Here is a 226018-nt window from a genome sequence, read left to right on the forward strand (position 1 = left end):
CGGAGTCCACCTCGGATCTCGCCGCCGGCATTATTGCCCACCCCGATTCCCCGCTGCTGTGGGCGCTCCTAGCGGAGCAGGAACTCAAGGAGCAGGAAGGCTCTGAACCGTCCACTTTCATCACCGCCTACGCCTACGCGCGCACGGGTTACCACCGCAGCCTCGACCGACTGCGCGGCAATGGTTGGAAGGGTTGGGGCCCTGTCCCCTTCTCCCACGAGCCGAACCAGGGTGTCCTGCGCGCCATCGCCGCGCTCGGCCACGCCGCCAAGGCCATCGGCGAGGACGACGAGTACGACCGCATTCGCCAGATGCTTTCCGACGCCGACCCGGACTCCGTCGCCACCCTCCTCGACTAATCCTGGAGTTCCCGCATGCCTGCCATGACACCGCGCTGCCTACGCCGCTTCTCCGCCGTCGCACTACTCACCGCTGCCATGCCGCTCGCGCTGAGCGCCTGCGGTGCTCAGGAGGATTCTTCTTCCTCCCCAGAGCCGGTCTTTTCCAGCCAAGCACCTGCCGAGGATGAATCCTCCGGCGGGAACGACACGGCTTCCGCTGCAGCACCCTCCCCGTCTGAGTCCACCGACGGGGGCGATGAAACGACCACGCAGCAGCAGGAGAAGGGCAAGGACAGCGAGTGCATGGAGCTGCCCAACGACCCACGCAAGGTCTACGCCTCTGGCACGGCCCCCGGGCGCATGCCCGCCGATGACGGCAGCGATTTCAACTACTGGATCGCCGATATTGAGAACTCCTATGACCCGTGCGCCACGATTAGCTGGATCATCTTCCGCGGCTCAATGGGCGATGTGAACGGCCCGGCAGGCACCGGCGCCTCGATTGCTGATGGCATAGCCTTCTACGTCAATGGTGCTCCGGCCAAGGACATGTCCGTCTTCCACAAGGTAGAGAGCATCACCTCGGTCTCAGACACCGAGGTCGATTTCACGTGGGGAGAACGCAGCCGCTCCACTGCAGAGGGCATTACCGCCCACCACACTGTGCGCCTGCGGGCACAGGGCGATTCCCTCGAGCCGGTATCCGGCGAAGTCGAGGAATTTAACAAGATGTGGGTTGACCTTCCCAGCTATCAGCTTGGCACCTACGACTAACTTTTAGGCCGACATTTAATCGCCTATGCCGGCAATACAATGCGCCCCAGCGGAATTCGCTGGGGCGCATGTCGTTGCTCGCTCAATAGAGCAAGCGGCTCATTACAGTGCTAATCCATCTTGTCCAGGATGTCGCCGGTGTTTTGTGCAATGCGCACGTTAGCCACCATGGCTTCCAGGAATAGCCTGATGGCGACCATGATTGCGTAGTAAATGACAGTGCTCAGTACCGCTAGGAAGATGAAAGCAAAAATGCTTCCGAAGATGGCGGACGCGGAATCTTCCTGAATGCCATAAATGCCCATGCCGGTGGCGAACAAGAAGGCGCCGAGGAGGTGAAGGATCCACATGATGCCGCCAAGAATCATGGCAACCTTGTAGATTTCCTTCACGTGGGTGAGGGTCAGGAAGTGCTTGAACTCGAACTCAAAGAGTCCGCCCAATAGGCCGTCTTTCTTGCCCAAGCCTTTGAGGGTGTCACTCATCTGGCTCTTCTTATCACCGAGAGTCTGGCCGGAATCGGCAGGAGCATCGCCTGCTTGCGGGAACTGTCCGAATCCCTGGCTCGTGCCCTGCTGCTGGGTATAGCCGCCGAAAACCGGCTGATCGCTAGCGGACTGGGCGGAGCCGAATTGATCGCCGTTCGCAACAGCGTCCGACGGTGCCGGATCCGTAAATGGATTATGCGCACGGGAGGCAGCGCCCTCGCTTGGGGTGGAGGACTTCGAGGAGGCCCAGAAGTCAGAGGAGTTGCCCTCCGCGCTCGGCTGCGGGGAGGAAAGAGCACTCGAATGCCCAGACTCACCAGGCTTATCGGTGTGGCCGAAAGACTTCGTCTCCTTGGCATCGGTAGAGCCGAATTCCTTGGTCTCATTCACCTCGGAGGCACCGGTGCCTTCGGTGCTTTTCGCAGCGTCCTCGGCGTGGTGACGCGGGGTCTCGGAAAAATCGCGCGGAGAAAAATCCTTCGGAAACCCGTCGGAGTTGAAATCATTATCAGCCATAATCTGGTCCTTAGAAAATGCTTTAGGGGATGGTAGGAAAATGCCCCACGGTCACCCGTGGGGCCACTTGGCAGAATACAGCGTGCGCTAGGCGTTCGCGTCCTGAACGCGACGAATCGCCTCGGCGGCAACCTTTTCTTGGATGCCCATGTCTAGCTCGGAAGTGAAGCCAACACAGGAGCAGTTGATCTCACCGAGGACATAGGTGTCGGTGCCATCGGGGGCATCATCAAGCATGAAGTCCGCGGTCCAAATCAGCGGAACATCCTTGGTATCGCCGAGCTTCTCTGCGATAACGGGGCGAGCCTTCTTAAACATCTCGAGCAACTCCGGCCAAGATTCCGGCTTATCGTAGGTGTACTTTGCGCCGGAGAAGAGCGTGGCAGAGAAGTTGTCGCCGCCTTCCGCCGGCTTCTTGTGCACGATGAATACCGGCTCATCTCCCACGAGGAGAATACGGATTTCGCCTTCCACAATGCGCGGCATAAAGCGCATGTCCACCAGCATGCCGTTATCGCCCTCAATGTACTGGTCACAGAAGTCCATGAAGGTTCCCAGCTTGTAGTCGTGGGTCTGATTGTCTACTGCCTCGGTGCACTTCAGGGCGGTGTCGAGCGGGAGCGCGGTGCCCGGTTCTACGGACTGGGCAAGCTCCTGGTCCGCGAGGCGCACGCGCCAGATGCCCTCACCGGTGGAACCGCGGTTTTGCTTGAGCACCCGCTCACCATAAGACAGCGAGGTAGGGAAAGTATTATGCAGCTCTTCTACCTCGTAGTACGCGGCGGTATCGTCCGGCACCAGCGGGGTGTCATTGAGCTTGACCAGTGCATCTTTGGCACCGTAGGCCATCATGTCCGCCGGAGTGGACATGCCTACCAGGCCGGCATCGGCCAACTTGGTGAGCAATTCGAAATAGCCCTTCTCTCCACCGGGGATATTGCCTGGGTTCACGCGAGAGATATAAGCATCAAAGTTTTCAGAAACCTGGGCGTAGATCTCTTCCGCGTTATCTGGGTGGAAGTAGATAACCTCCGCATCCCAGCCCTGTTCCTTGATCGCGTTGACGATCGGCATGGTGTCCTTACGGTGACCATCTGCGCCTTTATCGGAGCCGCCCTCTACCTCAAATACAACGATTGCCTTGTGCACTAGCAGTTCCCTTCTTAGGTGGTGTTCATAGCACGTTGTCGCACCATATCCTGAGTTTATCCCAGCTTTTCCTCCCCCGCGCGGCCAACTGCCCCCTCTGCCTAACCCCGTCGGCCGGCGCCCCTATTTCCCCGGCCGAGCCCTGTATCGCACACCACAGGAATGATCCCCGAGTGATCACCACGGGAAAATTCGGGTTAAAGTGGTGGGAGCAAATTACTAACCCTTATAGGAAAGGCAGGCGGACAGTGGCTGACGTTGATCCCTATCCCCCATTTCAGGAATACGCACACCCCGAGCGCCTCGTGTCTGCACCGTGGCTGTCCGCACGCCTAGGCATCAAGGGCCTGCGCGTCATTGAGGTCGATGAAGACTCGCTCCTCTATGACATTGGCCATATCCCCACCGCCACCCGCATCAACTTCCGCACGGAGCTACTGAGCCCACTTACTCGCGATTTCATCGATGGCAAAGAGTTCACTGCCTTGATGCGGGACAAGGGCATCAATGCCGACGATACGATTGTCCTTTATGGCGATAAGTCCAACTGGTGGGCCGCCTACGCCCTGTGGGTATTTACCCTCTTTGGCCACAAGGATGTTCGCCTGCTCGATGGTGGCCGCAATGCCTGGATGGCCGAGGAACGCGATACTTCCTTCATGGTGCCGGACTTCCCCGAATCCGAATACCCCGAGGTAAGCCGCGATGATTCCGTCCTGCGTGCCTTCGTAGACCAGGTGCGAGAGTCCGAAGGAGCGCTCGTGGATACCCGCTCCCCAGAGGAGTTTGCGGGCGAGGCCACCGAGCACGATCCCAATGGCGATTCCGCCTACGGCACCACCATGCGCCACGGCCACATCCCCGGCGCCATCAACCTCGAATGGGACCGTTCCAACTATCCCAACTCCTGCTTCCGCTCGGCCGAGGAGCTCAAGGTTAATTACGGAATGCTGGAGCCTGAATCTGCAACGATCCTCTACTCCCACGTGGGCGCGCAGGCCGCGCACACCTGGTTTGTGTTGACGCATCTTTTGGGATTCACAAAGACGCAGGTCTACGATGGTTCGTGGTCTGAGTGGGGCAATATGGTGAAAATGCCGATTGAGCGTTAACTTTTTCGGTTTCGCCACATAAACCCATATCCGGCATGGATGTGGGTTTATTTTTGTTCAAAAATATCCCCACTCGCGTGCGTGAAAATTAACTCATGCTTTTGTGTACAAGAATAGATTGCGTATTCAACCTAATGTGTTCAGGAGGTTGCTGCCGTGGCAGTAGAAACCAAAAAGATCTCTAAGGTTCTCGTGGCGAACCGCGGTGAGATCGCCGTTCGCGTGATCCGCGCGGCCCGCGACGCTGGCATTGCCTCCGTCGCCGTCTACGCCGAGCCAGACGCCCAGGCACCTTTTGCCTCGCTTGCCGACGAAGCCTTTGCCCTCGGCGGCACCACTTCTGCCGAGTCCTACCTCGTCTTTGACAAGATTCTGGACGCCGCAGAAAAGTCCGGCGCCGATGCCATCCACCCCGGCTATGGCTTCTTGTCTGAAAACGCCGACTTTGCCCAGGCCGTCATCGACGCCGGCCTGACCTGGATTGGTCCCTCCCCCGAGTCCATTCGTGACTTGGGCGATAAGGTCACCGCGCGGCACATCGCCGAGCGCGCCGAGGCACCTATGGCCCCAGGTACCAAGGATCCGGTAGCCGGCGCCGATGAGGTGCAGTCCTTCGCCATGGAACATGGCCTGCCTGTGGCCATCAAGGCTGCCTTTGGCGGCGGCGGCCGCGGCATGAAGGTGGCGTACTCCGCAGAGGAAATCCCGGAGCTCTTTGAATCCGCCACCCGTGAGGCAACCTCCGCCTTTGGTCGCGGCGAGTGCTTCGTAGAGCGCTACCTGGATCGGGCCCGCCACGTCGAGGCCCAGGTACTAGCAGATAAGCATGGCAACGTAGTGGTCGTCGGCACGCGCGATTGCTCCCTGCAGCGCCGCTTCCAAAAGCTGGTCGAAGAAGCCCCAGCTCCTTTCCTCACTGAGGAGCAGCGCGCCTCCATCCACGAATCCGCCAAGCGCATCTGCCGCGAGGCCGGCTACTACGGCGCCGGCACCGTGGAATACCTGGTAGGCGCCGATGGCCTCATTTCCTTCCTAGAGGTCAATACCCGCCTGCAGGTGGAGCACCCAGTTTCCGAGGAAACCACCGGCCTCGATCTCGTACGCGAGCAGTTCCGTATTGCTGAGGGCCACGAGCTCTCGTTGAAGGAAGACCCCACCCCGCGTGGCCATGCCTTCGAGTTCCGCATCAACGGCGAGGATGCCGCGGCAAACTTCATGCCGGCCCCTGGCACCATCGTGAAGTACTCCGAGCCAGCGGGTCCGGGCGTGCGCGTTGATTCCGGCGTCGTCCAGGGCTCCGTCATTGGCGGCCAATTCGATTCCATGCTGGCCAAGCTCATCGTCTGGGGCCCAGACCGCGAGACCGCGCTGCGTCGCTCCGCCCGCGCCCTGTCCGAGTACACGGTGGAGGGCCTGCCCACCGTCATCCCGTTTGACCAGGCTGTCGTTGCTGACCCCGCCTTCGCTGCAGAAGACGGCAACTTCGGCGTCTACACCAAGTGGATCGAAGAGGAATGGGATAACCAGCTGCCCGCCCACGATGAGTCCACCGATGCCGAAGCCGCCGACGCAGAGCCTTCCCAGGTGCACACCGTGGAAATCGACGGCCGCCGCATCGAGGTTGCCCTCCCCGCCTCCTTCGGCGCCAACGGCACCCCACGCAAAAAGAAGAAGCGTAAGGGCTCCGGCGCCAAGGCCGCAGTGTCCGGCGATGCCGTTACCTCTCCGATGCAGGGCACGGTCATCAAGGTCAACGTCGAAGAAGGCCAAGAGGTCACCGAGGGCGAGGTTCTCCTCGTGCTCGAGGCCATGAAGATGGAAAACCCCGTCAAGGCACATAAGGCCGGAACCGTAACCGGTCTTGCCGTGGAAGCAGGCGCTTCTACCACTAAGGGCAGCGTACTGCTGGAAATCAAGTAGCCTGCCCCGCTAGCCTTGGAAGAATGACTGATTCTTCCCTCGGCGTGCGCTTGGCCAAGGAAGAGGACCGCGATTATCTTGCGGGCCTCTTCCCTTCTTCTATCGCGGACTGGTCCCCCATTGTGGACGGCGGGGTCATCGCCCTGCCCATGGCCGCCAACGAGGACCCTACCGTTGCTCCCCGCGGCGCCGCGCTCCTGCGCTACTACCCCGCCGCCGACAAAGGCCCAGCTTTCTTGGGCGATCCCTCGGCGCACCCGCTTGACGACGCCACCTGGCTCACCCCCTTCGATCCCGAAGACATTCCCGAGCTCATCGTCTCCAGCGATGACCCCGCCGCCCGCGAATTGCTTATTGCCAACGCCATCGACCTCGCGGCCGAGCAGACTGCCCCCGGCATCTCTTCTGCCACGGCCCTGCCCGGATTCGAGGAACTCGCACCCGGCAAGTTCTTCCGCCGCTTCTAGCTCGCCCCTAGGTCCGTCCGCCCTCCTGCTAACCTAGCTACGATGCTGAAAATAGATGCAACTTACGGACATTCCACCGCTTTGGGGCACCTGAATCGCACCTTCGACGCCGGGCGCGTATACGGCTTGAAGGGTCCCAATGGTGCGGGTAAATCTACGCTGCTGCAGACCTTGAGCGGCGAAATTGCCCCACTGAAAGGCACCGTCTCCATCGACGGTGCCGCACCCGGCAGCGCTGAGGCCGCCGGATCCGTCATCGCAGTCGCGGACCCGGTCTTCTTGCCCGACCTCACCGTCGGAGAGCACTTCACCCTGCTTTCGCGCCGCTCCGGCGTAGACTTTGCCGAGGTCCATGAGCTCTGGGCCATCGACGACGACATCCTAAACTCCGCGGTCAGCGACCTTTCTTCGGGCCAGCGTCAGCGCGTCTACCTCGCCGCCCAGCTCTATCAGCCGGCCAAGGCCCTGCTTATCGACGAACCCGAGCGCCACCTTGACCACACCTGGACCGCCTTCTTGGCCGAGGAGCTGCGCCGCCTCGCCGCAGAGGGCCGTTGTGTAGTGCTAGCCTCCCACTCCCCGGCCATCTTCGCTGCCTGCGACGAGGTGGTAGAGATTTCATGAAGCTTTTATCTCAAGCCTCTTCAGCCCTCTATTACGCCTTCATCGCGGCGCTCATCGCGAGCGTCAGTGTCTACGCTTGGCAGAATGCCGCCGAGGTTTTGCCCTCGCTCGCGCAACGCACAGCCGCTTCTCTACCCGCCACCGCGACCATTGGCGCTGCGTTCGGCTCCCTCGCCCTCATCGTTCTCCTTGAAGCGCTCTATCCACTACGCAGCCTTTCCCTAGGCCGGTGGGTCTATGTGGATAGGCCGCAGGGGCATATGCGGGGCGTCGATAAGCTGTCTATTGCCCAACTCGCCGGCGTGAGCCTCCTCGGCCTAGCCCTGTGTACATCGCTGCACCTTCCGCTCTATGCAGCGATAACCCTGCCACTGCTGCGGTTTGTCATTGGCTGGCGATCCTTCGATCTCGCCTCGCTCCTTCGTGCGGGCCGTACCCGTGCCGTCGGCTCGTCCTCCTTTGGGCTACTGGATTCCGAGGTATCTGCCGATGCCACCGCCTCCCAGTGCGCGCGCCTGCGCCCGCGCTCGCGCGCCACGGTATCGCCCGGTCTCCTCTTTTTCCGGCGCTTGTACCGCCGCTGGTACATCCCGCTCGGCGCGGTCGCCGTCATGGGCCTAACCCTAGGTCTAGCACCACAGCTTGGCAGCCTTGCCCTCATTGGATTCGCTGTCGCATGGACCATCGTCGGCGCCGCCACCGGCCGCGCCGCATCCTTTGGCCGCATCATCGATGGTGCCTTGCCCGACTGGGGACTGCCACTGGCCGCTTCCGCAGGTGCCGCTGTTCTTGGCACCGCTTTCATCGCCACCGTATGGAAGCTGCCGATACTCGTACTCGCCGCGTGCTGTTTAGGACTTACCTATGCCTCCTTCAAGCGCTCCCGCCCCGCACGCGTGACCACTATGAGCATCATCGACACCGGTGGCTTCGGTGCTTCATTCTCCCCCGAGGTCTTCAGTTACTTCCTACGCGGTGGCTTCGGTATTGCGGCCATAGCTGTGATCCTCTTTTTCTAGTCGCCCTGCACTTTCCCCAGGTACGTCACTTCAATAAGTTGCACATACCTGGGGATTTCTTTTGAGGTTAATTCTGTATTACTTCACATAACACAGTTTGTGTTACTATAAGTAATACAGAATAAAGATTGGAGGTGACAGATGTTTATTAACCTCAACCCCGATTCAGATATCCCCGTCTTCCAACAAATTCACGATGAAATCGTTTTGGCTATCGCTCGCGGACAGCTCTCTGATGGCGACAAGCTCGACCCCGTCCGCCGCGTCGCGAAAGACATAGGCATCAACCCGGCCACCGTGAAGAAGGCGTACGACCTCTTGGTTTCTGACGGCCTCGTTGAAACCGCCGGCCGCTCCGGCTCCATCGTCAGACCCGGTGCTCGCACCCAGGCTCAAGAACGGCAACTAGCTGAGCATTTAGGCCGCATAGTCGCACTCGCCCGCGCACAGGGCTTTAGCCCAGATGAGCTCCACACTCACCTCAGCTCCACTCTTAAACACTTGGAAGTATCGTCATGATTTTCGCACTTTTAATGGCCGCCACAACTCTCGCTATTACCTGGATTATGGCCCAAATGCCCGCCCTTGCCTCGCCCAGCACACCGCTCGGTGTTCGCGTGCCAAAGGCCTACCTTTCCGATAGTGCAGTTACCTCTGCCCTTGCCGGATTCAAGGTACGTACGTGGACCTGTGGCATTGCGGCAACGGTTCTGTCCTTCTTTGCCTGGAAACTGCCGCTAATAGCCGCCGTACCTTCTCTCGTGGTAGCACTCGGTGGCATGTGGGCCTACATCTCCCAACGTCGCCGCATCATCGCCGCTAAAAAGGCGGGCGGCTGGTTCGACGAGGTTGAAACCACCATCGCTGCTCGTGTTTCCACCAACGCCAATGGCACACCCGAATTCGAAGGCATCCCCACACCGACTTTTCCGTGGTTAACAATGCTCGCCTCCCTGCTATGCATCGCGGCCGGTGCCATCATCGTCGCTTCCCACTGGTCCGATATTCCTGACCCCGTTCCCGTGCACTGGAATGGCTCCATGGAGGCCGACAATTGGAGCGACAAATCAATTAGGAGCGTGTTTTTCTCCTCATTCGTTGCTTTGGCATTGCTGGGCCTATTTGCGATTATCTGCTCTTTTATCGCGCATAGTGAGGTATCCCCACGCTCTGAGCGCAACATTAAAGCGAGGCTACGCAACGAGGCCAACCTCGCCTTCACAAACACCGGAATGGGAGTACTCACTCTGCTCATCAGCGCCGGGACGGCCTTCATGCAGGTAACCAGCCCTATCCCGCACTATCAACGCTTCCACAGCGCCGCGATCATCACAATGTTGATTCTCGCCATTGGTGGCAGCATCGGCCTAGTTGTATTTATTCTCTACAAACAATCCCGGTTATCCGAGCAATTGCGCGGTATTCACTTCGCTGATGAAGACAAAGAATCACCGGACAATGACCACCTCTATAAATGGGGCGTAATGTATTACAACCCGGATGATCCGGCGGTACTGGTAGATAAGCGCTTCGGTACGGGAATGTCGTTTAATTATGCCCGGTGGCAGGCCAAAGTCTTTTTCGGCCTCGTGATACTCATCCTGGTCGGCTCGTTAGCATTGCCCGTCATCCTTGGTTAAAGCAGACCTCCGCCATCATCGCGAATCAACGATTTCGTCCATATAAACCGCCAATTTCGTCGACGGTTTTGGTGTTTTGGATGGACAAAATCGCGAAAAGCCGCCCGCAGACAGCACAGCGCCCCGCTTCCTAGAGGATTGCGCGAAGGAAGCGGGGCGCTGGTGTGCGTCAGTTAGTTGATGACGGCGATGAGGTCGCCGCCTTCAACTTTGGTGGCCTGGCCGATGGCCACGCGTTCGACCACGCCATCCTTGGTGGCGGAGATGGATGCTTCCATCTTCATCGCCTCGATGACGGCGATTTGGTCGCCGGCCTTAACCTCGTCGCCGGGCTTGGCGGTCGGGTTAACCACGCCGGCGAATGGTGCGGCGACATGGCCCTCGTTGGAGGGGTCGGCCTTTTCTACGGTGGCGACGGTGGACTCGGCGTTTTCATCGCGAACCTTCATCGGGCGAATCTGACCGTTGACATTGAGCACGACGTTACGCATGCCCTTCCCGTCCGGCTCGCCCACGGCGTCAAGACGCACCACGACCTGCTTGAGGTCGGCGCGATCGGTGGAGTCCTCTGGGAAGTAGTGGACGACCTTTTCTTCGCCTTCGGTAAGGCCGTAGAAGAAGGTGGTATCCGTCAGCGCCTCAGTGTTGCCGTACTTGCGACGGAACTCATTGAATTCCTCGAACTGCTTCGGGAACAGGAGGCGATTCAGGCTGGCGCGGCGCTCATCCGAGTTATCGGATTCCAGATGCGGTTGCTCTTCCGCAGGAACCTCGCTCACCTTGGCGCCGGTTTCCTCGCGGCCATCGAGCACCTTATCGCGCAGCTCCGGCCAACCGCCTGGAGGGGTACCGAGCTGGCCGCGGAGGAACTGGTTGACCGAGTCCGGAATATCGAACTTGGTGGGGTTGGCAGCGAAGTCCGCAGGGTCTACGCCGGCACCGACAAGGTGTAGGGCGAGGTCGCCCACAACCTTGGAGGATGGGGTGACCTTGGTCGGACGGCCCAGCATCTCATTGACTGCTGCATAGGTGTCCTCGATGACCTCGAAGCGGTCTGCCAAGCCGAGGGCAACGGCCTGGGCACGCAGGTTGGACAGCTGGCCGCCCGGAATCTCGTGCTTGTACACGCGACCGGTCGGGCCAGGGATACCGTTCTCAAACGGGGCGTAGAGCTGGCGGACGGCCTCCCAATAGGGCTCGAGATCCGATACGGCCTGCAGGTCGATGCCGGTATCGCGCTTGGACTGAGAGAATGCTGCAATAAGGGCGGACAGCGACGGCTGCGAGGTGGTACCGGCCAGCGGCGCGGAGGCGCCGTCGACGATATCGGCACCGGACAAGGCGGCCGCATAGTAGGTTGCCATCTGGCCGCCCGCGGTATCGTGCGTGTGCACGTGCACCGGTAGGTCGAATTCCTTGCGCAGCGCCATAACCAACTTGGAAGCGGCCTCAGGGCGGAGCAGACCGGCCATATCCTTGATGGCAAGGATATGGGCTCCGGACTCTACAATCTGCTCGGCCAGCTTGAGGTAGTAATCCAGCGTGTACAGGTTCTCCTTCGGCGACGAAAGGTCACCGGAGTACGCCATGGCCACCTCAGCAACGGTGGTATTGGTCTCGAGTACGGCATCGATGGCGGGGCGCATCTGGGAGACGTCGTTAAGAGCATCAAAGATGCGGAAGACATCCACGCCGGACTTGGCTGCTTCCTGGACAAAGCCGCGGCAGACCGAATCCGGGTACGGGGTATAGCCCACAGTATTGCGTCCGCGCAGGAGCATCTGGATGTTCTGGTTCGGCATAGCCTCGCGCAGCATGTCCAAGCGGACCCACGGGTCTTCGTGGAGGAAGCGCATGGCGACGTCATAAGTTGCACCACCCCATGCCTCGACCGAGAACAGGTTCGGGGTCATGCGGGCTACGGCTTCGGCTGCAGAAACCAGGGCGGTACTACGCACGCGGGTAGCCAGCAGGGACTGGTGGGCGTCACGGAAGGTGGTATCCGTAACCATCAGCGCATTCTGCTGACGGATCTTCTCCGCCCACTTTTGCGGACCAAACTCGAGCAGGTCGTCTCGGGAACCGCGCGGCAGCGGCTCGGAAAGGTCTAGCTCGGGGAGCTTATCAAAGGGGCGCAGCGCCGTCGGGCGCGTACCGTTAGGCTTATTAACTGTGGTCTCCGCGATGTACTCGAGGATGCGACCAGACTCATCGACTGCCGGCGGAGCCTTGAGCAGGTGCGGATGCGCATTGATGAATCCGGTGTCCACGCGGGTCTGAGTGAAGTCCGGCTCGCGCAGCAGGGCGCGCAGGAAGCCGATATTGGTGGCCACGCCGGAGACGGTGAACTCGTTCAGCGCACGCTGGGCGCGCTGCACAGCCTGCTCGAAATTAACGCCGCGGCAGGTCATCTTCACCAGCAGGGAGTCGAAGTTCGGCGATACTTCTGCGCCCACGGAGGTTGCACCGTCCAAGCGCACGCCAGCGCCGCCCGGCGAACGATACGCAGTCAGCGTGCCGGTATCCGGACGGAAGCCGTTATTCGGGTCCTCGGTGGTGATGCGGCACTGCAGGGCCGAACCGGTAATGGAAATCTTGTCCTGAGCGAGGTGAATATCTTCCAGCGAAGCGCCGGCCGCGATATTCATCTGGGCCTTGACGATGTCTACGCCGGTAATTTCCTCGGTCACGGTGTGCTCCACCTGCACACGCGGGTTCATCTCGATGAAGACGTGATTGCCGCGCTCATCGACGAGGAATTCCACGGTGCCCGCGCCTTCGTAATTAATGTGCTCACAGAACTTCACCGCATCCTGGCAGATGCGGTCACGCAGCTCGGAATCCAGCGACGGCGCCGGCGCAATCTCGACCACCTTCTGGTGGCGGCGCTGGACCGAGCAGTCACGCTCGAAGAGGTGCACCACATTGCCCTGGCTATCGGCCAGAATCTGCACCTCGATGTGCTGTGGTTTGATGACCGCGGTCTCTAGGTACACGCTGCCGTCACCGAACGCCGCTTCCGCCTCGCGCGAAGCCTCGGCCGCCTTTTCGCGCAGCTGGTCCTCGGATTCCACGAAGCGCATGCCGCGCCCGCCGCCACCGGCGACAGCCTTAACGAAGACAGGGAAGTTAAAGTCCTTGGAGTATTCGACCAGCTTATCGACGTCCGTCGATGGCTCCGAGTCCTGCAACGTCGGCAGCCCAGCTTCCTTCGCCGCACTAACCGCAGCCGCCTTATCGCCGGTGAGATCCAAGGTCGCTGGGGTCGGACCAATGAACTTAATGCCATTGTCCTCACACGCACGAGCAAGATCCGCGCGCTCCGAAAGGAATCCATAGCCGGGGTAAATGGCATCCGCTTCAGCCTTCTTGGCAGCGCGAATGATTTCATTAATGTCGAGATAAGCCTTTACCGGCTGTCCCTCATTACCGATGCGGACAGCCTCATCCGCGAAGGCGCGGTGGAAGGAGTTTCGATCTTCGCGAGGATAGACCGCGACGGTCTTTGCCCCAGTCTCAAAGGCAGCACGGAATGCACGCACGGCGATTTCGCCACGGTTGGCTACCAGAATCTTTTTGAACGATGGAAGCGCGGGATTAGCCACTTCTGTGTTCCTTTCAACTCGGAAGGTACTGCGATACAGCACCTCCTCTTGGGTGATCCGTATCTCAGTTTAGAGATCGAAACCTTCCTTGTCTGCCTATTTTCAAGCGGAGTTTGCCACACTATCCAGCGCTTAAACCGCTGCACGGACGGTTTCTGCCGCCCGACCAGTAATAACAGGGTTAGCCGGTCTGTAAATCCTGCAAATTTCTACCTCAACAAAATATGCAGCGGGGACACCTGTGCACCCAAGTAAACCGTTGTTGACCAAACGCCTCCCCGGCTATATGGTTACCCACATAGGTGGTAAACCCATACACCAGGGAAGGAATCACATGTCGCATGCACGAGAGGCCGCACCATGAGCGATACTCGGCCTATTTATCAACAGCTGGCAGGAGGAATCAGAGACATGATTATTTCCGGCGAACTCCCCGAGGGAGAACGCGCCCCCAGTACCAATGAGCTTTCAGCTTTCCATTCCGTCAACCCCACTACCTCCGCAAAGGCACTAACCGTCCTCTTCGAGGAAGGCCTGCTGGAAAAGCGACGCGGCCTGGGCATGTTTGTGCGCGAAGGCGCGCGCGACAAGGTACGCCACCAACGCCAAGAGGCGCTCAGGGAAGACTTCATCGTGCCTCTCCTCAAGGAAGGAGCCGCGCTGGGCTTAAACGCCAGCGATATCGCCGACCTCATCGAAGCCGAAGGAGACCATCATGACGCACCTTAAGATGCACAATGTCAGCTGCAAGCGCCGCCTGCACGTGCCACACCTGGAGCTTACCGCCGGCATGTATGGGCTTATCGGCCCCAATGGCACCGGCAAGACCACGCTCCTGCGCGCGATAGCGGGATTCCTCCCTACTAAGGGCAGCATCGATACCCCACAGGTAGCGATTGCACGCACCGGCGCCGATATTTCGCTCTCCGGTTCCACCGTGGCCCAGCACCTGCGCGCCGCACAGCATGTGCGCGAGGGTTTCGACGTGGGGTATGCGGAGGAGCTGTTGGATAAGGTGGGCGTCGACAAGCGCAGCAAGAACCGCTCTTTAAGCACCGGCCAGCGCCAACTGGTTGCCTGTGCCACTGCCCTGGCAGCGCGCACGCCGGTCACCCTCCTCGATGAGCCTTTCAATGGCTTGGATGCACCGACGCGCACGCGCCTGCGCGAGCTCATTATCGCCCACGCCTCCGGCACCCCGGACTGGCTGCTGGTGCTTTCTTCTCACCGCGCCGAAGACCTCGTCGGCCTAGTTGACCAAGTCATTACCGTGCACGACGGCACGGTCAATAAACCCACCGACCTGGAATCCCAACGGCCGCACTACCCCGTCATTAGCGGCAGCACCAAGGACGTGGAGCAAGCACTCGCGCTTGCCGACGCCCTCCCCCTCCACCACTCCTCCCTTGGCTCCACCTCCAAGGTGCACGCGTGGTGCCCGGCCCCGTTCCCGGCCGATACCGCAGCCGCCGCCCAAATCACCGTCTCCTACCTTGACGACGGCCAGCTCATCGATTTCCTTGTCTCCCGCGCCCATGAATCCGCCCGCACCTCACAAGAGGAGTTCTAGTCATGAAACTACTGAAGACCTTCAACCTCAATGCCGCCAAAGCGCTCATCGTCATAAGCATCATCGTCGTTTTGCTGTGGGGTCTCCCGTATGCCGTCCCCAGCGATCCCTCTGCCATCGGCGCCAATCCAACCGGCTGGGGAATCTTCGCAGTCTTTATGTGGGGACTCTACTGTGCCTTCGCCGCAACCGAATACCGTTCCTTGCGCGGCCTAGGGATGCGACCCCGGCAATGGCTTACCAGCATGCACGCGACGCTGTGGCTAGCCGCGCTCATTTTTGGAGCCGTCGCCTGGACCGCTTACTACATCGCTCTGCAATCGGGTGCGTACGCGAATTCTTCGTGGACAATCACCCCCGGCGCTGTAGAAGCCAGCCTTCCGTTTTGCTACGCGGCCACCTTCGGTAGCTTCGCCTGTGGCCACCTCATAACCGGATACATTGGCGCACTCATCGGCGTGGTAGTAAGTAGCGCAAACCAAAGCTCCCTATTCGTTCGGCTCCTACTAATCGCCGGCATCATCGTCGGCCTATTCCTAGCGGATGGCATCGTGATTACTCTCGCTGAATCATTTGGAGCTGTAGAAATCGGCGCCCCATGGCCCGGCATGTTTTTCTTCGCTGGTTTAGCGGTCCTTATCTGCACCGCAGCAATTCACCTCCTGGCGCGGCGTATCCAGCCATAACCCGACCGCAGAAAAGCCCCGACAAGTATGTCAGCTCCCCCACTCCGGCCAACGTGACGGTGCCGGAATGTGAGGGAGCTGACACGTTTTAGAAGGACTTTGGCGGGACCGAACGCTGCTCCTCGCCGTTATATGCGGATAGCGGACGAATAAGCGAGTTATTCTCGTTCTGCTCCACAATGTGCGCGGTCCAACCGGTGATGCGGGCCATGACAAAGATTGGCGTGAAGAATTCAATGTCGAAACCCAAGATGTGATAGGCAGGGCCAGCGGGAAAATCGAGGTTAGGCTTGATCTTGATCGAGGTATTTTCCTCCATCGTCTTGGCCATGATGTCGTACATCTCAATCCATTGGGTCTGGTCATGTTGTTCGGCCAGCTCCTTAAAGGCGGCCTCCATGGTGGGAACTCGGGAGTCGCCGTTTTTGTAAACGCGGTGGCCAAAGCCCATGACCAGTTCCTTGTTGGCCAGCTTCTTCTTGGTCCACTCTTCGGCCTTGGCAGGATCGCCAACCTCCAGGAAGTTCTTCATAACTGCCTCGTTGGCACCGCCATGCAATGGCCCCTTGAGAGCGCCGATAGCCGCGACGATAGCGGAATACGTATCGGACATAGTGGAGGTCACCACGCGGGCAGCGAAGGTGGAGGCGTTAAATGAGTGCTCGGCGTAGAGAATGAGGGACTTATCAAAGGCCTCGATATCGGCGCGGTTGGTAGCTGGGGAGCCTTCCTCATCACCGAAGACCATCCACAGGAAGTTCTCCGCAAAGCCCTTCTTGCGAGAAGGCTGGATGTAGCCCTCGCCGCGGCGGCGTCGGATATCAAGAGCAATGATGGTCGGGATCTTGGCCATTAGCTCAAGCGCGGTACGGCGGATATGTTCAGAGTCCTTGGTATATTCCTCTGGGTCTTGGGAACCGATATAGGAAATGGCGGTACGCAGAACGTCCATTGGGTGGCACGACAGCGGCATGGACATGATGAGGTCAATGACATGGCGCTCCAAGTGGCGCAGGGCTTTCTCGCGGGCAGAGAAACGGATGAGGGATTCCTGCCCCGGTAGCTTGCCGTTCCACAGCAGATAGGCCACTTCCTCGAAGGAGCAATAGCGGGCAAGCTCTTGGACGGGATAGCCGCGGTAGGTCAGTGAGTTGGTCTCAGGAACGACCTTGGACACGGCAGTCTCATCGACGACGACGCCATACAGGCCCTTGCGGATTTCGGGGGTCTGATTCTTATCGGACATGGTGCAAATTCTCCTTAGCTTTCGAAGGTGGGACGGTAGGTGTCTTTGGAATAGGTGAATACGGATTTGTCGAAGTCGTTGTATTCCTCGTAACGCACCAGCTCATAAAGGCGGGAACGGTGTTGCATGCGCTCGAGCCAGTCGGTTTGCAAGCCGGTTTCATGCATATCCCGCAGGAAATCTTCGGTAGCGCCCATAGCCACGCGGAAGGTGGAGACGGGCCAGATGACTGCGTTATAGCCGAGGTCTTCTAGCTGTTGCGCCGAAAGCAACTCGGTTTTGCCGAATTCGGTCATATTTGCCAGCAACGGGGTGTCGACAGCAGCGCGGAATTTTTCAAAGTCTGCTGGCTGATACAACGCCTCAGTGAAGATAAGGTCCGCACCGGCATCGGCGTAAGCCTTTGCACGGTCGATGGCGTCATCGATGCCATTGACTCCTGCGGCATCGGTGCGGGCACAGATAATGAAGTTCGGGTCGCGCCGCTCGTTGACCGCGGCGCTAATACGGCGGAGCATAATATCTGTGCCCACCACTTCTTTGCCGTCGAGGTGGCCGCAGCGCTTCGGGTTGACCTGGTCTTCAAGGTGGCATCCAGCCAGGCCTGCGTCTTCGAGTGCGGCTATGGTGCGGGCGGCGGACATGGGTTCGCCGAAGCCAGTGTCGGCGTCGACAAGCACGGGCAGGTCCGTCGCGCGGGCAATCTGGCCCGAACGTTGCGCCACCTCAGTCAAGGTGGTCAGGCCAATATCGGGAAGGCCCAAATCATTGGCCAGCACCGCGCCGGAGACATAAACTCCGCCGAAACCACCGATATCCTGAATTAGCCGCGCGGTCAGAGGATTGAACGCGCCCGGCAATCGGGTAATGGTGCCGGATTCAAGGTCGGCGCGGAATTGCTGACGCTTTTCCGCGGGAGTTTTCAAAGAGCCAAATAGTCCAGCCATTAGAAGAGTCCTTCCGGTTTCTGGGGTGCGGCGGCGAGGTGAGCATCGGTCACCCGCACGTTTAACTCGGTAAGGTCAGTGAGATTTTCCAAGTTTTGGACGGCGTTGAGGAAGCGCTCTTGTTCGGCTTCATCCACGATGCCGTTTGCGAGTTTTCTGAACTTCTCTATGTATTGCTCGCGTGCAAAGGGTCGGGCACCAAGCGGGTGGGCGTCAGCAACGGCGCGCTCATCTTCTACCACCGTGCCGTCTTTGAAAGTGATCACAGCCTTGCCGCCAAAGGCCTTTTCAGAAAGGTCGTTGGAGTGATAACGGCGGGTCCACTCGGGGTCCTCGACGGTGGAAATCTTGTGCCAAAGTTCGATGGTCTCCGGGCGGTTGGCACGCTCGGGAGCATAAGAAGCCTCGTGGTCCCACTCGCCGTCCTCAAGGGCGACGGCAAAGATGTACATGATGGAATGATCCAGCGTCTCCCGGGAAGCAGAGGGATCCATCTTTTGCGGATCATTGGCACCGGTACCGATGACATAGTGCGTGTGGTGCGAGGTATGCAGAACGATGGACTCGATATCCGCTGTCCTCAGTCCCCTTTCTGCCAGGGTTTTCTTTAGCGCAAAGGCCATATCGATGGGCGCTTGGGCCTGGTATTCGGCCGAGTGTTCCTTGGTATAGGTATCCAAGATGGCGCGCTTTTCCTCGCCAAGCTCTGGCAAGGGGACCGTGTAGGTGCGCTCCGGCGAATGCAGCATCCACGCGATGAATCCATCCTCGCCTTCCCAGATGGGTGCCGGCGCACCTTCGCCGCGCATCGTCCGGTCGACGGCTTCAATGGCCATTTTTCCCGCGAAGGCTGGGGCATAGGCCTTCCAGGAAGAAATCAATCCTTTGCGGGACTGGCGGGTGGCGGTCGTGGTGTGCAACGCCTGACCCACCGCCTGGTAGATCGTGTCCCTATCCAAACCGAGCATGGTACCGATGCCGGCGGCCACGGAGGGCCCGAGGTGCGCTACATGGTCAATCTTGTGCTCGTGCAGGCAAATTCCCTTAACGAGGTTGACCTGGATTTCATAGCCGGTAGCGATGCCGCGGATAAGATCACGGCCGCTAAGGCCCTTGTGCTGCGCGGTAGCAAGAAGCGGCGGAATATTGTCCCCTGGGTGCGAGTATTCAGCGGAGAGGAAGGTGTCGTGATAGTCCAGCTCACGGACCGCTGTGCCGTTGGCTAGGGCGGCCCATTCGGCCGAGTAGGCTCCATCCACACCAAATACAGTGGAACCTCCCTCGCTTACCGGGTGTGCCTGGGCCATGATGCGGGCGGAGGTTACAGGCCCCCGCGCCACGGAGGCCATAGCCACAGCTGCGTTGTCGATAATGCGGTTAATAATCATGTCGGTGGTCTCAGCTGGGACCTCTACGGGGTCCGCGGCCACTTCTGCCACCTTGTATGCCAAGTGTTCCTCATAGGGAAATTCCTCGGCGGATTTATGGGTGCGTACCTCGTGCTTCTTCACTAGATGGGTCCTCCTTCACTCTGCGGTGCGTTTCACATCACACTAAATGCTTGAATGTGCTCTGCGCTATAAGTAGGGTGTGTGTAATCTAGCGGAACGATTCAGTGGAATCTGCAAACCTTGTGGTTTCTACTGTTCACGGCGACGAAAGGTGGCCGAACTAGCGATGACCAAGCATTATGCGGGGGCACGAATCCATGCACTGCGCAAGCAGCGGGGGCTAACACAGGTAGCGATGGCCAAACAGTTGGGACTATCAACCAGCTACCTCAACCAGCTCGAAAACGATCAACGCCCGCTTACCGTCACCGTGCTCATGCAGCTGACCCAGCGTTTCAATGTGGATCCCGGATATTTCGCGAACGACCGCGATGCACGCACCATTACCGACCTGCGCCGGATCTTTCCCGAGGCGACCGAAGACTCACTGGCTGACCTTGCCTCACGCTTTCCGGAACTCATGCCCCGCTTCGTCGATGTCGCCAGTCGCGCTCCGGCGCGCGAACGCTCCCCCTTCGAGCTCGTGCGAGATTTTTTCTACGACGCCCATAACTACATCCACGAGCTCGATGTCCTAGCTGAAGAGCTCGCCGACCAGCTCGGTGACCGGGTGCTACGCCGCAGCCGCTTAGCTTCCCGAATGCACGAGGACCTCGGCGTTAGCGTCCGCTTTTCCCGGCCGGGCCCACGCCGCAGCTTCAACCCTGACGCCCGGGAGCTTGCGCTTCGCGACGGCCTCTCCGAAGCCCAGCTAGTCTTTGAAATGGCGCTCCAATATTGTTTACTTGCCTACCGCGATGTCTGCGATAACCTCGTATCCGAACTTCCGGCGGGCGAGGCCCAAGAATTAGCTACTTTAGGGCTCGCGCAATACTTCGCCGCCGCGGTCACCATGCCCTACCAACCGTTCCTATCGATGGCCGAGGAAACCCGATACGATATCGACCTTTTGTGCAACTACTTTGGCACCGGTTTCGAAACCACCGCACAACGCCTGGCCACCCTCCAGCGCCCAGGCCTTACCGGCGTGCCCTTTTCCTTCATCCGCACCGACCGCGCTGGGAATATCTCCAAGCGCCAATCCTCCACCGCCTTCCACTTCGCCCGCTCGGGCGGGTCATGCCCATTATGGGTAGTCCACCGCGCCTTTGAGACGCCCAATCGCATCACCCGCCAGGTAGCCGCCATGCCAGACGGTCACGTCTACCTGTGGATAGGTCGCTTTGTGCAAGGAACCGCACAATCTTGGGGAACCCCTCGTAAAGAGTTCGCCGTGGGCTTAGGCTGCGATATCTCTGAGGCCGACCGCATTGTCTACGCCGATGCGCTTAATTTAGACGTATCCGCCGCCACCCCTATCGGCCCTGGTTGTACCGCTTGCCCGCGCGAGCATTGCCCCCAGCGTGCTCTTCCTCAAGCGGATCGCGCCATCCAGGTTTCACTCAATCGCACCGCCGAGCATTCTTACTCCACCTTTTAGCGGCGCATGAAAAAGCGCCCGATCTCGACTGCTTATCGAGTGCGGGCGCGAAGAGAGGAATTGGTTTCGTTTACTCCAGATCGTCGTGGGCAACGAGGCGTCGTGCAGCCTCGGTGATGGTGCCCGACAGGGACGGGTATACGGCGAAGGAATCGGCCAGCTGGTTCACGGTGAGCTGGTTCGTCACGGCCATGGCAATGGGCAGAATGAGCTCGGAGGCGGTCGGCGCAACGATGACGCCACCGATAACGCGGCCAGAGGTGGCGCGGCAGAAGAGCTTGACAAAGCCGTGCTGCAGGGAACGCATCTTGGCTCGCGGGTTGGTATTGAGCGGCATGGTGATGGTGCGGGCGGCGACTTCGCCGGCCTCAATCTCTGCCTGGGTGAAACCGACGGCGGCGATTTCCGGACGGGTGAAGACGGCGTTGGCCACGGTCTTCAGGCGCAGCGGGGAAACGCCCTCACCCAGTGCGTGGTACATGGCTACGCGGCCCTGCATTGCGGCGACGGACGCCAATGGGAAGAGGTCAGAGCAGTCGCCAGCGGCGTAGATGCCGGCAATATTGGTGCGGGAGACGCGGTCGACCTGAATGTGGCCGGACTTGGCGGTTTCCACGCCGACATTCTCCAGCTTGAGGTCCTGGGTATTCGGGACAGAGCCGATGGACATGATGACGTGGGAGCCGGTGATTTCGCGGCCGTCCTGCGTGGTGACCAGGACGTTGCCATCCTCGGTGCGGTTGACGGTTTCCACGCGGCAGTTCTTTTCCAGTTCCACGCCGCGCTCGCTCAGCACGGTCTCGAGGACGTCGGCCGCATCGGCGTCGTCATGCGGCAAAATACGGTCGCGGGAGGCAACCATAGTGACCTTCACACCCAGCTCTGCAAAGGCGGAGACGAACTCGGCACCGGTGACGCCGGAACCGACGACGATGAGGTGCTCCGGCAGCTCAGTGAGGTTGTAGACCTGCTGCCAGGTAAGGATGCGCTCGCCATCCGGCTGAGCGCCGGGGAGAATGCGAGGGGTGGCGCCGGTGGCTACCAAGACAAGATCTGCGTTAATGGTTTCCTCGTGGCCGTCCTCGTTGAATACCGCGGTGACCTTGTGGCCGCCAAAGGCATCGGCTTCCTGATCCTCTGGGAAGTAGCCGCGGCCGTCAATAACGCGGGCGCCTAGGGATTCCACCGTGGCGCGGATATCGGAGGACTGCTTGCTTGCCAGGTCCTGCACACGCTTATTCAGAGCGGTCAGGGAGAGGTGGGCCTGGCCAATGCCTTCGTTGAGCTTCATATCCTCGGCGCGGCGCAAGTCGGTCTTGATATTAGCGCCGGCGATGAAGGACTTGGAAGGAACGCAGTCCAAGATAACGCTGTTACCGCCCATGCCTTGGTCTTCAATAATGGTGATTTCTGCACCATACTTGGCGCCTGCCAATGCGGCTTCATAGCCTGCCGGGCCACCGCCGATGATGACAATTCGCTTGGTCTGGTTCAACACGCACTTGCTCCTTTATCAGCTCCACTTTAAAAGTCGCTTACGAGTCTAACGTGTAGGACCTTAAAGCGCGTTAGTCTGTCTCCGCATTCTCCCCAATGAACTGCTCAACCACGGCGCCGAAGAGCTTGATGCCCACACCTATGGCCCGCTCATCCACGATGAGATCGCCCATATGCAGGTCATGCTGCTCGCCCTCGCCGGACCAGCAGCCAAGCCGCGCCATGGAACCGGGGACCTTTTCTAGGTACCAGGAAAAGTCCTCGCCGCCGGAGGATTGCGGGGCTTGCACGACGGCCTGCGGATCGATGGATTGGGCTGCGGAGGCAAGCAGGGCGGTTGCGACGTCGTCGTTAAGCACCGGCGGAACGCCGCGGTTATAGGTCAGCTCATGTTCTACGCCTACCGGCGCAAGGATTTGATCCACCAGCTCGGTAAAGAGGCTTTGCATATCGCGCCAGATGCCAATATCCGCCGTGCGCATGGTGCCGGTCAAGCTGCCGGTCTCCGGAATGGCATTGGGCGCATATCCGGAATTAACCTGGCCAAAGACCAAAACGGTGCCGGTGCGTGGGTCAACGCGGCGCGAGAGCAGCGCGGGCAGTTCAGTGATGACCTTGCCCAGGGCATAGACGACATCGGCGGAAAGATGCGGCCGGGAGGTATGCCCACCCGGGCCCTTGATATTGAGCTCCACCACGTCGGTAGCAGAAGTGATCGCCCCGGCGCGGATACCGATGCGCCCCACGCGCAGCTTGGGCTCGGCGTGGATGGCAAAAATGGAATGCACGCCCTCCAGCGCGCCCCATTCAATGACGTCGGTCGCACCGCCGACCCATACCTCTTCGGCCGGCTGGAAGATGACGCGAATGCCCAGCGGCAGGTCGTGGACGCGCTGGAAATCCGCCAATGCACAGGCCAGACCGAGCGCCACGGTGGTGTGCACGTCGTGGCCGCAGGCATGCATCTTTCCGGGAACTTCGGAGGTATATTCCAGCCCGGTGACCTCGGTGACCGGCAGGGCGTCGATATCGGCGCGGAAGGCCAGCCGGCCTAGCTCCGTATCGGGGCCTATGTCTACCATGAGGCCGGTCTGTGGGAAGCGCTGTGGCTCCAAGCCATAGTCCTGCAGGATAGAGGCTAGGAAGTTGGTGGTTTCCACCTCTTGGTTCGCGGTTTCCGGGTGGCGGTGGATATGGCGCCGCCACGCGATGACCTCCGCACGGTGGGCATTGAACCACTCGTTGATGAATTCCGAGATCATCCGCGTGCCTTCCCTGTCGTTGAAATACGTCTGGGTGCAAAGTCTACAACTAGACCATGCGGTTCAGTAACTCAGGTGGTGATGCGGGGTGCGCTAGTTCAGGGCGCCGTTCCACGTGGCGGCAAACCGACGCCGGTCCACATAGCCTTGCGGGAAAGGCGCGACGTCCTCGGCGACGGCCACCGCGGAATCGGTCAAATGTCCTTCCACCACGTCCCCACCGGCCGGCAGCAGCACCGCCGGCGGGATTTCTAGAGCCAAGGCCAGCTTATATACCGTAGACAGCTGCGGATCGGCCATGGCGTGCATGCCATTTTCGTTGCGCTCCAGATTGGAAATTTGGCTGCGCGATACCCCAGAAATCTCCGCCAGCGCCTGTTGCGAAATCCCCCGACGCTGTCGCACCCGCCGCAATTGTTGCGAAAATCCGTGGCCGTAGCTCGACCACATTAGATGAATGAAACTCATATTCTCCCCCTGGAAAGTGCGGTCGCCTTTCCAGGGAGAAGATTACCTTAAAGGTCGATATTGCGCGGACCGTAGAGGCGGTCACCAGCATCGCCCAAGCCCGGCACGATATAAGCATCCTCGTTGAGCGAAGGATCGATAGCGGCGGTGACTAGGCGCACCGGCAGATCGGATTCAGCCAGCGCATCCACACCCGGCTGCGCCGAGACCATGCAGATGGCGGTGATATCGGTGGCGCCGCGGCCAGCGAGCAGGCGCAATGCGTGCAGCAGGGAACCACCGGTGGCCAGCATTGGATCCACCACGAACACCGTACGGCCGGTCAGGTCCTCCGGCAATGCCTCCAGGTACGGCACCGGCTCGTGCGTCTCTTCGTTGCGGGCCATGCCAATGAAGCCGACCTGCGCATCCGGAATCATAGACAGGGCCGGGTCCACCATGCCCAGCCCGGCGCGGATGATCGGCACGATGATGGGCGGGTCCTGCAGGCGGGTTCCCTGTGCGGTAGAAACCGGGGTGGCGCAGTCGAAGTTCTCCACGGCAAGGTCGCGGGATGCTTCATAGACAAGCATGGCGCCCAAGTCTTTCAGGGCGGCGCGGAAAGCGGAGTTATCGCTGCGCGCATCGCGCATGAGGGTAAGGCGGGAGGCGGCAAGCGGGTGGTCTACTACGTGGATGTCCATGACCACCACTTTAAACTTTTTGGGAACCAAATGGGCCATCGGGCAGTCCAATAGGGCATGAGACCTTTCACGATCGATACTGACTATGCCCGCCACCTCGCCCGCGACCTGCACGCCCAGTCCCAAGTGGAGAATCCGCCCCATCCAATTTTGCCTGAAGATTCCGCATTCACAGCTTTCAATGAGGCCGTGCATGCCGCGCTCGATAATGTGGGCGCGCGCATGAGCGTGCTGCGCAACGATATGGGGCAGGTTGCCCACTCCGGATTCCAGATGTCGCGCGAAGCAGAAGACACCGATGCCTCGCTAGGCCAGCACCTTGGGGCGGCGATGTAGATGCTCGATACCGCGCTCAAGCAGATTGCCACCATGCAACCGGCGCAGCTTCCGGAGGTTGAGCTTCCCCGCGTGCCGGATCTTTCCGCCGCCGAGCCTTTGGCCGCTATCGCCCACGGCAATCCCGCTCCCCTACTCGAATCGGCGAAAAATATCGATCTCGATAATGCAACCATCTCTGCCGCGCTCGGCCAGGCCCGCACCTTGGTGGCGGGCACCATCCGGGATCTGGTGGGCATTGCAACGCAGCTGGTGCGCCAGGCCCTGCCCACCGCGCTGGGTTTCCTGTCGCTGGATCCGTCGGCGCGTGCCGCCGCTCTGGCTCAGCTTCGCGCGCTTATCTCCCAGCACCTGGGCATGGCCACTGCCCGCGTGCAGCGCCTGATGGGCGATCTCAGCGCGGCCGCTCAGTCCTTGCAGCCGGTAGCGCAGCGTCCGGTGCACTCCGCGCTTGCCGACGCCCCCGTAAGCCCCACCAGCACCCAGCAAACCACCGCTCTTCCAGAACAATCCGCGGCGGGCGATGAGGCCGGCGCCGATGCTTCCGCACACGACGCGGCTTCTTCCCCGCCCGCACCTGAGCCCTCTGCCGAGGGTGGTTCGGCCGCCGGGCGGGCCGCGGTCGCCGCAGCGAAGAGCCAAGTGGGCCAGCCCTACGTGTGGGGTGGCACCGGAAACGGCGGCTTCGATTGCTCGGGCCTTACCCAATGGGCTTATTCGCAGGCCGGGGTGGACTTGCCTCGCACAGCAGACCAACAGACCATTGGTCAGCAGGTCAGTGCGGATCAATTGCAACCCGGTGACCTGGTGGTATGGGACGGGCACGTGGCAATGTATTCCGGCAATGGCGAAATCGTGGAGGCCGGTGATCCGGTGCAAACCAACCCGCTGCGCACCACAAATATGGGCATGCAATTCAAAGGATTTTGGCGCCCCACGGCCTAAGGCCGGTGCGCTCTCGCGCGCTGCTTAGGGCGTTGGGTAGACTAAAACGCCATGAGCACCCGCGCAATTGTACCTGTAAAGCTCTCGCTGACCGAGGGCGATTTTTATACCCTCTGGGCACCCAAGTGGCGCCAACATGGCTCCGAGTGGCAGGCCTTTTTGGGCGATGACGAGGCCGTCCTAGCCTTTAACTCACCCGCCGAGCTGCTGTGCTTCGTGGAGTCTGGCACCAAGCACGATTTGCTGGACCACCCGCAGTGGGACCAGTTTGCCGGCCGCGATGCAGACCGCGTTACCCCGGCTGAGCGGAATGAATATGATCTCATCGGCATGCCGGAAGCGCTGGCTGGTCGCCCGAGCCACCAGAACGTATCCACGGTGGCCCGCAACCTGGAGATGGCCTCTGCGCTTGCCGACGTCGCCGGTGCAGAGCACACCACCATCTTCTTCGCCTCCCACTCCATCCTGCGCAATGTCTCTCGCGGCGCCGACCACTACTCCGGCGAACAGGGCATGAGCGAGTGGTCCGGCGTGGGCCACGTCATCGCCGGCAACTGGAAGAAGGTCATCGAAGACCTGGATGAGCACGTCCGCGTGGTCTCCAGCGATGACTTTGATGCGGCCAAGGTTTCCGATGCCAAGGAGCGCATCTCTTCTGCTGCTGCCGCCTCCGCTGCAGCGGCCAAGGAAGCCGAGGAGAAGCGCAAGGCCGCCGCCGAGGCCGCTGACCCGTACGATAATTCCCCGTGGGCCGCCGCGGGCATCGATCCCATCAAGATCACCGCGCAGTCCAAGTCCGTCTACACCCTGCGCACCTACCTGGACGGCAAGCCCATCTTCTTGGGCAAGTGGGGCGAGATCTTCACCTTCGATTCCCCGAAGACCCTCGTGCGCTGGATCATGGACAACGATGACCACGACCTGGCACGCGTATCCACCTGGGAAGAGGTTGTCGCCGCCGCTAATGCCGGCGAGCTAGAAGTTCAGGTCCACCCGGATAACCAGTACTCCTTCAACGGCATCGTGCGCGATATCGAAAAGGGCCCAGAGGCCGTCGATTCCGATCAGATGGCGCGCTGCTATGAGGTATGCGCCGATGCTGCCGACTGGGCCGGCGACGATTCCATCAACTCCTATATGCTGGCTCACCCGCGCCTGCAGGACTACTTGGGCTACATGCTCGGCTCCACCGAGCACGCCGGCTACGTACCGTCCAAGCCATATAACGAGCACGCCGAGTCTTGGAAGGGCTTGGAGGACATGCTCATCAAGCGCTTCTCTAAGTTCTAAACCCGCACGGTTCGAGCGGCCCCGGCCGCGCGTAACATCCGCCGCCCTAGCCTCTGCCCCACTGCACCGCAGCTGGGCGGAGAGGGGCGGCTTTTTGCGTCTAGCGGCCCGGCGCTTCTTCCTCTTGGCGTCGGGTCCGGTCGCGCATGTATTTATCGAAAATCAGCCACACAACAAAGGCACTGAGGCCAACAATGGATCGGCCCAGGGTTCCTATCCCAAAGACCACGCCCAGAATCAGGCCGAGCACAATAAGGCTGATGAAAGTTACGACCCACGACACGTGCGTGTTGTATTTCATTGCTCAGCCTCCCTCAGTACGTGACTTTAGAGGTGGCGGCGGAGGTGGTCAATGAGGGCGTCGATAAGCTCGCGCGATTGCGGGGCCTTGGGTTTAATCTGGTCAAACCCGTGATAGGCGCCGGCCCACACATCCAGGGTGGTGTCCACGCCGGCCGCATCGAGGTCTTGGGCAAAAGCCACGGATTCATCGCAGAAAAGGTCGATGCCGCCTACCCCGATCCACGTGGGCGGCAGGCCGGAAAGATCACTGCGCGTGGCCGGTGAAGCATAGGGCGGCAGGTCAACATCCAGGTGGTCATCCCCCAGATACATCGACCACGCGCCGCGGTTCGGGCCCGCCGTCCAGATGAATTGGCCCACCGCACCGGACTTATCCGTGGTGCGGTGATCCAGCATGGGATAGACCAAGCCGAGCGCGCGGACCGGATGGCCCTCATCAAAGGCACGCTGGACCAAGCCCGCGGCAAGGCCGCCGCCGGCGCTATCGCCGGCGGCCGCGATGCGCGAGGTATCCCCGCCCAGCTTATCGCCGTGTTCTTGCACCCAGCGCAGCGCGGCATAGCACTCATCATGGTCCGCGGGGAACGGCTCCTGGGTGGATTTGTGGTAGCGCGGGGCCACCACGATGGCACCGAGCTCGGCCGCCATGCGGGCATTTTGCGGGTCATACATGGCCGGTCCACCGATAAGATGGCCGCCGCCGTGCGTCCACACCACCACGGGGCGCGGCCCAGCGGTGGCTGCGCCCTGAGCATCGCCACGTGGGGTAAGCACGCGGGCGCTAAAGGCGTGGCCATCGAAGGAAGCGGAAAACTCCGTCACGTCCACCGCATGCCGCACCGGACGGGAGAAATCGATGCTGGCAAAGAAGCGGCTGGCTCGGGCAAAGGTGGCGTCGGCAAGCAGGTGCATTGGCAGGTACAAAATCGGGCTGCGCAGCCCCGGTGCCACCTCACGCAGGTACGGCCGGCGGCTGAGCGCATACGCCGCCATGCCCGCTGCCCCGACCACGCCGGTCAGGGCAACCCCGGCCTTGAGGACTCGCGAAACGCGCATTTAGAAATCGCGCAGGATACGCTGTGCCAGCGGCTCAGAGGAAGCCGGGTTCTGGCCGGTGTACAGGTTGCGATCCACGATGACGTTCGGGGACATCGGATCGGTCTCCTGGTAATCCGCGCCGAGCTCGCGCAGGCGGGTCTCCAGCGCCCACTTAGCGGCGGCGATGACGTCCTCGCCCTCCTCAGCGTTGCTGAAGGCGGTCATCTTGTAGCCCTTGAACGTCCAGTTCTCGTTATCCACGGCCAACATCGCCGCTGGGGCGTGGCAGAGCAAGGCAAGCTTGCGGCCGGAATCCATGCGAGCCTGCAGCAGCTTAGCGGAATCCTGGTCATAGGCCAGATCCTCCATCGGGCCATGGCCGCCTGGGTAGAAAATGAGGTCATAGTCTTCCTCATTGACATCGGCCAGGTTCATCGGGTTCTCCAGCGCTACGCCTAACTCTGCCAGGTAATTTTCCTGCGCCATGCGCACGTTATCGGGCAGCACCTCCAGGCTGTACTCATCTACGACGGGAGCCTTCGCCCCCGGGGTGGCGAAGTGGATATCCCAGCCTGCGCCCTGGAAGACGCGGTGCGGGGCAATAAGCTCCTCGGCCCAATAGCCGGTCGGGCGCTTGGTGCCATCGGCCAGTGTCCATTCCTCAGCAGCGGTAACAACAAAAAGTACGGAAGGCATGTAATTCTCCTTTAATCGTTTCTATTCTTCAGCGGCGTCTGCAGCATCTGCGAGGGACCCTTCCGTGTCCGGGCCAGCAAGCTCCGGATCAGATAGTTCCTCGTATGCTGGCAAGATAACCGTTTCTAGCAGATGCTGCCGTAATTCCTGGTCAGCGAAGGAATTCTCTACCGCTTTGACGGTAAGATCGAAAAATTCCTCCAGCCCGTAGCCAAAAGTCTCACTCAGCGCGAGGAACTGCTTGGTCAAGGTAGTCGCGCCCGAGGAAATGGTGCAGGTAAAACCCAGCTGTTGCAGCAGTGGCAGTGGGTGGTCGGTCAGCTCCTCGGCCTCCTCTAGTGGGGTAAAGACCAGGGGAATATGACGGTCGCGGATGTAGCCAGAGGCCTTACCCGGCACGATGCCTTCAATATTCGCAGTGAAGTCATCGATCATATTCACCGGGTGGATAAGGCGGTTCACGCCGGCCTGGGCGGCGCGCTCTACTTCTGCGAAGTCCTCGCCCACGTGAATCTGGGTGGGCAGGTATGCGGCGCGGAAGTCCGCGGCCGTGCCCGCTTGGTCCTGGGGCAGGTTGTAGCCCACCACGGGGGCGTCGTCAGGCACTACTGCCTCAGGGGCCGTGCCGGCGAGGACGAGGCGGGAGTCGAGGGAAGGAATGCGGGCTGCACCAGCGGCTTCGACAACCGCGGCAGCGTCTAGGCCAATCGCTGCTGGATCCAGGTGCAATTCCGCGTAGACCACGCCATCGGCGGCCAAGGCTTCGTAGCGCTCGCGGATGGTCGCGGTAAGTTCCTCCGGCGTGGCGGCCGTGGAGTTAATGGTCTCAAAGAGGGAGACCTTAGGCAGCTTGGCCACCACGTCGGCGGCGGAGTCCTTGTTTTCAGGGCTAATCAAAGGCGCGTCATGCATGCGTCCCATCGTAGGCACGGGCCTAAGATGTGTCATGTCATGAAAAGAATTATCGCTAGTTCTCTCGTTGCCGTCCTGCTCAGCGGCGCACCGCTCGCGCTGGCGGAAGAGCCGGAAACTCCGACCACCACGCGTACCGCCGCCCCGGATACCGATAAGTGCCCGCACGCCGAGCGCCCGGAAAAGGCCACCACCACCTCAGAGCGCCTCGCTCCTGGGCAGGCCTCCCCCACCCCGTTGCCGCCGGTGGATAGCGATGAGGCCTGCGGCACCACCCTGCCCGAAGGGTTCAAGGTGGATAAGGATGTGGTGGCTGCGGCGTGGATGGTCTCCGATATCGATACCGGCGAAATCATCGCGATGAAGGACCCTAACGGCCGCTACCGGCCGGCCTCCATCATCAAGGCGCTGCTGGCGCTGGTGGTCATCGACGAACTGGATCTGCACCAGAAGGTCGAGGTGGGCGAAGAATCGGCACAGATTGATGGCTCAGCGGTAGGCATCGGCCCGGGCGGCACGTACACGGTGGAACAGCTTTTGCAGGGCTTGCTCATGGCCTCTGGCAACGATGCCGCGCACGCCCTGGCCCAGGAACTGGGCGGGGACGAGGCCACGCTGCGCAAGGTCAATGACAAGGCGGCCGAGATCGGCACGAATTCCACTTATGCGGCCAGCTACTCCGGGCTCGATGCCCCGGGCATGTCTACCTCGGCAGAGGACATTTCCCGCATTTACCGCGCGGCCTTCCATAACCCGACCTTCGCGCGGATTGTGGATACAGAGTCCGTGGAGTTCCCCGGCTGGGGCGACCTTGATGGTTACCAATTAGGCAACGATAACGGGCTCTTCCTCAATGATCCGGATGGTATTGGTGGCAAGACGGGCTTTACCGATGATGCACACCATACCTTCGTCGGCGCGCTTGACCGCCATGGCCGGCGACTGCAGGCGGTGCTGCTCGATACCACCGTGGAGCACGGCCCGCGCGCGTGGGAGCAGGCTCAGAAACTGCTGCACGAGGCCTATAAGGTGCATCCCGGGGATGGTGTAGGGCATTTGCTTGCCGACGCCCATTCCGACGCCAACTCCCCTGCGTCCCCTGCGGCAACGCCGGCGCCCGATGCCCAGGCGCAATCCGCGAACTCTTCCTTGGACGGGGTGCAGGGCTGGCTCGGCTGGGTTATCGCCGGCGCCGTAGTGTTGCTGGCTATGTGCGTGGGTGCTTTTTCACTACTTCGGCGTTAGCCCACTCATCGTGGGTGCCGCGGCGGTTATTCTTCTCCGAAATGGTGAAGGTATGCACGCCGGCGCCCACCCAGCTGGCGAACGTACCGGGGCCCGGCACGATATTGACTAGGCGCCACCACTGACGCTTAGCGGACTGGGTGAGGGTGAGCCGCTCTTTGGTGTCGACATCGCGCACCGTGTAGCCCATCAGCAGCTTAGCCGGGCTGGCGCCGAGCCAACACTCAGTGCCCAAGGTGTAGAGCAGCAAGATGATAGCGCCGCCAATGAACGTCGAAAGCTCATCCACGCCGCCGGACAGCAGCGCGCCGCCGAAGCTGCCGCTAATGAGCGAAAAGAAGATGAGGTCCAAAATGGCCATGCCGATGCGCGCATCTTGACCGGCACGCTGGCTAATTTCAGGCGCTGGGTGCTGTACCAGCGGTGCGGGGACGGCAGCGTTCGCCGTTGCCGGCGGGAATGGATTGTGCTGCGGGGCAAAGGGATTGCGCGAATATGGCGACCCATAGGGGCTCGCGGTCTGCGCAAATCGCGGTTCCTGCTGAGCGTGACGCCCCGGCCCGGCCGCCTGACCGGGCTGGAATGACTGAGCTTGCTGCTGGGCTTGCTGTGGCCGCGGGTTCCACTGCCCTACCGCACCCAGCTGTCCTAGGTCTCCCCAGGTGGGGCGCACTCCCGCCGCGCACGCCTTATCGTATTCGGACCGCTTTGCAGCAGAGCCTAAGACGCTGGCAGCGATGCGCAGCTGCGCGCGCCGCGGATCTTCAATGTCTTGGCCTTGCTGCTGCAGCAGCACATCCTTGGACTCCAACAAGACTAAAAGCTCGTGCTCGCCATCGCGGCGATCTAGTCCCCATTCCTCATAAAGATTCGGTGCGATGTCATTGGCGTTCATAATGCTCCATCTTAAAGCCCACTGGCAGCGGCGGCCTCACCCCTAAGGAGGAGATTTTACTTACGGCGCAACAAGCTCCATGCGCCCACGGCCGCGGCGCCTACAGCGGCGCCAACGCCGAAGGTCGCACCTGCAGGCGCGCCTTCCTTGACCTCGTTGCGGACGCGAATAACGGCTGGCTCCGGGACGGGCGGGTGAGCAAACTTCAGGGACTCGGCGGTGGTGGCGGTCCACGCGGAGATATACAGCACCACGCGCCAAATCAGGTACATGACCACCATGAGCACGATGACCGGGCCGAAGACCGCGCCGGCCGGGCTGCCGGTAGCAGAGGACATGATGACCGTAGACAGCTGCTTAAGCAGCTCGAAAGCGACGGCACCGATGGCTGCGCCGATAAGGCCGGACTTCTTCGGAACCTTGGTGCGCGGCAGGATCATAATCAGCCACCACATGACAATGAAGTTGGCCAGAAGGCCCACAGCCAAGCCGACAAAGAAAATCACCAGGTCCATGCCCGAGAAGGACTCGATTCCTACGCGCTCAAAGATCTTCTGGGTAAGGCCGGAGGACCCGGCAGCGGTCACGCCAAAGGCGATGAGGAACGCCACGATAAGGCCAATGAGGCCCACCAGGTCAGACAACTTCTTCTTCAAGAAGGAACCGCCCTCGTTGGCATCGATACCCCACATCGCCGAGATACCGATGCGCAGGTTATTCATCCATCCCAGGCCGGACCACAGGGTGGTCAAACCACCGATACCGAACATGGCGCCGCGTTGGTCAATGGCGGTATCGAGGATTTTGTTAACCGTATCGCCCATATCGCCATCGATAGAACTGGTGATATGGGATTGCAGATCATTGAGCAGGTCCTCGCGGTTAGCCAAGACGGCGGCGACGGTGGCCACGATCAGCATGGCAAGCGGGAAGATGGAGAGCACCGAATAATAGGTGATGCCGGCGGCAAACTGGTTGCCGCCTTCGGCACCGTAGCGCTCGTTCATGCGCATGAGGTGGTCAACGAATCCGGACTTGGAGCGAATCTTATCTACCGCACCGGGATCGTCGGCATTGGCGCGTTCGATGCCGTAGTGGTCCGTCTTCTTCGAGGAGGATTGCGTGGTGGTAGGCACGTGCTTCCCTTCTTGCTCGCACAGTTTTTATCCCACCTAGAGTAACTGGCAAACCCCCACTTGTCCCTTTGTGGGGTGGGGCACGGGGGAAGCGGCCGCTTGCTACTTGCGCAGGCGGGGAAGGAAGCCGACCTTTTCATAAACGGCGTCGACAAGCGGCTGCGCAATCTCTTGCGCCGTCTCCGCGCCCTGCGCCAGGATGCGCTCGAGCTCGCCGCGGTCCGCCATCAACTCGTCATAGCGCGCCTTGAGCGGAGTGGTAAATTCCTGCAGCGCGTCGGCGGTATCGACCTTGAGGTGGCCGTAGCCCTGGCCGGCGTACTTTTCCACCAAGGAATCGATGGATTCACCGGTGAGCGCAGACTGGATGACCAGCAGGTTGGACACACCCGGCTGGTTATCGCGGTCGAAGGCCACCGAGCCCAAGTCATCCGTCACGGCGGACTTGATGCGCTTAGCCGAGGTCTTCGGCGCATCGAGCAGGTTGACCAGTCCCTTCGGGTTAGCGCCAGACTTGGACATCTTGGACGTCGGCTCCTGCAGGTCATAAATCTTTGCCGCACCCTCCGGGATGAATGGCTCCGGTACCTTGAAGGTCTCGCCGTACTTATTGTTGAAGCGCTCGGCCAGGTTGCGGGTCAGCTCCAGGTGCTGGCGCTGATCCTCGCCCACCGGCACATAATCCGGCGAGTAGAGCAAGATATCGGAGGCCATGAGGATCGGGTAGGTAAATAGGCCCACCGAGGTGCGATCCGAGCCCTGCTTGGCGGACTTATCCTTGAACTGGGTCATGCGGGAGGCCTCGCCAAAACCGGTGAGGCACTGCAGTACCCAGGTCAGCTCCGCGTGGGCGGGCACGTGCGACTGCACGAAGAGCGTGGACTTTTCCGGATCAATGCCCAAGGCAATGAGCTGTGCGGCACCTGCGATGGTGCGGTTGCGCAGCTCCTCCGGGTTTTGCTCCACGGTAATCGCGTGCAGGTCAGGGATGAAGTAGAAGGCGTCATAGCCGTCCTGCAGGTCAATCCACTGCTTGAGCGCTCCCAAGTAATTACCCAGGTGATAGGAATCAGCGGTGGGTTGGATACCGGACAGGACGCGGGAAACGGTGGAATTGTCTGCAGTCATGGTGCCTTATCCTACCCCCTAGGCTCGGTGCGCGGTTGACCTCCTTGCCTTAGGCGCCGCACTTTCGGATCGAAAAATCCCCTACCCGTAGGGCAGGGGAAGCGGCGCAAGAACTTAAATCTTGCGGGAAGTGGGGCTAACAACATCCATAAAGATGGCAAAGCCCGCAACCATCAGCGCGCCGCCCACGCCCATGAGCACGATGGGGCCGAGGAAAGCGAAGGACGGACCAACAACGGTCCACCACCAGATGCTCAGGCCGAGGATTACAGCGCCGAGGACGAAAGAAATAATTGCGCGAGCCATGAACTTTCTCCGTTGCAGATTACTGATTTTTTTGACCTACCCATAGTAGCACTACTGCTTGTGCTTGGGCGCCTTGCGCTTGCCGACGTCCCCCTTATTAAAGCTCCACTGCTGCTCCACGTTTACTCCCCTTGCCCCTGGCGAGTGCCGGCCACTCGGCCGCGTAATCGATTGTTGCTTCGGCCGGCGCGCAATGCGGTTGCTCGAAATATCGTCGTAGTCCGCCCCCTCTGCCGCAGTAGAAAAAGCTCGTGTCTTGTTCTTAAACGGGCGACCCAGTGGCCGGCTTAGTGGTCGGGTTAGCGGGCGCGTGATGGGGCTGGCATAGCGCGTGGCCGCGCCTGCCTTGCGCTTGGCTTTGCGGGCGCCATCGCGCACGATGCGCGCGGACAAACGCAGGCGCGGGTCCATCTGCTGTTCGGCATCACGATATTCGAAGACGGGCAGGCCTTTCTTGAAGTAGATCGCGGCCAAGCGGGCGATGAAACACACTGAGGCGGTGATAATCGCGGTCGGTTCCTCATCCAAGCCGCCGTGGTAGAGCGCCATAAATAGTGCCGCGGCCAACAGCGAGATGGCGGCATAATACTCGCCGGAAAAGACCAGCGGAATGCGATCTGAAAGCAGGTCACGCAGCACGCCACCAAAGACGCCGGAAATCACCGCAGACACCGAGGCAATAATGAACCCATGTCCCAGGTGGACCGCGATTTGGGTGCCCAGCACCGAAAAGACCGCAAGCCCTAGGGCATCCAAGATGAGGAAGAGGTGGCGGAAATAGTGCATGAGGAAGGACATGCCCACCGTCACCACGGCCGCCACGATGACGATCACCAAATAGATGGGGTGCTCAACCCAGGTAAAGGGCGGATCATCGAGGATCATATCGCGCACCGTGCCGCCGCCCAGCGCCGTCATGGAGGCGATCATGGTGACACCAAAAAGGTCAAGCTTTTGGCGTCCAGCGGATAATGCGGCAGTCATGGACTCGGCCGTAATGCCGACTACGTAAAGGACGCTAAATAGTGGCGTCATCAGCTGTACTCCACCAATAGTGGGGAATGGTCGGACCAGCGCTGCTCTACGGTGGGGGCCTTTTCCACCCAGGTACGCTGCGCGCGCTCCAGCATCGGGCGGGTAGCCGCCTGATAATCGATGCGCCACCCGGCGTTATTATTAAACGCCTGGCCGCGGTAGGTCCACCAGGTATACGGACCGTCTTCATCCGGATGGAGGCGACGGGCTACGTCAAACCACTGCGGCTTTGTGGTTGGGGCCCACGGCTCGCCGCCGGCGTACTCCACCACGCCCTGCCACTGCCCCAGGTTCTTCTTTTCCTGCGGCTCAGCATCCGGGAACACACCAAAGACGTGGTCCATGAAGGCGCGCTCCTCCGGCAGGTGGCCAGCCTTCTTTTCATTGGCCTTATTATTTTTCAGGTCCTGGGCGCGGTGGCAGATATTCCAATCGCCGCCGATCACCATGTCGGCCGGGCTGCCATCGGAGTTCGTCCGCGCGGCGTTCTCCGCTAGCACCTCTTGGAACTCGTCCAAGAAGCGGTACTTTTCATCCAACTTCGGCGAACCGGTATCGCCGGAAGGCAGGTACAGAGAGGCGACGCGAATATCTCGGGTGGTAGCCGCAATCCAGCGGCCGGCGTCGGTAAAGGAGCCGAAGCCCACTTCGACGTCGGCAAGCGGGGTGCGAGACAAGATACCCACGCCGGCGCGGCCCTTTGCGGCGGCGTCGGCAAGCGCTAAGTGCCATCCCGCCTCGAGGGCTGGGGCCAAGGCCTTTTCGGCCTGCTCCGGGGTTGCGCGCACCTCCTGCATGAGCACGATTTCGGCCGGAGTCTCCTCTAGCCAGGCATTCATGCCGGGATTATTTTCATTGCGCTGCTTACACGCAGCGCGGATTCCGTTGACGTTAACGCTCGCGATGGTAAGGGTCATGCCAACAGCATATCGGTCCATTTATGAATGGCGAGCAAGGCGCTTTTTATCCCACATCGTCGCAGCCCACACCAGGCAACCCGCAGCCGCCAGGCCGGCACCCGCCAGCGCCGGGGCGGAGTAGCCCAGGCCCGCACCCACCACGGCGCCGCCAATGGTCGCACCGGCCGCGTTTGCGATGTTCAGCGCGGACTGGTTGAGAGCGGCGGCCAAAGTCTGGGCGTCGCCAGCCACATGCACCAAACGCAGCTGCAGCGAAGGAACCAAGGTGGAGCCCATAAACGCTACGCAGCCAAAGCACAAGGTAGCGGGGATGGCATGGCCGGAGAGGAAGTAGAAGGCCGTAAGGATAACGATGAGGCAGGCCAAGGCAAAGATGATGCCAAACTCCAAGTTGCGGTCCGCCAACCAGCCGCCGAAGGCATTGCCGATGGTCATGCCGATTCCATAGGCCATGAGCACCACCCAGATGAGGTTCTGGTCCATGCCAGCGACCTCGGTCATGGTCCAAGAAATATAGGTATAGACGGAGAACATGCCGCCAAAGCCGACCACGCCCATGATGACGGTAAACCACACCTGGCTGTTTTTGAACGCCCCAAATTCGGTGCGGATATCGGTCTGCTTCATCTCCGTCATGTGCGGCATCAGGAAGAACAACGCAATGGCGGTAATGACGCCCAAGGCTACGACCACTAGGTAAGCCGCCTGCCAGCCCAGCGCGGAGCCGAGGGCTTGGGCAGCAGGCACACCAATGACCGTGGCGATGGCCAGGCCCATGCCCACATAAGCCATGGCCTTGCCGCGGCCGCCTGGGGGCGCCATGGATGCGGCGGAAAGGTTAGCCACGGAGAAATAAGCGCCGTGCGGCATGCCCGCAATAAAGCGCGCCACCATGAGGATGGCGTAATTCGGCGCCAAGACCGATAGTAGATTACCCACCACGAGGAACCCGATGAGCAGCAAGATCAGGCGGCGGCGCGGCAGCTTGCCGGTAAAGGCCGCAATCAGCGGGGCGCCGACCACCACGCCCATCGCATAGATGGTGATGAGAGTGGAGGCGTTTTCTTCCGAAATGCCAAAATCATCTGCAATAAGCGGCAGCAGGCCCATGGACACAAACTCCGTCGTGCCGATGGCAAACGCACCCAGGGCCATGGCGACCATGACGATGGCGCGGCGGCGGGCGGTAATCTCCGTTTGCAACGGCAGCGGACGGCGGCGAATGCGGTGTTCGTGCGCGCTGCGCGGGCTTAGCTCATCGATGATTTTCATGGAGAGTGAGGGTACACCCCGTCTGCGCCGGTGGCATGCCCGCAGCGGGGGCTCGTGAATATCTCCACCCCTCCCGCGCATGGGTGACAGCGGCCACGCAACCCTTTTCAAGGGGCGGCAAATGGGGGATCACTTTCAGCAAACTGGCCCACATGCCGCCCACAAAATCGGTAATCTGGGCACTTGAACAATTTTCCAACGTTAATTAGGAGAATCATGGCAAAGATTACGTGGACCCGTACCGATGAGGCGCCGCTGCTGGCGACCTACTCCCTCAAGCCCATCGTGGAGGCCTTCGCTTCCACCGCTGGCATCGACGTGGAAACCCGCGATATCTCGCTGGCCGCCCGCATCGCCGCGCAGTTCCCGGAGCGCCTGACCGAGGAGCAGAAGGTCGAAGACGCCCTGGCCGAGCTGGGCAAGATGGCCAAGACCCCGGAAGCAAATATCATCAAGCTGCCGAATATTTCCGCTTCCCTGGTGCAGCTGAAGAAGGCCATCGCCGAGCTGCAGGCCGCAGGTTACGATCTGCCTGATTACCCGGATAATCCTTCCACCGAGGAAGAAAAGGACATCGCCGCCCGCTACGACTCCGTCAAGGGCTCCGCTGTTAACCCGGTGCTGCGCGAGGGCAATTCCGACCGCCGCGCACCGGAGGCCGTGAAGAACTTTGTGAAGAAGCACCCGCACCGCATGGGCGAGTGGTCCAAGGACTCCAAGACCAACGTTGCCACCATGGCGGACAACGACTTCCGCCACAATGAGAAGTCCGTCATTCTGGAAAACGAGGACACCCTGTCCATCGTCCTCAAGACCGCCGATGGCGAGCAGACCCTGCTGCCGGAGCTTCCGGTTCTCAAGGGTGAGGTCATCGACGGCACCTTCATGTCCGCCAAGGCCCTGGATGAGTTCCTCCTCGCACAGGTCAAGCGCGCCAAGGAAGAGGGCGTGCTCTTCTCCACCCACCTGAAGGCCACCATGATGAAGGTCTCTGACCCCATCCTCTTCGGCCACGTCGTCCGCGCCTTCTTCGCCGATGTTTATGACAAGTACGGCGAGGAGCTGCTGGCTGCCGGCCTCAACGGCGAGAACGGCCTGGGTGCTATCTACGAGGGCTTGAAGAACCTGGACAAGGGCGAAGAAATCAAGGCTGCTTTCGACGCCGCGCTTTCCGACGGCCCCGACCTCGCCATGGTCAACTCCCACAAGGGCATCACCAACCTGCACGTGCCTTCTGACGTCATTATTGACGCCTCCATGCCTGCCATGATCCGCACCTCTGGCCACATGTGGAATAAGAACGACGAGGAGCAGGACACCCTCGCCGTTATCCCGGATTCCTCCTACGCCGGCGTCTACCAGGCCGTTATCGAGGACTGCAAGGAAAACGGCGCCTTCGACCCGACCACCATGGGTACCGTGCCGAACGTCGGCCTCATGGCGCAGAAGGCCGAGGAGTACGGCTCCCACAATAAGACCTTCAAAATCCCGGCCACGGGCACCGTTGAGGTCCGCAACTCCCAGGGCGAGGTCCTCATCTCCCACGACGTGGAGGAAGGCGATATCTGGCGCGCCTGCCAGACCAAGGACGCTCCGATCCAGGACTGGGTCAAGCTCGCCGTCAACCGCGCTCGCCTGTCCGGTATGAAGACCATCTTCTGGCTCGACCCGGAGCGCGGCCACGACCGCAACATCAAGTCCCTGGTGGAGAATTACCTTAAGGACCACGACACCGAGGGCCTGGATATCTCCATCGAGGATCCGGTCACCGCTACCAAGACCTCCATCGAGCGCATCCGCCGCGGCGAGGACACCATCTCTGTTACCGGCAACGTGCTGCGTGACTACAACACGGACCTCTTCCCCATCCTCGAGCTGGGTACCTCCGCCAAGATGCTGTCTGTGGTTCCGCTCATGGCAGGCGGCGGCCTCTTCGAGACCGGTGCCGGCGGCTCTGCCCCGAAGCACGTCCAGCAGGTAGAGGAAGAAAACCACCTGCGCTGGGATTCCCTCGGCGAGTTCCTGGCCCTGGCCGAGTCCTTCCGCCACGAAAAGCAGACCAATGGCAACGAGAAGGCCGGCGTCCTGGCCGCCACCTTGGACAAGGCCACCGAGCGCCTGCTCAATGAGGGCAAGTCGCCGTCCCGCAAGGCTGGCGAAATCGACAACCGCGGTTCCCACTTCTTCCTGGCCACCTTCTGGGCTGAGGAGCTGGCTAACCAGAGCGATGATGCCGATCTCGCCGCTGCGTTCAAGGACGTGGCTTCCCAGCTGTCCTCCCAGGCAGACGAGATTGCTCAGGCGCTTGTCGACGCCCAAGGCAACCCCGCCGACCTCGGCGGCTACTACTGGCCGAATGACGAGAAGACCTCTGCCGTCATGCGCCCAGTTGCGAAATTCAACGAGATCATCGACGGCCTGAAGAAGTAAGTCTTCCCAGGCGAAAGCCGCCCCGCAGCGAAGCAATGAACTGGCCCCCGAAAGTTGGACTGGTTTAATTCTAGGCGGTTAGGGCTTCAAGGGTCTGATTTCGATATTGCATCGGGGTCAGGCCCTTGAGTCGTTGTTGGATGCGTTCGGTGTTGTACCACCGGATGTACTCGTCGATTGCCTGGTTGAACTCTGCGACGGTGTCGAAGGCTTCTCCGTGGTACATCTCGGTTTTCAGGTGGCCGAAGAAGTTCTCCATGACCGCGTTGTCGTAGCAGTTGCCTTTGCGTGACATCGATTGGACTCCCTGGTGCTGGCTAATCAGGGTGCGCCATGATGAGTGCTTGTATTGGAATCCTTGATCGGTGTGGATCATCCAGCCCGGCTCTGGAGCACACGCTTTGATCGCCTGCGCCAACGAAGCCGAGGTAAACGCCGTAGACGGCGATGTGGCCACTGTGTGGGCGACGATTGAGCGGTCGAACAGGTCCATCACCGGTGAGAGATACACCTTGCGGCCAGCGACTTTGAACTCGGTGACGTCGCTGACGAAGACAGTGTTGAGCCTATCGGGGGTGAAGTTGCGCTCGAGTGTGTTCTCAGCGATGTAGCTGATTGTGCCAGTGTAGGAGATGTAGGGCCTGCGCTGGCGGATCTTGGCTTTCAAGCCCATGGCGCGCATGAGCTTGTAGACAAGTTTGTGGTTGACCACCCAGCCCTGGTTACGCAGGTCGAGCAGTACCCGCCGGTAGCCGTAGCGGTGTTTGTTGCGCTGAAAACTGTCCCGGATCGCTTGTTTGAGCTCGGCATGTTTATCCGGTGCGGTGAGTCGTTTTTGGTGGTAGAAGAATGTCGAGCGTGCCATGCCGGCCGCATCCAGGAGGTAGTCCAAGCGGTGGTGTGACTTGAGGATGACGATTGCCTGGGCTTTCAGGCGTGTCCCTGGTTCCTCAAGTCTCGCAATTTTTTTAAGTAGGCGTTTTCCGCTTCCAGCCGCTCAACCTGGCGGCGAAGCTTTTCCTCTTCCGTGAGGCGTTTCGGCGCAGCCGATCCTTTGGGCCTGCCCTTCGGCTTCGGGCGCAGAGCCTCGTCGCCGCCTCTGCGCCACTTAGCCACCCAGTCCTTGACGAGGTGGTCGGATGAAAGATTGAACTCTCGGGCAAGATCCATCATCGACTCACCCGCAAGATGACGTTCTACAACTTCCTTCTTCGCCTCGAAGGAGTAGTGCTGCTTGTTTGGTTTCTCCACGAGACATAGTCTGCCACGCAGTTGGAAACGGCGATAAAGTCTACGCGTTGCGTCTCTCGAGACACCGACAACACGAGCAGCGGCTCGGCAACCCATTCCCTGCTCGAAAAGCTCCACTAACTGCTCACGCTGAACTTCACTCAGCGAACTACGTGCTCTCAAAGAAAATGCTCCCCACTAGTTGTTGGCAACTGATTTCTCAGTCCAACTAATGGGGAGCAGTTCACAATGAACGCTGCGGGGCGGCTTTGGTGTATCTGCGTACTTAGAAGCTTTCGAGCCAAGCGGCGTGCACGCGGGCGTCACCGTTTTCTTCTGGGTGGAAGCTCAGCGCCGTCACGCGGCCTTGGCGCACGCCGACCACCGCGTCGCCGTTCTCGCCCGGCACCGTCGCGATGATTTCGACGCCGTCGCCCACGCGAGTAACCAATGGGGCACGGATGAAGCTCGCCTCAATGTCGAGCGTGTCCTCCCCCATCGCGACGGGCACGATGCGTTCTTCGGAGAAGCGCTGGTTGCCAAAAGCATTGCGACGCACGGTCACGTCCAGCAGCCCCAGGGTTTGCTGCCCCGGCGCGGGGTTATCGAGCTCGCGGGCACAATAAATGAGCCCCGCGCAGGTCGCGAGCACCGGCAATCCTGCGGCCACGGCATCGCGCAGCGGCTCGGCCAGCCCGAAGCTACGCGCCAGCTTGTCGATGACGCTCGACTCGCCGCCCGGAATCACCAGCCCGTCGAGCCCGTCCAGGTCGCGCGGGACCCGCACCCGGCGCGTAGCCACACCGAGCCCGTCCAAAATGCGCAGGTGCTCCTCGACGCCTCCCTGCAGCGCCAGCACCCCGACGGTAGCTACCATCCGCGCTCAGCCAGGCGGTGCGGTGCAGGAACGTCGTTGACGTTGATGCCCACCATGGCCTCGCCCAAGCCACGAGAAAGCTTAGCTAGCTCGGCCGGCTGATCGTAGAGGGTAGCCGCCTTGACGATGGCCTCCGCACGCGCCGCCGGGTTTCCAGACTTAAAGATGCCGGAGCCAACGAAGACGCCTTCGGCGCCCATCTGGCGGACAAGGGCGGCGTCGGCAGGCGTGGCCACACCACCGGCAACGAAGAGCACGACTGGGAGCTTGCCGGTCTCCGCAACCTCGGCGACCAGGTCGTACGGGGCCTGCAGCTCCTTGGCTGCGACGTAGAGTTCATCGCGATCCAAGTGGCGCAGGCGCGCAATCTCGGCCTTAATGGTGCGCAGGTGCTTCACGGCCTCGGAGACGTCGCCGGTGCCGGCCTCGCCCTTGGAGCGGATCATGGCCGCGCCCTCGGTGATGCGGCGCAGCGCCTCGCCCAGGTTGGTAGCGCCGCACACGAACGGCAGGTCAAAGTCCCACTTATTGATGTGGTTGACGTAATCGGCCGGGCTGAGCACTTCGGACTCGTCGATGAAGTCTACGCCCAGCTCGCCCAGGATCTGCGCCTCCACAAAGTGGCCGATACGGGCCTTGGCCATGACGGGGATGTCGACGGCCTCGACGATGCCCTCGATAAGCTCCGGGTCTGACATGCGGGCCACGCCGCCCTGCGCGCGGATATCGGCCGGCACGCGCTCCAGCGCCATCACGGCCGATGCGCCCGCGTCCTCCGCAATGCGCGCCTGCTCCGGCGTGACGACGTCCATGATGACGCCGCCCTTCAACATATCGGCCAGTCCTCGCTTCACGCGCGTGGTAGCGCGTCCTTGTTCATTTACCTGTTCAGTCATAGGTGCCATAGTGGCCCACACAAGTGGTACAAGACAAGAGCCATTTTCAGCGTGTTGGATTAGACCACTTATGATGGGCCCGTGCCCCTTCGCCTCGATCCCTCTGATACGCGGCCGCTGCCCGTGCAAATCGCCGCGGCCCTGCGCGCCCAGGTTGCCGCCGGCGTCCTCCTGCCCGGCGAGCGCGTCCCCTCGACCCGCAACTTGGCTTCGCAGCTCAGCGTTTCCCGAGGCAGCGTGGTCACCGCCTACGACCAACTCACGGCCGAGGGCTACCTCACCGCCGAGGTTGGCTCCGGCACCGTCATCAACCCGCGCCTCCCCCACGCCCGGACTCCACAGCCTCAACCCGCGCCGCACCCTGCCCCTACCCCGAAACACATCGAGCTCACCCCAGGCCTTCCGGACACCGCCGGGATCCTCACCCCCGAATGGAGAGCAGCGTGGCGTCGGGCAGCGGTGGACCCCTCCGGCAATCTCCCTCGCGAGGTAGCCGGGCACCTGCGCCACATGCGTGGACTCACCGTCGATCCAGCCTACGTGGTGGTGACCGCCGGCGCCCGCGATGGCTTGTCGGTGCTGCTGCACGCGCTGGGCGGGCAGCTTCGAGTGGGCGTAGAGTCGCCGGGCTACCCCAGCCTGCGCCGCGTACCCCATGCTTTGGGCCATACGCTTGTCGACGTCCCCACCGACGCCGAAGGCGTCACCGTCCCCACGACCGGTCTCGACGCCCTCATCGTCACCCCCAGCCATCAATATCCCTACGGCGGATCCCTGCCTGCAGCCCGGCGCGCCGAACTTGTCGAATGGGCCCGCGCACACGACGCCCTCCTCATCGAGGATGACTTTGATTCCGAACTGCGCTATGTCGGCCAGCCGCTGCCCGCCCTGACCGCACTCGCCCCGGAGCACACGGTGCTGCTGGGAACCTTTTCCTCGGTCATCTCCCCCTCCATTGCCTGCGGCTACCTCGTCGTCCCACCGCGCCTGCGTCCGGCCGTTGACCGCGTGCGCGAGGTCTTCGGCCAACCCGTCGGCGCCATCCCCCAGGCCGCGCTCGCCCACTACCTTGCCAGCGGCGCTTTACGACGCCACACCGGCCGCATGCGCCGCACCTATAAACGCCGCCGCAACCTAGTGGCCGAAACGCTGGGCGCCATCCATGGCGCCCAACTCCTCCCCATCCACGGTGGCCTCCACGCGGTCCTTCTGTGCGATCCGGCCGTTGTTCCTCGCGCCGCCGCCCGCGGCATCAAGCTCACCCCGCTGCGCGATTATTGGGGAGGCGCCGACGCCGAAGACGGCGTCGTCCTCGGCTTCGGCCACCTTAGCGACACCGAACTGCGCACGAGCCTCACCGCGGTCGCGGCCGCCTTACGCGAGTGATACCGTAATGCCAACGTTCATAAACGAAAGGCAATACATGTCCCTCGGCCCGCTTGAATTCCTACTCATACTCATTCCGTTTCTTATCCTCGCCGGAATCATCGCCATCGTGGTCAAGCTCGTGCGCAATAGCAACGAAACTCGCGCAAACACCCGCCGCATTGCCGAACAGCTCGAGAAACAAGACCGTCACCGCTAAGCAAGGCACCCCACCAGACCAAGCGCACACCGACCGCTTAGTCTATTTTTATTCTCGTTTCTGCCAGCGAGTTTCCATGAATCCATTCGCCATACATACCGCTTGGTCTAGTCTTGCCAAGCATGACGACGAAATACGATAACTCCAATTCCAACTGGTCCTTCGCTACCCGCTCCGTGCACGCGGGCCAAAACCTCGACGGGCACCACAACGCCCGCAATGTGCCGATTTACCAGACCACTTCCTACGTTTTTAACGATGCCGAGCACGCGGCCAACCGCTTCAATCTTTCCGACGCCGGCCCCATCTACACCCGCCTGACCAACCCCACCCAGGACGCGCTGGAAGAGCGCCTCGCTTCCCTCGAGGGCGGCGTCGCGGCCGTCGCCTTCGCTTCGGGCCAGGCCGCCGAGACCGCGGCGATTTTGAACCTCGCCTCGACCGGCGACCACATCGTGACCTCCCCGCGCCTCTACGGCGGCACCTCCACCCTCTTTACCGTCACTCTCAAGCGCCTAGGCATCGATGTCACCCTCGTCGAGGACCCGGATGACCCGCAATCCTGGCAAGATGCCGTCCAGCCGAATACCAAGGCCTTCTACGGCGAGACCTTTGGCAACCCCGTGGCCGATGTCCTCGATATCCCGGCCATCGCCGAGGTCGCCCACAACAACCAGGTCCCGCTCATCGTGGATAACACCATCGCCACCGCCGCCCTCGCCCGGCCGCTGGACCTCGGCGCGGACATCGTCGTGGTCTCCACCACCAAGTTCTACACCGGCAATGGCTCGGCCATCGGCGGCGCGATTATCGACGGCGGCTCTTTCGACTGGACCGTCACCCGCAACGGCGAGCCTGTATTCCCCTACTTCGTCACCCCAGATGAGGCCTACCACGGCCTGAAGTACGCCGACCTTGGCGCCCCAGCTTTCGCGCTCAAGGCCCGCGCCGGCCTGCTGCGCGATACCGGCGCCGCCATCTCCCCCTTCAACGCCTGGCTTACGCTGAACGGAATCGAGACGGTGGGGCTGCGCGTCGAAAAGCACAATGCCAATGCCCAGGCCGTTGCCGAGTACCTGGAAGGCCACGCCAAGGTCACCAAGGTCAACTACGCCGGCCTGAATTCTTCACCGTACAAGGCCACCAAGGAAAAGCTCGGCTACGCCTATACCGGCTCCGTGCTCTCCTTCGACATCGACGGCGGCCGCGAGGAAGCCTGGGCGTTTATCGACGCCCTCAAGCTCCACTCCAACCTCGCCAATATCGGCGATACCCGCTCCCTGGCCGTGCACCCGGCAACCACTACGCACTCCCAGTCCGACGAGCCTGCGCTTGCCGCGGCCGGCATCACCCAGTCCACCATCCGTCTGTCCGTTGGCATCGAGCACATCGATGACATCATCGCGGACCTCGAGCTGGGCTTTAGCGCGCTGGCATGAAGCTAGTTAGCATCGGCGACTTCCACACCGAAGCCGGCGCCACGCTTGCCGACGCCCACATTGCCTACCACCGCTTCGGCCACCTCCTCGGCGATCCCCACGGCCGCAATAACGTCATTGTGGTTGAACACGCCTTGACCGGTGATTCGAATGTGGCCGAGTGGTGGGCCGATCTGGTCGGCCCCGGCAAGGCGCTAGATACGACGAAGTGGTGCGTTATCGCCACCAACGCACTGGGCGGCTGCGGCGGCTCCACCGGCCCTGCCTCCCCGCACCCAGACGACGGCCGCGCCTGGGGCTCGCGCTTCCCCGCGCTGTCGGTGCGCGACCTCGTTGCGGCCGAGCGCGCCGCGCTCCGCGAGCTCGGCATCACCCACGTCCACGCCATCATTGGCGGTTCGATGGGCGGCGCGCGCACGCTGGAGTGGACGCTGATGTACCCCGAGGCCGTTGATGCGGCCTGCGTCATTGCCGTATCGGCCCGCGCTTCCGCCTGGCAGATTGGCATCCAGTCGGCGCAAATCGCGGCCATCGAGCAGGATTCCTTCTGGCATGGCGGAGACTACTACGCCTCCGCGCAGCGCCCGCGCGAGGGGCTGGCGGCCGCGCGTCGCATTGCACACCTGACGTATCGCGGCGAGCAGGAAATCGACGAGCGCTTCGGCGTCCAGGCCCAGACCGGCGAGAATCCGCTCGGGCCCTACCGGCGCCGCAATGAGCGCTTTGCCGTCAACTCCTACCTCGACTATCAGGGCATCAAGCTGGCCGATCGCTTTGACGCCGGCTCCTACGTCACCCTCACCGAGGCGCTCAACCGCCACGATATCGGCCGCGGCCGCGGCGGCCTCAACCGCGCGCTGGGCTCATCGGAAGTGCCGACCATGGTCGTCGGCGTGGACACGGATATCTTGTACCCGTATCACCAGCAAGAACACATCTCGCGCAACCTCGGCAACCTGCTGGCGATGGCGAAGATTGTCTCCCCTGTAGGCCACGACGCTTTTCTTACCGAGTCACGCCAGATGGATCGCATCTTGCGCAATTTCCTCACGCTTTCCCAACCGGACCCGGGCATCGATTCTGCGGCGGGCGATCCCACCGAGTACTCGATTTAAAGGCTCGCTGCATCTGAGATCGCCGAAGCCGCGCAGCGCGCACTAACTATAAGCGGTGCGGCACGCTGCGCTGGGGTTATGGCTTGACGCGGCGGGACGGGATCAGCCGTCTTCGGGCGGTGTGGCCCAGGGCGGTCGCCAGACGATACCTTCGCCGGGGCGGCGCTCGAGCCGGCCGCGGCGCGGCGGCGCATTGGGGTCATCATCATTGACCCCGTTGTGATACTTGCAGGCCATGGTGAGGTTCTCGGGATTCGTGTCCCCGCCGAGCAGCCACGGGGTGAGGTGGTGGACTTGGCATTCATCCGCCGGCGTATGGCAGTCGGGCCACGGACATACAGGATTTTCCGCCATCGCCATCTGGCGTTGCTTCCATGTAGCCCGGCGCCGCGATTGATAGAGGTTTACGGGGCCGGTGACGGGGTGGATGAGGGTGATAAGGCCGACGTCGGAAAGCGCCCGGCGGGCAAGGTCCGCACCGGAGATTTGCGCGCCATTGGTCAGCTGCAGGGTGACGTCCTCGCCGTGGGTAACTTTGACCATCTCATTGAGGGTGAGCACCACATTGGTGGTGATCGTGGAGGCGGCGGCTCCCTGGGAAAAGACGCGGCGGGCATCGGCGACGGTGGAGACATGGTTGTTAATCTCTGCCACCAGTTCGGACTCGGCGGTAATGGTCAGCGTCCACAGGTCGTCGCGGCGGCGGGTTAGGCGCACGCCCTCAGAGCGCTTGGTGGTACGCTCCTCGCGCACCAGGCGGCGGGCGCGCTTTTCAATCTCGCTGCTAGCAACGCGCAGGGCGCAGAGTTCCTCGCGCAGCGCCCAGGCCGCACGCTGGGTTTTCATCTTCTGGGCGTAGTGCTCGATGATTTTTAGCGCGTCGAGCGGCAGCGTGGTGCGGCGGGCGGTGCGCTGCTTGGCGCGAAAGGAGGTTCGGCCGAAGTAGGTATCGGCAAGGCGGGCAAACTCGGCGGCTTCGCGGTCGCTAAAGCCCTTATCGACGAGCTCTTCTACCGACAGCCCAGCACACTCCTCGATGAGCACCATCGGGGAGTTCACGGCTGTCAGGTAGGTCGAAATCATGGCCCTGAGCCTAAGCGGGCCGCGCAACCCGACGCGCGGTGGCGGGCGCTGGCCTGTGGATAACCGCCGGAACTACACCTTTTAGGGCCGAGATGGGTGATGGTTCTACAAAAGCCTGTGGATAACTAGCTGCCGAGCGAGTCTACCGAAAAGGCCAGAAAGGCCATCACGGCGCCGAGCAGGCCGGTAAAGCAGGCGTCGAAGCGGCGCGAGCGCACCGCCAGCACGCCGACGCGGCTGGAATCGCAGGTAAGCCGGACCACGGTGAGCCACAGCAGGGAGAGGCCGAGGAGGAACGTGGCCCGGCGCCAGTACTCGAAAACTGCGTAACCGCCGGAGACGACCACGCCGGCCACGAAGATGCCGATAGCCGCCCACTGCGCGGCGGGCGGCAGCGGGGAGGGCGCGAGGCCGGCGTCGTGCGGGTTGTCTAGATTCACGCCAACTTTTCCGCGCGCTCGACGATATTGCGCACCAAGAAGGCACGGGTCAGCGGGCCGACGCCGCCCGGGTTCGGCGAGACGAATCCGGCCTTGTCCCAGCAGTCTGGGTGGATGTCGCCGGTGAGCTTGCCGTCGACGCGGGAGACTCCGACGTCGAGAAGCGCGGCGCCTTCCTTAATCATGTCCGCGGTGAGCATGTGGGGCTGGCCGGCGGCGGCGATGACGATATCGGCCTCGCGGGTCTCGGCGGCCAGGTCCTTGGTGCCGGTGTGGCACAGGGTGACGGTGGAGTTCTCGCTGCGGCGGGTAAGCATCAGGCCAATAGGGCGACCCACGGTCACGCCGCGGCCGATGACCACGGTTTTGGCGCCGTCAAGTTCAACGCCGAAGCGGCGCAGCAGGTGCAGGCAGCCGTTCGGGGTGCACGGCAGGGGCGCCTCCTCGTTGAGCACGAGCTTGCCCAGGTTAACCGGGTGCAAGCCATCGGCATCCTTTTCGGGGTCGATGCGCTCGAGGATGGCGTTTTCATCCAGGTGCTTCGGCAGCGGGAGCTGGACGATGTAGCCGGTGCAGGCGTCATCGGCGTTGAGCTCATCAATGACGGCCTCGAGTTCTTCCTGCGTAATATCGGCCGGCAAGTCCTTGCGGATGGAATTGATGCCGAGCTTTTCGCAGTCGCGGTGCTTCATCTTCACATAGGATTGGGAGCCTGGATCCTCGCCTACGAGGACAGTGGCGAGGCCGGGGGTAATCCCCTTCTCCTTCAGCGCGGACACGCGCTGGGCAAGGTCGGAAAAAATCTCGTCGCGGTACAGTGTGCCATCTAGTTTGGTAGCGCTCATAGCCACCATCCTAGACTGAAGGCATGAGCCAGCTGCACATTGTCTTTGATAACCCAGTCATCCCTACTAATACGGGCAACGCCATCCGTACGGCCGCGGTGACGGGCGCGAGCTTGCACCTGATTGAGCCGCTGGGCTTTAATTTCGACGATAAGCACTTAAAGCGCGCTGGACTGGATTATCACGATCTGGCCGATGTGCAGATTCACAAGGATTTTCAGGCCTGCATGGACGCGCTGCCGGGGGCGCGCGTATTCGCGTTTACCACGCATACGGATAAGTGGTTTACGGATATCGAATACCAGGAGGGCGATGTCCTTCTCTTCGGTACGGAGCCGACTGGCCTGCCGGAGGAGCATATTAACCATCCGCGCGTGACGGACCGCGTGCGCATTCCGATGGTGCCGGCTAGGCGCTCGATGAACCTGTCGAATTCGGCGTCGACGGCCGTATTCGAGGCGTGGCGCCAGCTGGGTTTTAACGGGGCGGTTTAAGCCCTGGCAGCTGGCGGGAGCGCAGGCGGGCAAGGAGTGCGGTGGCGTCGGCAAGCGTGAGGTTGCGCGCGGCCATGCGCACGGGCCCCTGGACTAGGTCGAGGTCGACGGTGGCTAGGCCGAGCGCCTGGGAAATCGGCCCGCGGCGGTAGGTGAGCTCCTGGATATGGGAGGTGTGGATGGCCTTGACGCGGCGGTTGAGCCGGCCGTTGCGCACGATGACGTAGTCGCCGATGAGCGCGACGGTTTGCTGGCGGTAGTCCAGCGGGGAGACCCACTTGGCGCGGGCCGGCGAGGCGTAGGTGGGGGCGGCGTCGGCCGGGAGGAATTGCCGAGCTTGGGCGAGGGTGCCCACCGGCAGGATGCGGGTGGAGCCAGAAGCCTTGCCGCTTGCCGACGCCCCATATCCCGCCACCGAAACCCTCACCTCGTACCAGCCCAGCGGCCGCCAGAGGAAGGGCTGAGTAATTTGTACGGCGTGGATGCGGTCGAGGCGGATGCTTTGGCGGCGGCGATCGGCCAGGCCGTAGGTGATATTGAGTACCTCGCCGTCGGTGCGGGCGGTATAACGCCAGGAAGAATCGAGCACGTTCCAGGCGTTGGGCAGCGCGCCGACGAGGATGGGCAGCGCGGCCGAGAGCGGCAGCCGCGTAACCACAACGAGGATAAGGAAGCCGACGAGGAAAAGCGTGGAGGTGCGCAGCGCGGCCGCCACAAGGGAACGGGCGATCGGAATTTCGGGCACGAGGGTCGGTTCTTCGGCCGGCGGGGCGGGTGTTGGGGCGCTGGTCAAGTCGGCTGCGGTTGCGTCGATGTCAGTGTCCGCGGCCGGTGCGGGTGCGCCGTGGACGCGGGCGAGGATGTCCTCGCGCAGGGCTTCGGCGTCGGCCTTTTTGAGGTAGGCGATTTCGATGACGGATGATTGGCCGCCGGCGGTTTCTACGCGCACGGCCGCTAGCCGGAAAAGGCGTGCGATGACGGGTTCGACGACGTCGACGGCCTGGGTGCGGTCATAGCGCGCGGTGCGCAGTTGGGTGGAAAAGAGTCCGCGGCGCAGGGATAGCTCGTCCGCGCCGAGCTGGTAGCCCATGCGGCGCCACCACAGGCCGGAGGCGAGCCACACGACCGCGCAGACCGCAACGAACCCGGCGATCGCAATGGCGGTATCGCGCAGGGCCTCACCGCGGTGCTCGCCAGTGATGAAGGCAAAGATATCGCGCAGGGCTTCCAGGTTGACGTTGAGGGCGAAGGCCGCGATGAGGGCCAGGATCACTGACCACAGGCGCAGCAGCGGGGTAAGTCGGTGGACGCGGCGGAAACTTGGCTGGGTGCTCATAGGCCGCTCATCCGTTCGCGGGCTTGGTGGGCAAGGCGGGTACGGAGGGCGTCGGCAAGCGGGGCCTCCAAGCCCTTAATGGTGGCGTCCGTGCTGGCCGAGGCCGTGTGGAGCTGCAGCTTTTTCAGCCCGAGGGCGCGGTCGATGGGCCCGGAGGTCACGTCGACGAATTGGATACGGCCGTAAGGCACCACGGTAAAGGAATGCCAGAGCTTGCCGCGAGTGATAAGCAGCTCATCGTCGGTTTCGAGCCAGCCCATGTTGCGCACCTGGGCGGGGATGAGCCAGAGCAGCCAGAAGAATAGGGCGACGAAGACACCGGCCGCCCAGTAGAACCACGGGGTCCACCAGAAACCTGCCGCACCGGCGGCCGCGGCGAGGACAATCATCCAGCTCAGGTGGTGGATATAGCGCGAGGTCACCAGGCGTGGCGAGACGGGATTCATTTCTTCGCTCATAGTTATTGACAGTATCAATCGGGCCATACCCTTGCGCCACTTATCGGTAATCGATATTATCGAATTACGACAACATCGAGAGTCGATAAACAATCGGCGGAAAGGATTGTCATGACCACCCCACAACCCACCTCCAAGGCCGAGCGCCGCGAAATTAACACAGCGGCCACCATCAGCCTCTTTACCATCGTCATCCTGGGCCCCACCTATCTGCGCGACCTTGCCACCGGACGCTTTTCCACCGCACTGAGCGCAGCCATCCCAGAAGGCCTAAGCAAACACAACCTCGACGGCGGACCATTCTGGATGCTCACCGCAGCGCTCGTCGTTAAGATTGCGGCTATTTTGATCATCGCGTTCTTTACCTACCGTCTGGTCAAGCCTATGCTTCGCGGGCAGGTCTTCACCACGAAAAATATTCGCTTCCTCAATGGAATGACCATCGGAATCCTAATCTGGTTTATCGGACGCTTCCCGCTCGAAGGTATGGGCAACAACTGGGCCTCTTCACAGCTAGGGATCGACTGGTGGTCCAGCCAGAGCGGAACGTCATTTGGCGAGCTCACACTGCTCTACCTCTTTGTCTGCGCCCTACAGCTCTTCTCAGCCGCCATCAAGCGCGGCTGCAAGCTAGAAGAGGAGGTCGAAGGACTTGTCTGAGCCACAAGGACCCCAGGTAGTCTGCCACCTCGACCAAATAATGGAAGAGCGCGGCATAACCGGAGCGGCACTCGCTAAAGAAGTAGGCATCACCCCAGTCAACCTCTCTGTCCTCAAGAATAATCGCGCCAAAGCCGTACGCTTTAGCACTCTCGCGGCGCTGTGTGCGGCGCTGGACTGCCAGCCGGGAGATATCTTCGGCGTCGAATAGCAACCCTTGCCAGGGCGTTGGGTTTATGCAATACTTTGACTCATGTCCCCAAAGAAGAAGCCCTCCGCACCCATTTATAACCGGGTCCGCGTGCTGCGCGCCGAGCGGGACATGTCGCGCGCGCAGCTGGCTGAGGCCATCGACGTCAATCCCCAGACCGTCGGAGCCCTCGAGCGCGGGGACCACTCCCCCAGCCTGGACCTAGCCTTTCGCGTCTGCGAAGTCTTTGACCTTCCGGTGGAGGCTATCTTTTCCCGCCAGGAATTTGCCCCTATGTCCACTGAAATCTATAGGAAGAATTCCTAATGGCTACCACAATTCCCGCCTCCGTTTCCCGCCGCAAGCGCTTGATCCTAGCCGGCGATATTTTTCTCGGCCTGGCCATCGTGGCGGCGGCCCTGCACTTTTTCGCGCTTGGCTTGTCTAATCTGCTGTGGCCGATAGCCGGCATTGCGGCGACCACGTGCACCACGTGGCTGCGCCAGTCCATTCGGCACCTCGACGTTCCCACTACGGAGATGGACGAGTACGAGCTGCGTCTGCATACCGACGCCCGCGACAAAGGCCTGAAAACCGCATTGGCCACGGCCATAGTGCTCTTCCTCGTCGCCGGCGCCACCGCATTTGGTCTGCGCTTCTCCGGCGCGGAGCAGGTTGCGGTAGAGGAAGCGACCTCGGGGGCCAATATCGCCATCTTCTTTGCCAAGCTCATCTATATCCAGCTGCTGTGGATTCCGTTTGCGGTAGCCAAGGAATTGGCCAATAAGCTCAACGCGGACGAGCTGCGCAGCGGCGGCAACTAGCGGAAGTCACGGGAGCCGCGGGAGAGGAATTCGCCAAAGTCCAACGGCTCGAGCTTATCTGCGACCACGCTGACCGCGCCGGTGGCATTTTGTACGATGCCGCGGATGATCATTGCCCGGGCGGTGCGGGCCAGAACTTTGTGCCGCGACCACAATCCGGGTGAGACCATCACGTTCATCAGGCCGGTTTCATCCTCCACACCCAAAAAGGTCAGGCCAGATGCGGTACGCGGGCGCTGGCGGTGGGTAATAATGCCGGCAATGCGCACGCGGGTGCCATCGGGGACATGGGGGAGCTGGGAGGCAGGGAGGACGTCGGCAAGCGAGGCACGCACCAGCTCCATCGGCTGCTGGTTATGGGTCACGCCGGTGGAAGCGACGTCGGTAGCCATAAGCTCGAAGGCGGACATACCGGGCAGGTGCGGTGCAGCCAGCGCGGAAGTGCCAGGCAGCATGCCTTCGCGCTCGGTGGCGGCAACGCCGGCCTGCCACAGCGCTTGCCGACGATCCAACCCCAGACACTCCAGCGCCCCGGCCGTAGCCAGCGCTTCCACCTGCTCCACGCTGAGATCCGCCCGGCGCGAAAGATCGGACACGCTAGTAAAAGGCGCGGCCGCCTCCACGCGCTCGGCGGCAGACTCCCCCAGCCCCTTGATGAGGTTCAGGCCCAACCGAATCTCGCCCGACCTTGTCGCCCGGGCCTGCGCACCAGAATCATTGATACTCACCGGCAGCACCCGCACACCGTGGCGCCGAGCATCCTGGATGAGCGACTGCGGGGAATAGAAACCCATCGGCTGCGCACGCAGCAATCCCACGCAGAATTCCGCCGGGTAGTGGTACTTAAACCACGCGGAAAAATACACCAGCGAGGCAAAGGACTGCGAGTGGGATTCCGGGAAGCCATAGGCGGCGAAGGCCACGATTTTTGCCCAAAGCTTATCCGCTACCTCACCCTCGATACCGTTGGTCTCGCGCAGGCCGGCAAAGAAGCAGCTGCGCAGCGCGGCCATCTTTTCCGGGGAGCGCTTCGAGCCCATGGCGCGGCGCAGGTCATCGGCCTCGGCACCAGAGAAGCCGGCGGCGTCGACAGCGATCTGCATCAACTGCTCCTGGAAGAGCGGGATGCCTAACGTCTTGCCCAGGGATTTTTCCAGCACCGGATGGTCATAGGTCACCCCTTCAAGGCCATCGCGGCGGCGCAGGTAGGGGTGCACGGACCCGCCCTGGATAGGGCCGGGGCGAATGAGCGCGACCTCGACCACCAAGTCAAAGAAGCGGCGCGGCTTCAGGCGCGGCAGCGTGGCTAGCTGCGCACGGGATTCCACCTGGAAGACGCCCACCGCATCGGCGCGGCAGAGCATGTCATAAACTTCCGGCTCGGCAAGGTCGAGCTCCCACAGGTGCACCTCGCGGCCGGTGGTGGCGCGCACGGCGTCGATCATGTGGTGCAGCGCCTCCAACATGCCCAGGCCCAAAAGGTCGAATTTCACTAGGCCGGCGGCCGCACAATCGTCCTTATCCCATTGCAATACGGAGCGATTTTCCATGCGTGCCCATTCCATGGGCACGACGTCCGCGATGGGGCGGTCACACAGCACCATGCCGCCGGAGTGGATGCCCAGGTGGCGGGGCTGTCCGAGGAATTGCTCGGCCAAAGATGAGACCTCAGCAGGCGGTTCGGAGGCACCCTTCGACCACGCATCGGCCGATCCCTGCGGGTAGCCTAGCGCGCGGGCGGCATCGCGGGTAGCCCCCTTGCGGCGATAGGTAATGACATTGGCCACCTGCGCGGCGCGATCACGGCCGTGGGTGCGGTAAACATACTGGATGACTTCCTCGCGGCGGCCGGACTCGATGTCGATATCAATATCGGGCGGACCATCGCGGTCCGGGGAGAGAAAGCGCTCGAAAAGCAGCTGCGCGGAGATGGGCTCGGCGTTGGTAATGCCCAGCGCAAAGCACACCGCGGAGTTGGCGGCCGAGCCACGGCCTTGGCACAGAATATTCTCGCGGCGGCAAAAATCCACCAGGTCGCACACAATCAGGAAGTAGCCAGGAAAGCCCAGCTGCTTGATGACGCCCAGTTCATGTCGAATCTGTTTCCTTGCTGCCTGCCGGATCTCGGCCGGGCGCGAAGCATAGCGGCCCTTGGCGCGGCGCCAGACCTCGTGCTCCAGCCAGCTCATTTCGGTATGCCCCTCCGGCACCGGAAAATGCGGCAGGTTGGGTGCGAGGGCATCCCAGGTAAAGGAGCACTCGCGGGCGAGCGCCACGGTTTCGGCGATGAGCTCCGGCCGATCTGGCAAGAGTTGCGCCATCTGCTCGCCGGATCGCAGCCAGCCAGCTCCCATGGGGTGGGCGTGCGGCGCGGCGGCCGCGAGGGATTCGCGCCGGGCCAGGGCACGCTTGGCGGCGGCGAGCCGAGCTTGGTCGCGGGTCGCGGCCGCGGGCCGTGCGGTTGCGATGGCCCGCAGGTTATTGTATTTATCGAGGAAACGGTGCCGATCCGCATCCTCGGGGGACATGCTGCACGAATATTCGAGAACTATGCTGTCTATTTTTATTCTTTCGAGCAAGTTATCGATTTCTGCTAGCACCTCCGGCCCCACCAGAAAGAAGCACTCCCCTTCCAGTTCGCGCGCCACCTCATCCAAGGGCGGATAAGCCACGCGATCCTTCTCCCCCGCCTCCATCCGGGCGCGCGCGATGAGGCGCGACAGGCGGCGATACCCCTCCGGGGTGCGCGCCAGCACGGTCACCGAACCCTCCGCGAGCGATAGCTCCGCGCCATATACAGCCGGAAGGCCCGCTTTAGCTGCGGCTTCAGCAAATTTCATCAGGCCATAAAAACCATCGCGGTCCACGATGGCCAGCCCCTCAAGCCCCAACTCCACAGCCCGGGCCACCAGTTCCTCCGGCTCGGCAGCGCCGTCAAGAAAACTATAGGAACTTACCGCGTGCAGCTCCGCAAAGGGCACGGCGGAGTGACCGCGCTGGGCAGGAACCGTTGGTCCGTGAAGGTGATCCACCGGCACGGGCGCAGCAGATTCACGACCGGAGAGAATGCGCTCCACCCGCGACCACGACAATGCCCTTCCGCCATTAAATTTCACTCCAGACAGCGTAATATCGAATCATTGTTCTAGACAAGCTGGTGGGGCGTGATGCCCGCAATAGACAAAGCGGTTCGCTGATTGCTAAGTTGCTAAACAAGCAAATTATTTCAACTCCTACAAGAAGGGGATTCCCCATGCAGATCCGTCGCGTAGTGGCTGCTACCGCCGCCGTAACCATCGCCGCCACCAGCCTGGTGGCATGCTCTTCCGACTCCGATGACTCCAAGACCATCACAGTCGGCACCACCGATGACGCAAAGAAGGCTTGGGTAGCGTTCGAGCAGGAAGCAAAGAACGCAGGCTATGACATCGATATCCAGCCTTTCGCGGATTACAACACCCCGAACCAGGCTCTGGACCAAGGCGAGCTGAATACCAATAACTTCCAGCACCTGAAGTTCTTGGCGGAGTATAACCACGGCAACGGCACCAACCTGGTGCCTATCGTGGCTACCGAGATCGTTCCGCTGGCACTGTTCTGGAAGGACCACGACTCCCTCGACGGCATCGAGGGCGAAGAGGTCGCCATTCCGAATGACTCCACCAACCAGGCTCGCGCCATCAACGTGCTGGTTCAGGCCGACCTTCTCACTCTGAAGGACAAGGAGAACCTGGAGCCCACCCCGCTGGACATTGATGAAGAGAAGTCCAAGGTCAAGGTCACCCCGGTAGATGCGGCACAGACCACGTCCGCACACGGAGAGGGCACCCCGGCGATTATCAATAACTCCTTCCTGGAACGCGCCGGCATCGACCCAGCCACCGCCATCTTCCAGGACGACCCGAACTCTGAAGAGGCAGAGCCGTACATCAATGTCTTCGCCGTTCGCGAGGAAGACGCCGATAACGAAGACATCAAGAAGCTCGCCGAGCTATGGCACACCGACGCCGTCCAGGAGGGCGTCGACGAAGACTCCGCCGGTACCTCCGTCGAGGTGGAGCGCAGCCAGGAGGATCTGCAGAAGATCCTAGATAAGCTCGAAGCAGATCTGGACTAATCACCCTTGCTTTTACCCCGCCGGAGCCCCCGGCGGGGTTTGGCACTTTCCTAGCTAAGGACGCAAACACGTGGCAGATTCCACTCAACGCGGCACCCGCATCGAGTTCCGCGAGATCACCAAGGTCTTTAAACAGAAAAAGGCACGAGTCAAGGCCCTCGACAATGTCTCCATGACCATCGAGCCCGGCGAAATCGTCGGCATCATTGGCTATTCCGGCGCCGGCAAGTCCACCCTCGTGCGCATGATCAACGGCCTGGACACCCCGTCCGCCGGCGAGCTGTTGCTCGACGAGACCAATATCGTTGGCATGTCCGAGAAGAAGCTGCGCGGCATTCGTCGCAATATCGGCATGATCTTCCAGCAGTTCAACCTGATGAACTCGCGCACCGCGGCCGGCAATATTGAATACCCGCTGCAGCTGCAGGGCGTCGGCAAGCAAGAGCGCGCCCAGCGCGTGCAAGAACTGCTGGACTTCGTCGGCCTGGGAGACAAAGGCAAGAGCTACCCGGAGCAACTCTCCGGCGGCCAGAAGCAGCGCGTTGGCATTGCCCGTGCGCTGGCCACCAACCCTTCGCTGCTGCTTGCCGACGAAGCCACTTCCGCCCTCGACCCCACCACCACGCAGGAAGTCCTCGACCTGCTGCGCCGGGTGAACAAGGAATTCGGCATCACCATCGTCGTTATTACCCACGAGATGGAAGTCGTACGCTCCATCGCCGATAAGGTCGCCGTGATGGAAAACGGCCGCGTAGTAGAACAAGGCAGCGTCTACGAAGTCTTCTCCAACCCGCAGACCTCCGTGGCCGCCAAGTTCGTGGCCACCTCGCTGCGCAACGAACCCGACGTCGTCGAAACCGACGACCTGCTCGCGCACGAAGGCCGCCTGTTTACCATCAACCTCACCGAGGAATCCGGCTTCTTCACCGCCGCCGCTCGGCTTAAGGAAGCCGGCGTGTCCATCGCCGTCGTCCACGGCGGTATCACCACGCTGCAGCAGCATTCCTTTGGCAAGCTGACCGTGCGACTCAGCGGCGATAATAACGCCATCGAAGAGTTCTACCGCACGCTTTCTACCACCACCCAGATTGAGGAGATTGCACGATGACCGTCACCACCCTCGCCCAAGCCAACTGGGACCGCCTCGGCCCTTCACTAGCCGAGGCCATCGTCGATACCCTCATCATGGTCTCGACCACCCTCATCATCTCCGGCATCCTCGGCCTTGGCCTGGGCATGCTGCTCTATACCACGCGCACGGGCGGCATCCTGCAAAACCGGTTTGTCTATTTCATAGTCAACCTGCTGGTGAACTTCGTCCGCCCCATCCCGTTCATCATCTTGCTGGCTTTTGCTCAGCCACTGACCGTCATGGTGATGGGCGGTTCCATCGGCCGCGGACCGGCCACCTTCGTCATGGTCATCGCCGCGACCTTCTCCGTGGCCCGCGTGGTGGAACAAAACCTCGTGTCCATCGATCCCGGAGTTATCGAGGCCGCCCGCTCCATGGGCGCCTCGCCGTGGAAGATCATTACCTCCGTTATCGTCCCAGAGGCCCTCGGCCCGCTGATTCTGGGCTACACCTTCCTGTTCATCGCCATCGTGGATATGTCCGCTATGGCCGGCTACGTCGGCGGCGGCGGCTTGGGCGACTTTGCCATCGTCTACGGCTACCGCGCCTTCGAGTGGGAAGTCACCGTCGTGGCCACGCTCATCATCATCGTGCTGGTGCAGGCCGCCCAGTTCTTTGGCAACTGGCTATCCTCCAAGGTCATGCGCCGCTAGCCCCCGCTTGCCGACGCCGCCTTCGCGCAGCCTACCCCGCGACCGGCTCCACGCCGGTCGCTACGATGGCTTGGCCTTTCTTCGGCGCATCGCCGCACGAGGAGACCACGCCTTCTACCTCGCGCTCCTCGAGCGCCACGCGCCAGCGCCGGCCGTCAGCGTGGCTGACCTCGCCGCCGTCGGTGGCGGTGAGCTGGCCATAGGAGAGGTTCTCGCCGGCGTCGATAAGCGAGCGGGCCACCGCCAACTCCGCCACCTGGCCGCGCGGGCCGAAAATACCGCGCCCGCGATTCGCCGGGTAGAAATACTTCCCCTTCGCCGCCGCCGCAATCATCTGCGCGGCGGCTTCTTTATTCATGCGGCCAAAGGAATAGGCCCATGGCATGAGCATGACCGACGGCGCGAACCGGTGCCCCTTCGTGTGCGAGGTCTCCCACACCATATCCGGGTAATCCGCCACCAGATCCGCGGCCAGCGGCCGGCCCTTGACCGCACAACACGTATCGCGCTTCGCATGCGTACACACCAGCACCAACGGCGTATCCAAAGTGCCGCCCCCATTGCAGCCAGGCCCGGTCAGGTCCAGATCGAGGATTTTCTCCGGGCCCGTCAGCAGCACGAGTTCCATCACGCCCTGCTCGGCCCACACCAGGTAGCAGCGGTGCATCTTGCCTACCTGGCGGCCGTCGCGGCCCGGCCGGCGGATAAGCTGCAGCCCCGCCATTCCCTTCAGCTTGGCCTTGAGTTGCGCCGTGAGCTCCGGTCCAAAAGTATCGCCGTCGAGCACGTCTCGCGACCATCCGCCCGGCCACTCGAAAAGCACATAGACGGATTCCTTCTTCGCCGTGCCTGGCAGCGGCTCTACCTGGATATCTGAACAGAACTCGGTCATATACCTAAGCCTAACCTTTCTGCTTTTCAGCTCACACCCTTGGCAACAATTCGGCCACGAAGTACCCCCTCAGCTATACAGTTCACGGCCGAAAATATAACCTAGGGGACATGTTGAAAGTCCGTCTCGCCGCAACGCTTCTCGTCGCTGCTTCTCTCAGCGGCTGCGCTGCCCACGAGACGGACCGCACCACCATGGCCGCGTCCGCGGATAACTCCCAGCTCAATCCGCTGGGCCAGGCCAATATGGAGATGAAAACCCTCCGGCCGCAAGCCCCCTCCGAGCTCACGGTGACCGACGTGCGCATCGGCCAGCACGAAGGCTTCGAGCGCGTCGTCTTCGAACTCGACGGCGGCGGCACACCCGGTTGGTTTGTGGACTACGCTGACACGCCTACGCAGCAAGGCTCCGGCAAGACCATTGATTACTCCGGCGAGACCGCGCTCAATGTCAATATCGACGGCGTGGTCTACCCCTTCGAGGCCGGCAAGGAGGACCCCCGCATCGGCGTAGTAGATGCGCCCACGGAGGGAATTGTCACCCAAGTGGTCAACGGCGGCACCTTTGAAGGCCGCCGCCAGTTTGTCATCGGCATGACCTCTCGCAAGCCTTATTCCGTGCAGGTGCTCGATAACCCCACCCGCCTCGTGGTCGATATTCGCAATTAGTAAGTCGCCTCAACCCGCCAGCGGCCGCCGGACCATACCAACAGCCACGCCCGCTGATGCTCTTCGTGGTCGGCTTGGCCCACCACCTGCAGGCGCGCTACGTGCTGTGGAGTATCGGTCCACCACTGCGTATCCACCGGCCAGGGGCCGGCCCAGCCCAGTACGCGGAAACGATGCACACCCCAGCTCAAGGCCACCGGCACCCCGGACAGGAGGGCCTCAGCGGTAACGAAGACGGGGCGCTCGGCGGCGTCGACAAGCCGAATGCGCGCGGCCGGGTGGTTCGGCCCACCGCCCAGCCGCGCAGGCAGGGGTGCGGGAATGCGGCCGGGCCACTCGCCGTCCGGCGGAGCGTCGCGCTGCTCGCCATAGGGCACGTACTCAATGCGCTCGGCCACCCCGCGGCCGCCCACTGCCCGCGGCTGCAGCACGCGGTCAATCCCCAGCTGTGATTGCACGCGGGCGATCACGCGCTTGACCTGCTCCTGCGAACCTTCCCCACCCCACAGGCCGGTGGCGGACGGGGCGGCAACCTCCACCGGCTCCAGCGCTAGGCGGCGAATGGCCGCGCCCTCACCAGTAGCGCGCGTGAGCCAGCCATCGAGCTGCCAGCGCACGCGGTCCGCGGTGGCCTGCTCCGTCAGCGCTTCCTGCGTGCGCCATACCCGCGCCAGCTCCTCGCCGGTGCCAAACTCCGCCACCACGCGCAGCCGCAGGCATACCTTGCCGGCCTCCTCCAAGCGGGCATGCAGCCGGGCCGCGAGTTGGCGGGCCGCGAAGGCCGCCGCGTCCACGCGCTCGATGCGCTCTTCCATTTCTACGGCCAGGTCTGGGCGCGCCAGCTCTGGTGCCACGCGCCTATCCGCACGGGCCTGGGCCAGCTCGTGCGCGCGCCGGCCAGGCTCACCAAACCGGGTGGCTACCTGCTTAAACGGCAGCGCAGCCAAGTCACCTAGGCGCCGCACACCCAGCTTATCCAGTTGTGCGATAAACCCAGCCTCAAAGCCCAAGGCCTCATCGGCCGCCAGTACCCCTATGGGCTGGGTGGCCAAAAACTCCCGCGAGCCGCCCTCTGGCACCACCGCGCCCACACCACGATGCCGGGCCGCGATGACGGCCGTGGCAATCTCGTCGGCGACGCCGAGGGTGGAGTCGAAACCGGCGTACGAAGAGGCGTCGACAAGCATCTCTAGTGCTTTCTCCCCGTGGTAGCGCAGCGCCGCGCCCGCATCCACAATCGCCAGGCCCGGGCGCAGCACCTCCACCGAGGACGCCACCGCATCTAAGCCGGCCGCGACCTCCGCAAACGCCGCGCCATCCCGGTCCGGATTGGCCTCCACCACTGCCGCCTCGGGGCACAGCGCTTGGGCCTGGCGCAGGCGCATCCCGCGCCGCACCCCCGCCCGGCGCGCCTCTCTATCGCACACCGCCACCGCGTGGTTGCGCGCAATAACCATAGGGCCCTGCCCGCCGACGGCCTGGATGGGCCAATCCGGAAACCACACGGCCGCTACCCTCATACGGCCTCCAACCGGCGGCGCTCACCCACCGTAAGCACCCCGCGCGAGGCACCCTGCTTCGAGGTCACCTCCACGTCCATGTCCACGCCGCGAATGCGCCCACTGCCCTTGCCGACGCCCCGGTAAGCACTCACCCGTGCCCCTATCCCCACCGCCGTGCCCGGCAGCCGGGTGCCGACCGTAAGCACCGCCGCGCGCCCACCGCGCACCTTCGCCAGCACCGGCCGAGCCTTGGTGGGGCTCACCTCGCCGGGCGGCCCACGGTGGATGACAAGGTCCAATCCTTCCGCCAATACTCCCGTCACCATCCAAGATTCCAGGCCCGGATCCGGCACGGTTACCACGCGTTCGATAGCCCCCTCCTCGGCCACTTGTGCGAGTAGTAAATCCGGCCACCCCACCACTCCCACATGCCCACCACGGACGGTGAGGTGACAGATAAGCTCCACCACCAGCGCCGGACAGTTCGCGCAGTACACCACCTGCCGGCGCGCCAACCCACCTGCAGGAAGCAAGCGTGCCAGGCTAGGGAGCGTATCTACCAGCTCTTCTTCCGGGCCACGCTCCATAGCGCGCATGCGGGTACGCAGCATCGCCACACGGTCTGACCTGCTTAGCCCGGCCACCGCTTTTTCTAGACGAACGCTCGTTTGACTCACCCGAATAGTATGAACTCTCACCCGGACACATGCAAGTGTATGTTCGAATGGTAGCCTTAGCGGTATGAACTTCAACGCTGCCTACAGCGCCATGCGCGAGCACACCACCCCCATCCCCACTCCGCTATGGGTGCGCTTGGGCTCGTCCATCCTCATCGGTGCGGCCGTGGCACTCTTGGCTAGCCGCGCGCATATCTTTGCCGCACTGGTTGGGGCACTCGTATGCCTTGTGGCGGCCTTCGTTCTCGTCTTTGCCCACCCCTACCGCCGCGCGATGCGCGCTTATGCCGACAAGCGCAATGTCGCTCTGGTTCCCACCGTCGCACAGCTCGTGCCGCTGATGATCCTGTGGCTTATGGTGATGCTCGCACCCATCGTGGCACTGCCCGCCTGGGGCGCCGGCCTGGTATGGCTAGTAGTCTTTGGGCTGAGCTTTTTCGTCTTCCCCCACGTGGATGGCACGCGCCGGCTCGCGTTTGCCTAATCTATACGACACTTTTCGGGGTTATCCACAGCTTTTCCGGCCCTAGTGCCGGGGTGGGGCGGGTTATCCACAGAATTCGCTGTAGCGGTTGCGCCGGCCGTGCACCGGTGTAGGTGCGCGCCGTAGCGTTGCAGGCATGAACGCACTCGAGACCTACCTCACCGCCTTGGGCCCCGGCATGGACATCATCGCCGGGTGCCAGGGCATGTCTGGGTCCGAGCTTATGGACCGCGGCGCGCCCGATGCCATCGCCGCCGATCTGCTTCTTTTGTGCGAAAGCTACTTCGGCCGCACCAAATTTACGCGCCTGCAGCACCGCGCTATTGCCGACGCCCGCCGCAACACCCACTCCATCGCCACCCTTGCCGCCCTAGAACGCATTGTTAACCGCGCGCCCAGCAAGAAGCAGGCTTGGCAACTGCGCGCGGAATGCTGCGCGATGAACGGCTCGATGAGCCACATCCTTAAACACGCCCGACGGCGCCTGCGCGAGATGAAAGACGACACCGTAAGCCCAGGCGTGCGCACTTACCGACGCCCCAATGATTACTGGACGCTTGCCATCACCGGAACCTCTAGTTTCATCGCGGATCTCAACGCAGCGCTGGCCGCGACCGGAAAGCAATCGCTCGAGGCGGTAGAAAGGATCTTCTTTGACCAAGCTGCGGCCGCGCGGGCAGAAGTGGTGACCAATGCCATCGTGCCGTTAGACAAATTCATCCGCATCCGCGACGGCCGCGGCGATGATATCGAGCTCGATCTGACCAACGGTGCCACGATCACCGGCACCGAATATCTACGCCGCGTGCTCAACGACGTCGGCTTTTCTGGCGACAAAGAAACCGGCTACGTCACACTCGTGCACCCCGAGGAAGGGCCGGTCAATCTCTACCGCACGGCCCGCGTGGCCAATGACAAGCAGCGCATTATGGCCGCTGCAGAAAATCCACGCTGCGCCTGGCCGGGCTGCAACCAGCCGGCCGACCTCTCCCAAGTCCACCACCTCAAGGCATGGAGCAACGGCGGGGAGACGAATATGAAAAACCTGGTCATGTGCTGCGCTTATCATAATGGCATCAACGACGATGACCCCAACGCCCCACCTCGGCGCGGCCGCCTCGAGCGGGTGGGCGGGCGCATTGTGTGGCGGCCACCGTTTACCCCGCGCAAGTAAACGCCGGCGCCAAAAACGAGCGAAAAGGCGCTCAGCACTAGACTGAGCGCCTTCTACGCATGCCGTTTTACTCCCACTCGATGGTTCCCGGTGGCTTGGAGGTGCAGTCCAAGACCACGCGGTTGACGTCCTTCACCTCGTTGGTGATGCGGGTAGAGATCTTCTCCAGCACCTCGTACGGCAGGCGGGTCCAGTCCGCGGTCATGGCGTCTTCCGAGGACACCGGGCGCAGCACAATCGGGTGGCCGTAAGTGCGGCCGTCGCCCTGCACGCCAACGGAGCGGACATCGGCCAGCAGTACTACCGGGCACTGCCAAATCTGGTCATCTAGGCCGGCATTGGTCAGCTCTGTGCGGGCAATGAGGTCTGCCTCGCGCAGGGTTTCCAAGCGCTCCTCGGTCACCTCACCGATGATGCGGATGCCCAAGCCCGGGCCGGGGAATGGCTGACGGCTAACGATCTCTTCCGGCAAGCCCAACTCGCGGCCGACGGCGCGAACCTCGTCCTTAAACAGGAGGCGCAGCGGCTCGACCAGTTCGAACTCCACGTCATCTGGCAAACCGCCGACATTGTGGTGAGACTTAATATTCGCCGTACCATCGCCGCCGCCAGACTCGACAACGTCCGGGTACAGCGTGCCCTGGACGAGGTAGTCGACGGTGGAGCCAGCAGGGGCGTCGTCAAGCACGCCTGCAACCGCCCGCTCAAAGGAACGGATAAACTCCGCGCCGATAGCCTTGCGCTTGGCTTCTGGGTCGCTAACGCCTGCCAGCTTATCCAGGAAGGCGGCGCGCTCATCGGCAGTCACCAGCTTCGCGCCGGTGGAGGCGACAAAGTCCTTTTCTACCTGCTCGCGCTCGCCAGCACGCAGCAGACCGTGGTCAACGAAGACACAGGTGAGGCGATCACCGATAGCACGCTGCACCAGAGCGGCCGCTACAGCGGAGTCCACACCGCCGGACAGGCCGCAAATAGCGCGGCCTTCCTCGCCCACCTGGGCGCGGACATCGGCAATGAGCTGCTCGGCGATATTATCGGCCGTCCAGTTCTGCTCTAGGCCGGCAATCTCAGTAAGGAAGCGGGTAAGCACCTCCTGGCCGTGCGGCGAGTGCTGTACCTCAGGGTGGTACTGCACGCCGGCCATCTTCTTGTCTAGGCACTCCATTGCTGCAACCGGAGCACCGGCCGACGTGGCCGTAACCTCAAAGCCTTCGGGAGCGGCAGATACGGCATCGCCGTGAGACATCCACACCTTGTGGGTAGCCTCCAGGCCTTCATGAAGTACGCCGCCTTTGACATTTATATCGGTACGGCCGTATTCACGCTCGCCAGTCGACGACACGGTGCCACCAAGCGCATGGTTCATGGCCTGGAAGCCATAGCAGATGCCGAAGACTGGGATGCCGAGCTCAAGCAGCTCCGGCTTCAGAGCCGGGGCGCCATCAGCATAGACAGAGGACGGACCGCCCGTCAGAATAAGCGCGGCGGGGTCTTTAGCTTTGATTTCCTCCACAGACGCGGAGTGAGGGACAACCTCGGAGTAAATCTTGGCCTCGCGCACGCGGCGGGCAATAAGCTGCGCGTACTGAGCGCCAAAGTCCACAACGAGGACGGGGCGCGGGGTAGTATTTGGCTTAGTCACGCCCCATAGTCTAACCCACTAAACTGATAGCTTATGAAGCGCTTGGCTATTGTGCTCGCCGCGAGCCTGTTGTTGTGCGGTTGTGACGCCACCCCAACTACGGCGGAGGTGGCGTCTACGCTGGATGAACAAGGCCCGCAACAGGTGACACTTCCGGCCGCGGAAGTCTTTGGAAGCGAGTGGGATGAGTGGGTTCCATTGTGCGGCACGCAGCAGGCAGAGCGCGCGGGGCATCCAGAAGTAGCGCAAAATTCGGTGGTTCTACGCGCGAGCGGCGAAGAGAAGGTTGTAGAGCTCAATCCCTCGGGAGTACGCGTGTGCCCAATCCACAACGCAGGGCAATGGCGGCCAACGGCGGGCAAGACCACGTGGAGGCGCGAAGGCGGCTGGCAATTGGTTTCCTAATCACTCTCCTACCTCGCCACCTGGCATCTGTTCAGCGGCGAAGGAAGTAATAGGGCAAAGAAACGCGGCTGCGCCAAGAAGGCCCAGCCGCGTCGGAAACTCTCGCACGGATTAGTAGCGAACGGCGAGTTCGACCTTCTGGAAGGACTTCAGGTCGGTGTAGCCACACTTGGCCATGGAACGGCGCAGCGCGCCGACCAAGTTGGTGCGGCCGAAAGGCTCGCTGGAGGGGCCATGCAGCACGGTTTCCAGCGACGGGGTGGCCGACTCTTCTGTGGCTTCGGCCGGGGTACCGGTGGTGAGGAAATCGACGTCCAAGTCGGTATCGGCCCCGGAGAACTGCACGAAGCCGCGGGGGAAACGCGGATGGCCGGCCGTGGCAGGCCAGTACCAGCCCTTGCCGCCGGCCTCGCGGGCTTGGGCAAGCAGTGGTCCGAGAACAACACCGTCAGCGCCGCAGGCAAAGGCCTTGGCAATATTGCCGGAGTTTTCAAACTCGGTATCGGCGATGATGTGTACGTAGCGGCCGCCGGTCTCGTCGAGGTAGTCGCGGCGGGCTGCGGCGGCGTCGGCAATCGCGGTGCCCATGGCCGAGTCGATGCCTACGGTCTCGGCGTTAGTGGTCACGCCTGCGCCAACGATGACGCCGGCCGCACCGGTGCGCATCAGGTGTAGCGCAGTGGTGTAGTCGGTGACTCCGCCGGCGATGACCGGAACGTCAAGGGAGCCAATGAACTCCTTGAGGTTCAGCGGCTCACCGCCGGTAGCCACGTGCTCGGCCGACACCAAGGTGCCCTGGATAAATAGCAATTCGGCACCGGCCGCGATGACCTTTGGGGCCATCTCTCGCGCATTCTGCGGAGAAACGCGCACAGCGACGGTAACTCCGGAGTCGCGGACTTGGGAGATGCGTTCGGTAAGGAGGGCGTCGTCAAGCGGTGCAGCGTGCAACTCTTGGATGATGGAGTTATCGCCCGGCTGCGAGTAAATGCGGGCTAAAGCTCCCTCGAGGTCCTTGTGGCGGCCCCACAGGCCCTCGGCATTGATGACGCCGAGGCCACCTTGCTTGCCCATCTCGATAATGAACTCAGGGGTGGCGAGCGCATCGGTGGGGTGGGACACGAAGGGGATGTCGAAGGTATAGGCGTCGATGTGCCAGGTGGTGTCCACGTCCTTGGAGGAACGGGTGCGGCGCTGCGGCACGATGGATAGTTGCTCTAGATCGAAGGTGCGGCGGGCCTCGCGGCCGATGCCGATTTCGGCGTATTCACGCATGATATTCCTAGCGGTAGTTTGGTGCTTCTGCGATTTGCTGCAGGTGGTGCGGGTGGGATTCCTTCAGGCCCGCGGCGGTGATTTGGACGAAGCGCTTGGTCTTTAGCTCGGCCAGGGTGGCGGAACCGGTATAGCCCATGGAAGCGCGCAGACCGCCGATAATCTGGTGCACGATGGCATCGATATCGCCACGGAAGGGCACGCGACCCTCGACGCCTTCCGGAACCAGCTTGTCTTCGCTGCGGACGTCGGCCTGGAAGTAGCGGTCCTTGGAGTAGGAGCGCTTCTCGCCGGAGAGTCCGCGGCCCTGCATGGCGCCCATGGAGCCCATGCCACGGTAGCGCTTGTACTGCTTGCCCTGGTAGACCACGATGTCGCCGGGGGCTTCGGTGGTACCGGCAAACATGGAGCCCAGCATGACGGTATCGGCGCCGGCCGCCAGGGCCTTGGCGACGTCGCCGGAGTACTGCATGCCACCATCGCCGATAACCGGCACACCGGCCGGTCCAGCTACTGCGGCGGCCTCCATCAGAGCCGTAATCTGCGGCGCGCCCACGCCGGCGACGACGCGGGTGGTGCAAATGGAGCCCGGGCCGATGCCGACCTTGATGGCGTCGGCACCGGCATCGATCATTGCCTGTGCGGCCTCGCGGGTGGCGAGGTTACCGCCGATGACATCGACCTTGGAACCGAAATCCTTTTGCACGCGGGAGACCATTTCCAGCACGCGGTTGTTGTGGGCGTGGGCGGAGTCGACGACGAGGGCGTCCACGCCGGCGTCGACAAGCGCGGCGGCGCGCTGGTAGGACTCTTCCCCGGTACCGATGCCGGCCGCAACCAACAGGCGGCCGGCCGAGTCCTTGGACGCGTTGGGGTACTGCTCGGTCTTGACAAAGTCCTTGACGGTGATCAGACCGGTAAGCTTATTATCCGCATCGACGATGGGCAGCTTTTCCACCTTATTGGCCGAAAGCAGTTCGAGGGCTTCCTTCTTAGATACACCCTCGCGCGCAACAACAAGCGGCATGGCCGTCATGACCTCGCTGACCTTGCGGTCAAAGTCAGGCTCGAAGCGCATATCGCGATTGGTGCAAATGCCCATCAGGGTGCCGTCCTCGTCTACCACCGGCAGGCCGGAGATGCGGAAGCGGGCGCACAGCGCGTCTACTTCCCCGATGGTCATATCCGGGCGGGCGGTGATGGGGTCGGTGACCATGCCGGACTCGGAGCGCTTCACAATCTCTACCTGCTCGGCCTGGTCCTCGGTAGAAAGGTTGCGGTGCAGCACGCCGATGCCACCCTGGCGGGCCATGGCAATGGCCATGCGGGCCTCGGTTACGGTATCCATGGCGGCCGAGGCAAGCGGAACGCCGAGGCGGATATTGCGGGTAAATTGCGCGCCAGTATCGACCTCGGAGGGCACGATATTGGATTCGGCGGGCAAAAGGAGCACATCATCAAAGGTCAGGCCGCGCAGGGCTACCTTGTTCGGGTCATCTCCACCAGTATGAATACGGTTCTCGCTCATCGAGGTCTCTCCTTAACAGGTTTAGCGGCTAACCTAACTGTAGTGCGTTGCCGGCCGAAGACACCATTTGGGCAGGGGGTAAATTGCCTCGGGAGGGTAAGTTCAATAGGCTCGCAGGCGTGAACTTCTTCGCCAATATGCCCCGCGATCCTTTCGCCGATGATCCGAATGACCCCGCCTCCTTCTTGGAGGAAGACGAGCAGGTCATGCCGCTTACCGACGACGACCGGATCGCCATCATTCACGACCTCGCGCTGGTGCAGAAATTTGCGTCCATCCTCGGCCCGCGCGGCATCGATGGCATCTTCTTCTTGTGCGAGGATTGCCAGGAAAACCACTTTTATGAGTGGGACATTATGGCCGCCAATATGCGCGCCACCCTTGAAGGCGAGCTAGCACCGGTGCATGAGCCAGGCGCCGAGCCAGATCCCTCCCGCTACGTGCCTTGGGACTACGCCTTGGGTTATTTGGATGGCCTAGAGGGCCGCTAACTTCTACTGCTGCTGGCCCAACTCGATGGTGGTCGTCGGCGCGTCCTCAACGTTGGGGTTGGGCTGCGGGTTTGGCTGCCCTTGTTCCGTGACCACCACGGTTTCGGTGGCGTACTGAGTTTCGGTCACGGTGACCTGCTCCGGCTGCTGTTCCGGTTGCGAAGCCTCTTCCGCCACGGTTTCGGTGGCGGTCTCCGTTACGGTGTGCGGGGTGGGCTTCGGGCGCGCAGAGCGCTTTTGTTCCGCCTCGCGGTTGGCGGCGATGGCCTTTTCTTCTTTGCCTTCGGCCTCGTCCAGCTTGGCGCGGGCGTCCTTCATCAGTTCGCGAGCGCCTTCAATATCGCCCTCGGCCGCGCGAGATTCCATCTCTTCCAGCGTCCCGGCCAGCTCTACGTTGCGGGTCTTATCGCCCTTATCAAAGGTTCCGGCGTGCAGCATCGCACCACCAGCACCAGCGATAACTAGGGTTGCGGCGGCAGCGCCGATGAGTCCATGTACGAACGGGCCGCCGCGGCGGCGCTTGCGGGCCTGGCCTAGGTCGATGACCTCAGGCTCAGCGTCGGCGCCTTCTACCAGCGGGGCTGGAGGCATCTGCTTATCGACGTCCCCCTTTAACTCCAGCAGCAGCTCCGCCAGGTCATCCTGACGGTCGGAAGGGGCGTTCCCCTTCGAAAGCTCGGTGAGGAATGCATCATCATCGACCAAGGGCTGGAGCTGGTCTGCAAGGCCGTCATTATCGCCGTGGTGCTTCGGTGCCATGATGGTGTCTCTCCCCCTTCCTTTCTGTTAAGAGATATCTGCTGTAAGAGTCGGCCGCTAGGCCCTTAGCGCGCAGTTTCCTGGGCGGCTTGGAGGGTCTTTCGCAATTGAGCGAGTGCTCGGTGTTGTGCGACACGAACCGCGCCTGGGGTGGAACCCACAATTTCCGCGGTCTCTTCTGCCGACAAACCGTTGAACACGCGCAGAATAACGATGTTTTTCGCCTTGTCACTTAACGTATCGAGCAAGGCGCGCATTCTGTTACTACCGTCGGTCTCCAGCGCCCACTCTTCAGGGGTGGCGTCGCGCGCGGGGTCTTCTGGAATTTCTTCGGTAGGGGTGGACTTATCGCGCCCCATGGCGCGGTGGGCATCGGTGACCTTATTGAACGCAATGCCGTATACATAGGCCATAAACGGGCGGCCTTTGTCCTCGTAGGAGCCAATAGAGGTGGCCACTGCAAGACAGATCTCTTGGGCTACATCCTCCGCGGTGGGTTGACGGCCGCCACCGATGCGGGCGCGGCAGTAGCGCAGCACCTGCGGGTGAATGATCCGCAGGACTTTTTGCAGCGCTCGACGGCTGCCGTCGACGGCATGCGGGACGAGATCCGCTAGCTCCTGTTCTTTATCACTCACGTATGCACCCTCTGAGATGTTTTCGACCGGTAACTAACCATATTGGCACAGGGGAAGTTTATGCAAAGGCAACGCGCGGCCCCAGCGCGTGCGCAACCCGAGCGGCAGAAAATTCACAAACCGTTAACCTTTGCCGTTTCCGCTGGTAAACCATGGTTCCGGAGGGGCGATCAAGGAAAGAATACCTAAAAGTCAAAAATAGGTAACCCATCGTTAACCCACGCGCGAAACACTACGTGAGGTTGCTTCCCGTAACACTGCGGAAGCCACACAAGAATTCTCGCCCTTACAAAGGAGCTAAGTAACGTGTCTCAGCCTCATTTGCTTCCCGGTCCCACCGCTGACTTATGGGATTGGCAGCTACAAGGCGCCTGCCGCGGAGAAAACTCAGATGTGTTTTATCACCCGGATGGCGAGCGCGGCCGCGCTCGCGCCCAGCGCGAGAATCGCGCCAAAGCCATCTGCAATTCTTGCCCAGTCATTGATTTGTGTCGCGAGCATGCCTTGCAATCCGCCGAGCCCTATGGGGTATGGGGCGGAATGAGCGAATCCGAACGCGTCGTAGAGCTTCGCCAGCGCCGCCGCGCCACTGCCCCTGTCAACGCTTAGGACGGGAAACTAGGGGGAGACGAGGGCGTCGGCAAGAAAGCGCCCTGTCACCGAATCACACTGCCGTGCCAAGTCAGCTGGTGAGCTACCATAGACCAGCTGGCCACCGGCTGAACCGGCGCCAGGGCCCAAGCCAGTGGCGTGCTCCGCATACGCGAGTACGGCCAAGTTGTGATCGATGCAGATGACGGTGTGGCCGGAGTCCACCCGCTCATCACGCCCTGTTCCACGTAGACCACACCCGCACCGCTGCGCTTGGGGCAGGCACTCTCGGAATGCGCGGAAAAGAGTGCGGGTTTAACGCCATTGGCCTTGGCGAAGGCCTTGCGACTGGGGTCGGTATCAGCGGTGACCTTGATGTATTCCACGGCCCTAGCTAGGTACAACAAACCCGCCACGCGGGAAGCGGGACGGGTGATGTTGGTAGCCGTTTAGTGCTGGTGGCCGTGTCCGGCGTCAGCAGGCTGCTCTTCCTGTGGCTTTTCCACCACGGAGGCCTCGGTGGTAAGAACCATGCGGGCCACGGAGGTGGCGTTGACCACCGCGGAGTGGGTGACCTTCACCGGATCGATAATGCCGTTATCGATGAGGTTGCCGTACTCGAGGGTATTGGCGTTGAAGCCTTCACCGTTGGACATCTCGGCAACGCGGGAGACGACGACAGCACCGTCGAGGCCCGCGTTTTCGGCGATCCAGTAGGCCGGGCGGGTCAAGGCACGGGCGACGGCGAGAACGCCGACCTTAGCCTCGCCCTCGAAGCCCTCGGCGAAGGACTCGAGTTCCTTGGAAATCTGGACCAGCACGGAGCCGCCGCCGGCGATGACGCCCTCTTCGACGGCCGCGCGGGCCGCGTTGATGGCGTCTTCGACGCGCAGCTTGCGCTCGTTGACCTCGGTCTCGGTAGCCGCACCAACGCGGATGACGGCCACGCCGCCGGAGAGCTTAGCCAGGCGCTCCTCGAGCTTTTCCTTATCCCAGGTGGAATCGGTGCGCTCGATCTCGCGACGGATCTGCTCGCGGCGTTCCTCTACTGCCTCAGCGGTGCCGCCACCATCGACGATGACGGTGTCATCCTTGGTGATGGTCACGCGGCGGGCAGAACCCAGCACGTCGAGGCCGGCCTCGTTGAGGTTGACGCCCACCTCTGGGTCGATGACGGTGGCGCCGGTAACGACAGCCAAGTCATCCATGAATCCCTTGCGGCGCTCGCCAAAGTACGGAGCCTTAACGGCAGCGACCTTGAGCACCTTGCGGATGGAGTTGACGACGAGCGCCTGCAGCGGCTCGCCCTCGATGTCCTCCGCGATGATGAGGGTCGGGCGATTGGTCTCGGCGATCTTCTCCAGCAGCGGCAGGAAGTCCGGCAGGGAGGAGATCTTGTTGCGGACGAGCAATACTGCGGCGTCGTCCAGCACGGCGTGGTAGGTCTCTTCCTCCGTAGCGAAGTACGGGGAAAGGTAGCCCTTGTCAAAGGAAATACCCTCGGTGACATCGACGGCGGAGTCGATGGTCTGGGATTCCTCGACGGTGACAACGCCGTCCTTGCCCACCTTGTCCATGGCGCCGGCAACCATCTCGCCGACCTCCGGGTCACGGGAGGAGACGGTGGCTACCTGGGCGATTTCAGAGGAGGAGTTGACCGCGGTGGCGCGGGCCTTGAGCTCCTCGACGGCCTTTTCGGCCGCCGCCGCGATGCCGCGGTTGAGCTCGATGGGGTTGGCGCCGGCCGCTACGTTGCGCAAGCCTTCAAAGATGAGAGCCTGGGCCAGCAAGGTAGCGGTGGTGGTGCCGTCACCCGCGGTGTCATTGGTCTTGACCGCAACGGACTTGACCAGCTGCGCGCCGAGGTTCTCGAAGGGCTCTTCGATGTCAATATCGCGGGCGATGGTCACGCCGTCATTGGTGACGGTGGGGCCACCGAAAGCCTTGGACAGCACGACGTTGCGGCCGCGCGGGCCGAGGGTGACCTTGACGGCATCAGCCAGCGTATCGACGCCGCGCTGGATTCCCTCGCGGGCTTCTTGGTCGAATGCAATGAGCTTTGCCATAAGTGGGCCTACTTCTCGATGACGGCGAGCAGGTCACGGGAGGACAGCAGCAGGTACTCCTCACCGTTGTACTTCAGCTCGGTGCCGCCGTACTTGGAAAAGACCACGGTATCGCCTTCGTTGACGCCTACCGGGGTGACCTCACCCTTGTCGTTGGTGCGGCCTGGGCCTACGGCAACGACGGTAGCTTCCTGCGGCTTTTCCTTAGCGGAATCCGGAATAACCAGGCCGGAAGCGGTGGTGGTTTCAGCTTCTACGATCTGTACGAGGACGCGGTCCTCGAGAGGCTTAATGTTTGCCATGATGTTTCCTCCGTAGTGTTCGTATGCGCACCGGTATGGCGCGCGCGTGCCGGTTGTGGATGTCCAGCACAGCCGTCGTCGCGGGTGAACAACTGTGGGTCAAACAACCTGATTAGCACTCTACCCTCGTGACTGCTAACCCTCAACAATGACCCGGCCCACATTCTTAAGCCCTCAGCGATCCCTACAGCGCTCTCGTTGCCCGGCGCGTACAAAGCCGGCCAGCGCCAACTTGACGACGCCTAGGGCGATAAACATGGCACCAAAAATCACGGCGAAGGCCGACCACCACAGCTCCTCCACCAGCGTGTGGCCGAAGGAAGCCTGCGGGGTGAGCAGGTGGTGGAGTGGGAGGAGCGTCGCCAAGCACAGCGCCCAGACCACGCCGGCCGCAGTCAGGGTGAGGCATGCCGCCTCCCCCACTTGCACGCGGGCCCAGGCCGAGGCGGTGGCGCCGGCCAGGGTGAGACCGCGGATATCGGAGGCGATGCGCCCGCGCATCAGCAGCGAGGTGAGCACAGCGCCTACGATGCTGGGTGCAAAGACCGGACCTAAAAGGGCGACGAAGACCTGCCACGAGGACAAGGTGCCGCCGGCGCCTGCGTCGTTTGCAAAGCGCAGGCCCGAGCCGACGGCGACAATAAAGCCGCCGATGAGCACCCACGGCACGATGTGTGGGGTGGAAAAGTGCCGGCGCACGCGCACATTAGCCCCAGCGATGCCGGCCGCGCGGGTCCATTGATCCAGGGCAGGCATAAGCCAGGGCAAAAAGAGCGCGACGAGTATGACAAGGCCCATCTCGGCCGAAAGGAGGTCGCCGGGGTCCTCGATGTGCAGGCACCCGTAGACCGTGCCGCCGATGGCCGCGGCCGCAAGCGCGAATTTCACCAGAAGCCAGGCCGGGTGTGCGGCGCCGCGCGGCCGGAATACCCGGCGCAGCGGAGGCAACGTACCGACTAGCGCCGCGGACGTGCAGACGGCTACCGCAATGACAACGACCTGGCCGGTGATGGCAATGTCTGGCATGGGGATGCCATCGCTGCGCAGGGCGCGCACGCACGGGGCAAGCAGCGGGCGGGCAGGCAGCACGCCGAGCAGCCCGGCACCCGCGCTGACCACTGCGACGTGGCCCAGGATGAAAGCGAGGATCATCCAGCCGGGCATGCCCACCATGCGCCAGGAGCGGTAGACCGGCTCGCGCTCGGCAATGATAAGGCGCATCTGCGATAGCGTCACCAATACCACCACGCACAGGGCCATGCCCAGCACCGTGCCACCCAGCGGGCCGGCGGGGTCTCCTTCGGTTCCGGAGGAAGCCACCAGCATGGCCAGCGCCAGGGTGCACGAGGCGGAAGACACCACCAGTGTCAGCGCCACGGCCAGCCACGATAACCAATTGGACTGTAAGTCCTTAAGCCACACCAGCATGGGCCACCTCCTCTAAGGAAATGATCCGGTCGGCTGCTTCGGCGGCGAGGTGCGAGTGAGTCACCATGACCACGCTGGCGCCATCGCGGGCGGCGGCGCGCAGGTGGGAAAGGACGGTGGATGCGGTGGCGTCGTCAAGCGCGCCCGTAGGCTCGTCCGCGAAGATATAGGGCGCCTGGGCCAGCAGTGCCCGGGCGACGGCCACGCGTTGCTGCTGCCCGCCGGAAAGCTGCGCGGGTAGGCGGCGCTCTAAGCCAGCAAGGCCAAGCGAATCAAAGACTTCTGCTACCTGGCCGCGTGTAGGACGCCGGCCGGAAAAGCGCGCGGTCAAGGTGGCATTGCGCTTGGCGTTGAGGGATTCCAGCAGGTTATAGTCCTGGAATACAAAGGCCCGCTGCGTGCGCCCCGGCGCATTGACTCGGCCGGAAGTAGGCTTATCTAACCCGGATAGCAGGTTCAGCAGCGTGGTTTTACCGCTGCCGGAAGGCCCCATGATGGCGACGAATTCGCCTGGGGCGATGGACACAGTGACGCGATTGAGCACGGTGTGGCGGCCGTAGCGCTTGCTGAGGTTGTCTGCTTTTAACATGCCTTTGATTTCACTCGGCCGCGCAGAAGTAAGACATGGGGCGGGCTACCCGGAAAATGGTAGAGCTAGCTCTACTGCCCCACCCTGGCTAAGGCGGCTAGGCTCATGGGTTATGCGAACCCTCAAAGCCTGCGCGTGGAGCCTCGTCCTTGGCGCGCTATTTATCCCGGCGTTGGTGGTTTCGGTGCTGATGCTGCCGTGGATTCCGTTGGTGGGACGCGCCGCGGAATTTGTCGGCCGGTTGGGTGCGCAGTGGATGGGCGTGGAGATCCCACCCCGGCGTGCGGGCCGCTGGTTTGATTGGCAGCAGTTTTATCACCTTATTGTGCAGCTATTGCTTTCAGCTGCCTGCTTTGCCGCGTGGACTGCCTTGGGGTTTACGGCGGGCGTGCTGGTAATTGCGCCATTCGTGCCAAAGACCGAATTCTCCTTTGGCGAGTGGTCTACCTCCAACCGGCCGCTCATTTTCTTCACCTGCTGGCTGACCGCTTCGTTGCTGGTGGCTTTATTGGTGGGGCTCAACCGCCTGTTGGTCTTGGCGTCAACCTCGCTGACTCGGCTGGCATTGAGCCCCTCTGCCGAGGAGTTGGCGGCCTCGCGTGCCACGCTTATCGATGCCTTCTCCGGCGAGCGCCGCCGCATCGAGCGCGAACTGCACGATGGCCCACAGCAGTATCTCACCGCGCTCAAGCTCAACTTGGCTGCGGCAAAATTGCAGGCCCCTCCTGAGGCGCAACCGGCCTTGGCCGATGCGGAGCATAATGCTTCTTTGGCCTTGGCCTCCCTGCGCGCGACGGTGCGTGGCATTGCCCCGCAGGTGCTTTTCGACGCCGGATTAATCCCCGCCCTGGACGAGCTCCTCGCCCACTCCGGGCTGGAGACCGAACTACACGTCGAAGGCATCGAGCGCTCGGTGGATGAGACCACTGCCCTACTGGCTTACCACGCGGTAGCCGAGGCGCTTACCAACGCTTCCAAGCATGGCGCGGCCACCGAGGCAACGGTAACGGTTGCTTTTGGGGACACGCTGCGCCTGGGCATCGTTGATAATGGCACCGGACCTAACCCCAGCCCCGGCTCCGGCCCCGGAGATGACCTCGGCCCCACGGCCAAGGAGCCAGCTGAGACGGGCACCGGTCTCGCCGGGCTGCGCGAGCGCGCCGCCGCACTGGGCGGCACGGTAAACTTTGGCGCGGCTCATGACGCGACTGCGGGTGAACGCGGTGGCCGGCTGCAGGTCGAATTGCCGCTGAAGGAGGCGGAATGAAACTACTACTGGCGGAAGATTCCGCGCTGCTGCGCGCGGGGCTCGAGCAGCTACTTAGCGCTCTGGGGCATAGCGTTACGGCGGCCACGGATGCCGAAGAACTGCGCGCTATTGCCGGGCAGGAAGATTTTGACCTGATTATCACCGATGTGCGCATGCCACCGACAATGACCGACGACGGCCTGCGCGCCGTGCATGACCTGCGAGCGGCCAATCCCACCCAGCCGGTGGTGGTGCTCAGCCAATACGTAGCGGCAAGCTACCTTGACCGACTCTTGGAGCACGGCGGATTCGGATACCTGCTTAAAGAGCGCGTTTCTGCTGTGGAAGAATTCGTGCGCACGCTAGACGAGGTCGCGCGCGGGGGCACCGTGGTGGACCCCGAAGTGGTCACTGCACTGCTGTCAGCGCGGCGTACTGGTTTAGCCCAGCTCACCGCCCGCGAGCGGGAGGTACTGGGGCTTATGGCCCAAGGATTGAGCAATAAAGAAATTGAAGACACGCTTGTTCTTACCGCCGGAGCGGTAAGCAAGCATGTCTCCAATGTGTTTATGAAGCTCGGCTTTCGGCCCGAGGACTCCAACCGGCGGGTCAAGGCCGTATTGACGTGGCTGCGCCATACCGAACGCTAGCCAGTGGGCCGACGCTAATTACTTCTGCGAGCTGAGCCCACCGAAAATATCGCTGGAGCTCAGGGAGCTGCTACCTTCCGGATCCTTGGGCGCCTCTGGGGTATCCGGCTCGGTGGAATCGGCGGGGTCGGTGGCGTCGTCGGCAGGCGCAGCGCCGCGGTCCTTCTTCTTGAGCGAAACCTTATCCACCAGCGTGTTATCGGCTTCGTTGAAGGTGGTGAAGGTGAGCGTGTCATCGGAGACATCCACGCGCATGTAGTCCTCGGTGTAGTCCTGGCGCCACATGGCGGTGGACTCGTGGGCAAGCTTTGGATCGATGGTCTCCATGCGCGCGCCCTTGTGCTTCTTATTATTGACATCGGTGAAGTCGTAATACTTGCCGCCACCTGCGGTGGTGGTGGTCAGGTACAGCGCCTCGCCGTCCTTGGGCTCGAGAACATCGCCGCGCTGCAGCTTTTCTTCCGGCAGGACCGGCTTATTGTTCTTCATCAGGTGGCTGCGGGTGTAGATGTGGTCGTGGCCGGAGAGCACGGCATCGACGTTGAGCTCAGAGAGTACCGGGGTGAGCTTCTCGCGCAGGTTGGTGACGTCCTTATCAAAATAATGGGTGCCCTGGGAGTATGGGCCATGGTGCATGCCGACGACGATCCAGTCATTATCCGCGCCACGGGATTCGATGGCCTCGCGCAAGAACTGCTCGTGGCGGGCGATATCGGCGTCGGAAGAAGCATTGGAGTCCAAACCGATGAAGAGCACGTTATTGCGCTCGAAGTAGTGGTCGCGGATATCGTCCGCCTGGTGCGGGTTGGAGAAGTGCTCATCATGGTGCTTCATGGTGAAGTTATAGGTCTCGTGGTTGCCCGGGACCGTATTGGTAGGGATGTGGCGAATCTCCGGGGCGGAGAAGTACGCATCGTACTGCGGCACCTGCGCGCCCCAGCCCTCAACCTGGTCACCCAGGGACCAGATCATGCTGGCATTCGGCACATGGGAAGCCGCGTGGCCGATGGTCGTGCGCCACTGTTCGGCTTGGTCATCCACCTTGAGGTTCACGCCGATCTGTGGATCAGCGACGGTAAGGAAGGACCAGTCATCGCCATTGGAACCGGTGTTGAAGGTCTCTGGCTCGGACCAGCCACCTTCCTCGGAGCCAACGCGGTAGGAGTACTCCGTATCCGGCTGCAGGTCGGTAGCGGTGGCGAACTGGGACTTGTACAGCAGGGCGCCGTAATCGCGCTCGTCGGCGCGGAAGGTCTTGGTGCCTTCTGGGCCGGTAACCTCGAGGACCTCGTCTGCCTTGGACCTGGTGCGCCAGGTGACCATGACCTGGGATTCATCCTCGCCCGGCTGCAAGATGGTGCGGTAGATAGGCGTATCAGCAGCCAGCGCTGGGGTGGCGGGCACGAGGACGGTAGCGCCACCCACGGCGAGGGCGGTGGCGAAGGAGGCGACGAAGCGCGATGAACGGAGCATACAGTTTTCACCTTTTGAGTCTTAGAAGAAGCGGTACGGCTCCCTAGCACACCATAAGAATGTGAACACCGTATTACGGGCGTGCGAAAGGCGCTTGAACCCTAGCTGTGAGGGGCTGGGATTTAGAGGCTCTTATCGGAGTTGATAACGGCCGCACGCCAGAGGGTGTATTCCTCCGGGTTATCTTCGCGGTAGTTCTTGACGGCGCGAATACCCTGTTCCACAGACTCGATAACGGCATCGATGGTGGTATCTTCACCCTCGGCGTCGACGAAAATGACCGGGCCGCAGATGGAGCGGATGGGGTCCTGCAGGAAGGCGGCGTTGCCGGTGGCGGCCGCGTTGCGCGCCAGGGAGGCTACCGGGTTAGGCTCGGCGCCCTCGGCCTTGGCTTCGGGGTTGTAGAGCGCGGCGTAGGTGGTGCCATCTTCTTGGAAAACAACGGAGACGCGATCCTCGGTGGTGCCGCCCAGGAACTGGTTGGCATCCTCCAGCTCGAACTCGAGCTTGCGGCGGGTGAGATCAGGGTTGACAAGGAAACCGACGGTCATGAGAGAAAGCTCCTTCAGAAAGCCAAGAGGGCATGAACGCCTTTAGAGTACCGGCCCCGCGCCCCACCTGCAGCGCGAGCGACAAGAACTTTAGGTTAACTGCGGCTCTTCCACGTCCATCTGGGTATCGGTGCCTACGCCGAGACCAGAGGGCTGGGCACCTTCGTGGATGAGCTGCGCACCGATGGCCGCGATCATCACGCCGTTATCGGTGCACAGGGAAAAGCGTGGCACACGCAGCTCCACCCCGGCCGCGGCGCAGCGCTCGGCGGCCAGCTCGCGCAGGCGGGAATTAGCGGCCACGCCGCCTCCCAGCAGCAACACGCGGGCACCGGTGTCCTCGCAGGCACGCACGGCCTTGGCGGTCAGGACATCGGCCACGGCTTCCTGGAAGCTGGCGCAGACATCTTCCACGCTGATGGTCTCCCCTGCCTTTTCGGCGCGCTCCACGTAGCGGGCCACGGAGGTCTTGAGCCCAGAGAAGGAAAAATCGTGGCGGTGCGGACCGCGCAGATCCTCGGCACGGGACATGCCACGCGGGAAATCGATGGTAGCTTCGCCGCGGGCGGCGAGCTTATCAATCACCGGGCCGCCCGGGTAGCCCAGCCCGAGGAGGCGGGAGACTTTGTCGTAGGCTTCACCTGCGGCGTCGTCAAGCGTAGAGCCCAACTCGCGCATGGGCTTGCCGACGGCCTCTACTTCCAACAGCTGCGTATGCCCGCCCGAGACCAGAAGGGCCACCGAGTGCGGCAGCTCTTCGCCTTCCAGGTTGGCCACGGCAACATGGCCGCCCAGGTGGTTAACGCCGTAGAAGGGCACGCCCCAAGCCGCGGCATAGGCCTTGGCGGCCGAGGCTCCCACCAGCAAGGCACCGGCCAGGCCCGGCCCCACGGTAGCGGCGATGGCATCCGGCTTTTCGATGCCCGCCTCATTCAACGCCGCCTGCATGACCTGCGGCATGGCCTCAAGGTGTGCGCGGGAGGCGATTTCCGGGACGACGCCACCGAAACGCGCATGCTGCTCCATGGAGGAAGCAACGGCGTTAGCGATGATGTCCATGCGGCCGTCCTCGCGCAGCTCGACGATACCCACTCCGGTTTCATCGCAGGAGGACTCGATGCCCATGATCTTCATGACTGCTCCTTAATCTTCTTGGCTATCTTCTGGGCGCTCGGACTGGCGCGGGCGCACCATCACGTGCGCATCCGCCCCGGAGGGTTGGTAATAGTTCTTGCGAATCCCCTGCTTGGCAAAGCCGTAGCGCTCATACAGGCCAATGGCGGGATCGTTGCCCACACGAACCTCGAGGAAGACCGGGGCATCCTTGAGATCCGCGATATGGCAGATATTGTCCATCATCATCCGCGCGATGCCGCGGCGCTGCGCGGCGGGATCGACGCCGATGGTGTGGATTTCAAACTCCGGGTCCGCGGCCGGCCCCATCATGCCGATGCCCGCATAGCCTAGGAGTTCCAAGGGTTCCGGTTCCTCGATCGCACCTTCCACCCCGAAATAGAAGTTGAAGGGCTGGGCCATTTCTTCCCGGAAAATCCGGCTGGACCAGGGTGTCTCTCCGGGGAAAAGGACCTCTTCCAGCGCGGCGCACCGAGGTGCATCGGCCGGGGTTAGCTCGCGGAGCTTCACAGTTCGACCTTGGGGATGGCTGCAGAAAGCTGCTGCTGCTTTGGCGGGACCGCATCTGGGCGGCGTAGGTACAGCGGCACGACGGGAGCCGGTTCTGCCTCTAGGTCGGCCGTGGCAACGAGGGCCGCTGCGGTTGGATGGGCCGCGCGGTGCGGCAGGGCGGCGAGCTTCTCGGGGAGCTGCTCAGCAAGGCGATCAGGAATAATGACCTGCGCGGTGGAGGCAAGTTCCACCTTGAGTTCGGCCGGTTTCGTCACCGCGGGGCCAGAAATGCGCTGCACACCGGAGTCGGTGGCGCGGTAAGTGGCCCAGTAGATCTCTTTGCGGCGGGCGTCGGTGGCCACCAAGGCGGTCGCCTCGTCGGCCGCGGCGGCAGGATCTAGGTGTAGCTCGGCGGCGGCCGCGATGGCATCGTGCGTGCAGATGCCGTGGAGGGGGATAGAAAGGGCGTCGGCAAGCGCGGAGGCAGTCGCCATACCCACGCGCAACCCGGTAAATGGACCCGGGCCCACGCCGGTGACCACCGCTTCGAGGTCGGAATACTCCATGCCTGCCTCTGCGAGGACCTCAGTGATGGTAGGAATGAGCAGCTCATTATGCGCGCGGGTATCCTCCAACACGCGCTCGGTGCTCTGCCCAGTTGCGGTATCCACTACCCCGGTAACCAGGGCGGTGGTAGCCGTATCGATCGCGAGGACGCGCATTAGGCGACCATCTTCCAGGTGCCATCCTCGCGCTGGAAGCCCAGCGGCTGGGTGCCCTGGATCATGGGCACGCCGCCATCAAGGCTCTGGCCCTGCTGCTCCATGGCCTTGACCTGCATGTCAATCATCTCGCACACCTCGACCTTTTCCGGATCCAGCTCTTCGATGAAGGGCTTAGCGCTCTGGGAAATAGCTACTGCGTAGCTCTTGCCTTCAGGCACCGCACCATCTTCAAAGGTGATGTTCTCGGTGTCGATCTGTGCTTCCTTGACCTTGTCCTCGCGCATGCCCGGGCAGATGAAACCGATGGCGGGGTATTCCTCACCATAAACATCGGTGGGCATGAGGGTCATAAACTCCAAGTTATTTGGTGCCTTGTCCAGCGTGGAGGCGAGGTTTCCCTCCAAGTGGTCATCCTCGCGCAGGGTGGCGGAGGCAAGAAGAACCATCATGACAACGATAAAGATGGCGATGATGGCGGCGGTGAGGTTGCGAGCGAATTTAGTCATGGGGTGAGTATGGCTCCTTGAAAAGATGTTTAAGTTTCAGGCGGGCGGCGGTAATTCTGGCAATCGATGCTACCTGGTTAACCGCAACACAAAACCCACAGGGTAGTGCCTGCCAGTGTAGGCGGGCGACCCTGTGGGTGAGTAATTAACGCGACATATTGCCGCTATAGCAACAGCAGGAGCAGCACCTGCGAGGCAATGATCTTGCCGATAATTGTGGTGGGATAGACCGTGGCCCATCCGCGGCCGGCCAGCTCGGTGCCGGTTTGATCACGAATATAGGCAAAGACTGCAGGGTTGGTGGTCATGCCGGCCGCACAGCCCATGGCCTCGTCCCACTTCAGCTTCAGGACCAGCATGCCGATGACGCCGATCAGGATGGCGGAGACCAGCGTAATGATAAGGCCCACGCCCATGATGGTCAGGGAGGATGGATCCGTCAGGGCATCGCGGAAAGAGGCGCCGGCCGAGGTGCCCACGCCAGCGAGGAAGAGGGTCAGTCCCATATTAGAAATGGTTTCGCGCGTGTGAAATGGCATCTGCCAGTTAAGCGGACCTGTCCGGTTGAGGTAGCCCAGCAGCAGACCGACAACCACGGGGCCGCCACCAAAGCCCAGCTGCAAGGTGGAACCGCCCGGCATCGGAATCGGAATGAGGCCGAGCAACATACCCAGCGACAGGCCGATGGCCATGGACAGCAGGTCCGCGTTGCCCAAAGCGGCCTCAGAGTCACCGAGGTACTTGCGCACGTACGGCAGGCGGCTCGGGCTGGTTACTACGCGAACACGGTCCGAGTAGTTAAGCACCGTATCCGGGTGCGGAACAATGTCATTATCACCCTTGCGGACACGAGCGATGATAAAGCCGTGATCAAGAGCCTTGATCTCGCGGACGGACTTACCGGCAATATCCGGGTTGGACACGGTAATACGGGCGTACTTCAAACCGGCTTCCTCCGTCAGCTCCACCGGGTATTCTTCACCCAAAATCTCAATAGCCTTATCGACGGCCTCTTCAGAGCCGTTAAGCAGATAAGCCTCGCCCTCGCACAACGGCATTTCCGGAACAGCCAGGCGGTGGCGCTCTTCGTCAGAAATAATACGAGTAGCAACGACAGTCTGGCCGGTAACGCGGTAGATATGGCCAGCGGTGTCATTAAAGTTCTTGGTCAAACGCACGCCCTTGGCCACAAGCTCGGCGGGAATCATGCCCTCTGCGCGGGCATCTTCCTCATGGTTGACCTTGAGCACCTTAGCGCCAATGGCGGCAACGAGAATCGCGCCTATCACCGCGCCCGGATAAGCCAAGGAGTAACCGACAACCGGGGTGGAATCGCCCACCATTTCCACCACAGCGGCCATACCCGGCGTGGAGGAAAGCGAACCGGCAAACATACCGGTAGCTTCTGGCGCGCTCAGGTCAAAGGCGCGGATAAGGCCATAGCCGACCGCGACCAAAATAACCAGCATGCCCAGCATAAAGACGGTGAGCTTCCAACCGCGGGTTTTGAACTCGCGGACAAAGGAAGGCCCGAAGCTAAGGCCAATGGCATAAACGAAGATCGCCAGGCCAAATTGATAGACCAGCGGCGGAATTTGGATATCCGGATTGGCAGTAGATAGACCCAGCGCCACAAACATTGCAGCCGCGGCACCGAGGGAGATGCCGAAGATCTTGATCTTGCCAATCGCTAGACCCACCGCCATGATGACGAAGAGAGATAGCAAAGGACTTGAGGCGAGAAAATTCAACACCTTAATAGAATTACGTAGTGGTTATACCCGGATCAAGTTAACCACCCAGTGATAATGATCACTTTATCCCCCCTGAGGCTAAGATATGTGCTAGGCAACACCTTGCCAGGACCATGTGAAGCGGCGAACATCCTCATCTGCGCCGGCATAGTCTGCTGGCTCGCGGTCAATGCTGATAAATAGGTAGCGCTCCGCAATCTGCTCTACTAGTCCCCCACCCCATTCGGCAATAACCACGGCGTCTTCAAGCTCCGTGTCCAGGTCGAGGGCGTCGAGCTCCCCTAGCGGGTCTCCGGAATTAGCGCCGCCTTCATCGAGCAGGCGGTAGGCATCCACATGCACCAGGTCTGGCCCACCCACAGTGGAGCGGTGCACGCGGGCGATCACAAAGGTCGGCGAGGTAACGCGACCTTTAACCTGCATGCCCTTGGCAACGCCCTGCGTGAGCGTCGTCTTTCCAGCCCCCAACGGCCCATCCAGGATCACTACATCGCCGGCTTCAAGCGCTGCACCCAGTTCTTCCCCGAATGCGTAGGTTTCTTCCACCGTGGATAGGTCGCGGCTGCCGGATTCCGGAAAGCTACTGCGCATCATCTTCTCCTATATATTCGCGTTCGGTGCGGCCATCGGGCAGGCACACTACCTCATAGTTAATGGTTCCTGCCGCCGCGGCGAGATCCGTGGCCGATACTCCCCCGTTGCCAAAGATCACGGCTTCTTGCCCCGTGTCCACACCATGGGGGTTTTCGCCCAAGTCCACCACAATCTGGTCCATGCAGATACGGCCTACTTGGGGGTAGAGGTGCCCACCAATGCCTACGTGCAGGTCGCCCTGGTAGCCACGCGGCAGGCCATCGGCATAACCACAATCCACTGTGGCCAAAAATCCCGGCTTATCCGCCTTCCAGGTCAATCCATAGCACGTGCCCTCCCCCGGTTTAATGGGCTTGACGTTAAAAATCTGTCCGGACCAGGTCATGGCGGGGCGCAGGCCGTGCTCACGCCCTTCGATGGGCTCCAAGCCATAGCAGGCGGCGCCTACGCGCACCTGCTCAAAATAGGAGGAAGGGCGCGTCAGCACGGCAGGCGAATTGGCCAGGTGATTGACTGGGCACTCCAGGCCAATCTCGCGCGCGAGCCGCAGGGCCGCGCGAAACGCCTCCTCTTGGGCATCATTGTGCGGATTATCAGGCTCATCGGCACACGCAAAGTGAGACATGAGGCCGAGCACTTTGATGTGTGGGGCATCGCGCAGCACCTTAAAGGTCTCTGCCCAATCCTCTTCATCCACACCGGAGCGGTGCATGCCGGTTTCCACCTTGACGTATACCTCAGCAGGAAAATCGGCCTTGACCAGCTTATGCGCCTGCTCAAGGGAGTTGACCGCCACCTCGATTCCATTGGCCAAGGCTTCTTCGAGGATTTCATCTGTTTGCCAAATCCACGCCACGATGGGCGCATCCACGCCCGCGCGGCGCAGGTCCACGGCCTCCCGCAGGGTGGCCACGCCAAAGCAATCCGCGCCGGCGCACGCCATCACCGGCACAACCTTGGCCGCGCCATGCCCATAGGCATCGGCCTTGACCACGCACATCAGCTTGACCTCAGGCCCCACCTTTTCCTTGATGAGGCGGACGTTGTGCGCAATAGCGGAGAGATCAATCGTGGTTTTCAGCATGCCCACCATTGTGCCACTGCTCACCCTTGTGCTGAATTCGGGTAGGGTATGGCCCGTGCACCAGCATCGTGCCCGGGAAGATCCTTGATTTCTAGTGGTCGTGGAAACACCTGACATGGGTTAGGTGATTGTGTGGAGTCGAAATGGGTTCCGGATTCTGCTGTTGTGGCGCGGTTTGCGTCGTTGGTTCGGGCTGGTAGTTCAATACGGGCGGCTGCTGGGGTGGTTGGTTTAGCGCGGTCGGTGGCTTATCGGCTTGCTGGTGAGTTGGACTTGCCGCGCAAGCGCCGCAGGACTACTAGCTCGGATGACTGTGAGGAAATAGCTCGCCTGTGGCTGGAAGGTGTGGCACCGATGGATATTGCGCGCCAGCTTTCTATAGGCTCTTCTCCGGTGTACCGCATCGGTATTGAGCTTGGTTTGTGGAAGCGCAATCCGCATGGCCGAAAAGCTGCGGCCACAACTGACCGGTGTAGTTATCTGCAATTGCGCGCGAATGCTTTAGGCCGCAAAGATGCCGCTTTAGCCTGTGGCATTCATCCGCGTAATGCTGCTGATATAGACAAAGGTGTCATTAAGCTTTCCACTGGGCGTGTGCCTTTTGTCCCGGCTGGCCCAGATGTGGCGCTGTATAACAGGCTTATGCAGGTAATTGAGTACGTTGATGGTCGCCAAGCAGTTCCAGTCCAGGTTATTCCGCAACAGCGTATCGATAGGCGTATTTCTTCGCGCTACTTATCGGTAGAAGAACGCGAGCTCATCTTTGACCTTGACCGGCAAGGCAAAGGTGTACGTGAGATAGCTCGGCGTCTTCAGCGCTCTGCTGGCACTATCAGCAAGGAGCTTAAACGCAACCGGGATGAATTTGGGGTGTATCTTCCCACGCATGCGCACCGTAAATCGGTGTTGCGTAGGTTTAGACCGAAAAAGCGCAAGATTGATGCCAATCCACGTTTGCGCACCGTGGTCTGGGCGATGGTGAAAGATAGGTACTCGCCGGAGCAGATTTCTGGGAGGTTGCGCAGCTGCTACCCCGGTGATGAGACTATGTACGTGTGTCCTGAAACTATTTATCAGTCTTTGTATTTCCAGGCTAAAGGTGAGTTGAAAAAGGAAGTCGCTGCTGCACTGCGTCGCGGTCACGCCCAACGTCGACCTCGTGGCACGCGCAGTGCCCGCAGGCGGTTTGTTGACCCTATGGTGATGATTTCCGACCGGCCAGCAGAAGTAGACGACCGAGCAGTACCAGGTCATTGGGAAGGCGACCTCATTTTAGGCGCGGGTAATAAGTCTGCAATTGGCACGCTAGTAGAGCGAACCACGCGCTATGTCATCTTGCTGCATTTACCTAATGGGCATAGTGCTACCGAAGTAAATAAAGCACTTACTAAAGCGATTGCTACCTTGCCAGATCATCTCAAAGGATCACTTACCTGGGATCAGGGAAGTGAAATGGCCTGCCATAAGGCCTTTTCTGTAGCTACAAAGTGTCCCGTGTTCTTCTGCGATCCTGGTTCGCCGTGGCAGCGAGGCACCAATGAAAACACCAATGGACTACTAAGGCAGTACTTCCCTAAAGGAACAGACCTAAGCGTCCATAGTGCAGCGGACCTAGAATTCGTCGCCATGCAACTCAACCGCCGCCCCCGCAAAACCCTGGGCTTTCAAACACCAGCCGAGAAAATGGCCGCACTGATAAACTCAACCGAAACATAAGAAGTGTTTCCACGACCACTAGAATCCGCCGATCTGTGCGCAGCAGAAAAGCCCCCTTACCTCCCATGCAAGAAACGCGGTAAGTAAGGGGAGCTTAGCTAGTACCGTTCGGCGTGGATTACTCCACGGTCACGGACTTGGCCAGGTTACGCGGCTGATCCACGTCGTAGCCCTTGGACTTTGCTACATGGGCGGCAAAGATCTGCAGCGGCACGGTGGCCAGCAGCGGCTGCATGAGGGTCGGCGCCTTCGGGATGCGGATGACGTGGTTAGCGTAATCCTCCACGGCGGTATCGCCTTCTTCCGCAATCACGATGGTGATGGCACCGCGGGCGCGGATCTCCTGGATATTGGAGACGACCTTGGAGTGCAGGGAGTCGCGGCCGCGCGGGGACGGCACGATGACGAAGACCGGCTGGCCTTCTTCAATCAGCGCAATCGGGCCGTGCTTGAGCTCGCCGGCGGCAAAGCCCTCGGCGTGCAGGTAGGCGATCTCCTTGAGCTTCAGCGCACCCTCAAGCGCTACAGGGAAGCCGACGTGGCGGCCCAAGAAGAGCACGGATTCCGCATCCTTCATGGAGTTGGCCAGGTTGGCCACCTGGTCCTCTTCGTCGATGACGTTTTGGACCTTGTCCGGCATGTGACGCAGCTCAGCAAGAACGCTCTGGATTTCATCGGCGAACATGTTGCCGCGCAGCTGGGCCAGGTAGAGGCCGAGCAGGTAGGTGGCGGTAATCTGCGCCAGGAAGGCCTTGGTGGAGGCCACGGCGATTTCCGGACCGGCGTGGGTGTAGAGCGCGGCATCGGATTCGCGCGGGATGGACGAGCCCTGGGTATTGCAGATGGCAATAACCTTAGCGCCCTGCTGGCGGGCGTGGCGCACGGCCATCAAGGTATCCATGGTCTCGCCGGACTGGGACAGTGCAACAACGAGGGTCTTCTCGTTCACAATCGGATCGCGGTAGCGGAACTCGTGGGCGAGCTCAACCTCGGTAGGAATGCGACACCAGTGCTCGATAGCGTAGCGTGCCACGTGGCCGGCATAAGCGGCGGTACCGCAGGCAATGACGATGATCTTGTCGATGGACTTCAAAACGGTCTCATCGATTCGCAGATCATCGAGAGCCAGCTGGCCTTGTTCATCGAAGCGGCCGAGGAGGGTATCGCGCACAGCGGCGGGCTGATCGTGGATTTCCTTTTCCATGAAGGAATCAAAGCCGCCCTTTTCCGCGGCGGCGGCATCCCACTTGATTTCAAATGGCTTGCCCTGTGCAGGGTTGCCCTCATAATCGGTGATTTCTACCTCGTCGGCGGTGATGGTCACGACCTGGTCGTTATCCATCTCCACGGCGGACTTGGTGTAGTCAATGAAGCCGGATACATCGGAGCCGAGGAAGTTTTCGCCCTCGCCTAGGCCGATAACCAACGGCGAGTCACGGCGAGCGGCAACGATGCGATCGGCCTGCTCGGCGTGGATGGCCAGCAGGGTGAATGCGCCCTCCAGGCGAGAACAGGTCAGCTGCATGGCCTTGGTCAGGTCACCAGCGGTCTCGTTGTGGAAGACATCGCCCAGCAACGTAGCGGCAACCTCAGTGTCGGTCTCGGAAACGAAATTGTAGCCCTTATTCAAAAGCTCGGACTTAAGCTCGGCAAAGTTCTCAATGATGCCGTTGTGCACCACGGCCAGCTTGCCACCATCGACCACGTGCGGGTGCGCATTCAGATCGGTAGGGCCACCATGGGTAGCCCAGCGGGTATGGCCAATGCCCAGCACGGAGTCTGGCAACGGGCGGGCCTCAATCTCAGCATCCAGCGCAGCGACCTTACCGGCCTTCTTGCGCCAGCTGATGTCCCCGTCGGCGTACATTGCTACGCCAGCGGAGTCATAGCCGCGGTATTCCAAACGGCGCAGCCCTTCCAGAACTACGTCGAGGGCGAAGTAATCACGGTCACCACCAGCGTGACCAATATATCCAACAATTCCACACATGGTTGCTGATTTTACAGCACGAGGGGCAAACCTCTAGGCGGGCGGGGCGTCGGCAAGTAAGGCCTAACACCCCACCCGCTAGTGCGCTGGGAAAACTAGCGCGTCGCCTGCTCCAAAAGCTCCAGAATGTGGTGATAATCCTCGCCGGTAGCGCGGGTCAGGCCAAGCTCGCAGGTGCGGTTGGTCGAGGCATGATACTGCGCCCCGATCTCCTTGACTTGCGCTGCTTCGGCGCGCGTTGCGGCGTCGGTTAGCTCCGGATGCAACATGCCGCGGTCGCCGGCATAGCCACAGCAATTCCAGTCAGTTGGAATGTGTACCTCGGCCGCGGCAGCGCGGGCTACCTTCTCCATGTCTTCCATCATGCCCAGCTGGAAGGCAGAGCAGGTGGGGTGCACGGTCACGGAGGCCGCCGGATTGTTGACCGCCAGCTGCGGCAGGAGGGTATCGGCTGTAAAGCTAATGGCGTCGATGACGGTAATGCCCACCGACTCCAGCATGTCCTTAAAACCGGCAGTGCAGCTGCTGGCATCCACGATGACCGGCAGGCGCGCACCATCGGTGGCCTCCATGACGATATCGCGCACGCGCTGTTCCATTGCATCGTGGCCGGCCTGCATGCCCTTAGAAGCCCATGGGGTGCCACAGCAGAGCTTGTCGATGCCCTCCGGAACCTCCAGCGCTACCCCGGCGCGCTCCAAGAGAGCCACGAAGGAATCGGTAGTGCCCTTGCCACCGCCCTGCGGGCCAAACATGGTGTTCACGCAGGCAGGCAGATAAATACCGGTGGTCTGCGCGTAGCGATCACCCACGCGCCCGGCCAAGCGGCCACGGGACTTGCCACCCTTGCCCAGCTCCGGCTGGTACTGCGGCAGGTTATCGGTGCCAATGAGACTGCGGCCCACGTCGGTGACCTTCTTGACCAGCTCGGTAGGCAGCAGGTGCGCACCGGTCAGCGCCAGCCCGGCACCTTGGCTAACCACCTGCCAATTCTTGGCGGCAGCGCCCCACAGCTTTTGCTGCGCCGGCTGGGCCTCCTCGCGGCGCAGGCGCTTGATGAACTTACCGGTATCGATACCTACCGGGCAGGCAGTGCGGCACATGGAATCTACCGCGCAGGTCTCGATACCCATGTATTCATAGGCCTCATCCAGCTCGGCTACGAGCTGGCTATCGCCGGCTTCTTCCGCGCGCTTGCGGGCGCGGCGCACCACAATGCGTTGGCGTGGGGTCAGCGTGAGATCGCGCGACGGGCAAACCGGCTCGCAGTAGCCGCACTCCACGCAGCGGTCCACTTCCTCTTCCACGGTGGGGTTGAGCTTGATGTTTTTGATGTGCGCGTCTGGGTCATCGTCCAAGATAACGCCTGGATTCATCGTGTTGGTGGGATCGCAGGCCCGCTTGAGTTCTTGCATGACCGCGTAGAGTTCGTCGCCGTACTGGCGGCGCACATACGGCGCCATGGCGCGGCCGGTGCCGTGCTCGGCCTTGAGGTTGCCCTCGGCGGAGAGGACCAAATCCACCATGCCCTCGTTGAAGTCGTTGTACCGACCAATGGCGTCATCGCCTTCAAAGCGGTCCGTAAGCAAGAAGTGGATATTGCCGTCCTTGGCGTGGCCGAAGATAACGGCATCGTCATAGCCATAACGGGTAAATAGTTCCTGCAGCGAGGAACAGGTATCAGCCAGATCGCCGACGGGTACTACGATGTCTTCCAAAAGGGCCGTCGTACCGGACGGGCGTGCCTCTGCTACTTGGGCGTAGAGACCCTTGCGGAAGTTCCACGCGGCATTGCGAGCGGCGGTGTCTGCAGAGAAAGCGGCCGGGGACTGCAATGGCAGCTCGCGCAAGAGCTGCGAGCCCTTGCCCTCCTTATCGCGCAACTCCTCTTCTGCATCCGCATGGTATTCGATGAGCAGTGCGGCCTGCTTGTCCACATCGAAACCGGTGATGGCCTGCGGAACCTTGTCAAAGCCTTGGCCCACGCGAATAGAGGCGGAGTCCATTAGCTCCAAGGTGGCCGCCCCGGTATCCAGCAGAGCCGGCAGGGACTTGGTGGCAGCGGTGAGGTCATCAAATACCGCCACCGTGGTGGTGGTCAGCTTAGAAATCGGCACGGTGCGGAAAACCGCTTCCGCAATAAAGGCCAGGGTGCCCTCCGAGCCGATAAGCAGGTGCTCAAAAAGTTTGACCGGGCTATCAAAGTCCAAGAAGGAATTGAGGCCATAGCCCATCGTGTTTTTCAGCTGGAAGTGGCGGCGGATAATATCCACGGACTCTTGATTATCGCGCACGCGGCGCTGCAGGCGGATAAGCGTGTCCACCAGCTCCGGCTCCTGCGCTTGGAACTGCCGGTCGGCGTCCGGATCGGCGGTGTTAATCACGGTGCCGGTGGGCAGCACGAAGGTCAGCGATTCCAGGGTGTTATACGTATTGAGCTCAGTGCCGCAGGCCATGCCGGAAGAGTTATTGGCCACCACGCCGCCAATGGTGCAGGCAGACTCACTCGCCGGATCCGGGCCGAGCTTGCGGTTGCGCAGGCCCAACCGAGCATTAACCTGGCGCACCGTCGCACCAGGCTGGACGCGCACGCGCTTGCCCTCATCCAGCACCTCGATGCCGCGGAAGTGCTTGCGCACGTCCACCAGGTAACCATCGCCAGAGGCCTGGCCGGCAAGGGACGTGCCGCCAGAGCGCAGGGTTACCGGAACATTCTGCTGTCGGCCCGCACGGAAGATGGCGGCCACGTGCTCGGCGGAGCGAGCCTCGATGACTGCCTTGGGGGTGTACAGGTAGTGCGAGGCATCGGAGGCATGCGCCACGCGGTCAATAACCTCGGTTTTTACCTCCATCCCGTAGCGGTTAGAAAGTTCTTCCACATCAACGACACCGGTAGTCATGTACCGCAGCCCGCCTTCCCAGAAAAATAGAGTATGTAGTTGCCCACACATTGCACTCCCCTGCGCACAGGCGCGCAAGTTAGGAGGGGCTTAGGAAAGCTTTTCCACCACACCCGTAGCTCGGCTGGATACTGCGCAGACATTTCTCAGATAAACCCGCACCCTTTCCCGCCTAGCGGGTGATCTTCATCTATCCTGGAATGCGTGTCTGCGAATTTGAATAAACATCTAGCAACGTTGTCGAAGCGTGGTCGCAACCGAGTTTTGGTTGGCGACCTTGACTATGCCGGAATCACCGGCAAGGTTTATACCCCCGCGGAGGGCCAAAGCCTGCCCGCCGTGGCCTTTGGCCATGACTGGATGCACAAGATTAAGGATTACCACGCCACCCTGCGCCACCTAGCTAGCTGGGGCATCGTCGTGGTAGCCCCCGATTCCGAGACCGGCCCCTTCCCCAACCACCGCAACTTGGCCGCGGATATGGAATCCGCGCTGCAGATTGCCGCTGGGGTAAAACTTGGCGCCGGAAATATTACGGTCTCCCCGGGCAAGCTCGGCATGATTGGCCACGGCATGGGCGGTGGTACGGCCGTGCTTGGCGCCTTGGATAACCAGAAGGTCGCCGCCGTCGCCGCCATTTACCCTTCCATCACCGCGCCGTCTGCGGTGCAGGCGGCCCGCCGCATTAATACCCCGGGCTTGGTCATTGGCGCCGGCCAGGAAGACATTTTCAATGCCGGCAACCCCGCCAAGCTAGCCTATAACTGGAATGGCCCAGTCTGCTTCCGCGCCATCGACAAGGGCAGTCACGCTGGCTTTACCGAGGATCGCCTGCGCAAGCTGGCCATCGGCACCGCCGCATTCCAATCCGGCCCCACCGAAATCGCCCGCGGTTTGGTCACCGGATTCTTGCTAGCCACCCTCAATGGCGATTCCACCTATGACGCCTTTGCGGATCCAGAGGCCAGCGCGAAGAAGGTCCAAAGCCTCGTAGGCGAGGACTTGGCCGAGCGCGCAGGTGTCACCCGCGACGCCTAAGTATTAGCCCCGCCGCAGCACAGATTGCACCTGCCCCGACGCGTTCCGTGAGCGCGCCGGGGCAGCGCCATATCGGGGCCTTGGCACCGCCGCCGCTTGCCGACGCCCCACCTGTCCTTTCTCCCTTCGCGCCTCCTGCATGGCTTTATCCGCGGACTTTTCTAGCTCGTCCTGCGCTTTCGCCAGCGTTTTTTCAAATTCCAGCAGGCGTTTAGCCGTCCTTTCCCGAAAGCCCTGCGCAAATTCTGCGAAGTCGTTATTCATTACCACTGACCTGCCTTTCGTGCCTTAATGGTTGGTTCTTCTGGAGCGGGCGCCGCCTCCTGCTGCGGTGCCGGCTGTGGTGACGGTGCCGGTGCTGGTTCAGGAACTGGGGCTGGTGGCGGTGCCTCCGCTGGACCGGACGCCGGGAGGTGTGCCGCCTTCTCTGGCGGCGGCGTTGGCTCCTCTACCTGAGACAGCTCAGGAGGCGGAGTCATGACGCCATCATCACCAGTTGGCTCCGGTTTGGGCTCTGGCTCTGGCTCTGGTTTAGGTTCCGGGCAGGGATCAGGTTCTGGCTCAAGCTCCGCCTCAGGAACGGGGTCCGGTTCAGGTTCCTGCACTGGGCAATCCGCCTCCGACATGATCTCCAAGCACTGCGCGGCGCCTTCCACAATGAGTCCCACGCCTACCAAAGCGATTCCGGCCCCCACCATGCCGAGGCTGCCGCTGCAAGAGGATTCAATTCCACAGCCTTCTGAGCTGGTTTGGGTCGTTTCCACACATTCTTCGGTACTTTCCGGGCAGAGCGTTTCCTCGCCTGCGCCCGATTCAGAAGCGGGCTCCGTATCCAAGTCTGGTTTAGGTTTCGGCTCTGGCTGAGGTTCAGGTTCCGGGCACGGTTCTTCTACTTGCTGTGGCTGTTCTGGCGGCTCCTGCGGCGGAATGATCTCCGCCTGTGCCGGCCTAGTGATCTCTACTTCGCGCTGGGACTGCGATGGACGCTCGGTAAATGATTGCTCGGTGCACTCTTGGCAATGGCAGCCGAGACCGTGTTCTGCAGTGGTCTCCATGTGCACTTCCGGCTTGGCTGAAGGCTCGGGAGTAGGTGTGCTAGTCCGCTCCGGCTCCGGTTCGGGGCATTCCCTTGGTGGAACTGGTGGTGGCGAAGGAGGCGTCGGCTGTGGCGGCGCGGAAGTGGTGTGGCTCGATTCTTGTTTTGAGTAAGGCTCCGGCATGGGCGTGGGCTCTGGTGGGCACTCCACTTGAGCCGGCTCGGTGGGCTGCGAGGGCGGAGGCGGGCATTCTTCCTTCGGCATCGGCTTAGTGGGAATAGGAGTGTCCGGGCATTGTTCTACCGGTGCAGGGCAGGCACCATCTGCAGGTTTAGCCGGCGTCGGGCATTCTTCCGGCATCGGACGCTCACAGACGCATTCGCAGCGTGATTCAAACTCGTTATAGCAGGACTCAATCGCATCATCGCGGTCGCGGCAGGTGCTAGCGATATTGTGATTCGTCTCTTCGATAACGCGCCCGCCGATGGTGGAAAGAATCGGGATGATAAACCGGGCCAGCGGGTGCTTGGTGGCCACCATGGACAGGATATTCAGCAATGGGATGACCGCAGAGATGAGCTCGGTAAGGGCAGTGTCGGAGACATCGACGACGTCGGCAATAGCGCCCGAGCACTGCTCCGCCGAGCTGGTGAGATGTGCGGCATCTTGGCGGTCAATGTCGAAGTCTTCCTGCACGCCGCACAGGTGCTCGCGCATGGCGCCCTGAGCAACCTCGGAATCATCTTGCTGCAAATAGCCCGCTAGTCCAGCACCGCCTCCCTTCGGGCGGTTTCCGCCCACGGCCGCAACGGTATTTTTCACCAAGTTTTCGGGCGCAATACCGTCCACCGCACCGACTAGCTCCCCCAGCAGGTTCATGGGCATGCTGGGGCCCGAGTAGCTTCCCAAGCATGCGAATTGGAATTGGGAGATCGCGTTGGAATAGTCCCCCAGCAGGGATTTTGTCAGCGTACTCACTTGCTGTCCGCCTCCCCGCCGCGCGCAAAGGAGCTGCCGAAGGACTCATCAAAATCGGCAAAGGCGCGCACCTGTTCATGGGCGGCATGGGCGGTGGCAGATAAATTATCCAACCTCTGCCCGCCGCGCTCATGGATGCGCGCCAAGACATTGCGAATGCGCTCACCGTGGCCGCCAAAGTTGCGTCCAGCCGCGGCCACCGGAAAATCCGGTACCTCGGCCCGGTGGGCATCGCGTTGTTCGTCATTATCGGCCACGACCTGCCGTAGTGCGGACATCGCCTCCGAGGGGCGAAGAAAAACCTCAGACACTGGTGTATTCCCCCAAATCCATATGCGGTAAAAGTTCTCACCTTCATTGGACTGGGGATTGCGCCAAATGGTTCCCTAGGAGGCCAAAATTTTCCGCCCCGGCGGTTGTCCTAGACCGAGGAAACGATGGCGGAAAGCCTCCCGGCAACCTTGCGTGCCTGCTCCTTATCGGCGGCCTCCACCATGACGCGGAAAACCTCCTCAGTGCCGGAGGGGCGCAGCAGGACGCGGCCGGTTTCGCCGAGTTCTTCCTCAGCCTGGGCAATGGCTTCTTGTACTTCGGGGGCGTCCATGATGACACCCTTATCAGAAACCGGCACGTTAATGAGCACCTGCGGCAGCACGGTCATCACCGATGCCAATTCCTTCAGGGACTTTCCGGACTTGGCCATGCGCGCCATGATGGACAGGCCAGTAAGCGTGCCGTCGCCAGTCGTGCAATCATCTGGCAACACCACGTGGCCGGACTGCTCGCCGCCCAAGGAGAAATCGCCGCGGTTGAGCTCTTCCAGTACGTAGCGGTCACCTACTGCGGTGTGGCGCACCTCGATGCCTTGTTCCTGCATGGCTAGCTTCAGGCCCAGGTTAGACATGACGGTTGCTACCAGAGTGTTATAGCGCAGGTCATTATCTTCCTTCATGCCTACGGCCAGCAGTGCCATAATCTGGTCACCGTCGACAACATTGCCCTCGGCGTCCACAGCCAGGCAACGGTCGGCGTCGCCATCGTGTGCCAAGCCCAGATCGGCGCCATGCTCGACGACGGCCGCCTGTGCCTTTTCAATGTGCGTCGAACCGCAGTCCTCATTGATATTAAAGGCATTCGGCTTGTTGTGGATAGCAATAACTTCTGCACCAGCCGCCTCATAAGCGATCGGAGCAACCTTGGAAGCCGCACCATTGGCGGTGTCTACGACCACCTTGATGCCGCTGAGGTCGGTGGAGACCACTTCCTTCAAGTGGTTGAGGTAGCGCTCGCGCCCATCCGGGGCCTCCGAGATGATGCGGCCCAGCTTGGTGCCAGTCGGGCCATCCTCGGTGAGGTTTTCCATGGTGGCCTGAATCTGATCTTCTACCTCGTCCGGCAGCTTCTTGCCACCTGCGGAGAAGAACTTGATGCCGTTGTCTGGCATCGGGTTGTGGGAGGCGGAAATCATCACGCCTAAATCCGCACCATAGTCATCCGTCAGGTAAGCAATTGCTGGGGTTGGCAGCACGCCTACGCGCACCACGTCCACGCCGCGGGAAGCCAGACCGGACGCAATCGCCGCATCCAGCATCTCGCCAGAAACACGTGGGTCGCGACCAATGATGGCCAGCGGCTGGCGCTCGTAGGATTCACGCTTGGCGGTAAATACCTCCGCAGCGGCCTGGCCTAGTTGCAAGGCCAGAATAGGGGTCAGCTTCTTGTTCGCGAGGCCGCGAACGCCATCGGTTCCAAAAAGTCGAGTCATGCAGTCAATTATGCACTCCTGTGCCCATCGATTGCATGTTGGGGCGGTTTAGGCGGAAGCAAGGGGTTAAGGGTCAAAATGTGTGTCTGGCTCGGCGTGTCGCTGGGGTTGAGGTTACCCTCGAGTAGTGGACACCCTATTTGTGCGGATCTTGTGTCCGTAGGAGAGGATGTTCATTGTGAGTCAACAGCGCAAGAAATACACGCCGGAGTACCGGCGTGAAGCCGCAAACCTGGTAATCGAGTCGCAGCGCCCGATTGCTCATGTGGCCAAGGAGATTGGTGTATCAGCCACAATTTTGGGCAGGTGGGTCAAACTCGAGCGTGAGCGCCGTGGAGCATCAGATGGGATGAGCGAGGCTGATCTTCGTGCTGAAAATGCTCGTCTGCGCCGTGAACTGGCGGAAGCCAAGATGGATAATGAGTTTTTGTCAAAAGCGACAGCCTTCTTCGCTTTAAGGCAACGCGAGCAGAAAAGTTCGAATTGATGCAGCGAGAGAAGGCCAACTACAGCATCAAACGTATGGCACGGCTATTAAAAGTATCTCGGTCTGGATACTACAAATGGGCCCATACGCAGCAGAAGCGGCTATCCGGCGACGATGATCGCGCAGCATTCTACGACGATGTTGACCGCAAGATTCATCAGATTTGGTCGGACTCCGATCAGGTTTACGGTGCTCCGCGGATCACCGCAGAACTTACCGAGCGCTACCACATTGCGCTTAACCGTAAGACTGTGGCTAAACGAATGCGCATGATGAGCATTGAAGGGATTTCACCGCGGGCCTTTGTCCCAGTGACAACGGTCCAAGCCAAACGTAAGTCCACGCTTCCTGACCTGGTCAAGCGCATGTTTGATACCGGTGAGCTCAACCGAGTGTGGATGTCGGGTATTACCTACCTGCGCACTGCTGAAGGCTGGTTGTATCTGTGTGCAGTCCGCGATGGCCATTCCCGCAGGGTACTGGGCTGGGCTATGGATAGCGTTCAAGATACATACCTGGTCGAACGGGCCCTGCGAATGGCGCATACGCTGCGCGGTGACGTGCCTGACGGGCTAGTGTTTCACGCTGACCGCGGAACCCAATTTACCAGCGAGAAGCTCTGGGAAGTTTGCCGCAACCTGGGCATTGCTCAGTCCGTAGGGCGTACCGGTGTGTGCTTCGATAACGCGATGGCCGAGTCATTCTGGTCAACGCTTAAAACCGAGTTCTACGACCGTAAGCGCTGGGCGACCCGTGATGCCGCACGCAAGGCCGTTGCCTACTGGATTGAAGTCGTCTACAACCGCCGGCGCCGACACTCCGCACTCGGTATGGTAAGCCCCGTCGACTTCGAGAACCACATTGGTCTAACCACCAGCAGAAAAGAAATAGCTGCCTAACCACTAGGTAGCTCCACTACGTGTCCACGATTTGCGGGCAACCCCAGGGTTAGATTTGGCCTTTTTGGATGCCGATTGAGTGGGTGTACTCGGTGTCGATACCGTTGTCGTAGAGGGCTGGTCGTCCTGTTTCGTGGTCGGCTTGGTTCTCGGTGTGGGTCAGGATGGATACTTTGGCGAGTTGGTCCTGGCCCCAGTGGGACTGTCTGGCGATGCGTAGTGGATCGTCGGGCAGTTCTGTTTTTAGGTACAGCCACCAGTCCAGCATTTTGCGCTGGTGTTCATTTGTTCTGCCCCGGTGAGCACGCGCAATCTCTTTCAGGCGAGCGTTAATCCCGCCTTCAAGACTGTTGGTCGTGGATTTGATGCGGGCAGGTTCTAAGACGCCTTTAGGTTGATTGATGTAGACAAAGAGCATGCCTTGGCGCCATAGATGGTTCAGACTGTTGTAGGCCTTTCGCACGTTGGAATGTGTCCATACCCATGTCCAATTTCCTGTATCAGGGTCTTTAACCCTGGTCCTCTCGTCCATCCACCTGCGGTAGACAGTGTTGAAGTTATGGAGCAATACACCCCAGTCAGCTACCTCTTCTTTAGTTCGCACTCGGGTGAGTTTCAGCGCTAGCGTGTAGATAGCTTGCCAGCATCAGTGCGCGGACGTGAGGTTGTATAGCGGCGAACTACACGCTGTGCGTGGACGAGGCAACGCTGCACATGTGTTGTTGACCAGCAGGTTTTTATTGCACTTGCTGTTCCTTGCCCGCCATCTGTCGTTGCGATTAACGGGGCGGGGATGCGTTCGAGCAGGCGTGTGTAATCGGGAGCGGTTTCGTGTTTGCACCAGTGCCAAGCAACAACATGATCGAGGGTGGAAGCTACAATCAAGCATCCGCCAGCGGTGTAGGTACCGTCGAGAAATATCTGGTCATAGACTCGGCCTGTATGTGCCACGGTGGGATCCGGTACGTCAATAAGCCAGCACCATGTAAATCTGCGCTTCATAGTGGAATGGCTTACATTGTTGCGTTTAGCCAGTGCAGTTAGCGAGATTGTGGTGGTGCAATGCTCGATGAAATCCGCAAAAATTTTTGCGTTGGTGACGTCGGGGCGACGTTTGATGCCTGATGCCCCACAGGCTTTACATCGCCATCGTGTGGTTCCTTTGCTGGTAGTTCCGTTGCGTTTCATGTCGCCGCCGCAGTGGCAGCGTGGTCGATTCTTCGGCATCAAGCCACCACACCACCAGGGCCTACCACATCCAGGTAGAAACACCGGGGATTTACCGTCAAGGACAGCGATATACGGTCGTGAAGCCTATACTTTCAACAATCACACTGGACAGTGACTATAAATCACCGATCCCAGACACACTTTCTGACCCTTAACCCGAAGCAAGCTTTTGGTTTATCGACGGAATGAGCGACATTCCCTCCTTCCGCGCTCCATAAAACGACGAAGGCCGCCGCCTCCCAAAGGAAGCAGCGGCTTTGCGTAGCGCTTGCGCGCGCAGTAAAGCGAGATTAACGCTTGGAGTACTGCGGTGCGCGACGTGCCTTGTGCAGACCGGCCTTCTTACGCTCAACTGCACGAGCATCTCGGGTGAGCAGACCAGCCTTCTTGAGGGCGGTGCGGTCAGCCGGGTTGTAGATGTTCAGTGCACGAGCGATAGCCAGACGCAGGGCGCCAGCCTGACCGGTTGGGCCGCCGCCGTTAACGGTGACCTTGAGGTCGAACTGGTTCTCGCGCTCCAGCAGGGTCAGCGGAGTGAGGATGTCCTGCTGGTGCAGCTTGTTCGGGAAGTACTCGCCGAACTCGCGGCCGTTAACCACAATCTGGCCGGAGCCAGCAACGAGGCGAACACGTGCGACGGCGCGCTTACGGCGACCGACGGTCTGGATCGGGCCCTCGTGTACCGGAGCGGCAGCCTCGACCTCTGCCTCAGTCTCCGCGTTGGCGCTAGCCAACGAATCACCGATGGTGTTGGTGAACTCTTCGGTAGCGGCGCTTGCTGCAGCGATGTCAGCAGCGTCGGCTACGTTGTTGTCGATGTTCTGCTCAGACATTACTGTGCCACCTGCTTAAACTCGAAGGTTTCCGGCTTCTGGCCGGCGTACGGGTGCTCTTCGCCTGCGAAGACGTGCAGCTTCTTGATGGAAGCGCGGGAGAGCTTGTTGTGCGGCATCATGCCGGCAACGGATTCTTCGATAACGCGAACCGGGTTGGCGTCCAAAGACTGACCCAGGGTCATGGACTTCAGGCCGCCCGGGTAACCGGAGTGGCGGTAGCGCATCTCACGGCCGCGCTTGTTGGAAGAAACGTGGATCTTGTCAGCGTTGATGATGATGACGTGGTCACCAGCGTCAACGTTCGGTGCGAACTGTGGCTTGTGCTTGCCGCGCAGCAGGTCTGCAACGGTGGAAGCGAGCTTGCCCAGCACCACATCAGTAGCGTCGATGACGTACCACTTGCGGGTGATGTCACCGCTCTTTGGGTGGAAAGTAGACAATTTGACTCCTTGAAAGTCTGTCTCGGAACTGCCGGCCAGCGCTAAGCATCCATTCACTCCCGTACAGCGGCCGGTGGAGACCTGCAGAGAGCGCTTCGCCAGCTGCTTGCCGACGAGCGAACACATAGGTTTCCTACCCTACTTGCTCACCTGCCCAAAGACCAAAACACCGAAACCGGCACCTTCCGCGGCTCAAACGGGAGGTGCCGGCTCGTGGGTACGGACTAGAAAGGTACGACTTCAAAGAATGGAAGAGATAGCAAGAGAAAAGAACTAGAAAAGGAGTATTCACGCTGGTTTCTTGGTCGAGGCTGCGGCTGCGTCCGCCTCCTGCCACGCGGGTGTGGTCAGTGGCACCGCAGCTCCGACGGGGACAGCGTAGAACTGTGCGAACAGGGTGTGGATTTAGCCCCAGCTTGCGGCGGCGCGACGATTGACATCGCTCATTGCATCATTGCCCTGCGAGACGGTCTTGGAGATGGTGGCGAGCACGGTGTTGAGTTCTTGCGACGCCTTATCCCACTTGGCCTGTGCTTGGTTATAAGCCACGGCGGACTCGCCTTCCCAGGTGCTCACCATCGGCTGCAGGCGCGCCTTCAGATCTGCCAGAGTGCTGTTGATGCGACCAGAGGTGGCGTTGATATCGGCTGCGGCGGAAGAAATGGCACCGAATTCGTACTTGATCTCGGACATGTGGTGATGGATTCCCTTCTGTGAATCTATAGCTTTTGGGCTGCGGAGTAGTGAAGTGTGCGGTGCGGTTTAGAGGGCGAGCCCGCCGCCCACGTTGGAGAAGGCCTGGGTGTTTTCTGCTTCCACGTTGTCGAAATTGTGGGCATTGCTGCGGATATTGTCAGAGATAGAAGCCAAGGCCTCGCGCAGCTGCTGCGCAGAGGTGTTGTAGCGCTGCATCAGGTCATCGAAGGAGACCTGCGCCTGGCCGGCCCAGCTGCCGCGGACGGAGTCGACGACGCCCTGCAGGCGGGTGAGCTCACCCTGGACTTCATCGTTGGTGTTATCGACTTTGCCGGCGGTGGCAATCATGACATCGGCTTGTGTCTTGAAAGTCTGAGACATAAGAGTGCGCCCCTCCTTAGGGCGGATGAGATTGTGTGTATTTCCCCCGAAAAAGCAGCTGTGCTTCGCATCTGTGCTTTCTCACCTTTATTGGACTGAACTTTCCGCCAAACGGTTCCCGGCTAGGCAAAGTTTTTAAGACTATTTTTTGACTAGGCTTTCCGTGGCCATACGGCAAGCCGCTTTTTGAACGGCGTTGGAGTTATGCCGGGTATGGCACCCCACGGACATCTGGTGCCCACGGTCTTCCCAGGTAGTCCATTCCACCAAGGAGCCGTCCCCAGGGTCTTCGGTATAGGTCAGTCGCCCGGCCTCATCGGTGGCATCGCGAAGCGCTGGATCTTCGTCAACCTGCGCGTGAATTTCTTTAAACAAGGCATCCGCCGGCACGTTAAACATCTCATCCGCCGCCAGCAGGATGCGTAGGTTCGGGTCTTCCCCGGTGGCGGTGACCAGGCCATCTTCCACCTTGGTGTGGAACCCACTGGGGACGACTACTGACATTCCCTCCACGTCTAAGCGCTTTTCACCTGGGCTCAATTCGTCACTGCCGGATTCCGGCGCACCCGTCGTACCCGGCTGTGGCGAGGCCAGCGCGGACTCTGTTGCGTTCTCGCGGCTTGGCTCGGCGGCGCGCGGTTGCGGGCGCACTGTATCCGAAGCGGCGTCACCATCACCGGAAGCCTGGGCACCGATAGCCCACCAGGAAGCTCCGGCCACGGCGATGATGACCACCGCGATTGCGACATGAAAGATATCAATGGCCCCGAGCCAACCGCGCAGGCGGTCGGTCCAACGTGGCGTTACCGGCTCGTCGTAGGCAGGCATCTCCATCACAGCGGTGGGCGGTGCCGATTCTGAGGCATCGCTGACTGGATGTGAACGCGGAGCGGGTGGGTCTGGGGCTGCTGGCGGGGAGATGGCTGGTTCTGAGTCGAAGAGGCGCACCCCGGTGACTTCCAATTGCCGGCAAATGATGGTGGTAGCTTCCTGCGCAATGCCCGTGCCGGAAGAGTCTGCCACCACGCAGGCTTCCACGTCGGGCCAGGACGATCCCGCCATCTTGGATATCTGATCCATGACTTGGCCTAAGGCCCAGCCTTCCACAATGCCGGTTCCCGGAAGGTCATAGCGGTAGACCGTTTCGGGCCCTTCAAAGATGGTGGCCGCATCTAAGATGGTGACGGTAATGGGGCTGGCGGTGGTCTCCCCACCAGTAGGGATAGGGGTGTCGGTTGGCGCATTCGCGCTGAGATTGGTGGTCATTTACTTTTCTCCTTCTAGGTACACCGCTTGGGCGACGCCGAGGTTTTCACCGCGGATGCTCCACTGACCGCGGCCGGGTGGTTGGTGGCAGGGCTTGAGTCCGAAGATGGTTCCTTCGTCCCGGTCGGCGTCGAAAAGCAGTAGCGCCGGCTGCAGATCGCGCACCGCGGAAAAGAATTGGCCAAAGAGGGCACGGCCGATGCCGCCGGACTTGCGAGCGATAACAAGGTGCAGGCCAATGTCGCGGGCATGGGGAAGCAACTCCAATAGCGGCGAGAGAGCGATATCGCTTAGCAGGTCCGCATCATCGATGACTAGGTAAATGTCTGGGCCCTGCCACCAATCTCGTGCGGCGAGCTGCGCCGGGGTAATGCCCGGGCCAGGCAGGCGAGATTCCAGGGTCCGGACAGTATCGACAATGGTCTCTTGCGCACTCGACTGCGTCGCGGCGTAGGCAGCAACCATGTTCTGGTCCAAGGTTCCCAGGTGGGCTCGGCGCTGGTCGATGACGACGAGCCGGGCGTCTTCCCGCGCAAAGTCGCTAATGCCGCGCATGATCTGCGCCAGGAAGGTGGACTTGCCACAGCCCTGCGCCCCGATTGCCACAAGGTGCGGTTCACGAGACGGATTCCAGGTCAGCGTATCGAGGTCGCGCCCGCCGATGCCCCAGGCGATCTCGCCGGTGGGCACGCCCTCTTGAGCCGCGAGGGCGGACGGAGTAAGCACGGCGGGCAGCATCTTGAGCTGTGGAACTGGGTCAGCCGCAGCATGCACGCGGCAGATGTGGGCGATGTCCTGGTTGGAGGTGCGAGCTAAGAGCATATTCTCACCCGCCAAGGTGAGCCCGCGGCCCGGCGCGCTGGGGAGCTTGTGCTGTAGTTTGCGGTCGATGAGCGAATCCAAAGCCTCACCCAGGCGCAGCTCGAGGCGATTGGCAATGAGGTCGCGGATAGCCGGGCGCATCGTGGTCCACCGCGAAGTGGCAATGATGACATGCACGTGGGCGGAGGCACCATCGGCGACGATCTCGGTGACCTTCTCCGCTATGTCTTCAAACTCGGCGTTGGAGGTACCAATGTGGTGCCAGCCATCAATGACAAGGAAGGTTGCGCACCGTTCTGGGCGGCGGATAAACCCAGCTACTTCGTCGACGATGCGCCGTACCTTTTCGCCCTCCTCGCGCCCGGCAACTCCGGCTACGTGGGGCAGGCGCTCTAGGGACGTTAGCTGACCGCCGCCAAGATCGATGACGTAGAAGCGTGCCGTCTGCGGGTCATGCCGTAGAGCTAGCGCAGAGACGATCGTGCGCAGCGCACTCGATTTACCGGACTGCGGGCCACCGCACAGTGCCATGTGTCCGCCGTGCTGGGTGAAATCAATAATCAGCTCATCCTGGCGTTGGTAATACGGCCTATCGATAATGCCGATGGGCGCGCACAGCTGCCTTTGGTCCGCTGCGAGCGATTCTGCACCCGCGGCATGTACACCGGAAAGCCCTGGCAGCGCGGATAGCTCAATGACCGGCGGTAGCGGCGGTAGCCAGATGCGGTGCGCCGATTGATCGCGCATGTGGGCCTCTTCCGCCGCGGCGCGAACGACCTCGGTAAGCACAGTGGTGGAGTCATCGAGAACCACCGCAGCGCTAGTATTGTCCTCTTCCTGGGACCAGCCATGGAAGAGCTGCACGCGGCCGCGGGTTGGAGCGGGGTGGTCCCCGGAATCCTCGGCAAGCGCCCGGCGCGGCAGGGGCCCAGACACGTAGGAGGCTTGGAAGCGGGTCAAGGCTTCAGCATCGGATTTGAGGTAGCCCGCGCCGGGCTGGCCGGGCAGGTGGTACGCATCGGTCACGCCCAATACTTGGCGGGATACCGCTGAGGAGAAGGTTTTCAGGCCGATTCGGTAGGACAAGTGGGAATCTAGCCCCCGCAAGCGGCCTTCTTCGAGCCTTTGGGAGGCCAAAAGCAGGTGCACGTGGAGACTGCGCCCCAAGCGGCCGACGGCGACGAAGAGTTCCGCGAAGTCTGGGTGCTGGCCCAAAAGCTCCGAGAACTCATCGACGACGATAACCAAGGCCGGCAAGGGCCCGTGCTCACGCACGGCGGTGGCAGAAGCGTTGTACTCACTGACATTGGCAAAGTTTCCGGCGGTGCGCAGCAGCTCTTGGCGTCGGTTCATCTCGCCGGAGATGGCATCGTACATGCGCTCTACCAGCGTAGATTCCTCCTCCAGGTTGGTAATCACCGCGGAAGTATGCGGCAGGCGGTCGCATCCTAAGAATGTCGCACCGCCCTTGAAATCCACGAGCACGAGGTTAAGCTCGTCCGGACTATGGGTAGCCGCCAACGCGGTGACAAGGGTGCGCAGCAGTTCTGACTTTCCGCTGCCAGTCGCGCCGATGCACAGGCCGTGCGGCCCCATACCGCCGTGGGCAGATTCCTTGAGATCCACCGTGACGGGCTGGCCCACCGTATCGATGCCGATGGGCACCATGAGACGCGCCGAGCCCTCCCGGCCATGCCACATGCCGCTAGCCGCTAGCTCTTCCACATCGCGATAGCCCAGAAGGCCCATAAGGTCACTGCCGCGCCGGCCAGAAGTACTATCGGGGCGGCGATAGGAGGCCATACTGCGCGCGAGCAACGTAGCGCCGGCCACACTCATCCCATCGGGAGACCCAAGGTCTTCCACCCCTGCCGCGGTGACCACCTGCAGCTGCTCCCCTGCCACGAGGCTTAGCCCTTCGTGCTCGGCGCGTACCCCCAGCGCCGAAGACGGCGCCCCACCAACCTCAATGATGGTGGTATAGGAATCATCGTGGAAGAAGTCTTCGGTTCCCGTGGTCAGCACGCCATCGACTATGAGGATGCGAAAGCGCGCCTTTTCCGGTGTGCGCGCATGGGGCAGCCACTTCAGCCACTCCCACTGGCCACCGATGGCCTCAATACCGCAGGTTTCCGGGCCATGCGCCACCGCCATCTGCAGCACCATTGCACGCACCATATCGCGGGAGGGATCTGCGGGCTCTTCGCCCCGAGTCGACGCCATTCCGGACACGGACAAGAAGCGAAAGGCCTGCAGTTGGATAACCACCGGCATATCGGGAACGGTGCCCACTGCCTTAATGGTCTGGCGCATGCTCACCGCACACACCGGGTCCAGGTCTTCCGTGGCGCCCGAATCCGGCACGTTGATGGGGGTGCACAAAGTCGTTGGTCCAGTTCCCACGCGTACCTCGAGGGTGTCCGAGTCATCCGGGCCCCGCTCCCACATGCGGCGCGAGCCAACTAGAGTGCTGAGTTCCACCGGTGCCGGGTGGCGATAACTTTCATGTGCACGCTGCGCCGAGGCATTGCGCAGCGCCTTTTCGCGCAAGGCTTTGATGTGGCGCAGGTAAGTGCGCCGGGTTTCATCCGGATCCTGCCCGCTGTTATTGGGCCCAAACATCATGGCCATGCTCGCCAGCATCATCAATGGAAACATCAAGGCCATCGGGCTAACCTGCCGGGATTCCCCAGCGCCTAACACCATGAGGGCGACCATGCCGAGCATAGCCGCAATCATCACCACCGGAAGCAGCAGCCGCACCAGCGGCACCGGCTGCGGGCGCACCGCCTCCGGGACTTCCTCCGCCTCGATGCTGCCGGTGGGCAGCGGCGGCGCAGCATCCCGCAGTGGCATGGTCAACGGCTCAATGACGCGGGTATCCCCGATCCCAAGCATGCCTAAATAACCTCCCCCGAGCCACGCGCCAAGCGCCCTTGGCCCCCTGCCAAGATTCCCCGCGCTGCGGTGGACACGTCGCCACTAGTAAGCCACAATATGTGGCATTGGGCAAGGGGGACGCCCACAATCCATACATTTTTCGGGGGACATCATGACTACTGCAACGGCGCATCATCTGCGCCTTACCGTTCGCATTCATGCCGGCGCTTTCCACAAGGAGGCGGACGTGGCGTTACCGCTAAGCTCCAGCGTGGGCGAGCTTTTGGCGGAGATCACTGACTTGGTGGATGCGCCCACCATTTCTGAACCTTGGCGCGCCAGTACAGCCTCCGGCCGCGCCATCGATCTCACCGCCCCGTTGGCTGCCACTGTGCTCACGGAAGGCTCAATTCTTGTTATTAGTCCGCGCGAGCGCCGGTCTGCACCGGTGATTCGGGATGCGGCGGAATCGCTCGCCGCCGCGGCTGAAGAGGATACTACCGCCGCCCTTCCCACCATCTGGGCTTGGGCAGGGCTGCTTGCCGCCTTCGCCCTAGTGTGGGTTAGTACCCTTCCCCTAGCGGCGTGGGCGGCGTTGACCGCTGGAGCCCTGTTGCTCGCCTTGTGGACCCGTGCCCTATCACTGGTGCACCTTAGCCTGGTAGCCGGCATGGCGTGCGGCTGGGTGGTGATTTCGCCCTCGCTTAGCGAAGCCCCCTTTGCCGCACTCACCGCCTGCGTCGCCCTCCTCATCGTGCTGCTTGCCTGCCACGTCACCGGGTTGAGCACGGTTCGCACTACTGCCGTGGCACTCACCGTCTCAGTGCTGTTGTTGGTCGCGGCTGTGGGCTACCTGCTGCCCGGACCAGGGACGGGTCTCCAGGGCAGCCACGGTACGGCGGTAGCCGCTTGCGTGGTGATCGCCGGCATTATCCTGCTGGCCGCAGCTCCTGCGCTGACCGTTGCGACCGCTGGGCTCAAAGTCCCGCAGCTGCCCACTGCCGGCCAAGACCTCGCGGTTTCTGATGCCGTCCAGCCGGATATCGATATCCGCGCCCGGCGCGCCGGCAGCGCCTATGAGGGAATGTGCTTTGGGCTGTCGCTCTGTCTCATTCCGGCCCTTATCGCCCTCTCGCTGACGGGCAGTGGTTCGGCGTTGGTGCCGGCTAGCGGCGCGCCCGATTCCCTCTCCGAGTACGTTGCGGTGCTCTTTGGTGCTGAGCACACCGGCGTGGGCTTCGTCCAAGCACTCTGCGTGACCACCGCGGGTGCCGTCGTCATGCATGCTGCCCGGCACGGTCGTGTGCTGGCTAGCTGGGCCCTGATGCTGCTGGCGATGACCGCCTGTCTCGCTGCATGCTTGTGCGCTACCCACAGGGTAGCGGATTCCGGCCTTACCGATGCCTGGGCGCAGATCCTTGTTGCCTGCCTGGTTCTCCTCGCCATGCTGAGCGCCCCGCTGTGGGCACCCAAGGTGGCCGGGCTCGAGCCCACCACCATCGCGTGGTTTGAGCGCATAGAATCCCTCGCCATTGCCGCTAGTTTGCCGCTGGCCGCGCACCTAGCCGGTGTCTTCGTGCTCATTAGGGGGCTTGGATAATGCGCGTACTGCCCACCGCTTTAGTAGTTGCATTCGCTGCAGGACTGACTGCTGCTCCCTACGCGGCCGCGCGCGAACCGGACCGCGAATGCGCCACCGCGCATTCCTCACCGCTTTCGCCCCAACCAAGCCAGGAGCAGTTAGACTACCGGGCCCGTCTGCATTCCTTTGCTACCGGGGAAGGCGTCAAAGTAGCCGTTATCGATACTGGCGTGGCCCGTCACGATCAACTGCGGCATCTCAGCAGTGGCGCCGATCTTGTCGCGCCCGAGGCCCCAGAGCCACATCGCGATTGCGACCTGCACGGCACCGTCGTGGCCGGTGTCATCGCCGGTCACGATATCGGTATCGCTCCGCGAGCAGAGATTTACGCTGTACGCCAGACCAGCGCGCACTACCGCCAAGAAGCCGAGGACAGTACCACCGGCTCGCTGGACACCTTGGCCCGCGCCATCGATGACGCTGCCGATGCCGGTGCCCGCGTCATTAACATTTCGGTTGTTTCCTGCGTTCCGCCAGATGTGGCCGCGCAGGTCGATACTTCCCGATTGGAACGCGCTTTGGCGCATGCGGAAGACTCCGGCGCCGTGGTGATCGCTGCCTCGGGCAATGCGTCCTCTGGCAGCTGCGAGATGGGTGACCGCGTCTTTCCGGCGGATTCGCCAACGGTGCTCTCTGTAAGCGCCCTAGCGGATTCACACGAACTCGCTGACTACTCACTGAATTCAGCCGACGGACCCCAGCTTGCTGCGCAAGGTTTCATTCCGTTAGCGCTCGACCCCGCGGGTGGGTGGGCCGATGGTAAGGAGGGCACGGACGGAACGGCGCAGTTCCATGGCACCTCCTTTTCCGCGCCGGTGGTCAGCGGCACCGCTGCCCTCTTGGCACAGCGCTTTCCCGACGATAGCCCGGCCGCCCTCCGTAAACGCTTGGAGGACGCCGCGGAACCGGGACATGGCTTCATCGACCCGCTCACTGTGCTCACCCACGTGGAAGCGGGCGCGGACGTCGATACCCGAGCTATGACAATCCGCCCCACTGACGAAGGCGACTCCCGCACCCCAACACGCAGTGCCTGGGTGCTAGGTGGATTAACGCTGGCGCTTGCTGCGTGGGCCGTGTGGCGCGGGCTACGGCCTAAGAACTAACCTGCAGCGCCTGCTCACGGTTCAGCGCGGAGCCTTCCGGGAGCAAGCGCAGGATCTCCCACGGCACCTGCGCGCCCACGCCGGTGCCAAGGGCTTCCAAAGTCTCTTTGGCCTTGACCTCGTGCCGCTGCCCCGTGGGTGAGACCACGTGATAGCCATGGCCGCTGTCTACGCCTACGCCACCGGCGTCGAGTCCACCAAAGCGATGGGCCACCGACTCACCTGCCAAGGCGATGGTGCCTGCTTGGGCAGGTACCACTACCCCGCCGCCCTCGTTACCGGCACACATCCAGCCATCGTCCGGGCTTAAGAAGCGGAAGGACGTGGAGGGAAGGTTGAGGTTTAAAGGGGCGTCGGCAAGCGCGGCAATCTCCTGCGGCGTGGCTGTCGTCTCCTTGGCACCCACGCCTGTGAGCATCTCCGCCTGCGTAGGCGTGAGCTCCGCTACGCCCTCGGGCGTACGCGCCCACAGGCTCTGCCCAGTATCGACAACCTCGGGCGGATTAGCCGGAAAGTTCAGCGGCGGCAGCTCCGCAAAAGCATTGAGCAGCTCGGGCGGCACGGGCCAGGTGTGGGTACTATCGTCCACGCCCAGCGCCCGGCGCACGACGCGCCCTTCGGTGCTGGAAGAATCTGGCAACGCCACCCGGCCTTCCTCTGTGATAAGCCACTGCGTGCCCTCGGATTCCACCAGTGCGGCGCGCTCCTCACCGAGGCTTTTCTGCTCGGGCTCGGCGAGAACAATAACCTCCTGCGACGCAACCTGGTGCCCGCCGATGCTGGTTGGGTTTTCTGTAGTCGGCGCCTCATCCTTGCCAGCTAAACACGCTGCCCAACGCTGCTGGGGAGTCTCGCCTGCTGCCGCGAGGTACCCAGGGGCATCCGAGATACCCACCGGTGAGCCCAGTAGCGCTTCTTGCAAGTGCTCATCTCCGATCGTCTGCGCGTCGGCCGCCTGTCCGGCGATAATGCGCGCCGACGCCAGGTTGAATACAGGGTGGTAGGTGTCGTTGACATCCACAAAGAGCTGGCCCTGCTCCGAGCGCACAATCGGCGCATCACCCGGCTGCGGACTCGGCTGCAGCCATGCCAACATACCGGACCCCACCGTAAGGAAGGCGACGCCGACCCCGCCGAAAAGGAGCGCTTTGCGGCGCCTAGCCAATGGATCGTGAATCATGCGGATATCGCCTAATACGAGCCCATGCTCGACGCGGCGACGTAAGAATTTATGGCCCGATACCTGGGCCTTGGTAGTAGGCAACGGACGTGCCATGATTTTCCCCCGAAAAAAGTCTGTGTACACCCAGCACACAGGCTATCCCAGGTAAGCACCCGCTGCCACTTGGGCGCTAGTCGGCGCTGCGCCTTTCGCGGGTGACCTCGGCGCGTGCCGCCAGTTGATCCGCGGCCGGGTAATCAACGGCGACGAGCGAGAGTCCCTTGGCCGGGGCCACGGGAATGCTGGAAGAGCGCTTCGTCTCCTGCAGCAGTGCCTCGGCGAAGTCAGCATCGCGCCGCCCCTCCCCCACGCGCAGGCAACACCCTACCAGCGAGCGCACCATCGACCAGCAGAACGCATCGGCGCTCACGCGGGCCTCAAAAAGCTCCGGTTCTTCGGGCGTAGAAACGTCGCGCCAAGAAAATTCCTGCAATTCCCGGATGGTCGTGGCATTTGGCTTGGCTTTACAAAAGGCCGCAAAATCATGCAGGCCCACCAGCGCGGTAGCAGCGTCCTGCATGGCGTCAATATCTACCGGCTTAATCCACTCGGCCGTATCCCGCGCCCGGGTCGGCAGCGCGCCGCGCGGGTTGGTGGTAATCCGGTAGACGTAGTGCCGCCGCAGCGCCGAAAACCGCGCATCAAAACCCGCGGGTGCGAACTCGCACCCGTGCACCCGAACGTCTTCTGGCAGAAGCTTTGCTAACCGACGCACCAACTTCGCCGGCTCCCCCGCCACCGAGCGCTGCGCCAGCATATCTGTCGGAACGTCCACGTGCGCCACCTGGCCACGAGCGTGCACGCCGGCATCCGTCCGGCCAGCGACCGTAAGCGGCACCTCCGTGCGCGCAATCATCGCCAGCTTCTCTTCCAGTACTCCCTGCACCGTGCGCAGACCGCCCTTCTGCTTGGCCCAGCCATGAAAGTCCGTGCCATCATAAGCCAAGTCCAAGCGCAGGCGAACGAACCCGTCCGCCGGCCCTTCAGGGGAAGTCGATGCTGCATCTGTCATAGTGGACTTCATGCTACCGGAGTGTTTACTGCCCGCCGGCGCAGGGTCGTCCGTGTGCTAAGCCCTAGTTGGGTGCGGACATGACAAAGCCGCCGCCCTCCCACAGGTGGGAAAGACGGCGGCGAGGCGCTAGGGCCGAAGGGAGATTACTTCTCCTCGGACTCCTCAGCTGCGGTCTCCTCGGCAGGTGCCTCGGTCTCAGCAGCCTCGTCTGCCTTAGCTTCCTCAGCCTCAGCGGCCTTGGATGCGGCAGCGCGGGTAGCGCGGTTAGCCTCGGAGGTCACGGTCTCCTCGAGAACGAGGGAGATCTGGGACATCGGGGCGTTGTCGCCGGTGCGGTTGTCCAGCTTGATGGTGCGGGTGTAGCCACCCTCACGGTTCTCAAACTTCGGCGCAACCTCGTCGAACAGGTAAGAAACAACATCCTTGCGCGGGATGAGCTTCAGGACTGCGCGGCGGTCAGCGATGGTGCCGGACTTAGCCTTGGTGATGATCTTTTCGATGTACGGGCGAAGGACCTTCGCCTTGGCATCGGTGGTCTTGATAGCGCCGTGCTCGATCAGGCTGGCTGCCAAGTTGCTCAGCATGTGAGCCTGCTGCTTGGCGGAGCCGCCGAGACGGGCACCCTTCTTAGGGGTTGGCATTGTGTACTCCTCGTATGCGGTAAAAGTTGAGCGCGCGGCAATTGGGTTATTGCCGCAAGTCAGCGGGGTTCTTTACTCGGAATCCTCAGCAGCCGGATCCTTGAAGTCACCGGTTTCTGCGTCGTAGCCCTCGAGCTGGGTTGGGTCGAAATCCTCAGGGGTGTCCTTGAGAGCCAGGCCCAGGTTAGCCAGCTTGATCTTTACCTCATTGATCGACTTCTGGCCGAAGTTGCGGATATCCAGCAGGTCGGACTCGGTGCATTCAGCGAGCTCGCCCACGGTGTGAATCTCCTGACGCTTCAGGCAGTTATAAGAGCGGACGGAGAAGTTCAGGTCCTCGATCGGCATGCCGTAGGCAGCGATGTACTCGGTCTCCTGCGGGGAGGGTCCGATCTCAATGCCTTCGGCAGCGTTGTTCAGCTCGCGAGCCAGGCCGAAGAGCTCGACCAGGGTGCCGCCGGCGGAGGCCAGGGCATCGCGGGCAGAAATCGAGTTCTTGGTTTCGACGTCGATGGTCAGCTTGTCAAAGTCGGTACGCTGCTCAACACGAGTTGCCTCGACCTTGTAGGAGACCTTGAGGACCGGGGAATAAATCTGGTCGACCGGGATGCGGCCGATCTCACCGGAGGTAGGAGCGGCTGGGACATAGCCACGACCGCGCTCGACGACGAGCTCAATGTCCAGCTTGGCGGTGTCATTCAAGGAAGCGATATGCAGATCCGGGTTGTGGATCTCCACGCCAGCCGGCGGCTGGATATCGCCCGCAGTGACATCGCCCGGGCCTTCCTTGCTCAGGTACATAACAACCGGCTCATCGGAGTCGGAAGAAAGCACCATGCTCTTGATGTTCAAGATGATCTCGGAAACGTCTTCCTTCACACCGTTGATGGTGGTGAACTCGTGGAGAACACCATCGATCTTGATGGAGGTTACCGCTGCACCCGGAATGGAGGACAGCAGGGTACGACGCAGCGAGTTACCGAGGGTGTAACCAAAGCCCGGCTCGAGCGGTTCGATGACGAACTTGGAACGAGACGAGTCGATGAATTCCTCGGTGAGCTGAGGACGCTGGGAAATGAGCATTGAAATTCTCCTTTTCGGCGACCGCTATTTGACGCCGGTAGAGGGGTAAAAATCTTCGGGATTGAAGATTCCTGGTTATCCGCCAGGCCATTACAGGCCGTGCGGTATAACAGTTTACTTCGAGTAAAGCTCGACGATGAGCTGCTCCTGCAGCGGAATGTCGATCTGAGCGCGCTCGGGCAGCTGGTGCACGAGGATGCGCAGGGTATCAGGAACAACCTGCAGCCATGCCGGTACGTTGGCATCGATGAGGGCGTCCTGAGCATCTTCGAACCATTCCATCTTCTTGGAGCGGTCACGGACATCGATGATGTCGTACTGGGTGACCTTGTAGGAAGGAACGTTGATGTTCTTGCCATTCACGGTGAAGTGACCGTGGGAGACAAGCTGGCGAGCCTGGCGGCGGGTGCGTGCCAGACCTGCACGGTAAACTACGTTGTCCAGGCGGGACTCGAGCAGGATAACCAGGTTATCGCCGGTCTTGCCCGGGAGGCGGTTAGCCTCTGCGTAGTAGCGACGGAACTGACGCTCCAGCACACCGTAGGTGTACTTTGCCTTCTGCTTCTCCTGGAGCTGCAGCAGGTACTCAGATTCCTTGATGCGGTTGCGGCCAGCCTGTCCCGGTGGGTACGGGCGGCGCTCAAATGCCATATCGCCGCCGACCAAGTCGACGCGAAGACGGCGGGATACGCGGGTAGCGGGGCCAGTGTAACGAGCCATTTTCTTACCTCTTCCTTTCCCTTAAACCTTGCGACGCTTGGTCGGACGGCAGCCGTTGTGCGGCTGTGGGGTTGCATCCGTGATCGAGGAAACCTCGAGGCCTGCAGCCTGCAGGGAACGGATGGCGGTCTCGCGGCCGGAGCCCGGACCCTTGACGAATACGTCAACCTTCTTCATGCCATGATCCATTGCCTTGCGAGCAGCGTTCTCGGCTGCCATCTGAGCGGCGAACGGAGTGGACTTACGGGATCCCTTGAAGCCAACGTGGCCGGAGGATGCCCAAGAGATAACAGCACCGGTCTGATCGGTGATCGAGACGATGGTGTTATTGAAGGTGGACTTGATGTATGCGTGGCCGAGGGCCACATTCTTCTTTACGACGCGACGGCCGGAACGGCGCGCGCCGGAACGAGTCTTTGGAGGCATGAATTACTTCTTCTTTCCTGCGATCGTCTTCTTCGGACCCTTACGAGTGCGCGCATTGGTCTTGGTGCGCTGGCCACGTACAGGCAGGCCACGGCGGTGGCGCAGACCCTTGTAGCTACCGATTTCAATCTTGCGGCGGATATCAGCCTGAACCTGACGGCGGAGGTCACCCTCAACCTTCCAGGTAGCCTCAATTGCGTCACGGAGCGCCGACAGCTGGTCATCATCCAGGTTGTCAGTGCGCAGGTCAGGAGAAATGCCAGTCTTTTCTAGCAGTTCTTTGGCACGGGTTGGACCGATGCCGTAGATGTAGGTGAGAGCGACCTCCATGCGCTTATTGCGGGGGAGGTCAACACCAGCTAGACGTGCCATATGGCGTGTCCTTTCGGGTTGTTACGGCGGTTTTCTCCCCATCCGTCCCGCTCCACGCAACGCTTCGCCCGGACCGTGCCGGGAATCCTTGGGTTGCTTACCAGTGCGGGCTCAGGCCACCGTAGCCTGAGGTGGACAGGATGAACCTACGGGTTCACCCTTGGGTGAGGAGGCTTACTGTCTTTACTTGTAGCGGTAGACGATGCGTCCGCGGGTCAGGTCATAAGGAGACAGCTCTACAACCACGCGATCCTCTGGGAGGATGCGAATGTAGTGCTGACGCATCTTGCCAGAAATGTGTGCAAGAACCTTGTGCCCATTGTCGAGCTCGACACGGAACATTGCGTTGGGCAAAGGCTCGATAATGCGGCCTTCTACCTCGATTGCGCCTTCCTTAGCCATAACCTCTACTTTTCTGGCGACGGACAAGTGCGCCGTCACCTGCATGTTTGTTGTCTACTGCGGTGGCGTATCCGCGCCAGCTTCGCTGACGCTATACACCGGCTTAACAGCTTACGCTGCAGCGACACGTTTTCCAAACCGCCGCGCTTTCCGACGCCCCGCTCAATCGCCCGCCCCTCACCCTAAGCCAGCAAAATCCCCCGAACCAATTCTCCTCCTCGGGAGCTCAGTTCGGGGGATGAAGCTTTCGCTTAAGCGCGGGCCTTAGTAGATAAAGACCTTATCGCCAACCTGCACATTATCCCAGTAGCGCTTTGCAGCGTCTGGCGGCAGGTGGACGCAGCCATTGGAATCAACGGCTGGGTCATCCAGGTGGAAGGCGTGACCGTTGTTGGTGAAGTAGATGGAGTACGGCATCGGCGCGTTATTGAACTCGCGGGAAATCTCATGTTCCACCTTGCGGGTCACATGGAAAGTGCCGCGCGGGGTTTCCTGACCGCGCATGCCAGCAGACATGGCCGGGGAGACATAAGAAACCTTGCCGCCGTCCTGTAGCCAAGTGCGGCGACCATCAAGGTCAACGCAAACCTTGGCGTCAGCCGGGCACGGGCCACGGTCGAACTGGTTGGCACGGCGCTGTGCTTCCGCCTTGCGTGCCGCAGCCTCAGAACGAGCCTTCTCAGCAGCGACGCGCTCAGCGTTGGCGCGAGCAGCGGCCTCGCGGGCCTTGCGTGCTTCCTCATTCTTCTGTGCAATCAAGCCTGGGAAAAGGAATTCTACGGCGCCGTCCACAGCGGTCTGGACGTTAGGTGCCAGCTCTGGGGAGAACTTCTCTGCCTGGTCCAGGATCTGGTTGCGAGTATTCCAGGCCTGCTCGCGGGTCTGGCCATAGAAGTTATCCAGCTGCTTCTTTGCCTCAGTGGTGAGCTTGTCTAGGCCGGACTGGGAAGAGAGCTGAGCGAGGTCGGAGTTTGCCTTGGAGCTGAGCTGATCCAGGTTCGGAATCTCCTGGGCGGTAGCGGCAGGAGCCGCAATAGTGGTGCTCAAGGCCATCACACCAGCGACTGCGGGCGCAGCAACCGTGGCACGGATCTTGCGGAAGCTAAATTTAGACATGGCTGTGAGTATAAACCTTTCAGGGGCATATGCCTAGTGCAACAGGCAATATCGGGGAATAAATGTCAGTAGCGGCGGGTAAGAATACGGGGCCCATCGGCGGTCGCGGCGACCGTATGCTCCCAGTGAGCGGCGAAGGAGCCATCGAGGGTAACGACCGTCCAGTCATCCTCTAGCACGGCAGAATCCTCTGTGCCCAAAGTTAGCATGGGTTCAATGGCCAGTACAGAGCCTTCTTGGATCAGCGGGCCACGGCCCGGCCGCCCCTCATTGGCCAGGTAAGGATCCTCGTGCATGGTGCGCCCGATGCCGTGACCGCCGTAGCCATCCACGATGAATAGATCCACGCCGAACTTCTGCTCGGCCCGTCGGGTGGCTTGCTCGAGGGCATGGGAGACGTCGGTAAGCAGATTGCCCGGAACCATAGCCTGCATGCCCTCCATAAGGACATACTCGGTGGCCGTGTTGAGGGCCGCGACATCAGCATCGAGCTCACCCACTGCAAAGGACCAAGCGCTATCGCCTACCCACCCATCGAGCGTGGCACCGCAATCGATGGACACCAAGTCGCCTTCTGCCAGGATGGTTTCCTTATCCGGAATGCCGTGCACGATGACGTCATTAACGGAAGCACAGATGGAGCCCGGAAATCCTTCGTACCCCTTGAAGGTGGGATAGGCGCCGGCATCGCGAATGGTCTGCTCAGCCACCGCATCCAGCTCGAGAGTAGATACGCCAGACGCCGCAGCAGCGCGGACTTCCTGCAGTGCCTTGCCAACAATTTCGCCGGCGGCCTGCATGGCGTCTAGTTCGCCCGGGGTGCGGGCGGGGATGCGCTTACTGCGGCGTCGAAAAGCCATGCTTACTTACCCAGTGCTTCCATCGCACGGGCGTTAATTTCCTCCACGGTGCCTTCGGCCTTAATGGAGATGATGGCATCGCCGTAGTGCTCGATAAGCGGGAAGGTTTCCTCACGGTAGACACCGAGGCGGGTGCGGATGGTCTCCTCGTTGTCGTCGGCGCGGCCACGGGCCATCATGCGCTCAACCACAACGTCCTCGGAGACCTCGAAGTTGAGAACTCCGTCGAGCTTCTCGCCCTTCTTATCCAGCAGCTCCTCCAGGATGTCTGCCTGCTCGGTGGTACGCGGGAAGCCGTCCAACAGGAAGCCATTCTTGGCATCATCTTGGTTAAGGCGGTCCTCGACCATGCGGGCGGTGACGTCGGTAGGTACTAGCTTGCCTGCATCGATGTAGGACTTTGCCTCTACACCCAGCGGGGTGCCTTCGCCGATATTGGCGCGGAACAGGTCGCCGGTGGAGATGTGCGGAACGTTCAGCTTCTCGCTGAGGATAGCTGCCTGGGTGCCCTTGCCGGCACCGGGAGGTCCTAGAAGTACAAGACGCATTACTTAAGTAGTCCTTCGTAGTTGGATTGCAGTAGCTGGGACTCGATCTGCTTGACCGTAGTCAAGGCGACGGAGACCATAATCAGGATGGCCGTACCACCAAAGGCGGACGTGCCGCTGGCGGAGGCTCTGCCTACGCCGAGGTCCAAGAGGATATTCGGCAGGATGGCGATAAGTGCCAAGTACAGCGCGCCCACGCACAGCAGACGGTTCATCACATAACCAAGGTACTCCGCGGTTGGGCGGCCCGGGCGAATACCCGGGATGAAGCCGCCGTACTTCTTCATATTATCCGCCTGCTCTGCCGGATCGTACTGGACCGAGACATAAAAGTAAGCGAAGAAGATGGTCAGGACGAAGTACAGCACAATGTACTGCCAGGAGGAAGGTGCCTGCAGGTGCGCGATGACGTTGCGCTGCCACCAGTTATCGGGGGTACCGGGGGAGCCAGAGTTCACAATCTGGGTAATGAGAACCGGCATGTAGATAAGGGAGGAAGCGAAGATGACCGGGATAACTCCGGCCTGGTTGACCTTTAGCGGCAGGTAGGTAGAGGAACCACCGTACTGGCGGCGGCCGACCATGCGCTTAGCGTACTGGACCGGAATGCGGCGCTGGCCCTGTTCGATGAAGGTAATGCCAACAACCAGGATGACCAAGCCGGCTACCACCATGGCGAAGACGAGTCCACCATTGTTCTGCAGGATGCTTACACCATCGGTTGGCAGGCGGGTTGCGATACCAGCGAAGATGAGCAGGGACATGCCGTTACCGATACCCTTTTCGGTGATAAGCTCGCCCATCCACATCACCAGTACGGCACCGGAGGTCATGGTGATCACCAGGACGATGAGGGTGGAGAAGTTACGGTCATCAGCCAAGACCGGTACGCCCTGGCCCAGCAGCTGCTCGCGGTCTGCCAGCGCGACGATGCCGGAGGATTGCAGCAGCGCCAATGCGAGGGTCAGGTAGCGGGTGTACTGGGTCATCTTGGCCTGACCGGACTGGCCTTCCTTCTTCAATTCCTCAAAGCGAGGAATGACCACGGTCAGCAGCTGCACAATAATCGACGCCGTAATGTACGGCATGATGCCGATAGCGAAGATCGACAGCTGTAGCAGCGCACCACCCGAGAAGAGGTTGATCACGGAGTAAAGGTCTCCGGACTGCTCGGTCAGCTGGCGCAAGCGGCCAGCAATAGACGCATAGTCAACACCCGGAGACGGGATCTGTGCACCGACGCGGTACGCGATGATCATCACGATGGTGAAGATGATCTTCTTACGTAGATCGGCATCCTTGAAAGCCTGGACAATGGCGGACACTACAAAATCCTCCTGGCCTACCGCTGCCGAACGCGAAATCTAGGGAGGGTTTCGCGTTCACACACGGAGGTGGAAACTCATCTACCCCTAGGAAACCACACCCCCTGAGCCAGAAAGCTTAGGGGAAATTCAGGTTTTCTTCAGGGACGGTTGAACACTTATGACCCCATTACCCTACCAGCCTTACCCCAGATAGCCACATTAAGCCCCAATAGTGTGACCATGATTGCTTCTTCGTTCGCACCTTTTGTATGCGGGGTTTACCATGGGGGCATTGCCAGCGCGCAATTCCCTTTTTAGTCTCCGACCTCGCGGGTCCCTGCGCCACGAGGCCGTTATTGGTGTGAACCTAATGTTTCGAAAGAAGTACTTATGAGCAAGAAATTCGCGCCGATGACCGTTGCTGAGATCATCGACGTTTTTGTCCCTAGCCCCAACCCCTTCCGCTGGGAGGCCTTCGACGGGTCCGCAACCGGACCGGAAGACTCCCAGTACAAGGTGACTATTAATAGCCTTGAGGGCCTCTCTTTTATTGCCACCCATCCCGGCGATGTGGGTTTTGCGCGTGCATATGTCACGGACGGCATCACGGTGCATGGCGATCACCCGGCCCACCCCTATGGCATTTTTGACGCGCTGCATGCCATGTATGACAAATTCCAAAAGCCGGACGCGAAGACACTGGCACGCGTGGTGCGCTCGCTGGCGTCCATGGGCGCCTTCCAGATCCAGCCGGTCCCCGAGGTGGAGCGCGCTTCATGGCTGCGCCGCAAGCTACACGACGGCCTATCCAAGCACTCGAAACAGCGCGATGCCGATGTCATTTCTGATCACTACGACGTAGGCAATGATTTCTACGAGCTCTTCTTGGGCGATTCAATGACCTATACCTGCGCCTACTACCCCTCCCCGGACGCCACGCTAGAGGAAGCGCAGGAAAATAAGTACCGCCTCATCTTTGACAAACTCCGCCTCAAAGAGGGCGACCGCCACTTGGATGTGGGCTGCGGCTGGGGCGGTATGGTGCGCTACGCGGCGCACCGCGGCGTGAAGTCCATCGGCGTCACCTTGTCCAAGGAACAGGCCGAGTGGGGCCAGCGCAAGATTGAGGAGGAAGGCCTCCAAGACTTGGCGGAAGTCCGCTTCATGGACTACCGCGATATCACCGAAGAGGGCTTCGATGCTATCTCCGCCATCGGCATTATCGAGCACATTGGTGTGAAGAACTACAACGACTTCTTCAAGTTCCTCCACGGCAAATTGAAGGTCGGCGGCTTGATGCTCAACCACAACATCACCTACCCGGATAATCACAAGACCCCCAAGGGCGGCTTCATTGACCGCTATATCTTCCCGGACGGCGAGCTCACCGGTTCCGGCAACGTCACCAAGGCGATGCAAGACAATGGCTTCGAAGTCATCCACACCGAATCCCTCCGCTTTGACTACATGCGCACGCTGCACGATTGGTGCGAGAACCTGAAGGAAAATTGGGATGAGGCCTGCGCCACCGTGGGCCTGCCAACCGCCCGCCTGTACGGCATTTATATGGCCGGATCCGAATGGGGCTTTGAGCGAAATATCATCAACCTGTATCACTTCCTCGGCGTAAAGCTGGGCGAGGCCGGCTCCCGCGCCGGTGTGCCTGAGCGCCGCTGGTGGGAAGATAGCCGCTTTTAAGGAGGGGTGCTATGACTCTCATTGATAATCTGCGCCAACGCCTCGCCGCTGCCCAGCCGCGGCCGGTGGATGCTATGCCCATTGAGCCGGTGGGATGGACGGCGCACCAAGAGGGCGTCGACAAGCTGCTGGCGAGCTTCCGTGCTGTCCCGGCCGGAAAGCGCGTGCGCCTGGCTAAGAAGACCTCTAACCTTTTCCGCGGCCGCAGCGAGGAGCAAGCGGGCCTCGATGTATCCGGCCTCGGCGGCGTCATCGAGGTCGACCCGATAGCCCGCACGGCCGATGTGCAGGGGATGTGCACCTATGAGGACCTCGTGGATGCCACCCTGGCCCATGGCCTCATGCCCTTCGTCGTACCACAGCTTAAGACCATTACTTTGGGCGGTGCGGTCACCGGCATGGGCGTGGAATCCACCAGCTTCCGCAATGGTCTCCCACACGAGTCCGTCCTCGAGATGGATGTTCTCACCGGCACCGGCGAGATTCACACCTGCTCCCGCGAGGAGAATGTGGATCTCTTCCGCCTCTTCCCTAACTCTTATGGCTCGCTGGGCTACGCGGTGCGCCTCAAGATTGAGCTGGAACCCGTGCCCGCCTATGTAGAGCTGCGCGAGGAGCGTTTCCACACCGTGGAGGAAGCGAGCCGCGTGCTTGCCGACGTCACCTCTTCCCACACCCACCGCGGCGAGCCCGTCCATGGCCTCGACGGCGTGGTCTTCTCCGAGGACGAGGCGTACCTTGTCTTTGCCCGCTTTACCGATGAGGAGGGACCAACCTCCGACTACACGCGGGACAAGATTTACTACCGCAGCCTCCAGCACGCCTCTGGCATCCGCCGCGATCGCCTCACTATCCGCGACTATATCTGGCGCTGGGATACCGACTGGTTCTGGTGCTCGCGCGCCTTTGGTGCGCAGAACCCGAAGGTGCGCAAGGTGTGGCCGCGCGAATTGCGCCGCAGCTCCTTCTATTGGAAGCTAGTCCGCCTCGACCGCAAGTACGAGCTGGAATATAACTTCATCAAAAAGCCCCACGGCAAGCCACGTGCTGAACGCGTGGTCCAAGATATCGAGGTCACTCCAGAAAACCTGCCGGAATTCCTCCATTGGTTCTTTAATGCTTCCGATATCCAGCCGGTGTGGCTCTGTCCAATCCGACTTCGCGATGGCGTGGGCGAGCTAGTAGGCACCGGCGACATCGCCTTAAACTCGAGCGACCCCTGGCCGCTCTACCCGCTTCGCCCTGGGCAGACCTGGGTCAACGTTGGCTTTTGGTCCGGCGTAGAAGGCGACCACGTCGACCCTTCTGCCCCGAATAATGGTGCTTTCAACCGCGTCATTGAATCTAAGGTGAACGAGCTTGGCGGACACAAGTCCCTCTACTCCGAGGCCTTTTATTCCCGGGAAAAGTTCGAAGAGCTCTACGGCGGCAGCCTTCCCGCCGCCATTAAGGCAGTCACCGATCCGGATGACCGCTTCCCCGGCCTATACGAAAAGACCGTGGACGAGGCCTAGCCCCCTCCCCGGCCCCTAGACCGGTATGGAAAACATATAAGGGTGGCACGCTCCCCCACGAGCGTCCCACCCTTTTCTTATGCCCTAAATCTGGACGTTAGCGCTTTAGTATGCAGCGGTGATGTTGTCGTATCCGTTGATCTTCAGCGCGTCCATGACCCGCTGCACGGCCGCCTCATCCTTGTCCGGGTTGTAGGTCTCCGGGAAGGTCAGGTGGGCGGAGTGCTCATCCTTGAACTCGATGTTCATGAACTCGTGGCCGACCTCCTGCGTAGCAAGTGTCAGCTCGCGTTGCACGGCCAGCTTGCCGGTTTGCAGGTTGCCGCCATTGAAGCCAGGATCAACCTCGTCGGCACCTTCCCCCTCACCGTTGATGACATCTTCCTTGTCACCGGTGATACGGCCCTTTTCAGCGTGCGCACCCGGCTGTTGGTCTTGAGCATTCTGATCGCCAGCCTCGGCCGGTGCGGTCTGGGCGGTTTCCGCAGAATCCGGCTGGGACAGCTGGTCCTGCGCATCGACTGGGCCGGTGGAACCGGCAAACGGCATGACAGCAGCAATTGCGGTAGCGAGCAGAGAAGAAATAGACGACATAAGAGTCTCCTTAACGTTAGATGATCTTCAACTAAGGACGACTGTAACATTCATGAATATAAATCTCTATATCCGCAACCTTATTTATTAATAACGGTTTCCTGTCAACCATTTCCAACGCTAATTGCCGGCATAGGTCATCCCGCCAGACTTCATGCCAGCGCCCGCATAATCCACTCCCTGCCAAAACTGTAAAATCCCCCTGCCCCGCTTGCGCGGAGAGGGGGATGAAATCTACCTAGAGGAGATTACTTGGTGTTGGCGGAACCGCCAGCAGCCTCGATCTTCTCAACAGCAGACTTGGAGAACTTGTCAGCGGTGACGTTCAACTTAACGTTGATGTCGCCGTTGCCCAGAACCTTGACCGGCTTATTAGCGCGGACCAGGCCAGCAGCTGCGATGTCAGCGACGGTGATGTCGCCGCCATCTGCGAACTTCTCAGCCAGGTCAGCAACGTTAACTACCTGGTACTCAACATGGTTCGGGTTCTTGAAGCCCTTCAGCTTAGGCAGACGCATGTGGATCGGCATCTGGCCACCCTCGAAAGCAGCGGAAACCTGCTTACGAGCACCGGTACCCTTGGTACCGCGACCAGCGGTCTTACCCTTGGATGCCTCACCGCGGCCGACGCGGGTCTTAGGCTTATTTGCTCCTGCGGTTGGGCGCAGGTCGTGCAGCTTGATGATATCAGCCATGGTTTACTCCCCTGCCACTTCTTCGACGGTGACCAGGTGGCGAACCTTGTGAACCATACCGCGAACGATCGGGGTGTCCTGCTTAACTACGGACTGACCGATGCGCTTGAGACCAAGAGCCTCAATGTTCTTGCGGTGGTTCGGCTTGGTGCCCACCAGGCCCTTTACCTGTGTAATCTTCAGAGCCATTGCTTATGCCTCCTGACCTGCGCGCTTGCGCAGCATACGGGCCGGGGTGACCTCTTCGATGGACTTGCCACGACGTGCGGCAACCTCTTCAGGGCGGACCAGCTGCTTGAGGCCGTCCACGGTAGCGCGGACGACGTTGAGTGCATTGTCGGAGCCCAGGGACTTCGACAGGATGTCCTGCACGCCAGCGCATTCGAGCACTGGACGAGCAGCACCACCAGCGATAACACCGGTACCAGGTGCGGCAGGCTTCATCATGACGATGCCAGCTGCGTCGCGACCCTCAACCGGGTGGGTGATGGTGCCGGCAATCATCGGAACGCGGAAGAAGTTCTTGCGAGCCTCTTCAGCACCCTTCTGGATTGCGGCCGGGACTTCCTTGGCCTTGCCGTAGCCAACGCCAACCTGACCCTGGCCGTCACCTACGACGACGAGGGCGGTGAAGGACATATTGCGGCCACCCTTAACGGTCTTGGAGACGCGGTTGATGGTCACAACGCGCTCGATGTACTTATCGCGCTCGTTGTCCTGGTGGTTACGACGATCGTTGCGGCGGCCGTTGCCACCGCGGTTGTTCTTGTTGTTCTCGGCGGAGCGTCCGCCGTCACGCTGTTCACGGTCCGACATTAGGCGTTCCTTCCGTTGATGTTTCCGTTGACGATGATCATTAGAACTTCAGACCACCTTCACGTGCGGCGTCAGCCAGCGCAGCGACGCGGCCGTGGTACTTGTAGCCTGCGCGGTCAAATACGACGTGCTCGATGCCAGCGGCCTTAGCGCGCTCGGCAACCAACTCGCCTACCTTGGCAGCCTTGGCCTTCTTATCGCCCTCGAGTGCACGAACGTCCGCCTCCATGGAGGATGCGGAGACCAGGGTGTGGCCTGCCAGGTCATCGATGACCTGCACGTGCATGTGACGGGAGGAGCGGTGAAGAACCAGACGCGGCGCCTCAGGGGTGCCACGCAGAGTCTTACGGATACGGAAGTGACGGCGTGCGCGTGCTTCGCGACGACGAGAGGAAATGTCCTTGCCGACTGGAGTGCGCTTGGTGTTTTCAGTGTTTGCCATTGCTTACTTACCCGTCTTTCCGACCTTGCGACGGATCTGCTCGCCCTCGTAGCGAATACCCTTGCCCTTGTAAGGATCGTCCTTACGCAGACGACGGATATTAGCGGCGATCTGTCCGACTAGTTGCTTGTCAATACCGGTAATGGACAGCTTGGTTGCGCCGTCCACTGCGAAGGTAATTCCCTCCGGAGCCTCGATGAGGATCGGGTGGGAGTAGCCCAGGCTGAATTCCAGGTCCTTACCCTTCTGCTGAACACGGTAGCCAACACCGAAGATTTCCATCTTGATGGTGTAGCCCTCGGTCACGCCAACTACGGCGTTGTTCAGCAGGGAGCGGGACAGACCGTGCAGGGCACGGTGCTTGCGGTGGTCATCAGGGCGGGAGACGGACAGGACGCCGTCTTCCAGGTTGATGGCGATAGGCTCTGGAATGTTAACGCTCTGGGTGCCCTTAGGGCCCTTCACCTCAACGTCTTGGCCGTTGATCTTGATTTCGACGCCGTTCGGTACGGCGATTGGTGCTAGACCGACTCGAGACATGTGTCAAACCTCCCTTTACCAGACGTAGGCGAGAACTTCTCCGCCTACGCCCTTCTCCTCAGCCTGACGGTCAGTCAGCACGCCGTGGGACGTGGAAATGATAGCCACGCCCAGGCCGCCCAAGACCTGTGGCAGTTCGGTGGACTTTGCGTACACACGCAGACCCGGCTTAGACACGCGACGCAGGCCAGACAGGGAGCGCTCGCGGTTGTTGTACTTCAGCTCGAGGGACAGGGTGTGGCCCTCGACGGTGTAGTCAGCGATGTAGCCTTCCTGCTTCAAGATGTCGGCAATGTTTGCCTTCAGCTTGGAGGTAGGCATCGACACGGTGTCATGGTGCGCATTACTTGCGTTGCGCACGCGCGACAGCATGTCGGCAATAGGATCAGTCATAGTCATATGAGTGACCGTGTACCTTTCTCGTTGCGGTTCCCGTGCTCACCAAAGCGTTCTCCGTGTGATTTCGGGCTACTCACGCTCCCTACGGTCAATACCGTAAGGCGCTCGCCACCCTTTGATTCAGACAACGGTCCGCTATCTACGGCGAGGGGCCTACAACAAAGTTGATGTTCAGTTCTTGCATCGGCTCGGCGCTTTCTGCAGCTCAGCGCGCCAAAATTCGCAATGATTGAGGCACGCCGAAACCTCGGCGCAAGCACGAGGTACCATACTACGCCATAACCTGCGGTTTTCCAAATAGTCTGGCACCTTCATTAGAGTCGAGACCAGCACGAACGTAAATAAGGAGATGGTGATGAGCCAAACACACGAGGACCCCATCCAATCCGCACACGAGTGGCTCAAAGAAGCCGCCCGTCACCTCGGCCTTGATCCGCAGGAGGCAACCGCACTCACCCGCGAGATCCTGGACCTCACCAAAGACGTCGCGCATAATCGCTCCCGCCCCGCGGCCCCACTTACTGCCTTCCTCGTGGGCCTAGCCTCCAGCGACGTAGAGGAAGCCCGCGGCAATATCACTGCCCTGAAGCAGGTGTTGCAGTAATGGCCGGCCGCAAGAACTCCACCTTTGCCGTCACCAAGGTCCGCCTGGGAGATGGCCTGCAGGTCGATACCCGCGCAGATACGGTCGCCGGCGAGGAGCCCTTGGAAATCCGCGTAGGCGGTCAGACCATTACCACCACCATGCGCACTCCCGGCCATGACGTGGAGTTGGCGCACGGTTTCTTACATTCGGAGGGCCACATTGCCTCGCTTGGCGACGTCGCCGAGGCCCGCTACTGCGCCGGCGCCACCGTCGATGGCATGAATACCTACAATTTGCTCGACGTCGAATTAACAAAAAAGAATGTGCTCGACCTCAGCGATCTGCGCTTGACCACCACCACTTCCGCCTGCGGCGTATGTGGCACCTCTTCTATCGAGGCCTTGACCAAACAGACCCGCTACCGGATTCCCCGAGTGCCGGTGGATCCCCATGTCGTCGCCAAGCTGCCAGACAAGCTCCGGGCTGAACAGAAGCAATTTAAAAAGACCGGCGGCATCCATGCCGCCGGCGCCTTCACCCTAGACGGTGAACCGGTAGTCATCCGCGAGGATATTGGCCGTCACAATGCCGCCGATAAAGTCATTGGCCACTTACTACTAGAGAACCGACTTCCCGCGGACGACCTCATTCTGGTCATGAGTTCGCGCGCCAGCTTTGAGCTCGTCCAAAAAGCCGCCATGGCCGGATTCGGAATGCTCGTTGCTGTCAGCGCCGCCTCCTCCCTAGCGGTAGAGACGGCCCGCGAAACCGGCATGGCACTCGTGGGCTTCGCCCGCGGTGACCGTTTTAACCTTTATTCCGGGGAGCTCGCTTAATCGCGGTAAGCCTCCGGGCCGCGATTGAGCCACGCGTAGACGCCGCCAACCAAAAGGCCGCCGCCAATAAAGTTGCCGATCCAGACCAGGATCCAATTGAGAGCCACGTTGCCGGCGGTCAGAGTTGCCGGCACCGGGTCGGAGGCGAATAGCGTGATGCTAAATAGGCAGAAGTTCGCGATAACGTGCTCCAGGCCTAACGCCACGAAAGCGCCAATGATCGGAATGATGACAAAGAACTTCGAAGCCGCATCCTTAGCGAAGATGGCACCGACGATGCCCATGTTGACCACAAAGTTCGCGGCAATGGCCTCTACCAGCATTCCTTGCGGGGACTTGATGAGCTTGCCTTCAGAAACCGTTACCAGAAGGTGCGAGGGATCAAGGTCTGCAAATTTAGCGGACATCGCCATGATAGCGGCAAAGATGATCGCGCCTACCAGGTTGAAAATGGTGGTGATGAGCAGCAGGTACAGGGCCTTGCCCCACGCCACGTGCTTATTGCTAGCGGCATAGACCATGTACATCATGTTGCCGGTAGCCAGATCGGCGCCCAAGAGCAGAATGGCGAACAGGCCTACGCCGAAAAATAGGGCAAAAGCCACGGAGCCCATTCCCGGCGCAACGCCGTTGACGGCCTGGCCTACCACACCGGCAAAGGCGGTACCGATACACAGGTACACACCCGCCAAGGTCGCGCGAACTGCAAAGCGGGCGAAGGATTCATCTAATAAGGTGACCTTCTTGACGGCCGCCGCCTTGGCGGCATCATTGAGAGACATTTCTACCTCATTAATCAAAGAGTATTAAATCCTTCTAATCTTATCCTGACCACCTGATTCCGCGTCAATTCCGGGTATGCATAACACTGCGTTGTAAGCTAGAACTTTCCTATTACCCGTATTTCTCTTCGGAGGTCGCATGGATTCCCACTACCGGCCGCGGAGGGAGCCGAATCGGCTTCCCGCTAACGGGCGCCGCAGCGTTCCATCGCGATCCGACCGCACAGATGCTGATCGCCAATGGCGCCAGACCGAAACGCGCACCCGCCAACAACAGCGCCGCCGCCCACCGCGGCGCATTGAGGACACCTCACTTCCCCGACACCGCCGCAAACCCACGCTGTGGGAGCGGATCAAAAAGATATGGAAGTCCTCCGGCATCCTTCGCGTGGTTATCGGCATCGTTGCCACGGTGTTACTCGCCAGCACGATTAACCGGGTGGTCAACCCACCAGAGGGTCTAGAGACCAATGAAGTCACTGCAGAAGAGGCACCTGCCATCGACCCTTCACCTGCAGTCGAGCTCTTCATCCCAGCTATTGAGGTTCATGCCGATTTTCAAGACGGCTCCTGCCGCGTAGTCAACGGTGCCATCAATCCGGACTCCATGAATAAGGCCTGCACCTATACTGCCGAAGACCGCCCTTATTCTCTGCCGGGCACGACGTCCCAGGACATCGTGGTCATTGCCGGCCATACCGGTGCGGGCGTGCCAGGCGTTTTCAATAACCTCTACGATGGTTCCGCGAATGAGCACAAGGTTCATCTGGGGGACAAGCTCTACGTGCGCACACAGAACTCCGGCCAGAACTGGCTCATCTATACGGCTACCGACTTACACGACCCAGATAAACAGGGGCTTTCTGACGACGCCTCTATTTGGGGCGAAGGCCCCATGCCCGGCCGCCTTCTCACCATCAGTTGCATTCAACCTGCGAATCCGCTGGAGCCAGCGGTGCGCAACGCGGTCGTCGGCTGGCAGTATGAGGGCACCACGCACACCAACGCCGAAAGCGCCTAAGCCGCACCCGCACAAGCCGGCGCCTGCACACCTTTGAAGTCAAGCTGCTCGGTAAAACTAGAAAATCCCAACGCCCCTTCCGGGGAGTTGGGATTTCTTAGCGCTCTATTTACTTGAACGGGAAGCCGAGCTCGCGCAGGAGCTTGCGGCCCTCGTCGTCGTTAGTAGCGGTGGTAACGACGGTGATGTCCATACCACGAGGGCGGTCGATCTTGTCGATGTCAATCTCGTAGAACATGGACTGCTCGGACAGGCCGAAGGTGTAGTTACCGTGGCCGTCGAACTGCTGATCAGACAGACCGCGGAAGTCACGAATACGTGGCAGCGCGATGGTCAGCAGGCGGTCCAGGAACTCCCACATGCGGTCGCCGCGCAGGGTAACGCGTGCACCGATGGGCATGCCTTCACGGAGCTTGAAGTTCGCGATGGACTTCTTAGCGCGACGCAGCTGCGGCTTCTGACCGGTAATAGCGGTCAGATCCTCGAGTGCGCCGTTGATGACCTTGGAGTCACGTGCGGCTTCGCCAACACCCATGTTGACAACAACCTTGGTGACACCAGGGATCTGCATGACGTTGTCGTAGTTGAACTCGTCATTCAGGGTCTTGCGGATTTCCTCGCGGTAGCGAGTCTTCAGACGCGGAGTGTAGTTCTCGCTCATTTTTAGATGTCCTTCCCGTTGCTACGCGCGATACGGACCTTCTTGCCGTTCTCGTCGAAACGGTAGCCCACGCGGGTCGGGTTGCCTTCGGAGTCAACGATCGCAACGTTGGACACGTGGATCGGAGCTTCCTGGGTAACGATTCCGCCGGACTCGGCGCCACGCTCGGCAGCAGAGTTTGCGACGTGCTTCTTGATGCGGTTAACGCCCTCTACGAGGACCTTTTCACGCTTTGGGTATGCCTCGATGACCTTGCCCTTCGCGCCCTTATCTGGGCCCGAAATGACGATCACCATATCTCCCTTATGGATCTTCATAAGACTAGATCACCTCCGGTGCGAGAGAAACGATCTTCATGAAACGCTTGTCACGAAGTTCGCGAGCAACCGGTCCGAAGATACGGGTACCACGAGGCTCGCTATCGCCCTTGAGAACAACTGCAGCGTTCTCGTCAAAGCGAATGTAGGAGCCGTCTGGACGACGGGTTTCCTTCTTCGCACGGACGATAACTGCCTTTACAATGTCGCCTTCCTTGACGTTGCCACCTGGGACAGCGTCCTTGACAGTCGCGACGATGACGTCGCCGATGCCAGCGGAGCGTCGGAAAGAGCCGCCGAGAACGCGGATGCACAGCAGTTCACGTGCACCAGAGTTGTCGGCGACGCGCAGACGCGATTCTTGCTGAATCACTATGGGTCTCCTGACCTGGATTGATGTGCGGTAAGATTTCCGTCCTTGCCGCACGCGGTCTACAAACTTGCGATGCTCAAGCTTTTACAACGGACTGTGCCGAAGGGTCTCGGACCGGCGGTTCGGAAACGCACCGCTACGGGCCGACCAGCTTTTGCAACCTACACATTCAACCACACGCGCGCACCATTACCAAAACACTGTCTTTTGCTTGCCGACACCCCCTCTAACGCCTAAATATTCCCTGCATTACCCCCGGATACCCCCATAAAGCCTTGTTTCGAATAGGTCAATTCTCCTCGCCCGTCGTATTTAATCGCTCTATCTGGGACTTTAGTTCGCACGTTCAAGCCTTGCGGTGCAAATATCCAGGCACGCATGTTCTAAATTTTCACAACTCTCACACATGCAACACATGAAAAGTCCAGTTAATTTAAGTTTTTGGGGTGACAATTGGGAACGGTGTGACTATTGTGGTTTGCGTCAAGAAAGACATCTGCTTTTTGGCGCGTACCTATATTTCCCGAAGGAGAAACACATGAAGCGTTTGCCACAGACCCTGACCGCTGCTGTTCTGACCGGCGCGCTCGCCTTTGGCGGCGCAGCTGTTGCTCAGGCTCAGATGCCACTACCAGCTTCCATCGAAACCGATGGCATTACCTACGACAAGCAGCCCGACGGCAGCTACGCACCACGCGACCGCTTTGAGAACCCAGCCGGCGAGGACACCGCGCCTACCCTCACTGAAGATCAGGCTCGCGCTATCTGGGAGCGTCAGCAGTCCGAGGATAGTGAAGACACTGATTCTGAGACCCCTGGAACCGAGACCGATACTGAAGGCGCAGTCGACGCCGAGGGTACTGACTCCGAGGGTACTGACTCCGAGGGCTCCGAAGAAGAGGGCATCCCTGCCCCAGCCACCAAGAAGGACGCAGAGGGCAACGAGTGGTACCAGAGCCTGAAGGATCCGGCTATCTACGTTAACGACCCAGCTCTGGTAAACGAAGAGATCACCGACGAGATGCGTGACGCTTACGCAAAGGCGTTCCCGTCTGAGGATCCGAAGCCAGGCTTCGACAAGAAGAAGCTGGCTTGGTTGGCACTGCCAGCTGCATTGATCATCGGTGGCATCACCTGGTACCTGTCCCAGGATGGCAAGACCTACGTCAAGGACGAAGCACGCAAGAATCAGCAGCCGACCGCTGAGGAGAAGGCTGCTTCCGAGCAGATGCTGAACGCTAACAAGGACGAAGTTATCGCCCAGGGCGGTCAGCTCGCTGAGGGCGACAATGCTCAGGCTGACGCCCCTTCCGCTCCATCTGCCCCAGCTGCTGGCGAGTCCGCAGACTCCGCACGTGGTATGTCCGCTGAGACGGGCTCCAACTCCGTTGCACAGGCTCTGGCTGCACTGGCTGTAGCTGCGATGGTTGCTGCTGGCGCATTCGCCGCACGCCGCAAGTTCTTCGCTTAAGCAAGAGCCTTCCTACCAAGTAGGAAACTGAATTGAGACTGGCTGTGCCGGTCGGACTTCGGTCCGGCCGGCACAGCTTTTTGTATGCCTGACTAAAACTGCGGTTACGCATAGTCAAGGGCGCATCCGATTTAAGGCTGACCTGATCAGGCTTAATTGAGGTAGAAAAGGCCGATCTGAGGAGTAGTTTTCCTCAGATCAGCCTGATCACTATGGACCTAATGTGATGCGCCCGAGAGCCCGCCGTTGATTTTTAAAGGATGCGCATTAAGACGCGGAGTCGGAAGCCGGCGAGGCTGTCTGTACCGGTACTACGGCGGGCTTGGGGTCCACGGTGAAGATATCGGTGCCGGAGCCAATGAGCTCGGCGGGGCGGAAGGCCTCGGTAGGAATAACGGGGCCGGTCTTCTTGGAGTTGGAGACCACCACCGGGGTGGTTACCGGAAGGCCGGCGGCCTTGATGGCGTCGATATCGAATTCGGCAAGAACATCGCCCCGCTTGACCTCATCGCCCTTGTTTACGTGGGAGGTGAAGTGCTCGCCTTTGAGGTTTACCGTATCGAAACCGATATGCATGAGGATATCGATATTGCCCACTGCTGGGTCCTTGGTGCGGATGGCGTAGGCGTGGTGGGAGGGGAAGGTGACGGTGACTTTGCCGTCGGCAGGCGCAACCAGTTTCCCCACGGTGGGCTCAATCGCCACGCCTTGGCCCAACTTGCCACCGGCAAACATGGGGTCACTGACCTGAGAAAGAGGAACGGCGGTGCCCTCCAGTGGGGAGAAGATGGTGAAGGCATCGTCGGCAGCTACCGCAGCGGGGGTGGCAGCGGCGGCCTGGGCTTCGGCTGCCGGAGGGTTGACCTCATCCGGGTCGATGGAGCCATTCTTGCGGATGAGCACGCGGCCGTAGAGGTACGCGCTCACAAAGGCGACCACGAAGGAAATAACGCCGCACAACAGGAAGGTAGGGACAAAGCGGGGGACAGAGACGAAGCCGATGAAGCCGGCGGCACCGAGAGCATCGGCAAGCACGCCAAAGATGGCGATGAAGGCAGAAGAAACGGCGGAAGCGGCCATGCCGATATAGAACGGCCAGCGCAGGCGTAGGTTAACGCCGAAGATTGCGGGCTCAGTAATACCAAAGAGTGCGGAGACACCCGAAGCGCCGGCCAAACCCTTGAGCTTTTCGGAGCGAGCCAGGAAGTACACGGCGAGTGCGACGCCGCCTTGGGCAATATTGGCCATAGAGGCAATCGGGAAGATAAAGGAGCCACCCTCGTTCCACAGCATCGTCTCAATCGGCGGGAAGGATTGGTGCAGGCCGGTAATCACGATCGGCGAGTAAACGAGGCCGAAGAGGAAGCCGGCGACTGGACCGGCAAAGTCATAGAGGTTGGCCAAGCCCATGCCGAGCCATTCACCGGCCGTGCGCAGGATGGGGCCTAGGCCCATAAAGGTAAGGAAGCCGGTAATGAGCAGCGTGAGCAGCGGGGTGAGCATGAAATCAACCGTGCCCTTTAGGTGCTTGTGCAGGAATTTCTCCAGGGTGGCGAGGATCCACGAAATCACCAAAATGGGCAGGATGGAGCCCTGGTAGCCAGCCTGCGCGACGTCGAATCCGAAGATATTCCAGTAGGACATTTCGCCGTTGTCGATGGCCTCGGCAACGTTGTAGCCGCTGACCAAATCGGGCATGACCATCGCCATGGCCATGCCGGCGCCGAGGAATTCATTGCCGCCAAAGCGCTTCGTCGCGGTAAAGCCGACGAGGATGGGCAGGAAGGCAAAGGGCGCAGAAGCAAGCAGATTAACCAGACCGGCGAAGCCTTCCCAGACGGGGAACATCTCGATGACGGATTGGTCGCCGAATAGCCCTTCGGCCGTCAAGACGTTGTTGAGTGCCATGAGCAGACCGCCACCAAGCAAGATGGGGATGAGCGGCACGAAGATATCCGCCAGCACCTTGACCGCACGGCTAAACCAATTGCCGGATTCGGCAGCGATGTCTTTCAGACGGTCAGTGGATACGGCCACGTCCTTGGAAATGAGGCTGGTCATTTCCCGGAAGACGATATTGACGTCGCCGGGGCCGACGATGACCTGGAACATGCCGCCGGCCTCAAAGGTGCCCTTGAGGTCGGGGTCATTATCCAGCGCGGCGGTATCCACCTTGTCCGAGTCTTGCAGCACCATGCGCAGGCGCGTAGCGCAGTGCGCGAGTGCGATGATGTTGTCTTCGCCGCCCAGTGCCTTTAGCGTGCGGGCGGCTACTTCCTTGTGGTCCATAGAAGAGCCCTTCAGTGTAACGGATCACATCCGGGTACCGGACGTGACTGCTTATTTCCATTACAGCTGGGATTCGGGCCTAAGTCCACACATTCGGGCAGAGTGTTGGCAACTTCACCGGTTCCGGGTATACCTAGCCGCGCGGCTCCCACCCCTGCCAGGGGGACTCACCGAAGACTGCGAAAGAGGCAGCAATGCGACCGCCTCCGGCGTAGACCTCAACGGCGCAGCCGTCGGCAATCAAGCGTATCTCGCCATCCGGGCAATCGATGGGATTGCCACCATTAAAGGCGATGGTGCCGTCGCGTTGGGTGACGCGGAAGGCTTCGTCCCCGGCGGCGTCGATAAGAGCAAAGGAGCCTTCACCCTTGATATCGATGGTGGAGCCAAAGCCTTCGCGCCCGTGGGTCTCCGGCAGGGCGGACCACAGCGGCTTCTGGTGCAGGTAGTTATCCTCCAACCAAATGCGGCGCGGCAAGGTCAAGGTATGTACCCAGCCGTGCGTCGGGGTGTCATCTTGTGCGGGCATGCCCATCCATCCCAGTAGGATGCCGTCCTCGGTGGCCTGGGGTGCATAGAACTGGGTGCCATGGTCCAAGAGGGTAAAGCCGCGCTCGATATGGAAGTCTAAGCCATCCAGCGTGCCCACGATATAGCCGCAGCGATCCGTTTCTGCCTGTGGGCAGAAGATAAGCACCTGCTTATCACCCAAGGTGAGGAGGTTGGGACACTCCCACATGTAGCCCCCAGGCAGTTGCGAAGGATCGTCGAAGGAAATCTCGCCCTGGAATTCCCACTGCGCTAGGTCTTCGGAGCGGTAGATCACGATGGTGCCGCGTTCGTCTTCGGTTTGGGCGCCAATAACCATCCGCCAGCCATCACCATCGCGGGTGATCTGTGGATCGCGGAAGTGCCCCGTATAGCCCTCCGGGGAGTCCGGAATCAGGGGATTATTCTCATCGCGGAGGTAGATGCCACCCTCCGGGCCCGAAGGATCGATGGCCCGCACGCGATTCTGGGACGGAGTGCGACGGCCATCCTCTTTCAAATTGCCCGTATAAAACAGCCAGACGTCGGTGCCATCGACCACCGCCCCGCCCGAGTAGCAGCCATTCTTGTCATAGGGCAGGTCCGGGTACAAGGCATCGGGGTGGTGCTGCCACGGCGTGGGAGCCGATACGCTCGCCGTCGCATGCCCCCAGCCAGTACGCTTGGGCTTGCGGGGAAAGGCCGGGTCGTGCTGGTAGTACACGTGCAGGGTATCGCCATCTACAAAGACGCCATTGGGATCATTGAGCCGGCCCTGCGGCGGGGCGAGGTGAAAATTGGGACGGTAGTTCATAATCACCGATACTATGAAAATATGACTATTCATGTGTGCGGTGAAGGCCTCGTGGACCTCGTTCCGGTGGCCCCTGGCAGCTTGAACGACCACACGCCGGCGCTGGGCGGCGGGCCATTTAACGTGGCCATCGCGGCGGCGCGACTGGGCGCCGATGTGGAATTCCAATCCCGCATTTCCACCGATGGTTTTGGACAAGAACTTGTCGGCCGCCTTGAGGCCGAGGGCGTGACCACCACTCACCTGCAGCGCGGCGATGAGCCCACTACGTTGGCGGTGACCACCATCCATGAGGACGGCTCGGCCTCTTATAGCTTCTATATCGAGGGCACGGCCGACCGCTTGGTCGAACCACGTTTAGTGCCGGCCGATATCGCGTGCTTCGGCACGGTCTCCCTCGCCCTTGAACCTGGTGCCTCCCGCTATGCGCAACTGCTAAAGGATTTTGCCGCCCAAGGCACGTTGGTCGCCTTGGATCCGAATATCCGGCCGTTCTACGCCACCCCAGAGCACCGCGCGTTCCTGGCGAACCTACTCCCCCACGTCACCTTGCTTAAACTTTCTGACGAAGAGGTAGATTTCCTCGGCCCCGATCTCATCTCCCAGGTTCCCGTCGTAATTGTCACCCGCGGCGGGGAGGGGCTTAGCGTGCAGGCCGGTGAGACCAAGCTAAACGTGCCGGCCGCACAGGTTCCTGTGACCGATACCATCGGCGCCGGTGATACCATCATGGCCGCATTGCTGACCCAAATTGACGAGCGGGGGCTCGACTCCTCCGCGCTCGCCCAACTGGGCGCTGCAGAGTGGAAGGAACTGCTTTCCTTCGCCGCGGCCGCTGCAGGAATCACCGTCTCCCGGAAGGGCGCCAACCCACCGCGGCGCGAGGAAGTAGAGTCTTCGCTATGACCTATACCAAGCGCACCCTGTGGCTGCACGCCGCGCTCTTTCTCCTCGCGTTTCTCGCCTTCATCCTGCCCGTAGTCTTTGGTAGCGCCGCCCTACTCCCCGTCTGGTTGACCGGCGGGCTGAGTCTGGGGCTTGCAGCTTGCGCGCTTGTCGACGCCGCCTATAAGTTCTTCGCCCCCTCCTCCCCACGCAGCCTCCGCCTGCTCTCCGGTCTCGCCGGGCTCGTACTCCTTATTGGCTGGGGAATCTGGGTCTATATCTACGGCAATATGGCCGCCGTAGGCACAGGCTCCTATCGAATCGGCACCTTTTTGCTCGGCGCGGGAAGCGTGCTCAATCTTTTTGTAGTGGCAATTTCCTTTCTAGATGTACAACGAAAGGTCAAGTAAAGCCTCTGGCACACAGCCACCATTGTCAGGTCTTCACTAATGCGCCGCTACGACGCGGCGGGGAACGATAATGGGGGCATCGCCAAGCGGATCCTCCCAGGCCTCAGCCTCGATGCCATAGGCCTGCGCCAATACCTTCGGCGACAGCGCTTGTTTCGGTGCCCCACGAGCGATGATATCGCCGGATTTCATCACCACCATGGAATCAGAATAGTGGCCCGCCAGCATGAGATCGTGTAGGACTACAACCACTGTCTTTCCCGCCTGCGCCTGTGCACGGGCCAACTCCAGCATGCGCATGGCATGGGCAGGGTCGAGGAAGGTCGTGGGTTCATCGAGAAGCAGCACGGGCGTATCTTGTGCCAGGGCCAACGCCAGCCAAACGCGCTGGCGCTGCCCGCCCGATAGCGAAGCGATATCACGATCGAGGAAGTCCACAATGTCGGTAGCCTCGCAGGCCTGCGCAATGATCTCCCGGTCCGTAGCGGAAAGGCCGCGCATCCTTCCTTGATGGGGATGACGCCCGCGCGCGACCAACTCACCCACCCGCAGCCCATCGGGGGCCACGGGGTGCTGTGGCAGTAGCGCCACCTGCTGCGCGGCATCCTTCGCGGACATGGCGTGTAGGTCAGCTTCCCCGACCATGACGCTGCCCTGCCGCGGAGCAAGGATTTTCGAGAGAGTTTTCAGCAGCGTGGACTTGCCGCAGCCATTCGGCCCAATGAGCGTGGTAACTTCGCCGGCGCGGGCGTGCAGATCAACGCCGGCAAGGATATCCCCGCCATCCTTATATCCCGCATAAATGCCGGTGGCGTGGAGGCTGCACCGAGGCTTCGGGCTCGTGGTCTGTTTTGGCTGATTAGGCCGATTATCCTTCATTTCTTTTCCTTCATCCACGTCTGACTGTCGAGCACCATCTGGCGCCGTGCTTATCCGTTCCCCTGCTGTGCCGCGGCACAACGTTTAGCTGCGCCCGGCCGCATTCCACACCAATATCACCAAGGCGCAGCCACCAATGACCGAGGAAACCGCACCCACCGGTGCATTTACCGGGATAGCGCCAGCGATCACAGCACACACGGTCAGCAATGCGGCACCCGCGGCTGCCGATGCCAGCGGCGATGGCGTGGGGGTGCGCGCCACCATCCGCGCCAGGTGCGGCGCCAACAGCGCGATAAACCCAATGGGCCCCACCACCGAGACCACCACGGCGCTGATACCGGTTGCCGCAATAAGCAGGAGGGCGCGCTGGCGGGCGATGTTCACGCCCAGGGTGGTTGCGGAGGAATCATCATGGGCAAGCAGCGGCAGCTCCCGCGCGAACCAGATGCCGATGGCGAGAAACGGCGCTAATGCCACCAGGAGGGGGAGGATGACCTCCATGTGCACAAATCCAGTCGATCCCGCGAGCCAAGTCTGCGCCTCCGCAGCGCGCAGGATCTGGGCGCTGCGCATTAAATACGCGACGAGGGCGTTAAACATCAGCGATAACGCAATACCGATGATGACGATGCGGTTGCTCGTACCGATGCCACCCAGAACAGCGAGGAGGATGACAACGAGGAGGGCGCCGATCATCGCCAAGCATGCCCGCCACCAAAACTCCGGGATACCCTCGGCGAAACTGGGGCGCGAATGCACGGTGCCCAAGACCACGAGCACCGACGCCCCGCCGGTAACGCCTAAAATATCCGGGGAGGCCAGCGGGTTACGAGCCATGGTTTGCGTCCAAGAACCGGCCAAGCCGAGGGCGGCACCCACTATAACGGTGGCGATGGCAACCGGCAGGCGCAAGTCCCACACCACCCTGATGTGGTTCTTGCTGCCGCCTCCGGTGAGGACATCGATAACCTGCCGCGGACTCAATGCCATGGGACCTTGCCCCAGTAACACTAGGTACGCACTAAAGGCGATGAGGATGAATGCCAGCGTGGAAGCGAGCACGCGCACGTGCCGGCGGCGTTGTTGAGCTTTTAAAATAGTGCTGATTGCGGTCATGCTTTATTGCCCCCATGCTCTGCCTACGCCGCGGTGAGCACCCCAAATGAGGAAAGGTGCGCCCACTATCGCGAGGACGATCGACATCTCCAGCTCCGAGTTACCCGCAATGAGGCGGCCGGTGATATCGGCGGCAAGCACGGCACAACCGCCCAAGAGCGCAGAGGGCAAAAGCAAGGTGGCAACGCTAGGGCCCACCACCCGCCGCACGATGTGGGGAATGGCAAAACCGACGAAGGCAATAGGACCCGTTGCTGCCGTTGCGCTGCCAGCCAACACCACGACGCTGAGCGCCGCGCCCACCCGCGCGGTAGTGGGGGACCCACCCAAGGCGAGGGAGGACTCCTCCCCCATTGCCAGAAGGTCGAGGGGTCTAGCGACCATCGCCGCACACGCTACGCCAATAACTAGCCCTATGCCCGCGATCGCGACATCTTCTGGGCCGCGGCCAAAGGTCGAGCCGATAGTCCACCGCCGCATGCTATCGAGGACGTCCGTGGAATATAGACCGATAATCGTCGCGCCCGATCCCAAGGCTGCGGAGACGCCGGCACCCACCAGAATGAGCGTCAGGGGATCCTCAAACCGCCGCGATACGGCTAAGACCAGCAGCGTAGTAATACCCGCGCCAACGAGCGCGAGGGCGGTCCGCATACTGGTGGAGGTAGCAATGCCAATGGCCGTGCCTAAGGCAACGAAGAAGGACGCGCCTGCGGTAACGCCAATAAATCCTGGATCCGCTAGCGGGTTTCTGGTCCACGATTGCGCCAGCACACCTGCCACAGCAAGGGCCGCGCCGGCGAAATAAGCCAAGAAGGTGCGCGGCATGCGCAGGTTCCACACGATATCGCGGATATCCTGCTCCCCTGCCCCGTGCAGGGCAGCGATAACCTCCTCGGGCAGAATCGAGCGGGAGCCCACCGCCAAAGACACCACCGCCAACACCAGGCTGGCGAGGATGAAGGCGACAAGGAGCATCTTATGACTCTGTGCCTGCGCCACTACCGGTGCGGGGGTGCCGGTGGTCGTAGGACTATCTGCTGCGGAATCCGACTGGATTTGTTGGCCGTCCATCGTGGTTGCTGACAATTACAGTTTCTCTTCAAATTTATCTACTGCCCAGGGGATGGTCACCGGGTTGGGCATACTCATGGCATTGCCGGTATCGGTATCCAAGTAGCGCACGCGACCATCCTTGACAATGTCGAGGCCTTGGAAGGTCTTATCCTTCTTCAAGACATCGGAGGAGCCGTTGTAGTCCAGGACAAAGAGGTAATCAACCTGGTTAAGCTTCGCGTAGTTTTCTGGGGCAATGTCGACGAAGAAGCTGCCTCCATCGCCCTGCAATGCATCGGGGATCTCCATGCCAAGGTTCTCGATAAATTGTCCACGCCCATCCTCCTCGGTGTATAGGCCAATTTTGCCGTCATAAGGCATGACGATGGCCGCAGACTTATCCTGCAATTCCGCGTGCTCGTGGCGGAATTCCTCGAAGGCCTTTTCGGTGTCATCGATAAGCTTATCGCCTTCGTCTTTTTTACCCACCGCATCCGCGATGGTTTCTACCTGCTTTTCCCAGGGCACCTGCCAGTCTTCATAGCCGTTCGGCTTAACGGTGGTAGGCGCGATTTCTTCCAGGGCTCCCTTCGTTCGTGCATCCACCGCCTGGTTCACCGCAATGATCTGGGTGGGGTCAGCCGCGGTGACCTGCTCAAAGGTATCGGCGGTAAATCCGGTTGCGGTATTATAAATCACCTCAGGCTTTGCCTCGCCCAAAAGTTCCTCTGCCCAGGGGCCGACGCCAGAAGGGTCGCCATCGCCCTCAGCCCCCCACGGCGCCACCGTTACGGGAGTGATCCCCAAGGCAAGCAGCGTGTCGGCATCACCTAGACCCAGGCTAGCCACGCGCTGCTCGCTGGCAGCGTCGGTCGCCTGAGCTGTTTCATCGCCCTCACCACGCGAGCAACCGCCTAAAGCTAAGGCTCCGGCGGAAAGCATTGCTACTGCGCCCATGGTGCGACGGCCGAAAATCTTCATGAGGTTAAGCCTTTCAATAAAGGAGGAAAATAGCCTTGCTTACCCTACAACGCATAGGCTCGATTAGGCAAGGCTAAACTAAAATAGTAATTTTTTAGACACATGAACCCTTCTCTACAATCGGCCCCAATGTCTGCTCACGAACTCATCCCCGTTACTTTGACCGCCAATAGACGGATCCGTCCGCGCTTGCACCGGCTCACGTTCTACGCCGAGGCTTTCCGGACATACACCCTCTCCGGTCCCGATGAATTCTTTGGACTCGTCATGCCCCGAGCTAAACAAGAATTTACCCCCTTCCCTGTCGACGGCATAAACCTCCGCTCGGCTGTGAGCGCGATCGACGAGGAGAGGCGGCCGGACCTGCGCTGGTACACCATCCGCGCGCTCCACTCGGAGGAGGCCACAGTCGATGTCGACGTGGTGACACATGGTGATTCAGGACCTGGCTCGCGGTGGATTCGCCGCGCACAAGCCGGCGATACGGCAGGATTCTTTACCTGCAACGAACTCTGGCGGCCAACCGAGAAGCCACAACTTCTAGTCGCCGACGCATCCGCCCTGCCCGCGCTGCGTCACATTTTGGCCTACCAAGAAGACCATAACCCGGAAATGCTTCGGGCCACCGACGTTATGGCCGTGGTTACCAGCAACGACGAGGTAGAACCAGGCCTCGCAGCTAGATGGGAGGCGAGCGTACGCAGCCTGCGTATTATTCATACCCAACCGCACGAGGAGGCGGAGGCTGTCGTTGCCGCCCTGAGAGCGGACTATGCTGGTGCGCCGAGGCCAGGGTACGTATGGGCTTCCGGCGAGGGGAGGCTAGCAAAAAGCGTGCGAGGCCTCGCGGTGAATGAATGGGGCCTAGATACCGCCGACGTCACATGGGTACCCTACTGGTTTTATGGCAGGGCCCGGCCGTAAAGAAGTCCTAAAAAGGCGAAGGCCCCCGCCCCGAACCCTAAGATTCGGAGCAGGGGCTGCGCTGGCTAGTTTTTACTTAGCCTTCTCGATGATCTCAACGAGACGGAAGTGCTTGTCCTTGGACAGTGGGCGGGTCTCAGCGATGCGTACGAGATCGCCGATGCCTGCGGTTTCTTCCTCATCATGCACCTTAACCTTCTTGTTAGAGCGCATGATCTTGCCGTACAGGGCGTGCTGCTTGCGGTCTTCCAGCTCGACAACGATGGTCTTGGTCATCTTGTCGGATACTACATAGCCGGTGCGAACCTTAGGAGCGCCCTTGACCTTCTCCTTCTTCGGAGTAGGTGCCTTCTTGGAATCAGTCACGTTAGCCTCACTCATGATTAAGCCTCAGCTCCCGGAGCAACGGACAGGCCCAGCTCGCGCTCGCGCAGAACGGTGTAGATGCGGGCAATGTCGCGCTTAACCGTGCCGATGCGGCGGTTGTTGGTCAGCTGGCCAGTGGCCTTCTGGAAGCGGAGGTTGAACAGCTCTTCCTTCGCATCCTTCAGGCGGGACTGCAGCTCAGCGTTGTCGAGCTCACGGAACTCGTGGGCGGGGGTACCGGTTGCCATTAGAACTGGTCCTCCTTCTTGATGATGCGGACCTTGCAAGGAAGCTTCTGGCCTGCACGGCGCAGAGCCTCAATAGCAACGGCCTCGGTTGGGTAGCTCATCTCGAAAAGTACGCGGCCTGGCTTAACGTTAGCCACCCACTTCTCGACCGGGCCCTTACCGGAACCCATACGAACGCCGAGCGGCTTCTGGGTCAACGGACGGTCCGGGAAGATGTTGATCCACACCTTGCCACCACGCTTGACGTGGCGGTTGATGGCAATACGTGCGGCCTCAATCTGACGGTTGGTGATGTACGCCGGCTCGAGAGCCTGGATTGCGTAATCGCCGAAGTTGATGCGGTTACCGCCCTTGGACACGCCGCGACGGTTCGGGCGGTGCTGACGGCGGTACTTAACACGCTTAGGAATCAGCATGGATTAGCCCTCCTGCTTCTGCTGTGCACGCTGGCGGCGCTGGCCACCGCGGCGGGAGCGACCATTGCGGTCACGGCCACGGCCCTGTGCCGGAGCGTTCAGTTCGGACTCGCGTACGCCACCGACGACGTCACCCTTGTAGATCCACACCTTAATGCCGATGCGGCCAAAGGTGGTGTGGGCCTCTGCGGTGCCGTAGTCGATTTCGGCGCGAAGAGTGTGCAGCGGAACGCGACCCTCGTGGTAGCGCTCAACGCGGGACATTTCTGCACCGCCCAGGCGGCCGGACAGCAGAATCTTGATGCCCTTAACCTGTGGCTGGCGCATAGCGGACTGGATAGCCTTGCGCATTGCACGACGGAATGCGACACGGTTAACCAGCTGCTCCGCGATGGAGTGAGCAACCAGGGTTGCGTTTGCGTCTACCTGCTTGACCTCGAGGATGTTGAGGGCAACCATCTTGCCGGTGAGCTTTTCCAGCTCGCGGCGGATGCGGTCAGCCTCAGCACCGCGGCGGCCAATCACGATGCCCGGACGGGCGGTGTGAATGTCCACGCGGACGCGGTCGCGGGTGCGCTCGATGACGACGTCGGCAATGCCGGCGCGCTCAAGGCCCTTGTTGAGGTAGTTACGGATCTTGATGTCTTCGGCTACGTAGTTCGCGTAGTCCTTATCGGCGAACCAGTGGGTCTTCCAGTCGGAAGTGATGCCCAAACGTAGGCCGTGAGGATGGATCTTCTGGCCCATTACTTGGCCCCTTCCTGCTGGCTTTCGACCACCACGGTGATGTGGCTGGTGCGCTTACGAATCATGAATGCACGACCCTGTGCACGCGGCTGGAAACGACGCATGGTCGGACCCTCGTTGGCATAAGCCTCGGAGATGACCAGGGTGCGTGGGTCGAGGCCGAAGTTGTTCTCAGCGTTAGCGGCTGCAGAAGCAACGACCTTAGCAACTGGCTTGGAGGCACCCTGCGGTGCGTACTTCAGGATAGCCAGGGCTTCGCTTACGGACTTGCCGCGGACCAGATCGAGCACGCGACGTGCCTTCATCGGGGTGACGCGGACGTAGCGGGCCGTGGCGGATGCGGAGGTGATGGTCTCACTCATCGCTTATCGACGTCCCTTCTTGTCATCCTTGACGTGACCCTTAAAGGTCTTGGTTGGTGCAAACTCGCCCAGCTTGTGGCCGACCATGGAATCCTCGATGAAAACCGGCACGTGCTTGCGGCCGTCATGGACGGCGAAGGTGTGACCGATGAAATCGGGGAGAATGGTCGAGCGGCGAGACCAGGTCTTGATGACCTGCTTGGTGCCTGCATCGTTCTGAGCATCCACCTTGTTGAGGAGGTGCTCATCGACGAACGGGCCCTTCTTAAGGCTGCGTGGCATTGTTTACCTCCTCTTAGCGCTTCTTGTTCGGGCGACGACGGCGCACGATCATGTTGTTGGAGTAACGGTTCGGGTTGCGGGTGCGACCCTCCTTGTGGCCCCATGGGGACACAGGGTGGCGACCACCCGAGGTCTTACCCTCACCACCACCGTGTGGGTGGTCAACCGGGTTCATAACGACACCGCGGACGGTCGGGCGTACGCCCTTCCAGCGCATACGGCCGGCCTTGCCCCAGCGGATGTTCATCTGCTCGGCGTTGCCAACCTCACCAACGGTGGCGCGGCAGCGGATGTCCACACGGCGGATTTCGGAAGACGGCATACGCAGAACTGCGTACTTGCCTTCCTTACCCAGCAGCTGAATGGAAGCACCAGCGGAGCGAGCCAGCTTAGCGCCGGCGCCCGGCTTGAGCTCAACAGCGTGGATGATGGAACCGGTCGGGATGTTACGCAGCGGCAGGTTGTTGCCAACCTTGATATCTGCGTTCGGGCCGGACTCGACGATGGTGCCCTGCTTCAGGCCCTTCGGGGCGATGATGTAGCGCTTCTCGCCATCAACGTAGTGAAGCAGTGCAATGTTTGCGGTGCGGTTCGGGTCGTACTCGATGTGAGCGACCTTTGCCGGGATGCCGTCCTTGTCATTACGACGGAAGTCGATGAGACGGTAACGGCGCTTGTGGCCACCGCCGATGTGGCGGGTGGTGATGCGGCCGTAGTTGTTACGGCCACCAGTCTTGCTCAGCGGGCGCAGCAGGGACTTCTCCGGAGTAGAACGAGTGATCTCGTCAAACTCAGAAACGGAGGATGCGCGGCGACCCGGAGTTGTCGGCTTGTACTTGCGAATAGCCATAATTCTTCCTTACTTCGTCTCCGTCTTAGGCCTGTGCGCCAAAGACGTCGATGGAGTCGCTGCCTTCACGGAGCGTCACGTATGCACGCTTGGTGGACTTACGCTGGCCGTAACCGGTGCGGGTGCGCTTACGCTTACCTGCACGGTTCACGGTGTTCACGGAGTCGACCTTTACGTCAAAGATCTGCTCTACGGCATCTTTAATCTGGGACTTGTTGGAGTCCGTGGAGACGTAGAACGTGTAGACGTTCTGCTCCATCAGACCGTAGGACTTCTCGGATACAACCGGGGCGATGATGATATCGCGTGGGTTAGAAATCTTAGCCATTAGTTCTCCTCCTTATCCGCGCCGGTTGCGCGGTTGATGAAGGTGTGTAGCGCCTCAACGGAGAACACAACGTCATCGGAGTAGAGAACGTCGTAGGTGTTGAGCTGGCCAGCGTCCAGGATCTGAACGTTAGGCAGGTTATTAGCGCTACGACGAGCATTGATGTCCTCGCGGCCGATGACCAGCAGCACGTTCTTGCGCTCGGTCAGGGACTCGAGGAAGGCCTTGGCCGACTTGGTGGACGGCTTCTGGCCCGGTACGAGCTCTTCGATGACGTGGATGCGCTCGTTGCGAGCACGGTCGGACAGTGCACCGAAGAGAGCAGCCTTGATCATCTTCTTAGGGGTGCGCTGTGCGTAGTCGCGTGGCTGTGGGCCATGGACGGTGCCGCCACCGGTGTAGTGCGGTGCGCGGATGGAGCCCTGGCGTGCACGGCCGGTGCCCTTCTGACGGAAAGGCTTGCGACCACCACCGCGGACGTCGCCGCGGGTCTTGGTTGCGTGGGTGCCCTGGCGTGCAGCAGCAAGCTGAGCGTTAACAACCTGGTGCATCAAAGCAATGGATGCCTCGGTGTCAAAGATTTCAGCTGGCAGGTCTACAGAGCCGTTGGTCTTACCCTCGGAAGTGTGGACGTCTAGCTTGAGGTTGCTCATGCGTGTGCACCGCCCTTCACTGCGGTCTTAACGGTGACGAGGCCGCCGCGCGCACCCGGGATAGCACCCTTGATGAGCAGCAGGTTGGACTCGGCATCGATTTTCTGAATCTTCAGGTTTTGGGTGGTCACGCGGTCCTGGCCCATACGGCCAGCCATGCGCTTACCCTTGAAGACGCGCCCCGGGGTAGCAGCGCCGCCGATGCCGCCAACGCGGCGGTGAGCGGCCTGGTTACCGTGAGCTGCGCCCTGGCCTGCGAAGCCGTGGCGCTTCATGCCACCAGCGTAACCGTGGCCCTTGGTCTTGCCGGTGACGTCAACGAAGGAGATGCCCTCGAAGATGTCAACCTTGACCTCTTGGCCAACCTCGTAGGCAGAGGTGTCGTCCATGCGGATTTCCGCAACGTGACGGCGCGGGGTTACGCCAGCCTTCTTGAAGTGTCCACCAACCGGCTTGTTTGCCTTGCGTGGGTCAATTTCGCCAAAGGCGATCTGGATGGCGCTGTAGCCATCGGTTTCGGGGGTGCGAATCTGGGTGACAACGCATGGCCCTGCCTCGACGACGGTAACCGGCACAACGCGGTTGTCCTCATCGAAGACCTGGGTCATGCCGAGCTTCTTGCCCAGAATGCCCTTGATCTCGTTTTCACTCATTATTTGTTCTCCACCAAAGTCGCTTACTGGATGTTCACGTCGACGCTTGCCGGAAGATCGATGCGCATAAGAGCGTCAACGGTCTTCGGAGTTGGGTCGAGAATGTCGATCAGGCGCTTGTGAGTGCGCATCTCGAAGTGCTCGCGAGAGTCCTTGTACTTGTGCGGAGAACGAATAACTGCGTATACGTTCTTCTCGGTTGGGAGCGGCACTGGGCCAACTACACGAGCACCGGTACGGGTAACGGTCTCGACGATCTTCTTTGCAGAAGCGTCGATAGCCTCGTGGTCATAGGCCTTCAGCCGAATGCGGATTTTTTGTCCCGCCACGCTTATCCTCTTCCTCGCTTCCCCACTTTCACATTCCCGGCGTTTCCGGGGCGTGAAGCGGTGGGAAATTGCTTCTCGATTTCTCTATAACGTTGTCCGGGCTTGGGGCCTGACACAACGCCAGTGGTCTGACTGCCATGACGACCAAGAGTTGCGGTACATGGCAAGTGCCAGAACGCAGTGCTCTCGACGGGGTACAAGACCCGTAGTCAAAGTATTGTGAAGAGGACGGTTTTCACGCATTACACGTGGTGAGTGTCCAATTCGTCTACTGCCGCTGTTTATTTGCCATGCCCCTTCTCCGGTCCATCTTCTCGGGGTGTCACTGCTCTAACGCGGACCTAGCCCGATTGGATGACCTTCCAGTCAATGCTTCAGGTTTTCCTGAAGCATGGCGACAACGAAGGTGTCATGTTCGCTTTACCAGCTCAGCGTCTCCCCGAGACTCATGCTTGGCGACGTCCGCCGCCATCACCGAACCTCGGTTCTCGCTGCCCTGTTAAAGCAACCTTTGTATTTAAGCATGTTGGGCTGCGGTTTTTCAAGCCGCGTATTAAACCGTGCCAAAAATCACGTTTTGGAAAATTTTGTTGCCTCGCACCCCACACTCGGCTGAGAAGTATCTAAGCTCGGAGGTAATGGCTGTGGACTCTTTGTCCTGCCTAGATAGTTGAATATCGCGTTCATGCATCACCCAATAGAGAAAGGCTCACTCGCCCATGTCTGAAAACAAGACCCCTGCACAAAACTCTGACAACCAGGTTCCTGCTTCCGAGGAGCGCGAGGTCAATAACAACCTGGAAACCCAGTACGGCACCACCACCATCGATGATGTCGTGGTGTCCAAGATTGCCGGCATCGCTGCCCGCGAGGTTTCCGGCGTGGATTCCCTGGGTGGCGGCGGCGCTCGCATGATCGGCAATATCCGCGAGTCCTTCGGTGCTTCTGAAGACGTCCGCCAGGGCGTGGACGTAGAGGTAGCAGACGGGAGCGCTCGCATCGAGGTTGCCATCACCGCTGAGTACGGCGTGGCCATCCACGAGCTCGCCGAGGCCATCCGCCGCAACATCATGAATGCCGTTGAGCGCATGACCGGCCTGAGCGTCGAGCGCGTCAACGTTGTTGTTCACGACGTTAAGCTGCCGAAGGAAGAGGCCGAGCCTGAGGATCAGGCGGCTTTGAACCAGGGTCAGGCTTAAGCCCAATGCCTGAGCCCCGAGCACGTTTCGAGCTCGAGGTAAGCCACGCCCGCGCTATTGCGGAGGCAGTCCAGAAGGTGCGCGGCGTCGCCGCGCTCGACGGCGGTTCGTTCGGTTCGGTCAGTTTGTACCTACCGGGCGAGCGCATCGTCGGCATGCGCCGGCCCGACCCACGCGATGATCGCCACCTGCAGATCAATATTCGCGTTGATATCAGCGCCGCGCCGGACCTTTATGCCTTGGCAGAAGATATTCGGTCCGCCGCCCGTGGGGCTTGTCCCGAACTGCAGCGCATTGACGTTGAGTTTTCTGACGCCGTAGATGGCTTATCCGCTGCTCCATCGAAGGAATAGATATGAAGAATTACACCACTTTGGGCATCATTTCCGGCCTTATTCTTGCCTTCTTTTTGTACCTAGGCTGGGGTCCTACTTTGCTCGCGGTACTTCTTGCCGCAATCGGCGGCATTGTGGGTGCACACTTTGATGGCCGTATTGATCTCACTTCTGTGTGGAATGGCCTCATTGGTAAGGAGAAAGGCCAAGGTTAATGACAGATAGTTCCACTCAGGGCCACACGCGTATCTCGCTGCGGACCATGGAACACATCGTTACCGCCGCGATTGCTAGCGTGCCCGGCACCAAGGCTATAGAGGCCAAGCTAGCGGGCATCGGCGGCCGCGGTTTTCCACGGGTCTCGGTCCAAATGGACCCAGAGCGCGAGGTAGCAGCCGTCAACGCCACCATTGGCGTGGTGTGGCCTTCGCCGGTCACCACGGTGGCGGAACATACTCGTGCCGCCATCTCGGAAGCCATCGCGGCGCACACCGGTTATTCCACCACGCGCGTCAACGTCACCGTCGGCGGTTCCGTTCCGGGCAATCGAGTAACTGCCGCAGAGGTGGAACAGCGCCAAGTCGCTGCTGCCGTCGCGCCCCACATCACGCCCTCGCCGGTATGGCAGCCGGTCACTGCGGAGTCGGTGAATGTACGCAGCATTGCCACACCGCAGGAGGCACCGGTGCGCACCATCGCTGCGCCGGCCGCCGGCGTCGCAGTGCAGTCCGTGAACACCCCGCGCGAGGCCGAGGTACGCAACATTTCTGCTGACCTCCCAGACCACGAGCTGCGTGAGATTTCGTCCCCAAGCGACCACTCGATGCGGCCGATTAGGGAACCCAAGCCGGTTCGCGTGCGCAGCGTGACTGCACCTCGCCCAGCCAGGTTGCTCCCTAGTGGGCAGGTTCGTCCGCTGGCACGGAAGGTTCAGGTAGCAGCCCCTCGGCCGCAGCCGCTGCGCGAGATCGAGATTCGCCACGAATGGACTCCGCACCGCGTCGAGGCCCCCAAGTCTGCCCCTGCGCGCACGGTAAAGGCCCCGCGGCCACAACCGCTCAAACGCATTGAGGTCACGCCGGCAAATCCTCGGCCGGTGCACGTCGATGCGCCGCGACCCGAGCCGTTGCGCGCCATTTCCATTAACCCGTACCGCCCACAAGGAGGCAATAATGGCTGATCAGCACATGCCTGAACACTTTGGGCAGCAGCCGAAGGCGTCTCCGGCGGCGCGTACTTGGGCCGTGATCCTTGGGCTCCTGCTGCTCGCCGCGGGCGTCGTCGGTGTGCGCGAGACGTGGCTGGTGGGGTCCGGTTCTGACGCGCAGTCCTGGGTACAGCCGGTGCTTAATCTCATTGCTACTGAAGAGCTGCAGACCTGGATGATCTGGGCCGGCGTCGCCTCCATCGTCGTAGGCCTAATTTTCCTCTTCGCGGCAGTGAAGACGCGCCGCACCACGCACATGCAACTTGCCTCCGATACCGCGTCCATGTGGATGCGACCGGTGGATATCGCCCGCCTCTCTTCGGCCACTGCTCGCCGTGTTCCGGGCGTGGCCTCGGCGCAGACCTCCGCGGATAGCAAGACTGCCAAGGTCACCGTCAACGGCGATACCGAGGATGCAGAGTTGCAGGGCCGGGTGGAGACCGCGGTAACACGCTGCCTGGCTCATCTCAAGAACCCGCCGCAGGTCACCGTAGCTGTAGAGAAGATTCCGGAGTTGGATAACAATGTCTAGAAAACTTGCTACCTTTGACCGCATCCTGCTGGGCCTGCTGGGAATAGTCCTCATCGCTTTGGGCGTGTGGCCCATCTTGATCCACTTCAACGTGGAATTTGCCAAGTACTTAGCCCTGTGGGTGGACCACGATACGTGGAAGAGCTTGGCGGACAATGACTGGTGGGTATGGGCGCTGGCCGGTGGCTCCGCACTGCTACTTATTTTGGGGCTGTGGATTGTGGTGGCCAACCTGCGCCACCGCCGCTTCAATAACGTGGAGTCCGCTTCTTCCAATAACAAGGGCTCTATCACGACGTCGATGAACGCTATCGCCGGCGCCGTGGCCCAAGATTTGGATGGAGTCAAGGGCGTGGACCATGTAGAGCGCCTCGTGGCCTATGACCGCGCGCGGCCCACGCTGCAGTACACGGTAACGGCAAATCCGGACACCCCGGTGGAGCGCCTTACTGGCGCCGTTGAAACCAATGAGCGCGATTTTCGCGCAGCGTTTCCCGACGCCGATTTGGACACCATTTATAAGCTGCAGTTCACCAAGGTAGGTCCGATGAAGGACCTATCCGAATAACGGATTAGGAGTCTCCGCCACCAAGATTTCCTGAACGGTCCCAAGGCGGGCCGACTCGCCGCCCCCGAGGATCATTTCCAGTTCCTCGCCGGGGCGGCATTTTTCTATGCGCTGCCAAGAGTAGTCCTGGCGAGTTACGCGGCGGTTTTCCTTAGCAAATAGGTGCAGCCCATGATCGAGCACACCGATGGCCGCTGCAAAGCGAAGGATGAACACGAAATCACCCAAATCCTGCCGCTTCAGGCCATTAAGGTCTGGGCACTCAGCGCTTAACCGCATAAGACTAGAGACCACGCCAAAGCGGTGTTCAAAGCCCTCGGTATCCCGAATGGTAAATGAGCGGCTAGGGCCCGTGGGACGAATGGACTCATAGGCCCACACCACAGGCTGGGTGTCGGGGCGGCGCACGATGATGTGGTTGGGGGTGGCGGTGATGCGGTAGGTGGGGGCGTCGGCAAGCACAAGCCATTCCCCCGCCGCGATGCGGCCGTCCTCCAGGGGCAGCAGGGGCGGATGAACGCGCGCTTGGCGCTCCAATTCCGCAACGAGTTCGTCGTCGGTGGCGCCCCAGCCGATGCCTTGATTGGCAAGCATGGCAAAGAAGGTGGGAAGGCTGAGGTTGGGCTGGCCCTCCCAGGCGCGGCGGAGGGACTCAAGAGTGGGATCGATGCGGGTGGGGTCATCCATATCCCTACAGACTATACCGGTCCAAGGCTACTGGGCCCATCGCAGCCCAGAGGAATCGAACAGAAGGCAGGAACACCAAATGGGGCGCACATTAGATATGGATCAAAAAATCCGCCCCACCAATGGTGAAGCGGATTCTTTTAAAGCTCTACTGAGCGGTTACGGGGTATCGATTACTCGATAACCTTGGTAACGCGGCCAGCGCCGACGGTGCGGGAGCCCTCGCGGATAGCGAAGCGCAGGCCCTCGTCCATAGCGACCGGCTGGATGAGCTCAACGGACATCTCAACGTTGTCGCCAGGCATAACCATCTCGGTACCCTCTGGCAGGTGAACAACACCGGTAACGTCAGTGGTACGGAAGTAGAACTGCGGACGGTAGTTGTTCATGAACGGGGTGTGGCGGCCGCCCTCTTCCTTCTTCAGGACGTAGACGGAACCCTCGAACTTGGAGTGCGGGGTGTAAGCGCCCGGCTTGATAACAACCTGGCCACGCTCGACGTCCTCACGCTTGGTACCACGCAGAAGCAGACCACAGTTGTCGCCAGCCTCGGTGTAGTCCATCATCTTGCGGAACATCTCGATACCGGTAACGGTGGTGGTCTGGGACTTCTCCTGGATACCGATGATCTCAACGTCCTCGTTGACTTCCAGACGGCCACGCTCAACACGGCCGGTAACAACGGTACCGCGGCCGGTAATGGTGAAGATGTCCTCGATAGGCATCAGGAACGGCTGGTCGGTAGCGCGCTCCGGATCCGGGATGGAGTTGTCGCAGGCTTCCATCAGGTCAACGACGGACTGTACCCACTTGTCATCGCCCTCGAGAGCCTTCAGAGCGGAGATGTGAACGATAGGAGCTTCCTCATCGTAGTCCTGCTCTGCGAGCAGCTCACGGATCTCCATCTCAACGAGCTCGATGATTTCCTCATCATCAACCATGTCGCACTTGTTCAGCGCAACGAGGATGTAAGGAACGCCAACCTGGCGAGCGAGCAGAACGTGCTCGCGGGTCTGCGGCATCGGGCCATCGGTTGCAGCGACAACCAGGATAGCGCCGTCCATCTGAGCAGCGCCGGTAATCATGTTCTTGATGTAGTCGGCGTGGCCCGGAGCGTCAACGTGTGCGTAGTGGCGCTTCGGGGTGGAGTACTCAACGTGGGAGATGTTGATGGTAATACCGCGCTCCTTCTCCTCAGGAGCCTTGTCGATCATGTCGAACGCGAATGCCTCGTTCTCCTCAGGGTACTGGTCAGCCAGAACCTTGGTGATCGCTGCGGTGGTGGTGGTCTTGCCGTGGTCGACGTGTCCGATGGTGCCGATGTTCACATGCGGCTTCGTACGCTCGAACTTCTCCTTTGCCACTGTATGTCCTCCTGGACTATATGGTGGCTACGACCTTCGCAGCCACGTGGTTGACAGTTGTCATTGGCACCCGACCCACAGTATGTGGGGCAAAGCGCTAATGACGCTTTCTTTACGTGCCAGTTACACGATCCTAGATTTATGTCGCGGTTTTTTCAAACCGCCGTTATAGGAGGTAACCCCGCGAAAAATCGCGGCCATTTCCCTCGACAAGAATCTTTTTAAAAGGATCCTGGGAGGGTAACGGCCGGCTCAATTCACAACTTAGAAGCCTAAGCTGCAAACTCAGCCCGCCGCTACCCTGGCCCAGTCGTCCCGCCCCGGGGCGGGTCTGGCATCTACTGGCGAAGAGTACCAGCCCGACTAAACCGCGGAGGAGACGGGGCTAGCGCTTAGTTGGCGCCGCCGGTGCGCTCCTCGATGATCTCCTGTGCCACGGAGGAAGGAACCTCTGCGTAGGAATCGAAGACCATGGTGAAGTTTGCGCGGCCTGCGGTGGAAGAACGCAGGTCACCGATGTAACCGAACATCTCGGACAGCGGCACCTTAGCCTTAACGACCTTCGCACCGGAGCGGTCTTCCATAGCGAAGACCTGGCCACGGCGGGAGGAGATGTCACCGTTAACGGTACCCATGTACTCCTCAGGGGTAACAACCTCAACGGCCATCATCGGCTCGAGCAGAACCGGCTTAGCCTTGGCCATTGCTTCCTTGAAGACCTGGGAGCCGGCCAGCTTGAAGGCCATCTCGGAGGAGTCGACGTCGTGGTAAGCGCCGTCTTCCAGGGTGGCCTTGATGTTGACCATCGGGAAGCCTGCCAGGTAGCCGTACTGCATAGCGTCCTGGATACCAGCGTCGACGGAAGGAATGTATTCCTTCGGAACGCGGCCACCGGTAACGGCATTCTCGAATGCGTAGGTTGCGGACTCGCCCTCTTCCAGGGTCTCTGGGTCCGGGTTGTACGGCTCGATGGTGCAGATAACCTTTGCGAACTGGCCGGAACCACCGGTCTGCTTCTTGTGGGTGTATTCCATGGACTCAACCTTCTTGCGGATGGTCTCACGGTATGCAACCTGCGGGTTACCGATGTTTGCTTCGACCTTGAACTCGCGCTTCATGCGGTCAACCAGAACGTCGAGGTGGAGCTCGCCCATGCCGCCGATAACGGTCTGGCCGGTCTCTTCATCCAGTTCAACGGTGAAGGTTGGGTCCTCAGCAGCAAGCTTCTGAATTGCGTTACCCAGCTTCTCCTGGTCGGCCTTGGTCTTCGGCTCGATGGAAACCTTGATAACCGGATCCGGGAAGTCCATGGACTCCAGGATGATCTGGTCATCCTTGTCACACAGGGTGTCACCGGTGGTGGTCTCCTTCAGGCCAACAACTGCGTAGATGTTGCCGGCGTCTGCCTGCTCAACAGGGTTCTCCTTGTTGGCGTGCATCTGGAAGAGTTTACCGATGCGCTCCTTCTTGCCCTTGGTGGAGTTCATAACCTCGGTACCCGGGGTGACCTGGCCGGAGTACACGCGGATGAAGTTCAGCTGGCCGAAGAACGGGTGAGCCGCAATCTTGAAGGACAGCGCGGAGAAGGAAGACTCCACGGAAGGCTTACGGGTGAGCTGGTTGTCCTCGTTGCCGACCTCGTGGCCGATAACCTCGCCAACGTCCAGCGGGTTAGGCAGGAAGTCAACAACAGCGTCCAGCAGCGGCTGCACGCCCTTGTTACGGTAAGCGGTACCGCAGTAAACCGGGTAAACCTCGGAGTTGATGGTCAGCTTACGGATGCCGGCCTTGAGCTCGTCAATGGTCAGCTCCTCGCCGCCGAAGTACTTCTCCATGAGCTCTTCGTCGGACTCAGCAACGGTCTCGACCAGCTTCTCGCGGTACTCTGCAGCCTTGTCCTTGAGGTCCTCAGGGATCTCCTCGTAGGTAGGCTCAGCACCGGTCTCAACCTTGCCGCGCCAGGTGATTGCCTGCATGTTCAGCAGGTCGACAACGCCGTCGAAGTCATCCTCAGCGCCGATAGGCAGCTGCATAACCAATGGCTTGGCGCCTAGGCGGTCAATGATGGTCTGCACGGTGAAGTAGAAGTCGGCGCCCAGCTTGTCCATCTTGTTGACGAAGCAGATACGCGGAACGTCGTACTTAGCAGCCTGACGCCACACCTGCTCGGACTGCGGCTCCACACCTTCCTTACCGTCGAAGACTGCGACGGCACCATCAAGGACACGCAGGGAACGCTCAACCTCAACGGTGAAGTCAACGTGACCCGGGGTGTCGATGATGTTGATCTGGTTGTTGTTCCAGAAGCAGGTCACGGCAGCGGAGGTAATGGTGATGCCGCGTTCCTTCTCCTGTGCCATCCAGTCAGTGGTGGAAGCACCATCGTGGGTCTCGCCCACCTTACGGTTGATACCGGTGTAGAAGAGAATACGCTCGGTGGTGGTCGTCTTACCAGCATCGATGTGGGCCATGATGCCGATGTTGCGAACCTTGTTCAGGTCCTTAAGCACTTCTTGTGCCACGTTTATACCCCAACTTAATAGTCGTCGACGCCGTGACCAGTTTTCTGGCTATGACGCCTGCATGGATAAGGTCATGTATCTTTTTGCCACTATTTGGCCGTCCTCGGAGCAGCCTGCCCCTAGACTTCCATCGCTTCAGTGTACTGGACACTCCACGAGGCCGCTGGACTGGGCAGGGATACCGCTCAGAGATCACACCCATTAGGGCAAAAAATGGCCCAAGCAAGAGATATGGAGTTTTGGGTTGCCGCGGCGGGAAAACTGCCGACAGCCAGCGCGAAACTTGTTTCTCGTTGCTTGGGCCATTGATGTGGGTGCTGAAATTACCAGCGGTAGTGGGCGAAGGCGCGGTTGGCCTCTGCCATCTTGTGAGTATCCTCACGACGCTTAACGGAAGCGCCGAGGCCGTTGGAGGCATCCAGGATCTCGTTTGCGAGACGCTCGATCATGGAGTTCTCGCGACGCTGGCGGGTGAAGGTCACCATCCAGCGCAGTGCCAGGGTGTTAGCGCGGTCAGGGCGAACCTCAACCGGCACCTGGTAGGTAGCGCCACCGACACGGCGGGAGCGAACCTCGAGGTCTGGGCGGATATTGCCCAGTGCCTTCTCCAGGGTGCCAACCGGATCGGTACCGGTCTTCTCGCGGCAAGCCTCGAGAGCGCCGTAGACGATGCGCTCTGCGGTGGACTTCTTGCCGTCCTGGAGGATCTTGTTGACGAGCATGGTTACCTGCTCGGAGTTGTATACCGGGTCCTTGACTACAGGACGCTTCGGAGCAGCATTCTTACGCATTGTTTATTACTGTCCCTTCTTTGCGCCGTAACGGGAACGTGCCTGCTTACGGTCCTTGACACCCTGGGTATCCAGAGCGCCGCGGATGATCTTGTAACGAACACCAGGAAGGTCCTTCACACGGCCGCCGCGAACGAGGACCATGGAGTGCTCCTGCAGGTTGTGGCCCTCACCCGGAATGTAGGCGGAAACCTCAATACCGGTGGTCAGGCGAACACGAGCAACCTTACGCAGTGCGGAGTTCGGCTTCTTAGGAGTGGTGGTGTACACGCGGGTGCACACGCCGCGACGCTGCGGGGAACCCTTCAGCGCAGCGGTGGAAACCTCTTTACGCTTATCGTGGCGGCCCTTGCGGACCAGCTGCTGAATAGTTGGCATTAAACAGTCTTTCTGTCGAATTGCACCACTACCAAGGAAAAGAACCAAACATGCAAAAATGGGCGCTCTTTCCCGGGGCGCTGCCGCATGTCCAGAACTCTTTCCAAGGTCGGTGCTTTGTAAAGGATCAGACTCTTCACCGCGCGCCTTAAGAATGGCACGCATAGTGAACTGACGTTTACAGTAGCAAACCGCCCGCGCTTTATACAAAACGCGATCGTCGCCTTCCTGCTGTTAGGACCATTCCCAGACCAGGTCCGCCTCAGCGGCCTTGGTGGCAAAGTAGTCCTTTTCCTGTTCTTCCCACGTTTCAAACCACGGCTCGTAGCCAGGCTCGCGGGCAATGGCGCGTTCGCGGCGTTGGTCCCGGGGGCCGTCGATAAGCACGCTTACTACCGCGCCCCTCTCCTTGGCCGCGGCAATATTGGCGGCAGTTACCGAACCCACGCCCTCCACGATGAGGTCATCGCGCACATCCAAGCTGGCCCAGTCCCCTGGGGCGCCTGCTTCCCAATCCCAGCGCCAGTAGCCGGGGTTCATGGTGCGCAATACCTGCTCGGCCACCATATCCGAGCCCTTGTCCAGGCCATGCCAGCCGGGATAAAACTCATCGAGGTGCACTACCCGCCAATTGGTGCGCTCGGCCAGTGCGGCGGAGGTCCAGGTTTTGCCGGCGCCAGAGGGGCCGTCAATAAGCACGGTCACTGGCTTGAAGGAACGCTTTCTGGCTGCGGCCAGCGTGACGATGTCCTCTAAAAGGCGCTCTTGTTGGCTATCAAAGTCCATGGTCGCTCAATCACTGCTTTCGCGGTCTATAGGCCGAAGAATCTCCAGGCCCCAGTGAGTACCGAAACTACCACCGGTACGAAAGCAAAGACAGTACCTAGGGCCATAATCCACCCATCACGGGCATGCAGACGCGACTCGCGCGCCCATGTCCTTGCCCCTCCTCCAGGCGGGGTGCGCCCAAATCCGCGCGCCTCCATTGCCGTGGCCAACTTGCCACCGCGGCGCAGCGCGATGACCAATAGACCAAAAGACATGGTAAGCAGATGCTTCAGCTTGCCGACGTCCGTCAGTCCCCTCGCCCTGCGCGCCATCCCCAGCGACTGCCAGTCGGACTGGAAGAGCGTCATCATACGCACGCCGGCGACCGCACCAACAACAAAGCGCGAGGGCAGCTTGAGGATCTGCGAAAGCGCATCACCCAACTCCGTCGGGTCAATATCGCGGGCTAAGACCACCATGGGCAAGGCCACAGCAAATACGCGCAGCGTAATGGCAATCGCTAGGGTAAGCGAATTCTCGGTGACCTGCACCAGCCACCAACTGAAGTACTCTTTGCCACCCGGCTCGCCGTATAACAGCATGGAAACGCCCGAAATCGGCGCGATGAGAAAAAGGAACCAACCGGCCTTAAATAGCCGCACCCACGACACTCCGCAGAGCGGGGCGAAGGTCAGCGTCAATGCCAGAGATACTGCGGCCGAGACCCAGTCAATGGAGGCCAATAGTGGGGTAACCCAGATAAACATCAAAAAGATGCGGCTAAGCGGGTTAGCCCCGCGCAAAAGATTAGGCACCGGGCACCTCCACTCGGCAATCGCCCAAGGCCTGGATAAAAAGCGGGTCATGGGTGATAGAGGCGATAGTGGTGCCGTCATCTGCCAATTGCCGCAGCAAGCGCACCAGCTCCACAAAAGTTTGGGGGTCTTGCCCAAAGGTAGGCTCATCCAACAGCAACACCGACGGCGCGGTCACCAAGGCAGTAGCCACAGACAGGCGTCGTTTCTCGCCGCCAGAGAGCGTGAACGGGTTAGCGTCTAAGAGATGCTGCAGCCGCAGTGATTCCACCAGCTGCGCGATCCTTTCCTCCGGCGGGTCCACGCGCATTACCTTGGGCGCAACGCGCAGCTCTTCGGCCACCGTACGGGCGACGAATTGGTGCTCCGGATTCTGGAAGACAAAGCCTATGCGGTCCGCCAGCTCGCGCGATTTCCAGCGCAGCGGTGGCCCTTTGACCCCGCGACGCACGAAATCGGCCACCCCAATCTCCCCCGATTCAGACGGCAGCAACCCGGCCATGGTCATCAACCAGGTAGACTTACCCGCACCATTCGGCCCGGTAATGACCGTGGAGGCTCCCGCCGGCAGCGCAATCGTGCGCGGCGGACCATAACGCGTGACGAGGTCGGTGCTCCACAGCGCGGCCTCTCGCTCCGCAAGCTCGGCCTCGCCAAGGCGTCGCGCCTGCGGCAGGCCAGAGACCTGGCGGCGCTTAGCCACCTCCGCGAAGGAAGTATCCGCTACGATGCGCCCGCGGTCCAGCTCCACCGCACGGTCGAGCACGCCGTCCCACGCCGCGTGCTGGTGCTCTACCACCACCAGCGTCGCGCCGGTTTCTTCCACCAGCCTAGAGACGGCGCGCACCACATCGCGCGCGCCGGCGGGGTCAAGATTGGCCGTGGGTTCATCGAGAAGTACCACGCCCGCCCCCATAGCGATGACGCCGGCGAGCGCCAAGCGCTGCTTCTGCCCACCGGAGAGCTGCTCGGTGGGAAAATCCAGATCCACGAATGGACCCACCAGTTCCTTAGCGGCGGCCACACGGCGCCAGATTTCCTCGCGCGGATACGCCAGGTTCTCGCAGCCGAAAGCAATGTCATCACCCACGCGCGCGGAGATCACTTGCGAATCCGGATCCTGAAGCACCAGCCCTACTGGGATGGTGCGTCCGGGCTCCTCCACCATGCCGGTGGAATCTTCTAAGAGAATTTCCCCAGTGCGGGTTCCTTCCTCATCGGAACCCAGCACTCCGGCCATCGCCGCAAGGAAGGTGGACTTACCCGATCCAGAGTCGCCGCATAAAAGCACGCGTTCTCCTGGCTCGATGATCAGGTCAATATCGGATAGCGCCGGTTCGCTGCGCCCGGCATGAGTCCAGCCGAATCCTTGGGCCGTTATCTTGGTGGCGTTTCCCGCCAATGATGCACAATCAGACACGGACACAACACGCCCTAAGCGCGCTGTTCACGGCCTGCGGCAAAGCGATCCAGGGCACCGGTTTTAGCCAGGGCTTTCACCACGAAGAAACCCAGCGCACCGGCCAAGATAGCGCCGGAGATGTTCAGAGTCACAAAGTAGATGAGCTTGAACTCGAAGGAACGGGCCAGGTTGCCGGAGGTAAACAGCTCCAGGATGAAGGCACCCCAGCCAGCTGCCATGCCGGCCAGAATGGATACTCCCAGGCCAAACTTGCGGTACAGGAAGATGGCCAGGATGATTTCCACGCCAATGCCCTGTGCCAAGCCCGAGTACAGGGTGCTAATGCCCCACTGGGATCCCAGCACCGCTGAAACAGTTGCCGCCAGGACCTCAACATAAATGGCCGCCCCCGGCTTGCGAATAATCAGGCCGCCCAGCACTCCACCGATAAGCCAAATGCCCGTAGCAATGCCTCCTAGGCCCGGGGTCACGGCGTCCATGGCCTCAAACCAGGCATAGCCCACTGCATTCCACCCCAAGAACACAAAGCCACAAGCCACGCCTAAAACGGACGCCACCACAATATCGACCACGCGCCAATTCAGGCTGCGCTTCGGGGCAGCAGACGCACGTGTATTGGTAGTCATAATTTCCTCCCTCTCGCCGGCATTATCCGGATCAGGTTCAACGGTTCGCCACAACTTCTGTGGCATCTCAGCCCGACACAGCTGCAAAACAGGGCAGCGCGCAAGCACCCGTGAAGTGTGCAATTTTCAATGACTTAGGCCGCACTCCTTTAAAGGTGTCTGGCCAAAAGCTGCATTCATACTAGCAAAGCAGTCTAGCGGTGCTCCCTAGACATCGAAACAGCCCCGCCTTCCTATCGTTCAGGAAGGCGGGGCCATTTATATCCCGCGTTAACGCAAATTGAACTGCACGTTAGAAGGTGAAGTCCTCATCCAGCGGGACGGAAGCACCGGTGAATTCACCGAAGCCGTCATCGCCGTAGATGGAATCGCCGTAAGTCGGAATCGAGTATGCGGCGTTGCGGGCAGCTTCGGTCGGCTTGACGGAGATATTGCGGTAGCGGGAAATACCGGTACCGGCCGGGATGAGCTTACCGATGATGACGTTCTCCTTGAGGCCGATGAGCTTATCGGAGCGCTTGTTAATAGCGGCGTCGGTAAGCACGCGAGTGGTCTCCTGGAACGATGCAGCGGACAGCCAGGACTCGGTAGCCAAGGAAGCCTTGGTAATACCCATGATCTCCGAGCGCAGCTGAGCCGGCTCGCCGCCCTCTGCAACCTGGGCAGCGTTGAGCTGCTTAGCCTCAGAGAGGTCGATGAGATTACCCGGCAGCAAGTCCGTGGTACCCGCATCGATGACGGTGCCGCGGCGCAGCATCTGGCGGATGATGATCTCGATGTGCTTATCGTGGATAGCCACACCCTGGGTACGGTACACAGCCTGCACCTCGTTGATGAGGTGCTGCTCCACGCCACGGCGGCCGAGAACCTCGAGAACGTCGTGCGGGTCAGCCGCACCACGCATCAGGCGGTCGCCGGTCTCAACGTGGTCGCCGTCCTTGAGGGAACGCTCAATCATGGCGTCCGGATTGGACTCCATCGGGCGACGGACCTGAGCCAGGCCCTGACGCTTGGAGAGCTTCTCATAGACCACGTCATCAGAGCCGTCATCCGGGGTGATGGTCAGGGTCCAGAAGTTGCCCTCATCGGACAGGGAAACGGTGCCGTCAACGGAGGCAATAGGAGCGCGGTTCTTCGGGTTACGGGCCTCGAAGAGCTCCTGAACACGCGGCAGACCACCGGTAATATCGCCACCGACACCACCCTGGTGGAACGTACGCATGGTCAGCTGGGTACCCGGCTCACCAATGGACTGTGCAGCTACAATGCCGACAGCCTCGCCGATATCGACGAGCTGGCCGGAAGCCATGGACTTGCCGTAGCACTTGGCACATACGCCGGCCGGGGTCTGGCAGGTCAGCACGGAGCGGACCTTGACCTCGGTGACCTTAGCATCAAGCAGCTTCTGGGTGAGCTCCTCGGTGAGGTCGGAGCCGGCCTCGGCCACAACCTCGCCGTCCTCGCCCTTGACATCGGTAGCCAGCACGCGGCCGGATGCGGAGGTCTCCCACAGCTCGGAGAGAACAACCTTGTCGCCGGATTCCTCGCCGATTGGGACGCGGACGCCCTGGCGGGTGCCACAGTCCTCTTCGCGGACGATGACGTCCTGGGCCACGTCCACCAAACGACGGGTGAGGTAGCCGGAGTCAGCGGTACGCAGCGCGGTATCGGCCAGGCCTTTACGGGAGCCGTGGGAGTTATTGAAGTACTCCAGCACGGACAGACCTTCGCGGAAGGAGGTCTTAATCGGACGGGTGATGTAATCACCGTGCGAGTTCACAACCATGCCCTTCATACCGGCCAGCGTCCAGATCTGACGCATGTTACCGGCCGCACCAGACTTCACAATCATCGGAATCGGATTGTGGTCCGGGTACATGTTCTCGACGGCCTCACCGACGGTATCGGTAGCGTCCTTCCACAGCTCAACCAGGCGGTCGTAGCGCTCGCGCTCGGTCAGAGCGCCCTGCTCCCAGTACTTGCGCTCGATGCGTTCTGCTTCCTTCTCATAAGACTCGAGGATCTCGGTCTTATTCGGCAGAACCAGAACGTCAGACATGGTGATGGTGACGCCGGAACGGGTTGCCCAGTAGAAGCCGGCATCCTTCATGTTGTCCAGCACCTGAGCAACGGTGATCATCGGGTACTTATTGGCCAAGTCATTGACCACATCACCGATGAGGACCTTGTTGCCGGAGCCGCCGCCCTTACGGACCATGATGCCCTCGAGGTACGGGTAGTTCCATGGCAGCCGCTCGTTGAACATGACGCGACCGATGGTGGTGTAGCCCATCCATGCCTGGCCCTTGGACCAACCATCTGGGAACTGCTCTTCCTCGATCTCCTTCGGCGGGCGAAGGTGATCGATGCGGACCTTGATCGGAGCTTGCAGGCCAACGGTGCCGCGGTCATAGGCCATGAGGGCCTCAGCGTAGGAGGAGAAGACACCGGTTGCCGGCTTGTCCTCCTCTGCCTCGCGGAAGCGACCATTGCCACCGATCTCGTCCTCGGACTTGTCCATGGTCAGGTAGTACAGGCCGGTAACCATGTCCAGACGTGGCATGGCCAGCGGCTTACCGGATGCCGGGGACAGGATGTTGTTGGACGCCAGCATCAGGACGCGGGCCTCAGCCTGTGCCTCAGCGGACAGCGGCAGGTGGACTGCCATCTGGTCACCGTCGAAGTCGGCGTTGAACGCCTCACAAGCCAGCGGGTGCAGCTGAATAGCCTTACCCTCAACCAGCTTCGGCTCGAAGGCCTGAATACCCAAGCGGTGCAGCGTAGGTGCACGGTTGAGCATCACTGGGTGCTCAGAAATGGCCTGTTCCAGAACGTCCCACACCTCTGAGCGCTGGCGCTCAACCATGCGCTTGGCGGACTTGATGTTCTGGGCGTAGTCATTTTCTACCAGGCGCTTCATAACGAACGGCTTGAATAGCTCGAGCGCCATGAGCTTCGGCAGACCACACTCGTGCAGCTTCAGCTGCGGACCAACGATAATAACGGAACGGCCAGAGTAGTCCACGCGCTTACCCAGCAGGTTCTGGCGGAAGCGGCCCTGCTTGCCCTTGAGCAAGTCAGACAGGGACTTCAGCGGACGGTTGCCCGGGCCGGTAACCGGACGGCCACGGCGGCCGTTATCGAAGAGCGCGTCCACAGACTCCTGCAGCATGCGCTTCTCGTTATTCACGATGATCTCTGGAGCACCCAGATCGATCATGCGCTTCAAACGGTTATTGCGGTTGATAACGCGGCGGTAGAGGTCGTTCAGGTCGGAGGTAGCAAAGCGGCCACCGTCCAGCTGCACCATCGGGCGCAGCTCTGGCGGAATAACCGGGATGGCATCCAGCACCATGCCGGCCGGATCGTTGCCGGAGCGCAGGAAGGCAGCAACGACCTTCAGGCGCTTCAGGGCACGCATCTTCTTCTGGCCCTTGCCGTTGTTGATGATCTCGCGCAGTTCCTCGGCCTCAGCCTCGAGGTCAAAGTTGCGGACCAGGGTCTGGATGGCTTCTGCACCCATGCCGCCGGTGAAGTAATCCTCGTAGCGGTCAACCAGCTCTTCGTAGATGGTCTCATCAATGATCATCTGCTTCGGAGCCAGCTTGATGAAGGTGTTCCAGATTTCATCCAAGCGGGCGATCTCGCGCTCGCCGCGCTCGCGGATGTGCTGCATCTCCTTATCGGCAGCGTTTTGTACCTTCTTGCGGGCATCTGCCTTGGCACCGGCTGCTTCCAGCTCAGCCAGGTCAGACTCCAGCTTGGAGGCGCGCTCGGCAATCTCGGACTCGGTATCGTCCTCAACGTCCTTCTTCTCCAGAAGCATCTCTGCTTCCAGAGTGGACTGGTCATTGTGGCGAGCCTCTTCATCCACGGAGGTGATGATATTGGCGGCGAAGTAAATGATGCGCTCGAGATCCTTCGGAGCCAGGTCCAGCAGGTAGCCCAGGCGGGAAGGAACGCCCTTGAAGTACCAGATGTGGGTTACCGGAGCGGCCAGCTCAATGTGGCCCATGCGCTCACGGCGAACCTTGGACTTGGTCACCTCAACGCCACAGCGCTCACAGATGATGCCCTTGTAGCGGACGCGCTTGTACTTGCCACAAGCGCACTCCCAGTCACGGGTGGGGCCGAAGATGCGCTCACAGAAGAGGCCGTCCTTCTCCGGCTTCAGGGTGCGGTAGTTAATGGTCTCAGGCTTTTTGACCTCGCCCTTGGACCAGCGACGAATATCGTCTGCGGTGGCCAGACCGATGCGGAGCTCGTCGAAGAGATTTACGTCAAACACGTAATGTCTCCCTTTCATCCTCGTTGTCGAGGAATTGATGGCTTTGTATGAATGGAACGTTTATGCCCTACCGCGGGGACTCACCCCGCGGTGGACCAAGAAACTAACTAGGCGATGTCAGCGGAAGAACCCTCATCGCGGGACAGGTTAATGCCAAGCGATGGGCTATCCATGTCATCGTCATCAGAGCCAGACAGCTCCATCGGCGTGCCGTCGGTGGAGAGAACCTCCACGTTCAGGCACAGGGACTGCAGCTCCTTGAGCAACACCTTGAAGGACTCAGGGATGCCCGGATCTGGAATATTGTCGCCCTTAACAATGGCTTCGTAGACCTTCACACGGCCGACGACGTCATCGGACTTGATGGTCAGCAGCTCCTGCAGGGTGTAGGCAGCGCCGTATGCCTGCATTGCCCACACCTCCATCTCGCCGAAGCGCTGGCCACCGAACTGGGCCTTACCACCCAGCGGCTGCTGGGTAATCATGGAGTAAGGACCGGTGGAACGGGCGTGAATCTTCTCATCGACCAAGTGGTGCAGCTTGAGCATGTACATGTAGCCGACAGAGATCGGGTACTTGTATGGCTCGCCCGAGCGGCCGTCGAAAAGCGTGGCCTTGCCATGCTCATCCACCAGCACATCGCCGTCGCGGTTAGGACGGGAAGAAGCCAGCAGGCGCTCGATCTCATGGTTGGTAGCACCGTCGAAGACCGGGGTCGCCGTCAAGGAATCCGCAGGAACGTCATAGAGCTCTTCCGGCAGGGTCTTGAGCAGCTCGGCGTTCTTTGGATCCTCGGTATCGACCTTCCAGCCAGCGTGTGCCAGCCAGCCCAAGTGAACCTCAAGGACCTGGCCAATGTTCATACGACGCGGCACACCGTGGGTGTTCAGCAGGATGTCGACCGGGGTGCCGTCTTCCATGAACGGCATATCCTCTGGCGGTAGAATCTTGCCCACAACACCCTTGTTGCCGTGGCGGCCGGCCATCTTATCGCCGTCCTGGATCTTGCGCTTCTGGGCAACGTAGACACGAATCATCTCGTTGACGCCAGGGGCCAGATCGTCATCATCGTCGCGGGAGAAGCGGGCAACGCCAATGACCTTGCCTACCTCACCGTGCGGCACCTTCATGGAGGTATCGCGAACCTCGCGGGCCTTCTCACCGAAGATGGCGCGCAGCAGGCGCTCCTCCGGGGTCAGCTCGGTCTCGCCCTTCGGGGTGACCTTACCCACCAGGATGTCGCCGGCGCGGACGTCGGCACCGATGCGGATGATGCCGCGCTCGTCCAGGTCGCTCAGGACGTCCTCGGAGACGTTCGGGATCTCGCGGGTGATTTCCTCGGCGCCCAGCTTGGTATCGCGAGCATCGATCTCGTGCTCCTCGATGTGGACGGAGGTCAGGATGTCCTCTTCCACGATGCGCTGGTTGAGGATGATGGCGTCCTCGTAGTTGTGGCCTTCCCACGGCATGAAGGCAACCAGCAGGTTGCGGCCGAGGGACATCTCACCATTGTGGGTACCCGGGCCATCGGCCAGAACCTGGCCGGCCTCTACGCGCTCGCCCATGGAAACCAGCGGGGTCTGGTTGTAGTTGGTGCCCTGGTTGGTGCGCTCGAACTTACGCAAGATGTAGGTATCGCGCTGGCCCTCATCATCCATGATGGTGATGACATCAGCGGTGACATTTTCGACCACACCGGCCTTCGGGGTGATGACAACGTCGCCAGCGTCGTACGCAGCGCGCTGCTCCATGCCGGTACCAACCAGCGGGGCCTCGGAGCGCACCAGCGGCACTGCCTGCTTCTGCATGTTCGCACCCATCAGGGCACGGTTAGCATCGTCGTGCTCCAAGAACGGAATCATGGCGGTACCCACGGAAACCATCTGGCGCGGGGAGACGTCAACGTAGTCCACACCGGCGGCGTCGGTAAGCCCGATGTCGCCGTCCTTCAGGCGGACCTCAATACGCTCGCCGGTGAGGTTGCCCTCTGCGTCCTGCTCGACCTCGGCCTGAGCAATAGCGAAGCGGTCCTCTTCATCGGCGGTGAGGTACTCCACCTGGTCGGTGATCTTGCCGTCCACAACCTTGCGGTACGGAGTCTCGATGAAGCCGAAGGCATTCACGCGGGCGTAGGATGCCAGCGCACCCATGAGGCCAATGTTCGGGCCCTCAGGGGTCTCAATCGGGCACATACGGCCGTAGTGAGAAGCGTGAACGTCTCGCACCTCAATGCCGGCGCGCTCACGAGACAGGCCGCCTGGGCCCAGCGCGGACAGGCGGCGCTTGTGGGTCAGGCCGGACAGCGAGTTGTTGTGGTCCATGAACTGGGACAGCTGCGAGGTACCGAAGAACTCGCGGATTGCAGCAGAGACCGGGCGCACGTTAATCAGGGAGGTCGGAGTGATGGACTCCGCGTCCTGGGTGGTCATGCGCTCGCGCACAACACGCTCCATGCGGGACAGGCCGACGCGGACCTGGTTCTGGATGAGCTCACCCACGGTGCGCAGGCGACGGTTACCAAAGTGGTCGATGTCGTCCGTGTGCAGGGCGATCATCTCACCGTTCGGTGCCTTCATCTCGCGCTCGCCTACGTGCAGGCGGACCAGGTACTCGAGGGTGACGGCGATGTCTTCCTCGGTCAGGGTCATCAGACCATCGTGGTCGCCGCCGAGCCCCAGCTTGCGGTTGACCTTGTAGCGGCCGACCTTAGCCAGGTCGTAACGCTTTGCACGGAAGAAGGAGTTATCCAGCAAGGACTGAGCCAGCTCACGGGTGGGCTGCTCGCCTGGGCGCTGCTTGCGGTAGATCTCCAGCAGTGCCTCATCGGTGTTTGCTACACCGTCAGACTCCAGGGTGGACATCATGAGCTCGGAGAAGCCGAAGCGATCCTTGATCTGCTCCTCGCTCCAGCCCAGTGCCTTCAGCAGCACGGTTACCGGCTGGCGGCGCTTGCGGTCAATGCGCACGCCGACGGTGTCGCGCTTGTCGACGTCGAACTCCAACCATGCACCGCGGGAAGGAATAACCTTCACGGAGTGCAGCGGGCGCTCGGTGGACTTATCGATCGAGCGATCGAAGTAGACGCCCGGGGAGCGCACCAGCTGAGAGACGACGACGCGCTCGGTACCGTTCACGATGAACGTGCCCATATCCGTCATGATCGGGAAATCGCCGATGAAGACGGTCTGCGACTTAATCTCTTGGGTGTCGTTATTAATAAACTCTGCGGTCACGTACAGCGGCGCGGAGTAGTTGATGTCCTTTTCCTTGCACTCATCCACGGTGTTCTTCACCGGTTCAAAGCGCGGCTCCGACAAGGACAGGGACATATTGCCCGAGTAGTCCTCAATCGGCGAGAGCTCTTCGAGGATGTCCTCGAGGCCGCTCGTCACGCGGGCGTCATCGCCGCGCTCAGCCTGCTCGCGCTCGCGCCACTCCGGCGCGCCAACGAGCCAAGCAAAGGAATCAAGTTGTACGTCAAGGAGACCCGGCAGGGCGATAGGCTCGCTGATTTTTGCAAACGAGTATCGCTTCGGGGCTCCGGGGATATTGGCCACTGACTTGGTCTGGCGGGAGACTGCCAAGATGGGTCCTTCCAGCACCTCACGCGGATTGCCTGCTCGCCCTGGCCGACGAGCCGCAAAACCGCTGGTAATTCTAGCATTCGGTCTGCTGTGGAGTGTCTGGGTTCAGAATGCACAAAATCACCTTGTCAAGTCGGTTTTGCCATCACCGGCCTGAAAGGCTAAATGTGCACCGAAGATCCAGATTCCAGCGCAACGAAACAGCTTATAGGAAAAGACCTGCCATGTAAAGACACACCACTCTTGGGGCGTGTCGCTACCGCGCTAGGGGGCAAGCTCGTGCTCGCCGCGGCGCTAACGCGTCCATGCCGCGCCACTGTGCGCGACAACCACCGAGCACCCTACCACTAAAATCTCAATACACCGCAACCCCGGCGGCGATTTTGTTTTCCAGCTGCGCTTTTACCGGCTCGCCGGCACCGCGCTTCCACCGATGCGCCCACGGTTATGCCGCAAGCGGGCATGCTTATTCTTGCCGCCAAATAGGCCCAATGCGCCAATGATTCCGAGCAGGGTCAACAGTGCGCCGAGGCCGATGGCACCCCACCGCACGATCTCCGCCACGCGGTCGCGCGGGAAATCTGCCGCCTCTTTGAGCAGCGCCTGCTGGTCCTCTTCAGAGGTAGAGCCATTAAAGACGAAGGCGCGCTCGCGGCCCACGCCCTCGCGGTCCGCGTAGTAATCATCGATATCCATATCCATGCCCACCACGAGGCCGGTTTGTTGGTCCACATAGAAGTCGCGGCTGCCAGAGTGGGTCAGGTAGCCCTGCTCCTCTCCGCCGCCTTCCTTGGGCAGGCTGGTGGTATTGCCATCGGCCGCAAAAAGCTGCGCGACGTTGGTCGGCTCGATCTCTTGGTGGTAGCGGTAGACCGTGCGGTCGTCCATCGTGGTTTCTTCTTCAAAGACCGCATCGACGGCCTTGCGCAGGGTCGGGTCAAAGACTGGGTAGTTGGTCTTTTCTGCGTCCGCTGGGAATTTAAGCCAGTAGCCATCCACCGTGACTTTATCCGAAGGCGTAGCAAGCGTATGGCTAAGCGACGCCTCCCCCGCTGCCTCGCCGCTCAGGCGGTCCACGGGATAGGTCCACACTTGGGCCTGGCTCAGGTCATTAAGGCCCTCCCCTTCGCCGCGCATGCGGGTCTCACCGATGCGCACAGTGGCCTTCTCATCGTCCGAGGGCTCTTGGATATCCATGTTGATTTGGTAGGTCATGGGGCCCGAATACGGCGTGGTGCCGTCCTTGGACAGCTGCTGCGAATCCGCAGAATCATCGTGCAGTGTCCACGTACTGTTTTTCAGGTTCAGCGGCAGCCGCGGGGAGTAATCCAAAAACGCCGGCGCCACAATACCTGCGGCGATGAGCGCGACGCCGAGGCCTAGGAGCAGGACGGAAAAAATGCGGGACTTGGGCAGCATGGGGGCTAATTCTACAACCCGTGGCGGCGATTCCTTGTTTCTACAGGCCGCCCCGCCACGCCGGATTGGTTTTAAGCCGTCTGCGCATTCCAAGCGATGATGCTGCTGGTATCCGTGGTCTGCCGCGCGCACCAGAGATCAAACTCTTCTTGCAGCCCCAGCCAAAACTCTGCCGAATTGCCAAAATAAGCGGAAAGACGAAGCGCCATTTCCGCACTAATCCCAATGCGCCCACGCACCAGCTTGGAAATTTGGGACTTGGAGCTAAAAATATCCTTGGCTAAGCGGTATTGAGTCAGTCCGAGCGGCTCCAGAAATTCCTCGCGCAGAACCTCTCCAGGGTGTGGAACGGGGACGATATCCGAGGCTTCCTCTCCCTCATTTGTGATAATCGATGAAGTCAACGTCCACAGCTCCTTTCCCTGTCCATCGAAAGACTACTCTCCACTGCGCGTTAACGCGGATGGAATAAAATCCGTCCCACTGCCCTTTCAGCCTCTCCAAGCGATTTGCTGGTGGAATCCTTAAATCGGTTAAGGAAACGGACCGGTCAATCATGATGAGTTTGCGGCGCAGGATCTTCCGCAGTTCAGGGGGTACATACTTTGGCGCCTTACCATCTGTGTGAAAGCGCTCTAAGCTATCCCTCCTAAACTCCACAACGCCATGGTGTCATACTTTGACACTATTGGCCATTGCTGCACTCCACGCACTGCGCTCGCAAACACAAAACGAGGAAACCCCCAGCTCCCACCGCGCGCGGCGGTAAGAGTGGGGGTTTGAAAGCGTAAAGCTCAGTGAAATTACTTGAGCTCGACGGAAGCGCCAGCCTCTTCCAGCTTGGTCTTAGCAGCCTCAGCGTCGTCCTTGGAAGCGCCCTCGAGGATAGCCTTAGGAGCACCCTCGACCATTTCCTTAGCTTCCTTCAGGCCCAGGCCGGAGACGATCTCACGGACAGCCTTAATAACGCCAATCTTCTTAGCGCCAGCGTCGGTCAGAACGACGTCGAACTCGGTCTTCTCCTCAGCGGCACCAGCGCCGCCCTCAGCCGGAGCGCCAGCTGCAACAGCAGCAACCGGAGCAGCAGCCTCAACGTCGAATACCTCTTCAAATTCCTTAACGAACTCGGACAGTTCGATGAGGGTCATTTCCTTGAAAGCTTCAATGAGCTCGTCCTTGGTGAGCTTAGCCATGATGGCAAGTCCTTTCTGTGTTGTGTGTGCGCTGCGCGTGATTTATGCGGCGCACACGTTGTTGTAATTGTGCGTCTTTTGTGACGACTTAAGCTTCTGCTTCCTTCTTGTCCTGCAGGGCTGCGACAGTGCGTACAGCCTTGGTTGCAGGAGCGTTGAAGAGAGCGGCAGCCTTCGCCATAGAACCCTTCATAGCGCCAGCCAGCTTTGCGAGGGTGGTCTCGCGGTTGTCCAGCTTGGCGATGGCCTCAACCTGGTCGGCAGACAGTGCGTTGCCGTCCATGTAGCCACCCTTGATGATGAGTGCCTTGTTGTCATCAGCGAACTTGGTGATGACCTTCGCAGCATCCACTGCCTCGCCCTTGATGAACGCAATTGCGGTCGGGCCAGTCAGCAAATCATCAAGACCTTCGATGCCAGCTTCCTTGGCAGCGATCTTGAAAAGGGTGTTCTTGGCGACGGAGTATTCAACGTCAAAGCCCAGATCGTTACGCAGCTCTTGCAGCTGGGATACGGTCAGGCCGCGGTACTCGGTCAATACAACAGAGTTAGCGCCAGCCAACTTCTCCTTCAGCTCTGCCAGGTCTGCAGTGTTCTTTGGGTTTGCCATTGTCTCTCGCCTCCTTCCAAAACATCTCTTTTATTATTCCGCCGGGGCCTTGCTCGCTTCGGTTGCCCGAAACAACAAAAGCCCCGTGCAAGAGCACAGGGCGCGCGACATAAGAGAATGCCGCGAATAATCGCAAAGTGTCTCCTGCGTGGGCCGCCTCCTAGAATGGAGAACCTTCGATCCAAATGGATGACCAACGGTCTTCGGTGAACTTTGACTCGGCCGTGATGTGGCCGCTCAAACTTCGTGGAAAACACTACCTCCCCACCCGCGGTTTCTCCAAATCGCCGTTTCCGCCGCGTAGGAGAGCCGCCATGACCTGCCTCATGTGGTTCCGGGGTGACCTGCGACTGCACGATCACCAGGCCCTTTCGCGCGCGTCCGAGGCCGCCGCGCAAGGTCGATGCCACCGTCAAGGAAACCCTGGCCTCCCAGGGCATCACCGCGACTTCCTCGCCCGACTTCACCTTGGTGGAACCCTGGGAGGCCACCAATGGCCAAGGCCAGCCCTATAAGGTCTTTACTCCCTTCTCCAAAGCCGCCACCTCCCAGGTGGCGGGAGATGAACCGGAGGGGGTGCCGGAGATGGGGGCGTCGGCAAGCAGTGCATCTGCCTGGCCCAAACCCACCGATCCGGCATGGTCGGCATCCATGGCCGAACACTGGACGCCCGGCGAGGCCGGGGCATGCGAGCGACTAGCCCAGCTGGATCTGGCCAACTACACCGAGGAGCGCGATATTCCCGCGCTCAATGCCACCTCCCTACTCTCGCCCCACCTGCGCTTTGGCGAGGTCTCCCCGTGCGAGGTGTGGTTCGCCGCGGATCAAGGACTGGCAGCCCGGCACTACGGGCATTCCGCTTATCGACGCCGGAATGCGCGAGCTATGGACCACCGGGTATATGCACAATCGCGTGCGCATGGTGGTGGGCTCCTTCCTCACCAAGAACCTGGGCATCCACTGGCGCCTAGGCGAGGAATGGTTCTGGGACACCTTGGTGGACGCCGATGCCGCCTCCAATCCTTTTAATTGGCAGTGGGTGGCCGGTTGCGGCGATGATGCCGCGCCTTTCTTTCGCATCTTCAACCCCGAAACGCAGGCCCAGCGCTTCGACCCTAAGGGCGGGTACGTGCGCCGCTGGACACCCGCGCTGTCCGCCCCGCCCATCGTGGACCTAAAGGAATCACGCCAAGCCGCGCTCGATGCCTATGCGGAGATCAAAGACTAGGCCGGCGGAAAAGGTGGACGTAAAGGTCTACCATGGGGCCAATGATGAGCTCCAGGATTCATTCTCAAGCGCACCCGCCGATTGGCAATACCCCGCTCATGCGAGTGGAGGCGATTAGCCCCCGGCCGGATGTCCACCTCTATCTCAAACTCGAACAATTCAACCTCGGCGGTTCTGCAAAAGACCGGACCGCCCGAGCCCTTATCCAGGCAGCCCTCGAAGCCGGCGATATCCGCCCGGGTTCGACACTGGTGGAATCTTCCTCCGGCAACCTGGGCATGGCTCTAGCTCGCCAAGCTCCGCTCCAGGGGATGAAGTTCCACTGCGTGGTGGATCCGCGGGTCAACGCCTCCACGGTAGCTACCATGCGGGCCTACGGCGCACACGTGGAATTGCTCGACCACCCCGATCCAGAAACCGGCGATTGGCTCACCGCCCGCCGCACCCGCGTGGCCGAGCTTTTGGAAGAGATCCCCGATTCTTTCAACCTCAACCAGTATTCCAATGAAGCCGCCTTCCACGCCCACGCGGAAGGCACCATGGCTGAGATTCTGGACCAGCTCGGTCAGGCGCCCAGTCATCTGCTCGTGGCTATGAGCACCACCGGAACCCTTGGCGGCTGCGTACGCAAGCTCTCCGAGCTGGGCGCCGACACCCACACAATCGGCGTTGATGCGGAAGGCTCCGTGCTTTTTGGTGGTGAGCGTGGCACCCGCATGCTGCCTGGCTATGGCGCTGGAATCGTCACCGAACTATCCACCAAGTTTTCGCCTTCTTCCGTGGAGAGGGTTCCGGACCTCGATGCCATCGTTGCTGCCCGGCAGCTCGCTCAAGCAGAGGGCCTACTGCCTGGCGCTTCCGGCGGTGCCGTCATCGCCACCTTCCAACGCCTCGCGCCCTCCTTACCGGCAGGGGCGGAGGTGGTTGCCGTGCTGCACGACGCCGGCCAGCCTTACCTCGACACCATTTATAACGACTCCTGGGTGTGTGAAAACTTCGACATTTCGCCCTCTGAACTCGCGGCGCGCATCGAAGGGTCGGCGCAGTGACCTCTTCTCGTTCTGTCTGCCGCATTGCCATCATTGGAGCTGGCCCGCGTGGCCTGTGGGCCGTCGAGGAACTCCTCGAGCGCGCCCGCGTTCCACTCGATGTCACTGTCTTTGACCCCTACCCCGCCGGTGCGGGCGCCGTCTACCGTCCGCAGCAGCCGCCGCAGTGGCGCCTCAACGTCAACTGCGCCATCGTCACCACTGCCCACGATAGTTTCAACGCCTGGCGCACCCGCCGCGGTGAAGACACCACCGATGCCTTCCCGCCGCGGGCCCAGGTGGGCCAATTCCTCGCCGATACCTGGTCCGCAGCAGTGCACCGCGCGCCAGCCCACGTACGCATCCGGCACCTGCCGCACCGCGTGACCGCGGTAAGCGCCGACGGAGAGGGGTTCATGGTCGATGGCGCCCCCTTCGACGAGGTACTGGTCTGTACCGGCCACGACCATCTCCACGCTGGGTCTTTGGTATACGAGGCTTCTTGCGTACCAGTCACCGGGCTTTACTTCGGTGCCGATCTTCCGAGCTCCGCACGGCGGATCGGCGTACGCGGTGCCGCCTTGAGCTTCATCGATGTGTGCCTGCTGTATGCCGATACTGCCGAAACCATCTACCCGGTTAGCCGCAGCGGGCGCTTCATGGAGGTAAAGCCCTCCCCGCAGATACCGCTGCCGGAGGTGTCACCGCGGTGGCGGCAGGCCTGCGCGCATATCGACAACGCTTCGGAGCTGCGTGAGATCCTCATCGGGGCTGCAGGCGAATTCGGTGACTTCTCAACTGCAGACCTCGCCGCCGTTATCGACGGTCAGGATTTCACTGGCGATGCTGTCGCTGAGCTCGAGGCTTCCCTACGTGCGGCCGAAGGTACCGGTCCACTCACCCCGGCCGCAGCCGTAGGCGCGGCGTTTCGTGGGGTATTTCAAGAATGCGTCGATTGGCACAAGGCACATGGACCCATGCCCGGCTTCCGCGAGCTTTCACGCACCCTTGAGCGCGTGGCTTTTGGTCCGCCACCGGTCACAGCCAAGCGCCTGCTCGAGCTGATCCACTCCGGTGTGGTGAATACCCACTACCTAGGCACGCCTGAGCAGATAGATTCCTGGCGGGAGCAGGGCGGCGTGGACCTGCTTATTGACGCCACCGTTGCTCCCCAAGCCACCCCCTCCCCCTTCCACGACGTTCCTGGCGTAGTGGAAATTGGCCGGATGAATGAGATCTCCCTGCCCGGCCATGACTCCCTTAACCGTTCCGTGCACGATGACATCCCCCGCTGGGCGGAGAAAGTAGGAAACCCATGACCACCACTCCCGTAGACCCACTACCCGTCCACGGCACCGTCCCCTTGCGCGCCCGGTGGGAACGGTGGATGCGTGAGCTCGTCGAAAACCCGCAGCACGTCAGCGCATTAACCTCGCGCTACGGTTCTCCGGTGAACGTGTTGAATCCCGCTCCGCTACGCCACAATGCCCAAGAGCTGCTCGACGCGGGCGCTTCCCACGGCGTGGAGACTCAGGTGTTTTTCGCACGCAAGGCCAATAAGGCTCTGTGTTTTGTCGATGCTGCACGCAATGCCGGGCTCGGGGTGGATGTAGCCAGCGAGAACGAGCTCCACCAAGTGCTCGACCGCGGTGTCGCCCCAGAGCGCATCATCCTCAGCGCCGCTATCAAAACAGATGGCTTGCTCCGCCTCGCGATTTCGCGAGGCGCCACTATCTCTTGTGATTCTCGCGCCGAATCCCGCCGCATCGCCGCCATCGCGAGCGATTTAGACACCACCGCCCACGTGGCGCCACGCCTCGCTCCAGATCCGGACTCCCTGCCTCCCACCCGCTTCGGGGAGAGGCTACCGGCATGGCGGCAAGCAGAGTGGACACAGGAACTTCGTGCTGTAGGCGTCCACGTGCACCTGCACGGCTATAGCGAAGCCGACCGCCGAACCGCCCTGGCAGAGGCAATTGCCTTGGTCGAGCACGTACGCGAATTGGGCCAGCCCGCTAGTTTCATCGATATCGGTGGCGGCGTGCCCATGAGCTACCTGGAATCCCGCGAGCAGTGGGAGAATTACCTCGAGCGCATCGCCTCCCAACGCGCTGGTACCGGTGAACCGTTCACGTGGAAAGCGGATCCGCTGTCCAATACTTACCCCTTCTGGCAGGAGCCAACCCGCGGTCAGTGGCTAAACCAGCTCCTCTCCGGTGAGGTCCCCGGCTACGGCACCGCTGGCAAGGAGCTGCGCGAACGGAACATCGCCCTACATCTTGAGCCCGGCCGCAGCTTGCTTGACGGCTGTGGAGTCATCCTCACCGAGGTGAGCTTCCTCAAAGATCGCTCTGACGGCCTGCCCCTGATCGGCGTGGCGATGAATCGCACCCAGTGCCGGACCGCCGCAGATGACATCCTGCTCGACCCTCTCTTGGTACCTACGGCTGGGCCGGTAAAGGAAATCTCCCGTGAGCCACGCACCGGCTTTGTGGTGGGTGCCTACTGCATTGAAGACGAGGTTATCCTGCGCCGCGAACTGGACTTCCCGGATGGCATTGCCGTAGGAGATACCCTCGCCATTCCGAATACAGCCGGATATTTTATGCACATCCTCGAGTCTGCTTCGCACCAAATTCCTTTGGCGCGCAACGTTTACCTCGACGGCGGCGAATGGGCGCCGGACGATATTGACGCCACTTAACTGCCTGCGGTTCACCACATAGAAAAAGGGCTCCGAGGAATTCCTCGAAGCCCTTGAGCTTTAAGCGTAGTGCGCTAAACCGATTTACTCGGTGTAGTCCTTAACCACGGAACCGTCAACCGGGATGCCCGGGCCGGAGGTGGTGGAGATGGTAGCGCGCTTGATGTAGATACCCTTAGCGGAAGAAGGCTTCAGACGCTGGATCTCGTCCATGAGGGCGCCGTAGTTCTCAGCCAGCTTCTCGGCATCGAAGGATGCCTTGCCGATGATGGCGTGCAGGTTAGCAGCCTTATCAACGCGGAAGGAGATCTTGCCGCCCTTAACCTCAGAGATTGCCTTAGCAACGTCTGCGGTAACGGTGCCGGTCTTCGGGTTCGGCATCAGACCACGCGGGCCCAGGACGCGGGCAACGCGGCCAACCTTGGCCATCTGATCCGGGGTAGCGATAGCAACGTCGAAGTCGATGTTGCCTTCGTTGATCTGCTCGATCAGTTCAGCGGTGCCAACGATGTCAGCGCCAGCTTCCTGAGCGGCGGTAGCCTTCTCGCCCTCAGCGAAGACAGCAACGCGAACGTCCTTACCGGTGCCGTTAGGCAGGGAAACGGTGCCGCGAACCAGCTGGTCAGCCTTGCGCGGGTCAACGCCCAGGCGGAAGACAACGTCAACGGTGGCGTCGAAGTTCTTGGAGGAGGTCTCCTTAGCCAGCTTGGTGGCCTCGATCGGACGGTACAGGCGGGACTTATCTACCAGTTCCGCAGCGGCCTTATAAGCCTTAGACTTGGTGCTCATTTAACAATTCCTTTTCTGGATTGGTGTGGTGTTTGGCGGGCCGTAGCTGGCCCTACCACATAAAGTTTTTACTTCTCCGGTGCGCCATCAACGGTGATGCCCATGGAGCGGGCGGTACCGGCGATGATGCGAGCGCCGTTCTCGATGTCACGTGCGTTCAGGTCCGCAAACTTAGTCTCTGCGATTTCCTTGCACTGATCCCAAGACACAGAACCGACCTTGTCGGTGTGTGGTACGCCGGAGCCCTTCTGGATGCCAGCGGCCTTCAGCAGCAGCTTAGCTGCCGGCGGGGTCTTCAGCTTGAAGTCGAAGGAACGGTCCTCATAGACGGTGATCTCAACCGGAACCACGTTGCCACGCTGGTTCTCGGTAGCGGCGTTATAAGCCTTGCAGAACTCCATGATGTTGACGCCGTGGGCACCCAGTGCCGGGCCAACTGGCGGTGCCGGGTTAGCGGCGCCTGCCTCGATCTGCAGCTTGATGAAGCCGGATACCTTCTTCTTAGGAGCCATCGAATTACCTCTTTCCTGTGTTACCGGGATGTCCGCCACGATGAATAACGGGATCCCGTCCGGATGCTCATCTTCAGTGGGCCACCGGAGGATGAAACGTTTTCTTATACGCACGCCAAAGGCGCACGGCGTTCCAGTTTAGAACACCGTGCGCCCTGCACAAAATCACTTTTTAGGAGATGCGCTCAATCTCGGTCGGCGACAGCTCCACCGGGGTCTCGCGGCCGAAGATGGACACCAAGCCCTGCATCTTGCCGGTCTCCGGGTCGATCTCGGAAATGGTCGCGGATACGGCGGCCAGCGGTCCGGACAGGATGGTCACTGCCTCGCCCACCTCGAAGTCGTGCGCGTACTTCTTGGCCACTTCCTTCTCCGGCATATCCACAACCTGCTCGCCCTCTGCCTCGTTCGGGGCAGCATCGCCCTTGGTGGACGGCGCCTCGTTGGGCATGAGGAACTTAGCTACGTCGCGGGTCTTGACCGGGGTGGCGTTACCTTCGTTGCCCACGAAGGAGGTCACGCCCGGGGTTTCGCGGATGACGGACCACGCGGCGTCGTTAAGCTCAGCGCGAACCAAGACGTAGCCCGGCAGCAGCTTGCGCTTCACAATCTTCTTCTTGCCGTCCTTGGTCTCTAGGACCTGCTCAATAGGAACAACGACCTCGAAGATAGAATCTTCTACCTCGAGGGTCTGGGCGCGCATGTCCAGGTTGGTCTTTACCTTGTTTTCGTAGCCGGAGTAGCACTGAATGATGTACCACTGGCCCGGCTGCTTCTTCAGCTCGCGGGTAAAGGCGCGAAGGCGCTTGCGGTAGGCGGCATCCTCGGACTCGTCTTCGCCGGCCTCAGGGGCTGCGCCCTCGGCTTCAGCTTCGGCCGCTGCCGGTTCCGCTGCGTCGGTGGACTCGGCGGACTCGCCTGCAGCGTCGGTGGACTCAGCCGTTCCTTCAGTTTCTTCCGCTGCCGGAGCGGCTGGGGTAGCATCCTCCTGCTGCGCTTCTTCTACGGAGCTAGCGTGCTCTGCCGCCTGCTCCTGCACGTTGGACTGCATTGCCTCTTCCAGCGAGGTGCCTACGGTTTCGACGTTATTCTCGTCGCTCATAATTCTTACTCCAAATATTCCTCGGCGCGTTGCGTAGGACCAGCCTACCCGCCCGCGTATGGGCAAAAAGTATCCCGCCGTTCCTTGAAGCGGAAACAGCGGGATAAAAGGTTATGCAGCTATCTTACTTATTAGAGAGAACCTGCTCAACTCCGAGACCAGCCAGGGTGTCAACGCCCCAGACCAAAGCGGTCAGCACGATAAGGAACGCAAAGGTGATGAGGGTGTACTGCAGCATCTCCTTAGCGGTAGGCCACACCACCTTCTTCATCTCGGATGCAACCTCGCCTGGGAAAGCGGCTACGCCGCCACCTGGGGTGTCATCGTGGTTCTTATCCTCTACGCGGACGACGTGCTTATCGGCGTAGTCCGCGGAGGACGTGGTAGCCGCACCAGAGAGCTGACGCTTACCGGTCGGGCGCGATGCACCCGAATTCTTCGGCTGCTGCTCATCGCTCACAGCTAACCCTCCTTGGGAACTAAATCTAATAGGGCGCTTAACGCGCACCTCCATAACTTTGTCAACCCTAGCAAAGCTTGCACAGCATGAAAAGCTGACCACGGCATTTGCAAGGCGTGGCCTTGACAACATGTGCGTGGGCCAAGCGCCACGAAGAGGCGGATTCTAGTGGTCGTGGAAACACTTCTTATGTTTCGGTTGAGTTTATCAGTGCGGCCATTTTCTCGGCTGGTGTTTGAAAGCCCAGGGTTTTGCGGGGGCGGCGGTTGAGTTGCATGGCGACGAATTCTAGGTCCGCTGCACTATGGACGCTTAGGTCTGTTCCTTTAGGGAAGTACTGCCTTAGTAGTCCATTGGTGTTTTCATTGGTGCCTCGCTGCCACGGCGAACCAGGATCGCAGAAGAACACGGGACACTTTGTAGTGAGGTTACCCTCGTTTAGTGGACACCCTATTTGTACGGATCTAGTGTCCGTAGGAGAGGATGTTCATTGTGAGTCAACAGCGCAAGAAGTACACGCCGGAGTACCGGCGTGAGGCCGCGAACCTGGTAATCGAGTCGCAGCGCCCTATCGCTCATGTGGCTAAGGAGATCGGTGTTTCCGCCGGGCTTTTAGGCCGGTGGGTCAAACTCGAGCGTGAACGCCGAGGATCCTCCGATGGGATGAGTGAGTCTGATCTCCGAGCTGAGAATGCTCGTCTGCGCCGTGAGCTGGCGGAGGCCAAGATGGATAATGAGTTTTTGTCAAAAGCGACAGCCTTCTTCGCCGCAAAGCAACGCGAGCAGAAAAGTTCGAATTAATGCAGCGAGAGAAGGCGAACTACAGCATCAAGCGCATGGCACGACTATTAAAAGTATCTCGGTCTGGATATTACAAATGGGCCCATGCACAGCAGAAACGGCTATCTGGCGAAGATGATCGTGTTGCATTTTACGATGGCGTTGACCGTAAGATTCATCAGATTTGGAAAGACTCCGATGAGGTTTATGGTGCTCCGCGGATCACCGCAGAACTTACCGAGCGCTACCAGATCACCTTGAATCGCAAGACTGTGGCTAAGCGGATGCGCATGATGGGCATTGAAGGGATTTCACCGCGTGCCTTTGTCCCAGTGACTACAATCCAAGCCAAGCGTAAGTCAACTCTTCCCGACCTAGTCAAACGCATGTTTGATACTGGTCAGCTCAACCGAGTATGGATGTCAGATATTACCTACCTGCGCACCGGTGAAGGCTGGTTGTACTTGTGCGCGGTCCGCGATGGTCATTCCCGCAGGGTACTGGGCTGGGCTATGGATAGTGTTCAAGATACATACCTGGTCGAACGGGCCCTGCGGATGGCGCATACGCTTCCGCGGTGATGTTCCTGATGGGCTGGTGTTTCACGCTGACCGCGGGACGCAATTCACCAGTGAGAAGCTCTGGAAGGTTTGCCGCAGCCTGGGCATTGCCCAGTCTGTGGGGCGTACGGGCGTGTGCTTCGATAACGCGATGGCCGAGTCGTTCTGGTCGACGTTAAAGACCGAATTCTATGACCGTAAGCGCTGGGCGACCCGTGATGCCGCGCGTAAGGCTGTTGCCTACTGGATTGAAGTCGTCTACAACCGCCGGCGCCGGCACTCTGCACTCGGGATGGTCAGCCCCGTCGACTTCGAGAACCACGCCGGCTCAATTATCAGCAGAAAAGAAATAGCTGCCTAACCACCAGGTAGCTCCACTACGTGTCCACGATTTGCGGGCAACCCCAGTAGCACTATGCCCATTAGGTAAATGCAGCAAGATGACATAGCGCGTGGTTCGCTCTACTAGCGTGCCAATTGCAGACTTATTACCCGCGCCTAAAATGAGGTCGCCTTCCCAATGACCTGGTACTGCTCGGTCGTCTACTTCTGCTGGCCGGTCGGAAATCATCACCATGAAGCGTCCTGGGTTTAGTTCCGCTTCTTTTACGGCCCTGTGTTGATGGGCTGGGTGAGATAGTACTCGGTTTCTACTTCCTGTGGGGTGGCGTAGTCCAATGCTTCGTGAAGTCGCTTAGTGTTCCACCAATGCACCCACCGCAAGGTGGCCAGTTCGACTTCTCCGACCGACGTCCACGGGCCCTGGGCATGAATCAGTTCCGCCTTGTAGAGACCGTTGACTGTTTCGGCTAGTGCATTGTCGTAAGAATCACCGATTGTTCCCACACTCGGGCGGATTCCTGACTCAGCTAGCGCGGTGGAATACTTCAGTGACACGTACTGGCTGCCCCGATCGCTGTGGTGAATTAGTTGGTTTCCATGGATTCGTCCTGCAGTCGTTAACGCATGCTCCAAAGCCTCCATGGGCAGCGCATCGGTGCGCATCGTCGAGCGTGTAGCAACACCAACAATTTTTCGGCTGAAGACATCCACGACAAACGCGGTATAGGCGAATCCTGACAGGGTACGAACGTAGGTAATGTCGGCAACCCACAACCTGCCTGGCGCTTGGGCACGAAAGTCTCGCTGTACAAGATCCGGGCGATGATCCGGTGTCTTCGGACTTACCGTTGTTATTGGGGTTCGCCCACGTCTGCGGCCAGAAACACCTGCAAGTTTCATCAGACGTGCGGTCTTGTCGCGACCAATATGAAAGCCTTCGCGGTTCATCGCGTGCCACATTTTGCGGATGCCGTAGACCGAGAAATTCTCCGCATGCACACGCTGTATCTCTGGGATGAGCAGGCTATCGCTTAAGGCTCTTGCACTGGGAACACGCGTGGTCGCCTTGCGGTAGCCGCGTGAAGTAATGAATCCACGATCTGCTTGTTTAAGGACTCGGCAGATGGCCCCAGGCCCCAAACTGATCTTTATACGTGTCGATGTAGGAGATCATTTGGTCGTGGGTCGGTCGAGTTCCGCTGCGAAAAAAGCCGAAGCAGTTTTAAGAATCCCGTTTGCTCGTTTCAGTTCGCGGTTTTCGCGGCGCAGACGCTTGAGCTCTTCTTCCATTGTTTCGCCGCCTGAAGCGTCAGAATTATCGCGTACTGAGGCGCTGTCACGGTACCAGGCCCGCAACGTGTGGTGAGATACTCCAAGCAGCTCACCGACCTCCGTGTAGGCGCGTTGCAGTGAGCAAGACTCCAGGCGGACCATTTCGATGATCTGATGGACCGCCTTGTCCTTGAACTCGACGGAATACTTTCTAGGCATAGTTCAATCCTTCCTTAGCTGAGGTAGGAACTAAACCCAGGACGCTTCAACCGTAACTATTTAAGTCACCTCCCGGCTCCCTTCCTGAGGGAGGGCTCAGAGGGAGCGCCAGGAGCGCCGTGCCTTTTTGTCGCTGAAAACAGCGATAAGAAAGGCACGTGTATAAGGAAATAATTCTTCGACTCTTCCGTCAGCCGGGACGTCGGTAGCTTATACGTGGCTACACGTCATTACTTCTGTAGCCCGGCGGCATGTGTGCGTATCTCTTGGCTAAGCTCAGCTTTATTGCTTAACGACCGTAGTCCCAGGTTCGGCGGGCCTTTTCACCCAAGCCTCACGGTCTTGGGGAGCACCTGGCGGATACGCACGCGCGAAAAGAAGCCAGGCTCTAACCCTGTACTCTCGGCTCGGCAAAGCGAGGAACTTCTATTGCTTCGGGAAACCATCCCACGCGGATTTGTGAATCTCTCCGCGCGTCTAACTAGACACACAATCCATGTGCAAGTAGACTGAATATTGAATTCTTTTAAGCAAGAAAAACCCTAGCTCATCGGCCTAAACGACAGGATGTGTTGGTGAGTTTGTGTGGTTAGTCGGTTTGGCGTGTTGATATTAGGATTATTTCACTTATTCGGAGGGATATTCCAGCTTCGATAATGAAATACCGCCTAAGGCATGCCGGTGTGCTAGGTACCTAGGGTCACGATGAGGGGATGAGTAAAAATCATCCTCGATGCGCCGTCTGCGGCGGGGCATGTACCAAACACGGAAAAACGAGTGCTGGGCGCCAACGATGGCGATGCCGCACCTGCAAGGCCACCTTCACCCGCGTGAATAATGATGCCGTGCAAGCCAAATGGTTCCGCCTTTTCATTTCCTGGCTCACCTCCAGCAACAGCCTGGCAGAAACCGCTAAAACCTGCGGTGTTTCACCACGAACTTTGCAACGACGCTTCACACCGTTCTGGCTTATCCAACCACCCCGAAGTGTTGATAAGCAGCGAATCTACGACCAAATCTTCATCGACGGCACCTACTTCAACACCAAATGTCTTGTTGTGGCTGCCGACTCCAGCCATGTCATCAATTGGTTCTGGTGCACGAAAGAATCCTCCTGGTCCTACATGCGCCTGCTCGACCCGCTAGCCCCACCACAATTGGTGACCTGCGATGGCGACGCCGGAGGGCTTAAAGCACTACACCAACTGTGGCCTAATACCCCGGTTCAACGCTGCATTGTCCACGTCAAACGCAATATCCAACGCGCCACCGGCCTTTATCCCACGTCCGCTATGGGCAAAGCATTACAACGACTTTCCTTTGAACTACTCGCCGTTGACAACCTGGATAAAGCAGCCGAATGGACCGTAAAACTACAACAGTTCGGCACCGTATTTAGCACCCAGCTCAAAGCCCGTACCTACGTCAAAGACGTCCCCTTCGACCAGATTCCAAAGTCCAAGCGCCGGAACAAAAAGTGGTGGTACACCCACTACACTCACCGCGGAATCTACCTGCAGCTAAAGAAAATGAGCCAACAAGGCCACCTCTTTGCCTACCTCACCAAAGCTAAACAAGACCAACGATTGGAACGCACGACCAACAAGCTAGAAGGCGGAGTGAACTCACAAATAAAGAAACTCATGCACACCCACCGAGGACTGCGCGACGAACAACAGCGCATCGCCTGCGACTGGTGGCTATACCTCCACACACAACTGCCTGACGACCCTATAGAGATCGCCAGGCAGCAAAACTGGGGCCAGGACGCACTCGCCAAAGCACAAACCCTAACCAACCAGGAAAAACAGGGCCTGACCCCCGGAAAGTAGACACGTCGGGGGTTAGCTATGCTGCTTGGGCCAGTGTAGCTGATGTGAATGCTTCGAAGGTATCGGGGGCTAGAAGATTGCACCAGGAGTGCCGTCTGCGCGTGTTGTAGCGCATGCACCATCGGAAGACTTCTTGGCGGCAGGTAATGGGATTGTCAAAGACTTTCCGATCACGCAGAACTTCACGCTTTAGAGTGGCGTTAAACGATTCTGCCAGGGCATTATCGGCACTCGTTCCCACCGCTCCCATGGATTGGCGAACACCAAGCTGGGTGCAGTGGTCCCTAAATGCTTGTGAGGTGTACACACTGCCGTGATCAGAATGGAAAATTGCCCCTTTCAGGCTTCCGCGGACTTTCCTTGCATGAGATAAAGCTTCGATAACCAGCGATACCCGCATGTGATCGGCGAGTGCATGGCCGACAAGTTTGCGCGAGTAGACGTCGATGACCGTGGCCAGGTACATGTTCTTGCCTCCCTTACACGGCAGGTAGGTGATATCGCCTACGTAGACGTGGTTCGGCCTATCAGCTGTGAATCTGCGGCCTACTAAGTCTGGCATGACTCGGTGGCCAAACTTTCGTCTGGTGGTGATGCATCGACGGCGTTTAGTAAAGCCTTTCAGCCCCATGGATTTCATGATGCGTGCGACCTTGGACCTGACCCCTGTTTGGTAGACACCTGATATCCAGCCCGGTTGGGTTGGGAAGAAAGGTAATCTACCAAACAGGGGTCAGGTCCTATCGCGGACAAAGCCACCTACCACAGGTCATCGACGCCATGTTTAATACAGACCAGCTCGAAGCGGAGTCCAAGCGCCTAGACGAGAAAATCCGCGCTCTTGCCAGCGAGATTGAATCATTGGTTGCAGAAAATCAGCGGGTAGCGCAAGACCAGGACCAATACCCCGCCCGCTACACCCAGCTAGAAGCGCGATACCAGAAAACCCTGGGCCGCAAACAAGCCATCGAGGCCGAGATTGCTGCCAAGAGTGCCAAGGCCACTGCGATCAAAACCGCCTACACCCAGTTGGCCGACAAGCCCATCCAGCATTTTCAACCATCCCAGTGGACAGCGCTTATCGACCATGCCGTTATCGGAGCCAACGAGATCCAGTTCGTCTTCAGAATCGGCACTGAAATCACCGTGCCTATTGCTAGCAGGCTGCCAGTTTCTTCCACTTCCTGATTTTGGTGCGAAACGTCGTAAATGGCGCGACGGTGTTGATATGCACCCATTTCCACACCGGCCACGCCGACGGGGTGGAAGAAGCCCACGCACGCTGACCCGAACTAAACAATTCTGATTCGGTTAGACCGCCCACCATTTTGACTATCTCACCAAGCAGGATCTTGAACCTGTCGATCAAATCCTCAGTAGATACCTGCTCCCAGCGTTGGTAGAACGATTCATACAATCCGCCCAGTTGATTCCACTTAAAACCAGGTGCCGGAGTCACCACGTCAAGACCGGCTTGTTCGTCACGTTCCCAGCCGAGCAGTAATTCCATCCAGCCAAGCTGGTAGGCGATCATCTGCCGGGGCGTGCGGTCAACACCGTCAACCAGCCGGTCCCAACCATCGCCAGGAACGCCTACGAACTCGCCGATAAAAAGTTCGCCACGCTTAGTAATCTCTGCGGCTAGTTCATCGCCGGACGCATACGATCTCACCACACACCTCCTCGTGAAACGGCCTTAGGTTTAACGCTTCGTTAGCGCGTTAAACCCTAAATAGGGCCTGACCCCCGGAAAGTAGACACGTCGGGGGTTAGCTATGCTGCTTGGGCCAGTGTAGCTGATGTGAATGCTTCGAAGGTATCGGGGGCTAGAAGATTGCACCAGGAGTGCCGTCTGCGCGTGTTGTAGCGCATGCACCATCGGAAGACTTCTTGGCGGCAGGTAATGGGATTGTCAAAGACTTTCCGATCACGCAGAACTTCACGCTTTAGAGTGGCGTTAAACGATTCTGCCAGGGCATTATCGGCACTCGTTCCCACCGCTCCCATGGATTGGCGAACACCAAGCTGGGTGCAGTGGTCCCTAAATGCTTGTGAGGTGTACACACTGCCGTGATCAGAATGGAAAATTGCCCCTTTCAGGCTTCCGCGGACTTTCCTTGCATGAGATAAAGCTTCGATAACCAGCGATACCCGCATGTGATCGGCGAGTGCATGGCCGACAAGTTTGCGCGAGTAGACGTCGATGACCGTGGCCAGGTACATGTTCTTGCCTCCCTTACACGGCAGGTAGGTGATATCGCCTACGTAGACGTGGTTCGGCCTATCAGCTGTGAATCTGCGGCCTACTAAGTCTGGCATGACTCGGTGGCCAAACTTTCGTCTGGTGGTGATGCATCGACGGCGTTTAGTAAAGCCTTTCAGCCCCATGGATTTCATGATGCGTGCGACCTTCTTGTGATTTATCGGAGGAAAGTCCGTATCGTCGTTGAGACTTGCAGCGATGCGTTTAGCACCATAAAGCCCGTGCTCATCATCGAAGATGGTCTTGATTCTCGCACCAATAAGGGCATCGGAACACGTCTTTAACCTGCGTTTTTCGCGGGTGTTGGCCCATTTGTAGAACGAGGAGCGATTGAGCTTTAACACGTGGCACATCCGCTTGACCGAGTATTCGGTTCGATGGTCATCGACAAACTGGAAGCGGATTACCAGCGTGTCTCTTCGGCAAAATATTTCGCGGCCTTGCGCAGGATGTCGCGTTCTTCACGAAGCTTCGAGACTTCTTTTTCTAGCTGGCGGATCCGTTCAGAATCAGTCGTCGCCTTCGCCTGGTCAAGTCCTGGGTAGTGGTGTATCTGTTTTCGAATCTGGGGTTAGTTTCATGGCGGTGGTTTAGGGGCCATCTCGGGGATAAGGGGTGAGGGTATTCACGCGGCGATCTCCTGGTTGTTGTCGCGGTCCTCGTCGATGACCCCAGCGGCGATGATCTCTTTGGTCTGTGCCAGGCTGGTCAGTGACATATAACGCTTCTGTTGGATCCAGTCATCGTGCTGTTCGGCCAAAACCGCCCCAACAAGGCGCACAACAGCGTCTCGGTTTGGGAAGATTCCTACGACATCGGTACGCCGGCGGATCTCCCTATTGAGCCGTTCAGTGGGGTTATTCGACCAGATTTTGGTCCACACCGCTCTCGGCGCAGCGGTAAACGCCAACAGCTCGTCGAGACACTCCTCGAGGTAGGTGGCAACGTGAGGGAATTTCTGCTGGCAGAATTCAATAACCTCACGAGCTTGGGCCCACACACTAGCGGCATCGGGTTGCTGAAAGATTGTGTGAAACATCGCTGACAGAGTCGGCCATTGGGTTTTGGGAACCTGGGCCGAGAGGTTCTTCGCGAAGTGCGTTCGACACCGCTGCCAACTAGCCTGCGGCAGGCAGTCACCCACGGCTGCTTGAATACCAAGATGGGCATCACTAGTAACGAGGAATACCCCGGTCAGGCCACGGGCGATGAGGTCCCGAAAGAACCCGGTCCACGACGCGGTAGATTCCGCGGTGGCAACCTGCATGCCCAAAAGCTCTCGGTAGCCGTCAGCGTTGACACCTGTGGCCAGCAACACGCTGGTCTTTACGACACGTCCTCCTTCCCGCACCTTCATTGTCAGCGCGTCGCAGGAGACAAAGTGGTAGGGGCCTTGGTCAAGCCGGCGGGTGCGGAAGTCATCGACCATGTCATCGAGTTCTTTGGCCATCTGGCTGACCTGAGACTTCGACAAGTTGTTGATCCCAAGGGTGGCCACCAGGTCGTTCATCCTGCGAGTGGAGACTCCTTTCAGGTAACAGGTGGCGATGACTGTGGTCAGGGCACGCTCGGTGCGGCTGCGGCGCTCTAGCAGCCAGTCAGGGAAAAATGCGCCGGTGCGTAGCTTCGGGATTGCCACATCAATGCTGCCGACTCGGGTATCAAGTTGGCGATGACGGTAGCCATTACGTGTGTTGGTGCGCTCGGCTGACACGGTGGCGTAATCAGCCCCGCAGACGGTGTCTGCTTGGGCGGAAAGAATCTGGTTGATGAAGTCAGTGAGCATTTGGCGCATCAAATCTGGGGACGCTTGAGTCAGTAGCTCTTCGAGATACGCGGTCGGATCGATATGATGAGGGTCAGCGGCCATCGCAGGGTACTTCCTTTCGAGGATAGGTAAGAGTTGATTCGAAAGGTACCCGCGATGGTCGCCTTCATGCACACCGGCACAAGACTTACCGCGGGCTACAGATACACCACGTTAGGGGACGCAACCCTTCGCCTTGTCACGCATGGTCTTCGTGCGGGCACGCTTGCCGGTGCCGTACTGCTTAAGCCAGGAATAAAGTGAGGAACGATTGACTCCAAGCTCTGCTGAAGCCGCGTGAAGTGAGAGGTCCTCATTGTTTTCGTAGAGGGCCACAGCATCACGTTTGAACTGTTCGGAGTACCTAGGCATGGTGGTAGATTACCTTTCTTCCCAACCCAACCGGGCTGGATATCAGGTGTCTACCAAACAGGGGTCAGGTCCACAAGCCACCAGCGGCCACGAAGACGGCCGACCAGCAACCTACGACAGTGCCATCGACACTGCCTACAACCACTCTATGGGAATACGCAAAGGCCACATACGCTAAACCCCCACCAACACAAAATGTCGTTTAGCCCGACACACCGCAAAACAACACATTCTGTCGTTTAAGCCAGCTCATCAGAGCTAGGGTTTTTCATATGCCACGCCGAATAACAAACCGCAAAATTCTATTTCTATAGAATGGGCTTCATGGAAGAAAAACGACTGTCCTCATTATTTTTTGGCAATGTTGTTCTTGAGTCCCAGGTGTCAGGAACATTCCCAAAAATCTACGCTGATGATATGCACTCGTATTGGATGCGTCCGAGTAGGGATGGCATGCTCTCTGTACCGCTAGATGATCTGCGCGGAAACATCAGCTCCGATAGGGCTGAGAAACTCTCCAACAAAATATTTGAATCTGTGTCCGCAGAATTGAACGCTAATTATCCAGGAGGCAAAAGCCAAGCAGTAAAAGAACTGACTGCCTGGCTTTTACAGGACTCCTAAACATCGCAGGGGAGATGCACTTCCTTAGAAACGTCCCACCCTGTATGTTCCCCTGCTTGGATTTCTCCGTCGATACGGTAGTCATGGCCTGACTTAGAGGATCCGCAATCTACTTCCCCTCGAACAGTTCCATAACCGCCCTCAGTGAGATTCTTCTCCGTTTCATCTACAGTTTGGTACCAAAATCCAGCATGTTCTTCTTGAAGACGAATCTTAGCGCTTAATGGCAGAAAGCCACTTCCACTGCATTTGACATGCAAACCATAAGTAAGCCAGTTACCGGCTTCAACTCGCGGGCCTGCAAACGTACCTGTGCAAACTCCTGCACCGATTGAATTATAAGCTGTGCGGGAACTCATATCCTTGTCACCGAATGTAAAGGTAAAACTATCGTTGGTGGTTCCTTCGTCCATAGGAGAAGAATCGGCTAGAGCGGGCGGAGAAAAATAAGTGCTATAGAAAGCACGGTTGTTGGGACAGTGAAAGAGAGAACCTTACGCATATTTCCTCCTTGCTTATTGAACTCACTCTGACTGTATCGCAGATACGATAGTTGCGCTCGTCTAAAGCCAAACGCCTTCCCCAAGGTGTTGATCACGCCATAACCGTTCTTAGTTTCTCTTACTCAGCCAGCGGCTGAGGCGTTGTAGGGGGTTGTGGTTGGTTGTTGTGGGGTGGTTGGTTTGGGGTTCGGGGTGGTTTTCTTTTTGGGTGGGGTGAAGTGTCCCAGGTTTTGTTCCGTTTGAGTAGATGGGAAAATCTGGAATATGCCAAGGAAATTTGACCAGGATGCGAAGGATCGTGTGGTCCGTCTTGTAGAGGACCGCATCTTGGCGGAAAATATGTCGATGCAAGCCGCGTGCCAGGCAGTAGCCCCAAAACTGGGGGTGTCATGGCACACAGCCCGTCAATGGACCCAACAGGCCCGCCGTGCGGGAAACATCCCAGAACCCGTGCCTGAAGATCTGGCCGCCGAAAACGCGAGGCTTCGCCGTGAAAATCAAGAGCTACGCGACACCAATGAACTTTTAAAGGCTGCCTCAGCTTTTTTCGCGTCGGAACCAGGCCCAAAACGTCGGAAATGATCCGGTTCATCGATGAATACCGGAATCGTTTCTCTGTCGAGTTCATCTGTAAGACGTTGAAGAAAAACCGCGCTGGTGGGTTCATCACCTCGCGTGGGTATCGTCAGTCCAAGGCCCGTGGGGTAAGTGCTCGCCGCCTTCGTGATGCTGTGCTGGTTGAACGCATTAGTGCTATCCATCGGGATAATTACGGCATCTACGGTGTGCGGAAAATGTGGCATGCTCTTCATCGTGACGGAATCGATATCGGTCGTGAACAAACCGCGCGGCTGATGCGTCTAGCCGGTGTATCAGGCAAAGGCAAAGGCCGCTCGCCTATGACCACTCGCACACCTCAAAGGCCGGATTTACGCCCGGACTTGGTGGAGCGAGAATTCAAAGCCGAAGGCCCGAACAAGCTGTGGGTGGCTGATATTACCTACGTGCGCACGAAGAAAGGCTTTGTGTATGCCGCGTTTGTCACCGATGTTTACTCCCGACGGATCGTTGGGTGGGCGTTATCAGATTCCATGCGCACCGAAGCGTTGCCGCTGCAAGCTCTCAACCAGGCGATCGCGTCTGCTGAGGAAACAACAGGTCTCATTCATCATTCGGATCACGGCTCGCAGTATGTCAGCGTTGTCTACAACGAGCGTCTTGCCCAGCACGGGATTGCCGCTTCCACCGGAACTGTCGGGGATTCCTATGACAATGCTCTGGCGGAAAACGTTAATGGTTCCTACAAAAACGAGCTGATCCATACTCGCAGGTGGGATGAGGTTGTCGAGGTGGAAATCGCGACGTTTGAGTGGGTGTCATGGTGGAACGAGACGAGGCTTCACCAAAGCTTGGGATACCGAACCCCGGTCGAAGTGGAAACCGAATTTTGGGACCAGCACCCGCCGCAAGCAATAATAGAAATCAAGGCAAACGCCTAGGAACAAAACCCGGGGCACTTCAGAAAGTGCCACCAACGTCACGGTCGAGTACAACTAGTGGGTGTCACTGTGGCTTTCCGAAGTCCACCACACTGACGTTCCCGTCATTGCGGGGGCGGTACAGAGGGCTCCTGACGGATTGCCCGAAGTCCTCTGCACGAATTGACTTCCGGCCTGATGCCGCTGTACCAACCTGTCCTGATAGGCGGGCGCCTCGTTTGCCAGAAGATGGGCAAGGTTCCCTCTCCCCATTGCTTTTTGGGAGTCCTCGGCCAGCTACGGGATCGTGCCTGGCCGGTCCTCGGTCGAGTTGTTGTCCGGAGTTGGTGTGCAGCAGTCGGGTTCCCCGCTTTGCCCGGGGCCCTCGCCTGTGGGCGGCGTTCCCTGTCTGATGCGCAGTCTCCTGCGCCGGTTGAGGGCGGCCAATGCCGATGCGAGCACCACGGCTGCGGCGAGGGCTGCGATCAGGGTGCTGTTGTCGCTGATCCAGGCGCTGGCGGCGGCTGACCATACGGCGAGGCTGTTGGCCTGTGCGGTTCCGCCGGTGGCGGCGGGATACCAATACCAGCTAAGGTAGGCGCCGGTTATGGTGAGGATGAAGGCGGCGATGCGGTTGCTGTGCTTGGCCAGGCCGGTGATTCTTCGCCCGAGGGCGACCCCGGCGATGGCCGTGCCTGCCGAAACGAGCATCAGGACAGTGGCCGAGCCTGCGGCGTAGGCGGCGAAGACCGCGAGCAGCCCGGCGTAGCTGGCGACGGCCTGGGCTTGGGCGATCACGGCCAGGAGCACCCCGAGGGTGCAGCCGAGGGATGCTGCGGCGTATCCGATCCCGAAGGCCACCATGCGCCCGGTTTTGTGACCTGCCCCTGCGGCTTCTTGTGTGCGGGGTTTCGTGGCCCAGGCCGGCAGATGGAGCCGTGGTGTGAGTCCGGTGAGCATGGCCAGGCCCAGCAGGAGAAGGATCACCCCGGTGGCCATTCCCAGCCAGGGCGCTGCGCTGATCAGGGTCCTGGCGCCCGCGCTGACGATCAGCCCGAAGGCTGCCAGGGTCCCGGCGAAGCCGAGGCTGAGCGCGAGCCCGGCCCGGAGCCCGTGGGCCAGACGCAGCGCGAGCGGGCGCGTCCGGGCGTCCCCGATGGTCTGGGCTATCCAGGCGGGCAGGAGGGCGAAACCGCAGGGATTGACCGGGGCAATCATTCCAGCGGCGAAGGCCAGGGCAAGCAGGGCTGTCATTGGGCACCGGCCTTGGTGAGTTCTTCTTGGATCTTTTCCGCAGACGGGTCGGTGGCCCGGAAGGTAACGTCGCCCTTCGCGTCGACCACCACCAGGGTGCTTATGGAGGTGACCTTGTACCGGGTGGTCAGTGTGGCCTCGGTGTCGATGACGGCAGGGAGCTCAGGGGCCTTGATGTAATCGCGGAATCCGTTGATGGTCTCCTTCGGTTCTCGGGGGTCCACGTCCACCAGGAGGTAGTCGGCCGAGCTTCCCAGGGCCGTGGAGGCCTTGTTCAGGGAATCGGCCCCTTCCGCACACTCACCGCATCCGGCAGAGAAGAAGAACAGTGCTGCGGGCTTACCGTCCGGGATGGTCCGGGTAGTGCCGTCAATGTCGGAGACCGTAACAGCAACGGCACCGGCCGCGTCGGGCGACGAACCGCCTGGCGCAGCCGACGGGCCGCTCGGTGAGCTGGCGCAGGCGGTTGTCAGTGCCATGACCGCTGCCAGAAACAGGGCGGAGGCGAGGTGCCTGGGCCGGGGAACGGACAGAGAACGGCGGGATCTCGGGTATGTCATGGTGTCTGGTGGTTCCTTCCAGGAATGGGGATGGGGACTCAGGCGGTGCCGTGGTCGGTGCGGTGGTCCTCGGGGGACAACAGATAGGTGAGGGCCTAGTCGGTGGCGGTCATGGCATTCCTTTGCTTCGGTAGTGGGGGCTGCAGCTCAGGCGCAGCAGGAGAGCTCGGAGACGTCGGTGGTGAAGGCCTTGGCGGCGATCCTGATGCCCTCGGCCATCGTCAGGTAGGGGCTCCAGGCGGCGGCGACCTGCGCGGTGGTCATGCCCGCTTCGAGGATGTAGACGCCGGCGGCGGCGATTTCCCCGGCGTCCTTGGCCACCGCGGAGAGGCCCAGGATCCGTCCGGTGTCGCGGTCCGCGACAACCTTGATGAAGCCGCGGGTGTCGCGGTTGACCACGGCTCGCGGCACGTACTCCAGGGGGAGGACCCGGCACTCGCAGCTGATCCCGGCGGCGACAGCTTCCTTTTCCGTCATCCCGACCGCCCCGATGGCGGGACTGGTGAAGGTGACCCGGGGCAGGTGCCGGTAGTCGACCTCGGCCAGGGCATCGGTGAACGCATTGTCCACGGCCAGGGCGCCGTGGGCCGCTGCGACGTAAACGAACTCCCGATGGCTGGTCGCGTCCCCGGCGGCCCAAACCCGCGGGTTGGACGTGGCCAGGCGGGAATCGACCACGATCTCGCCGGATGCGCCGGTCTTCACCCCGACGGCGTCAAGGTCCAGTCCCTCGGTCACCGGGCGGCGGCCCAGTGCCACGAGGATGCGGGAAGCGCGGAACACCTCCTCGCCCCCGGCCACGTTTGCCGTCACCGAGACCCCGTCCGGGCCGGAGGCCACGGAGTCGGCCATGGCCCGCCGGACCACCCGGATCCCCTCGTCGGCGAACACCCCCGCCAACGCCTTGGATGCCTCCGGTTCCTCCTGCGAGGCCAACCGGGAACGGACCAGCATGGTCACCCGGGAGCCCAGCCGGGAGAAAAGCTGTGCCATCTCCAGGGCAACATAGCCTCCGCCCAGGATCAGCATTGATTCGGGCACCTCGTCCAGTTCCATCGCCGTCGTCGAGGTCAGGTACCCGGCCTCGGCCAGTCCGGGAACGGGGGGCACGTAGGGTGCGGAGCCAGTGGCCACGAGGTAGTGCCCGGCCTCGATCGTTCTCACTGCACCATCCGGGGAGATCACCCGGAGCAGCGGTGCGTCCTGGGTTCCGGTGAACGACGCGTCCCCCGAGATCATCGTCCACCCGTAGTCCGCGGCCAGATCGACGTACTTCTCCGTGCGCATGCTTTCAACCAGCGCGGCCTTGCCCTGAATCAGGGCCGGCATCTCCACCGGGCCCGCCGAGGCCGCCACCCCAGGGAAGCGGGCTGAATCCAACGCCACGTGGCGGGCCTCCGCGGCAGCCAGGAGCGCCTTCGACGGGACGCAGCCCGTGTTCACGCATGTCCCGCCCACGGTGCCGCGCTCCACCATCACGACGCGCTTGCCCAGCCCGGTGGCCCGGATCGCGGCCGCAAACGCTCCGCCGCCGGAACCAATAATCGCCAGATCGAACTTTTCGTTTGTCATTCCAGATGTCTCTTCCCTGTGGTTCAAAAGTTCCTATGGAACCATTGTGAACCTTCCAGTACAATGGAAGGTCAAGTGTGGTGGCCATTGGAAGGGGAATCGGCGAACATGAGGATCGGACAGCTTGCGGAAGCAACCGGAACCACGACCAAGACCCTGCGGTTCTACGAGGAGTCGGGGCTGCTCCCTCCGGCCGAGCGATTGGCCTCCGGCTATCGGGACTACGCCGAGGATGCCGTGGGTCGGGTCGGGTTCATCCACCGGGGCCAGGCCGCCGGGCTGACCCTCGCCCAGATCCGCCAGATCCTCGACATCCGCGACGGCGGCCAGGCGCCCTGCGAGCACGTGCGCGACCTGCTTGACGTGCGCCTCGCTGAGATCGAGCAGCAGATCGCGCAGCTCTCCGTGCTGCGCGACACTATCGCGGACCTCAGACAGGACGCCGCACACCCGGACCCTGAAACGTGCAGCACCGATCAAGTGTGTAGGTACTTGTAATCCAATTGGGCACACCTCCTTAGCAACCACGCTATGCGAGAGTTGCAGCTCGACGAGAGCCAGGATGACAGGATTAACCGCCAGGAGCTATCTATAAATAGGGACTATTTCTTACCTGGAAGTAACATTTTGGCGATTGAGGATAATACCTTTGGTGCATTTTGAGCCAAAGTAAAAATAGTCCCCTACGGGAAGACGGAAATAAGACAGTTCCCGGTGGACAAGAACAGTCTTCGCGAGCAGGTAGTTGGTGGGCCCTTGCGTTCATAATTCTGTGCACCATCACCACCATGATCGACAGGCGAAAACCACCCCTCTTTGTGGACTCAACAGAAATACAAGGCAACCAGGCCAAAAAGGAGCGGGTTGAACCAACTACTTCTGACGACAAACAAAGACGAAATAAATGGAATCCACAGACTTTGGGCAACTTTTCTCTGGTGCTGATCCAAGCGTCACTATTCTCCCTGTTTCAAATAGCTGCTTCCGGCGCGAGTTTGGAAGTATGAACCATGTGTCTTTGTTTTCCGATATTGCTACTGGGCTTTATCATTTTCTTCTCGGCCAGGAGGGGAAGCGCAGCTGGGGGAGTTGTAACGGGCGTATTTCTACTAGTTTTAACCGTTTGCGGAATCATTTCGAGCGTGGGAGGAGCACCAAACGCATGGATTATTGGCTTCCAGATTTCTATCTTGGTAGTTGCATGGCGGGCCTCAGAAAGCCTCAAAGGGCCAGGCCAGAAGTGGCTTGAGTAAGTAGGAATAGAATGTCAGCCATTGTTCGTGAATCCCAGGGCGCGCACCTGTGCGCCTTGTTTATTGGAGCGCACGGGGATACTGGAGACTACGAGTATGCACTCGACGCCGCTAGCAGTGCCGCCCAGCACCTGCAGGTACTACTGGCGGAGTTGCCTGTCACTTCCCCACTGGCCCGTGACGCCGGCATACTCGCTAAGTTTGTGCGCGCAGCACAGCGGAATCTGTCTCAACAGAGGCCTGCAGATAATCCTGACGAGCTTCTAGACTTAGCCACCAGCCTCAAAGAACGGCTGGAAGGGGCGGATTCTGGGGGTCATTTTTCTTTGGCTAAACGCGGTTTTAGGCCGAATTTCGACTCTCGACCACGAGCTCTAGGCCACGGGCTTCGTCCTCGTTTGAGAACCAGCCGGTGGCCTTGGTCGGGCTACGCCGCAAGCGGTGGCGCGTTGGGGAAAGCGTCGGTGCTAGTCTCATTGCGTCCGCGGGTGAAATTGGGTAGCCGACAGTTTAATTGCTGGGATTCTGTAAATTCTGTGTGATTAGATTCACACGCCCCGACGGCGCTTCAAAAAGACCTTCCAGGAGTTATAGGAGCCACCGATAACGCCCGGTCGGGGCCGTTTGGAACGCTGCCGCTACGTCAGAGCCCGAAGGCTCCGCCGCTGACGAGGATCACGATACCGAGGCCGATGAGAACGATGGGAAAGAGGATGTGCTCAAAGCGTTCGAGCACTTCCGCGATCGGGGGGCGGGTGGCGACGAACTTTGCCAGGGCCACCAGGATCGCAACGAGCGCGAGGAAGATAACGCAGTAGGCGACTACTGCGAGAGGCTCCACACTGAGGAATACAGGGGTGTAGACGCCGATATTGTCGCCACCGTTGGCAAAGGTGACGCCTGCGACCGCCCCCACGCCGACCTTCTTGCCGGCAACCTTGGCCTCGTCGTCATCGTCGTTATCGTCTCCGCGCCAGGCCTGCCATGCGGCCCAGAGGCCGAGGCCCAGAGGGATGAGACCAAAGTATGGAATGGCTGCCGGGGGCAGAAATGCTCCGGCGCCGGTGGTCACAAGGATCGCGGCGACGAGGATGCCCGCGAATCCGAGGTACTGGCCGGCCAGAATGCGGGCGGTGGTGCCGCGCTGGCCTGCCCCTCGCGCGAAGAAGAGGGAGAGCACGATGATGTCGTCGATGTTGGTAGCTGCGAACAGGCCTATCGCCTGCAAGACCGAGGTGAGGATCATGCGTCCTCCCCAGCTGCGTAGCACCCGGGAAGCGTGCAGACGGGATCGATGCACGGGGCGTCTTCGTCTACTGCCAGGGTGGCATCGACCAGTGCTGTCAGTGCCTGTGCCAGGTGCGGATCGGCGATCTCGTATCGTGTCCGACGCCCCTCTGGCTCGGAGACGACAATCCCACAATCGCGCAAGCATGTCAGGTGGTTGGACACGTTCGGGCGCGTCAGGTCCAGATCTCGGGATAGTTCCGCCGGGTAGGCGGGATGGTCGAGCAGGGTCAAGATGATCCGGGATCGAGTGGGGTCGGCCAGTGCACGACCCAGGCGGTTCATCACGTCGAGACGCGAAGCAATAGTCAGCATGCGCTGAACTATACAGCGATCGCTGAACTAGTCAAGTTCCGGGTAGCGGTGCAGCTGTGTGCACTGCTGAAGAGACAGTGAAAGTAGCAGAGATGGCGCAGATTCCGGCAAAGTTGCGAAAACAGCTGAACCACGCTCGTTTCTGATGGGTTGCGTCCCCTAACGTGGTGTATCTGTAGCCCGCGGTAAGTCTTGTGCCGGTGTGCATGAAGGCGACCATCGCGGGTACCTTTCGAATCAACTCTTACCTATCCTCGAAAGGAAGTACCCTGCGATGGCCGCTGACCCTCATCATATCGATCCGACCGCGTATCTCGAAGAGCTACTGACTCAAGCGTCCCCAGATTTGATGCGCCAAATGCTCACTGACTTCATCAACCAGATTCTTTCCGCCCAAGCAGACACCGTCTGCGGGGCTGATTACGCCACCGTGTCAGCCGAGCGCACCAACACACGTAATGGCTACCGTCATCGCCAACTTGATACCCGAGTCGGCAGCATTGATGTGGCAATCCCGAAGCTACGCACCGGCGCATTTTTCCCTGACTGGCTGCTAGAGCGCCGCAGCCGCACCGAGCGTGCCCTGACCACAGTCATCGCCACCTGTTACCTGAAAGGAGTCTCCACTCGCAGGATGAACGACCTGGTGGCCACCCTTGGGATCAACAACTTGTCGAAGTCTCAGGTCAGCGAGATGGCCAAAGAACTCGATGACATGGTCGATGACTTCCGCACCCGCCGGCTTGACCAAGGCCCCTACCACTTTGTCTCCTGCGACGCGCTGACAATGAAGGTGCGGGAAGGAGGACGTGTCGTAAAGACCAGCGTGTTGCTGGCCACAGGTGTCAACGCTGACGGCTACCGAGAGCTTTTGGGCATGCAGGTTGCCACCGCGGAATCTACCGCGTCGTGGACCGGGTTCTTTCGGGACCTCATCGCCCGTGGCCTGACCGGGGTATTCCTCGTTACTAGTGATGCCCATCTTGGTATTCAAGCAGCCGTGGGTGACTGCCTGCCGCAGGCTAGTTGGCAGCGGTGTCGAACGCACTTCGCGAAGAACCTCTCGGCCCAGGTTCCCAAAACCCAATGGCCGACTCTGTCAGCGATGTTTCACACAATCTTTCAGCAACCCGATGCCGCTAGTGTGTGGGCCCAAGCTCGTGAGGTTATTGAATTCTGCCAGCAGAAATTCCCTCACGTTGCCACCTACCTCGAGGAGTGTCTCGACGAGCTGTTGGCGTTTACCGCTGCGCCGAGAGCGGTGTGGACCAAAATCTGGTCGAATAACCCCACTGAACGGCTCAATAGGGAGATCCGCCGGCGTACCGATGTCGTAGGAATCTTCCCAAACCGAGACGCTGTTGTGCGCCTTGTTGGGGCGGTTTTGGCCGAACAGCACGATGACTGGATCCAACAGAAGCGTTATATGTCACTGACCAGCCTGGCACAGACCAAAGAGATAATCGCCGCTGGGGTCATCGACGAGGACCGCGACAACAACCAGGAGATCGCCGCGTGAATACCCTCACCCCTTATCCCCGAGATGGCCCCTAAACCACCGCCATGAAACTAACCCCAGATTCGAAAACAGATACACCACTACCCAGGACTTGACCTTCATAAAAGCCCCTCGTCCGTCACGGGGCTTTCAAGAAACATCTTCAATCTTTCCACGAAACCCCTGGCCGGCCGAAGGAAAACGGCTTGATTTCTAGTGGTCGTGGAAACACTTCTTATGTTTCGGTTGAGTTTATCAGTGCGGCCATTTTCTCGGCTGGTGTTTGAAAGCCCAGGGTTTTGCGGGGGCGGCGGTTGAGTTGCATGGCGACGAATTCTAGGTCCGCTGCACTATGGACGCTTAGGTCTGTTCCTTTAGGGAAGTACTGCCTTAGTAGTCCATTGGTGTTTTCATTGGTGCCTCGCTGCCACGGCGAACCAGGATCGCAGAAGAACACGGGACACTTTGTAGCTACAGAAAAGGCCTTATGGCAGGCCATTTCACTTCCCTGATCCCAGGTAAGTGATCCTTTGAGATGATCTGGCAAGGTAGCAATCGCTTTAGTAAGTGCTTTATTTACTTCGGTAGCACTATGCCCATTAGGTAAATGCAGCAAGATGACATAGCGCGTGGTTCGCTCTACTAGCGTGCCAATTGCAGACTTATTACCCGCGCCTAAAATGAGGTCGCCTTCCCAATGACCTGGTACTGCTCGGTCGTCTACTTCTGCTGGCCGGTCGGAAATCATCACCATAGGGTCAACAAACCGCCTGCGGGCACTGCGCGTGCCACGAGGTCGACGTTGGGCGTGACCGCGACGCAGTGCAGCAGCGACTTCCTTTTTCAACTCACCTTTAGCCTGGAAATACAAAGACTGATAAATAGTTTCAGGACACACGTACATAGTCTCATCACCGGGGTAGCAGCTGCGCAACCTCCCAGAAATCTGCTCCGGCGAGTACCTATCTTTCACCATCGCCCAGACCACGGTGCGCAAACGTGGATTGGCATCAATCTTGCGCTTTTTCGGTCTAAACCTACGCAACACCGATTTACGGTGCGCATGCGTGGGAAGATACACCCCAAATTCATCCCGGTTGCGTTTAAGCTCCTTGCTGATAGTGCCAGCAGAGCGCTGAAGACGCCGAGCTATCTCACGTACACCTTTGCCTTGCCGGTCAAGGTCAAAGATGAGCTCGCGTTCTTCTACCGATAAGTAGCGCGAAGAAATACGCCTATCGATACGCTGTTGCGGAATAACCTGGACTGGAACTGCTTGGCGACCATCAACGTACTCAATTACCTGCATAAGCCTGTTATACAGCGCCACATCTGGGCCAGCCGGGACAAAAGGCACACGCCCAGTGGAAAGCTTAATGACACCTTTGTCTATATCAGCAGCATTACGCGGATGAATGCCACAGGCTAAAGCGGCATCTTTGCGGCCTAAAGCATTCGCGCGCAATTGCAGATAACTACACCGGTCAGTTGTGGCCGCAGCTTTTCGGCCATGCGGATTGCGCTTCCACAAACCAAGCTCAATACCGATGCGGTACACCGGAGAAGAGCCTATAGAAAGCTGGCGCGCAATATCCATCGGTGCCACACCTTCCAGCCACAGGCGAGCTATTTCCTCACAGTCATCCGAGCTAGTAGTCCTGCGGCGCTTGCGCGGCAAGTCCAACTCACCAGCAAGCCGATAAGCCACCGACCGCGCTAAACCAACCACCCCAGCAGCCGCCCGTATTGAACTACCAGCCCGAACCAACGACGCAAACCGCGCCACAACAGCAGAATCCGGAACCCATTTCGACTCCACACAATCACCTAACCCATGTCAGGTGTTTCCACGACCACTAGAAATCAAGGGAAAATAAGGCATGAAGAAACCCCGCCACCTGATGCCAGATGACGGGGTTTACTGTGCAGGGGCGACAGGACTCGAACCTGCAACCTACGGTTTTGGAGACCGTTGCGCTACCAATTGCGCCACGCCCCTATTCTTTTATTCCTCAATGCCTAAGCATCAAGCGTTGAAGACCTTACCAGAGCCATAGTTCCAATCCGAAACTAGGCACAGCCGGGACTGCCTTCAGCGCGGTAATAAAAAAGCGCCCTGCGGGCGCCTTTCTTTCCCGGTAGCGATGGCGAGAATTGAACTCGCGACACAGCGATTATGAGTCGCTTGCTCTACCACTGAGCTACACCGCCATATTCACCTCGGAGGAGTCCCTTCCTCCAAACATGAATGGAGCCCCCTGACAGAATCGAACTGTCGACCTTTTCCTTACCATGGAAACGCTCTGCCGACTGAGCTAAGGGGGCACATCCTAGCGTTGAACACATCGCTATTTCGTTGTGCTCTCCGTTGCGGACTCCAATAATCTAACCTGCTTTCAACGTTTTACACAAATCGCCATGTCAGAGCGTAAAAATGCATAGCTCTTGTGGCACCTTTTCGCGCCTATTGAAGGCAGTTAGAGAAACGGCATGGCAGCCCACCCCTGCGGGCTGCTCGGCCACGCCTTCTACCGTGCGTCGGTAGCCGCGCGAAGGCATGTGGATTGGGGGTTGTGGGAAAAAGGAGCGTCGGCAAGCGTGGACTGGGTGCGCTGAGGCTCTCCACGGTTGCTAAAAAGCTGCAAATAGTCCCATTGACTCGGGGTCCTGAGGGTTTAAGCTTGGTCTGTAAAATCCCCCTCCCCGTACCAAGGAGCGAAAATATGTCCGCTACGGATATTGCCACCCCACACATCAATCCGCAGGGCGCGCCCATTGCGGAAACCATCCTCCTGCCCGGTGACCCGCTGCGCGCGAAGTTCATCGCCGAGAACTTCCTGGAAGATACCGTCCAGTTCAACGGTGTGCGCAATATGCTGGGGTTTACCGGTACTTTTAACGGCAAGCCCATCTCCGTGATGGGCTCCGGCATGGGCATTCCCTCCATCGGCATCTACTCCTGGGAGCTCATCCACAACTACGGCGTAAAGAAGCTCATCCGTGTCGGCTCCATTGGCGCCATGCAGGAAGACATTGCGCTGCACGATGTCATCGTTGCTTCGTCCGCCTCCACCGATTCCAACTTCTTGAGCCAGTACAACCTACCGGGCAGCTACGCCCCCACCGCCTCGTGGAAGCTCCTCAAGGCTTTGGTGGATCAGGCCGAAAAGCAGCAGGCCCACATCCACGTAGGCAATATTTTGAGCTCGGATATCTTCTACAACTTTGACCAGAGCGTGAACGAGCGCTGGGCGCACATGGGTGTGCTCGGCGTAGAGATGGAATCCGCAGCGCTTTATGCCACCGCGGCTGAGGCCGGCGTCGACGCGCTGGGACTTTTCACCGTCTCCGACAACCTGGTGCACGATACCCACCTCTCCGCGGAGGAACGCCAGACCGCCTTCCGCACCATGATTGAACTCGCGCTTCCCCTGAACGCGCTCGACTAAAAGGAACCTCTCCCCCGTGACTTCCACCCACCCCACCGCTTCCCCGCAGGACAAGCGGCCAGGCTCCGCGCTAAACCCCAAGGTTGCCGTGCCCATCCTGCTTTTTGTCTTCGTCTTCTCGCTGGTTATTGATAACGGCTTTAAGACGATGACCATGCCGATCGCCGAGGCGCTGGACATCTCCGTTAAAACCGCCTCCCTCCAGGCTTCCCTCGCCGGCGTGATCATCGGCATCGGCGCCGTGGTCTACGCCGCGCTGGCGGATTCCATCTCCATCCGCAAGCTCATGCTCACCGGCGTTGTCCTCATCGCCGTGGGCTCGCTTTTGGCCTTCGCCTTTTCCAACTTCTGGCCCATGGTGCTCACCGGCCGCCTCATCCAAACCACGGGCCTTGCCGCCGCGGAAACGCTGTATGTCATTTACGTGACCAAGCACTTGAGCGAGGCCGATCAGAAGACCTACCTCGGCTTTTCCACCGCCGCCTTCCAAGCCGGGCTGCTCATTGGCGCGCTGACCTCCGGCTTTATTTCCACCTATGTCTCGTGGACGGCGATGTTCCTCATCCCGCTCATTCTCATCCTGGCCATCCCGCCGATCATCAAGCTGGTGCCAGAAGATGAGGCTGTGGAAGGCCACCTCGATGCCCTGGGCCTGTTTTTCATCGCGGCCTTCGCCACCGGCCTAACCATGTTTATGCAGGAATTCAACTGGGCATGGCTCATCTTTGCTTTCCTTGGCGTCGTGGGGTTTATCATCCACATCGGCGACGCCAAGCACCCCGTGGTCACCCCGGAATTCTTTACTAACGGCCGCTACGTGTGGACCATCCTCATGGTCTTCTTCGTCTACTCCACCCAGATGGGTTTTATCTTCCTGCTGCCATTTGCCGCGCACGACCTGCATGGCATGAACATCGATAAGGCCTCCCTGCTGATGATCCCGGGCTACGTTTGCGCCATCCTCATCGGTATTTTCTCCGGCAAGATCGGTGCGGTTTTATCCTCCCGCGCCACCATCTACACCGCCTTCGGCCTGGTTGCCGGCGCACTAGTGGTGGCCGCGCTCTTTGTGCAGCTTCACGTCGCCGTACTCATCCTGGCCATCGTGGCCTTTGCCTCTGGCTTTGCGCTGATGTACGCCCCGCTGGTCAATACCGCGCTGCGCAATATCACCGCCGCCAAGTCCGGCATCGCGATTGGCTTTTATAACCTGACCATCAATATCGCCATCCCGCTGGGCATTGCCTATACGGCGAAGCTGCAGGACCTCACCAGCTATAACACCGTGCTGTGGATCCTCGCGGCCGTCGCCGCCATCGGCATTGCCCTGTACATCGTCTCTGACCTCAAGATGGCCCGTTCCGAATCCCGCCTCACCCGCTAAGGAGAACAATTATGACTTCCCGCACCGACGTTGCATCCATCATCGACCACACCCTGCTCAAGCCGGAGGCCACCCCGGAACAGTTCCGCGCCTTGGTGAATGAGGCGGCCGAGCTGGGCACCTATTCCGTCTGTGTTTCCCCGTCCGCCCTGCCCATCGAGGTTCCTGATTCGCTGCATATTGCTACCGTCGTGGGCTTTCCTTCCGGTGCTGTAAAGCCGGAGACTAAGGCCGCTGAGGCGGCCCGCGCGGTTGCCGATGGTGCCGAAGAGGTGGACATGGTCATCAATATCCCGCTGGCCATCGAGGGCCGCGCCGAGGATCTGCAGGCCGAAATCCAGGCCGTGCGCGATGCTATCCCAGGCAAGGTGCTCAAGGTCATCATCGAGTCCGCCGCGCTTTCCGACGACGCCATTGTCCTCGCCTGCAAGGCCGCCGCAGCCGCCCAGGCGGACTTTGTGAAGACCTCCACTGGTTTCCACCCGGCCGGCGGCGCCTCCGTACACGCCGTTAAGCTCATGCGCGAGACCGTAGGCGACAAGCTAGGCGTGAAGGCCTCTGGCGGCATCCGCACCGCCAAGGATGCCTTGGCCATGATTGAGGCCGGCGCAACCCGCCTGGGCTTGTCTTCCTCCGCCAAGATCCTCGAGGAGCTCTAAGCCATGTCAAAGGCCGCCACCGTGGATTATGACTACGCCCGCACCTGGGCCGAGCACGACCCCGATCCGGACACCGCCCGCCAGGTGATGACCTGGATTGAAGAGGGCAATACCGACGAGCTCGCCGCCGCCTTCGCCGGTCCCCTCGCCTTCGGCACCGCGGGCCTGCGCGCCGCCGTGGGCGCGGGCGAGTCCCGCATGAATCGCGCCGTGGTCATCCGCACCACCTATGGACTAATCTCCTGGCTCAAACAGCACGTAGACACCCCAGTGGTAGCCATTGGTTGCGATGCCCGCCACGGCTCCGCGCAGTTCCAGCGCGATGCCGCACAGGTCATCTCCGCGGCCGGCGGCAAGGCCTTGGTTCTGCCAGCGCAGAACCCCACTCCGCTGACCGCCTTCACGGTCCGCTCGCTCAAGGCGGATGCCGGCATTATGGTCACTGCCTCGCATAACCCGCCGGCCGATAATGGCTACAAGGTCTACCTGGGCGGCCGCATCGCCACCGGCCCGGCAGAAGGCGTACAGCTGGTTTCGCCCGCCGATGCCGAAATCGCCACCGCCATCGCCGCGGCACCCCATGCCGATGAAGTCCCGCTATCCACCGAGAACATCGCGGACGTCGATACCCGCGCCGAGTACCTCGACCGCGCCGCACAGCTCGTGGGTGCACATACCGATGTCACCATCGCGCTGACCGCCATGCACGGCGTCGGCGCCGCCTTGGGCGAAAAGCTGCTGACCCGCTGCGGGTTCCGCGTCTCGCTGGTTCCTGAACAGGCCCAACCGGATCCCGATTTCCCCACCGTTTCCTTCCCCAACCCGGAAGAGCCGGGTGCCCTCGACCTCGGCATCCGCCACGCTGAGGAGATCGGTGCCGATATTCTTATCGCTTATGACCCGGATGCGGATCGCTGCGCCGCCGCCGTGCCCACGTCCTCAGGCACGTGGCGCCAGCTCACCGGCGATGAAACCGGCGCCCTTTTGGGCGACTATCTTGCCCGCCAGGGTGCGACAGGCAACTTCGCCAACTCGCTCGTCTCCTCCCGCCTGCTCAGGCGCATCGCCGCCCACTATAGCCTCGGCCACAAAGAGACGCTCACCGGTTTCAAGTGGATCGCCCGCACCCCAGACCTCGCCTTTGGTTATGAGGAAGCCATTGGTTTCTGCCCGGACCCCACCGCTGTCCGCGACAAGGACGGCGTTGCTACCTCCGTAGTGCTCGCCAGCCTCGCAGCCGAATGCAAGGCCGCAGGAACCACCTTGCTAGAGCGCCTAGAAGGCATCTACGCCACCGTGGGCGCCCTCTACACCCAGCCGCTGACCTTCCGCGTCGATGACCTCAGCATCATCGCCCAAGCGATGGATAAGGTCGCATCTACCCCGCCCGCTGAACTGGCTGGCTCGCCCGTGGCGAAGGTAGAGAAATTCGCCCAAGGCTCCAAATTTTTCACCGACAACAATGACCGAGTCATCGTGCGCCCCTCCGGTACCGAGCCGAAGCTGAAGTGCTACCTCGAATCCCCCGACGCCGACCGCCTCGATGCCATTGCGGCCGACCTGCGCGCCTACTTCGGGATTTAAACCCCTCCCCGCTCCGCGCTCTCTAACTGGTCCTTCCGGGATTGCTTAGGGCCAATGAGGGTGCGGACTAGTGGGCTTGCTGCCGCCAGACCCACCGCCGCAGTACCAACTATCGATTCCGGTGGGTCAAAAAGAACGAGTATCGCCGGTATAAGGATGAGCGCGCCGAAAATGACACCTACGGTTGTAAAGAGCCGTACTTTTGATTCAAATATCGCGTACTCGAAAGATTCTGCTGTAACTTTCCTATCGAGGACAATATCTGCATGAGCGTCCTCCATAATCCGATCGCCTGCGCCCGGCTGAATGTCATTGTGCTGTTTGATTATCTGTGGATGCGGAGTTGGCCCCTGAAGCGCCCACACAGCAATTTGGTCATCAAGGTTAGAAAGCCTATTTACGCCAGGGAGCGCTCCTCCAACTGGTGGGAAATCGCTACGTTTATTTTCCGGTGCGCCCGATAACTGCGAGTCCGATTGCGCAGATGCGCTTGCTGCGCTGCCTGCGCTACTCGCTGGCTTTGAAATAGGTGAATCTCGTTTACCCCGTCCAGCATCGTTCGGATCTTCTTCATATCCCATATCCTATCGCTTAACCCCGTACCTTCATCTCTACAGTGACTTTCTGTGCCTGATGGTATGGCTACCGAGCACGCCTGTTTGTACACAGCGCCTTAGAAAGGTGTAGTTTGCTGGTCCTGAAGGCCAAAATGAGAGGAGTTAAAGATTAAAGGACCCCACCATTCATCCTTAACAGTTTTGCTAAAGATTGCAGTTGGTATTTCATCATTGCTCTGCCTCGGCTAGGCGGAATCAAGCGGTGGATGCGCCACGCTTGAATAGTTCGTTAAGTATTTCACGTGGGGTTGCGCCGCCGAGGATTTGTCGGGGTGTTTCGTTGAGCTCATTTTGCACCCACGCGACATGTTCGGGTGTGACGGTGGCAAAGTCGGTGCCCTTTTTGTAGAACCTGCGCCTGATCTCGCCGTTGGTGTTCTCGTTGGTTGGTCTCTGCCACGGTGAGTGCGGTTCACAGAAAAACACCTGGCAGCCGTCTTTAATCTGGACTTGTGCTGTGACAGCCATTTCTGCGCCTTGGTCCCATGTGATGGTCTTTAGCTGCTCGGTGTTGAGGTCTTTGACCATGTCCTGCAGGGTTGCGACCACGGTGTGTGAACTGTGCTCATCGGGAAGGTGTCCAAGCAGGGTGTAACGGCTGGTGCGCTCTACTAGGGTAATCAGCGCGCTTTTGCCACCTTTACCAATAACAAGGTCGCCCTCCCAGTGCCCGGGAATAGCCCTGTCATCAGCTTCCGGGCTGCGGTGGGTGATCTCAGCACCTTTGATCCAAGGGCGACCGGTTAACACGCCAGCGTTTCGGGCACGACGCTTGCGTGTTGAGCCGCCGCGGATAAGTACGTCTTTAGTCTTCATGACTTCTTCAAGCTCGGCTCGCAGGCTGCCTTTGCCTTGAATGTATAAGGCACTGTAGATCACTTCGTGGGAAATACGCATGCTTTCATCATCGCTGAAAGCATGCTCAAGCCATGCACTAATGCGCCCAGGTGACCACCTGCGGGCAAGGCAATCGACTACTACACCCCGAAGCGTTGGGCTTTCATCGAGCTTGCGTAGTTTTGGCCGCACCATCCGACCAGCAGTAGAAACAGCAGCGTTGTGGGCGTTATACCGCAGCTGCTCTGTGCCGTCCTCATCGACGATCTTCCAACCATTACGGGTGATTTCACGAGCGACGACACTGTGGTGCCTATTTATTTTCTGCGCGATGGCTCGTGCCGAATCACCGACACGACATCCCGCTTCAATAGCAACACGGTCTTCAACAGTAAGCCTGCGACCACGCCCTACTAAGGCGTGTTTGTCGAATACGCCGCTAGGAAATCCATCAACGGCTTGAGTTTTCATCGGTGCTGGCATAACAGAATCTTTACCCAGCTTCTTGCCTGTATCTGGCAAAGACACCACCGCCTCATCAGGCGTTCGACGATGTCGCTGCCGGCGTAACTTCGCATACCGCTGCTTCCTTATCCACCCATACACGGTAGAAGGATGCACACCGATAGCATCAGCCACTGTCTGACAGCTCTCACCAGCAAGCACTCGCTCCACGGCCTGGGCACGTTCATCAGGTGACAAGTGGGCGCGTCTAGGCCGCACTTCGATTACACCAGCTTTCTTTAACCTGCTGTGAAGCAAGCCAGTCGATATTCCAACAGTCTGTGCTGCTTGACTGATCGACATACCTGCACGCACCAACCCAACAGCCTCACGGACAAACGGATCACGCAAACGACTCGCACGCCTGCCTGGAGGTTCGACACCTCTTACCCTCAACCAACCGTAAACCGATTCGGGGCCTACACCCACATCACGCGCGACCAGGCTAACTGCCTCGCCTGCCACCACGCGCTCAACAGCAGCATCCTTAACATCCTTCGGAGTCCAACGCGTCACAACTACCTCCCGGTCGAAGTGGCGCATTCACCCCTTGACAGCACGCTATTTCATTGGCGGTTTGAATGCGGTATACGTTGCCAAGACCCTGGCGGGATCGGATTCCACCTCATTGCCAGATATTTCTCGCAGGCTAGGAAATGGCTTTTTCTACTTCAAGCCCGTTGCCACAACATCCAGGAGTCCAATTGTTTCATGCCGATTTAGAGCACTACTTAGCCATTGTTGAGCGGGTTTATGTTGCGGTGCAGCGGAGTGGAAGGCATAAACGAGAATGTTGACATCAGGAATGATCATCGAGTACCGCCCACACAGCTTCTTTGTTGCTGAGATCAACTAGAGCCGGTCCGCCGCAATCGAAGGAGGGCAGGTTAACGGGGGTGTCTTCGGTACTGATGCGGGCTTCCTTCTTGAGGGCAGCGCGGACCGCCTCTTCGACGTATGAGCTCAAAGTGACATTGTTGGCTTTGGCTTGGATCTTCGTTTCTTCAAGGAGTTTCGGCGGGAGGTTTATCGTCGTGCGCATACCTTTAGGGTAGAAAGCATCAAGTCATCATTCAAGAGGTGCAATGATGTATCTGCCTTCAGGAAGCCGTGAAAGGTTGACTGGTGTCTTAATTCAGTGCGAGCGTCAGGATCAGTACTCCGATGGAGAATGCGAGCATGCCTAAGCAGTTGATCCAGAATGCGCTACCGAGGAAGTGGGCGCGGACATGGGCTGCTGCGGCCGCGCAGAAATAGGCGATGACTCCAATCATGGCTGTGATTCCTACGCCGGGGAACCAGAGGCCGGCAATGAGTCCTACGGCGGCGAGGCACTTGATGACAATGAGCGCCCACCACCAGTCCTTGGGGAGTTTGACGCCGCTGAGGCAGGCTTCGATGAAGGGGACTGGTTTGAGGGAGAGGGCGGCGTCGCCAAGCAGAATGGCTGCTAGTAGAAGGGAGGGCCAGGCTGGGGAAGATTCTAGGATCATTGGGTTACTCCGAATGCGGTGTTGAGGCGTTCGATCGATGAGGCGGCTTGGGATGTGAGGTGCTCGGTGTCGTAGATTCCGGCGGCCCAGCCGATGAGTAAGCCGAGGTAGACGTTGTACAGCAGGTCGGCGTACTCGGCCGCATCGGCGCTGCTGAGCCTGGTGCCGAGTCGCAGGGTGATTTCATCGGTCAGGAGCGTTTTGAGTGCGGTGAGCGCTTCGCCTTGATTGCCTTGTTGGATGAGTGCTGCGCCAAAGGCGCGGGAGAGCTCTTCGTGGCCGGTAAACATCTGGAGGAAAGGTCTCAGGACATCGAGAAGGCTATCGGATTGTCCCCGGATGTCATCGTGGAGTTCTGAAATGTGTTGGCCAATGGTGCGGATGAGCAGCGTTTGTTTGTCGCCGACTCCCATGACGGTTCCCACGCTAACGCCAGCTTCGGATGCGATAGTCCGGATGCTGGTGGTGGCGTAGCCCTGAGTGAGGAAGAGTTCGTAGGCGGTGGCTAGGACCTTGCTGACGGTGCCAGCTTTGGCGGCCGAGCGCGATGAGTGAACGTGTTCAGTGAACATGTTCAAAAGGGTAGCTCTTGATGGTTTCGAGGTCAATGACGCCGAAGTGTTGACAGTTGGCGCTAGGCCAGCGTGGGGAAGACGCGGTCGCGCAGCAGGTGTGCAAGCTCGCGGTCGGGGGCTGCTGGGTTGACCCAGGCGGTGTCGCCGATTTCGGCGGCGGCATGGGGTTCGTCGGCGGTGACGGTGCGGGTGTAGGTGAAGATGGTGCCGACGACGACCTCGCCCGGTTCGTTGGCGGCGGGAGCGTCGAAGGTGCCGAGTTTGTTGAGGCTCTCGGCGTCGAGGGTGAGGCCTACTTCTTCGGCAACTTCGCGCAGGGCGGCGTCGACAAGCGCCTCGCCCGCCTCGGGCTTGCCGCCGGGCAGTTGGTACTTGGTGGAGGACTTCTTGCGCACGGTAAGCACGTGGCCTTGTGGGTTGCGGATGACGACGGCTGCTACTTCAATCATGGCTGCTGATTGTAGGCGGCCTAGAGCAGCGGCAGGAGCACGAGGGCGAGATTGAGTGCGATGACCAGCGCGGCAAGCGTCCAGCCCACGGCCATAGACCAGGGTTTCGCGGCGAACTCACCCATGACGTCCCGGGAGCCGGCATAGCGGAAAAGCGGGATGATGGCGAAGGGGATGCCCAGGGAAAGAAGTGCCTGGCTGACCACCAGTGCCATAGTGGGGTCGACCCCGCAGCCGATGATGACCAGCGCCGGGATGAGCGTGACCAGGCGGCGGACTAGTAGGGGGACCTTGATGTGAAGCAGGCCGTCCATGATTTCGGAGCCGGCGTAGGCGCCCACTGACGTCGAGGCGAGGCCGCTGGCCAGCAGGCCGATGGCGAAGAGAACGCCGGCCAGCGGGCCGAGGTGGCTGGCAATCGCCGTGTGGGCCCCGGAGATGGTCTCTGTGCCGTCCACGCCGTAGAGGGCCGAGCCCGCCAGGACCAGCAGGCCCACGTTGACGAGCCCGGCGATGGACAGCGCCACGGCGATGTCCGCGCGGGTGCCGGCCAACACGTGGGGGATTTCCAGGTCGGGGTAGCGCTGCTTGGTCAGGGAGGAGTGTAGGTAAATGGCGTGCGGCATGACGGTGGCGCCCAACATGGAGGCGGCCAGCAGGATGCTGTCCTTGCCCTCTAGGCGGGGGATGAGGCCGCCGGCCACGTCGGCGGGGTCGGGCGGGGCGATGGCGAGGCCGGCAAGGAAGCCGATGCAGATGACCAGGAGCAGGCCGATGACAAGCCCCTCGAACCACTGGTTCTTCTTCTGGAAGATGAGGAGAATGATGGAGACCGCGCCGATGATGAGCGCGCCCGCGAACAGGGGGAGGTTGAAGAGGAGTTGCAGGGCAATGGCGCCGCCGATGACTTCGGCGAGGTCGGTGGCCGCGGCGATGAGCTCGGCCTGGGCCCACATGCCTAGGCGCGCGCGGCGGGAGAGACGCTCGCCCATGATTTCCGGCAGGGAGCGGTGGGTGACTAGGCCCAGTTTGGCGGAGTGGTACTGGATGAACATGGCCATGAGGTTGGCCACGACGAGTACCCACACCAGGAGGTAGCCGTAGTGGGAGCCGGCGCTGATGTTGGCGGCTACGTTGCCGGGGTCGACGTAAGCCACTGCAGCAACGAAGGCGGGGCCGGTGAGGCTGATTAAGGTCTTACGCATAGGCATCTCCATACCAAAAGTTCAACTACTTGAAGTCTAGTTTTCATCGCCATATGTTCAAGCCAGGGCGTGCTGTCAAGGGGTGAATGCGCCACTTCGACCGGGAGGTAGTTGTGACGCGTTGGACTCCGAAGGATGTTAAGGATGCTGCTGTTGAGCGCGTGGTGGCAGGCGAGGCAGTTAGCCTGGTCGCGCGTGATGTGGGTGTAGGCCCCGAATCGGTTTACGGTTGGTTGAGGGTAAGAGGTGTCGAACCTCCAGGCAGGCGTGCGAGTCGTTTGCGTGATCCGTTTGTCCGTGAGGCTGTTGGGTTGGTGCGTGCAGGTATGTCGATCAGTCAAGCAGCACAGACTGTTGGAATATCGACTGGCTTGCTTCACAGCAGGTTAAAGAAAGCTGGTGTAATCGAAGTGCGGCCTAGACGCGCCCACTTGTCACCTGATAAACGTGCCCAGGCCGTGGAGCGAGTGCTTGCTGGTGAGAGCTGTCAGACAGTGGCTGATGCTATCGGTGTGCATCCTTCTACCGTGTATGGGTGGATAAGGAAGCAGCGGTATGCGAAGTTACGCCGGCAGCGACATCGTCGAACGCCTGATGAGGCGGTGGTGTCTTTGCCAGATACAGGCAAGAAGCTGGGTAAAGATTCTGTTATGCCAGCACCGATGAAAACTCAAGCCGTTGATGGATTTCCTAGCGGCGTATTCGACAAACACGCCTTAGTAGGGCGTGGTCGCAGGCTTACTGTTGAAGACCGTGTTGCTATTGAAGCGGGATGTCGTGTCGGTGATTCGGCACGAGCCATCGCGCAGAAAATAAATAGGCACCACAGTGTCGTCGCTCGTGAAATCACCCGTAATGGTTGGAAGATCGTCGATGAGGACGGCACAGAGCAGCTGCGGTATAACGCCCACAACGCTGCTGTTTCTACTGCTGGTCGGATGGTGCGGCCAAAACTACGCAAGCTCGATGAAAGCCCAACGCTTCGGGGTGTAGTAGTCGATTGCCTTGCCCGCAGGTGGTCACCTGGGCGCATTAGTGCATGGCTTGAGCATGCTTTCAGCGATGATGAAAGCATGCGTATTTCCCACGAAGCGATCTACAGTGCCTTATACATTCAAGGCAAAGGCAGCCTGCGAGCCGAGCTTGAAGAAGTCATGAAGACTAAAGACGTACTTATCCGCGGCGGCTCAACACGCAAGCGTCGTGCCCGAAACGCTGGCGTGTTAACCGGTCGCCCTTGGATCAAAGGTGCTGAGATCACCCACCGCAGCCCGGAAGCTGATGACAGGGCTATTCCCGGGCACTGGGAGGGCGACCTTGTTATTGGTAAAGGTGGCAAAAGCGCGCTGATTACCCTAGTAGAGCGCACCAGCCGTTACACCCTGCTTGGACACCTTCCCGATGAGCACAGTTCACACACCGTGGTCGCAACCCTGCAGGACATGGTCAAAGACCTCAACACCGAGCAGCTAAAGACCATCACATGGGACCAAGGCGCAGAAATGGCTGTCACAGCACAAGTCCAGATTAAAGACGGCTGCCAGGTGTTTTTCTGTGAACCGCACTCACCGTGGCAGAGACCAACCAACGAGAACACCAACGGCGAGATCAGGCGCAGGTTCTACAAAAAGGGCACCGACTTTGCCACCGTCACACCCGAACATGTCGCGTGGGTGCAAAATGAGCTCAACGAAACACCCCGACAAATCCTCGGCGGCGCAACCCCACGTGAAATACTTAACGAACTATTCAAGCGTGGCGCATCCACCGCTTGATTCCGCCGGGGATCGCTGGGGTTTTCTTAGTTGTTTTCCTCGCCAGTGCTTATGCGGTGTGGCACAAGGCTAAAAGCTCCCGCAGGGTTAAGGGTCAAAAAGTGTGTCCGGAATCGCGGATTTTCACGGATTGACCTGTAGGTTTCCGGAAAGTATATGCTCCGGAAGCATATATCTAGCCCCCGACGGGAAATCCTCGGTGTGGCAGCCGTGATGTGCTATGCGCGGCGTGGTGTGGTGTCGCAATGTCGAAGAACCAACCACGCTGCCACTGCGGCGGTGAAATGAAACGCAACGGCACCACCAGCAAAGGCACCACCAGATGGCGCTGCAAACAATGCGGCGCCTCCAGCGTCAAACGTCGAAACGACATCACCAACGCGGCAGTGTTCACCCAGTTCATCGAGCATTGCACCACCGCAATATCACTCGACGACCTAGCCAAACGAAACGGTGTTAGCCGCGCCACCATGAAGCGGCGCTTCAAGTGGTGCTGGCTCGTTGATGTGCCTGACCCCACCGCCGGCCACCACAAGCGGATCTACGACCAGGTATTTCTCGATGGCACCTACACCGCCGGTGGCTGCCTGATCGTCGCGGCGACCATCGACCACGTGATCGCCTGGCACTGGTGCAAACACGAAACCACCCGCGACTACCAACTGCTGCTTGAACGCATCGAAGCCCCACTCATCGCCGTCATCGACGGCGGCCAAGGCGCATACAGCGCAATCAAAAAGTGCTGGCCGACTACGAAAATTCAACGCTGCCTCGTCCACGCCCAACGCGTGGTCCGCCGCTACACCACCACCAACCCACGCACCGATGCCGGGCGCACCATCTACCGACTTGCGCTGAAACTGACCCGGATCACCACACTGGATGAAGCCGCCGCGTGGGGTGTGCAACTGCACGAGTTTTCAACGATCTACCGGGAATGGATGAACGAGAAAACCATGATCAAAGACCCCAAAACAGGTGCATGGACCCGCGTGTGGACCCACCACAACGTGCGCAAGGCCTACAACAGCCTCAACCATCTTTGGCGGTCCGAGATGCTGTTTGTCTACCTCAACCCGCCAGCAGGAGTCCTTGCGCCCGAGCGGATCAAATCCACCACCAACAGCTTAGAAGGCGGCATCAACGCCCAGCTCAAACTGCTCGCCAGAACCCACCGCGGCAGATCAGGCGAACGACAACGCCGCATGCTGGATTGGTGGCTCTACTTAAAAACGGAACTGCCTGACGATCCAGTACGAATCGCCAGGCAGTCCGACTGGGGCCAGGGCCAACTCGCCAAAGTATCCACCCTGACCCAAACCGAGAACCAAGCCGACCACGAAACAGGACGCCCAGCCCTCTACGACAACGCTATCGACACCGACTACACCCACTCAATCGGCATTCAAAAAGGCCAAATCTAACCCCCGCGACACGCCGAGCCAGACACACATTTTGACCCTTAACCCGTCGAACATCCAGGTGCGGTAACGCTCCAGGTCGCCGTCTTTAAGCTCGTAGCCCGCCCACTCGGCCACCACGCTCAAGGTGTTGGGGAAGCTGCCGCCGATGGTTCTAGCGCGCACCTCCGGGGTGAGCGGGCGGCCTAGCAGCTCGCCGAGCTCGAAGGTGGCCTTACCCCACAGCGGTTCGGTGTCGATGAGGGTGCCGTCCATGTCCCAGAGGACGGCCTTCGGCCTACTCAAGTTCCGGAAGCTCGTTGAGAGCCTCGTCCGTGGCGCCGGTGGCGGCCGCCGCACGGAACACCAAGGTCTCGATGTCGGCCTTCTCCTCCGGTTCAAGCACCGCGTTGGCGTGCTTTTCGTTGAACTCCTCGAGGTTCTCGTAGAACGGCGCCACGACCTTCACCAGCGCGTCGCCCTCAGGGTCGTCGCCAAGCAGATCGAGGGCGTCAAGGAACATCTCAAGCCGCTTCTTCAAATCCGGCAGCACCGCCGGGTCGAAAGGCTCTTCCCACAGGTCCTTGTCCTCGTCCTGCAGGTAGGAACCGGTGGCGAAGGTGTTCAGGTCGTCGATGAATTCGTCTACCTCGGGCTGAAACTGGGCCCGAATCGAGTTGTCCGCAGCTGCGCTCATGGGCCCATTGTGCGTGAGGCGCGCTAAATGCGCACCCCGAGCAGCCCGTCGAGGGCGGTGGCGATGATCTGGTTGCAGTCGCCGGCTGCGCCGTCGAGAAGCGAAAGTGCCTCCGGGGTGTTCAGATCGTCCGCAAGAATCGCGCGAAGCTTATCGACGACTTCCGTCGCCTCCGCCTCAGAAACCTCGCCGGCGAGCTGCTCGCGCCAACGTGCGAGGCGCTCCTCGGCCTCGGCCAGGATCGCGTCGGAGAAGTCCCGGTCCTCGCGGTAGTGGCCCGCAAAGACGGCCAGGCGGATCGCCGACGGGTCGTGGCCGGCCTCCGAGAGCTTGTGCACGAACACGAGGTTGCCCAGGGACTTGGACATCTTCACCCCGTCGAGCGCGATCATGCCGGCGTGGACGTAGTGGCCGGCCATCCGCTCGACCTTTAGCGCGGCCTCAGCGTGCGCCGCGGAGAACTCGTGGTGCGGGAACGCAAGGTCAGACCCGCCGCCCTGGATGGCGAAGTGGCTGCCCAGGCGGTTGGTGGCAATCGCGGAACACTCCACGTGCCAGCCTGGACGGCCCGGGCCGAACGGCGAGTCCCAGGCCGGCTCGCCCTCGCGGTGGCCGCGCCAGATCAGCGCGTCCAGCGGATCGCGCTTGCCTTCGCGGTCCGGGTCGCCACCGCGCTCCGCGAAGTACTCCTCCATGGTCGCGCGGTCAAGGTTGGATTCGTAGCCGAACTGCTCGGTGGCGTCAATGGAGGCGTAGATGTCGCCCTGGTCGAGCTCGTAGGCCGCACCGGCGTCGAGAAGCTGCTGCACCATTGCGATCACCTCGTCGACGGACTCCATCGCGCCGATGTAGTCGCACGGCGGGATCACGGACAGGATCTCCATGTCGCTGCGGAACAAGTTGATCTGGCTGGTGCCGAGTTCGCGCCAGTCCACGCCGTCGCGCTCTGCGCGCTCGAACAGCGGGTCGTCCACGTCGGTGATGTTCTGCACGTAGTGGACCTTGTGGCCGTTGGCGAGCAGCTGGCGCTGCGCCAGGTCGAAGGTGAGGTAGGTCGCGGCGTGGCCGAGGTGGGTGGAGTCGTACGGGGTAATGCCGCAGACGTACATCCCCACCTCCCCGTTCGCATCCGGGGTGGTGTCTACTTCTTTGACGCGCTGATCGGCGGTGTCGAAGAGCTTCAGCGGCACCGGGGTGCCGGCGACTACGGGTACGGACGGGTCGGGCCATGCATGCATGCGGACAACCCTACAACTAGGCGGCCATCACGCCAGTGCCGAGCAGCGCCATGACCAAAAGGCCCAGCGGAATGCGGTAGGCGGCGAACCACGCGAACGAGTGGTTGGACACGAACTTCAGCAGCCACGCAATGGAGATGTAGCCGACCACAAAGCCGATGCCGGAGCCGACGAGCAGCTGCAAACCGCTCGCCGCCTGGCCCGCCTGGGGGTCGAAGGCATCAGGCAGGGAAAACAGCCCGGAGGCAAGCACTGCCGGAATGGCTAGCAGGAAGGAGAAACGGGTGGCAACCTCGCGGTCGAGGTTGAGGAACAGACCGCCGGAAATGGTGCCGCCGGAGCGCGACACACCGGGGATGAGCGCCAGGCACTGCCACAGGCCCATCAGAACCGCGTCCTTCATGGTCAGTTCCTCGAAGCCGCGGGTCTTCTTGCCGCGGCGCTCGGCCAGGATGAACACCAGCGAGAACAGGATTAGCACGGTGGCGGTGATCCAGAGGTTGCGGAAGTTCTCGCGGATTAAGTCCTTGAGCAGCACGCCTGCAAGACCGACCGGGATGGTGCCGGCGATGACCATCCAGCCCATGCGGTAGTCGAAGTTCCGCTTGGATTTGTCCGCGAGGCCGGCGAACCAGGCGGTGAGAATGCGCCAGATGTCTTTGGCAAAGAAGACCAGCACGGCAAGCTCCGTTCCCAGCTGGATCACGGCGGTGAAGCTGGCGCCGGCGTCTTCGCCCCAAAACAGTTGGGAGACGATGCGCAGGTGGCCCGAGGAAGACACTGGCAGAAACTCGGTGAGGCCCTGGACAACAGACAGGACGATCACCTGGACCCAGGACATTGTGGTGGCGGGATCAGTCATGGCGAAAGACACTACCCCGCCCGCTTAGCCATCGCGGTACGCGACGGGCGCGTTGCTAGGCTTTAACCTTGTGAATGCTCGTTTGTTTGCCCCCAGTTCCCGCCTCCGCTTTGTCGCAGTTTCCGGTGCAGTCGCGGCTGCCCTGGCGTTGAGCGCCTGCGGCGCGTCTCCCTCTGCCAAGATCGAGGAAGCCGGCGGAGAGGCAGCTGCGAACATGGGCAGCGCTGAGCCGGTGCAGTCCCCGCAGTCGTCGGACCCGGCGGGCGACCTGGTCGACTTCGAGCCGGTGAGCGATGTGGACGAAACGAACGGCCGCATCGGCGTTCGCACTTCAAGCGCGCTGACTATCGGCACCCTCGAGGAGATTCAGCAGGGCAAGGCCGCCCGCCACGAGCTGGACCAATCCTGCGGCGAGGCTTCCGCCAACGCCGGCACCTTCGCGCTCGCCTGCGCAGGCGAGATCAAGCTCTTCGGAGACCGGGAGGAGACTATCGCCACGGATAAGCCGGTCACGGCGGCCACGGTGGCGTCGACAGGCGAGGTGCTCGCAGGCAGCGACTCGGAGCGCAAGATCTGGGTCTTCGACGGCGGCGAGCTCAAAGACACCATCGACGTCGCACGCGAAACCGACCAGTTGCAGGCGGTGCAGGTGGACGGCCAGCGCGACTCGGTGGTGCGCACCAACCGCTTCGACACCACCATCCAGGACATCGACTGGAACGGCGCGCGCCAAGGCGGCACCCTGCGCGTCGGCCTGGGCGTGGGCAAGGTGCGCGGCGGCGAGCACGGCCTGGTGCTGGCCGCGGATTCCACCGGTAGTCAGCTCCACGTCTACACCACCGACGACATCATCCGCCTCCAGCAGTCCGCGCCCGTGCCGGAAGGACCCTGGGATGCCGCGTGGGACCCCGCGCAGCGCCTCGCCTGGGTCAGCTCGCTGGCCAGCAACACCGCCACCGGCTACGACATCTCCCAGGGCATTCCGGTGAAGCGCAAGCATTTCGCCACCGTCGCAGATGCCCAGAGCATCATTACGCTTGACGACGGCACCGTGGTCGCCGCCTCCGCATCCGGCGACGGCATCCAGATCGTCTCCCCCGCCGACCAAACCGAGAGCAACTAGGAGAAAACCCATGACGCTCTACGACCGCGCACTCAAGCTCATGTTCCTGCTGCCGCCGGAGCGCATCCACGGCATCATCAGCGGCGCGTTGCAGACGCTGCACTTGGTCACCCCGGTCAACCGCGTGATGGAAAAGGCCGTGCGCGTGCACGACCCGGTGCTGCACCAAACTGTTTTCGGCGTGGATTTTCCCGCCCCGCTGGGGCTGGCGGCCGGCTTTGACAAGAACGCCGAGGCGATCGACTCCTGGGGCGCGATCGGCTTCGGCTACGCCGAGATGGGCACCGTGACCCCGAAGTCCCAGCCGGGCAACCCCACGCCGCGGCTGTTCCGCCTGCCGGAGGACAAGGCGATTTTGAACCGGATGGGTTTCAACAACAAGGGCGCGCTCGTGGTCGCCGACAACCTCCGCGCGCGGCGCTCCCGCGACGTGGTGGGCATCAACATCGGTAAGAACAAGACCTCCGAGGACGCCGTGGCGGATTACCGCGCCACCTCGACGCTTCTGGGTCAGCTTGCGGACTACCTGGTGGTCAATGTCTCCTCCCCCAACACGCCGGGCCTGCGCGACCTGCAGGCGGTGGAGGAACTCCGCCCGATCCTGGAAGTGGTGAAGAAATCCACCACCACCCCGGTGCTGGTGAAGATCGCGCCGGATCTTTCCGACGACGACATCGACGCCGTGGCTGACCTCGCCGTCGAGCTGGAATTGGCCGGCATTGTGGCCACCAACACGACCATTTCCCGCTCCGGGCTGAAAACACCCGCCTCCAAGGTGGAGAAGATGGGCGCGGGCGGCATCAGCGGAGCCCCGTTGGAGAACCGCTCGCTTGAGGTGCTCAAGCGCCTCCACGAGCGAGTCGGCGACAAGCTGGTGCTCGTCAGCGTCGGCGGCATCTCCACGCCCGAGCAGGCGTGGGAGCGCATCACCGCGGGCGCGAGCCTGCTGCAGGGCTACACCCCGTTCATCTACGGCGGGTTGGGCTGGATCCGCGGCATCCACCGCGGGATCGCCGCGCAGATCAAAGCCCACGGCCTGGACTCGATCGAGCAGGCCGTGGGCAGCGGGCTGGAGTGGAAGGCGCTCTAAGCGTGTCCGGCTGCGCTGCGGCGCAGCACCACCGCGCAGAGGCCGGCGGCGAGCGCCCAGCCGATCAGCCAGAACGGCGTGGTGGCCATCAGCTCGGTGTCGGGCGCGATGAAGCCGAGCCCGATGAGCACCACGGCCACGATTAGCGCGCCGACCTGGGTGCGTGAGCCTTCCTGCTTGGTGTTGTAGGTGGCGAAGGCGCCGACGATGGCGACCGCCACGATGATGGAGAGCACCTGCGGGGTGACGGGGAACGCGGCGTCGCCTCGAAGCAGCGCCAGCACGGCGTAGAGCACGAGCACGAGTGCGATGCCCATGAACGCGCCGCCGACGCGGAGTTGCACTGGAACCATTCGGCGAATCTTACTGGTTTTCGTACCAGCCCCAGATGATTGCCCGGCCGAGCGAGTGGAAGTTCAGGTTGAAGCCGAGCTGGGTGGGGTTGGCAATCTCGTCCGCGGGAAGCTCCGTGTCCACCGCGTGGACGGCGAACAGGTAGCGGTGCGGGCCGTGGCCGGCCGGCGGGTTCGCGCCGTAGTAGCCCTTGACGCCGCTGTCGCCGGTGAGCACCACAGCGCCAACGCCGAGGTCGTCCTTCGCGCCCGCGCCGGCGGGCAGCTCGGTGACGTCAGCCGGGATGTTGAACGCGGACCAGTGCCAGAACCCGGAGGCGGTCGGCGCGTCCGGGTCGAAGCAGGTCACAGCGTACGTCTTGGTGCCCTCCGGGGCGCCGGACCAGGACAGCTGCGGGCTAGTGGCATTGTCGCCGGCCAGCGAGTCGGCGAGGCGCTCGCCGTCGACGATGTCCTCGGACGTGATGTCGAAGGACGGCACGTCCGCCAGCGCGGCGTACGGGTCGGGGCCGGGGAAACGGTCGGAAACATAATTTGCAGTCATGTCCCCATTCCTACCGGAGAGTTAGTGACCGCCGCCACTCCACGCAGCGAACAGTTGCGCGTATCTCCCGTCGGCGGCGACGAGTTCGGTGTGGGTGCCGTCCTCGATGATGCGCCCGGCGTCCATGACCAGGATCCGGTCCGCGGCCGCCGCCTGGTCTAGGCGGTGCGCCACCACCAGTGCCGTGGTGTCTGCGGTGATCCGCGCGGCGGCGTCCTCCAGCGCGTTCGTGGCGTCGCTGCCGGCTTCCGCTGTGGCCTCGTCCAGGATGAGCACCTTCGGGCCCGACAGCGCCACGCGTGCGAGCGCGAGCTGCTGCTCCACCTCCGGGGGTATGTCCTCCGCGCCTGCGCCGACGGCGGTGTCCAGCCCCTTCGGGAACAGGCGCGCGAACTGGGTGCCTTCAGGGTCGAGCCCGACACTTGCCAGCGCCCGCAGCAGGTCCGCGTCGGTCGCATCCTGTGCGGCCATCGAGAGGTCCTCGCGCAGGGTGCCGGCGAACAGGTGGACGTCCTGGGTGAGCAGGGTGACGTTCTTGGCGGTCCACGTGTCGCTGACCTGCGAGGTTTCCACGGCCCCTACCCGGATGCTCCCAGCTGTGGGCTCCACCAGCCCCGCAATGAGCGCGGCGAGCGTGGACTTGCCGGCGCCCGAAGTGCCCACCAGCGCGGTGGTTGTTCCGGCCTCGAGCGTGACAGAGAGGTCTTCCAGCACGTTGGCGCCGCCCGGGTAGGCGAACGAGACGTGGTCCACCTCCACATCCACGAGTGCAGCAAGGTCCGCCGGCACGGCCGTGGCGTCGCGTCCGTCCGCGAGCTTGGCCAAGCTCACCGCGCGACCCACGGCGGTGGCAGCGCCCTGCAACTCGCCGACGAAGAACAGCGCGTTGAACACCATGACCTCTGCGCGGATGACCATGAACACCGCAGCGCTCGCCTGGCCCGGGGTGACAACTCCGGCCGACGCGAGCCACGCGCCGACGCCAAGCGTGAGCAGCACCCACGCGGCGAAAGCGACCTGGCCGATGCCTGTGAGCCGGATGTCCCAGGGCACACGGTCCATCTCCGCCTCCACCGCGCCCCACGAGGTCCGCCGCATCCGTGCCAACGCCCAGCGCTCCAAGTCGAAGGCGCGCAGCGTGGGCAGGCCCCGGACGGTATCCAGCAGCACCGCGTTGCGACGTGCTTCCGCCACGCTCACCGCATTGGACGCGCCGGGGATGGCGCGCACCACCGCGCGGGCAAACGGGTAGGTGCATATGCAGATCAGAAGCAGGATCAGGGCGAAGCGGACGTCGATAAGCAAAAGCCCGATGAACGTGATCGGGAAGACGAACACGGTGGTGAGCACGCGCGAGCCGATGTCGGTGATGGTTTGGACGACGTCGTCGATGTCCTTGGTCATGCGTGTGATGACGTTGCCGGTGCCGAGCTCCATCACCCGCGGCACTGGTGCGCGCAGGATCGCGTCGAGGCAGCGGCGGCGCAGGTCGATGGACGCGCGGGCGACTTTCTGGCCCACCACATAATTGCCCAGCGCCCGCAAGAACATCTCGACGAGCATGCAGGCCAACGCCAGGCCGACGGTCAAAACGAAGGCGCGGGTGCCGGTTCCCAGCAGTGGCACTGATCCGCCGGTGAGCGGGTCGACGCTACGGCCGAACAGGTTCGACTGCGTGGTGTAGACAGCGACAATCAGCGCCTGGATGATCAGCAAACCCGCCCACCAGCGCTTGTCTAGAGCGTTGGGTAGCGCAGACAGGTACGCGAAGGTCTCCTTCACGCTCGCGGGGGCGACCGCGTCAGTGCGTTCGTATTCGCGCGCCATTTACGCCACCTCCAATTCGGTTCCAGCGTGCTGCCACGCGGCGTTTCCGGTGATGACCACGGTGGTTTTGTCTGCTCTGAGCGCGGCGACGGCTGCCACGACGTCCGCCTGTGTCACGGAATCGAGGCCAGTGGTCGGGTCGTCCAGGATGAGCACGTCCGAGTCGGCGGCGAGCGCCCTAGCAAGCGCGACGCGCTGCCGCTGCCCGCCGGAGAGATTCAGGCCGGCCTCGCCCAGCGGTGCGTCCGGCAACTCGCCGCCTGCGTCTATGCCGCCGAGCCTGCGGAGGATGTCTTGGCAGTGGGCGGCGGCGAGCGCCTGCTTGACGACGTCCTCCGGCACATCCCCGCGCGGGTTCACGTTGTCTGCGATGGTGCCCTCAAACACGTTGACGGTGTGCGGCGGGAACAGCACGTCTGCGCGCTGCGCCCACGCGGCGGCGGTGGCGTAGGAACGCTCCGCCGGCTCGAGAATCCACAGACCCGCGCCTGGGACCGGGGTGTCTGTCGGCTCAGGCCCCGCCGCGTCATTGCCCGCGTGGTGCAGCTGCTCGATGCGTTGACCGCTCGCCACGGCCCTGCCCCACCCACTTGCCAGGTCGCCGAACGCGAAGCCCGCCATGTCCAACGCAGGCGGCACCAACAGTGCCACAGATGTCAGCTGCCCCGGGGTGATCTCCCCGCGCAGCGTCATCCACGCGCTCAAGCCCACGATGGCAAGGTTGCACAGCCACGCCACGCAGAACCTGGCAAAACCCAGCCAGACCTCCACACGCAGGTGCGTGAGCATCAACCGCTTCGCCTTCGCCGTTTCCGAGTGAAAACGCTCGGCCACGGTTGCGCCCGCGCCGAGGCCTTTGACGGTGCGGATGCCTTGCGACGCATCCGTGGCCAAGCCAGCAACATCCGCCTCCGCAGCGCGGCGCTTCAGCGACACCCGCGTCACCGGCCCCGCGGTCCACGCGGCGAACAGGGCGATAATCAGCGCGCTGGCTGGGATGGCCAGCGAGATCCACGGGGAGACCGACCACATCGCCACCATCGCGCCGGCCGCGTAGCCGATGGCCATCAGCGGAAACGACAGCAGCTCGCGGTATCGACCGACGGTGTTCGCGTCCGCGTCGATGGTGTTGAGCACCGTGCCGGGGCTCATCGCT

221 protein-coding genes, 3 tRNA genes, 18 pseudogenes and 1 riboswitch (2 of these 243 running past the window's edge) are annotated in these 226018 nt (G+C 60.6%); of the genes and pseudogenes, 80 read left to right on the forward strand and 162 right to left on the reverse strand.

Features of this window, described 5'->3' with window-relative positions:
• Positions 1-359, forward strand: partial view of a DUF3151 domain-containing protein gene (locus tag LG376_RS00810; RefSeq protein WP_225745881.1) — the 3' portion only. 58 nt of this gene lie to the left of the window's left edge; the window shows 359 of its 417 coding nt (coding positions 59-417); its start codon lies beyond the left edge, outside the window; it ends in the stop codon at positions 357-359.
• A 15-nt stretch (positions 360-374) separates the two neighbouring features.
• Positions 375-1115 (forward strand): hypothetical protein, encoded by a 741-nt coding sequence (locus tag LG376_RS00815; RefSeq protein ID WP_225745882.1) that lies wholly within the window; start codon positions 375-377, stop codon positions 1113-1115.
• Positions 1116-1225: 110 nt separating this feature from the next.
• Here LG376_RS00815 and LG376_RS00820 read toward each other — a convergent pair whose 3' ends face one another.
• Positions 1226-2119 carry a DUF4282 domain-containing protein gene (locus LG376_RS00820; protein WP_225745883.1) on the reverse strand — a complete coding sequence of 298 codons (894 nt, stop codon included), beginning with the start codon at positions 2117-2119 and terminating at the stop codon, positions 1226-1228.
• A gap of 87 nt (positions 2120-2206) precedes the next feature.
• Positions 2207-3268, reverse strand: coding sequence for a Cj0069 family protein (locus tag LG376_RS00825; RefSeq protein ID WP_225745884.1), 1062 nt, complete (start codon positions 3266-3268; stop codon positions 2207-2209).
• 248 nt (positions 3269-3516) lie between these two features.
• Between LG376_RS00825 and LG376_RS00830 the strand changes: the two genes are divergently transcribed.
• The 7 genes and pseudogenes from LG376_RS00830 to LG376_RS12625 form a co-directional block, all read left to right on the forward strand.
• Positions 3517-4380 (forward strand): sulfurtransferase, encoded by an 864-nt coding sequence (locus tag LG376_RS00830; RefSeq protein ID WP_150850515.1) that lies wholly within the window; start codon positions 3517-3519, stop codon positions 4378-4380.
• Between the two features lie 156 nt (positions 4381-4536).
• The gene (locus tag LG376_RS00835) at positions 4537-6300 is read left to right on the forward strand and encodes an acetyl/propionyl/methylcrotonyl-CoA carboxylase subunit alpha (protein WP_225745885.1); all 1764 of its coding nucleotides are present in this window, start codon (positions 4537-4539) and stop codon (positions 6298-6300) included.
• Positions 6301-6323: 23 nt separating this feature from the next.
• Positions 6324-6767 (forward strand): hypothetical protein, encoded by a 444-nt coding sequence (locus LG376_RS00840; RefSeq protein WP_225745886.1) that lies wholly within the window; start codon positions 6324-6326, stop codon positions 6765-6767.
• 42 nt (positions 6768-6809) lie between these two features.
• On the forward strand, positions 6810-7391 hold the full coding sequence (locus tag LG376_RS00845; RefSeq protein WP_225745887.1) for an ATP-binding cassette domain-containing protein: 582 nt from the start codon (positions 6810-6812) through the stop codon (positions 7389-7391).
• Positions 7388-8410: an ABC transporter permease gene (locus LG376_RS00850; protein WP_225745888.1), complete on the forward strand. Its 1023-nt coding sequence runs from the start codon at positions 7388-7390 to the stop codon at positions 8408-8410. The genes LG376_RS00845 and LG376_RS00850 overlap by 4 nt, the downstream gene beginning before the upstream one ends.
• A gap of 141 nt (positions 8411-8551) precedes the next feature.
• The gene (locus LG376_RS00855; protein ID WP_225745889.1) at positions 8552-8929 is read left to right on the forward strand and encodes a GntR family transcriptional regulator; all 378 of its coding nucleotides are present in this window, start codon (positions 8552-8554) and stop codon (positions 8927-8929) included.
• Positions 8930-9351: 422 nt separating this feature from the next.
• Positions 9352-9972: pseudogene (locus LG376_RS12625) on the forward strand (DUF1648 domain-containing protein); the annotation flags it as partial.
• A 251-nt stretch (positions 9973-10223) separates the two neighbouring features.
• Here the strand turns inward: LG376_RS12625 and LG376_RS00865 are convergent.
• Positions 10224-13655 carry a pyruvate carboxylase gene (locus tag LG376_RS00865; protein ID WP_225745891.1) on the reverse strand — a complete coding sequence of 1144 codons (3432 nt, stop codon included), beginning with the start codon at positions 13653-13655 and terminating at the stop codon, positions 10224-10226.
• 360 nt (positions 13656-14015) lie between these two features.
• Here LG376_RS00865 and LG376_RS00870 point away from each other — a divergent pair, with 360 nt between their 5' ends.
• From LG376_RS00870 to LG376_RS00880, 3 genes are read left to right on the forward strand one after another with little or no spacing between them, the layout of a single operon-like run.
• Positions 14016-14384, forward strand: a complete 369-nt coding sequence (locus LG376_RS00870) for a GntR family transcriptional regulator (protein ID WP_225745892.1) — start codon at positions 14016-14018, stop codon at positions 14382-14384.
• Entirely contained in the window at positions 14371-15225 is an 855-nt protein-coding gene (locus LG376_RS00875; protein WP_225745893.1) for an ATP-binding cassette domain-containing protein, read from the forward strand. Before LG376_RS00870 ends, LG376_RS00875 begins: the two co-directional genes overlap by 14 nt.
• 2 nt (positions 15226-15227) lie before the next feature.
• Positions 15228-15911, forward strand: coding sequence for a transglycosylase (locus LG376_RS00880; RefSeq protein WP_225745894.1), 684 nt, complete (start codon positions 15228-15230; stop codon positions 15909-15911).
• Between the two features lie 88 nt (positions 15912-15999).
• Here the strand turns inward: LG376_RS00880 and LG376_RS00885 are convergent, their stop codons facing one another.
• From LG376_RS00885 to prpD, 3 genes are read right to left on the reverse strand one after another with little or no spacing between them, the layout of a single operon-like run.
• Complete coding sequence (locus LG376_RS00885; RefSeq protein ID WP_225745895.1) at positions 16000-17157, reverse strand: bifunctional 2-methylcitrate synthase/citrate synthase; 1158 nt, start codon at positions 17155-17157, stop codon at positions 16000-16002.
• A 14-nt stretch (positions 17158-17171) separates the two neighbouring features.
• Complete coding sequence (gene prpB / locus LG376_RS00890; protein ID WP_225745896.1) at positions 17172-18104, reverse strand: methylisocitrate lyase; 933 nt, start codon at positions 18102-18104, stop codon at positions 17172-17174.
• On the reverse strand, positions 18104-19615 hold the full coding sequence (prpD, locus tag LG376_RS00895; RefSeq protein ID WP_225745897.1) for a 2-methylcitrate dehydratase PrpD: 1512 nt from the start codon (positions 19613-19615) through the stop codon (positions 18104-18106). Before prpD ends, prpB begins: the two co-directional genes overlap by 1 nt.
• A 166-nt stretch (positions 19616-19781) precedes the next feature.
• Between prpD and LG376_RS00900 the strand changes: the two genes are divergently transcribed.
• Entirely contained in the window at positions 19782-21095 is a 1314-nt protein-coding gene (locus LG376_RS00900; RefSeq protein WP_225745898.1) for a short-chain fatty acyl-CoA regulator family protein, read from the forward strand.
• Between the two features lie 70 nt (positions 21096-21165).
• Here the strand turns inward: LG376_RS00900 and LG376_RS00905 are convergent, their stop codons facing one another.
• The 4 genes from LG376_RS00905 to upp form a co-directional block, all read right to left on the reverse strand.
• Positions 21166-22593, reverse strand: coding sequence for an NAD(P)H-quinone dehydrogenase (locus LG376_RS00905; protein ID WP_225745899.1), 1428 nt, complete (start codon positions 22591-22593; stop codon positions 21166-21168).
• Positions 22594-22663: 70 nt separating this feature from the next.
• Complete coding sequence (locus LG376_RS00910; RefSeq protein WP_086587867.1) at positions 22664-23854, reverse strand: M20 family metallopeptidase; 1191 nt, start codon at positions 23852-23854, stop codon at positions 22664-22666.
• 93 nt (positions 23855-23947) lie between these two features.
• Positions 23948-24322 (reverse strand): helix-turn-helix domain-containing protein, encoded by a 375-nt coding sequence (locus LG376_RS00915; protein WP_225745900.1) that lies wholly within the window; start codon positions 24320-24322, stop codon positions 23948-23950.
• A gap of 47 nt (positions 24323-24369) precedes the next feature.
• Positions 24370-25005 (reverse strand): uracil phosphoribosyltransferase, encoded by a 636-nt coding sequence (gene upp / locus LG376_RS00920; protein WP_049378022.1) that lies wholly within the window; start codon positions 25003-25005, stop codon positions 24370-24372.
• Positions 25006-25062: 57 nt separating this feature from the next.
• Here upp and LG376_RS00925 point away from each other — a divergent pair, with 57 nt between their 5' ends.
• From LG376_RS00925 to LG376_RS00935, 3 genes are read left to right on the forward strand one after another with little or no spacing between them, the layout of a single operon-like run.
• Entirely contained in the window at positions 25063-25341 is a 279-nt protein-coding gene (locus LG376_RS00925; protein ID WP_225745901.1) for a chemotaxis protein, read from the forward strand.
• Positions 25342-26286 carry a C40 family peptidase gene (locus LG376_RS00930; RefSeq protein WP_225745902.1) on the forward strand — a complete coding sequence of 315 codons (945 nt, stop codon included), beginning with the start codon at positions 25342-25344 and terminating at the stop codon, positions 26284-26286.
• A gap of 51 nt (positions 26287-26337) precedes the next feature.
• Positions 26338-27576: a hypothetical protein gene (locus tag LG376_RS00935; RefSeq protein WP_225745903.1), complete on the forward strand. Its 1239-nt coding sequence runs from the start codon at positions 26338-26340 to the stop codon at positions 27574-27576.
• Between the two features lie 100 nt (positions 27577-27676).
• On the opposite strand, the gene LG376_RS00940 is transcribed toward LG376_RS00935, so the two are convergent.
• Genes LG376_RS00940 through LG376_RS00955 form a run of 4 tightly spaced genes read right to left on the reverse strand, consistent with a single transcriptional unit; the run spans position 27677 to position 30525 of the window.
• Positions 27677-27877 carry a hypothetical protein gene (locus tag LG376_RS00940; RefSeq protein WP_225745904.1) on the reverse strand — a complete coding sequence of 67 codons (201 nt, stop codon included), beginning with the start codon at positions 27875-27877 and terminating at the stop codon, positions 27677-27679.
• Between the two features lie 26 nt (positions 27878-27903).
• Positions 27904-28935, reverse strand: coding sequence for an alpha/beta hydrolase (locus LG376_RS00945; RefSeq protein ID WP_225745905.1), 1032 nt, complete (start codon positions 28933-28935; stop codon positions 27904-27906).
• Complete coding sequence (locus LG376_RS00950; protein WP_225745906.1) at positions 28936-29613, reverse strand: type 1 glutamine amidotransferase domain-containing protein; 678 nt, start codon at positions 29611-29613, stop codon at positions 28936-28938.
• Positions 29614-29634: 21 nt separating this feature from the next.
• Positions 29635-30525 (reverse strand): adenosine deaminase, encoded by an 891-nt coding sequence (locus LG376_RS00955; RefSeq protein ID WP_225745907.1) that lies wholly within the window; start codon positions 30523-30525, stop codon positions 29635-29637.
• A gap of 39 nt (positions 30526-30564) precedes the next feature.
• On the opposite strand from LG376_RS00955, the gene LG376_RS00960 reads away from it, so the two are divergent.
• A complete protein-coding gene (locus tag LG376_RS00960) occupies positions 30565-31770 on the forward strand; it encodes a D-alanyl-D-alanine carboxypeptidase family protein (protein ID WP_225745908.1) in 1206 nt (401 codons plus the stop codon).
• On the opposite strand, the gene LG376_RS00965 is transcribed toward LG376_RS00960, so the two are convergent.
• The 7 genes from LG376_RS00965 to LG376_RS00995 form a co-directional block, all read right to left on the reverse strand.
• Positions 31733-32665, reverse strand: a complete 933-nt coding sequence (locus tag LG376_RS00965) for an RDD family protein (protein ID WP_225745909.1) — start codon at positions 32663-32665, stop codon at positions 31733-31735. The two genes, LG376_RS00960 and LG376_RS00965, sit on opposite strands and share 38 nt — an antisense overlap.
• Before the next feature lie 56 nt (positions 32666-32721).
• Entirely contained in the window at positions 32722-33801 is a 1080-nt protein-coding gene (locus LG376_RS00970; protein WP_225745910.1) for a YhjD/YihY/BrkB family envelope integrity protein, read from the reverse strand.
• A 102-nt stretch (positions 33802-33903) separates the two neighbouring features.
• The gene (gene trpS, locus LG376_RS00975; protein ID WP_005322617.1) at positions 33904-34929 is read right to left on the reverse strand and encodes a tryptophan--tRNA ligase; all 1026 of its coding nucleotides are present in this window, start codon (positions 34927-34929) and stop codon (positions 33904-33906) included.
• Between the two features lie 114 nt (positions 34930-35043).
• On the reverse strand, positions 35044-35235 hold the full coding sequence (locus LG376_RS00980; protein ID WP_049378073.1) for a hypothetical protein: 192 nt from the start codon (positions 35233-35235) through the stop codon (positions 35044-35046).
• A 51-nt stretch (positions 35236-35286) separates the two neighbouring features.
• Positions 35287-36270: a trimeric intracellular cation channel family protein gene (locus tag LG376_RS00985; protein WP_225745911.1), complete on the reverse strand. Its 984-nt coding sequence runs from the start codon at positions 36268-36270 to the stop codon at positions 35287-35289.
• A complete protein-coding gene (locus LG376_RS00990; RefSeq protein ID WP_225745912.1) occupies positions 36270-37187 on the reverse strand; it encodes an exodeoxyribonuclease III in 918 nt (305 codons plus the stop codon). The genes LG376_RS00985 and LG376_RS00990 overlap by 1 nt, the downstream gene beginning before the upstream one ends.
• Positions 37188-37208: 21 nt before the next feature.
• On the reverse strand, positions 37209-38462 hold the full coding sequence (locus LG376_RS00995; protein WP_225745913.1) for an MFS transporter: 1254 nt from the start codon (positions 38460-38462) through the stop codon (positions 37209-37211).
• Positions 38463-38678: 216 nt separating this feature from the next.
• Here LG376_RS00995 and LG376_RS01000 point away from each other — a divergent pair, with 216 nt between their 5' ends.
• Entirely contained in the window at positions 38679-40892 is a 2214-nt protein-coding gene (locus LG376_RS01000) for an NADP-dependent isocitrate dehydrogenase (RefSeq protein ID WP_225745914.1), read from the forward strand.
• Positions 40893-40962: 70 nt separating this feature from the next.
• Here LG376_RS01000 and LG376_RS01005 read toward each other — a convergent pair.
• The 3 genes and pseudogenes from LG376_RS01005 to pdxS all read right to left on the reverse strand — a co-directional run bounded on the left by LG376_RS01005 (position 40963) and on the right by pdxS (position 43895).
• Positions 40963-42223 (reverse strand): annotated as a pseudogene (locus tag LG376_RS01005) (IS3 family transposase).
• 185 nt (positions 42224-42408) lie between these two features.
• Positions 42409-42999: a pyridoxal 5'-phosphate synthase glutaminase subunit PdxT gene (gene pdxT, locus LG376_RS01015; RefSeq protein WP_225745915.1), complete on the reverse strand. Its 591-nt coding sequence runs from the start codon at positions 42997-42999 to the stop codon at positions 42409-42411.
• A complete protein-coding gene (gene pdxS, locus LG376_RS01020) occupies positions 42993-43895 on the reverse strand; it encodes a pyridoxal 5'-phosphate synthase lyase subunit PdxS (RefSeq protein ID WP_225745916.1) in 903 nt (300 codons plus the stop codon). The genes pdxT and pdxS overlap by 7 nt, the downstream gene beginning before the upstream one ends.
• A gap of 81 nt (positions 43896-43976) precedes the next feature.
• On the opposite strand from pdxS, the gene LG376_RS01025 reads away from it, so the two are divergent.
• The 4 genes from LG376_RS01025 (at position 43977) to LG376_RS01040 (ending at position 48034) form a co-directional block, all read left to right on the forward strand.
• The gene (locus tag LG376_RS01025) at positions 43977-45281 is read left to right on the forward strand and encodes a PLP-dependent aminotransferase family protein (protein ID WP_225745917.1); all 1305 of its coding nucleotides are present in this window, start codon (positions 43977-43979) and stop codon (positions 45279-45281) included.
• 7 nt (positions 45282-45288) lie between these two features.
• The gene (locus LG376_RS01030; RefSeq protein ID WP_225745918.1) at positions 45289-45480 is read left to right on the forward strand and encodes a hypothetical protein; all 192 of its coding nucleotides are present in this window, start codon (positions 45289-45291) and stop codon (positions 45478-45480) included.
• 122 nt (positions 45481-45602) lie between these two features.
• Positions 45603-46919 (forward strand): O-acetylhomoserine/O-acetylserine sulfhydrylase, encoded by a 1317-nt coding sequence (locus LG376_RS01035; RefSeq protein ID WP_225745919.1) that lies wholly within the window; start codon positions 45603-45605, stop codon positions 46917-46919.
• Positions 46916-48034 (forward strand): homoserine O-acetyltransferase, encoded by a 1119-nt coding sequence (locus LG376_RS01040; RefSeq protein WP_225745920.1) that lies wholly within the window; start codon positions 46916-46918, stop codon positions 48032-48034. Before LG376_RS01035 ends, LG376_RS01040 begins: the two co-directional genes overlap by 4 nt.
• A gap of 102 nt (positions 48035-48136) precedes the next feature.
• Here the strand turns inward: LG376_RS01040 and LG376_RS01045 are convergent, their stop codons facing one another.
• The 3 genes from LG376_RS01045 to LG376_RS01055 form a co-directional block, all read right to left on the reverse strand.
• Positions 48137-49117: an HNH endonuclease signature motif containing protein gene (locus tag LG376_RS01045; protein WP_225745921.1), complete on the reverse strand. Its 981-nt coding sequence runs from the start codon at positions 49115-49117 to the stop codon at positions 48137-48139.
• Between the two features lie 125 nt (positions 49118-49242).
• Positions 49243-49557 (reverse strand): DUF3017 domain-containing protein, encoded by a 315-nt coding sequence (locus LG376_RS01050; RefSeq protein ID WP_225745922.1) that lies wholly within the window; start codon positions 49555-49557, stop codon positions 49243-49245.
• Positions 49554-50402: a bifunctional methylenetetrahydrofolate dehydrogenase/methenyltetrahydrofolate cyclohydrolase gene (locus LG376_RS01055; RefSeq protein WP_225745923.1), complete on the reverse strand. Its 849-nt coding sequence runs from the start codon at positions 50400-50402 to the stop codon at positions 49554-49556. Before LG376_RS01055 ends, LG376_RS01050 begins: the two co-directional genes overlap by 4 nt.
• Before the next feature lie 23 nt (positions 50403-50425).
• On the opposite strand from LG376_RS01055, the gene LG376_RS01060 reads away from it, so the two are divergent.
• Positions 50426-50896 carry a tRNA (cytidine(34)-2'-O)-methyltransferase gene (locus tag LG376_RS01060; protein WP_005322648.1) on the forward strand — a complete coding sequence of 157 codons (471 nt, stop codon included), beginning with the start codon at positions 50426-50428 and terminating at the stop codon, positions 50894-50896.
• Here the strand turns inward: LG376_RS01060 and LG376_RS01065 are convergent.
• Entirely contained in the window at positions 50880-52232 is a 1353-nt protein-coding gene (locus LG376_RS01065; protein ID WP_225745924.1) for a PH domain-containing protein, read from the reverse strand. The two genes, LG376_RS01060 and LG376_RS01065, sit on opposite strands and share 17 nt — an antisense overlap.
• Entirely contained in the window at positions 52229-52690 is a 462-nt protein-coding gene (locus LG376_RS01070) for a PH domain-containing protein (RefSeq protein WP_225745925.1), read from the reverse strand. The genes LG376_RS01065 and LG376_RS01070 overlap by 4 nt, the downstream gene beginning before the upstream one ends.
• A gap of 111 nt (positions 52691-52801) precedes the next feature.
• Between LG376_RS01070 and LG376_RS01075 the strand changes: the two genes are divergently transcribed.
• Genes LG376_RS01075 through LG376_RS01090 form a run of 4 tightly spaced genes read left to right on the forward strand, consistent with a single transcriptional unit; the run spans position 52802 to position 54364 of the window.
• Entirely contained in the window at positions 52802-53350 is a 549-nt protein-coding gene (locus LG376_RS01075; protein WP_225745926.1) for a hypothetical protein, read from the forward strand.
• The gene (locus LG376_RS01080) at positions 53343-53561 is read left to right on the forward strand and encodes a helix-turn-helix transcriptional regulator (protein ID WP_255632123.1); all 219 of its coding nucleotides are present in this window, start codon (positions 53343-53345) and stop codon (positions 53559-53561) included. Before LG376_RS01075 ends, LG376_RS01080 begins: the two co-directional genes overlap by 8 nt.
• A gap of 42 nt (positions 53562-53603) precedes the next feature.
• Complete coding sequence (locus tag LG376_RS01085; RefSeq protein WP_005322660.1) at positions 53604-53867, forward strand: helix-turn-helix transcriptional regulator; 264 nt, start codon at positions 53604-53606, stop codon at positions 53865-53867.
• Positions 53867-54364 (forward strand): hypothetical protein, encoded by a 498-nt coding sequence (locus LG376_RS01090; protein ID WP_225745927.1) that lies wholly within the window; start codon positions 53867-53869, stop codon positions 54362-54364. The genes LG376_RS01085 and LG376_RS01090 overlap by 1 nt, the downstream gene beginning before the upstream one ends.
• On the opposite strand, the gene LG376_RS01095 is transcribed toward LG376_RS01090, so the two are convergent.
• Positions 54361-57480 (reverse strand): error-prone DNA polymerase, encoded by a 3120-nt coding sequence (locus LG376_RS01095; RefSeq protein ID WP_225745928.1) that lies wholly within the window; start codon positions 57478-57480, stop codon positions 54361-54363. The two genes, LG376_RS01090 and LG376_RS01095, sit on opposite strands and share 4 nt — an antisense overlap.
• Before the next feature lie 137 nt (positions 57481-57617).
• Between LG376_RS01095 and LG376_RS01100 the strand changes: the two genes are divergently transcribed.
• From LG376_RS01100 to LG376_RS01110, 3 genes are all read left to right on the forward strand, one after another.
• Complete coding sequence (locus LG376_RS01100) at positions 57618-58481, forward strand: MetQ/NlpA family ABC transporter substrate-binding protein (protein WP_225745929.1); 864 nt, start codon at positions 57618-57620, stop codon at positions 58479-58481.
• Between the two features lie 70 nt (positions 58482-58551).
• Positions 58552-59589 carry a methionine ABC transporter ATP-binding protein gene (locus tag LG376_RS01105; RefSeq protein ID WP_225745930.1) on the forward strand — a complete coding sequence of 346 codons (1038 nt, stop codon included), beginning with the start codon at positions 58552-58554 and terminating at the stop codon, positions 59587-59589.
• Positions 59586-60266 carry a methionine ABC transporter permease gene (locus LG376_RS01110; RefSeq protein WP_049378924.1) on the forward strand — a complete coding sequence of 227 codons (681 nt, stop codon included), beginning with the start codon at positions 59586-59588 and terminating at the stop codon, positions 60264-60266. Before LG376_RS01105 ends, LG376_RS01110 begins: the two co-directional genes overlap by 4 nt.
• 31 nt (positions 60267-60297) lie before the next feature.
• On the opposite strand, the gene LG376_RS01115 is transcribed toward LG376_RS01110, so the two are convergent.
• Positions 60298-61158 carry a sucrase ferredoxin gene (locus LG376_RS01115; RefSeq protein WP_225745931.1) on the reverse strand — a complete coding sequence of 287 codons (861 nt, stop codon included), beginning with the start codon at positions 61156-61158 and terminating at the stop codon, positions 60298-60300.
• A 110-nt stretch (positions 61159-61268) separates the two neighbouring features.
• On the opposite strand from LG376_RS01115, the gene LG376_RS01120 reads away from it, so the two are divergent.
• A complete protein-coding gene (locus tag LG376_RS01120; protein ID WP_225745932.1) occupies positions 61269-61826 on the forward strand; it encodes a hypothetical protein in 558 nt (185 codons plus the stop codon).
• Here LG376_RS01120 and LG376_RS01125 read toward each other — a convergent pair.
• Both LG376_RS01125 and LG376_RS01130 read right to left on the reverse strand, forming a co-directional pair.
• Entirely contained in the window at positions 61823-63346 is a 1524-nt protein-coding gene (locus tag LG376_RS01125) for a DNA polymerase Y family protein (RefSeq protein ID WP_225745933.1), read from the reverse strand. The genes LG376_RS01120 and LG376_RS01125 overlap by 4 nt on opposite strands.
• Positions 63343-63939: a hypothetical protein gene (locus tag LG376_RS01130; RefSeq protein ID WP_225747346.1), complete on the reverse strand. Its 597-nt coding sequence runs from the start codon at positions 63937-63939 to the stop codon at positions 63343-63345. Before LG376_RS01130 ends, LG376_RS01125 begins: the two co-directional genes overlap by 4 nt.
• A 130-nt stretch (positions 63940-64069) precedes the next feature.
• Between LG376_RS01130 and LG376_RS01135 the strand changes: the two genes are divergently transcribed.
• Both LG376_RS01135 and LG376_RS01140 read left to right on the forward strand, forming a co-directional pair.
• On the forward strand, positions 64070-64489 hold the full coding sequence (locus LG376_RS01135) for a hypothetical protein (protein ID WP_225745934.1): 420 nt from the start codon (positions 64070-64072) through the stop codon (positions 64487-64489).
• 136 nt (positions 64490-64625) lie between these two features.
• Positions 64626-65663, forward strand: coding sequence for an HNH endonuclease signature motif containing protein (locus LG376_RS01140; protein WP_225745935.1), 1038 nt, complete (start codon positions 64626-64628; stop codon positions 65661-65663).
• A 67-nt stretch (positions 65664-65730) separates the two neighbouring features.
• Here LG376_RS01140 and guaA read toward each other — a convergent pair whose 3' ends face one another.
• The gene (guaA, locus tag LG376_RS01145) at positions 65731-67305 is read right to left on the reverse strand and encodes a glutamine-hydrolyzing GMP synthase (RefSeq protein WP_225745936.1); all 1575 of its coding nucleotides are present in this window, start codon (positions 67303-67305) and stop codon (positions 65731-65733) included.
• 33 nt (positions 67306-67338) lie between these two features.
• Here guaA and LG376_RS01150 point away from each other — a divergent pair, with 33 nt between their 5' ends.
• Positions 67339-67710 (forward strand): hypothetical protein, encoded by a 372-nt coding sequence (locus LG376_RS01150; protein WP_198492553.1) that lies wholly within the window; start codon positions 67339-67341, stop codon positions 67708-67710.
• Positions 67711-67821: 111 nt separating this feature from the next.
• Here the strand turns inward: LG376_RS01150 and LG376_RS01155 are convergent, their stop codons facing one another.
• Both LG376_RS01155 and guaB read right to left on the reverse strand, forming a co-directional pair.
• Positions 67822-68985: a GuaB3 family IMP dehydrogenase-related protein gene (locus LG376_RS01155; RefSeq protein ID WP_225745937.1), complete on the reverse strand. Its 1164-nt coding sequence runs from the start codon at positions 68983-68985 to the stop codon at positions 67822-67824.
• A gap of 7 nt (positions 68986-68992) precedes the next feature.
• Positions 68993-70513 (reverse strand): IMP dehydrogenase, encoded by a 1521-nt coding sequence (gene guaB / locus LG376_RS01160; RefSeq protein ID WP_086587817.1) that lies wholly within the window; start codon positions 70511-70513, stop codon positions 68993-68995.
• A 119-nt stretch (positions 70514-70632) separates the two neighbouring features.
• Between guaB and LG376_RS01165 the strand changes: the two genes are divergently transcribed.
• Positions 70633-71004: a DUF5319 domain-containing protein gene (locus LG376_RS01165; RefSeq protein ID WP_005326826.1), complete on the forward strand. Its 372-nt coding sequence runs from the start codon at positions 70633-70635 to the stop codon at positions 71002-71004.
• A 3-nt stretch (positions 71005-71007) separates the two neighbouring features.
• Here LG376_RS01165 and LG376_RS01170 read toward each other — a convergent pair whose 3' ends face one another.
• Together LG376_RS01170 and LG376_RS01175 are read right to left on the reverse strand one after the other, a co-directional pair.
• Complete coding sequence (locus LG376_RS01170) at positions 71008-71763, reverse strand: hypothetical protein (RefSeq protein ID WP_225745938.1); 756 nt, start codon at positions 71761-71763, stop codon at positions 71008-71010.
• A gap of 65 nt (positions 71764-71828) precedes the next feature.
• A complete protein-coding gene (locus LG376_RS01175) occupies positions 71829-72401 on the reverse strand; it encodes a sigma-70 family RNA polymerase sigma factor (protein WP_049378946.1) in 573 nt (190 codons plus the stop codon).
• A gap of 306 nt (positions 72402-72707) precedes the next feature.
• Between LG376_RS01175 and LG376_RS01180 the strand changes: the two genes are divergently transcribed.
• A complete protein-coding gene (locus LG376_RS01180) occupies positions 72708-73010 on the forward strand; it encodes a WhiB family transcriptional regulator (RefSeq protein WP_198492550.1) in 303 nt (100 codons plus the stop codon).
• A gap of 9 nt (positions 73011-73019) precedes the next feature.
• Here the strand turns inward: LG376_RS01180 and LG376_RS01185 are convergent, their stop codons facing one another.
• From LG376_RS01185 to LG376_RS01205, 5 genes are all read right to left on the reverse strand, one after another.
• The gene (locus tag LG376_RS01185) at positions 73020-73217 is read right to left on the reverse strand and encodes a daunorubicin resistance protein (RefSeq protein ID WP_225745939.1); all 198 of its coding nucleotides are present in this window, start codon (positions 73215-73217) and stop codon (positions 73020-73022) included.
• A gap of 224 nt (positions 73218-73441) precedes the next feature.
• The gene (gene groL, locus LG376_RS01190) at positions 73442-75058 is read right to left on the reverse strand and encodes a chaperonin GroEL (protein WP_225745940.1); all 1617 of its coding nucleotides are present in this window, start codon (positions 75056-75058) and stop codon (positions 73442-73444) included.
• 8 nt (positions 75059-75066) lie between these two features.
• Positions 75067-75360: a co-chaperone GroES gene (groES, locus tag LG376_RS01195; protein ID WP_005322702.1), complete on the reverse strand. Its 294-nt coding sequence runs from the start codon at positions 75358-75360 to the stop codon at positions 75067-75069.
• Between the two features lie 174 nt (positions 75361-75534).
• A complete protein-coding gene (locus tag LG376_RS01200; protein WP_225745941.1) occupies positions 75535-76788 on the reverse strand; it encodes an FtsX-like permease family protein in 1254 nt (417 codons plus the stop codon).
• Positions 76772-77377 (reverse strand): ABC transporter ATP-binding protein, encoded by a 606-nt coding sequence (locus LG376_RS01205; RefSeq protein ID WP_225745942.1) that lies wholly within the window; start codon positions 77375-77377, stop codon positions 76772-76774. Before LG376_RS01205 ends, LG376_RS01200 begins: the two co-directional genes overlap by 17 nt.
• A 112-nt stretch (positions 77378-77489) precedes the next feature.
• On the opposite strand from LG376_RS01205, the gene LG376_RS01210 reads away from it, so the two are divergent.
• Entirely contained in the window at positions 77490-78644 is a 1155-nt protein-coding gene (locus LG376_RS01210; protein WP_225745943.1) for a sensor histidine kinase, read from the forward strand.
• The gene (locus LG376_RS01215; RefSeq protein ID WP_225745944.1) at positions 78641-79276 is read left to right on the forward strand and encodes a response regulator transcription factor; all 636 of its coding nucleotides are present in this window, start codon (positions 78641-78643) and stop codon (positions 79274-79276) included. Before LG376_RS01210 ends, LG376_RS01215 begins: the two co-directional genes overlap by 4 nt.
• A gap of 18 nt (positions 79277-79294) precedes the next feature.
• Here the strand turns inward: LG376_RS01215 and LG376_RS01220 are convergent, their stop codons facing one another.
• The 9 genes from LG376_RS01220 to alr all read right to left on the reverse strand — a co-directional run bounded on the left by LG376_RS01220 (position 79295) and on the right by alr (position 87595).
• Positions 79295-80749 (reverse strand): metallophosphoesterase family protein, encoded by a 1455-nt coding sequence (locus tag LG376_RS01220; protein WP_225745945.1) that lies wholly within the window; start codon positions 80747-80749, stop codon positions 79295-79297.
• Between the two features lie 122 nt (positions 80750-80871).
• Complete coding sequence (locus LG376_RS01225; protein WP_225745946.1) at positions 80872-81300, reverse strand: hypothetical protein; 429 nt, start codon at positions 81298-81300, stop codon at positions 80872-80874.
• A gap of 90 nt (positions 81301-81390) precedes the next feature.
• Positions 81391-82434 carry a tRNA (adenosine(37)-N6)-threonylcarbamoyltransferase complex transferase subunit TsaD gene (tsaD, locus tag LG376_RS01230; RefSeq protein ID WP_225745947.1) on the reverse strand — a complete coding sequence of 348 codons (1044 nt, stop codon included), beginning with the start codon at positions 82432-82434 and terminating at the stop codon, positions 81391-81393.
• Between the two features lie 9 nt (positions 82435-82443).
• Complete coding sequence (gene rimI, locus LG376_RS01235) at positions 82444-82944, reverse strand: ribosomal protein S18-alanine N-acetyltransferase (protein WP_225745948.1); 501 nt, start codon at positions 82942-82944, stop codon at positions 82444-82446.
• On the reverse strand, positions 82941-83648 hold the full coding sequence (tsaB, locus tag LG376_RS01240; RefSeq protein WP_198492541.1) for a tRNA (adenosine(37)-N6)-threonylcarbamoyltransferase complex dimerization subunit type 1 TsaB: 708 nt from the start codon (positions 83646-83648) through the stop codon (positions 82941-82943). Before tsaB ends, rimI begins: the two co-directional genes overlap by 4 nt.
• Positions 83648-84157, reverse strand: a complete 510-nt coding sequence (locus LG376_RS01245) for a hypothetical protein (RefSeq protein ID WP_198492540.1) — start codon at positions 84155-84157, stop codon at positions 83648-83650. The genes tsaB and LG376_RS01245 overlap by 1 nt, the downstream gene beginning before the upstream one ends.
• A gap of 164 nt (positions 84158-84321) precedes the next feature.
• Positions 84322-85911 carry an aspartate:alanine exchanger family transporter gene (locus LG376_RS01250; RefSeq protein ID WP_198492539.1) on the reverse strand — a complete coding sequence of 530 codons (1590 nt, stop codon included), beginning with the start codon at positions 85909-85911 and terminating at the stop codon, positions 84322-84324.
• A gap of 90 nt (positions 85912-86001) precedes the next feature.
• A complete protein-coding gene (gene tsaE / locus LG376_RS01255; protein WP_049378901.1) occupies positions 86002-86502 on the reverse strand; it encodes a tRNA (adenosine(37)-N6)-threonylcarbamoyltransferase complex ATPase subunit type 1 TsaE in 501 nt (166 codons plus the stop codon).
• Positions 86492-87595: an alanine racemase gene (gene alr, locus LG376_RS01260; protein ID WP_225747347.1), complete on the reverse strand. Its 1104-nt coding sequence runs from the start codon at positions 87593-87595 to the stop codon at positions 86492-86494. The genes tsaE and alr overlap by 11 nt, the downstream gene beginning before the upstream one ends.
• 636 nt (positions 87596-88231) lie before the next feature.
• Here alr and LG376_RS01265 point away from each other — a divergent pair.
• On the forward strand, positions 88232-89305 hold the full coding sequence (locus tag LG376_RS01265) for an IS30 family transposase (protein WP_225747348.1): 1074 nt from the start codon (positions 88232-88234) through the stop codon (positions 89303-89305).
• A gap of 118 nt (positions 89306-89423) precedes the next feature.
• On the opposite strand, the gene glmS is transcribed toward LG376_RS01265, so the two are convergent.
• Positions 89424-91295: a glutamine--fructose-6-phosphate transaminase (isomerizing) gene (glmS, locus tag LG376_RS01270; RefSeq protein WP_049378900.1), complete on the reverse strand. Its 1872-nt coding sequence runs from the start codon at positions 91293-91295 to the stop codon at positions 89424-89426.
• A 95-nt stretch (positions 91296-91390) separates the two neighbouring features.
• The gene (locus LG376_RS01275) at positions 91391-94195 is read right to left on the reverse strand and encodes an FAD-binding and (Fe-S)-binding domain-containing protein (protein ID WP_225745949.1); all 2805 of its coding nucleotides are present in this window, start codon (positions 94193-94195) and stop codon (positions 91391-91393) included.
• A gap of 204 nt (positions 94196-94399) precedes the next feature.
• Between LG376_RS01275 and LG376_RS01280 the strand changes: the two genes are divergently transcribed.
• Positions 94400-95233, forward strand: coding sequence for a dienelactone hydrolase family protein (locus tag LG376_RS01280; RefSeq protein ID WP_225745950.1), 834 nt, complete (start codon positions 94400-94402; stop codon positions 95231-95233).
• Positions 95234-95236: 3 nt separating this feature from the next.
• On the opposite strand, the gene LG376_RS01285 is transcribed toward LG376_RS01280, so the two are convergent.
• The 4 genes from LG376_RS01285 to glmM form a co-directional block, all read right to left on the reverse strand.
• Entirely contained in the window at positions 95237-95497 is a 261-nt protein-coding gene (locus LG376_RS01285) for a hypothetical protein (RefSeq protein ID WP_005322739.1), read from the reverse strand.
• Positions 95497-97248: a hypothetical protein gene (locus tag LG376_RS01290; protein WP_225747400.1), complete on the reverse strand. Its 1752-nt coding sequence runs from the start codon at positions 97246-97248 to the stop codon at positions 95497-95499. The genes LG376_RS01285 and LG376_RS01290 overlap by 1 nt, the downstream gene beginning before the upstream one ends.
• Entirely contained in the window at positions 97245-97559 is a 315-nt protein-coding gene (locus LG376_RS01295; protein WP_225745951.1) for a hypothetical protein, read from the reverse strand. The genes LG376_RS01290 and LG376_RS01295 overlap by 4 nt, the downstream gene beginning before the upstream one ends.
• A gap of 110 nt (positions 97560-97669) precedes the next feature.
• The gene (glmM, locus tag LG376_RS01300; protein ID WP_225745952.1) at positions 97670-99013 is read right to left on the reverse strand and encodes a phosphoglucosamine mutase; all 1344 of its coding nucleotides are present in this window, start codon (positions 99011-99013) and stop codon (positions 97670-97672) included.
• A gap of 169 nt (positions 99014-99182) precedes the next feature.
• Between glmM and LG376_RS01305 the strand changes: the two genes are divergently transcribed.
• Positions 99183-100399 (forward strand): IS3 family transposase gene (locus LG376_RS01305; protein ID WP_225745953.1). Its coding sequence is split into 2 segments (ribosomal slippage): positions 99183-99444 and positions 99444-100399, totalling 1218 coding nucleotides; the frame shifts between segments, so codons are not numbered across the junction.
• 49 nt (positions 100400-100448) lie between these two features.
• Here the strand turns inward: LG376_RS01305 and LG376_RS01310 are convergent.
• The 7 genes and pseudogenes from LG376_RS01310 to eccCa all read right to left on the reverse strand — a co-directional run bounded on the left by LG376_RS01310 (position 100449) and on the right by eccCa (position 108968).
• Positions 100449-101626 (reverse strand): annotated as a pseudogene (locus tag LG376_RS01310) (IS1249 family transposase).
• Between the two features lie 293 nt (positions 101627-101919).
• The gene (rpsI, locus tag LG376_RS01315) at positions 101920-102462 is read right to left on the reverse strand and encodes a 30S ribosomal protein S9 (RefSeq protein ID WP_049378895.1); all 543 of its coding nucleotides are present in this window, start codon (positions 102460-102462) and stop codon (positions 101920-101922) included.
• Positions 102462-102905, reverse strand: a complete 444-nt coding sequence (gene rplM / locus LG376_RS01320) for a 50S ribosomal protein L13 (protein WP_049378943.1) — start codon at positions 102903-102905, stop codon at positions 102462-102464. The genes rpsI and rplM overlap by 1 nt, the downstream gene beginning before the upstream one ends.
• 405 nt (positions 102906-103310) lie before the next feature.
• Positions 103311-103598, reverse strand: a complete 288-nt coding sequence (locus tag LG376_RS01325) for a WXG100 family type VII secretion target (RefSeq protein WP_005322746.1) — start codon at positions 103596-103598, stop codon at positions 103311-103313.
• Between the two features lie 69 nt (positions 103599-103667).
• On the reverse strand, positions 103668-103982 hold the full coding sequence (locus tag LG376_RS01330; protein WP_225745954.1) for a WXG100 family type VII secretion target: 315 nt from the start codon (positions 103980-103982) through the stop codon (positions 103668-103670).
• Between the two features lie 141 nt (positions 103983-104123).
• A complete protein-coding gene (locus LG376_RS01335) occupies positions 104124-105248 on the reverse strand; it encodes a type VII secretion-associated protein (protein WP_225745955.1) in 1125 nt (374 codons plus the stop codon).
• Complete coding sequence (gene eccCa / locus LG376_RS01340; RefSeq protein ID WP_225745956.1) at positions 105249-108968, reverse strand: type VII secretion protein EccCa; 3720 nt, start codon at positions 108966-108968, stop codon at positions 105249-105251.
• 154 nt (positions 108969-109122) lie between these two features.
• Between eccCa and eccD the strand changes: the two genes are divergently transcribed.
• Together eccD and LG376_RS01350 are read left to right on the forward strand one after the other, a co-directional pair.
• Entirely contained in the window at positions 109123-110550 is a 1428-nt protein-coding gene (gene eccD, locus LG376_RS01345; RefSeq protein WP_225745957.1) for a type VII secretion integral membrane protein EccD, read from the forward strand.
• Complete coding sequence (locus tag LG376_RS01350; RefSeq protein ID WP_225745958.1) at positions 110550-111698, forward strand: S8 family serine peptidase; 1149 nt, start codon at positions 110550-110552, stop codon at positions 111696-111698. The genes eccD and LG376_RS01350 overlap by 1 nt, the downstream gene beginning before the upstream one ends.
• Here LG376_RS01350 and eccB read toward each other — a convergent pair.
• The 12 genes from eccB to secY form a co-directional block, all read right to left on the reverse strand.
• On the reverse strand, positions 111688-112974 hold the full coding sequence (gene eccB, locus LG376_RS01355) for a type VII secretion protein EccB (protein ID WP_225745959.1): 1287 nt from the start codon (positions 112972-112974) through the stop codon (positions 111688-111690). The two genes, LG376_RS01350 and eccB, sit on opposite strands and share 11 nt — an antisense overlap.
• A 76-nt stretch (positions 112975-113050) precedes the next feature.
• Positions 113051-113944, reverse strand: coding sequence for a tRNA pseudouridine(38-40) synthase TruA (truA, locus tag LG376_RS01360; RefSeq protein ID WP_225745960.1), 894 nt, complete (start codon positions 113942-113944; stop codon positions 113051-113053).
• Between the two features lie 134 nt (positions 113945-114078).
• The gene (gene rplQ / locus LG376_RS01365; protein WP_198492527.1) at positions 114079-114576 is read right to left on the reverse strand and encodes a 50S ribosomal protein L17; all 498 of its coding nucleotides are present in this window, start codon (positions 114574-114576) and stop codon (positions 114079-114081) included.
• 72 nt (positions 114577-114648) lie between these two features.
• Positions 114649-115659, reverse strand: coding sequence for a DNA-directed RNA polymerase subunit alpha (locus LG376_RS01370; RefSeq protein ID WP_005322760.1), 1011 nt, complete (start codon positions 115657-115659; stop codon positions 114649-114651).
• Between the two features lie 114 nt (positions 115660-115773).
• Positions 115774-116379, reverse strand: coding sequence for a 30S ribosomal protein S4 (gene rpsD / locus LG376_RS01375; protein ID WP_005322762.1), 606 nt, complete (start codon positions 116377-116379; stop codon positions 115774-115776).
• A gap of 21 nt (positions 116380-116400) precedes the next feature.
• Positions 116401-116805: a 30S ribosomal protein S11 gene (gene rpsK / locus LG376_RS01380; protein WP_005322764.1), complete on the reverse strand. Its 405-nt coding sequence runs from the start codon at positions 116803-116805 to the stop codon at positions 116401-116403.
• A 3-nt stretch (positions 116806-116808) separates the two neighbouring features.
• Positions 116809-117177 (reverse strand): 30S ribosomal protein S13, encoded by a 369-nt coding sequence (rpsM, locus tag LG376_RS01385; protein WP_005322765.1) that lies wholly within the window; start codon positions 117175-117177, stop codon positions 116809-116811.
• Between the two features lie 183 nt (positions 117178-117360).
• Positions 117361-117579 carry a translation initiation factor IF-1 gene (infA, locus tag LG376_RS01390; protein ID WP_004566852.1) on the reverse strand — a complete coding sequence of 73 codons (219 nt, stop codon included), beginning with the start codon at positions 117577-117579 and terminating at the stop codon, positions 117361-117363.
• Between the two features lie 264 nt (positions 117580-117843).
• On the reverse strand, positions 117844-118695 hold the full coding sequence (locus tag LG376_RS01395; RefSeq protein ID WP_049378887.1) for a L,D-transpeptidase: 852 nt from the start codon (positions 118693-118695) through the stop codon (positions 117844-117846).
• A gap of 65 nt (positions 118696-118760) precedes the next feature.
• On the reverse strand, positions 118761-119555 hold the full coding sequence (map, locus tag LG376_RS01400) for a type I methionyl aminopeptidase (RefSeq protein ID WP_049378886.1): 795 nt from the start codon (positions 119553-119555) through the stop codon (positions 118761-118763).
• A 2-nt stretch (positions 119556-119557) separates the two neighbouring features.
• On the reverse strand, positions 119558-120103 hold the full coding sequence (locus tag LG376_RS01405) for an adenylate kinase (RefSeq protein ID WP_225745961.1): 546 nt from the start codon (positions 120101-120103) through the stop codon (positions 119558-119560).
• Complete coding sequence (secY, locus tag LG376_RS01410; RefSeq protein WP_225745962.1) at positions 120103-121428, reverse strand: preprotein translocase subunit SecY; 1326 nt, start codon at positions 121426-121428, stop codon at positions 120103-120105. The genes LG376_RS01405 and secY overlap by 1 nt, the downstream gene beginning before the upstream one ends.
• 372 nt (positions 121429-121800) lie before the next feature.
• On the opposite strand from secY, the gene LG376_RS01415 reads away from it, so the two are divergent.
• Together LG376_RS01415 and LG376_RS01420 are read left to right on the forward strand one after the other, a co-directional pair.
• The gene (locus LG376_RS01415; RefSeq protein WP_225745963.1) at positions 121801-123108 is read left to right on the forward strand and encodes a class I SAM-dependent methyltransferase; all 1308 of its coding nucleotides are present in this window, start codon (positions 121801-121803) and stop codon (positions 123106-123108) included.
• Between the two features lie 11 nt (positions 123109-123119).
• A complete protein-coding gene (locus LG376_RS01420; protein WP_225745964.1) occupies positions 123120-124622 on the forward strand; it encodes an FAD-binding oxidoreductase in 1503 nt (500 codons plus the stop codon).
• A gap of 105 nt (positions 124623-124727) precedes the next feature.
• On the opposite strand, the gene LG376_RS01425 is transcribed toward LG376_RS01420, so the two are convergent.
• The 7 genes from LG376_RS01425 to rpsH form a co-directional block, all read right to left on the reverse strand.
• On the reverse strand, positions 124728-125216 hold the full coding sequence (locus LG376_RS01425; RefSeq protein ID WP_225745965.1) for a hypothetical protein: 489 nt from the start codon (positions 125214-125216) through the stop codon (positions 124728-124730).
• 248 nt (positions 125217-125464) lie between these two features.
• Positions 125465-125911, reverse strand: a complete 447-nt coding sequence (gene rplO, locus LG376_RS01430; RefSeq protein WP_005322777.1) for a 50S ribosomal protein L15 — start codon at positions 125909-125911, stop codon at positions 125465-125467.
• A 3-nt stretch (positions 125912-125914) separates the two neighbouring features.
• A complete protein-coding gene (rpmD, locus tag LG376_RS01435; RefSeq protein ID WP_023020587.1) occupies positions 125915-126100 on the reverse strand; it encodes a 50S ribosomal protein L30 in 186 nt (61 codons plus the stop codon).
• A 3-nt stretch (positions 126101-126103) separates the two neighbouring features.
• On the reverse strand, positions 126104-126727 hold the full coding sequence (gene rpsE, locus LG376_RS01440; RefSeq protein ID WP_023020586.1) for a 30S ribosomal protein S5: 624 nt from the start codon (positions 126725-126727) through the stop codon (positions 126104-126106).
• Positions 126728-126767: 40 nt separating this feature from the next.
• On the reverse strand, positions 126768-127169 hold the full coding sequence (rplR, locus tag LG376_RS01445; protein ID WP_005322788.1) for a 50S ribosomal protein L18: 402 nt from the start codon (positions 127167-127169) through the stop codon (positions 126768-126770).
• A gap of 3 nt (positions 127170-127172) precedes the next feature.
• Positions 127173-127709, reverse strand: a complete 537-nt coding sequence (rplF, locus tag LG376_RS01450; RefSeq protein ID WP_049378880.1) for a 50S ribosomal protein L6 — start codon at positions 127707-127709, stop codon at positions 127173-127175.
• 15 nt (positions 127710-127724) lie between these two features.
• Positions 127725-128108 carry a 30S ribosomal protein S8 gene (rpsH, locus tag LG376_RS01455; protein ID WP_005322799.1) on the reverse strand — a complete coding sequence of 128 codons (384 nt, stop codon included), beginning with the start codon at positions 128106-128108 and terminating at the stop codon, positions 127725-127727.
• 355 nt (positions 128109-128463) lie between these two features.
• On the opposite strand from rpsH, the gene LG376_RS01460 reads away from it, so the two are divergent.
• Positions 128464-128712 (forward strand): DUF6457 domain-containing protein, encoded by a 249-nt coding sequence (locus LG376_RS01460; RefSeq protein ID WP_049378879.1) that lies wholly within the window; start codon positions 128464-128466, stop codon positions 128710-128712.
• Positions 128712-129530 carry a formate dehydrogenase accessory sulfurtransferase FdhD gene (fdhD, locus tag LG376_RS01465; RefSeq protein ID WP_225745966.1) on the forward strand — a complete coding sequence of 273 codons (819 nt, stop codon included), beginning with the start codon at positions 128712-128714 and terminating at the stop codon, positions 129528-129530. The genes LG376_RS01460 and fdhD overlap by 1 nt, the downstream gene beginning before the upstream one ends.
• Here the strand turns inward: fdhD and LG376_RS01470 are convergent.
• Positions 129527-130312: a formate/nitrite transporter family protein gene (locus tag LG376_RS01470; RefSeq protein ID WP_225745967.1), complete on the reverse strand. Its 786-nt coding sequence runs from the start codon at positions 130310-130312 to the stop codon at positions 129527-129529. The two genes, fdhD and LG376_RS01470, sit on opposite strands and share 4 nt — an antisense overlap.
• Before the next feature lie 139 nt (positions 130313-130451).
• Here LG376_RS01470 and LG376_RS01475 point away from each other — a divergent pair, with 139 nt between their 5' ends.
• Entirely contained in the window at positions 130452-131333 is an 882-nt protein-coding gene (locus tag LG376_RS01475; RefSeq protein WP_225745968.1) for a hypothetical protein, read from the forward strand.
• A gap of 109 nt (positions 131334-131442) precedes the next feature.
• Here LG376_RS01475 and rplE read toward each other — a convergent pair whose 3' ends face one another.
• The 3 genes from rplE to rplN are packed head-to-tail and all read right to left on the reverse strand — an operon-like array spanning position 131443 to position 132684.
• Positions 131443-131994 (reverse strand): 50S ribosomal protein L5, encoded by a 552-nt coding sequence (gene rplE / locus LG376_RS01480; RefSeq protein ID WP_049358620.1) that lies wholly within the window; start codon positions 131992-131994, stop codon positions 131443-131445.
• Positions 131995-131996: 2 nt separating this feature from the next.
• The gene (gene rplX / locus LG376_RS01485; RefSeq protein ID WP_049378876.1) at positions 131997-132311 is read right to left on the reverse strand and encodes a 50S ribosomal protein L24; all 315 of its coding nucleotides are present in this window, start codon (positions 132309-132311) and stop codon (positions 131997-131999) included.
• 4 nt (positions 132312-132315) lie between these two features.
• Entirely contained in the window at positions 132316-132684 is a 369-nt protein-coding gene (gene rplN, locus LG376_RS01490; protein WP_225745969.1) for a 50S ribosomal protein L14, read from the reverse strand.
• Between the two features lie 538 nt (positions 132685-133222).
• Between rplN and LG376_RS01495 the strand changes: the two genes are divergently transcribed.
• On the forward strand, positions 133223-134155 hold the full coding sequence (locus tag LG376_RS01495; RefSeq protein ID WP_225745970.1) for a hypothetical protein: 933 nt from the start codon (positions 133223-133225) through the stop codon (positions 134153-134155).
• Positions 134156-134422: 267 nt separating this feature from the next.
• Here LG376_RS01495 and LG376_RS01500 read toward each other — a convergent pair whose 3' ends face one another.
• Positions 134423-136444 (reverse strand): sucrose-specific PTS transporter subunit IIBC, encoded by a 2022-nt coding sequence (locus LG376_RS01500; protein ID WP_225745971.1) that lies wholly within the window; start codon positions 136442-136444, stop codon positions 134423-134425.
• A gap of 133 nt (positions 136445-136577) precedes the next feature.
• Entirely contained in the window at positions 136578-137786 is a 1209-nt protein-coding gene (locus LG376_RS01505) for a glycoside hydrolase family 32 protein (RefSeq protein WP_225745972.1), read from the reverse strand.
• A gap of 21 nt (positions 137787-137807) precedes the next feature.
• Here LG376_RS01505 and LG376_RS01510 point away from each other — a divergent pair, with 21 nt between their 5' ends.
• Positions 137808-138692: a carbohydrate kinase gene (locus LG376_RS01510; protein WP_225745973.1), complete on the forward strand. Its 885-nt coding sequence runs from the start codon at positions 137808-137810 to the stop codon at positions 138690-138692.
• On the forward strand, positions 138689-139081 hold the full coding sequence (locus tag LG376_RS01515) for a multidrug transporter (protein WP_225745974.1): 393 nt from the start codon (positions 138689-138691) through the stop codon (positions 139079-139081). The genes LG376_RS01510 and LG376_RS01515 overlap by 4 nt, the downstream gene beginning before the upstream one ends.
• A 36-nt stretch (positions 139082-139117) precedes the next feature.
• Here the strand turns inward: LG376_RS01515 and LG376_RS01520 are convergent, their stop codons facing one another.
• The 4 genes from LG376_RS01520 to LG376_RS01535 all read right to left on the reverse strand — a co-directional run bounded on the left by LG376_RS01520 (position 139118) and on the right by LG376_RS01535 (position 143116).
• Positions 139118-139960 carry an ABC transporter ATP-binding protein gene (locus tag LG376_RS01520; RefSeq protein WP_225745975.1) on the reverse strand — a complete coding sequence of 281 codons (843 nt, stop codon included), beginning with the start codon at positions 139958-139960 and terminating at the stop codon, positions 139118-139120.
• 84 nt (positions 139961-140044) lie between these two features.
• On the reverse strand, positions 140045-141079 hold the full coding sequence (locus tag LG376_RS01525; RefSeq protein ID WP_225745976.1) for an iron chelate uptake ABC transporter family permease subunit: 1035 nt from the start codon (positions 141077-141079) through the stop codon (positions 140045-140047).
• A 3-nt stretch (positions 141080-141082) separates the two neighbouring features.
• Positions 141083-142168: an iron ABC transporter permease gene (locus tag LG376_RS01530; RefSeq protein WP_225745977.1), complete on the reverse strand. Its 1086-nt coding sequence runs from the start codon at positions 142166-142168 to the stop codon at positions 141083-141085.
• Positions 142169-143116: an ABC transporter substrate-binding protein gene (locus LG376_RS01535; RefSeq protein ID WP_225745978.1), complete on the reverse strand. Its 948-nt coding sequence runs from the start codon at positions 143114-143116 to the stop codon at positions 142169-142171.
• A 129-nt stretch (positions 143117-143245) separates the two neighbouring features.
• On the opposite strand from LG376_RS01535, the gene LG376_RS01540 reads away from it, so the two are divergent.
• On the forward strand, positions 143246-144040 hold the full coding sequence (locus tag LG376_RS01540; RefSeq protein WP_225745979.1) for a siderophore-interacting protein: 795 nt from the start codon (positions 143246-143248) through the stop codon (positions 144038-144040).
• 72 nt (positions 144041-144112) lie between these two features.
• Here the strand turns inward: LG376_RS01540 and rpsQ are convergent, their stop codons facing one another.
• Genes rpsQ through rpsJ form a run of 11 tightly spaced genes read right to left on the reverse strand, consistent with a single transcriptional unit; the run spans position 144113 to position 149274 of the window.
• Entirely contained in the window at positions 144113-144421 is a 309-nt protein-coding gene (gene rpsQ / locus LG376_RS01545; RefSeq protein ID WP_049378865.1) for a 30S ribosomal protein S17, read from the reverse strand.
• Between the two features lie 2 nt (positions 144422-144423).
• Positions 144424-144654, reverse strand: a complete 231-nt coding sequence (rpmC, locus tag LG376_RS01550; RefSeq protein WP_005322842.1) for a 50S ribosomal protein L29 — start codon at positions 144652-144654, stop codon at positions 144424-144426.
• Positions 144654-145070: a 50S ribosomal protein L16 gene (rplP, locus tag LG376_RS01555; RefSeq protein ID WP_005322843.1), complete on the reverse strand. Its 417-nt coding sequence runs from the start codon at positions 145068-145070 to the stop codon at positions 144654-144656. Before rplP ends, rpmC begins: the two co-directional genes overlap by 1 nt.
• Before the next feature lie 3 nt (positions 145071-145073).
• Positions 145074-145817 (reverse strand): 30S ribosomal protein S3, encoded by a 744-nt coding sequence (gene rpsC, locus LG376_RS01560; RefSeq protein WP_023027807.1) that lies wholly within the window; start codon positions 145815-145817, stop codon positions 145074-145076.
• Entirely contained in the window at positions 145817-146179 is a 363-nt protein-coding gene (gene rplV, locus LG376_RS01565; RefSeq protein ID WP_005276938.1) for a 50S ribosomal protein L22, read from the reverse strand. Before rplV ends, rpsC begins: the two co-directional genes overlap by 1 nt.
• Positions 146180-146182: 3 nt before the next feature.
• Positions 146183-146461 (reverse strand): 30S ribosomal protein S19, encoded by a 279-nt coding sequence (gene rpsS, locus LG376_RS01570; RefSeq protein ID WP_005276936.1) that lies wholly within the window; start codon positions 146459-146461, stop codon positions 146183-146185.
• A gap of 13 nt (positions 146462-146474) precedes the next feature.
• The gene (gene rplB, locus LG376_RS01575; protein WP_204610252.1) at positions 146475-147311 is read right to left on the reverse strand and encodes a 50S ribosomal protein L2; all 837 of its coding nucleotides are present in this window, start codon (positions 147309-147311) and stop codon (positions 146475-146477) included.
• Positions 147312-147336: 25 nt separating this feature from the next.
• Positions 147337-147639, reverse strand: a complete 303-nt coding sequence (rplW, locus tag LG376_RS01580; RefSeq protein WP_005322846.1) for a 50S ribosomal protein L23 — start codon at positions 147637-147639, stop codon at positions 147337-147339.
• Complete coding sequence (rplD, locus tag LG376_RS01585) at positions 147639-148292, reverse strand: 50S ribosomal protein L4 (protein ID WP_005322847.1); 654 nt, start codon at positions 148290-148292, stop codon at positions 147639-147641. Before rplD ends, rplW begins: the two co-directional genes overlap by 1 nt.
• Positions 148289-148945, reverse strand: a complete 657-nt coding sequence (rplC, locus tag LG376_RS01590; RefSeq protein WP_049378864.1) for a 50S ribosomal protein L3 — start codon at positions 148943-148945, stop codon at positions 148289-148291. The genes rplD and rplC overlap by 4 nt, the downstream gene beginning before the upstream one ends.
• A 23-nt stretch (positions 148946-148968) precedes the next feature.
• Positions 148969-149274 (reverse strand): 30S ribosomal protein S10, encoded by a 306-nt coding sequence (rpsJ, locus tag LG376_RS01595; protein WP_003848085.1) that lies wholly within the window; start codon positions 149272-149274, stop codon positions 148969-148971.
• A 719-nt stretch (positions 149275-149993) separates the two neighbouring features.
• On the opposite strand from rpsJ, the gene LG376_RS01600 reads away from it, so the two are divergent.
• From LG376_RS01600 to amaP, 6 genes are read left to right on the forward strand one after another with little or no spacing between them, the layout of a single operon-like run.
• Positions 149994-150473 carry an Asp23/Gls24 family envelope stress response protein gene (locus tag LG376_RS01600; RefSeq protein WP_225745980.1) on the forward strand — a complete coding sequence of 160 codons (480 nt, stop codon included), beginning with the start codon at positions 149994-149996 and terminating at the stop codon, positions 150471-150473.
• A gap of 5 nt (positions 150474-150478) precedes the next feature.
• Entirely contained in the window at positions 150479-150826 is a 348-nt protein-coding gene (locus LG376_RS01605) for a hypothetical protein (protein ID WP_049378862.1), read from the forward strand.
• Between the two features lie 2 nt (positions 150827-150828).
• The gene (locus LG376_RS01610) at positions 150829-151023 is read left to right on the forward strand and encodes a hypothetical protein (protein ID WP_005322852.1); all 195 of its coding nucleotides are present in this window, start codon (positions 150829-150831) and stop codon (positions 151021-151023) included.
• Entirely contained in the window at positions 151023-151988 is a 966-nt protein-coding gene (locus LG376_RS01615; protein ID WP_225745981.1) for a lysophospholipase, read from the forward strand. Before LG376_RS01610 ends, LG376_RS01615 begins: the two co-directional genes overlap by 1 nt.
• On the forward strand, positions 151981-152547 hold the full coding sequence (locus LG376_RS01620) for a DUF6286 domain-containing protein (protein WP_225745982.1): 567 nt from the start codon (positions 151981-151983) through the stop codon (positions 152545-152547). Before LG376_RS01615 ends, LG376_RS01620 begins: the two co-directional genes overlap by 8 nt.
• The gene (gene amaP / locus LG376_RS01625; RefSeq protein ID WP_225745983.1) at positions 152540-153115 is read left to right on the forward strand and encodes an alkaline shock response membrane anchor protein AmaP; all 576 of its coding nucleotides are present in this window, start codon (positions 152540-152542) and stop codon (positions 153113-153115) included. The genes LG376_RS01620 and amaP overlap by 8 nt, the downstream gene beginning before the upstream one ends.
• On the opposite strand, the gene LG376_RS01630 is transcribed toward amaP, so the two are convergent.
• The 16 genes from LG376_RS01630 to rplJ form a co-directional block, all read right to left on the reverse strand.
• The gene (locus LG376_RS01630) at positions 153104-153802 is read right to left on the reverse strand and encodes a hypothetical protein (RefSeq protein ID WP_225745984.1); all 699 of its coding nucleotides are present in this window, start codon (positions 153800-153802) and stop codon (positions 153104-153106) included. The genes amaP and LG376_RS01630 overlap by 12 nt on opposite strands.
• Before the next feature lie 173 nt (positions 153803-153975).
• Complete coding sequence (gene tuf, locus LG376_RS01635; RefSeq protein WP_049378858.1) at positions 153976-155166, reverse strand: elongation factor Tu; 1191 nt, start codon at positions 155164-155166, stop codon at positions 153976-153978.
• Positions 155167-155558: 392 nt separating this feature from the next.
• On the reverse strand, positions 155559-157688 hold the full coding sequence (gene fusA, locus LG376_RS01640) for an elongation factor G (protein ID WP_049378857.1): 2130 nt from the start codon (positions 157686-157688) through the stop codon (positions 155559-155561).
• Positions 157689-158011: 323 nt separating this feature from the next.
• Complete coding sequence (gene rpsG, locus LG376_RS01645; protein ID WP_005322865.1) at positions 158012-158479, reverse strand: 30S ribosomal protein S7; 468 nt, start codon at positions 158477-158479, stop codon at positions 158012-158014.
• Positions 158480-158485: 6 nt separating this feature from the next.
• Positions 158486-158857, reverse strand: coding sequence for a 30S ribosomal protein S12 (gene rpsL, locus LG376_RS01650; protein ID WP_005322866.1), 372 nt, complete (start codon positions 158855-158857; stop codon positions 158486-158488).
• Between the two features lie 234 nt (positions 158858-159091).
• Positions 159092-159643: a hypothetical protein gene (locus LG376_RS01655; RefSeq protein ID WP_225745985.1), complete on the reverse strand. Its 552-nt coding sequence runs from the start codon at positions 159641-159643 to the stop codon at positions 159092-159094.
• A 26-nt stretch (positions 159644-159669) separates the two neighbouring features.
• Positions 159670-160440 (reverse strand): energy-coupling factor transporter transmembrane protein EcfT, encoded by a 771-nt coding sequence (locus LG376_RS01660; protein WP_225745986.1) that lies wholly within the window; start codon positions 160438-160440, stop codon positions 159670-159672.
• Positions 160433-161860 carry an ABC transporter ATP-binding protein gene (locus tag LG376_RS01665; protein WP_225745987.1) on the reverse strand — a complete coding sequence of 476 codons (1428 nt, stop codon included), beginning with the start codon at positions 161858-161860 and terminating at the stop codon, positions 160433-160435. Before LG376_RS01665 ends, LG376_RS01660 begins: the two co-directional genes overlap by 8 nt.
• 14 nt (positions 161861-161874) lie before the next feature.
• On the reverse strand, positions 161875-162489 hold the full coding sequence (locus LG376_RS01670; RefSeq protein WP_049378854.1) for an ECF transporter S component: 615 nt from the start codon (positions 162487-162489) through the stop codon (positions 161875-161877).
• Positions 162479-162611: riboswitch (TPP riboswitch) on the reverse strand. It overlaps the preceding gene by 11 nt.
• A 170-nt stretch (positions 162612-162781) precedes the next feature.
• Positions 162782-166777, reverse strand: coding sequence for a DNA-directed RNA polymerase subunit beta' (locus tag LG376_RS01675; RefSeq protein ID WP_225745988.1), 3996 nt, complete (start codon positions 166775-166777; stop codon positions 162782-162784).
• A gap of 107 nt (positions 166778-166884) precedes the next feature.
• On the reverse strand, positions 166885-170379 hold the full coding sequence (locus LG376_RS01680) for a DNA-directed RNA polymerase subunit beta (protein ID WP_225745989.1): 3495 nt from the start codon (positions 170377-170379) through the stop codon (positions 166885-166887).
• A 384-nt stretch (positions 170380-170763) separates the two neighbouring features.
• Positions 170764-171780: a DUF3068 domain-containing protein gene (locus LG376_RS01685; protein WP_225745990.1), complete on the reverse strand. Its 1017-nt coding sequence runs from the start codon at positions 171778-171780 to the stop codon at positions 170764-170766.
• Positions 171781-171851: 71 nt separating this feature from the next.
• Positions 171852-172184: a HigA family addiction module antitoxin gene (locus LG376_RS01690; RefSeq protein ID WP_225745991.1), complete on the reverse strand. Its 333-nt coding sequence runs from the start codon at positions 172182-172184 to the stop codon at positions 171852-171854.
• On the reverse strand, positions 172159-172440 hold the full coding sequence (locus LG376_RS01695; RefSeq protein WP_225745992.1) for a type II toxin-antitoxin system RelE/ParE family toxin: 282 nt from the start codon (positions 172438-172440) through the stop codon (positions 172159-172161). Before LG376_RS01695 ends, LG376_RS01690 begins: the two co-directional genes overlap by 26 nt.
• Positions 172441-172583: 143 nt before the next feature.
• Positions 172584-172973 (reverse strand): 50S ribosomal protein L7/L12, encoded by a 390-nt coding sequence (gene rplL, locus LG376_RS01700; protein WP_005322882.1) that lies wholly within the window; start codon positions 172971-172973, stop codon positions 172584-172586.
• A gap of 88 nt (positions 172974-173061) precedes the next feature.
• Complete coding sequence (rplJ, locus tag LG376_RS01705) at positions 173062-173583, reverse strand: 50S ribosomal protein L10 (protein WP_005322886.1); 522 nt, start codon at positions 173581-173583, stop codon at positions 173062-173064.
• 314 nt (positions 173584-173897) lie between these two features.
• On the opposite strand from rplJ, the pseudogene LG376_RS12630 reads away from it, so the two are divergent.
• Together LG376_RS12630 and LG376_RS01715 are read left to right on the forward strand one after the other, a co-directional pair.
• Positions 173898-173943 (forward strand): annotated as a pseudogene (locus LG376_RS12630) (hypothetical protein); the annotation flags it as partial.
• A pseudogene (locus tag LG376_RS01715) lies at positions 173923-174087 on the forward strand (hypothetical protein); the annotation flags it as partial. The pseudogenes LG376_RS12630 and LG376_RS01715, both read left to right, overlap by 21 nt.
• A 5-nt stretch (positions 174088-174092) precedes the next feature.
• Here the strand turns inward: LG376_RS01715 and LG376_RS01720 are convergent.
• Entirely contained in the window at positions 174093-174236 is a 144-nt protein-coding gene (locus LG376_RS01720) for a hypothetical protein (protein WP_225745993.1), read from the reverse strand.
• Positions 174237-174334: 98 nt separating this feature from the next.
• Here LG376_RS01720 and LG376_RS01725 point away from each other — a divergent pair, with 98 nt between their 5' ends.
• Genes LG376_RS01725 through LG376_RS01740 form a run of 4 tightly spaced genes read left to right on the forward strand, consistent with a single transcriptional unit; the run spans position 174335 to position 178543 of the window.
• Positions 174335-174811 (forward strand): FAD-binding domain-containing protein, encoded by a 477-nt coding sequence (locus LG376_RS01725; protein WP_225745994.1) that lies wholly within the window; start codon positions 174335-174337, stop codon positions 174809-174811.
• Between the two features lie 32 nt (positions 174812-174843).
• On the forward strand, positions 174844-175860 hold the full coding sequence (locus tag LG376_RS01730; RefSeq protein ID WP_225745995.1) for a pyridoxal-phosphate dependent enzyme: 1017 nt from the start codon (positions 174844-174846) through the stop codon (positions 175858-175860).
• Positions 175857-177158: an FAD/NAD(P)-binding protein gene (locus tag LG376_RS01735; protein WP_225745996.1), complete on the forward strand. Its 1302-nt coding sequence runs from the start codon at positions 175857-175859 to the stop codon at positions 177156-177158. Before LG376_RS01730 ends, LG376_RS01735 begins: the two co-directional genes overlap by 4 nt.
• A complete protein-coding gene (locus LG376_RS01740) occupies positions 177155-178543 on the forward strand; it encodes a diaminopimelate decarboxylase (RefSeq protein ID WP_049378846.1) in 1389 nt (462 codons plus the stop codon). The genes LG376_RS01735 and LG376_RS01740 overlap by 4 nt, the downstream gene beginning before the upstream one ends.
• Positions 178544-178627: 84 nt before the next feature.
• On the opposite strand, the gene rplA is transcribed toward LG376_RS01740, so the two are convergent.
• From rplA to LG376_RS01765, 5 genes and pseudogenes are all read right to left on the reverse strand, one after another.
• Entirely contained in the window at positions 178628-179332 is a 705-nt protein-coding gene (gene rplA / locus LG376_RS01745) for a 50S ribosomal protein L1 (RefSeq protein ID WP_049378845.1), read from the reverse strand.
• 68 nt (positions 179333-179400) lie between these two features.
• Positions 179401-179844 (reverse strand): 50S ribosomal protein L11, encoded by a 444-nt coding sequence (gene rplK, locus LG376_RS01750; protein ID WP_049358678.1) that lies wholly within the window; start codon positions 179842-179844, stop codon positions 179401-179403.
• Between the two features lie 172 nt (positions 179845-180016).
• Positions 180017-180946, reverse strand: coding sequence for a transcription termination/antitermination protein NusG (gene nusG / locus LG376_RS01755; protein ID WP_225745997.1), 930 nt, complete (start codon positions 180944-180946; stop codon positions 180017-180019).
• A 124-nt stretch (positions 180947-181070) separates the two neighbouring features.
• On the reverse strand, positions 181071-181406 hold the full coding sequence (gene secE, locus LG376_RS01760) for a preprotein translocase subunit SecE (RefSeq protein ID WP_225745998.1): 336 nt from the start codon (positions 181404-181406) through the stop codon (positions 181071-181073).
• Positions 181407-181593: 187 nt separating this feature from the next.
• Positions 181594-181833, reverse strand: a pseudogene (locus LG376_RS01765) (IS30 family transposase); the annotation flags it as partial.
• Positions 181834-181889: 56 nt separating this feature from the next.
• Between LG376_RS01765 and LG376_RS01770 the strand changes: the two are divergent.
• Positions 181890-183107, forward strand: a pseudogene (locus LG376_RS01770) (IS3 family transposase).
• A 39-nt stretch (positions 183108-183146) separates the two neighbouring features.
• Here the strand turns inward: LG376_RS01770 and LG376_RS01775 are convergent.
• Positions 183147-183323 (reverse strand): annotated as a pseudogene (locus tag LG376_RS01775) (transposase); the annotation flags it as partial.
• A 29-nt stretch (positions 183324-183352) separates the two neighbouring features.
• Positions 183353-184579 (reverse strand): annotated as a pseudogene (locus LG376_RS01780) (IS3 family transposase).
• Positions 184580-185292: 713 nt separating this feature from the next.
• Here LG376_RS01780 and LG376_RS01785 point away from each other — a divergent pair.
• Complete coding sequence (locus LG376_RS01785) at positions 185293-186411, forward strand: IS1249 family transposase (protein WP_225745999.1); 1119 nt, start codon at positions 185293-185295, stop codon at positions 186409-186411.
• A gap of 16 nt (positions 186412-186427) precedes the next feature.
• Here LG376_RS01785 and LG376_RS01790 read toward each other — a convergent pair.
• Positions 186428-187066 (reverse strand): annotated as a pseudogene (locus LG376_RS01790) (IS3 family transposase); the annotation flags it as partial.
• Between the two features lie 125 nt (positions 187067-187191).
• Between LG376_RS01790 and LG376_RS01795 the strand changes: the two are divergent.
• The gene (locus tag LG376_RS01795) at positions 187192-187599 is read left to right on the forward strand and encodes a hypothetical protein (protein ID WP_198530997.1); all 408 of its coding nucleotides are present in this window, start codon (positions 187192-187194) and stop codon (positions 187597-187599) included.
• Here LG376_RS01795 and LG376_RS01800 read toward each other — a convergent pair.
• From LG376_RS01800 to LG376_RS01815, 4 genes and pseudogenes are all read right to left on the reverse strand, one after another.
• A complete protein-coding gene (locus tag LG376_RS01800) occupies positions 187568-188086 on the reverse strand; it encodes a ClbS/DfsB family four-helix bundle protein (protein WP_011273047.1) in 519 nt (172 codons plus the stop codon). The genes LG376_RS01795 and LG376_RS01800 overlap by 32 nt on opposite strands.
• A gap of 98 nt (positions 188087-188184) precedes the next feature.
• Positions 188185-189194 (reverse strand): annotated as a pseudogene (locus LG376_RS01805) (IS3 family transposase); the annotation flags it as partial.
• A 105-nt stretch (positions 189195-189299) separates the two neighbouring features.
• Positions 189300-190544 (reverse strand): IS256 family transposase, encoded by a 1245-nt coding sequence (locus LG376_RS01810; RefSeq protein ID WP_049377104.1) that lies wholly within the window; start codon positions 190542-190544, stop codon positions 189300-189302.
• 159 nt (positions 190545-190703) lie between these two features.
• Positions 190704-190853 (reverse strand): annotated as a pseudogene (locus tag LG376_RS01815) (transposase); the annotation flags it as partial.
• A 324-nt stretch (positions 190854-191177) separates the two neighbouring features.
• On the opposite strand from LG376_RS01815, the gene LG376_RS01820 reads away from it, so the two are divergent.
• Entirely contained in the window at positions 191178-191477 is a 300-nt protein-coding gene (locus tag LG376_RS01820) for a hypothetical protein (protein ID WP_225746000.1), read from the forward strand.
• Here the strand turns inward: LG376_RS01820 and LG376_RS01825 are convergent.
• Entirely contained in the window at positions 191474-191890 is a 417-nt protein-coding gene (locus LG376_RS01825; RefSeq protein WP_225746001.1) for a hypothetical protein, read from the reverse strand. The two genes, LG376_RS01820 and LG376_RS01825, sit on opposite strands and share 4 nt — an antisense overlap.
• A gap of 354 nt (positions 191891-192244) precedes the next feature.
• Between LG376_RS01825 and LG376_RS01830 the strand changes: the two genes are divergently transcribed.
• Positions 192245-193479, forward strand: a protein-coding gene (locus LG376_RS01830; RefSeq protein WP_172953431.1) for an IS3 family transposase whose coding sequence is annotated in 2 segments (ribosomal slippage) — positions 192245-192533 and positions 192533-193479 — 1236 coding nt in all. Because the reading frame shifts where the segments join, the coding sequence is not laid out codon by codon here.
• 276 nt (positions 193480-193755) lie between these two features.
• Here LG376_RS01830 and LG376_RS01835 read toward each other — a convergent pair.
• The 3 genes from LG376_RS01835 to merA form a co-directional block, all read right to left on the reverse strand.
• Entirely contained in the window at positions 193756-194712 is a 957-nt protein-coding gene (locus LG376_RS01835; RefSeq protein WP_225746002.1) for a cytochrome c biogenesis CcdA family protein, read from the reverse strand.
• Positions 194709-195272: a thioredoxin-like domain-containing protein gene (locus LG376_RS01840; protein WP_070672565.1), complete on the reverse strand. Its 564-nt coding sequence runs from the start codon at positions 195270-195272 to the stop codon at positions 194709-194711. The genes LG376_RS01835 and LG376_RS01840 overlap by 4 nt, the downstream gene beginning before the upstream one ends.
• 147 nt (positions 195273-195419) lie before the next feature.
• A complete protein-coding gene (gene merA, locus LG376_RS01845) occupies positions 195420-196844 on the reverse strand; it encodes a mercury(II) reductase (RefSeq protein WP_225746003.1) in 1425 nt (474 codons plus the stop codon).
• 108 nt (positions 196845-196952) lie between these two features.
• On the opposite strand from merA, the gene LG376_RS01850 reads away from it, so the two are divergent.
• Positions 196953-197342, forward strand: coding sequence for a heavy metal-responsive transcriptional regulator (locus tag LG376_RS01850; RefSeq protein ID WP_004601215.1), 390 nt, complete (start codon positions 196953-196955; stop codon positions 197340-197342).
• 1398 nt (positions 197343-198740) lie between these two features.
• On the opposite strand, the gene LG376_RS01855 is transcribed toward LG376_RS01850, so the two are convergent.
• The gene (locus tag LG376_RS01855) at positions 198741-199343 is read right to left on the reverse strand and encodes a cadmium resistance transporter (RefSeq protein WP_225746004.1); all 603 of its coding nucleotides are present in this window, start codon (positions 199341-199343) and stop codon (positions 198741-198743) included.
• Positions 199340-199699: a helix-turn-helix transcriptional regulator gene (locus tag LG376_RS01860; RefSeq protein ID WP_003849933.1), complete on the reverse strand. Its 360-nt coding sequence runs from the start codon at positions 199697-199699 to the stop codon at positions 199340-199342. Before LG376_RS01860 ends, LG376_RS01855 begins: the two co-directional genes overlap by 4 nt.
• Before the next feature lie 274 nt (positions 199700-199973).
• Between LG376_RS01860 and LG376_RS01865 the strand changes: the two genes are divergently transcribed.
• On the forward strand, positions 199974-201218 hold the full coding sequence (locus LG376_RS01865; protein ID WP_225746005.1) for an IS256 family transposase: 1245 nt from the start codon (positions 199974-199976) through the stop codon (positions 201216-201218).
• A 214-nt stretch (positions 201219-201432) separates the two neighbouring features.
• Here the strand turns inward: LG376_RS01865 and LG376_RS01870 are convergent, their stop codons facing one another.
• The 4 genes from LG376_RS01870 to LG376_RS01885 form a co-directional block, all read right to left on the reverse strand.
• Positions 201433-202506 (reverse strand): IS30 family transposase, encoded by a 1074-nt coding sequence (locus LG376_RS01870; protein ID WP_225747348.1) that lies wholly within the window; start codon positions 202504-202506, stop codon positions 201433-201435.
• Positions 202507-203123: 617 nt separating this feature from the next.
• Positions 203124-203196 (reverse strand) — tRNA-Trp (locus LG376_RS01875).
• A gap of 140 nt (positions 203197-203336) precedes the next feature.
• Positions 203337-203408: transfer RNA gene (locus LG376_RS01880), tRNA-Met, on the reverse strand.
• Between the two features lie 38 nt (positions 203409-203446).
• A tRNA-Thr gene (locus LG376_RS01885) sits at positions 203447-203522 on the reverse strand.
• Positions 203523-203920: 398 nt separating this feature from the next.
• Here LG376_RS01885 and deoD point away from each other — a divergent pair.
• The 4 genes from deoD to LG376_RS01905 are packed head-to-tail and all read left to right on the forward strand — an operon-like array spanning position 203921 to position 208273.
• A complete protein-coding gene (gene deoD, locus LG376_RS01890; RefSeq protein WP_225746006.1) occupies positions 203921-204646 on the forward strand; it encodes a purine-nucleoside phosphorylase in 726 nt (241 codons plus the stop codon).
• Between the two features lie 16 nt (positions 204647-204662).
• Positions 204663-206030 (forward strand): MFS transporter, encoded by a 1368-nt coding sequence (locus LG376_RS01895; protein ID WP_225746007.1) that lies wholly within the window; start codon positions 204663-204665, stop codon positions 206028-206030.
• An 11-nt stretch (positions 206031-206041) separates the two neighbouring features.
• Positions 206042-206689 carry a deoxyribose-phosphate aldolase gene (gene deoC / locus LG376_RS01900; protein WP_225746008.1) on the forward strand — a complete coding sequence of 216 codons (648 nt, stop codon included), beginning with the start codon at positions 206042-206044 and terminating at the stop codon, positions 206687-206689.
• A gap of 3 nt (positions 206690-206692) precedes the next feature.
• Complete coding sequence (locus LG376_RS01905; protein ID WP_225746009.1) at positions 206693-208273, forward strand: phospho-sugar mutase; 1581 nt, start codon at positions 206693-206695, stop codon at positions 208271-208273.
• Here LG376_RS01905 and LG376_RS12635 read toward each other — a convergent pair.
• The 9 genes and pseudogenes from LG376_RS12635 to LG376_RS01945 all read right to left on the reverse strand — a co-directional run bounded on the left by LG376_RS12635 (position 208270) and on the right by LG376_RS01945 (position 213953).
• Entirely contained in the window at positions 208270-208638 is a 369-nt protein-coding gene (locus tag LG376_RS12635; RefSeq protein WP_350309421.1) for a DUF2335 domain-containing protein, read from the reverse strand. The genes LG376_RS01905 and LG376_RS12635 overlap by 4 nt on opposite strands.
• 32 nt (positions 208639-208670) lie before the next feature.
• The gene (locus LG376_RS01910; protein WP_005322912.1) at positions 208671-208847 is read right to left on the reverse strand and encodes a hypothetical protein; all 177 of its coding nucleotides are present in this window, start codon (positions 208845-208847) and stop codon (positions 208671-208673) included.
• A gap of 238 nt (positions 208848-209085) precedes the next feature.
• A pseudogene (locus LG376_RS01915) lies at positions 209086-210305 on the reverse strand (IS30-like element IS1513 family transposase).
• Between the two features lie 19 nt (positions 210306-210324).
• Positions 210325-210774, reverse strand: a pseudogene (locus LG376_RS12640) (helix-turn-helix domain-containing protein); the annotation flags it as partial.
• A 256-nt stretch (positions 210775-211030) separates the two neighbouring features.
• On the reverse strand, positions 211031-211273 hold the full coding sequence (locus LG376_RS01925) for a hypothetical protein (protein ID WP_005322913.1): 243 nt from the start codon (positions 211271-211273) through the stop codon (positions 211031-211033).
• Positions 211274-211361: 88 nt separating this feature from the next.
• Positions 211362-211724 (reverse strand): DoxX family protein, encoded by a 363-nt coding sequence (locus LG376_RS01930; RefSeq protein ID WP_005292602.1) that lies wholly within the window; start codon positions 211722-211724, stop codon positions 211362-211364.
• Complete coding sequence (locus LG376_RS01935) at positions 211721-212296, reverse strand: TetR/AcrR family transcriptional regulator (protein ID WP_005292598.1); 576 nt, start codon at positions 212294-212296, stop codon at positions 211721-211723. The genes LG376_RS01930 and LG376_RS01935 overlap by 4 nt, the downstream gene beginning before the upstream one ends.
• 62 nt (positions 212297-212358) lie before the next feature.
• Positions 212359-212748: an NUDIX domain-containing protein gene (locus tag LG376_RS01940; protein WP_005292595.1), complete on the reverse strand. Its 390-nt coding sequence runs from the start codon at positions 212746-212748 to the stop codon at positions 212359-212361.
• Positions 212749-212768: 20 nt separating this feature from the next.
• Entirely contained in the window at positions 212769-213953 is a 1185-nt protein-coding gene (locus LG376_RS01945) for an Nramp family divalent metal transporter (RefSeq protein WP_011272788.1), read from the reverse strand.
• Between the two features lie 326 nt (positions 213954-214279).
• Here LG376_RS01945 and LG376_RS01950 point away from each other — a divergent pair.
• The 3 genes and pseudogenes from LG376_RS01950 to LG376_RS01960 all read left to right on the forward strand — a co-directional run.
• A pseudogene (locus LG376_RS01950) lies at positions 214280-214489 on the forward strand (helix-turn-helix domain-containing protein); the annotation flags it as partial.
• Between the two features lie 19 nt (positions 214490-214508).
• Positions 214509-215728, forward strand: a pseudogene (locus tag LG376_RS01955) (IS30-like element IS1513 family transposase).
• Positions 215729-215973: 245 nt separating this feature from the next.
• Positions 215974-217152, forward strand: a complete 1179-nt coding sequence (locus tag LG376_RS01960; RefSeq protein ID WP_005323424.1) for an IS256-like element IS1249 family transposase — start codon at positions 215974-215976, stop codon at positions 217150-217152.
• Here the strand turns inward: LG376_RS01960 and LG376_RS01965 are convergent.
• Genes LG376_RS01965 through LG376_RS01980 form a run of 4 tightly spaced genes read right to left on the reverse strand, consistent with a single transcriptional unit; the run spans position 217123 to position 219925 of the window.
• Positions 217123-217434, reverse strand: a complete 312-nt coding sequence (locus LG376_RS01965; protein ID WP_225746010.1) for a phosphoribosyl-ATP diphosphatase — start codon at positions 217432-217434, stop codon at positions 217123-217125. The two genes, LG376_RS01960 and LG376_RS01965, sit on opposite strands and share 30 nt — an antisense overlap.
• Positions 217427-217825 (reverse strand): hypothetical protein, encoded by a 399-nt coding sequence (locus LG376_RS01970; RefSeq protein WP_005296305.1) that lies wholly within the window; start codon positions 217823-217825, stop codon positions 217427-217429. Before LG376_RS01970 ends, LG376_RS01965 begins: the two co-directional genes overlap by 8 nt.
• A 23-nt stretch (positions 217826-217848) precedes the next feature.
• A complete protein-coding gene (mshC, locus tag LG376_RS01975; protein WP_225746011.1) occupies positions 217849-219063 on the reverse strand; it encodes a cysteine--1-D-myo-inosityl 2-amino-2-deoxy-alpha-D-glucopyranoside ligase in 1215 nt (404 codons plus the stop codon).
• A gap of 16 nt (positions 219064-219079) precedes the next feature.
• The gene (locus LG376_RS01980) at positions 219080-219925 is read right to left on the reverse strand and encodes an undecaprenyl-diphosphate phosphatase (RefSeq protein ID WP_005296312.1); all 846 of its coding nucleotides are present in this window, start codon (positions 219923-219925) and stop codon (positions 219080-219082) included.
• A gap of 295 nt (positions 219926-220220) precedes the next feature.
• Between LG376_RS01980 and LG376_RS01985 the strand changes: the two genes are divergently transcribed.
• Together LG376_RS01985 and LG376_RS01990 are read left to right on the forward strand one after the other, a co-directional pair.
• Entirely contained in the window at positions 220221-221048 is an 828-nt protein-coding gene (locus tag LG376_RS01985) for a hypothetical protein (RefSeq protein WP_225746012.1), read from the forward strand.
• Positions 221049-221058: 10 nt separating this feature from the next.
• Positions 221059-222138: a quinone-dependent dihydroorotate dehydrogenase gene (locus tag LG376_RS01990; RefSeq protein ID WP_225746013.1), complete on the forward strand. Its 1080-nt coding sequence runs from the start codon at positions 221059-221061 to the stop codon at positions 222136-222138.
• Here the strand turns inward: LG376_RS01990 and LG376_RS01995 are convergent.
• From LG376_RS01995 to tetA, 5 genes and pseudogenes are all read right to left on the reverse strand, one after another.
• On the reverse strand, positions 222135-222491 hold the full coding sequence (locus LG376_RS01995; protein WP_005390939.1) for a hypothetical protein: 357 nt from the start codon (positions 222489-222491) through the stop codon (positions 222135-222137). The two genes, LG376_RS01990 and LG376_RS01995, sit on opposite strands and share 4 nt — an antisense overlap.
• 10 nt (positions 222492-222501) lie before the next feature.
• The gene (locus LG376_RS02000; RefSeq protein ID WP_005390941.1) at positions 222502-223035 is read right to left on the reverse strand and encodes a YbhB/YbcL family Raf kinase inhibitor-like protein; all 534 of its coding nucleotides are present in this window, start codon (positions 223033-223035) and stop codon (positions 222502-222504) included.
• Positions 223036-223056: 21 nt separating this feature from the next.
• Positions 223057-223756 (reverse strand): annotated as a pseudogene (locus tag LG376_RS12645) (ATP-binding cassette domain-containing protein); the annotation flags it as partial.
• Between the two features lie 219 nt (positions 223757-223975).
• Positions 223976-224862, reverse strand: a pseudogene (locus LG376_RS12650) (ABC transporter transmembrane domain-containing protein); the annotation flags it as partial.
• Positions 224863-226018 carry the 3' portion of a tetracycline efflux ABC transporter TetAB subunit A gene (tetA, locus tag LG376_RS02010; protein WP_370633330.1) on the reverse strand. It continues 407 nt past the right edge of the window, so only the last 1156 of its 1563 coding nucleotides appear in the window; its start codon lies beyond the right edge, outside the window; it ends in the stop codon at positions 224863-224865.

The sequence above is a fragment of the Corynebacterium sp. Marseille-P4611 genome, from assembly GCF_916618765.1.
Taxonomy (GTDB): domain Bacteria; phylum Actinomycetota; class Actinomycetes; order Mycobacteriales; family Mycobacteriaceae; genus Corynebacterium; species Corynebacterium marquesiae.

Bases quoted from the DNA above. Each gene is read 5' to 3' on its own strand.
- LG376_RS00815 (WP_225745882.1), top strand. From the start codon at position 375: ATGCCTGCCATGACACCGCGCTGCCTACGCCGCTTCTCCGCCGTCGCA.
- LG376_RS00820 (WP_225745883.1), bottom strand. From the start codon at position 2,119: ATGGCTGATAATGATTTCAACTCCGACGGGTTTCCGAAGGATTTTTCT.
- LG376_RS00840 (WP_225745886.1), top strand. From the start codon at position 6,324: ATGACTGATTCTTCCCTCGGCGTGCGCTTGGCCAAGGAAGAGGACCGC.
- LG376_RS00845 (WP_225745887.1), top strand. From the start codon at position 6,810: ATGCTGAAAATAGATGCAACTTACGGACATTCCACCGCTTTGGGGCAC.
- LG376_RS00850 (WP_225745888.1), top strand. From the start codon at position 7,388: ATGAAGCTTTTATCTCAAGCCTCTTCAGCCCTCTATTACGCCTTCATC.
- LG376_RS00855 (WP_225745889.1), top strand. From the start codon at position 8,552: ATGTTTATTAACCTCAACCCCGATTCAGATATCCCCGTCTTCCAACAA.
- LG376_RS00870 (WP_225745892.1), top strand. From the start codon at position 14,016: ATGAGCGATACTCGGCCTATTTATCAACAGCTGGCAGGAGGAATCAGA.
- LG376_RS00875 (WP_225745893.1), top strand. From the start codon at position 14,371: ATGACGCACCTTAAGATGCACAATGTCAGCTGCAAGCGCCGCCTGCAC.
- LG376_RS00880 (WP_225745894.1), top strand. From the start codon at position 15,228: ATGAAACTACTGAAGACCTTCAACCTCAATGCCGCCAAAGCGCTCATC.
- LG376_RS00885 (WP_225745895.1), bottom strand. From the start codon at position 17,157: ATGTCCGATAAGAATCAGACCCCCGAAATCCGCAAGGGCCTGTATGGC.
- prpB (WP_225745896.1), bottom strand. From the start codon at position 18,104: ATGGCTGGACTATTTGGCTCTTTGAAAACTCCCGCGGAAAAGCGTCAG.
- LG376_RS00900 (WP_225745898.1), top strand. From the start codon at position 19,782: ATGACCAAGCATTATGCGGGGGCACGAATCCATGCACTGCGCAAGCAG.
- LG376_RS00910 (WP_086587867.1), bottom strand. From the start codon at position 23,854: ATGATCTCGGAATTCATCAACGAGTGGTTCAATGCCCACCGTGCGGAG.
- LG376_RS00915 (WP_225745900.1), bottom strand. From the start codon at position 24,322: ATGAGTTTCATTCATCTAATGTGGTCGAGCTACGGCCACGGATTTTCG.
- upp (WP_049378022.1), bottom strand. From the start codon at position 25,005: ATGGACATCCACGTAGTAGACCACCCGCTTGCCGCCTCCCGCCTTACC.
- LG376_RS00925 (WP_225745901.1), top strand. From the start codon at position 25,063: ATGAGACCTTTCACGATCGATACTGACTATGCCCGCCACCTCGCCCGC.
- LG376_RS00930 (WP_225745902.1), top strand. From the start codon at position 25,342: ATGCTCGATACCGCGCTCAAGCAGATTGCCACCATGCAACCGGCGCAG.
- LG376_RS00935 (WP_225745903.1), top strand. From the start codon at position 26,338: ATGAGCACCCGCGCAATTGTACCTGTAAAGCTCTCGCTGACCGAGGGC.
- LG376_RS00940 (WP_225745904.1), bottom strand. From the start codon at position 27,877: ATGAAATACAACACGCACGTGTCGTGGGTCGTAACTTTCATCAGCCTT.
- LG376_RS00945 (WP_225745905.1), bottom strand. From the start codon at position 28,935: ATGCGCGTTTCGCGAGTCCTCAAGGCCGGGGTTGCCCTGACCGGCGTG.
- LG376_RS00950 (WP_225745906.1), bottom strand. From the start codon at position 29,613: ATGCCTTCCGTACTTTTTGTTGTTACCGCTGCTGAGGAATGGACACTG.
- LG376_RS00955 (WP_225745907.1), bottom strand. From the start codon at position 30,525: ATGCATGACGCGCCTTTGATTAGCCCTGAAAACAAGGACTCCGCCGCC.
- LG376_RS00960 (WP_225745908.1), top strand. From the start codon at position 30,565: ATGAAAAGAATTATCGCTAGTTCTCTCGTTGCCGTCCTGCTCAGCGGC.
- LG376_RS00965 (WP_225745909.1), bottom strand. From the start codon at position 32,665: ATGAACGCCAATGACATCGCACCGAATCTTTATGAGGAATGGGGACTA.
- trpS (WP_005322617.1), bottom strand. From the start codon at position 34,929: ATGACTGCAGACAATTCCACCGTTTCCCGCGTCCTGTCCGGTATCCAA.
- LG376_RS00980 (WP_049378073.1), bottom strand. From the start codon at position 35,235: ATGGCTCGCGCAATTATTTCTTTCGTCCTCGGCGCTGTAATCCTCGGC.
- LG376_RS00985 (WP_225745911.1), bottom strand. From the start codon at position 36,270: ATGACGCCACTATTTAGCGTCCTTTACGTAGTCGGCATTACGGCCGAG.
- LG376_RS00990 (WP_225745912.1), bottom strand. From the start codon at position 37,187: ATGACCCTTACCATCGCGAGCGTTAACGTCAACGGAATCCGCGCTGCG.
- LG376_RS00995 (WP_225745913.1), bottom strand. From the start codon at position 38,462: ATGAAAATCATCGATGAGCTAAGCCCGCGCAGCGCGCACGAACACCGC.
- LG376_RS01000 (WP_225745914.1), top strand. From the start codon at position 38,679: ATGGCAAAGATTACGTGGACCCGTACCGATGAGGCGCCGCTGCTGGCG.
- pdxT (WP_225745915.1), bottom strand. From the start codon at position 42,999: ATGGTAGCTACCGTCGGGGTGCTGGCGCTGCAGGGAGGCGTCGAGGAG.
- pdxS (WP_225745916.1), bottom strand. From the start codon at position 43,895: ATGACTGAACAGGTAAATGAACAAGGACGCGCTACCACGCGCGTGAAG.
- LG376_RS01030 (WP_225745918.1), top strand. From the start codon at position 45,289: ATGCCAACGTTCATAAACGAAAGGCAATACATGTCCCTCGGCCCGCTT.
- LG376_RS01035 (WP_225745919.1), top strand. From the start codon at position 45,603: ATGACGACGAAATACGATAACTCCAATTCCAACTGGTCCTTCGCTACC.
- LG376_RS01040 (WP_225745920.1), top strand. From the start codon at position 46,916: ATGAAGCTAGTTAGCATCGGCGACTTCCACACCGAAGCCGGCGCCACG.
- LG376_RS01045 (WP_225745921.1), bottom strand. From the start codon at position 49,117: ATGATTTCGACCTACCTGACAGCCGTGAACTCCCCGATGGTGCTCATC.
- LG376_RS01055 (WP_225745923.1), bottom strand. From the start codon at position 50,402: ATGAGCGCTACCAAACTAGATGGCACACTGTACCGCGACGAGATTTTT.
- LG376_RS01060 (WP_005322648.1), top strand. From the start codon at position 50,426: ATGAGCCAGCTGCACATTGTCTTTGATAACCCAGTCATCCCTACTAAT.
- LG376_RS01065 (WP_225745924.1), bottom strand. From the start codon at position 52,232: ATGAGCACCCAGCCAAGTTTCCGCCGCGTCCACCGACTTACCCCGCTG.
- LG376_RS01070 (WP_225745925.1), bottom strand. From the start codon at position 52,690: ATGAGCGAAGAAATGAATCCCGTCTCGCCACGCCTGGTGACCTCGCGC.
- LG376_RS01075 (WP_225745926.1), top strand. From the start codon at position 52,802: ATGACCACCCCACAACCCACCTCCAAGGCCGAGCGCCGCGAAATTAAC.
- LG376_RS01085 (WP_005322660.1), top strand. From the start codon at position 53,604: ATGTCCCCAAAGAAGAAGCCCTCCGCACCCATTTATAACCGGGTCCGC.
- LG376_RS01090 (WP_225745927.1), top strand. From the start codon at position 53,867: ATGGCTACCACAATTCCCGCCTCCGTTTCCCGCCGCAAGCGCTTGATC.
- LG376_RS01100 (WP_225745929.1), top strand. From the start codon at position 57,618: ATGCAGATCCGTCGCGTAGTGGCTGCTACCGCCGCCGTAACCATCGCC.
- LG376_RS01110 (WP_049378924.1), top strand. From the start codon at position 59,586: ATGACCGTCACCACCCTCGCCCAAGCCAACTGGGACCGCCTCGGCCCT.
- LG376_RS01115 (WP_225745931.1), bottom strand. From the start codon at position 61,158: ATGACCGAGTTCTGTTCAGATATCCAGGTAGAGCCGCTGCCAGGCACG.
- LG376_RS01120 (WP_225745932.1), top strand. From the start codon at position 61,269: ATGTTGAAAGTCCGTCTCGCCGCAACGCTTCTCGTCGCTGCTTCTCTC.
- LG376_RS01125 (WP_225745933.1), bottom strand. From the start codon at position 63,346: ATGAGGGTAGCGGCCGTGTGGTTTCCGGATTGGCCCATCCAGGCCGTC.
- LG376_RS01130 (WP_225747346.1), bottom strand. From the start codon at position 63,939: ATGCTGCGTACCCGCATGCGCGCTATGGAGCGTGGCCCGGAAGAAGAG.
- LG376_RS01135 (WP_225745934.1), top strand. From the start codon at position 64,070: ATGAACTTCAACGCTGCCTACAGCGCCATGCGCGAGCACACCACCCCC.
- LG376_RS01140 (WP_225745935.1), top strand. From the start codon at position 64,626: ATGAACGCACTCGAGACCTACCTCACCGCCTTGGGCCCCGGCATGGAC.
- LG376_RS01150 (WP_198492553.1), top strand. From the start codon at position 67,339: ATGAAGCGCTTGGCTATTGTGCTCGCCGCGAGCCTGTTGTTGTGCGGT.
- LG376_RS01155 (WP_225745937.1), bottom strand. From the start codon at position 68,985: ATGCGTGAATACGCCGAAATCGGCATCGGCCGCGAGGCCCGCCGCACC.
- guaB (WP_086587817.1), bottom strand. From the start codon at position 70,513: ATGAGCGAGAACCGTATTCATACTGGTGGAGATGACCCGAACAAGGTA.
- LG376_RS01170 (WP_225745938.1), bottom strand. From the start codon at position 71,763: ATGGCACCGAAGCACCACGGCGATAATGACGGCCTTGCAGACCAGCTC.
- groL (WP_225745940.1), bottom strand. From the start codon at position 75,058: ATGGCAAAGCTCATTGCATTCGACCAAGAAGCCCGCGAGGGAATCCAG.
- groES (WP_005322702.1), bottom strand. From the start codon at position 75,360: ATGGCAAACATTAAGCCTCTCGAGGACCGCGTCCTCGTACAGATCGTA.
- LG376_RS01200 (WP_225745941.1), bottom strand. From the start codon at position 76,788: ATGCTGGTGTGGCTTAAGGACTTACAGTCCAATTGGTTATCGTGGCTG.
- LG376_RS01205 (WP_225745942.1), bottom strand. From the start codon at position 77,377: ATGTTAAAAGCAGACAACCTCAGCAAGCGCTACGGCCGCCACACCGTG.
- LG376_RS01210 (WP_225745943.1), top strand. From the start codon at position 77,490: ATGCGAACCCTCAAAGCCTGCGCGTGGAGCCTCGTCCTTGGCGCGCTA.
- LG376_RS01215 (WP_225745944.1), top strand. From the start codon at position 78,641: ATGAAACTACTACTGGCGGAAGATTCCGCGCTGCTGCGCGCGGGGCTC.
- LG376_RS01220 (WP_225745945.1), bottom strand. From the start codon at position 80,749: ATGCTCCGTTCATCGCGCTTCGTCGCCTCCTTCGCCACCGCCCTCGCC.
- LG376_RS01225 (WP_225745946.1), bottom strand. From the start codon at position 81,300: ATGACCGTCGGTTTCCTTGTCAACCCTGATCTCACCCGCCGCAAGCTC.
- tsaD (WP_225745947.1), bottom strand. From the start codon at position 82,434: ATGAAGATCATGGGCATCGAGTCCTCCTGCGATGAAACCGGAGTGGGT.
- tsaB (WP_198492541.1), bottom strand. From the start codon at position 83,648: ATGCGCGTCCTCGCGATCGATACGGCTACCACCGCCCTGGTTACCGGG.
- LG376_RS01245 (WP_198492540.1), bottom strand. From the start codon at position 84,157: ATGACTAAATTCGCTCGCAACCTCACCGCCGCCATCATCGCCATCTTT.
- tsaE (WP_049378901.1), bottom strand. From the start codon at position 86,502: ATGCGCAGTAGCTTTCCGGAATCCGGCAGCCGCGACCTATCCACGGTG.
- LG376_RS01265 (WP_225747348.1), top strand. From the start codon at position 88,232: ATGCAGGTAATTGAGTACGTTGATGGTCGCCAAGCAGTTCCAGTCCAG.
- glmS (WP_049378900.1), bottom strand. From the start codon at position 91,295: ATGTGTGGAATTGTTGGATATATTGGTCACGCTGGTGGTGACCGTGAT.
- LG376_RS01275 (WP_225745949.1), bottom strand. From the start codon at position 94,195: ATGACTACCGGTGTCGTTGATGTGGAAGAACTTTCTAACCGCTACGGG.
- LG376_RS01285 (WP_005322739.1), bottom strand. From the start codon at position 95,497: ATGAATAACGACTTCGCAGAATTTGCGCAGGGCTTTCGGGAAAGGACG.
- glmM (WP_225745952.1), bottom strand. From the start codon at position 99,013: ATGACTCGACTTTTTGGAACCGATGGCGTTCGCGGCCTCGCGAACAAG.
- rpsI (WP_049378895.1), bottom strand. From the start codon at position 102,462: ATGTCTGAGCAGAACATCGACAACAACGTAGCCGACGCTGCTGACATC.
- LG376_RS01325 (WP_005322746.1), bottom strand. From the start codon at position 103,598: ATGTCCGAGATCAAGTACGAATTCGGTGCCATTTCTTCCGCCGCAGCC.
- LG376_RS01330 (WP_225745954.1), bottom strand. From the start codon at position 103,982: ATGTCTCAGACTTTCAAGACACAAGCCGATGTCATGATTGCCACCGCC.
- LG376_RS01335 (WP_225745955.1), bottom strand. From the start codon at position 105,248: ATGACCACCAATCTCAGCGCGAATGCGCCAACCGACACCCCTATCCCT.
- eccCa (WP_225745956.1), bottom strand. From the start codon at position 108,968: ATGCTTGGGATCGGGGATACCCGCGTCATTGAGCCGTTGACCATGCCA.
- eccD (WP_225745957.1), top strand. From the start codon at position 109,123: ATGACTACTGCAACGGCGCATCATCTGCGCCTTACCGTTCGCATTCAT.
- LG376_RS01350 (WP_225745958.1), top strand. From the start codon at position 110,550: ATGCGCGTACTGCCCACCGCTTTAGTAGTTGCATTCGCTGCAGGACTG.
- eccB (WP_225745959.1), bottom strand. From the start codon at position 112,974: ATGGCACGTCCGTTGCCTACTACCAAGGCCCAGGTATCGGGCCATAAA.
- truA (WP_225745960.1), bottom strand. From the start codon at position 113,944: ATGAAGTCCACTATGACAGATGCAGCATCGACTTCCCCTGAAGGGCCG.
- rplQ (WP_198492527.1), bottom strand. From the start codon at position 114,576: ATGCCAACCCCTAAGAAGGGTGCCCGTCTCGGCGGCTCCGCCAAGCAG.
- LG376_RS01370 (WP_005322760.1), bottom strand. From the start codon at position 115,659: ATGCTCATTTCCCAGCGTCCTCAGCTCACCGAGGAATTCATCGACTCG.
- rpsD (WP_005322762.1), bottom strand. From the start codon at position 116,379: ATGGCTCGTTACACTGGCCCCGCTACCCGCGTATCCCGCCGTCTTCGC.
- rpsK (WP_005322764.1), bottom strand. From the start codon at position 116,805: ATGCCTCCAAAGACTCGTTCCGGCGCGCGCCGTTCCGGCCGTCGCGTC.
- rpsM (WP_005322765.1), bottom strand. From the start codon at position 117,177: ATGGCACGTCTAGCTGGTGTTGACCTCCCCCGCAATAAGCGCATGGAG.
- infA (WP_004566852.1), bottom strand. From the start codon at position 117,579: ATGGCTAAGGAAGGCGCAATCGAGGTAGAAGGCCGCATTATCGAGCCT.
- LG376_RS01395 (WP_049378887.1), bottom strand. From the start codon at position 118,695: ATGTCTAAATTTAGCTTCCGCAAGATCCGTGCCACGGTTGCTGCGCCC.
- map (WP_049378886.1), bottom strand. From the start codon at position 119,555: ATGGCTTTTCGACGCCGCAGTAAGCGCATCCCCGCCCGCACCCCGGGC.
- LG376_RS01405 (WP_225745961.1), bottom strand. From the start codon at position 120,103: ATGCGTCTTGTACTTCTAGGACCTCCCGGTGCCGGCAAGGGCACCCAG.
- LG376_RS01415 (WP_225745963.1), top strand. From the start codon at position 121,801: ATGAGCAAGAAATTCGCGCCGATGACCGTTGCTGAGATCATCGACGTT.
- LG376_RS01420 (WP_225745964.1), top strand. From the start codon at position 123,120: ATGACTCTCATTGATAATCTGCGCCAACGCCTCGCCGCTGCCCAGCCG.
- LG376_RS01425 (WP_225745965.1), bottom strand. From the start codon at position 125,216: ATGTCGTCTATTTCTTCTCTGCTCGCTACCGCAATTGCTGCTGTCATG.
- rplO (WP_005322777.1), bottom strand. From the start codon at position 125,911: ATGGCTGATATCATCAAGCTGCACGACCTGCGCCCAACCGCAGGAGCA.
- rpmD (WP_023020587.1), bottom strand. From the start codon at position 126,100: ATGGCTCTGAAGATTACACAGGTAAAGGGCCTGGTGGGCACCAAGCCG.
- rpsE (WP_023020586.1), bottom strand. From the start codon at position 126,727: ATGTCGGACCGTGAACAGCGTGACGGCGGACGCTCCGCCGAGAACAAC.
- rplR (WP_005322788.1), bottom strand. From the start codon at position 127,169: ATGGCAAACACTGAAAACACCAAGCGCACTCCAGTCGGCAAGGACATT.
- rplF (WP_049378880.1), bottom strand. From the start codon at position 127,709: ATGTCTCGAGTCGGTCTAGCACCAATCGCCGTACCGAACGGCGTCGAA.
- rpsH (WP_005322799.1), bottom strand. From the start codon at position 128,108: ATGACTATGACTGATCCTATTGCCGACATGCTGTCGCGCGTGCGCAAC.
- LG376_RS01460 (WP_049378879.1), top strand. From the start codon at position 128,464: ATGAGCCAAACACACGAGGACCCCATCCAATCCGCACACGAGTGGCTC.
- fdhD (WP_225745966.1), top strand. From the start codon at position 128,712: ATGGCCGGCCGCAAGAACTCCACCTTTGCCGTCACCAAGGTCCGCCTG.
- LG376_RS01470 (WP_225745967.1), bottom strand. From the start codon at position 130,312: ATGTCTCTCAATGATGCCGCCAAGGCGGCGGCCGTCAAGAAGGTCACC.
- LG376_RS01475 (WP_225745968.1), top strand. From the start codon at position 130,452: ATGGATTCCCACTACCGGCCGCGGAGGGAGCCGAATCGGCTTCCCGCT.
- rplE (WP_049358620.1), bottom strand. From the start codon at position 131,994: ATGAGCGAGAACTACACTCCGCGTCTGAAGACTCGCTACCGCGAGGAA.
- rplX (WP_049378876.1), bottom strand. From the start codon at position 132,311: ATGAAGATCCATAAGGGAGATATGGTGATCGTCATTTCGGGCCCAGAT.
- LG376_RS01495 (WP_225745970.1), top strand. From the start codon at position 133,223: ATGAAGCGTTTGCCACAGACCCTGACCGCTGCTGTTCTGACCGGCGCG.
- LG376_RS01500 (WP_225745971.1), bottom strand. From the start codon at position 136,444: ATGGACCACAAGGAAGTAGCCGCCCGCACGCTAAAGGCACTGGGCGGC.
- LG376_RS01505 (WP_225745972.1), bottom strand. From the start codon at position 137,786: ATGAACTACCGTCCCAATTTTCACCTCGCCCCGCCGCAGGGCCGGCTC.
- LG376_RS01510 (WP_225745973.1), top strand. From the start codon at position 137,808: ATGACTATTCATGTGTGCGGTGAAGGCCTCGTGGACCTCGTTCCGGTG.
- LG376_RS01515 (WP_225745974.1), top strand. From the start codon at position 138,689: ATGACCTATACCAAGCGCACCCTGTGGCTGCACGCCGCGCTCTTTCTC.
- LG376_RS01520 (WP_225745975.1), bottom strand. From the start codon at position 139,960: ATGAAGGATAATCGGCCTAATCAGCCAAAACAGACCACGAGCCCGAAG.
- LG376_RS01525 (WP_225745976.1), bottom strand. From the start codon at position 141,079: ATGACCGCAATCAGCACTATTTTAAAAGCTCAACAACGCCGCCGGCAC.
- LG376_RS01535 (WP_225745978.1), bottom strand. From the start codon at position 143,116: ATGAAGATTTTCGGCCGTCGCACCATGGGCGCAGTAGCAATGCTTTCC.
- LG376_RS01540 (WP_225745979.1), top strand. From the start codon at position 143,246: ATGTCTGCTCACGAACTCATCCCCGTTACTTTGACCGCCAATAGACGG.
- rpsQ (WP_049378865.1), bottom strand. From the start codon at position 144,421: ATGAGTGAGGCTAACGTGACTGATTCCAAGAAGGCACCTACTCCGAAG.
- rpmC (WP_005322842.1), bottom strand. From the start codon at position 144,654: ATGGCAACCGGTACCCCCGCCCACGAGTTCCGTGAGCTCGACAACGCT.
- rplP (WP_005322843.1), bottom strand. From the start codon at position 145,070: ATGCTGATTCCTAAGCGTGTTAAGTACCGCCGTCAGCACCGCCCGAAC.
- rpsC (WP_023027807.1), bottom strand. From the start codon at position 145,817: ATGGGCCAGAAGATCCATCCTCACGGCCTACGTTTGGGCATCACTTCC.
- rplV (WP_005276938.1), bottom strand. From the start codon at position 146,179: ATGAGTGAGACCATCACCTCCGCATCCGCCACGGCCCGCTACGTCCGC.
- rpsS (WP_005276936.1), bottom strand. From the start codon at position 146,461: ATGCCACGCAGCCTTAAGAAGGGCCCGTTCGTCGATGAGCACCTCCTC.
- rplB (WP_204610252.1), bottom strand. From the start codon at position 147,311: ATGGCTATTCGCAAGTACAAGCCGACAACTCCGGGTCGCCGCGCATCC.
- rplW (WP_005322846.1), bottom strand. From the start codon at position 147,639: ATGGCTAAGATTTCTAACCCACGCGATATCATCATCGCCCCGGTTGTA.
- rplD (WP_005322847.1), bottom strand. From the start codon at position 148,292: ATGAGCAACCTCAAGCTAGACGTCCACACTTCCGAGGGTAAGACCAAC.
- rplC (WP_049378864.1), bottom strand. From the start codon at position 148,945: ATGAGTGAAAACGAGATCAAGGGCATTCTGGGCAAGAAGCTCGGCATG.
- LG376_RS01600 (WP_225745980.1), top strand. From the start codon at position 149,994: ATGTCTGAAAACAAGACCCCTGCACAAAACTCTGACAACCAGGTTCCT.
- LG376_RS01605 (WP_049378862.1), top strand. From the start codon at position 150,479: ATGCCTGAGCCCCGAGCACGTTTCGAGCTCGAGGTAAGCCACGCCCGC.
- LG376_RS01610 (WP_005322852.1), top strand. From the start codon at position 150,829: ATGAAGAATTACACCACTTTGGGCATCATTTCCGGCCTTATTCTTGCC.
- LG376_RS01615 (WP_225745981.1), top strand. From the start codon at position 151,023: ATGACAGATAGTTCCACTCAGGGCCACACGCGTATCTCGCTGCGGACC.
- LG376_RS01620 (WP_225745982.1), top strand. From the start codon at position 151,981: ATGGCTGATCAGCACATGCCTGAACACTTTGGGCAGCAGCCGAAGGCG.
- amaP (WP_225745983.1), top strand. From the start codon at position 152,540: ATGTCTAGAAAACTTGCTACCTTTGACCGCATCCTGCTGGGCCTGCTG.
- LG376_RS01630 (WP_225745984.1), bottom strand. From the start codon at position 153,802: ATGGATGACCCCACCCGCATCGATCCCACTCTTGAGTCCCTCCGCCGC.
- rpsG (WP_005322865.1), bottom strand. From the start codon at position 158,479: ATGCGTAAGAATGCTGCTCCGAAGCGTCCTGTAGTCAAGGACCCGGTA.
- rpsL (WP_005322866.1), bottom strand. From the start codon at position 158,857: ATGCCAACTATTCAGCAGCTGGTCCGCAAGGGCCGCCACGATAAGCGT.
- LG376_RS01655 (WP_225745985.1), bottom strand. From the start codon at position 159,643: ATGGACTTTGATAGCCAACAAGAGCGCCTTTTAGAGGACATCGTCACG.
- LG376_RS01670 (WP_049378854.1), bottom strand. From the start codon at position 162,489: ATGACTACCAATACACGTGCGTCTGCTGCCCCGAAGCGCAGCCTGAAT.
- LG376_RS01685 (WP_225745990.1), bottom strand. From the start codon at position 171,780: ATGCTGCCCAAGTCCCGCATTTTTTCCGTCCTGCTCCTAGGCCTCGGC.
- rplL (WP_005322882.1), bottom strand. From the start codon at position 172,973: ATGGCTAAGCTCACCAAGGACGAGCTCATTGAAGCTTTCAAGGAAATG.
- rplJ (WP_005322886.1), bottom strand. From the start codon at position 173,583: ATGGCAAACCCAAAGAACACTGCAGACCTGGCAGAGCTGAAGGAGAAG.
- LG376_RS01720 (WP_225745993.1), bottom strand. From the start codon at position 174,236: ATGGATGCCGACCATGCCGGATCGGTGGGTTTGGGCCAGGCAGATGCA.
- LG376_RS01725 (WP_225745994.1), top strand. From the start codon at position 174,335: ATGCCACCTCCCTACTCTCGCCCCACCTGCGCTTTGGCGAGGTCTCCC.
- LG376_RS01730 (WP_225745995.1), top strand. From the start codon at position 174,844: ATGGGGCCAATGATGAGCTCCAGGATTCATTCTCAAGCGCACCCGCCG.
- LG376_RS01740 (WP_049378846.1), top strand. From the start codon at position 177,155: ATGACCACCACTCCCGTAGACCCACTACCCGTCCACGGCACCGTCCCC.
- rplA (WP_049378845.1), bottom strand. From the start codon at position 179,332: ATGAGCACCAAGTCTAAGGCTTATAAGGCCGCTGCGGAACTGGTAGAT.
- rplK (WP_049358678.1), bottom strand. From the start codon at position 179,844: ATGGCTCCTAAGAAGAAGGTATCCGGCTTCATCAAGCTGCAGATCGAG.
- nusG (WP_225745997.1), bottom strand. From the start codon at position 180,946: ATGAGCGACGAGAATAACGTCGAAACCGTAGGCACCTCGCTGGAAGAG.
- LG376_RS01785 (WP_225745999.1), top strand. From the start codon at position 185,293: ATGAGTAAAAATCATCCTCGATGCGCCGTCTGCGGCGGGGCATGTACC.
- LG376_RS01795 (WP_198530997.1), top strand. From the start codon at position 187,192: ATGTTTAATACAGACCAGCTCGAAGCGGAGTCCAAGCGCCTAGACGAG.
- LG376_RS01810 (WP_049377104.1), bottom strand. From the start codon at position 190,544: ATGGCCGCTGACCCTCATCATATCGATCCGACCGCGTATCTCGAAGAG.
- LG376_RS01820 (WP_225746000.1), top strand. From the start codon at position 191,178: ATGGAAGAAAAACGACTGTCCTCATTATTTTTTGGCAATGTTGTTCTT.
- LG376_RS01825 (WP_225746001.1), bottom strand. From the start codon at position 191,890: ATGGACGAAGGAACCACCAACGATAGTTTTACCTTTACATTCGGTGAC.
- LG376_RS01835 (WP_225746002.1), bottom strand. From the start codon at position 194,712: ATGACAGCCCTGCTTGCCCTGGCCTTCGCCGCTGGAATGATTGCCCCG.
- LG376_RS01840 (WP_070672565.1), bottom strand. From the start codon at position 195,272: ATGACATACCCGAGATCCCGCCGTTCTCTGTCCGTTCCCCGGCCCAGG.
- merA (WP_225746003.1), bottom strand. From the start codon at position 196,844: ATGACAAACGAAAAGTTCGATCTGGCGATTATTGGTTCCGGCGGCGGA.
- LG376_RS01850 (WP_004601215.1), top strand. From the start codon at position 196,953: ATGAGGATCGGACAGCTTGCGGAAGCAACCGGAACCACGACCAAGACC.
- LG376_RS01855 (WP_225746004.1), bottom strand. From the start codon at position 199,343: ATGATCCTCACCTCGGTCTTGCAGGCGATAGGCCTGTTCGCAGCTACC.
- LG376_RS01860 (WP_003849933.1), bottom strand. From the start codon at position 199,699: ATGCTGACTATTGCTTCGCGTCTCGACGTGATGAACCGCCTGGGTCGT.
- LG376_RS01865 (WP_225746005.1), top strand. From the start codon at position 199,974: ATGGCCGCTGACCCTCATCATATCGATCCGACCGCGTATCTCGAAGAG.
- LG376_RS01870 (WP_225747348.1), bottom strand. From the start codon at position 202,506: ATGCAGGTAATTGAGTACGTTGATGGTCGCCAAGCAGTTCCAGTCCAG.
- deoD (WP_225746006.1), top strand. From the start codon at position 203,921: ATGTCCGCTACGGATATTGCCACCCCACACATCAATCCGCAGGGCGCG.
- deoC (WP_225746008.1), top strand. From the start codon at position 206,042: ATGACTTCCCGCACCGACGTTGCATCCATCATCGACCACACCCTGCTC.
- LG376_RS01905 (WP_225746009.1), top strand. From the start codon at position 206,693: ATGTCAAAGGCCGCCACCGTGGATTATGACTACGCCCGCACCTGGGCC.
- LG376_RS01910 (WP_005322912.1), bottom strand. From the start codon at position 208,847: ATGAAGAAGATCCGAACGATGCTGGACGGGGTAAACGAGATTCACCTA.
- LG376_RS01925 (WP_005322913.1), bottom strand. From the start codon at position 211,273: ATGCGCACGACGATAAACCTCCCGCCGAAACTCCTTGAAGAAACGAAG.
- LG376_RS01930 (WP_005292602.1), bottom strand. From the start codon at position 211,724: ATGATCCTAGAATCTTCCCCAGCCTGGCCCTCCCTTCTACTAGCAGCC.
- LG376_RS01935 (WP_005292598.1), bottom strand. From the start codon at position 212,296: ATGTTCACTGAACACGTTCACTCATCGCGCTCGGCCGCCAAAGCTGGC.
- LG376_RS01940 (WP_005292595.1), bottom strand. From the start codon at position 212,748: ATGATTGAAGTAGCAGCCGTCGTCATCCGCAACCCACAAGGCCACGTG.
- LG376_RS01945 (WP_011272788.1), bottom strand. From the start codon at position 213,953: ATGCGTAAGACCTTAATCAGCCTCACCGGCCCCGCCTTCGTTGCTGCA.
- LG376_RS01960 (WP_005323424.1), top strand. From the start codon at position 215,974: ATGTCGAAGAACCAACCACGCTGCCACTGCGGCGGTGAAATGAAACGC.
- LG376_RS01970 (WP_005296305.1), bottom strand. From the start codon at position 217,825: ATGAGCGCAGCTGCGGACAACTCGATTCGGGCCCAGTTTCAGCCCGAG.
- mshC (WP_225746011.1), bottom strand. From the start codon at position 219,063: ATGCATGCATGGCCCGACCCGTCCGTACCCGTAGTCGCCGGCACCCCG.
- LG376_RS01980 (WP_005296312.1), bottom strand. From the start codon at position 219,925: ATGACTGATCCCGCCACCACAATGTCCTGGGTCCAGGTGATCGTCCTG.
- LG376_RS01990 (WP_225746013.1), top strand. From the start codon at position 221,059: ATGACGCTCTACGACCGCGCACTCAAGCTCATGTTCCTGCTGCCGCCG.
- LG376_RS01995 (WP_005390939.1), bottom strand. From the start codon at position 222,491: ATGGTTCCAGTGCAACTCCGCGTCGGCGGCGCGTTCATGGGCATCGCA.
- LG376_RS02000 (WP_005390941.1), bottom strand. From the start codon at position 223,035: ATGACTGCAAATTATGTTTCCGACCGTTTCCCCGGCCCCGACCCGTAC.